The 224,183-nt window shown below is 71.5% G+C and carries 201 protein-coding genes, 1 tRNA gene, 1 pseudogene and 2 riboswitches (2 of these 205 cut by a window edge); of the genes and pseudogenes, 101 read left to right on the forward strand and 102 right to left on the reverse strand.

Translation table 11 applies throughout. From position 1 onward, the window contains the following. On the forward strand, window positions 1-194 hold the end of the coding sequence (gene rmuC / locus ACIGJI_RS04785) for a DNA recombination protein RmuC (protein WP_363445795.1). 1,075 nt of this gene lie to the left of the window's left edge; 194 of the gene's 1,269 nt are visible here — the last part of the coding sequence; its start codon lies off the left edge, out of view; its stop codon occupies window positions 192-194. A 32-nt stretch (window positions 195-226) separates the two neighbouring features. On the opposite strand, the gene ACIGJI_RS04790 is transcribed toward rmuC, so the two are convergent. Both ACIGJI_RS04790 and glpX read right to left on the reverse strand, forming a co-directional pair. Continuing rightward, a complete protein-coding gene (locus tag ACIGJI_RS04790; protein WP_187663605.1) occupies window positions 227-514 on the reverse strand; it encodes a hypothetical protein in 288 nt (95 codons plus the stop codon). 171 nt (window positions 515-685) lie between these two features. Beyond that, window positions 686-1,672, reverse strand: coding sequence for a class II fructose-bisphosphatase (gene glpX, locus ACIGJI_RS04795; protein ID WP_060922697.1), 987 nt, complete (start codon window positions 1,670-1,672; stop codon window positions 686-688). Window positions 1,673-1,859: 187 nt separating this feature from the next. On the opposite strand from glpX, the gene fbaA reads away from it, so the two are divergent. Continuing rightward, on the forward strand, window positions 1,860-2,888 hold the full coding sequence (gene fbaA / locus ACIGJI_RS04800; protein WP_187663604.1) for a class II fructose-bisphosphate aldolase: 1,029 nt from the start codon (window positions 1,860-1,862) through the stop codon (window positions 2,886-2,888). Between the two features lie 64 nt (window positions 2,889-2,952). On the opposite strand, the gene ACIGJI_RS04805 is transcribed toward fbaA, so the two are convergent. The 3 genes from ACIGJI_RS04805 to ACIGJI_RS04815 all read right to left on the reverse strand — a co-directional run bounded on the left by ACIGJI_RS04805 (window position 2,953) and on the right by ACIGJI_RS04815 (window position 5,559). Next, window positions 2,953-3,486, reverse strand: coding sequence for a DUF6264 family protein (locus ACIGJI_RS04805; protein ID WP_187663603.1), 534 nt, complete (start codon window positions 3,484-3,486; stop codon window positions 2,953-2,955). Window positions 3,487-3,718: 232 nt separating this feature from the next. Then, window positions 3,719-4,510, reverse strand: coding sequence for an IclR family transcriptional regulator (locus ACIGJI_RS04810; protein ID WP_363445793.1), 792 nt, complete (start codon window positions 4,508-4,510; stop codon window positions 3,719-3,721). A gap of 2 nt (window positions 4,511-4,512) precedes the next feature. After that, a complete protein-coding gene (locus tag ACIGJI_RS04815) occupies window positions 4,513-5,559 on the reverse strand; it encodes a 4-hydroxy-3-methylbut-2-enyl diphosphate reductase (RefSeq protein WP_187664117.1) in 1,047 nt (348 codons plus the stop codon). A 100-nt stretch (window positions 5,560-5,659) separates the two neighbouring features. Between ACIGJI_RS04815 and xseA the strand changes: the two genes are divergently transcribed. From xseA to ACIGJI_RS04845, 6 genes are all read left to right on the forward strand, one after another. Then, a complete protein-coding gene (gene xseA / locus ACIGJI_RS04820) occupies window positions 5,660-6,937 on the forward strand; it encodes an exodeoxyribonuclease VII large subunit (RefSeq protein WP_315638493.1) in 1,278 nt (425 codons plus the stop codon). Between the two features lie 36 nt (window positions 6,938-6,973). Then, on the forward strand, window positions 6,974-7,207 hold the full coding sequence (locus ACIGJI_RS04825; RefSeq protein ID WP_187663600.1) for an exodeoxyribonuclease VII small subunit: 234 nt from the start codon (window positions 6,974-6,976) through the stop codon (window positions 7,205-7,207). Next, entirely contained in the window at window positions 7,204-7,848 is a 645-nt protein-coding gene (locus ACIGJI_RS04830; RefSeq protein ID WP_363445791.1) for a DUF4245 family protein, read from the forward strand. Before ACIGJI_RS04825 ends, ACIGJI_RS04830 begins: the two co-directional genes overlap by 4 nt. Continuing rightward, window positions 7,845-8,519, forward strand: a complete 675-nt coding sequence (locus ACIGJI_RS04835) for a carbonic anhydrase (RefSeq protein WP_187663598.1) — start codon at window positions 7,845-7,847, stop codon at window positions 8,517-8,519. Before ACIGJI_RS04830 ends, ACIGJI_RS04835 begins: the two co-directional genes overlap by 4 nt. Further along, complete coding sequence (locus ACIGJI_RS04840) at window positions 8,516-9,910, forward strand: aspartate ammonia-lyase (RefSeq protein WP_187663597.1); 1,395 nt, start codon at window positions 8,516-8,518, stop codon at window positions 9,908-9,910. Before ACIGJI_RS04835 ends, ACIGJI_RS04840 begins: the two co-directional genes overlap by 4 nt. A 266-nt stretch (window positions 9,911-10,176) precedes the next feature. Then, the gene (locus tag ACIGJI_RS04845; RefSeq protein ID WP_363445789.1) at window positions 10,177-11,013 is read left to right on the forward strand and encodes a DUF559 domain-containing protein; all 837 of its coding nucleotides are present in this window, start codon (window positions 10,177-10,179) and stop codon (window positions 11,011-11,013) included. Window positions 11,014-11,440: 427 nt separating this feature from the next. Here the strand turns inward: ACIGJI_RS04845 and ACIGJI_RS04850 are convergent, their stop codons facing one another. The 3 genes from ACIGJI_RS04850 to ACIGJI_RS04860 all read right to left on the reverse strand — a co-directional run bounded on the left by ACIGJI_RS04850 (window position 11,441) and on the right by ACIGJI_RS04860 (window position 14,938). Then, on the reverse strand, window positions 11,441-12,823 hold the full coding sequence (locus tag ACIGJI_RS04850; RefSeq protein WP_370428680.1) for a PhoH family protein: 1,383 nt from the start codon (window positions 12,821-12,823) through the stop codon (window positions 11,441-11,443). Window positions 12,824-12,981: 158 nt separating this feature from the next. Further along, on the reverse strand, window positions 12,982-14,112 hold the full coding sequence (locus tag ACIGJI_RS04855) for an aminotransferase class V-fold PLP-dependent enzyme (protein ID WP_363445787.1): 1,131 nt from the start codon (window positions 14,110-14,112) through the stop codon (window positions 12,982-12,984). 46 nt (window positions 14,113-14,158) lie between these two features. Beyond that, on the reverse strand, window positions 14,159-14,938 hold the full coding sequence (locus ACIGJI_RS04860) for an isoprenyl transferase (RefSeq protein WP_187664116.1): 780 nt from the start codon (window positions 14,936-14,938) through the stop codon (window positions 14,159-14,161). A gap of 96 nt (window positions 14,939-15,034) precedes the next feature. Between ACIGJI_RS04860 and ACIGJI_RS04865 the strand changes: the two genes are divergently transcribed. Continuing rightward, window positions 15,035-15,766 (forward strand): hemolysin III family protein, encoded by a 732-nt coding sequence (locus ACIGJI_RS04865; RefSeq protein ID WP_268777787.1) that lies wholly within the window; start codon window positions 15,035-15,037, stop codon window positions 15,764-15,766. A gap of 7 nt (window positions 15,767-15,773) precedes the next feature. Here ACIGJI_RS04865 and ACIGJI_RS04870 read toward each other — a convergent pair whose 3' ends face one another. After that, complete coding sequence (locus ACIGJI_RS04870) at window positions 15,774-16,061, reverse strand: hypothetical protein (protein ID WP_187663592.1); 288 nt, start codon at window positions 16,059-16,061, stop codon at window positions 15,774-15,776. Between the two features lie 68 nt (window positions 16,062-16,129). Here ACIGJI_RS04870 and ACIGJI_RS04875 point away from each other — a divergent pair, with 68 nt between their 5' ends. Together ACIGJI_RS04875 and greA are read left to right on the forward strand one after the other, a co-directional pair. Beyond that, window positions 16,130-16,516 carry a DUF4307 domain-containing protein gene (locus tag ACIGJI_RS04875; protein WP_363445785.1) on the forward strand — a complete coding sequence of 129 codons (387 nt, stop codon included), beginning with the start codon at window positions 16,130-16,132 and terminating at the stop codon, window positions 16,514-16,516. Between the two features lie 97 nt (window positions 16,517-16,613). Then, window positions 16,614-17,105, forward strand: a complete 492-nt coding sequence (gene greA, locus ACIGJI_RS04880) for a transcription elongation factor GreA (RefSeq protein WP_136051615.1) — start codon at window positions 16,614-16,616, stop codon at window positions 17,103-17,105. A 66-nt stretch (window positions 17,106-17,171) separates the two neighbouring features. Here greA and ilvA read toward each other — a convergent pair whose 3' ends face one another. Next, the gene (gene ilvA, locus ACIGJI_RS04885) at window positions 17,172-18,401 is read right to left on the reverse strand and encodes a threonine ammonia-lyase (protein WP_187663590.1); all 1,230 of its coding nucleotides are present in this window, start codon (window positions 18,399-18,401) and stop codon (window positions 17,172-17,174) included. Further along, window positions 18,398-19,594, reverse strand: a complete 1,197-nt coding sequence (locus ACIGJI_RS04890; protein ID WP_187663589.1) for an AI-2E family transporter — start codon at window positions 19,592-19,594, stop codon at window positions 18,398-18,400. The genes ilvA and ACIGJI_RS04890 overlap by 4 nt, the downstream gene beginning before the upstream one ends. 85 nt (window positions 19,595-19,679) lie before the next feature. Between ACIGJI_RS04890 and ACIGJI_RS04895 the strand changes: the two genes are divergently transcribed. Further along, complete coding sequence (locus tag ACIGJI_RS04895; RefSeq protein WP_280566551.1) at window positions 19,680-20,939, forward strand: winged helix-turn-helix domain-containing protein; 1,260 nt, start codon at window positions 19,680-19,682, stop codon at window positions 20,937-20,939. Further along, window positions 20,936-21,835 carry a hypothetical protein gene (locus ACIGJI_RS04900; protein ID WP_363445783.1) on the forward strand — a complete coding sequence of 300 codons (900 nt, stop codon included), beginning with the start codon at window positions 20,936-20,938 and terminating at the stop codon, window positions 21,833-21,835. Before ACIGJI_RS04895 ends, ACIGJI_RS04900 begins: the two co-directional genes overlap by 4 nt. 9 nt (window positions 21,836-21,844) lie before the next feature. Here ACIGJI_RS04900 and ACIGJI_RS04905 read toward each other — a convergent pair whose 3' ends face one another. From ACIGJI_RS04905 to ACIGJI_RS04915, 3 genes are all read right to left on the reverse strand, one after another. Beyond that, a complete protein-coding gene (locus ACIGJI_RS04905) occupies window positions 21,845-22,411 on the reverse strand; it encodes a LemA family protein (protein ID WP_136051621.1) in 567 nt (188 codons plus the stop codon). 88 nt (window positions 22,412-22,499) lie between these two features. Then, the gene (locus ACIGJI_RS04910) at window positions 22,500-23,813 is read right to left on the reverse strand and encodes a D-arabinono-1,4-lactone oxidase (RefSeq protein WP_363445781.1); all 1,314 of its coding nucleotides are present in this window, start codon (window positions 23,811-23,813) and stop codon (window positions 22,500-22,502) included. Beyond that, on the reverse strand, window positions 23,810-25,054 hold the full coding sequence (locus ACIGJI_RS04915) for an alanine racemase (RefSeq protein WP_187663585.1): 1,245 nt from the start codon (window positions 25,052-25,054) through the stop codon (window positions 23,810-23,812). Before ACIGJI_RS04915 ends, ACIGJI_RS04910 begins: the two co-directional genes overlap by 4 nt. Window positions 25,055-25,118: 64 nt before the next feature. On the opposite strand from ACIGJI_RS04915, the gene ACIGJI_RS04920 reads away from it, so the two are divergent. After that, window positions 25,119-25,191: transfer RNA gene (locus ACIGJI_RS04920), tRNA-Leu, on the forward strand. Window positions 25,192-25,195: 4 nt separating this feature from the next. Here ACIGJI_RS04920 and ACIGJI_RS04925 read toward each other — a convergent pair. The 11 genes from ACIGJI_RS04925 to ACIGJI_RS04975 all read right to left on the reverse strand — a co-directional run bounded on the left by ACIGJI_RS04925 (window position 25,196) and on the right by ACIGJI_RS04975 (window position 36,022). After that, window positions 25,196-26,050, reverse strand: coding sequence for a cation-transporting ATPase (locus tag ACIGJI_RS04925; protein WP_363445779.1), 855 nt, complete (start codon window positions 26,048-26,050; stop codon window positions 25,196-25,198). Window positions 26,051-26,249: 199 nt separating this feature from the next. Then, window positions 26,250-27,332 (reverse strand): hypothetical protein, encoded by a 1,083-nt coding sequence (locus ACIGJI_RS04930; protein ID WP_366244484.1) that lies wholly within the window; start codon window positions 27,330-27,332, stop codon window positions 26,250-26,252. Window positions 27,333-27,495: 163 nt separating this feature from the next. After that, entirely contained in the window at window positions 27,496-29,007 is a 1,512-nt protein-coding gene (locus ACIGJI_RS04935) for an FAD-dependent oxidoreductase (RefSeq protein ID WP_366244482.1), read from the reverse strand. 25 nt (window positions 29,008-29,032) lie between these two features. Continuing rightward, window positions 29,033-30,352 (reverse strand): S8 family serine peptidase, encoded by a 1,320-nt coding sequence (locus tag ACIGJI_RS04940; RefSeq protein ID WP_187663581.1) that lies wholly within the window; start codon window positions 30,350-30,352, stop codon window positions 29,033-29,035. Beyond that, window positions 30,349-30,891 (reverse strand): DUF501 domain-containing protein, encoded by a 543-nt coding sequence (locus tag ACIGJI_RS04945; RefSeq protein WP_187663580.1) that lies wholly within the window; start codon window positions 30,889-30,891, stop codon window positions 30,349-30,351. Before ACIGJI_RS04945 ends, ACIGJI_RS04940 begins: the two co-directional genes overlap by 4 nt. 48 nt (window positions 30,892-30,939) lie before the next feature. Then, a complete protein-coding gene (locus tag ACIGJI_RS04950; RefSeq protein WP_259952142.1) occupies window positions 30,940-31,368 on the reverse strand; it encodes a septum formation initiator family protein in 429 nt (142 codons plus the stop codon). Window positions 31,369-31,550: 182 nt separating this feature from the next. Next, the gene (gene eno, locus ACIGJI_RS04955; protein WP_259952141.1) at window positions 31,551-32,831 is read right to left on the reverse strand and encodes a phosphopyruvate hydratase; all 1,281 of its coding nucleotides are present in this window, start codon (window positions 32,829-32,831) and stop codon (window positions 31,551-31,553) included. A gap of 112 nt (window positions 32,832-32,943) precedes the next feature. Then, entirely contained in the window at window positions 32,944-33,603 is a 660-nt protein-coding gene (locus ACIGJI_RS04960; RefSeq protein WP_187663577.1) for an O-methyltransferase, read from the reverse strand. 4 nt (window positions 33,604-33,607) lie between these two features. Then, window positions 33,608-34,576, reverse strand: a complete 969-nt coding sequence (locus ACIGJI_RS04965) for a CPBP family intramembrane glutamic endopeptidase (RefSeq protein WP_315637510.1) — start codon at window positions 34,574-34,576, stop codon at window positions 33,608-33,610. After that, window positions 34,573-35,628, reverse strand: coding sequence for a DUF1648 domain-containing protein (locus ACIGJI_RS04970; RefSeq protein ID WP_363445772.1), 1,056 nt, complete (start codon window positions 35,626-35,628; stop codon window positions 34,573-34,575). Before ACIGJI_RS04970 ends, ACIGJI_RS04965 begins: the two co-directional genes overlap by 4 nt. Further along, window positions 35,615-36,022: a GntR family transcriptional regulator gene (locus ACIGJI_RS04975; RefSeq protein WP_187663574.1), complete on the reverse strand. Its 408-nt coding sequence runs from the start codon at window positions 36,020-36,022 to the stop codon at window positions 35,615-35,617. Before ACIGJI_RS04975 ends, ACIGJI_RS04970 begins: the two co-directional genes overlap by 14 nt. Before the next feature lie 99 nt (window positions 36,023-36,121). On the opposite strand from ACIGJI_RS04975, the gene ACIGJI_RS04980 reads away from it, so the two are divergent. Further along, entirely contained in the window at window positions 36,122-36,592 is a 471-nt protein-coding gene (locus ACIGJI_RS04980) for a PaaI family thioesterase (protein ID WP_187663573.1), read from the forward strand. Between the two features lie 41 nt (window positions 36,593-36,633). Beyond that, the gene (locus ACIGJI_RS04985) at window positions 36,634-37,872 is read left to right on the forward strand and encodes an APC family permease (RefSeq protein ID WP_363445770.1); all 1,239 of its coding nucleotides are present in this window, start codon (window positions 36,634-36,636) and stop codon (window positions 37,870-37,872) included. Between the two features lie 6 nt (window positions 37,873-37,878). Here ACIGJI_RS04985 and ACIGJI_RS04990 read toward each other — a convergent pair whose 3' ends face one another. Beyond that, window positions 37,879-38,658 (reverse strand): helix-turn-helix domain-containing protein, encoded by a 780-nt coding sequence (locus ACIGJI_RS04990; protein ID WP_363445768.1) that lies wholly within the window; start codon window positions 38,656-38,658, stop codon window positions 37,879-37,881. A 93-nt stretch (window positions 38,659-38,751) separates the two neighbouring features. Here ACIGJI_RS04990 and ACIGJI_RS04995 point away from each other — a divergent pair, with 93 nt between their 5' ends. Then, entirely contained in the window at window positions 38,752-39,339 is a 588-nt protein-coding gene (locus tag ACIGJI_RS04995; protein ID WP_363445766.1) for a VOC family protein, read from the forward strand. Here the strand turns inward: ACIGJI_RS04995 and ACIGJI_RS05000 are convergent. From ACIGJI_RS05000 to nhaA, 4 genes are all read right to left on the reverse strand, one after another. Continuing rightward, the gene (locus ACIGJI_RS05000) at window positions 39,249-40,052 is read right to left on the reverse strand and encodes an SGNH/GDSL hydrolase family protein (protein WP_363445764.1); all 804 of its coding nucleotides are present in this window, start codon (window positions 40,050-40,052) and stop codon (window positions 39,249-39,251) included. The genes ACIGJI_RS04995 and ACIGJI_RS05000 overlap by 91 nt on opposite strands. Window positions 40,053-40,112: 60 nt before the next feature. After that, window positions 40,113-41,363 carry a histidine--tRNA ligase gene (gene hisS, locus ACIGJI_RS05005; RefSeq protein WP_363445975.1) on the reverse strand — a complete coding sequence of 417 codons (1,251 nt, stop codon included), beginning with the start codon at window positions 41,361-41,363 and terminating at the stop codon, window positions 40,113-40,115. A gap of 67 nt (window positions 41,364-41,430) precedes the next feature. Then, entirely contained in the window at window positions 41,431-42,093 is a 663-nt protein-coding gene (locus ACIGJI_RS05010) for a MazG family protein (RefSeq protein WP_259952124.1), read from the reverse strand. A 19-nt stretch (window positions 42,094-42,112) separates the two neighbouring features. Beyond that, a complete protein-coding gene (nhaA, locus tag ACIGJI_RS05015; RefSeq protein WP_259952122.1) occupies window positions 42,113-43,279 on the reverse strand; it encodes a Na+/H+ antiporter NhaA in 1,167 nt (388 codons plus the stop codon). A 174-nt stretch (window positions 43,280-43,453) separates the two neighbouring features. Here nhaA and ACIGJI_RS05020 point away from each other — a divergent pair, with 174 nt between their 5' ends. Both ACIGJI_RS05020 and gdhA read left to right on the forward strand, forming a co-directional pair. After that, complete coding sequence (locus tag ACIGJI_RS05020; RefSeq protein ID WP_396667019.1) at window positions 43,454-46,120, forward strand: phosphoenolpyruvate carboxylase; 2,667 nt, start codon at window positions 43,454-43,456, stop codon at window positions 46,118-46,120. Between the two features lie 131 nt (window positions 46,121-46,251). Further along, on the forward strand, window positions 46,252-47,622 hold the full coding sequence (gdhA, locus tag ACIGJI_RS05025; protein WP_363445760.1) for an NADP-specific glutamate dehydrogenase: 1,371 nt from the start codon (window positions 46,252-46,254) through the stop codon (window positions 47,620-47,622). Between the two features lie 74 nt (window positions 47,623-47,696). Here gdhA and ACIGJI_RS05030 read toward each other — a convergent pair whose 3' ends face one another. Both ACIGJI_RS05030 and mfd read right to left on the reverse strand, forming a co-directional pair. Beyond that, on the reverse strand, window positions 47,697-48,293 hold the full coding sequence (locus ACIGJI_RS05030) for a gamma carbonic anhydrase family protein (protein ID WP_025103909.1): 597 nt from the start codon (window positions 48,291-48,293) through the stop codon (window positions 47,697-47,699). Window positions 48,294-48,438: 145 nt separating this feature from the next. Beyond that, window positions 48,439-52,005 carry a transcription-repair coupling factor gene (gene mfd, locus ACIGJI_RS05035; RefSeq protein ID WP_363445758.1) on the reverse strand — a complete coding sequence of 1,189 codons (3,567 nt, stop codon included), beginning with the start codon at window positions 52,003-52,005 and terminating at the stop codon, window positions 48,439-48,441. Window positions 52,006-52,147: 142 nt separating this feature from the next. Between mfd and ACIGJI_RS05040 the strand changes: the two genes are divergently transcribed. The 7 genes from ACIGJI_RS05040 to ACIGJI_RS05070 all read left to right on the forward strand — a co-directional run bounded on the left by ACIGJI_RS05040 (window position 52,148) and on the right by ACIGJI_RS05070 (window position 57,863). Further along, entirely contained in the window at window positions 52,148-52,711 is a 564-nt protein-coding gene (locus ACIGJI_RS05040; protein WP_363445756.1) for a GNAT family protein, read from the forward strand. A gap of 48 nt (window positions 52,712-52,759) precedes the next feature. After that, window positions 52,760-53,623 (forward strand): Fpg/Nei family DNA glycosylase, encoded by an 864-nt coding sequence (locus ACIGJI_RS05045; protein WP_187663563.1) that lies wholly within the window; start codon window positions 52,760-52,762, stop codon window positions 53,621-53,623. A 66-nt stretch (window positions 53,624-53,689) separates the two neighbouring features. Further along, window positions 53,690-53,834: riboswitch (FMN riboswitch) on the forward strand. Between the two features lie 66 nt (window positions 53,835-53,900). Continuing rightward, on the forward strand, window positions 53,901-54,959 hold the full coding sequence (gene ribD / locus ACIGJI_RS05050; protein ID WP_363445754.1) for a bifunctional diaminohydroxyphosphoribosylaminopyrimidine deaminase/5-amino-6-(5-phosphoribosylamino)uracil reductase RibD: 1,059 nt from the start codon (window positions 53,901-53,903) through the stop codon (window positions 54,957-54,959). After that, window positions 54,959-55,681 (forward strand): riboflavin synthase, encoded by a 723-nt coding sequence (locus ACIGJI_RS05055; RefSeq protein WP_363445752.1) that lies wholly within the window; start codon window positions 54,959-54,961, stop codon window positions 55,679-55,681. The genes ribD and ACIGJI_RS05055 overlap by 1 nt, the downstream gene beginning before the upstream one ends. Further along, entirely contained in the window at window positions 55,678-56,946 is a 1,269-nt protein-coding gene (ribA, locus tag ACIGJI_RS05060; RefSeq protein ID WP_187663560.1) for a GTP cyclohydrolase II, read from the forward strand. Before ACIGJI_RS05055 ends, ribA begins: the two co-directional genes overlap by 4 nt. Further along, on the forward strand, window positions 56,943-57,416 hold the full coding sequence (gene ribH, locus ACIGJI_RS05065; RefSeq protein WP_025103903.1) for a 6,7-dimethyl-8-ribityllumazine synthase: 474 nt from the start codon (window positions 56,943-56,945) through the stop codon (window positions 57,414-57,416). Before ribA ends, ribH begins: the two co-directional genes overlap by 4 nt. An 87-nt stretch (window positions 57,417-57,503) precedes the next feature. Then, window positions 57,504-57,863, forward strand: a complete 360-nt coding sequence (locus ACIGJI_RS05070) for a Fe-S protein (protein WP_363445750.1) — start codon at window positions 57,504-57,506, stop codon at window positions 57,861-57,863. 26 nt (window positions 57,864-57,889) lie between these two features. Here the strand turns inward: ACIGJI_RS05070 and ACIGJI_RS05075 are convergent, their stop codons facing one another. Together ACIGJI_RS05075 and ACIGJI_RS05080 are read right to left on the reverse strand one after the other, a co-directional pair. Then, a complete protein-coding gene (locus tag ACIGJI_RS05075) occupies window positions 57,890-58,375 on the reverse strand; it encodes a GAF domain-containing protein (protein ID WP_366244474.1) in 486 nt (161 codons plus the stop codon). Then, entirely contained in the window at window positions 58,372-58,869 is a 498-nt protein-coding gene (locus tag ACIGJI_RS05080) for a metallophosphoesterase (RefSeq protein ID WP_292793984.1), read from the reverse strand. The genes ACIGJI_RS05075 and ACIGJI_RS05080 overlap by 4 nt, the downstream gene beginning before the upstream one ends. Window positions 58,870-59,013: 144 nt before the next feature. On the opposite strand from ACIGJI_RS05080, the gene ACIGJI_RS05085 reads away from it, so the two are divergent. Further along, window positions 59,014-60,474: an MFS transporter gene (locus ACIGJI_RS05085; protein WP_363445745.1), complete on the forward strand. Its 1,461-nt coding sequence runs from the start codon at window positions 59,014-59,016 to the stop codon at window positions 60,472-60,474. Window positions 60,475-60,542: 68 nt separating this feature from the next. Here ACIGJI_RS05085 and ACIGJI_RS05090 read toward each other — a convergent pair whose 3' ends face one another. Both ACIGJI_RS05090 and ACIGJI_RS05095 read right to left on the reverse strand, forming a co-directional pair. Continuing rightward, on the reverse strand, window positions 60,543-60,929 hold the full coding sequence (locus ACIGJI_RS05090; protein WP_363445743.1) for a type II toxin-antitoxin system VapC family toxin: 387 nt from the start codon (window positions 60,927-60,929) through the stop codon (window positions 60,543-60,545). Next, window positions 60,926-61,186, reverse strand: coding sequence for a FitA-like ribbon-helix-helix domain-containing protein (locus tag ACIGJI_RS05095; RefSeq protein WP_396667013.1), 261 nt, complete (start codon window positions 61,184-61,186; stop codon window positions 60,926-60,928). Before ACIGJI_RS05095 ends, ACIGJI_RS05090 begins: the two co-directional genes overlap by 4 nt. Window positions 61,187-61,295: 109 nt before the next feature. Here ACIGJI_RS05095 and ACIGJI_RS05100 point away from each other — a divergent pair, with 109 nt between their 5' ends. Next, a complete protein-coding gene (locus tag ACIGJI_RS05100) occupies window positions 61,296-61,502 on the forward strand; it encodes an AsnC family protein (protein WP_187663555.1) in 207 nt (68 codons plus the stop codon). 76 nt (window positions 61,503-61,578) lie between these two features. Further along, the gene (locus ACIGJI_RS05105; protein WP_363445739.1) at window positions 61,579-63,465 is read left to right on the forward strand and encodes an ABC transporter ATP-binding protein; all 1,887 of its coding nucleotides are present in this window, start codon (window positions 61,579-61,581) and stop codon (window positions 63,463-63,465) included. 238 nt (window positions 63,466-63,703) lie between these two features. Here ACIGJI_RS05105 and ACIGJI_RS05110 read toward each other — a convergent pair whose 3' ends face one another. Then, window positions 63,704-65,566: a phosphoenolpyruvate carboxykinase (GTP) gene (locus tag ACIGJI_RS05110; protein WP_363445737.1), complete on the reverse strand. Its 1,863-nt coding sequence runs from the start codon at window positions 65,564-65,566 to the stop codon at window positions 63,704-63,706. A gap of 109 nt (window positions 65,567-65,675) precedes the next feature. Between ACIGJI_RS05110 and ACIGJI_RS05115 the strand changes: the two genes are divergently transcribed. Beyond that, window positions 65,676-67,118: an XRE family transcriptional regulator gene (locus tag ACIGJI_RS05115; protein ID WP_071328117.1), complete on the forward strand. Its 1,443-nt coding sequence runs from the start codon at window positions 65,676-65,678 to the stop codon at window positions 67,116-67,118. Between the two features lie 91 nt (window positions 67,119-67,209). Here the strand turns inward: ACIGJI_RS05115 and ACIGJI_RS05120 are convergent, their stop codons facing one another. Together ACIGJI_RS05120 and ACIGJI_RS05125 are read right to left on the reverse strand one after the other, a co-directional pair. Beyond that, window positions 67,210-68,253: a winged helix DNA-binding domain-containing protein gene (locus ACIGJI_RS05120; protein WP_363445735.1), complete on the reverse strand. Its 1,044-nt coding sequence runs from the start codon at window positions 68,251-68,253 to the stop codon at window positions 67,210-67,212. A gap of 104 nt (window positions 68,254-68,357) precedes the next feature. Further along, on the reverse strand, window positions 68,358-69,800 hold the full coding sequence (locus tag ACIGJI_RS05125; RefSeq protein WP_363445733.1) for a glyceraldehyde-3-phosphate dehydrogenase: 1,443 nt from the start codon (window positions 69,798-69,800) through the stop codon (window positions 68,358-68,360). A gap of 164 nt (window positions 69,801-69,964) precedes the next feature. Between ACIGJI_RS05125 and ACIGJI_RS05130 the strand changes: the two genes are divergently transcribed. Then, the gene (locus ACIGJI_RS05130; RefSeq protein WP_363445731.1) at window positions 69,965-71,308 is read left to right on the forward strand and encodes an amidohydrolase family protein; all 1,344 of its coding nucleotides are present in this window, start codon (window positions 69,965-69,967) and stop codon (window positions 71,306-71,308) included. Window positions 71,309-71,394: 86 nt separating this feature from the next. On the opposite strand, the gene ACIGJI_RS05135 is transcribed toward ACIGJI_RS05130, so the two are convergent. The 8 genes from ACIGJI_RS05135 to ACIGJI_RS05170 all read right to left on the reverse strand — a co-directional run bounded on the left by ACIGJI_RS05135 (window position 71,395) and on the right by ACIGJI_RS05170 (window position 81,138). Then, entirely contained in the window at window positions 71,395-72,384 is a 990-nt protein-coding gene (locus ACIGJI_RS05135) for a methyltransferase dimerization domain-containing protein (RefSeq protein WP_363445729.1), read from the reverse strand. A gap of 74 nt (window positions 72,385-72,458) precedes the next feature. After that, on the reverse strand, window positions 72,459-73,133 hold the full coding sequence (locus tag ACIGJI_RS05140) for an alpha/beta hydrolase (RefSeq protein WP_363445727.1): 675 nt from the start codon (window positions 73,131-73,133) through the stop codon (window positions 72,459-72,461). Between the two features lie 34 nt (window positions 73,134-73,167). Beyond that, a complete protein-coding gene (locus ACIGJI_RS05145) occupies window positions 73,168-73,755 on the reverse strand; it encodes a TetR/AcrR family transcriptional regulator (protein WP_101846902.1) in 588 nt (195 codons plus the stop codon). 47 nt (window positions 73,756-73,802) lie between these two features. Further along, complete coding sequence (locus tag ACIGJI_RS05150) at window positions 73,803-74,651, reverse strand: ATP-binding cassette domain-containing protein (protein WP_363445725.1); 849 nt, start codon at window positions 74,649-74,651, stop codon at window positions 73,803-73,805. After that, window positions 74,648-76,444, reverse strand: coding sequence for a dipeptide/oligopeptide/nickel ABC transporter permease/ATP-binding protein (locus ACIGJI_RS05155; protein WP_363445723.1), 1,797 nt, complete (start codon window positions 76,442-76,444; stop codon window positions 74,648-74,650). Before ACIGJI_RS05155 ends, ACIGJI_RS05150 begins: the two co-directional genes overlap by 4 nt. Continuing rightward, window positions 76,441-77,382, reverse strand: a complete 942-nt coding sequence (locus tag ACIGJI_RS05160; RefSeq protein WP_247642057.1) for an ABC transporter permease — start codon at window positions 77,380-77,382, stop codon at window positions 76,441-76,443. The genes ACIGJI_RS05155 and ACIGJI_RS05160 overlap by 4 nt, the downstream gene beginning before the upstream one ends. A 73-nt stretch (window positions 77,383-77,455) precedes the next feature. After that, on the reverse strand, window positions 77,456-78,985 hold the full coding sequence (locus ACIGJI_RS05165) for an ABC transporter substrate-binding protein (protein WP_363445721.1): 1,530 nt from the start codon (window positions 78,983-78,985) through the stop codon (window positions 77,456-77,458). A 1,190-nt stretch (window positions 78,986-80,175) separates the two neighbouring features. Then, entirely contained in the window at window positions 80,176-81,138 is a 963-nt protein-coding gene (locus tag ACIGJI_RS05170) for an aldo/keto reductase (protein WP_363445719.1), read from the reverse strand. A gap of 99 nt (window positions 81,139-81,237) precedes the next feature. On the opposite strand from ACIGJI_RS05170, the pseudogene ACIGJI_RS05175 reads away from it, so the two are divergent. The 7 genes and pseudogenes from ACIGJI_RS05175 to ACIGJI_RS05205 all read left to right on the forward strand — a co-directional run. After that, window positions 81,238-81,744, forward strand: a pseudogene (locus tag ACIGJI_RS05175) (SDR family oxidoreductase); the annotation flags it as partial. A gap of 49 nt (window positions 81,745-81,793) precedes the next feature. Beyond that, complete coding sequence (locus ACIGJI_RS05180; RefSeq protein ID WP_363445973.1) at window positions 81,794-81,973, forward strand: SDR family oxidoreductase; 180 nt, start codon at window positions 81,794-81,796, stop codon at window positions 81,971-81,973. Window positions 81,974-82,068: 95 nt separating this feature from the next. Then, entirely contained in the window at window positions 82,069-83,169 is a 1,101-nt protein-coding gene (locus tag ACIGJI_RS05185) for a zinc-binding dehydrogenase (protein WP_363445971.1), read from the forward strand. An 8-nt stretch (window positions 83,170-83,177) separates the two neighbouring features. Beyond that, window positions 83,178-84,137 (forward strand): aldo/keto reductase, encoded by a 960-nt coding sequence (locus ACIGJI_RS05190; RefSeq protein WP_363445717.1) that lies wholly within the window; start codon window positions 83,178-83,180, stop codon window positions 84,135-84,137. A 23-nt stretch (window positions 84,138-84,160) separates the two neighbouring features. After that, entirely contained in the window at window positions 84,161-85,132 is a 972-nt protein-coding gene (locus ACIGJI_RS05195; RefSeq protein ID WP_363445715.1) for an alpha/beta hydrolase, read from the forward strand. Then, on the forward strand, window positions 85,129-86,112 hold the full coding sequence (locus ACIGJI_RS05200; RefSeq protein ID WP_366244466.1) for an alpha/beta hydrolase: 984 nt from the start codon (window positions 85,129-85,131) through the stop codon (window positions 86,110-86,112). The genes ACIGJI_RS05195 and ACIGJI_RS05200 overlap by 4 nt, the downstream gene beginning before the upstream one ends. Beyond that, a complete protein-coding gene (locus ACIGJI_RS05205) occupies window positions 86,109-87,320 on the forward strand; it encodes a multidrug effflux MFS transporter (RefSeq protein WP_363445711.1) in 1,212 nt (403 codons plus the stop codon). The genes ACIGJI_RS05200 and ACIGJI_RS05205 overlap by 4 nt, the downstream gene beginning before the upstream one ends. 18 nt (window positions 87,321-87,338) lie before the next feature. Here ACIGJI_RS05205 and ACIGJI_RS05210 read toward each other — a convergent pair whose 3' ends face one another. Then, window positions 87,339-87,872, reverse strand: coding sequence for a hypothetical protein (locus ACIGJI_RS05210; RefSeq protein ID WP_363445709.1), 534 nt, complete (start codon window positions 87,870-87,872; stop codon window positions 87,339-87,341). 65 nt (window positions 87,873-87,937) lie between these two features. Between ACIGJI_RS05210 and ACIGJI_RS05215 the strand changes: the two genes are divergently transcribed. Both ACIGJI_RS05215 and ACIGJI_RS05220 read left to right on the forward strand, forming a co-directional pair. Beyond that, entirely contained in the window at window positions 87,938-88,522 is a 585-nt protein-coding gene (locus tag ACIGJI_RS05215) for a TetR/AcrR family transcriptional regulator (RefSeq protein WP_363445707.1), read from the forward strand. Between the two features lie 103 nt (window positions 88,523-88,625). Beyond that, on the forward strand, window positions 88,626-90,614 hold the full coding sequence (locus ACIGJI_RS05220; protein ID WP_363445705.1) for a primary-amine oxidase: 1,989 nt from the start codon (window positions 88,626-88,628) through the stop codon (window positions 90,612-90,614). Window positions 90,615-90,642: 28 nt separating this feature from the next. Here ACIGJI_RS05220 and ACIGJI_RS05225 read toward each other — a convergent pair whose 3' ends face one another. The 3 genes from ACIGJI_RS05225 to ACIGJI_RS05235 form a co-directional block, all read right to left on the reverse strand. Then, window positions 90,643-91,305: an SDR family oxidoreductase gene (locus tag ACIGJI_RS05225; protein ID WP_363445703.1), complete on the reverse strand. Its 663-nt coding sequence runs from the start codon at window positions 91,303-91,305 to the stop codon at window positions 90,643-90,645. Window positions 91,306-91,401: 96 nt separating this feature from the next. Then, window positions 91,402-92,334, reverse strand: a complete 933-nt coding sequence (murQ, locus tag ACIGJI_RS05230; protein WP_363445701.1) for an N-acetylmuramic acid 6-phosphate etherase — start codon at window positions 92,332-92,334, stop codon at window positions 91,402-91,404. After that, complete coding sequence (locus ACIGJI_RS05235) at window positions 92,324-93,214, reverse strand: BadF/BadG/BcrA/BcrD ATPase family protein (RefSeq protein WP_363445699.1); 891 nt, start codon at window positions 93,212-93,214, stop codon at window positions 92,324-92,326. The genes murQ and ACIGJI_RS05235 overlap by 11 nt, the downstream gene beginning before the upstream one ends. A 102-nt stretch (window positions 93,215-93,316) precedes the next feature. Between ACIGJI_RS05235 and ACIGJI_RS05240 the strand changes: the two genes are divergently transcribed. Next, window positions 93,317-94,174 carry a MurR/RpiR family transcriptional regulator gene (locus ACIGJI_RS05240; RefSeq protein ID WP_363445697.1) on the forward strand — a complete coding sequence of 286 codons (858 nt, stop codon included), beginning with the start codon at window positions 93,317-93,319 and terminating at the stop codon, window positions 94,172-94,174. Window positions 94,175-94,197: 23 nt separating this feature from the next. On the opposite strand, the gene ACIGJI_RS05245 is transcribed toward ACIGJI_RS05240, so the two are convergent. Beyond that, window positions 94,198-95,340: a DUF998 domain-containing protein gene (locus ACIGJI_RS05245; protein WP_363445695.1), complete on the reverse strand. Its 1,143-nt coding sequence runs from the start codon at window positions 95,338-95,340 to the stop codon at window positions 94,198-94,200. 105 nt (window positions 95,341-95,445) lie between these two features. On the opposite strand from ACIGJI_RS05245, the gene ACIGJI_RS05250 reads away from it, so the two are divergent. The 8 genes from ACIGJI_RS05250 to ACIGJI_RS05285 all read left to right on the forward strand — a co-directional run bounded on the left by ACIGJI_RS05250 (window position 95,446) and on the right by ACIGJI_RS05285 (window position 103,753). Beyond that, window positions 95,446-96,402: a helix-turn-helix domain-containing protein gene (locus tag ACIGJI_RS05250; RefSeq protein ID WP_187663531.1), complete on the forward strand. Its 957-nt coding sequence runs from the start codon at window positions 95,446-95,448 to the stop codon at window positions 96,400-96,402. Window positions 96,403-97,006: 604 nt separating this feature from the next. Then, window positions 97,007-97,795 (forward strand): MoaF C-terminal domain-containing protein, encoded by a 789-nt coding sequence (locus ACIGJI_RS05255; protein ID WP_363445693.1) that lies wholly within the window; start codon window positions 97,007-97,009, stop codon window positions 97,793-97,795. 148 nt (window positions 97,796-97,943) lie between these two features. Beyond that, window positions 97,944-98,366 carry a nuclear transport factor 2 family protein gene (locus ACIGJI_RS05260; RefSeq protein ID WP_187663529.1) on the forward strand — a complete coding sequence of 141 codons (423 nt, stop codon included), beginning with the start codon at window positions 97,944-97,946 and terminating at the stop codon, window positions 98,364-98,366. Between the two features lie 33 nt (window positions 98,367-98,399). After that, complete coding sequence (locus ACIGJI_RS05265; protein ID WP_187663528.1) at window positions 98,400-99,566, forward strand: ABC transporter substrate-binding protein; 1,167 nt, start codon at window positions 98,400-98,402, stop codon at window positions 99,564-99,566. Window positions 99,567-99,682: 116 nt separating this feature from the next. After that, window positions 99,683-100,543, forward strand: coding sequence for a branched-chain amino acid ABC transporter permease (locus tag ACIGJI_RS05270; protein ID WP_101846949.1), 861 nt, complete (start codon window positions 99,683-99,685; stop codon window positions 100,541-100,543). Next, a complete protein-coding gene (locus tag ACIGJI_RS05275) occupies window positions 100,530-102,302 on the forward strand; it encodes an ATP-binding cassette domain-containing protein (RefSeq protein ID WP_363445689.1) in 1,773 nt (590 codons plus the stop codon). The genes ACIGJI_RS05270 and ACIGJI_RS05275 overlap by 14 nt, the downstream gene beginning before the upstream one ends. Continuing rightward, window positions 102,299-102,991: an ATP-binding cassette domain-containing protein gene (locus ACIGJI_RS05280; protein ID WP_363445687.1), complete on the forward strand. Its 693-nt coding sequence runs from the start codon at window positions 102,299-102,301 to the stop codon at window positions 102,989-102,991. Before ACIGJI_RS05275 ends, ACIGJI_RS05280 begins: the two co-directional genes overlap by 4 nt. Before the next feature lie 111 nt (window positions 102,992-103,102). Then, window positions 103,103-103,753 carry an HAD-IA family hydrolase gene (locus tag ACIGJI_RS05285; RefSeq protein ID WP_363445685.1) on the forward strand — a complete coding sequence of 217 codons (651 nt, stop codon included), beginning with the start codon at window positions 103,103-103,105 and terminating at the stop codon, window positions 103,751-103,753. A 34-nt stretch (window positions 103,754-103,787) separates the two neighbouring features. Here ACIGJI_RS05285 and ACIGJI_RS05290 read toward each other — a convergent pair whose 3' ends face one another. After that, complete coding sequence (locus ACIGJI_RS05290) at window positions 103,788-104,603, reverse strand: SDR family NAD(P)-dependent oxidoreductase (protein ID WP_259952053.1); 816 nt, start codon at window positions 104,601-104,603, stop codon at window positions 103,788-103,790. 53 nt (window positions 104,604-104,656) lie between these two features. After that, the gene (locus ACIGJI_RS05295; protein ID WP_363445681.1) at window positions 104,657-105,505 is read right to left on the reverse strand and encodes an SDR family NAD(P)-dependent oxidoreductase; all 849 of its coding nucleotides are present in this window, start codon (window positions 105,503-105,505) and stop codon (window positions 104,657-104,659) included. Window positions 105,506-105,649: 144 nt separating this feature from the next. Between ACIGJI_RS05295 and ACIGJI_RS05300 the strand changes: the two genes are divergently transcribed. Genes ACIGJI_RS05300 through ACIGJI_RS05320 form a run of 5 tightly spaced genes read left to right on the forward strand, consistent with a single transcriptional unit; the run spans window position 105,650 to window position 110,410 of the window. Next, window positions 105,650-107,104 carry an APC family permease gene (locus tag ACIGJI_RS05300; RefSeq protein ID WP_363445679.1) on the forward strand — a complete coding sequence of 485 codons (1,455 nt, stop codon included), beginning with the start codon at window positions 105,650-105,652 and terminating at the stop codon, window positions 107,102-107,104. Between the two features lie 39 nt (window positions 107,105-107,143). Beyond that, window positions 107,144-107,983, forward strand: coding sequence for a molybdenum cofactor biosynthesis F family protein (locus ACIGJI_RS05305; RefSeq protein WP_268777130.1), 840 nt, complete (start codon window positions 107,144-107,146; stop codon window positions 107,981-107,983). Window position 107,984: 1 nt separating this feature from the next. Further along, window positions 107,985-109,628 (forward strand): amidohydrolase, encoded by a 1,644-nt coding sequence (locus tag ACIGJI_RS05310; RefSeq protein ID WP_366244462.1) that lies wholly within the window; start codon window positions 107,985-107,987, stop codon window positions 109,626-109,628. 25 nt (window positions 109,629-109,653) lie between these two features. Beyond that, the gene (locus ACIGJI_RS05315) at window positions 109,654-110,010 is read left to right on the forward strand and encodes a DUF202 domain-containing protein (RefSeq protein ID WP_363445675.1); all 357 of its coding nucleotides are present in this window, start codon (window positions 109,654-109,656) and stop codon (window positions 110,008-110,010) included. Window positions 110,011-110,023: 13 nt separating this feature from the next. Next, window positions 110,024-110,410, forward strand: a complete 387-nt coding sequence (locus tag ACIGJI_RS05320; RefSeq protein ID WP_232089193.1) for a DUF202 domain-containing protein — start codon at window positions 110,024-110,026, stop codon at window positions 110,408-110,410. Between the two features lie 66 nt (window positions 110,411-110,476). Here the strand turns inward: ACIGJI_RS05320 and ACIGJI_RS05325 are convergent, their stop codons facing one another. The 4 genes from ACIGJI_RS05325 to ACIGJI_RS05340 all read right to left on the reverse strand — a co-directional run bounded on the left by ACIGJI_RS05325 (window position 110,477) and on the right by ACIGJI_RS05340 (window position 115,741). Continuing rightward, window positions 110,477-111,967, reverse strand: coding sequence for a GMC family oxidoreductase (locus ACIGJI_RS05325; RefSeq protein ID WP_280566676.1), 1,491 nt, complete (start codon window positions 111,965-111,967; stop codon window positions 110,477-110,479). 2 nt (window positions 111,968-111,969) lie between these two features. Further along, complete coding sequence (locus ACIGJI_RS05330; protein WP_363445672.1) at window positions 111,970-113,448, reverse strand: aldehyde dehydrogenase family protein; 1,479 nt, start codon at window positions 113,446-113,448, stop codon at window positions 111,970-111,972. 48 nt (window positions 113,449-113,496) lie between these two features. After that, the gene (locus ACIGJI_RS05335; RefSeq protein ID WP_363445670.1) at window positions 113,497-115,077 is read right to left on the reverse strand and encodes a DUF222 domain-containing protein; all 1,581 of its coding nucleotides are present in this window, start codon (window positions 115,075-115,077) and stop codon (window positions 113,497-113,499) included. Between the two features lie 226 nt (window positions 115,078-115,303). After that, a complete protein-coding gene (locus ACIGJI_RS05340; protein ID WP_187663516.1) occupies window positions 115,304-115,741 on the reverse strand; it encodes an Lrp/AsnC family transcriptional regulator in 438 nt (145 codons plus the stop codon). A gap of 150 nt (window positions 115,742-115,891) precedes the next feature. Between ACIGJI_RS05340 and ACIGJI_RS05345 the strand changes: the two genes are divergently transcribed. The 8 genes from ACIGJI_RS05345 (at window position 115,892) to paaZ (ending at window position 125,923) form a co-directional block, all read left to right on the forward strand. Further along, window positions 115,892-117,004, forward strand: coding sequence for a thiamine pyrophosphate-dependent enzyme (locus ACIGJI_RS05345; protein WP_363445668.1), 1,113 nt, complete (start codon window positions 115,892-115,894; stop codon window positions 117,002-117,004). Beyond that, window positions 117,001-118,029, forward strand: a complete 1,029-nt coding sequence (locus ACIGJI_RS05350) for a transketolase C-terminal domain-containing protein (protein ID WP_363445666.1) — start codon at window positions 117,001-117,003, stop codon at window positions 118,027-118,029. Before ACIGJI_RS05345 ends, ACIGJI_RS05350 begins: the two co-directional genes overlap by 4 nt. Then, entirely contained in the window at window positions 118,026-119,444 is a 1,419-nt protein-coding gene (locus ACIGJI_RS05355; protein WP_363445664.1) for a dihydrolipoamide acetyltransferase family protein, read from the forward strand. Before ACIGJI_RS05350 ends, ACIGJI_RS05355 begins: the two co-directional genes overlap by 4 nt. 135 nt (window positions 119,445-119,579) lie before the next feature. Further along, a complete protein-coding gene (locus tag ACIGJI_RS05360) occupies window positions 119,580-120,899 on the forward strand; it encodes an MFS transporter (RefSeq protein WP_363445662.1) in 1,320 nt (439 codons plus the stop codon). Window positions 120,900-121,018: 119 nt separating this feature from the next. After that, complete coding sequence (locus ACIGJI_RS05365) at window positions 121,019-122,209, forward strand: acetyl-CoA C-acyltransferase (protein WP_062636001.1); 1,191 nt, start codon at window positions 121,019-121,021, stop codon at window positions 122,207-122,209. Further along, on the forward strand, window positions 122,206-122,952 hold the full coding sequence (locus tag ACIGJI_RS05370; protein ID WP_187663511.1) for an enoyl-CoA hydratase/isomerase family protein: 747 nt from the start codon (window positions 122,206-122,208) through the stop codon (window positions 122,950-122,952). Before ACIGJI_RS05365 ends, ACIGJI_RS05370 begins: the two co-directional genes overlap by 4 nt. Continuing rightward, the gene (locus ACIGJI_RS05375; protein ID WP_363445659.1) at window positions 122,949-123,824 is read left to right on the forward strand and encodes a 3-hydroxyacyl-CoA dehydrogenase family protein; all 876 of its coding nucleotides are present in this window, start codon (window positions 122,949-122,951) and stop codon (window positions 123,822-123,824) included. The genes ACIGJI_RS05370 and ACIGJI_RS05375 overlap by 4 nt, the downstream gene beginning before the upstream one ends. A gap of 14 nt (window positions 123,825-123,838) precedes the next feature. Then, a complete protein-coding gene (gene paaZ, locus ACIGJI_RS05380) occupies window positions 123,839-125,923 on the forward strand; it encodes a phenylacetic acid degradation bifunctional protein PaaZ (protein WP_292797692.1) in 2,085 nt (694 codons plus the stop codon). Window positions 125,924-126,010: 87 nt separating this feature from the next. Here the strand turns inward: paaZ and ACIGJI_RS05385 are convergent, their stop codons facing one another. The 7 genes from ACIGJI_RS05385 to dhaK all read right to left on the reverse strand — a co-directional run bounded on the left by ACIGJI_RS05385 (window position 126,011) and on the right by dhaK (window position 134,210). Then, complete coding sequence (locus ACIGJI_RS05385) at window positions 126,011-126,619, reverse strand: TetR/AcrR family transcriptional regulator (protein WP_363445657.1); 609 nt, start codon at window positions 126,617-126,619, stop codon at window positions 126,011-126,013. Window positions 126,620-126,682: 63 nt separating this feature from the next. Next, window positions 126,683-127,999, reverse strand: a complete 1,317-nt coding sequence (paaK, locus tag ACIGJI_RS05390; RefSeq protein WP_366244538.1) for a phenylacetate--CoA ligase PaaK — start codon at window positions 127,997-127,999, stop codon at window positions 126,683-126,685. Between the two features lie 35 nt (window positions 128,000-128,034). Then, window positions 128,035-128,412, reverse strand: a complete 378-nt coding sequence (gene paaI, locus ACIGJI_RS05395; protein ID WP_363445655.1) for a hydroxyphenylacetyl-CoA thioesterase PaaI — start codon at window positions 128,410-128,412, stop codon at window positions 128,035-128,037. A 154-nt stretch (window positions 128,413-128,566) separates the two neighbouring features. Continuing rightward, window positions 128,567-129,874, reverse strand: coding sequence for a hypothetical protein (locus ACIGJI_RS05400; protein WP_363445653.1), 1,308 nt, complete (start codon window positions 129,872-129,874; stop codon window positions 128,567-128,569). Between the two features lie 171 nt (window positions 129,875-130,045). Beyond that, window positions 130,046-132,580, reverse strand: coding sequence for a phosphoenolpyruvate--protein phosphotransferase (ptsP, locus tag ACIGJI_RS05405; RefSeq protein WP_363445651.1), 2,535 nt, complete (start codon window positions 132,578-132,580; stop codon window positions 130,046-130,048). Then, on the reverse strand, window positions 132,577-133,218 hold the full coding sequence (gene dhaL / locus ACIGJI_RS05410) for a dihydroxyacetone kinase subunit DhaL (RefSeq protein WP_363445967.1): 642 nt from the start codon (window positions 133,216-133,218) through the stop codon (window positions 132,577-132,579). The genes ptsP and dhaL overlap by 4 nt, the downstream gene beginning before the upstream one ends. Then, complete coding sequence (dhaK, locus tag ACIGJI_RS05415) at window positions 133,218-134,210, reverse strand: dihydroxyacetone kinase subunit DhaK (protein ID WP_187663504.1); 993 nt, start codon at window positions 134,208-134,210, stop codon at window positions 133,218-133,220. Before dhaK ends, dhaL begins: the two co-directional genes overlap by 1 nt. A 148-nt stretch (window positions 134,211-134,358) precedes the next feature. Between dhaK and ACIGJI_RS05420 the strand changes: the two genes are divergently transcribed. Then, window positions 134,359-135,126: an IclR family transcriptional regulator gene (locus ACIGJI_RS05420; protein WP_363445647.1), complete on the forward strand. Its 768-nt coding sequence runs from the start codon at window positions 134,359-134,361 to the stop codon at window positions 135,124-135,126. A gap of 24 nt (window positions 135,127-135,150) precedes the next feature. On the opposite strand, the gene ACIGJI_RS05425 is transcribed toward ACIGJI_RS05420, so the two are convergent. Continuing rightward, on the reverse strand, window positions 135,151-137,277 hold the full coding sequence (locus tag ACIGJI_RS05425) for a DEAD/DEAH box helicase (RefSeq protein WP_363445645.1): 2,127 nt from the start codon (window positions 137,275-137,277) through the stop codon (window positions 135,151-135,153). 88 nt (window positions 137,278-137,365) lie between these two features. On the opposite strand from ACIGJI_RS05425, the gene ACIGJI_RS05430 reads away from it, so the two are divergent. The 8 genes from ACIGJI_RS05430 (at window position 137,366) to ACIGJI_RS05465 (ending at window position 144,106) form a co-directional block, all read left to right on the forward strand. Beyond that, window positions 137,366-137,785 carry a pilus assembly protein CpaE gene (locus tag ACIGJI_RS05430; RefSeq protein ID WP_187663501.1) on the forward strand — a complete coding sequence of 140 codons (420 nt, stop codon included), beginning with the start codon at window positions 137,366-137,368 and terminating at the stop codon, window positions 137,783-137,785. Between the two features lie 87 nt (window positions 137,786-137,872). Then, complete coding sequence (paaA, locus tag ACIGJI_RS05435; RefSeq protein ID WP_363445642.1) at window positions 137,873-138,859, forward strand: 1,2-phenylacetyl-CoA epoxidase subunit PaaA; 987 nt, start codon at window positions 137,873-137,875, stop codon at window positions 138,857-138,859. Further along, window positions 138,859-139,188 (forward strand): 1,2-phenylacetyl-CoA epoxidase subunit PaaB, encoded by a 330-nt coding sequence (paaB, locus tag ACIGJI_RS05440; protein ID WP_025103829.1) that lies wholly within the window; start codon window positions 138,859-138,861, stop codon window positions 139,186-139,188. The genes paaA and paaB overlap by 1 nt, the downstream gene beginning before the upstream one ends. Continuing rightward, window positions 139,185-140,057, forward strand: coding sequence for a 1,2-phenylacetyl-CoA epoxidase subunit PaaC (gene paaC, locus ACIGJI_RS05445; RefSeq protein WP_363445640.1), 873 nt, complete (start codon window positions 139,185-139,187; stop codon window positions 140,055-140,057). The genes paaB and paaC overlap by 4 nt, the downstream gene beginning before the upstream one ends. Continuing rightward, complete coding sequence (paaD, locus tag ACIGJI_RS05450; protein ID WP_366244458.1) at window positions 140,051-140,554, forward strand: 1,2-phenylacetyl-CoA epoxidase subunit PaaD; 504 nt, start codon at window positions 140,051-140,053, stop codon at window positions 140,552-140,554. The genes paaC and paaD overlap by 7 nt, the downstream gene beginning before the upstream one ends. Beyond that, complete coding sequence (gene paaE, locus ACIGJI_RS05455; RefSeq protein WP_363445637.1) at window positions 140,554-141,717, forward strand: 1,2-phenylacetyl-CoA epoxidase subunit PaaE; 1,164 nt, start codon at window positions 140,554-140,556, stop codon at window positions 141,715-141,717. Before paaD ends, paaE begins: the two co-directional genes overlap by 1 nt. Before the next feature lie 12 nt (window positions 141,718-141,729). Continuing rightward, window positions 141,730-142,500 carry an enoyl-CoA hydratase-related protein gene (locus tag ACIGJI_RS05460; protein WP_363445635.1) on the forward strand — a complete coding sequence of 257 codons (771 nt, stop codon included), beginning with the start codon at window positions 141,730-141,732 and terminating at the stop codon, window positions 142,498-142,500. 67 nt (window positions 142,501-142,567) lie between these two features. After that, window positions 142,568-144,106, forward strand: coding sequence for an ATP-dependent DNA ligase (locus ACIGJI_RS05465; protein WP_363445633.1), 1,539 nt, complete (start codon window positions 142,568-142,570; stop codon window positions 144,104-144,106). On the opposite strand, the gene ACIGJI_RS05470 is transcribed toward ACIGJI_RS05465, so the two are convergent. Beyond that, the gene (locus tag ACIGJI_RS05470; protein WP_363445631.1) at window positions 144,107-144,616 is read right to left on the reverse strand and encodes a phosphoribosyltransferase; all 510 of its coding nucleotides are present in this window, start codon (window positions 144,614-144,616) and stop codon (window positions 144,107-144,109) included. A gap of 160 nt (window positions 144,617-144,776) precedes the next feature. Between ACIGJI_RS05470 and ACIGJI_RS05475 the strand changes: the two genes are divergently transcribed. Then, on the forward strand, window positions 144,777-146,504 hold the full coding sequence (locus ACIGJI_RS05475; protein WP_363445629.1) for a thiamine pyrophosphate-binding protein: 1,728 nt from the start codon (window positions 144,777-144,779) through the stop codon (window positions 146,502-146,504). A gap of 26 nt (window positions 146,505-146,530) precedes the next feature. Continuing rightward, window positions 146,531-147,379 (forward strand): PhzF family phenazine biosynthesis protein, encoded by an 849-nt coding sequence (locus ACIGJI_RS05480; protein WP_363445627.1) that lies wholly within the window; start codon window positions 146,531-146,533, stop codon window positions 147,377-147,379. 520 nt (window positions 147,380-147,899) lie between these two features. Here ACIGJI_RS05480 and ACIGJI_RS05485 read toward each other — a convergent pair. Further along, window positions 147,900-148,280: a VOC family protein gene (locus tag ACIGJI_RS05485; protein WP_187663491.1), complete on the reverse strand. Its 381-nt coding sequence runs from the start codon at window positions 148,278-148,280 to the stop codon at window positions 147,900-147,902. Window positions 148,281-148,371: 91 nt separating this feature from the next. After that, the gene (locus tag ACIGJI_RS05490; protein WP_363445965.1) at window positions 148,372-150,234 is read right to left on the reverse strand and encodes an FAD-dependent monooxygenase; all 1,863 of its coding nucleotides are present in this window, start codon (window positions 150,232-150,234) and stop codon (window positions 148,372-148,374) included. A gap of 128 nt (window positions 150,235-150,362) precedes the next feature. On the opposite strand from ACIGJI_RS05490, the gene ACIGJI_RS05495 reads away from it, so the two are divergent. Continuing rightward, window positions 150,363-151,070 (forward strand): IclR family transcriptional regulator, encoded by a 708-nt coding sequence (locus ACIGJI_RS05495; protein WP_363445625.1) that lies wholly within the window; start codon window positions 150,363-150,365, stop codon window positions 151,068-151,070. A 57-nt stretch (window positions 151,071-151,127) separates the two neighbouring features. On the opposite strand, the gene ACIGJI_RS05500 is transcribed toward ACIGJI_RS05495, so the two are convergent. Further along, the gene (locus tag ACIGJI_RS05500) at window positions 151,128-152,507 is read right to left on the reverse strand and encodes an MFS transporter (RefSeq protein WP_187663488.1); all 1,380 of its coding nucleotides are present in this window, start codon (window positions 152,505-152,507) and stop codon (window positions 151,128-151,130) included. Between the two features lie 143 nt (window positions 152,508-152,650). Between ACIGJI_RS05500 and ACIGJI_RS05505 the strand changes: the two genes are divergently transcribed. The 8 genes from ACIGJI_RS05505 (at window position 152,651) to ACIGJI_RS05540 (ending at window position 161,152) form a co-directional block, all read left to right on the forward strand. Beyond that, window positions 152,651-154,123 (forward strand): fumarylacetoacetate hydrolase family protein, encoded by a 1,473-nt coding sequence (locus tag ACIGJI_RS05505; protein WP_363445621.1) that lies wholly within the window; start codon window positions 152,651-152,653, stop codon window positions 154,121-154,123. Then, window positions 154,120-154,803, forward strand: a complete 684-nt coding sequence (locus tag ACIGJI_RS05510; protein ID WP_363445619.1) for a GntR family transcriptional regulator — start codon at window positions 154,120-154,122, stop codon at window positions 154,801-154,803. Before ACIGJI_RS05505 ends, ACIGJI_RS05510 begins: the two co-directional genes overlap by 4 nt. Beyond that, window positions 154,803-156,302: a 5-carboxymethyl-2-hydroxymuconate semialdehyde dehydrogenase gene (gene hpaE / locus ACIGJI_RS05515; protein WP_363445963.1), complete on the forward strand. Its 1,500-nt coding sequence runs from the start codon at window positions 154,803-154,805 to the stop codon at window positions 156,300-156,302. The genes ACIGJI_RS05510 and hpaE overlap by 1 nt, the downstream gene beginning before the upstream one ends. Window positions 156,303-156,331: 29 nt before the next feature. Continuing rightward, window positions 156,332-157,498, forward strand: a complete 1,167-nt coding sequence (hpaD, locus tag ACIGJI_RS05520) for a 3,4-dihydroxyphenylacetate 2,3-dioxygenase (RefSeq protein ID WP_363445617.1) — start codon at window positions 156,332-156,334, stop codon at window positions 157,496-157,498. A 9-nt stretch (window positions 157,499-157,507) separates the two neighbouring features. Further along, window positions 157,508-158,293 carry a fumarylacetoacetate hydrolase family protein gene (locus ACIGJI_RS05525; protein ID WP_259951969.1) on the forward strand — a complete coding sequence of 262 codons (786 nt, stop codon included), beginning with the start codon at window positions 157,508-157,510 and terminating at the stop codon, window positions 158,291-158,293. Further along, window positions 158,278-159,081: an HpcH/HpaI aldolase/citrate lyase family protein gene (locus ACIGJI_RS05530; protein WP_259951968.1), complete on the forward strand. Its 804-nt coding sequence runs from the start codon at window positions 158,278-158,280 to the stop codon at window positions 159,079-159,081. The genes ACIGJI_RS05525 and ACIGJI_RS05530 overlap by 16 nt, the downstream gene beginning before the upstream one ends. An 81-nt stretch (window positions 159,082-159,162) precedes the next feature. Next, window positions 159,163-160,407: an MFS transporter gene (locus ACIGJI_RS05535; RefSeq protein WP_363445615.1), complete on the forward strand. Its 1,245-nt coding sequence runs from the start codon at window positions 159,163-159,165 to the stop codon at window positions 160,405-160,407. Between the two features lie 22 nt (window positions 160,408-160,429). Continuing rightward, window positions 160,430-161,152, forward strand: a complete 723-nt coding sequence (locus ACIGJI_RS05540) for a DUF6882 domain-containing protein (RefSeq protein WP_363445613.1) — start codon at window positions 160,430-160,432, stop codon at window positions 161,150-161,152. A gap of 80 nt (window positions 161,153-161,232) precedes the next feature. Here ACIGJI_RS05540 and ACIGJI_RS05545 read toward each other — a convergent pair whose 3' ends face one another. Together ACIGJI_RS05545 and glyA are read right to left on the reverse strand one after the other, a co-directional pair. Then, complete coding sequence (locus ACIGJI_RS05545) at window positions 161,233-162,111, reverse strand: bifunctional methylenetetrahydrofolate dehydrogenase/methenyltetrahydrofolate cyclohydrolase (RefSeq protein WP_363445611.1); 879 nt, start codon at window positions 162,109-162,111, stop codon at window positions 161,233-161,235. Further along, window positions 162,108-163,382, reverse strand: a complete 1,275-nt coding sequence (glyA, locus tag ACIGJI_RS05550) for a serine hydroxymethyltransferase (RefSeq protein ID WP_363445609.1) — start codon at window positions 163,380-163,382, stop codon at window positions 162,108-162,110. Before glyA ends, ACIGJI_RS05545 begins: the two co-directional genes overlap by 4 nt. Before the next feature lie 38 nt (window positions 163,383-163,420). Next, a riboswitch (ZMP/ZTP riboswitch) is annotated at window positions 163,421-163,505 on the reverse strand. A gap of 117 nt (window positions 163,506-163,622) precedes the next feature. Between glyA and ACIGJI_RS05555 the strand changes: the two genes are divergently transcribed. The 6 genes from ACIGJI_RS05555 to ACIGJI_RS05580 all read left to right on the forward strand — a co-directional run bounded on the left by ACIGJI_RS05555 (window position 163,623) and on the right by ACIGJI_RS05580 (window position 171,011). After that, window positions 163,623-165,134 (forward strand): family 20 glycosylhydrolase, encoded by a 1,512-nt coding sequence (locus ACIGJI_RS05555; RefSeq protein WP_292795409.1) that lies wholly within the window; start codon window positions 163,623-163,625, stop codon window positions 165,132-165,134. After that, a complete protein-coding gene (locus ACIGJI_RS05560) occupies window positions 165,131-166,303 on the forward strand; it encodes an N-acetylglucosamine-6-phosphate deacetylase (RefSeq protein ID WP_259951954.1) in 1,173 nt (390 codons plus the stop codon). Before ACIGJI_RS05555 ends, ACIGJI_RS05560 begins: the two co-directional genes overlap by 4 nt. A 506-nt stretch (window positions 166,304-166,809) precedes the next feature. Beyond that, complete coding sequence (locus ACIGJI_RS05565) at window positions 166,810-168,855, forward strand: sigma-70 family RNA polymerase sigma factor (protein ID WP_363445606.1); 2,046 nt, start codon at window positions 166,810-166,812, stop codon at window positions 168,853-168,855. A 9-nt stretch (window positions 168,856-168,864) separates the two neighbouring features. After that, entirely contained in the window at window positions 168,865-169,236 is a 372-nt protein-coding gene (locus tag ACIGJI_RS05570) for a YrdB family protein (RefSeq protein WP_187663476.1), read from the forward strand. A gap of 10 nt (window positions 169,237-169,246) precedes the next feature. Further along, window positions 169,247-170,611, forward strand: coding sequence for an FAD-binding oxidoreductase (locus tag ACIGJI_RS05575; RefSeq protein ID WP_187663475.1), 1,365 nt, complete (start codon window positions 169,247-169,249; stop codon window positions 170,609-170,611). Continuing rightward, the gene (locus ACIGJI_RS05580) at window positions 170,604-171,011 is read left to right on the forward strand and encodes an NUDIX domain-containing protein (RefSeq protein WP_187663474.1); all 408 of its coding nucleotides are present in this window, start codon (window positions 170,604-170,606) and stop codon (window positions 171,009-171,011) included. Before ACIGJI_RS05575 ends, ACIGJI_RS05580 begins: the two co-directional genes overlap by 8 nt. 10 nt (window positions 171,012-171,021) lie before the next feature. Here the strand turns inward: ACIGJI_RS05580 and nagB are convergent, their stop codons facing one another. The 5 genes from nagB to ACIGJI_RS05605 all read right to left on the reverse strand — a co-directional run bounded on the left by nagB (window position 171,022) and on the right by ACIGJI_RS05605 (window position 178,538). Then, complete coding sequence (nagB, locus tag ACIGJI_RS05585) at window positions 171,022-171,801, reverse strand: glucosamine-6-phosphate deaminase (RefSeq protein ID WP_366244451.1); 780 nt, start codon at window positions 171,799-171,801, stop codon at window positions 171,022-171,024. Beyond that, the gene (locus ACIGJI_RS05590; RefSeq protein WP_187663472.1) at window positions 171,794-172,759 is read right to left on the reverse strand and encodes an ROK family protein; all 966 of its coding nucleotides are present in this window, start codon (window positions 172,757-172,759) and stop codon (window positions 171,794-171,796) included. The genes nagB and ACIGJI_RS05590 overlap by 8 nt, the downstream gene beginning before the upstream one ends. A gap of 31 nt (window positions 172,760-172,790) precedes the next feature. Beyond that, on the reverse strand, window positions 172,791-173,978 hold the full coding sequence (locus tag ACIGJI_RS05595; RefSeq protein WP_259951940.1) for an ROK family transcriptional regulator: 1,188 nt from the start codon (window positions 173,976-173,978) through the stop codon (window positions 172,791-172,793). 79 nt (window positions 173,979-174,057) lie between these two features. Continuing rightward, on the reverse strand, window positions 174,058-177,330 hold the full coding sequence (locus tag ACIGJI_RS05600) for a family 20 glycosylhydrolase (RefSeq protein ID WP_363445603.1): 3,273 nt from the start codon (window positions 177,328-177,330) through the stop codon (window positions 174,058-174,060). After that, the gene (locus tag ACIGJI_RS05605) at window positions 177,321-178,538 is read right to left on the reverse strand and encodes an alanine racemase (protein ID WP_268777168.1); all 1,218 of its coding nucleotides are present in this window, start codon (window positions 178,536-178,538) and stop codon (window positions 177,321-177,323) included. Before ACIGJI_RS05605 ends, ACIGJI_RS05600 begins: the two co-directional genes overlap by 10 nt. A gap of 25 nt (window positions 178,539-178,563) precedes the next feature. On the opposite strand from ACIGJI_RS05605, the gene ACIGJI_RS05610 reads away from it, so the two are divergent. Both ACIGJI_RS05610 and ACIGJI_RS05615 read left to right on the forward strand, forming a co-directional pair. Further along, entirely contained in the window at window positions 178,564-178,968 is a 405-nt protein-coding gene (locus ACIGJI_RS05610; protein WP_187663468.1) for a RidA family protein, read from the forward strand. Between the two features lie 115 nt (window positions 178,969-179,083). Next, window positions 179,084-180,571 (forward strand): L,D-transpeptidase family protein, encoded by a 1,488-nt coding sequence (locus tag ACIGJI_RS05615; protein WP_366244448.1) that lies wholly within the window; start codon window positions 179,084-179,086, stop codon window positions 180,569-180,571. 167 nt (window positions 180,572-180,738) lie between these two features. On the opposite strand, the gene ACIGJI_RS05620 is transcribed toward ACIGJI_RS05615, so the two are convergent. Beyond that, window positions 180,739-182,958, reverse strand: coding sequence for an NADP-dependent isocitrate dehydrogenase (locus ACIGJI_RS05620; RefSeq protein WP_363445599.1), 2,220 nt, complete (start codon window positions 182,956-182,958; stop codon window positions 180,739-180,741). A gap of 164 nt (window positions 182,959-183,122) precedes the next feature. Here ACIGJI_RS05620 and ACIGJI_RS05625 point away from each other — a divergent pair, with 164 nt between their 5' ends. After that, window positions 183,123-183,581, forward strand: a complete 459-nt coding sequence (locus tag ACIGJI_RS05625; protein ID WP_101847088.1) for an N-acetyltransferase — start codon at window positions 183,123-183,125, stop codon at window positions 183,579-183,581. Window positions 183,582-183,666: 85 nt separating this feature from the next. Here ACIGJI_RS05625 and ACIGJI_RS05630 read toward each other — a convergent pair whose 3' ends face one another. The 8 genes from ACIGJI_RS05630 to ACIGJI_RS05665 all read right to left on the reverse strand — a co-directional run bounded on the left by ACIGJI_RS05630 (window position 183,667) and on the right by ACIGJI_RS05665 (window position 194,371). Then, window positions 183,667-184,488 carry a hypothetical protein gene (locus ACIGJI_RS05630; RefSeq protein ID WP_187663466.1) on the reverse strand — a complete coding sequence of 274 codons (822 nt, stop codon included), beginning with the start codon at window positions 184,486-184,488 and terminating at the stop codon, window positions 183,667-183,669. Between the two features lie 91 nt (window positions 184,489-184,579). Beyond that, window positions 184,580-186,391: an ABC transporter ATP-binding protein gene (locus ACIGJI_RS05635; RefSeq protein ID WP_060923216.1), complete on the reverse strand. Its 1,812-nt coding sequence runs from the start codon at window positions 186,389-186,391 to the stop codon at window positions 184,580-184,582. After that, entirely contained in the window at window positions 186,388-188,334 is a 1,947-nt protein-coding gene (locus ACIGJI_RS05640; RefSeq protein ID WP_363445596.1) for an ABC transporter ATP-binding protein, read from the reverse strand. The genes ACIGJI_RS05635 and ACIGJI_RS05640 overlap by 4 nt, the downstream gene beginning before the upstream one ends. 305 nt (window positions 188,335-188,639) lie before the next feature. Further along, the gene (locus ACIGJI_RS05645; RefSeq protein ID WP_268777172.1) at window positions 188,640-189,137 is read right to left on the reverse strand and encodes a methylated-DNA--[protein]-cysteine S-methyltransferase; all 498 of its coding nucleotides are present in this window, start codon (window positions 189,135-189,137) and stop codon (window positions 188,640-188,642) included. Continuing rightward, window positions 189,134-190,651: an AlkA N-terminal domain-containing protein gene (locus ACIGJI_RS05650; protein WP_363445593.1), complete on the reverse strand. Its 1,518-nt coding sequence runs from the start codon at window positions 190,649-190,651 to the stop codon at window positions 189,134-189,136. The genes ACIGJI_RS05645 and ACIGJI_RS05650 overlap by 4 nt, the downstream gene beginning before the upstream one ends. A 144-nt stretch (window positions 190,652-190,795) precedes the next feature. Continuing rightward, entirely contained in the window at window positions 190,796-192,403 is a 1,608-nt protein-coding gene (gene purH / locus ACIGJI_RS05655) for a bifunctional phosphoribosylaminoimidazolecarboxamide formyltransferase/IMP cyclohydrolase (RefSeq protein ID WP_259954278.1), read from the reverse strand. Between the two features lie 32 nt (window positions 192,404-192,435). Next, window positions 192,436-193,023, reverse strand: coding sequence for a phosphoribosylglycinamide formyltransferase (purN, locus tag ACIGJI_RS05660; protein ID WP_101847100.1), 588 nt, complete (start codon window positions 193,021-193,023; stop codon window positions 192,436-192,438). 61 nt (window positions 193,024-193,084) lie between these two features. After that, complete coding sequence (locus ACIGJI_RS05665; protein WP_363445591.1) at window positions 193,085-194,371, reverse strand: DUF6350 family protein; 1,287 nt, start codon at window positions 194,369-194,371, stop codon at window positions 193,085-193,087. 91 nt (window positions 194,372-194,462) lie between these two features. Here ACIGJI_RS05665 and ACIGJI_RS05670 point away from each other — a divergent pair, with 91 nt between their 5' ends. Then, entirely contained in the window at window positions 194,463-195,938 is a 1,476-nt protein-coding gene (locus ACIGJI_RS05670) for an NCS2 family permease (RefSeq protein ID WP_315637414.1), read from the forward strand. A 131-nt stretch (window positions 195,939-196,069) separates the two neighbouring features. Here the strand turns inward: ACIGJI_RS05670 and sucD are convergent, their stop codons facing one another. Together sucD and sucC are read right to left on the reverse strand one after the other, a co-directional pair. Then, the gene (sucD, locus tag ACIGJI_RS05675; protein ID WP_187663460.1) at window positions 196,070-196,972 is read right to left on the reverse strand and encodes a succinate--CoA ligase subunit alpha; all 903 of its coding nucleotides are present in this window, start codon (window positions 196,970-196,972) and stop codon (window positions 196,070-196,072) included. A 28-nt stretch (window positions 196,973-197,000) separates the two neighbouring features. After that, window positions 197,001-198,167 (reverse strand): ADP-forming succinate--CoA ligase subunit beta, encoded by a 1,167-nt coding sequence (gene sucC, locus ACIGJI_RS05680; RefSeq protein ID WP_025103777.1) that lies wholly within the window; start codon window positions 198,165-198,167, stop codon window positions 197,001-197,003. Window positions 198,168-198,341: 174 nt separating this feature from the next. Between sucC and ACIGJI_RS05685 the strand changes: the two genes are divergently transcribed. The 3 genes from ACIGJI_RS05685 (at window position 198,342) to ACIGJI_RS05695 (ending at window position 200,720) form a co-directional block, all read left to right on the forward strand. Then, window positions 198,342-198,626 (forward strand): hypothetical protein, encoded by a 285-nt coding sequence (locus tag ACIGJI_RS05685; protein WP_280568171.1) that lies wholly within the window; start codon window positions 198,342-198,344, stop codon window positions 198,624-198,626. Between the two features lie 125 nt (window positions 198,627-198,751). After that, complete coding sequence (locus tag ACIGJI_RS05690; RefSeq protein ID WP_259954271.1) at window positions 198,752-199,417, forward strand: TetR/AcrR family transcriptional regulator; 666 nt, start codon at window positions 198,752-198,754, stop codon at window positions 199,415-199,417. A gap of 67 nt (window positions 199,418-199,484) precedes the next feature. Then, the gene (locus ACIGJI_RS05695; RefSeq protein ID WP_259954270.1) at window positions 199,485-200,720 is read left to right on the forward strand and encodes an acyl-CoA dehydrogenase family protein; all 1,236 of its coding nucleotides are present in this window, start codon (window positions 199,485-199,487) and stop codon (window positions 200,718-200,720) included. On the opposite strand, the gene ACIGJI_RS05700 is transcribed toward ACIGJI_RS05695, so the two are convergent. Together ACIGJI_RS05700 and ACIGJI_RS05705 are read right to left on the reverse strand one after the other, a co-directional pair. Continuing rightward, window positions 200,717-201,268 carry a GNAT family N-acetyltransferase gene (locus tag ACIGJI_RS05700; RefSeq protein ID WP_363445588.1) on the reverse strand — a complete coding sequence of 184 codons (552 nt, stop codon included), beginning with the start codon at window positions 201,266-201,268 and terminating at the stop codon, window positions 200,717-200,719. The two genes, ACIGJI_RS05695 and ACIGJI_RS05700, sit on opposite strands and share 4 nt — an antisense overlap. Then, window positions 201,268-201,750, reverse strand: a complete 483-nt coding sequence (locus ACIGJI_RS05705; RefSeq protein ID WP_259954268.1) for a hypothetical protein — start codon at window positions 201,748-201,750, stop codon at window positions 201,268-201,270. The genes ACIGJI_RS05700 and ACIGJI_RS05705 overlap by 1 nt, the downstream gene beginning before the upstream one ends. Before the next feature lie 65 nt (window positions 201,751-201,815). On the opposite strand from ACIGJI_RS05705, the gene ACIGJI_RS05710 reads away from it, so the two are divergent. Beyond that, window positions 201,816-203,267 carry an NAD(P)/FAD-dependent oxidoreductase gene (locus ACIGJI_RS05710; RefSeq protein WP_363445586.1) on the forward strand — a complete coding sequence of 484 codons (1,452 nt, stop codon included), beginning with the start codon at window positions 201,816-201,818 and terminating at the stop codon, window positions 203,265-203,267. 43 nt (window positions 203,268-203,310) lie between these two features. Continuing rightward, window positions 203,311-204,354, forward strand: a complete 1,044-nt coding sequence (locus ACIGJI_RS05715) for an ATP-dependent DNA ligase (protein WP_363445584.1) — start codon at window positions 203,311-203,313, stop codon at window positions 204,352-204,354. Window positions 204,355-204,360: 6 nt separating this feature from the next. Here ACIGJI_RS05715 and ligD read toward each other — a convergent pair whose 3' ends face one another. The 7 genes from ligD to ACIGJI_RS05750 form a co-directional block, all read right to left on the reverse strand. Next, window positions 204,361-205,431, reverse strand: coding sequence for a non-homologous end-joining DNA ligase (ligD, locus tag ACIGJI_RS05720; RefSeq protein ID WP_363445582.1), 1,071 nt, complete (start codon window positions 205,429-205,431; stop codon window positions 204,361-204,363). A 66-nt stretch (window positions 205,432-205,497) separates the two neighbouring features. After that, the gene (locus tag ACIGJI_RS05725) at window positions 205,498-206,634 is read right to left on the reverse strand and encodes an SseB family protein (protein WP_363445580.1); all 1,137 of its coding nucleotides are present in this window, start codon (window positions 206,632-206,634) and stop codon (window positions 205,498-205,500) included. A 388-nt stretch (window positions 206,635-207,022) separates the two neighbouring features. Further along, entirely contained in the window at window positions 207,023-207,187 is a 165-nt protein-coding gene (locus tag ACIGJI_RS05730) for a hypothetical protein (RefSeq protein ID WP_363445578.1), read from the reverse strand. A 420-nt stretch (window positions 207,188-207,607) separates the two neighbouring features. Further along, on the reverse strand, window positions 207,608-210,061 hold the full coding sequence (locus ACIGJI_RS05735; RefSeq protein WP_363445576.1) for a UvrD-helicase domain-containing protein: 2,454 nt from the start codon (window positions 210,059-210,061) through the stop codon (window positions 207,608-207,610). An 84-nt stretch (window positions 210,062-210,145) separates the two neighbouring features. Next, window positions 210,146-213,271 (reverse strand): lamin tail domain-containing protein, encoded by a 3,126-nt coding sequence (locus tag ACIGJI_RS05740; protein ID WP_366244441.1) that lies wholly within the window; start codon window positions 213,269-213,271, stop codon window positions 210,146-210,148. A gap of 133 nt (window positions 213,272-213,404) precedes the next feature. Next, a complete protein-coding gene (locus ACIGJI_RS05745) occupies window positions 213,405-214,421 on the reverse strand; it encodes an ABC transporter permease (protein ID WP_187663448.1) in 1,017 nt (338 codons plus the stop codon). Beyond that, window positions 214,418-215,404, reverse strand: coding sequence for an ABC transporter ATP-binding protein (locus ACIGJI_RS05750; protein ID WP_363445572.1), 987 nt, complete (start codon window positions 215,402-215,404; stop codon window positions 214,418-214,420). The genes ACIGJI_RS05745 and ACIGJI_RS05750 overlap by 4 nt, the downstream gene beginning before the upstream one ends. Before the next feature lie 89 nt (window positions 215,405-215,493). Between ACIGJI_RS05750 and ACIGJI_RS05755 the strand changes: the two genes are divergently transcribed. Then, entirely contained in the window at window positions 215,494-215,892 is a 399-nt protein-coding gene (locus ACIGJI_RS05755; RefSeq protein ID WP_363445570.1) for a YccF domain-containing protein, read from the forward strand. Window positions 215,893-215,901: 9 nt separating this feature from the next. Here ACIGJI_RS05755 and ACIGJI_RS05760 read toward each other — a convergent pair whose 3' ends face one another. After that, window positions 215,902-216,888 (reverse strand): glycerophosphodiester phosphodiesterase family protein, encoded by a 987-nt coding sequence (locus ACIGJI_RS05760; RefSeq protein WP_396667014.1) that lies wholly within the window; start codon window positions 216,886-216,888, stop codon window positions 215,902-215,904. A 91-nt stretch (window positions 216,889-216,979) separates the two neighbouring features. Here ACIGJI_RS05760 and ACIGJI_RS05765 point away from each other — a divergent pair, with 91 nt between their 5' ends. Further along, window positions 216,980-217,900 (forward strand): Bax inhibitor-1/YccA family protein, encoded by a 921-nt coding sequence (locus ACIGJI_RS05765; RefSeq protein WP_259954258.1) that lies wholly within the window; start codon window positions 216,980-216,982, stop codon window positions 217,898-217,900. 159 nt (window positions 217,901-218,059) lie between these two features. Continuing rightward, window positions 218,060-218,332, forward strand: coding sequence for a GlsB/YeaQ/YmgE family stress response membrane protein (locus ACIGJI_RS05770; protein ID WP_187663444.1), 273 nt, complete (start codon window positions 218,060-218,062; stop codon window positions 218,330-218,332). 97 nt (window positions 218,333-218,429) lie between these two features. On the opposite strand, the gene ACIGJI_RS05775 is transcribed toward ACIGJI_RS05770, so the two are convergent. Both ACIGJI_RS05775 and ACIGJI_RS05780 read right to left on the reverse strand, forming a co-directional pair. Then, window positions 218,430-219,725, reverse strand: a complete 1,296-nt coding sequence (locus tag ACIGJI_RS05775; protein WP_363445568.1) for a DUF6596 domain-containing protein — start codon at window positions 219,723-219,725, stop codon at window positions 218,430-218,432. Between the two features lie 13 nt (window positions 219,726-219,738). Then, entirely contained in the window at window positions 219,739-220,167 is a 429-nt protein-coding gene (locus tag ACIGJI_RS05780) for a YciI family protein (protein WP_268777181.1), read from the reverse strand. A gap of 183 nt (window positions 220,168-220,350) precedes the next feature. On the opposite strand from ACIGJI_RS05780, the gene ACIGJI_RS05785 reads away from it, so the two are divergent. Further along, the gene (locus ACIGJI_RS05785; RefSeq protein WP_363445566.1) at window positions 220,351-222,447 is read left to right on the forward strand and encodes a family 10 glycosylhydrolase; all 2,097 of its coding nucleotides are present in this window, start codon (window positions 220,351-220,353) and stop codon (window positions 222,445-222,447) included. A 56-nt stretch (window positions 222,448-222,503) separates the two neighbouring features. Here the strand turns inward: ACIGJI_RS05785 and ACIGJI_RS05790 are convergent, their stop codons facing one another. Continuing rightward, the gene (locus ACIGJI_RS05790; protein WP_363445564.1) at window positions 222,504-223,892 is read right to left on the reverse strand and encodes a glycosyltransferase; all 1,389 of its coding nucleotides are present in this window, start codon (window positions 223,890-223,892) and stop codon (window positions 222,504-222,506) included. An 8-nt stretch (window positions 223,893-223,900) separates the two neighbouring features. After that, window positions 223,901-224,183, reverse strand: the 3' end of a protein-coding gene (guaA, locus tag ACIGJI_RS05795) for a glutamine-hydrolyzing GMP synthase (protein WP_136052711.1). It continues 1,304 nt past the right edge of the window; 283 of the gene's 1,587 nt are visible here — the last part of the coding sequence; the start codon falls outside the window, past its right edge; it ends in the stop codon at window positions 223,901-223,903.

Raw genomic sequence — 224,183 nt, forward strand, 5'->3', positions numbered from 1 at the left:
GCCAGTTCCCCGGCGTCGATGCGGACGCCTTGGCACCGGTGCCGGCGATCACCGCGGACGGACGGCGCTTCACCGCGCCGGAGCTCCTGGTCCCGACCGAGGCCGAAGACGCCGCCGACGCGATGCAGGCTGATGTCGGCGAGGTTCGCGCGCGTCTTGATCACGCCGCCGCGCTTCCCGACCGGGAGGACTGACAGCGGCGACGGATCGACCGGCCGCGAGGGCGTCAGGCGACGCCGGGAACGCCACTGAGCAGCAGGATGACGAGGCCGCTCGTGGCGAGGAAGGCGCCGATCATCCACCAGGCACTGACCTCGTGCCCCTCGGCGCGGCGGACGCGGAACAGCACGTCGGCGCGCCGAGCCGGGTCGACGGCCGGCTGCGCGACGGGTGCCGGCGGGGCCACGGCCGCCGCTTCGGCATCGGCGCTCACCCGGAGGATGCGTCCGGTGTTCGTCGTGATGATCTTGGTCGGCGCGGCGCTCTTCGAGCCGCTCGTGTGCTGCGTTGTCATGCGTTCGCCCTCCTGTGCCTGCGGTGCCTGGCGGCTCCGTCGACGGCGACAAACCCAGTGACAATTGTGACACGACGGCTCGCCGAACCGGGGCCGACCCGTGGAGGAGGCGATACCGGGTCGGTAACGATGGCGGGAATCCGGCCCACGATCATCACCGCGGGAGAGGCCTCACAGCCACTTCGAGACGAGGTGCTCCGACGCGATGCGGCGCAGAGTTCCGGAGGCTCCTCGCAGGACCACGCTCTCGGTGTAGACGTAGCCGCGCTCGCGCCGCACACCGGCCACGAGCTGGCCGTCCGTGACACCCGTCGCGACGAAGATCGTGTTGTTCCCCTGCACCAGGTCGTCGGCTTCGTAGACCTTGTCCATGTCGAGCCCCGCGTCGATGCCGCGCTGGCGCTCGTCGTCGTCCCGCGGCCAGAGCCGACCCTGGATATGACCGCCGAGGGCCTTGATCGCACACGCGGTGACGATGCCCTCGGGGCTGCCGCCGACCCCCACGCACATGTCCGTGCGGGCGTCGTGCCGGGCGGCGTTGATGCCGCCGGCGACATCGCCGTCGCTCATGAGGCGGGTTCCGGCTCCGGCGTCGCGGATCTCCTGGATGAGCTGCTCGTGCCGGGGGCGGTTGAGCACCGACACCACGATCTCGTCCACCGGCTTGTCCAGCGCACCGGCGAGCTTGCGGATGTTCTCGCCGATGGGCAGACGGATGTCCACCACGCCCACACCGGCGGGCCCCGTGACGAGCTTGTCCATGTAGAAGACGCTGGAGGCGTCGAGCATCGTGTCGCGGTCGGACACGGCGATCACCGAGAGGGCGTTCTGCCGCCCGGCGGCGGTCAGCGACGTGCCGTCGATGGGGTCCACCGCGATGTCGCAGAGGGGCCCGCGACCGGTCCCGACGACCTCGCCGTTGAAGAGCATCGGGGCGTTGTCCTTCTCGCCCTCGCCGATCACCACGCGGCCCTGGAAGTCGACCGTCCCGAGGAAGGCCCGCATGGCGTCGACGGCCGCACCGTCAGCGGCCTCCTTCGCCCCGCGGCCGATGAACGGCACGGCTCGGATCGCCGCCGCCTCGGTCGCGCGCACCAACTCCATCGCGAGGTTCCGGTCGGGACGCAGCGGACTCAGATCGGCAGTCAGACTCACCATGATTCCCAGCCTAGCCACGAGGAGGGCACCGATCGGCTCGTTTTCCGCTCGCGGGCTATGAAGAAATCGCACTTCTTAACGCTGACGAAGGAGAACCACCGCCACGGCGTGCCTCGCCCTGCCGACGCCGCACACCCGCCCCGATAGAGTGGCAGCTGTCCCGGCTTCACCTACCGCAGGAGTTCTCATGCCCGTCGCCACCCCGGATCAGTACGCCGACATGCTCGACCGCGCGAAGGCAGGCGGCTTCGCGTACCCCGCGTTCAACGTCTCGAGCTCGCAGACGATCAACGCCGTCCTCCAGGGCCTGACCGAGGCCGGCTCCGACGGCATCATCCAGGTCACCACCGGTGGCGCCGACTACTTCGCCGGCCACACGGTCAAGGCGCGCGCGACCGGCGCCCTCGCCTTCGCCCGCTACGCCACCGAGGTCGCCAAGAACTACCCGGTCACCGTCGCCCTGCACACCGACCACTGCCCGAAGGACGCCCTCGCGGGCTTCGTCGAGCCGCTCATCGCCGCCTCGGAGGAAGAGGTCAAGGCCGGCCGCAACCCGATCTTCCAGTCCCACATGTGGGACGGCTCGGCGGTCCCGCTCGCCGAGAACATCGAGATCGCCAAGGAGCTGCTCCCCCGCATGAAGGCCATCAACGCCATCCTCGAGGTCGAGATCGGCGTCGTCGGCGGCGAGGAGGACGGCGTGCAGCACGAGGGCTCGAACGAGGCCCTCTACACGACCTTCGCCGACGTGGACCAGGCCGTGCAGGCACTGGGCCTCGGCGAGCAGGGCCGGTACATCGCCGCCCTCACCTTCGGAAACGTGCACGGCGTGTACAAGCCGGGCGGCGTGAAGCTGCGTCCCGAGCTTCTCGGCGAGATCCAGGCCGAGGTCGCCGCGAAGTACAACACCGGCGCCAAGCCCCTCGACCTCGTCTTCCACGGCGGCTCCGGTTCGACCGACGAGGAGATCGCGCTCGCGGTCGCCAACGGTGTCATCAAGATGAACATCGACACCGACACGCAGTACGCCTACACCCGTGCCATCGCCGACTACATGTTCAAGAACTACGACGGCGTGCTGAAGGTCGACGGCGAGGTCGGCAACAAGAAGCAGTACGACCCGCGCGCCTGGGGCAAGATCGCCGAGACGGCCATGGCCGCCCGCGTGGTCGAGTCGACCCGTCAGCTCGGCTCGTACGGCCAGTCGAAGAGCTGACCGTCCGCACGAACACGAAGGGGCCCGGCATCATGCCGGGCCCCTTTCGTGTCTGCGCGCGGGGTCAGCGGGTCCCGGTCGCCTGGTCGAGGTAGGCGATGAAGGCCGGATCGCCCATCATCGGTACGACGAGACAGAAGGCGGCGATGCCCACCGTGACCACCGCCCCGACGACCGGGAGCCACCATGTGACGCGGCCACGGCGCAGGCGACGGATGGACAGCGCCGCGGTGACGCACCAGCCGACAGCGAGCACCACGGCGGCGATGGTCCCCCACATGCGGCCCGCGGCGTAATTCGTGAACTCGCCCTCGATGCCCAGCATGCCCATGGTCTGGTTCATGACGGGAACGATGTCGAGGTAGGACAGACCGGTCACCACGACGTTGACGAGGCCGTAGGCGAGGAGTGCGATCGTCGCGAACCTGTCCACAGGGTGGGGGCGCGCCGGAGCGGACGTCTGCGGTGCGGCCGACGGGGCCGGCGCCGGGGATGGCGCCGTCGGTGCGACCACCTCCGCCAGGGGTGGAAGACCCGCGGCCCTCCGCTGCTCCTCTGGCGTGGCGAGTTCCCCGTAACGGGGGCGCTGGTCGGTCATCCCGCCATGGTATCGGCAGGGGCTCAGCGGGCCGTTCAGGAAACCGGGCCCCAACCGATAGCGGCCCCGGAGAAGTGGGGACTTCTCGGGGCCGCGGACGTGGAGCGCTGGGGACGCTCCTCATCCCGTTGGTCGCCGGCGCTGGGGACGCCGTAGGCGATCAGTAGGGCGTTGTCAGCCACTACGTCTTCGATCATAGGGAACCCGCGATGCCCGCACCAGGCCCCGGAATTCAGATGGTGAACTCCGCGTCCGGCCCGTCGGTGTGGAGGGCATCCGCCCCCAGCTGCAGCGAGAGCCGCCGCGCCGTGCGTTGCAGGTTCGACACCAGTCGGCGGTTGACGACGGCCCGGTCGGCGGGCAGGGAGACCGCCAGCGACGCCGTGACGCCGGGCGCTATGACGGGCACCGCGACGCACGTCGCGCCGATCGCGTACTCCTCCCGGTCGACCGCCCACCCCGGCGTCTGCTCGAGCTGGGTGAGGAGGGTCCGTCGATCGCTGATCGTCCGCGGCGTGAGCTCTTCGAGCCGGTGCCGGGCGAGGTAGTCCAGGCGATCCTCCTCGGAGAGCGCCGCGAGGATCTGTTTGCCGAGCGCGGTGGCGTGGGCACTGGCGTGCAGTCCCACCCAGAGCTCGATGCGCGGATTCCGCACGGAGTCCACGATGTCGACGAGGTGCATCTCCCCGTCCGCGTATCGGGAGAGGTAGGCCGTGGCGCCGACGTCCTCCGTCACTGCGCGCAGCGCGGCGCGCACCCGCGCCAGGAACACCCCGCGCGAGTCGATCTGCTGCTGGAACGACGGAAATCGGCCTCCCAGCACGAGTCCGTCCGGCTCTGCGCTCAGATACCCCTCATGCACCAGCGTGCGCACGAGGTTGTAGGTCGTTCCCGGCGTGAGTCCCGTGATCGACGAGAGCATCTTTGCCGGAAGAGGCCGTGGGGAGTTCGCGACGATGTCGACGAGGCGGAGCGCGCGTTGCACGGACCCGATGAGGGTCGGCTCCGCCTCCGCGGCGTTCACCGCTACGCACCCCCTCCAGCGGAGGCGCGGCCGCCGAGGGCGCGCGCGTCGCGCTGACCCGCGGCATCCTGACGGAGCTCCTTCGGCAGCGAGAACATGAGGTCCTCCTCCGCCGTCTTGACCTCTTCCACGTCGCGGTACCCGGCATCGCCGATCGCGTCGAGCACCTCGCGCACGAGAACCTCGGGCACCGACGCACCGCTGGTGACGCCCACGGTCTCCACCCCGTCGAGCCACTCCTGGCGGATCTCCTCGGCGTAGTCCACGCGGTAGGCGGCCTTGGCGCCGTACTCGAGGGCGACCTCGACGAGCCGGACGCTGTTGGACGAGTTGGCCGATCCGACCACGATCACGAGATCGGCGCCCTGGGCGACCTTCTTGATGGCGACCTGCCGGTTCTGCGTGGCGTAGCAGATGTCGTCGGACGGCGGGTTGTGCAGCTCGGGGAAGCGGGTGCGGAGCCTGTTCACCGTCTCCATCGTCTCGTCGACCGAGAGCGTCGTCTGCGACAGCCACACGACCTTCGACGGGTCCTTCACCTGCACGGTGTCGGCCTCTTCCGGCGAGTTCACGACGGTGACGTGGTCCGGGGCCTCCCCCGCGGTTCCCTCGACCTCCTCGTGGCCGTCGTGGCCGATGAGCAGGATCTCGAAGTCGTCCCGGGCGAAGCGCACGGCCTCGCGGTGGACCTTGGTGACGAGCGGGCAGGTCGCGTCGATCGCGTGGAGGCCGCGATCCGATGCGGCATTGACGACGGCCGGGGAGACGCCGTGCGCGCTGAAGACGACATGCGCCCCCTCGGGCACCTCGTCGACCTCTTCGACGAAGATCGCGCCCTTGGCCTCGAGCTCCGTCACGACGTGGATGTTGTGCACGATCTGCTTGCGGACGTACACGGGGGCACCGTAGCGCTCGAGCGCCTTCTCCACAGCGACCACCGCGCGGTCCACCCCTGCACAGTATCCGCGGGGGGCGGCGAGCAGGACGCGCTTGTGTCCGGGCACCGGGTTATCCTGAAGCCGCCCGGCCGCGGCGCGCACTCGTGGGATGCGAGGAGCGGGAAGATGAACGGCAGTCGAAGTCACCCCTCGATTCTACCGTCGCGCGGCTGGACGGGGCCGGTGAGCGCGCGGGCAGGAACGGGAGCAGATGACAGTCTTCGAAGCGGCGACAGGACCGGGCGAGACGCCGCCGGCGGATGCCGTGGCCCCGCGCGACTCCACCGCCCAGGCGCCGACGTCCGTGGCCCGACTGAACGCCACCATCCGCGACTTCGTGGCCCGCTGGAACACGGTCTGGGTCGAGGGCGAGATCACCTCGTGGAACGTCCGCGCCGGGAACGTCTTCGCCCGCCTCAAGGACACCCGCTCCGACGCGCAGATCTCCATCCGCGTCTGGTCGAGCGTGCGCGGCCGCATCCCCGCCGACCTGGGTGTGGGCGATCACGTCGTCGCCGCCGTCAAGGCCGACTACTTCGTTCGCTCCGGCGACTTCAGCTTCGCGGTCTCCGCCATGAAGCACGTCGGGCTCGGCGACCAGCTCGAACGCCTGGAGCGGCTGCGCGTGCAGCTCCGCCAGGAGGGCCTCTTCGACCCCGCCCGCAAGAAGCGCCTGCCGTTCCTCCCCCACGTCATCGGCCTCATCACCGGCGAGCGCTCCGACGCCGAGAAGGACGTGCACCGCAACGCCGAGCTGCGCTGGCCGCAGGTACGGTTCAAGACCGCGTACGCCGCCGTGCAGGGCGACCGCTGCGTGCCGGACACCCTGGCCGCGTTGGCCCGTCTCGACGCCGACCCCGAGGTCGACGTCATCATCATCGCGCGCGGCGGCGGCGACCCGCAGACCCTCCTCGGCTTCAGCGACGAGCGCCTGGTCCGCGCCGTCGCGGCGGCCTCCACGCCGGTGGTCAGCGCCATCGGCCATGAGAACGACCATCCCCTCCTCGACGACGTCGCCGATCTGCGCGCGTCGACGCCGACCGACGCCGCCAAGCGCGTCGTTCCGGACGTCGGGGAGCAGCGCGCGCTCATCGCGCAGCTCCGGTCCCGCGCCACGACGCGCCTCACCCAGCGCCTCTCGCACGACATCGCACAGCTGGAGCAGCTGCGGTCCCGTCCCGTGCTGCGCTCCCCCGCTCCGATCATCGACACGCGCGCGCAGGAGACCTTCCTGCTCCTCGCCCGTGGCCGCGACGCGGTCACCCGGCAGCTCGACGACGCCGGCCGCCGGACCAGCGAGTTGCGCGCCTCGCTGCGCGCCCTGTCCCCCGCCGCCACCCTGGCCCGCGGCTACGCGATCGCACACCTCGAGGGCGGTGTCATCCTCCGCGATGCAGCCGATGCGCCCGCGGGCAGTGCGCTGACGCTCACGGTGGACCGAGGGTCGTTGGCGGTGCGCTCGGAGGGCGAGATCGCGGAGGACGCCTGAGCGGGAGGCGTCCGAGGCACGACGTAGGATGGAGGAGTGAGCGCCGTGAACGACACCCCCGTGGACACGCTGTCGTTCGAGGCGGCCCGTGACGAGCTCGTGCGGGTCGTCGCCGAGCTCGAACAGGGGGCACCGACCCTCGAGCACTCGCTCGCACTCTGGGAGCGCGGCGAGGCCCTGGCCGCCCGTTGCGAGGAGTGGCTGCTCGGCGCGAAGCGCCGGCTCGAGGCCGCTCGCACCGCCACCGCCGACGAGAGCGACGCGTCATGAGCAAGGGCCCCGCGATCAACGCCGACCTCGGTCGGCCGGAGACACCTGACGAGACCGCCGCGCGCAAGGCCGCGTCGAGCAAGGCCTATCGGTCGAGCCAGACGGTCCGCAATCTCGTCGCCGCCCTCGTGGTGACCCTCGCGGTCGTCGTCGTGATCATCGCGCTCGTCCCCCGCGGCGAGCCGGTCGCGGCGAAGCCGATCGACGTGGCCGCCATCGCCGCCGACGTCGAGTCGTCCATGGGCAGCCCGGCGATCGTTCCCGAGACCGACGAGTTCTGGCGGGTGAACGCGGCCGAACTCCAGAGCGGAGCCCCGCTGGTCTGGGAGGTCACCCTCGCGCCCGCGGCGCAGGATGAGCGCGGATTCATCAAGCTCGCCCAGGCGTTCGACGCCGACGCCTCCTGGGCCCCGCAGCGGCTGAACGGCGTCGCCCCGACCGACACCGTGCGCATCGGCGGCCGGGAGTGGGACGTCTACCAGCCCGGCTCCGCCGGCGCCGAGGCGAACGTCACCTATGCCCTCGGCACCCAGGCCGGCGACGACTACGTGCTCCTCTACGGCTCCCGCTCCGCAGACTCCACCGCCGAGCTCGCGGAGTCGCTCATCCCCCAGATCCGCACCGTCTCGGAGGCCCGATGACCCACCCGCTGACCCCCGCCGCCGCCTGGAAGCAGATGCAGGACGGCAACCGTCGCTTCGTCCGCGACGAGCCCCAGCACCCGAACCAGAACGTCGACCGCCGCAAGGACCTCACCGCGGCCCAGCACCCGGTCGCGACGCTGTTCGGCTGCTCGGACTCCCGTCTCGCCGCCGAGATCATCTTCGACCTCGGCCTCGGCGACCTCTTCGTCGTGCGCAACGCCGGACAGGTGATCGGCGAGTCGATCGTGGCGAGCCTGGAGTACGCGGTCGCCGTTCTCGAGGTGCCGCTCATCGTGGTCCTCGCGCACGACTCCTGCGGTGCGGTGCGTGCCGCCATCGACGGCACGGCCATCGACGCCGACCCGCTCCCCCCGCACATCTGGAAGCTCATCGCGCCGATCGTCCCTGCCGCCCGCAAGGTCCTCGCGGAGAGCGGCGGCGGCACGGTGGCCGACATCGATGCGGAGCTCGTCGGCCGCGAGCACCTGCGCAACACCGTCAACGACCTGCTGCAGTCGTCCGAGATCATCAGCAACGCCGTCGCCGAAGGCCGTCTCGGCATCGTCGGCGCCAACTATCGTCTGGCCGAGGGCGAGGCAGCGCCCGTCGTCACGGTCGGCATCGAAGCCGAGGGGATCGACCCCGCAACCAAGGAGGGTTCGGAATGACCGACACCGAGTACCGCATCGAACACGACACCATGGGTGAGGTGCGAGTGCCCGTGAACGCGCTCTACGGGGCGCAGACGCAGCGCGCCGTGGAGAACTTCCCGATCTCCGGCAAGGGCCTGGAGTCGACGCAGATCGCCGCACTCGCGCGTATCAAGAAGGCCGCCGCCCTGGCCAACAAGGAGCTCGGCACCCTCGACGGCGCCATCGCCGATGCCATCGCGCAGGCCGCCGACCAGGTCGCATCCGGCGCACACGACGGCGAGTTCCCGGTCGACACCTACCAGACCGGCTCCGGCACCTCGTCGAACATGAACATGAACGAGGTCCTGGCGACGCTCGCGAGCCGCATCCTCGGATCGACCGTGCACCCCAACGACCACGTGAACGCCTCGCAGTCGTCGAACGACGTGTTCCCGACCTCGGTGCACATCGCGGTCACCCAGGCGCTCATCGACACCCTGATCCCCGCGCTCGACCACCTCGCGGTCGCGCTCGAGGCCAAGGCGGAGCTCTGGAAGGACGCGGTCAAGTCCGGCCGCACGCACCTCATGGACGCGACGCCCGTCACGCTCGGCCAGGAGTTCGGCGGCTACGCCCGCCAGATCCGTCTGGGCATCGAGCGCGTGCAGTCGGCGCTCCCCCGCGTGGCGGAGGTGCCCCTGGGCGGCACCGCCGTCGGCACCGGGATCAACACTCCCCTCGGATTCCCGCAGAAGGTCATCGAGCTGCTCGCGGCCGAGACCGAGCTGCCGATCACCGAGGCGAAGGACCACTTCGAGGCGCAGGCGAACCGCGACGGTCTCGTCGAGGCCTCCGGCGCACTCCGCACGATCGCCGTGTCGCTCACGAAGATCAACAACGACCTGCGCTGGATGGGCTCCGGCCCCAACACCGGTCTCGGCGAGCTGCACATCCCCGACCTGCAGCCGGGGTCGTCGATCATGCCGGGCAAGGTCAACCCCGTCGTGCCCGAGGCCGTGCTCATGGTGTGCGCGCGGGTCATCGGCAACGACGCCACGGTCGCCTGGGCCGGCGCCTCCGGCTCGTTCGAGCTGAACGTCGCCATCCCGGTCATGGGCACCGCGGTGCTCGAGTCGATCCGTCTGCTGTCGAACGCCTCGCGGGTGCTCGCAGACAAGACGATCGACGGCCTGCAGGCGAACGTCGAGCGGGCGGCGGCCTTCGCGGGTATGAGCCCGTCGATCGTGACGCCCCTGAACAAGCTCATCGGCTACGAAGCCGCGGCGAAGATCGCCAAGCACTCGGTCGCCAAGGGCATCACGGTGCGCGACGCCGTGATCGACCTCGGCTACGTCGAGCGCGGCGAGCTCACCCTCGAGCAGCTGGACGAGAAGCTCGACCTGCTGTCGATGACCCACCCGGGCTGATCCACGCTCGAAGACGGATGCCGCGAGGACCTCGGTCCCCGCGGCATCCGTCGTTTCCGGCACCGTCCCGTTCTCCGATCCCGTTCTCGTTCCCACCTCGGATGCACGACCACGTTCCGTCTGCACGACGGAATCCCCGGATCAGGACTACCCGCGGCTCCGGATCGTGCAGGTGACTCTTCCTCCACGTATCCCCGGACATCCCGACTCGTCCCCACGACGCCCTTCGGCCCCCGCCGTGACGCCGGAGGACGCAGAATCGGCGAATGCTCGATCCCGTCTCGACCCTTCACCGTCTCGGAGGCATCGCCCGCGGTCGCGACCTCGGGACTTTCGGAATCTCCCGCTCCGCCTTGTCCCGCGCGGTGCGCGCCGGCCGGATCCATCGGGTCCGCGCGGGGGTGTTCGCCACCCACGACCTCGACGCGACGGTGCTCACGGCGGCTGCCCACGGAGGGGCCATCAGCTGCGGCACCGCGCTACGTGCCCACGGAGTCTGGGTGCTGTCGGAGAGCGATGCGCCGCACGTCTGGCTCGGTCGCAACGGGCGCGCGCACCCGCACATCGAGTGCCGGTGCATCCCGCATCATTTCGAGGGACGCACCCGGTTCGGCATCGTGGCTGTCGAAGACGCGCTCCGGCACCTGCACGTGTGCGAGGGTGACGAGGCTTTCTTCGTGTCCTTCGAGTCGGGCTGGCGGCAGGGACTGATCGGGCGGACCGCACGAGCCCGGATCCGCGCCGCGCTGCCCCGGTCCGCGCGTTGGCTCGTGGACTTCGCCCGTTCCGACGCGGACAGCGGTCTGGAATCCCTCCTGCGCCTCCGTCTCCACATCCTCGGCGTCCACCTCGCGACGCAGGTCTCGATCCCCGGTGTCGGCCGCGTCGATTTCGTTGTCGACGGTCGCCTCATCATCGAGGTCGACGGCCGCGAGCACCACGGTGCTCCCGAGATGCGTCACCGCGATCTCTCCCGCGATGCTGCGGCATCGCGACTCGGGTACGAGACGCTGCGCTTCGACTACGCCCAGGTCGTGCACGACTGGCCCATGGTTCAGGCTGCGATCGAAGGGGCTCTGCGCCGGGCCCGCGACCGCGTCTGACCGCGGTTCCGCCCGCACGGCCCCGTTCCGCCCGTACGGCCCCGTTCCACCTGCACGACCCCGTTCCGCGTGCACGACCCCTCTGGCCCCGGGCGCCGGCCGACGGTGCAGGATCGTGCAGGTGTCGCTACCGACGTCCGAGGGCCCGCGGGACGGATGCACGAGCTGGGTACGCCTGCACGACGGAACACCCCTGATCGACCCACCACTGTCGTCGGATCGTGCATCCGGGAGATCGTGTATCCCGACGGGAGCGTGTATCCACCCGCTCGTGTGACGTGACGTCTGGACCTCCAGGTGCACGAGCCCGACATGGATGCACGATCGAAGAGGCCGGTGGGGCCAACAGGCGGGACGAGATCGTGCGGCCGGGACGCGATCGTGCGGGCGGGCCCGGGTCGTGCAGAGCCCGCCCGCACGGATCGGGTCAGCTGAGCTCGCCGCCCTCCAGGAGGTCCGTGACGAGGGCGGCGATGGCGGAGCGCTCCGAGCGGGTCAGCGTGACGTGTCCGAAGAGGCCGTGTCCCTTGAGGGTCTCGATGACGCTCGCGATGCCGTCGTGCCGACCGACCCGGAGGTTGTCGCGCTGCCCGACGTCGTGGGTGAGGATCACCCGGGAGTTCTGGCCCATCCGGCTGAGCACCGTGAGCAGCACGTTCCGCTCCAGGGACTGCGCCTCATCCACGATCACGAAGGCGTCGTGCAGGGACCGTCCGCGGATGTGGGTGAGCGGCATGACCTCCAGCAACCCGCGCTCCACGACCTCGTCGATGACGTTCCCGGAGACGACGGAGCCGAGGGTGTCGTACACCGCCTGGCCCCAGGGGTTCATCTTCTCCCCCTGGTCGCCCGGGAGGTATCCGAGCTCCTGGCCCCCGACGGCGAACAGCGGACGGAACACGATGATCTTCTTCTGCTGCTGCCGCTCCAGCACGGCCTCCAGACCCGCGCACAGCGCCAGCGCGGACTTGCCGGTGCCCGCGCGTCCGCCCAGCGACACGATGCCCACCTCGGGGTCGAGGAGCAGGTCGATCGCGATGCGCTGTTCGGCGGAGCGCCCGTGCATGCCGAAGATGTCCCGGTCCCCGCGGACGAGCCGGAACTCGCCGTCACCGGTGACCCGACCGAGGGCCGATCCGCGCTCGGAGTGGATGATGAGGCCGGTGTTGACGGGGAGCCCGTGCACGTCCTCACTGATCCCGACCTCGCTCTCATAGAGGTCGCTGATGTCATCGCCGGAGAGGTCGAGGGTGGCGATACCCGTCCAGCCCGAGTCGACGGCCTGCTCCGCGAGATACTCCTCGGCACGCAGCCCGAGGGACGCGGCCTTCACCCGCATCGGGAGATCCTTCGACACGATGGTCACGTCCTGGCCGTCCTGCGCGAGGTGCATCGCCACGGAGAGGATGCGGCTGTCATTGTCACTGAGGCGGATGCCGGCCGGGAGCACCGAGAGGTCGGCGTTGCCGAGCTCCACGCGGAGGGTGCCGCCCTCGCCGACCTCCACCGGGAAGTCGAGGCGGCCGTGCTCGACGCGGAGGTCGTCGAGGTGACGCAGCGCCTGGCGGGCGAAGTAGCCGATCTCCGGGTCGTGCCGCTTGCCCTCGAGTTCGGTGATGACGACCACCGGGAGCACCACGGAATGCTCCGCGAAGCGGAAGAGCGCCTGCGGATCGCTCAGCAGGACCGAGGTGTCGAGGACGTAGGTGCGCAGATCCTGATCGGGTTCTGCGGCCGCGGCCTGTCTCGTCGTCTGACGGGTGGACTGCTGCGCGGTGCTGGTGGACTGCTGCGCTGAACGTGTGGTCACGACCCACTCCCGACCCGGGGATTCCCGGCTATTCGAACGAGTCGACCAGGGGGTCACGAGTCGCGAACCTGAGGCCGACCCGACCGGGCGCCTTGCCCGATGCCTTGAAGGTACGACCGCCCGGGCGTTTTCCACGAACAAGACACGCCAGCGATTCGTTACGGGACGATGAACGATTCCTTGCCGAACGCGCCGAGGGTCTCATCGAGCAGTGCGAGGGTCTCGGCGTCGGTGCCCGCGTGCGGTGCGACGCGGATCGACTCGCCACGCGCCGTGACGACCAGTCCGGCGTTCGCGAGGGCCGCCGCGAGCCGAGCGGGTTCCTCCGGTGCGAGGGCGACGATCCCCGCGCGCTCGGTGCGGTCGCGCGGGGAGACGACGGCGATCCCATGGCGGTCGGCGGTCTCGATCACCGCGTCCACCTGCGCGGAGACCCGCTCTTCGATGGTCGCGACGCCGGCGTCCCTGACATCGCGTGCGCCGGTTGAGAGCCGGCCGGCGGCGAGCGTGTCCGGCACGCTGATCGTGTACGCCTTCGCGTCCGGTGCCGGGGCAGGCAGCTCGTCGACGAAGAGTCCGCTCGCCGTCGTCCCGGTGATGCCGGAGAGCACGGGCGCGATGCGCTCGCGCGCCTGCGGCGAGAACCAGGCGAACCCGGTGCCCCGGCCCGCGCGCAGCCACTTGTACCCGTGCCCGACGACGGCGTCCGCGACGCTGTAGTCGGCGTCGATCACACCGAAGGACTGCACGGCATCGACGATGAGGAGGCGGTCCGGGCCGAGGACGTCACGCAGCGCGGCGAGGTCGGCACGGTAGCCGGTGCGGAAGTCGACGTGGCTGACGGCGAGGGCGACGACCTCGTCGTCGAGGACAGCACTGACGGCGTCGGGAGTGACCCGTCCGTCCTCGGGCGTGATCCACCGTGGTGTGACCGCGCGGCCGGACGCGGTCGCCGCGCGCTCCAGAGTGAGGCTCACACTCGGGAACTCCGCCGTGCTCGCGACGACCGCGCCGGAGACCCCGTAGAGCGCGTGCATGAGGCCGTGCGTCGACGACGGCTGCAGCGTGACCTCCGCGGCGTCCGCGCCGAGGAGTTCGGCGATGACCTCCTGCGCCTGCCCGATCCGCTCTCCCACGAGGGCCAGCGACGACGGCCGACCGCTGCCGAGCAGGTCCGCGTCCGCGAACACCTCGGCACGGACCGAGGGTGACACGGGGCCGAACGCCGCCCAGTTCAGGTAGCCGGGCTCGGCGTCGAACGTTCCGATGTAGTCGTCGAAGGAGCTCACTGCGTCATTGTGACACGCGCGCGCGGTTCCCGGATCAGCGTCCGGATCAGCGTCCGAATCGGCGGTCGCGGTCGGCGTAGTCGCGGATCGCGCGGAGGAAGTCGACCTGGCGGAGGTCCGGCCCCAGGGCCTCGACGAAGTAGAACTCGCTGTGCGCGCTCTGCCACAGCAGGAAGTCGCTCAGCCGCTGCTCGCCGCTCGTGCGGATCACGAGGTCGGGGTCGGGCTGGCCGCCCGTGTAGAGGTGCTCCCCGATCATCTCCGGAGTGAGGTGCGCCGCGAGGTCTTCCAGCGTGCCACCCGATGCCTCATGCTTCGTGATGATGCTGCGCACCGCGTCGACGATCTCGTTCCGGCCGCCGTAGCCGACCGCGAGGTTCACGTGCAGTCCGGTGTGGTCCTTCGTCCGCTCCTCCGCGTCGGCGAGCACCCGTGCCAGTTCGACGGGGAGGATGTCGGAGCGGCCGACGTGCTTGACCCGCCAGTTCCCCTTCTGGGATAGCGCCTCGGCGAGTTCCGCGATGATCTCGATGAGGTCGGCGAGCTCGGCCGAGTCCCGTTTGCGGAGGTTGTCGCTGGACAGGAGGTAGAGCGAGACGACCCGTACCCCGAGCTCATCGCACCAGCCGAGAAACTCCTGCATCTTGGCCGCCCCCGCACGGTGCCCTTCGGCCGGGGTGTCGAATCCGAGCTGCCGCGCCCACCGGCGATTGCCGTCGATCATCATCGCGACATGGTGCGGAACGGAGGCCGGATCGAGCTGACGACGCAGCCGGCTGGTGTACAGCCGGTACAGCGGTCCCCGCCCCGGGCTCTCGCGTGACATCACCCACCTACGCTACCCTGCCCCGGTCTTCCGCGCCGGTGCAGAACCTGGGGACATGTACGGGGCGGGGCATGCGCAGCCGCTTAGAGTGAGCACGTGAGCACTTCCGACCAGACCGGCGCCGACGTCCCACAGCTGCCGCTGCTCGAAGCCGCGGCCGCCGATGCGGCGACCGAGATCAAACCGACCTGGCGCGGCTGGATCCACGCCGGCACGTTCCCCGTCGCGCTCGTCGCCGGCATCGTCCTCGTCGCCGTGTCGCAGGGCGCCGCGGCGAAGTGGGCCGCGGTGGTCTTCATGGCCACCTCGCTGCTGCTGTTCGGGAACTCGGCCGTGTACCACCGCTTCAACTGGCGGCCGCGGGTCAAGGGCATCCTCAAGCGGATCGACCATGCGAACATCCTGCTGCTCATCGCCGGCACGTACACGCCGCTCGCGACCCTGGCGCTGCCGCCGGCGAAGGGCGTCCTGCTGCTGACGCTGGTCTGGAGCGGAGCCCTGCTCGGCATCCTCTTCCGGGTGTTCTGGATCCACGCGCCGCGCTGGCTCTACGTCGCGCTGTACCTGCTGCTCGGCTGGGCCGCGGTGATGTACATCGTCGACCTGCTCGACGCCAACGTCGCCATGATGGTCCTCGTGATCGTCGGCGGTCTGCTCTACACGGGCGGCGCCATCGTCTACGCGCTGAAGAAGCCGAACCCCTGGCCCGGACACTTCGGCTTCCACGAGATCTTCCACGTGTGCACTGTTCTGGCGTTCCTGTGCCACTGGACGGCGTGCCTGCTGATCGCCCTGCACCCGCTGTCGCCGTCGCTCGGCGCGCCCTGAGCCGGGGTCAGCGCTCGCGCGGCTCCTCATCGGACGCGGCCGGAGCTTCCGGTGCGGTGCGACCGTCGTCCGCGGCGTTCTCGGCGGCGCGGGCGGCTTCTTCCGCGTCGAGCTCCTCGCGGACCTCTTCGCGGTACCGCACCCGGCGGATCCGGCGGTTCATGTCCCAGATCAGCAGGATCACGGCGATGAGCACGAAGACGATCACCGCGAAGCCGGCGAAGCCCGGCGTGACCGACTCCGGAGCCACCGTCATCGACGGTGTCGGCATCGGAGTCTCGGAGAGGAAGCGCATGAATCGGCCTTTCGTACGCAGGTCGCATAACCTGGTAACACCAGCCTAACGACCGGAAGACCCCACCTGTGACGACCGCCCTCCAGCTCGACGAACGCTACGGCCGCACCCGCCGCCGTCGGTGGCCGTGGTTCCTCGCCGGGGCCGTCGCCCTGCTCCTCCTCGCCGCCCTCGCCTGGTCCACCGTGAGTCAGTCGATGAGCTCCGTCGATGCCGACGACCTGGGCTTCGAACTCGTGGACGAGCATGCCGTCGACCTCCGCTTCCAGGTCACCGGCGTCCAGGGCAAGGACGTCGTCTGCGTGCTCGAAGCCCTCGACGAGGAGTTCGGTGTCGTGGGCTGGAAGATCGTGCAGATCCCGGCCGGAGACGCCCACTCGCTCACCCGTGCGGAGCGCATCCCGACCGTCGCGGAGGCCACGACAGGTTTGGTGAACACCTGCTGGGTCGCCTAGACTGATGCCAGACAGACGACGCCCCGGCACCGTGCCGGGGCGTCTTGGCATATCCCCCGCGGCATCTCGGCGGGATCCCGATAGAAGGAGCTTCGTCATGTCCACCGATGCTCAGGTCCCCTTCCTCACGCAGGAAGCCTACGACCGGCTCGTCGCCGAGCTGGAACACCTCTCCACCGTCGGCCGCGACGAGATCGCCAAGCGCATCGAGGCGGCCCGCGAGGAGGGCGACCTCAAGGAGAACGGCGGCTACCACGCGGCGAAGGACGAGCAGGGCAAGCAGGAGGCGCGCATCCGCACCCTGGAGGCGCTGCTGAAGACCGCGAAGGTGGGCGAGGCTCCCGCCAGCCGCGGCATCGTCGAGCCGGGCACTGTCGTGACCGCGGTCGTCGCGGGCGGCGAGGAGGTCTTCCTCCTCGGCAGCCGCGAGATCGCCGCCGCCGGCAGCGACCTCGACGTCTACAGCGAGGCCAGCCCGCTGGGCCAGGCGATCCTCGGCCTCAAGGTCGGTGAGTCCTCGTCGTACGAGGCGCCGAACGGCCGCTCGATCAGCGTCGAGATCGTGAAGGTCGAGACCTACACGGGCTGACGCCTGTTCGTCACGACGCACCCCCTCGACCGCGACGGTCGAGGGGGTGCGTCGTATCGGGCGGACTCAGTCCGGGACGACGATGGGCGCGAACCCGGCGCGACGGAGGGTGTCCAGCGTGTGGGCCGAGTGCTCCGCCCCGCGGGTCTCCACGCTCAGTTCGAGGATGACCTCGCTGATCTGGAGTCCGTGGCCGTGACGGGTGTGCATGGCCTCGATGACGTTCGCTCCCGCCTCCGCGATGAGCTCGGACACGCGGGCGAGCTGACCCGGACGGTCGGGTAGCGGGATGCGGATCGTGAGGTACCGCCCGGAGGCGGCGAGGCCGTGCGACACCACCCGCTGCAGCAGGAGCGGGTCGATGTTGCCGCCGGACAGCACCGCCATCGTCGTGCCGGTCGCCGACACGCGTCCGGAGAGGATGGCAGCGACGCCTGCCGCACCGGCCGGCTCGACCACGACCTTCGCCTGTTCCAGGAGCACGAGCATCGCGCGCGCGAGGTCGTCGTCGGAGACCGTGACGACCTCGTCGACGAGTTCCTTGATGATCTCGAACGGCACGGCGCCCGGTCGCGCGACGAGGATGCCGTCCGCGATGGTGGGGCGCGTGACGATGTCGACCGGCTCCCCGGCCGCCAGCGACGGCGGGACGGCGGCCGCGTTCTCCGCCTGCACGCCGATCACGCGGATCGTGCGACCGAGTTCCGCGGCCTTGGCCTTCACCGCTGCGGCGACGCCGGCGATCAGCCCGCCGCCGCCGATCCCGAGGACGACGGTGTCGATCTCGGGCGCATCCTCCAGCAGTTCCAGGCCGAGCGTGCCCTGCCCGATGACGATGTCACGGTGATCGAAGGGATGGATGAGCACGGCACCGGTGCGCTCGGAGAACTCGGCGGCCAGGCGCAGCGAGGTGGCGACCGTCTCCCCCTCGAGCACCACGTCCGCGCCGTACCCGCGTGTGGCGAGGAGCTTCGGAACCGGGACCCCGAGCGGCATGAAGATCGTCGCGGGGATGCCGAGTGCCTGGGCGGCCAGGGCGACGCCCTGTGCGTGGTTCCCGGCCGAGGCCGCCACGACGCCGCGGGAGCGCTCCTCCGCGCTGAGCCGGGAGAGGCGGTAGGCCGCACCGCGGATCTTGAAGGAGCCCGTGCGCTGCAGGTTCTCCATCTTCAGCAGCACCGGGGCGCCGAGCGCATCGGACAGCGCCCGCGAGGGCAGGGTCGGGGTGTGCGAGATCACCTCAGCCAGACTTCGAGCCGCGTCCTGGAACTCGGTCAGGCTGGGGACTGCGCTCATCGATTCCTCCGTCTCCGCTCGCGCGGAACTGTGCTCCAGATCAGGTCTCCGCTCGGCCCGACGCCGGTGCGCCAGGATCCCGAGCTGATGGTCACCGCCGCCACGTTCACGAACGCGGCCAGCGGAACGGCGAAGAGTGCGCCCGGGATCCCCGCGATCATCGCGCCGCCCGCGACCACGAGGACGACGGCGAGCGGGTGCACCTTGACGGCGGAACCCATCATGATCGGCTGCAGGATGTGACCCTCGATCTGCTGCACGGCCAGCACGACCACGAGCATCCAGAGGGCGATCCACGGGCCGTTGTAGACGAGCGCGAGGAACACGGCGACCGCACCGGTCACGACCGCACCGACGATCGGGATGAACGAGCCGAGGAACACCAGGACGGCGACGGGCAGCGCGAGCGGGACCTGGAGCAGGAAGGCACCGAGGCCGATGCCGATCGCGTCGATCGTCGCCACGAACAGCTGCGTCCTGGCGTAGTTGACGATCGTCGTCCAGCCGTTGCGCGCGGCACCGTCGACAGCGGGACGGGCCTTCCGCGGGAAGATCCGGAGCGTCCAGCGCCAGATACCGGCGCCGTCCGCGAGGAGGCAGATGAGGATGAACAGGGACAGCAGCGCCCCCGTGGCGACGTGCCCCACGGTGGTCCCGATCGCGAGGGCCCCCGTCCAGAGGACCTGCGCCTGCTCGCTGATGAAGTCGAGGCCCTGCTGCAGATAGTCCGCGATCTGCGTGTCCGACAGACTCAGCGGGCCCTCGTGCAGCCAGACCTGGAACTGGTCCAAGGCCTCGGTCGTGCGCTGCTGCACGTCGGGGAGCTGGGCGCGCACCTGCCACACCACGAGCCACATGAGTCCCGTGACGATCGCCGCGGTGCCGATGAGCGAGACGGCGATCGCGAGCCAGCGCGGGAACCCGTGGCGCAGCATCCAGGAGAACGCCGGCCACAGCAGGGCGGTGATGAGGATCCCGACCATGAGCGGGATGACGAGGAGCTTGAGCAGCATCACCAGCCAGATGAAGACGCCGATGGCCGCTGCGATGAGCAGCAGGCGCCAGGCGTAGCTCGCCGTGATGCGCAGAGGCAGCGGCACCGCTTCGTCGGCTTCGGTGGTCACGGTCCGATCGGTCACCACGGGGCGCGGACGGAACAGATCGCGCAGCCGGGGTCGCTGGTCCTCGCTCATCGCCTCAGTCTACGGTCATGCCGTATGCCGTTCGACGCATCTTGCGCGCGGCGACGATGTCGGATACCGGGGATACGCTGGCGGCGTGACCGACACCCTCAGTCCCGCTCAGGCACGCCGGATCGCCCTCGCCGCCCAGGGCTTCACCCGCGCACGTCCGGCCACCGTCTCCGGGCGCCATCTGCACCGCGTGATGGACCGGCTCGGCGTGCTGCAGATCGACTCCGTCAACGTGTTCGCCCGGTCGCACTACCTCCCGCTGTTCTCCCGTCTCGGCGCCTATGATCCCGCGCTCCTCGACCGCCTCTTCCTGTCCCGCACGACCCATTACGTGGAGTATCTCGCCCATGAGGCGACTTTCATCCCCGTCGAGGACTGGCCCCTGTGGCGGTTCCGCATGGACGACTTCCGGCGACGCTGGTCCGCGGAGGACTCCTGGCTCCGCTCGAATGCCCGGACGGTGGAGTGGGTTCAGGACGAGCTTCGCGCGCGCGGACCCCTGCGCCCCGTCGACCTCCGTGCCGATGCCCCGCGCGAGCGCGGCACCTGGTGGGACTGGGACGAGGTCAAGCTCGCTCTCGAGCATCTGTGGCGCACGGGCGATGTGGCCGTGGGCGGGCGCCGGGGGTTCGAACGCACGTACGCCCTCGCCGAGCAGGTCATCCCGGACGGCATCCGGTCCCGGGAGATCCCGCGGGAGGACGCCATCCGCGAGCTCGTCCGGCGTGCGGCGCGCTCCAGCGGCGTCGGCACCGCGGCCGATCTCGCGGACTACTACCGTCTCCGAGACCGCGCTGCGGTGACGGCGGCGATCGCCGACCTCGTGGACACCGGAGAGGTGCAGCCGGTGAGCGTCCGCGGCTGGGAGCGTGGTGGCAGACCTCTCCCCTCCTGGCGGCACCGGGACGCCGTGCTCCCACGCCGGGTCGAGACCGCCGCCCTGCTGACCCCGTTCGATCCGGTGGTGTGGTTCCGGGAACGCGCGTTGCGGGCATTCGAGCTCGACTACCGCATCGAGATCTACGTCCCGGCTGCGAAGCGCCGCTACGGCTACTACTCGCTGCCCGTGCTCGTCGGCGACCGGATCGTGGCGCGCGTCGACCTCAAGGCCGACCGCGGCACCTCGACCCTCCAGGTGCAGTCGGCGTGGTGGGAGCCGCAGGCTCGCCCGGGTGATGCCGAGGCGATCGCCGCGGAGCTCCTGCGGGCCGCGCAGTGGCAGGGCCTCGAGCAGGTGTCGGTCTCCGGGTGGGGCGATGCGACCGCAGCCGTCCACGCGGCGCTCGCCTCGACCGCGCCGGGCGTGGTGCGGCGTCATGTCCACGTGCGCGAGGGCGTCGCATGACCCGTCGTCGTTGGTGGCTCCTGGCCGGTCTCGTCGCGGTCGTCGCCGTGGCCGCAGCGGTGTGGTGGGGTGTCTCCACGCTCCGCTCGCCCACACCGGAACAGGCCGTGCGGGACTACCTCCGGGCTCTGGAGACGGGCGATCCGGAGGCGGTCACGGCGACTGGGACCGCGGTGTCCGACCGCGCCCTCGCCGCGTTCGCCGGGGCAGCCTCGACCATCGAGGACGCCCAGGTCACGGGGGTCCGCGACAGCGACGGCGAGGTGTCAGCGACCGTGACGTTCCGGCTCGACGGGGACGAGCACGAGACCCGGCTGAGGCTGGATCAGGAGGATGGGCGCTGGGTCGTCGACGCCTCCGGCCTCGGCACGCTCCGCGCCACGACGACGGTCGGGACGGCCGTGCAGGTCGGCGATGCCGTCCTGCCGGTGGCGGAGGATGCGGCGCTGCTGCCTGCCGTGTATCCCGTGGCGGCCGCGCCCCTGACGCTGCTGACGGGGACGACCGAGGCCGTCGTGCTGCCCGGCGGCGACGCCACGGCGACAGTGACCGCCGCGCTCCGCCCCGAGGCGACCGAGGCCGCGCAGTCGCAGCTCGAGGCCTACCTGGAGACCTGCACGGCCGGTGGAAGCGCGATTCCCGAGAACTGCGGCATCCGGATCCCCTGGGGCACGGAGTTCCGAGAGGTCTCCGATGTCGCCTTCCGCGTCGAGCGGTTCCCGATGGTGACCCTCACCCCGACGACGTTCGCCGCCGACGACGGCGTCCTCGAGGCGACCGTGACCGGCACCGGTCAGAACGGGACGACGCGCTCGGTCACCTATCGCAGCACCGCATGGAGCGTGCGCGGAGGCGTCGAGATCACCGCAGACGAACTCGCCCTCACCGTGTGGTGAGGGCGAGGATCAGAACTGCACGCGCGGCGGCTCGGAGATGGCGCCGCTGTCGGCGACCTCGAAGAACTCGCGCTCCGTGAAGCCGAGCCCCTTGGCGAAGAGGTTGTTGGGGAACACCTTGATCTTCGTGTTCAGCTCCCTCACCCCGCCGTTGTAGAAGCGCCGCGCGGCCTGGATCTTGTCCTCGGTGTCGACGAGGGCCTGCTGCACCTGCAGGAAGTTCTGGCTCGCCTGAAGCTGCGGGTAGGCCTCGGCCACGGCGAAGAGGCTGCGCAGCGCCTGCTGCAGGTGCCCTTCGGCGATCCCCGCCTCACCGGGGCTGCCGGCGGAGAGGGTCTCGGCACGGGCGCGGGTGACGTTCTCGAACACCGCCTTCTCGTGCGAGGCATAGCCCTTGACCGTCTCGATGAGATTCGGGATGAGGTCGGCACGGCGCTTGAGCTGGACCGTGATGCCGCTCCAGGCTTCGTCCACGCGGACGTTCAGCTGCACCAGCGAGTTGTACGTCGCCCAGAGATAGACGCCGACGAGCAGGATCACCCCGACGACGATCAGTACCGGCACGAGCCATTCCATCAGTGCCCCACCCTTTCCCGTGTTTCTCTCATCCTAGACGCGGTGCCTGCACGTGGACTGGGGACTCGGCAGCTCGCCGGCCCGCGCATCAGCTGCCCAGAACCCGCCCCAGGTACCGGTTCGTGAACCGGCGCTCCGGATCGAGGCGGTCGCGCACTGCCACGAAGTCGTCGAAGCGGGGATACCGGTCACGCAGGGTCTCGTGCGTCAGCGTGTGCAGCTTGCCCCAGTGCGGGCGGCCGCCGTGCGCCAGCATGATCTCCTCCACCGCGCCGAAGTACACGGTCGGGTCCGCCCGCCAGTACCGGTGCACCGCGATGTACGCGGTCGCGCGGTCGTGCGCCGTCGAGAGCCAGCGGTCGTCCGCCGCCGCGAACCGCACCTCCACGGGGAATTCGATGCGCCAGCCGCGCTGTGCGATGAGCTCCTGGAGGGCGCGGAACGCCGGCACGACCTCGGCGGCCGGCAGCGCGTACTCCATCTCGCGGAACCGCACGGTCCGACTCTGGGTGAGCACGCGGTTCGACAGGTCGGTGTACTCCCGGTCCCCGGTGAGCCGCACGGCGAGCCGGTTGAACGGCGGCGTGATCGCCGGGACGGCCTGTCCCGCCGCGCAGACGACGCGGTACACGCCGTTGGCGAGAAGGGTTTCGTCCACCCACCGGCCCACGATCGGCAGAGGCTTTCTCCGCGTCGACTCGGGCAGCCGCGATTGCCGCTTGGTCAGTGCCACGTCGGTGTGCGGGAACCAGTAGAACTCGAAGTGGTCGGCCGCGGCGACGCGTTCGTCGATCGTGGAGAGCACCTCGTCCAGGGGCACCGGCTCGTCGATCGCATGCATCACGAACGTCGGCACGCACTGCAGCGTCACCTCGACGATGATGCCGAGCGCACCCAGCCCCAGGGCGACCGCCGGCAGCAGCTCGGGACTGTGCGCCTCATCGATGCGGAGGAACTCCCCGTCTGCGGTGATGAGGGTCACCCCCACCACCTGCGTGGCGAGACCGCCGAAGCCGGCGCCGGTCCCGTGCGTGCCCGTGGAGATCGCGCCCGCGATGGATTGCCGGTCGATGTCGCCGAGGTTCTCCATCGCGAGACCGTAGCGCGCGAGCAGCCCGGGGATGCGATGCAGCCGCGTGCCGGCGAGGAGCGTGACGTGTCCGCTCGCGACGTCCGCCGAGACGAGGCCCTGGAGATCGTCGAGTTCGAGGAGCACACCGGGCGCGACGGCGATCCCGGTGAAGCTGTGACCGGCGCCGACCGCTTTGATCGTCAGCCCCTGCCGCGCCGCTGCCCGCAGGGCGCGCTGCACGCCTTCGGGGCTGCGCGGGCGCTCGACCCGGACCGGGCGGACGGACGCCGATCGGCCCCAGTTCTGCCAGGTGCCGCCGATCCTCGTCACAGGAACGCCTTCCCCTCGCCACGATACGTCGGCAGCTCGTCGACGACCTCGTCGCCGGAGACGAGGTGGTAGGCGGCGATGCGCTCTGCCGGTTCACCGCTCTTGGCGTGACGGAACCAGACGCGATCGCCGACGCCCAGGGTCGCGGCGGTCGGCCCCTGCACCGGCGTCTGCACCTCTCCGGCCGCCTCCCGCGGAAGCGTGCGGAGGTTCGCCGGCCACACCGGGCGCGGCTGCCGCGAGGCGACCGCGGGACCGGAGGCGATCCAGCCGCCGCCCAGCACGGTGGCGATGTCCACCGCGGGACGGCGCACGACGTCGAAGGCGAACGCGGCGGCCGGTGCGGGCCGGAAGGACCGGTACCCGTCGAACAGGTGTCCCCCGAGCAGGCCGCTGCCCGCGCTGGCCTCGGTGAGGGACTCGTCACTGCCGCTGAACTCGAGGGAGCCCGTCCCCCCGCCGTTGAGGAACTCGAGCGGCGTCACCGCGCCGACCGCGGAGACGATCGCCGCCCGCCGCTCCCGCAGCTCGTCACGCGACCGGGCCTGGACTCGACGGATGAGCGGCCCATCGGGGCCGGCGTCGCCCTGTCCCGCGATCTGCGCGTCGTACATCTGCAGCCCCACGAGACGGAAGCCGGGGCGCGCCGCGACCTTCCGAGCGAACGCCGCGACCTCACCGGCCGAGAAGAGGGCCGAGCGGCGGACGCCGATGTGTCCGAGCAGCGCCGATCGCCAGGACGCGTCGACGTCGATCGCCACCCGGAGCTCGGGCCGCGCCGAAGGCGCCGCAACGCTGTCGACGAGATCGAGGTGCACCGGGTCGTCGATCATGAGGGTGATGCGCTGCGCCGCCTGTTCGTCGGCGCAGAGCCGTTCGAGGGCGGCCCGGTCGACCGTCGGGTAGCCCAGCACGATGTCGTCGTGCGTCTCCGCGAGCCAGAGGGCCTCCTCCAGCGTGAACGCGAGGATGCCGCGGAAACCCGGGAGGCGCAGCACGGCATCGAGGACCGCACGTACCCGCACCGACTTCGACGCCACCCGGATCGGCAGACCGCCCGCACGGACGAGCAGGTCCATCGCGTTGTAGCGGAGGGCCTCGCGATCGATCACCGCGACCGGCGCCGGAAGATGCCCGGTCGCCGCCGACAAGCGCGGCCAGTAGCGGCCCGGGTCCTCCCATTCGGGGGCGACCGCGGGGCCTCCCGGGACGGGGCTCAGTTCGTCGGTGAGGTCGAGCACTCCCCCACCCTATGGCCTGAGCCCCGCCGGGTCACGACCCCGCCGACGATAGGCTGGCCGCGCGGCCCCCGTAGCCCAATGGCAGAGGCAGGCGACTTAAAATCGCTTCAGTCTGGGTTCGAGTCCCAGCGGGGGCACCCGTCACCGTCCGAGGATGTCGCCGATCCCGGGGATGCCGAGATCACCGAGCCGCTCCCCCCAACCGGTCGCCGCCTCGCCGAGCCCCGACACGGCCTCGCCGGCCGAGCCGAGGATCTCGTCGGCGCCGCCGGCCAGAGCATCGAGGTCGACGCCGGAGGCCAGGGCCTCGAAGTCCACGCCGAGCCCCGCCGCCTGCTCAAGGAGCGGTGCGGCCACGGTGCTCACGACGGCGCCGCCGGCCACGACGCCCAGCACGCCGACCGCCGCGCCGCCCGCAGCGACCGCGGCCCCGCCCGCACCGCCGCCGCGGACACGGGAGAGAAGCCCGCGCAGACGGCCCGGTCGCATCGCCTCGGCCCGTCCGGCCGCGCGCGCGAGGTCGTCAGGGGAGGACGAGCGCGGCTGCTCTTCCGTGGGGAGCTCGGCCCGCATGCGGGCCTCGACGTGCTCCCGCTGCGTCGGCGTGAGGCGCGTGAAGGCCTCGCGATGGATCTGCTCGATCCGGTGGGGGTCGGCCGTCTGCAGGAGGTAGTCGTACCGGGCGATGGCCGCACGGTCCGCCGCGGCGACGTCGCGCCCGCCGGCGGCACCGGGGGCCGGCGGTGGGGCGTACGTGCCCGAGGTGGACGCTCGTGCGCCACCCGGACGGGCGTCCGCAGCCGAGGAGGCGGCAGGAGGCGTGGTCGGGCGCTGCGGCTGGGGGTCCTGGGCTCGGACGGCGTCCACCGCGCCCCGGATCATCCCGCTCCAGTCCGTCGAGGGGCGAGTGCCGTCGCCGGCACGCGCACCGGGGCTTCCGCCCTTCGCATCGATGGCATCGGTGGCGAGGCGGATCAGGCGGGAGAGCTTCGACATGGGGGTCCCTTCGTGGGACGGGCCGCCGTTCTCCGCGACGTCGGGCGACGACAAGGGTTCCGGGCAGCCCGCGATTCGGGTGCCAAGGTCTCCTCCACCCTCGCGGGCCAGCGGGCCGGGGCACGATGACATGCCCGTCATGACGACGTCGCTGCAGAGGGGAGTACTCCCCTTGCCTTCGACACGCTAGCGAGGCGGCCTATGGATCGGCTCCATGCTCCGGCACGGGGAGGGAGCCGCCGAGGATCCCTGTCATCTCCTCATACAGCGTCTGGAACGCGTCGCGGAGCTCCGCAGCGCCATCCGGTCGCCCCGCGGCCGGTACCGCCTCCGGCAGCGTCCCGAGGGCGAGGGTCGCCGCCGCCTCCCGTGCCACCGCCGCGCCGAAGCCGTCGGACGGCCGACCCCGATCCGATGCCAGGACGAGCTGGTCGCGCAGCACTCCCGCCACCCCGAGGAGCACGGCGGCCGCGCGCAGGTGGCTGCGAGCGACCTCCGTGCCGAGAAGGCGGTCGTGCATCATGCGTGCGAATCGGCGGGCATGCGGCGTCGGAACGTCTCGCCGCGCGCGAAGGCGCCAGCGGTCCGCCGCGCCCGGCACGGCCTCGTAGGAGAGCGGCTCTCCATCCCGCAGATGCACCACCGGGATCGAGGGCGGCGCGAGGAGCGTCTCGCGCTGCCACCAGTCCGCGGGAGCGACCGCGGCGGGGAGGAAGGCGGTGCCCGGAGCGTGCGTCCCCGGCCGGTCGGGCTGCACGAGATCGGCGGTACTGGCGAGCAGAGCGAGGCCGCGTTCCCTCGCGAACCGATGCAGCAGCACTCCCGCAGGGGCGACCTCGCCGACCTGGAGGGAACGCGCGAACTCCGCGGCCTCGGGGAGCGGGAGCACCACGGCGACCGCCGACGGGTCGGGTCCGGGCGGCATGAGCCACGGGCGGCCGGAGAACGCCGCCACCCGGAGGGCGTGCGAGGCGTAGCCGTCTCCGGGGGTGAAGAGTCTCAGGGCCGCCCCGGGCCGTCCGGCGATCGCCTCGTGCACCTGCGCGATGAGACGCGGGTGCGGGCGCACCGCGGCGTCGAGTACCAGATGGTGGGTGGCTCGTCGTGTCCATGGCTGCCACGCCCCGGCCTCGGCGCCGACATCCGCCTCCGTGTTCGTGCGGCTGATGCGGACGAGCGCGCCGTCGAGCTGTTCCGCGAGGCGCTCCGCCCGCTCCTCGTCGCCCGCCGCCGCCCGGATCGACACACTGACGGTCGGCGACTCTCCCCCGTGCGCGCTCACCGGACCTCCTCCCAGCGTCGTCCGGGGGTGCGTGCACACGCCCTTCCCGAGCACCCTGCGAGCGTACAATGTGAGATGTTACGTCGCCAACTCTCGCCGCGCCGCGAACGGAAGAAGGCCCCGGCGATCACGCGCTCAGGGCCTTCTCCTCAGAACCGGGTGGTCACTTCGCCGCAGCGGTCTCCGCGGAGTCCTTCGACGAAGAGGCCGGAGCCTTCTTGGCTGCGGGCCGCTTGGCGGCCGGGTTCTTGATCTCTGCAGGCGTCTCCGCCGCGGGGGCAGCGGCCGGCTTCCCGGCGGCCGGGGCCTTCGCCGCCGGGGCACCAGACGCCGGAGCAGTGTCCGCGGGTGCGGCGGGACGCGGGCGGGCGGCGAACTCCTCGAAGACGTAGCGAGGGTTCTGCACCGTCTGCAGGTTCACGAGGTCGCGGCCCAGCCACAGGTTGTTCCACCAGCCCCAGAGCACGCGCCACTTGCGCTCCCACGTCGGCATCGCGAGGCCGTGGTAGCCGCGGTGCGCGAGCCAGGCGATGAAGCCCTTGAGCGCGATCTTGCCGGACTGGAAGACGCCGTTGTACAGACCGAGGCCCGCGACAGCGCCGAGGTTCTTGTGGAAATACTCCTTAGGGCTCTCGCCACGGAGCACGGCGACGACGTTCTTGGCCAGGAGCTTCGCCTGACGCACGGCGTGCTGGGCGTTCGGGACGCAGAAGCCGCCCACGCCGCCACCCGAGAGGTCGGGGACGGCCGAGACATCACCGGCGGCCCAGGCGCCCTCGACGAACGCCTCGGGCGTACCGACACGGAGGTCGGCACGGGTCTGGATGCGACCGCGCTCCTCCACCGGCAGATCGCCGCCGCGCACGACGGTCGGGTTGGCCATGACACCGGCGGTCCAGACGATGACATCCGTCGGGATGACCTCGCCGGTCGAGAGTTCGACGTTGCCGTCGATGGCACCGGTGACCTGTGTGTCGAGGTGGACGTTCGCGCCGCGCTTGGCGAGGTCCTTGAGAACCCACTCGCTCGTCTTCAGCGAGACCTCGGGCATGATGCGCCCCATGGCTTCGATGAGGTGGAAGTGCGTGTCCTCGAAGCTCAGCTGCGGGTACTTGCTCACCAGCGAGGAGGCGAGCGAGCGGAGCTCCGCGAAGACCTCGATACCCGCGAAGCCACCGCCGACGACGACGACGGTCAGCAGGCGGTCGCGCTCGGGGCCGGCCGGGAGGGAGGCGGCCTTGTCGAAGTTCGACATGACCTTGTCGCGGATCGCGACGGCCTCTTCGATCGTCTTGAGCCCGATGGCGTTGTCGGCGATGCCCGGGATCGGGAACGTGCGCGAGACGGCGCCCGCGGTGACGACGATCTGGTCGTACGCGAACTCGTACGGCTCGCCGACGGGCGGCGTGATGGTGGCCACCTTCTGCGCGTGGTTGATGTTCGTGACCTTGGCGGTGAGCACGTGCGTGCGCTTCAGGTGACGGCGGTGCGCGACGACCGAATGCCGGGCCTCGATCGATCCGGCGGCGACCTCGGGGAGGAACGGCTGGTACGTCATGTACGGCAGCGGGTCGACCATGGTCACATCGGCCTCACCCTTGCGCAGGTGCTTCTCGAGCTTCCACGCGGTGTAGAAACCCGCGTACCCTCCGCCGACGATCAGGATCTTGGGCACAGTGCTGTTCTGAGGCACAGAAGAACTACTCCTCGGAGTCGGGATTGTGGCGTACGGGAACGCGCGCCGATCGGATGCGCCGGGCAGCTGCGGTGACGCCAAGCGCTACCAGGATACCAGGGACCGTGAGGGCGATGAGCGGCAGGGTACCGTAGCGCAGGGAATCGGCGCTGGGAAGCAGCGGTGAACCGGGCTCGGTCGGTGCATCCGCATCCGGCAGCGGCGGGATGTCCACGGGGGCGAGGGTGGGCTCGGGGGTCGGCGCGCTGTCCGCGCGGCGGAACAGCCGCACCCATTCGGCCAGGTCGCCCATCGGGTTCTCGCTGACGGTCGGGATGTTCGCCGAGATCGCCGCGTCCGCGTCCACGAGCCCGAAACCGTACAGCGGGTCCCGTGGTTTCTGCGCATCGGCCACCGGCATCGCCGTCTTGATGATGCGGTTGATGACGTCGTTGGCCGAGATGTCGGGATGCGCCGAGCGGATGAGTGCGGCGACACCGGCCACGATGGGGGCCGCGCCGCTGGTCCCGCTCCAGGAGACGACCTCGCCGTCCGCGGACACGCCGAGCAGGCCCTCGCTCGGCGCCGAGATGCCGATGGTGATGCCCTGGGTCGAGGCCTCGATGCTGGCCGTTCCGGTCTGGTCGACACCGCCGACCGTGAGCACGCCGGGGATCGTGGCGGGAGCGCCGATGATGTTCGTGCCGCTCCCGCGGTTGCCGGCCGCGACGACGACCACGACATCATGCTCGAAGGCGTAGAGGAACGCGTCGTCCCAGCTCTCGTCCCAGTCGAGGGTGTTCGTCGTGAACGATAGGTTGATGATGTCGGCGCCGTGATCGACCGCCCATCGGATGCCCTTGGCCACCTGCTCGGTGAACGGCACGGCCGCCGCGGCGCCGAAGCCGACCGAGACCGAGAGCAGGTCCGCCTCCGGTGCGACGCCGATCATCCCGGTGCCGTCGGGCTTGCCTCGCCCGGCCGCGAGCGACGCGACCCAGGATCCGTGGTTGCCGTCCACCGCACCGAGCGGCGTGCGGCCGTCGGGGGTGCCGGCTCCGGACACGTCGGTGCCGCCGACGACCGCCTCGCCGAAGACCTGCGGCACCTTGCCGATGCCCGTGTCGATGACGGCGATGGTCACGCCCTCGCCGCGCGTGGTCTGCCAGGCCTCCCTGATGCCGGCGCCGTCCAGCCAGTACTCCGCCGCGCGGATCGGGTCGGCGGGGTCGTCGGCGACCGGCGGCGGCGTGGGGGTCGGCGTGGCGGTCGACCCGAGGAGCAGGACGGATGCCGCCACCGCCACGAGGGCGACGGCGCCGCGCAGCACCCGCCGCCGCGTCATGCCGAGCGTGCCGGATCGTCGCGGAGGGCGGCGCCGGGCTCCTCGCAGCGGCACACCTCGGGAGACCAGGAGCTGCGGGCGAGCGCGGCGTCGCCGATCGGGTTCACACCGGCACCCGCCGCCAGGGCGTGCCCGGCGAGCGCGTGCAGGCACTTCACCCGCGTGGGCATGCCTCCGGCAGAGATCCCGTCGATCTCGGGCACCTCGCCGAACTGCGCCCGGTCCGCGAGATAGGCCTCGTGCGCCGCCTGATAGGCCGCGGCCACGGTCTCATCCTCGGCGAGCAGCCCCGCCAGCTCGGGCATGACCTGGTTCGCCTCGAGCGTGGACATCGCCGCCGTCGCGGCCGGGTGCGTCAGGTAGTAGAAGGTGGGGAACGGCGTGCCGTCCGGCAGGCGCGGAGTGGTGGCCACCACCGTCGGGTTGCCGCACCGGCAACGGGCCGCGATGCCGACGACTCCACGGGCGGGCCGCCCGAGCTGGGTCGACACGACGGCGAGCTCGGCGGAAGTGGGCGCGGGGAACGGCGGAGTGGTCACCCCACCAGCGTAGGGGAGCCGTCCGGGAGGATGCTCGGAGCCGGACCCTCAGCCGGCGGTGGCAGCGGTGTCGCTCAGGCCCGCGGAGACGAGGGTGCGCAGCAGCTGCGGCATCCAGTCGGCCGGCTTCTCCTCGAGCGTGTCGCTCACCGGCTCCTGCTCCCGCGGGAGGGCGGAAGGATCGAGGTCGTTGTCGATGAGGTACACGACCTCGCCCGGCTTGACGTAGTAGAGCCGCTCACGGGCCTGCGTCGTGATGTACGCGGGGTCGTCCCACCGCTCGCGCTCCGCGGTCAGCGCCGCGATCTCGTCTTCGCTCACCTGCACGGACTGCTCCAGCGCGGCGATCTTCTGCCGCTGGTCGATGAAGGTCCCGAGCGTGGGGACGAGCACCCAGGCGCCCAGCACGACGAGGGACAGCATGATCACCGAGAACGCGGACAGCCGGATGCCGGATGCCCACTCGCGCACGTCCACGCGTGGCGCGGTCGTGGCGGCCTCGCGGGGCCGTCGCGACCTGGACGATGTGGGGCGGGCAGGGGCCGCCCCGGGAGACGGCGAAGGAGGAGCCGGTCGTCGTGCCACGGCTCCTCCTTCGTCTCTGCCGCCTTCCGGGCGGCGCGGTCGTGCCGCGGAAGCGGCGTCGCTGTCTCGGGCGCTCAGGCCTGGTAGCGCGGGAAGGCCGAGCGGCCGGCGAAGACCGCCGCGTCGCCCAGCTCCTCCTCGATGCGCAGCAGCTGGTTGTACTTCGCGACGCGCTCGCTGCGCGCCGGGGCGCCCGCCTTGATCTGGCCGGCGTTCGTCGCGACCACGAGGTCGGCGATCGTCGTGTCCTCGGTCTCACCCGAACGGTGCGAGAGCATGGCGGTGTAGCCCGAGCGCTGCGCGAGGCTGACCGCGTCGAACGTCTCGGTGAGCGTGCCGATCTGGTTGACCTTCACCAGGAGCGAGTTGGCGACGCCGCGCGTGATGCCGTCGGCCAGACGCTGCGGGTTCGTGACGAACAGGTCGTCGCCCACGAGCTGCACCTTCGAGCCCAGGGCGTCGGTGAGGTGCTTCCAGTTGTCCCAGTCGTCCTCCGCGAGGGCGTCCTCGATCGTGACGATCGGGAAGTCGTTGACGAGACCGACGTAGTACTCGGTGAGCGCCTCGGCGTCCCAGTCCTTGTTGTCGAGACGGTAGACGCCGTCGGTGAAGAACTCGGTGGCAGCGACGTCGAGGCCGAGCGCGATGTCGGTGCCGGGGGTGAAGCCCGCCTTCTCGATCGCCTTGACGAGGAAGTCGAGGCCCTCGCGGTTGCTGGGCAGGTCGGGGGCGAAGCCGCCCTCGTCGCCGAGACCGGTCGCGTAGCCCGCGGCCTTCAGCTCGGCACGCAGCACGTGGTAGGTCTCCACGCCCCAGCGCAGCGACTCGGAGTAGGTCTCCGCGCCGATGGGCGCGAGGAAGAACTCCTGCATGTCGATGCCGTTGTCGGCGTGCTCGCCGCCGTTGATGACGTTGAACAGCGGCACGGGCAGCACGTGCGCGTTGGGACCGCCGAGGTAGCGGAACAGCGGCAGGTCGGCGGAGTCGGCGGCCGCCTTGGCCACGGCGAGGCTCACGCCGAGGATGGCGTTGGCGCCGACGCGCTTCTTGTTGTCCGTGCCGTCGACCTCGATGAGGATCTCGTCGACGATGCGCTGCTCACTCGCCTCCACGCCCTCGATGGCCGGGCCGAGCTCGTCGATGACGGCCTCGACGGCCTTGAGCACGCCCTTGCCCGAGTAGCGGCTCTTGTCGCCGTCGCGCAGCTCGTACGCCTCGAAGGCGCCGGTCGAGGCGCCGGAGGGGACGGCCGCGCGCTGCACGATGCCGTCGTCGAGGAGCACCTCCACCTCGACGGTCGGGTTTCCGCGCGAGTCGAGAATCTCGCGTGCGCCTACAGCCTCGATCAGTGCCACTGATGTGCTCCTTGTTCAGGATGGAAGGGTGTGTGGAGCGTCGTCGATCCGCGCCCAGTCTATCCCCGGCATCGGACGGCTCCCGGAGATGAAGCGGCGCGATGCGCCGGAGTCACACGACGAGGGCGAGCGCGATGCCGTCCCACCCCTTGATCCCGACCGTCTGCAGCGCCGTGGCGTCGAAGCGCGGGTCCTCCCCCAGCATCCGAAGGCCCGCACGGGTGCCGTTGACCTTGGAGTCCGTCGAGTCGTCGCGGACGATCTCGCCGTCGCGGCCGATGTTGTCGAGCACGACCACGGTGCCGGGGTGACCGAGCTTCGCGGCCCAGTCCAGGTAGACGGTGTTCGACTCCTTGTCGGCGTCGATGAAGACCAGGTCGAAGGCGCCGGTGAGGGTCGGCAGCACGTCGGCTCCGCGCCCGATCCGGATGTCGACCCGATCCCCCACTCCGGCGGCATCGATGCTCGCGCGGGCGACGGCGGCGTTGTCGGCCTCCGCCTCGATCGTCACCACTCGTCCGTCCGGTCCCACCGCTCGCGCCATCCAGATCGTCGAGTAGCCGCCGAGGGTGCCGATCTCCAGCACGCGGCGCGCACCGCTCATCCTCACGAGGAGGTTCAGCAGCTTCCCCGCGACCGGGGCGACCTCGATCTCGGGGAGCCCCGCGGCCCGCTGCGCCTCGAGCGTCGCCTCCAGGGCCGGGTCCGTGCCCACGAGCGTGTCGGCGAGGAAGGTGTCGGCGCGGGCCCAGGCGGCGGGAGTGGATTCCATGTGCTCAGCCAACCCCCGGCGCCGGTCGGCCGTCAAGCGTCGGCGGGGCCGGAGGGGTCCGCGGCGCGGCGAGCTCCGGCTGACGGCGGAACTGCCCGGTGAGCGCCAGGACGAGGGCCACGACGGCGGCGACGATCCAGCCCGCCACGCCGAGCGGCCCGGCCAGGGCGAGGTCGGGCTGCACGGCGGCGACGATCATGATCATGCCCGCGGCGGCGTTGAGGGATCCATGCGCGACGACCGCCGGCCACAGCGAGCCGGAGCGCAGCCGGAGCCAGCCGAACAGCACGCCCCACGCCACGCAGCCGCCGATCATGAACAGCACGCCGGTGACGTCCGTCCGGCCGAAGTTGTAGCCGAGCAGGATGACAGGGCTGTGCCACAGCCCCCAGATCGCTCCGGTGAGCAGGAGCGCCGGCCAGGTGCCGAGCGGACGAAGCGCCGGGAGCAGCCAGCCGCGCCACCCGAGCTCCTCCCCGAAGGCGAGCACGCTGTTCACGAGGGCGCCGACGGGGATCGCCGCGAGCTGCGCGAACACGACCACGCCGACCGGCGGCACGGGCGTCCCCGGGGGAAGAGCCTGGGCGAGCTGATCCGCGAAGGCCGAGAAGGTGAGGTCGAGCCGCACCCACCCGAGCACGGCCGCGAGGAGGATGCCGAGGGCGACGAGCACCGGCGGCACGAGCCAGGCCGCGACCAGCAGCCCGACGACGCGCTTCGCGGGCCGCAGGGGCCACATCCCGAGGAAGCGCGCGCGGACGCCCTTCTCCGGCACGCCCGTGGTGAGCATGACGACGAGCACCGCGGCCGCCGGGGTGAACATCATCACGGGAAGGATCGCCCCCGCGAAGGGCTCGGCGAGGCCGTCGCCGAGCCAGAGGGGCAGGCAGACGAGAGCGGCGAGCCCGCAGGCCGTGAGGGTGAAGATGAGGACGGCGCGCCACGGGACACGCGTCGGTGTCGTGGTGGTCATCGCTCCGTCCTCTCCGTCTCCCCGGAGACTGCAGGCCCCGCAGACCGGTCCACGTACGTCTGCAGGAGCGCTGCCGCCTCCTCCGCGCCGTCGATCGTGATGACGAAGGGACCGTGGTCGCGGCGATGCACCTCGATCGCCGGCCCCTGCCGCATCACGATCCCGCTGCGGCCGTCCGGGGCGAGACGCCAGCCCCAGCCGCCGAACTCCCCGAAGGGCGAGATGCGCACGGCCCGGACCGAGACGATCTCCGCCACCGGGATGGTCGTGCGAGGCCACCCGATCACGGCGCGGGCGTCGATGCCGTCCGGCGTGACACGCACCCGGAACGACGTGGTCGCCGCCAGCGCGAATCCGACGACGAGCGCCACCAGGGCCGAGACCCAGGCCATCGGGGTTCGGGTGACGACCATGATCACGGCGAGCGCCACGAGCCCGAGCAGCACGAGCAGCAGGAAGACGAGAGCACCGGTGGGCATGGTCGTCGTCCCCACCCACACGACGCGCTCCCCCTCGCCGACCCGCACGTCGTGTCGCGGCGTGAGGGCGGCGCCGGGGATCGCACGGACGCGCGGCTGCACGAACCACGCCATCGCGCCCACGCCGAGGAGGGCCGCGAAGGCCAGCCCCATCACCCCCGCGATGCCAGGGACGTCACCGGCGGGCGGCAGGTCGCGCTGGATCGCGAGGGAACCCAGGCAGATCACGGCCGCGAACGCCGACATGCCGGCTGCAGTCGCCCCGAGCAGCCGGGCGGTGGCGCCCCAGTGCGCCCCGACGGCGACGAGCGTCGTGATGGTCAGGAGCACCGGGATGCCGAGACCGACCCCGAGGAGCACCCACAGGTAGGTGGTTGCCGGGCCGAACCCGTCCGCCCCGTCGACGCCCCAGTGGATCGCGACGTCGGCGGGGAATGACGGCAGCCAGGTCATCAGCACGAGAGCGGAGATCGCGACGATGAGCACGGGGAGGACCGACGCCACGAGGATGAAGGCCCGTCGCGCGCGGCGCAGGGTGGCCGGAGGGGTGCGAGTGGGGTCAGGCGTCGTCATCGGGGGCCTCCTGGGGAGTCGCGGCGGGAGTGGGCGGTTCGGCTTCTGCGCGGTGCGTGCGGACGATTCCGGCGAGAGTGTCGGCGGAGACCCCCAGGGCGGCGGCCCGTCGGATCAGCCCGTCGATCTCGTGCGAGAGCTCGGCGAGGGGCGCGGCGGAGGCGGCGATCACGGCGCCCCTGCCCCGCCGGAGGTCGACCAGGCCCTCGTCGCGCAGGCGCTGGTAGGCGTGCAGGACGGTGTGCTGGTTGATGTCGAGCGCAGCCGCCACGTCGCGGGCGGCCGGCAGACGGTCGCCGGGCGCGAGGGCTCCGGAGAGGATGTCGGCGCGCACCGAGGCGGCGACCTGGTCGTAGAGCGCGTGCGGGCTGTCGACATCGACGCGGATGAGCATGGCGCCTCCCTTCCCTAGTTATTCTAGGTAAACTAGAACAACTGTGCCAACCCTCCAGTCGTCTTCGTCGCAGCCGCGCGCATCCTCCACACTGACCTCATGCGCATCACGCCCCGCCGCCTCGCCCTCGGCATGAGCCTCTGGATCCCCAACCTGTGCAGCGGCATCCGTGTCCGCCGGTTCAGCGACGACTGGACGCGCGCGACCGTGGAGCTGCACGTGAACCTCCTCACCCGCAACTATGTGAAGACCGCGTTCGGCGGGTCGATGTCGGCGATGACCGACCCCTACTTCTTCATGCTCGTCATGCACCAGCTCGGGCGGGACTACGTCGTATGGGACACGCGCGGCGAGATCGAGTTCCTCAAGCCGGGGCGTGGGGTGCTGACCGCGGAGTTCGAGGTGACGCGGGAGAAGGCCGAGGAGTTGCGACAGCGCGCCCACGGCGGGGCCAAGGTGCTCGAGTGGTTCGAGACCGTCATCACCGATCGCCACGGGGACGTCGTGGCGAAGGTGCGCCGCGAGGTCTACATCCGCGAGAAGAAGCGCGTCACCGCCGCGCGGGGATGACCCGTCACCCGCCGTTCACCCCGGCGTGGGACGATGACCGGATGCCCCTCGCCCGCCGCCTGACGCTGCCGGACGCCGTAGCGATCGGCCTCGGATCGATGATCGGCGCCGGCGTGTTCGCGGTCTGGGGTCCGGCCGTCGACGTCGCCGGAAACGCGACGCTCGTCGCCCTCGCGATCGCCGCCGCGGTCGCCTACGCGAACGCCACCGCCTCCGCGCAGCTCGCCGCTGTGCACCCGGTCGCCGGCGGCACGTACGCCTATGCGCGGGCGGAGATCGGACCGTGGTGGGGCTTCGTCGCCGGATGGAGCTTCGTGATCGGCAAGATCGCGAGCTGCGCCGCCATGGCCATGACCTTCGCCGCCTACGCCGCGCCGGCGGGATGGCAGACCCCCGTCGCCGTGATCGCCGTGGCCGCCCTCGCGGTCGTGAACTGCCTGGGCGTGACCCGGACGGCGCTGGCGACCCGCATCCTCGTGGCGTGCTCCCTCCTCGGGCTCGCGGTCGTGGTGGCGGTCGGCTTCGGCGCCGCCCCGACCGCCTCGCCCGCACCGCTGCCTGACGCGACCGTCTACGGGGTGCTGCAGGGCGCCGGACTGCTCTTCTTCGCCTTCGCGGGCTACGCCCGGATCGCGACGATGGGTGAGGAGGTGGTGGACCCCGCGCGGACGATCCCGCGCGCGATCGTGCTCGCTCTCGGCGGTGCCGTCGTCGTCTACGCGCTCGTGGGCCTCGTGGTGCTCCTCGTCCTCGGCGGCGACGCGCGGGGAGCGGCCGCGCCTCTGGCCGACGTCCTCACCGCGGCCGGCTGGTCGGCGTTGGCCCCCGTGGTGCGGATCGCCGCGGCGGCCGCCTCCCTCGGCGCGCTGCTCGCCCTGCTCACCGGCATCGGCCGCACGACGCTCGCCATGGCGCGGGAAGGCGATCTCCCTCGGGTCCTCGCCCGTATCGACGACCGGCACCAGGTGCCGCGCCGTGCCGAGATCACCCTCGCCGTCATCGTGATCGGGCTGGTGCTCGTGGGAGACCTCCGGGAGGTGATCGGGTTCTCGTCCTTCGGCGTGCTGCTGTACTACCTCATCGCGAACGCCGCCGCGTTCCGCCAGCAGGGGGCCGCCCGACGCTACCCGCGGATGCTGCAGGTGGGAGGAGCGCTCGGCTGTCTCGTGCTGGTGAGCACGCTCCCCGTCCTCGCCTCGCTCCTCGGCACAGGCGTCGTGCTGCTCGGCATCGCCGGACGGGCCCTGCGGATGCGGTGGCCGCAGCGCGGGCGGCCCTGATCGGTCTCAGCCGGAGACACCCGCGCGATAGTCGCGGGGTGGCAGACCGAGGACGGCCGCGAAGTCGCGCGTGAGATGGGCGTGGTCGGCGTACCCCAGCGCGGCGGCGAGCGACGTCAGATCCGTCTCCGGCTCCTCGCGGAGACGCTGTGCCGCCTCCTGCGACCGGCGGCGGCGGATGATCGCGCCCGGCGAGAGCCCGACGGTGCGGTGCGTGAGCCGCTGCAGCGTGCGCACCGAGACCGCGAGTCGGGTCGCCGCCTCCTCCGGAGTCAGCGCCGCCCCCTCCCCCAGCAGCACGTCGAGCATCGCGTTGGCCTGCCGCCCCACCGCGCCGACCGGGCCGACGCGCTGAGACAGCCACGCGGAGAAGACCGCGACGGCGCGCTCCCGTCGCCCGGGCTGTGACCGCATCGCCGCCGTCACCCCCTCGTGCAGATCGGGCGCGTCGAAGGACCGCTCCGCGTCGATCAGCCCCGGCGCGTCGTCGGTGAGGGCCACGACGACCGCCGGGCGCAGGAGAGCGCCGACAGCCCACCCCGACCCCCGCAGCTCCCTGGTCGACGCCCGTGTCGTGGCGCCCGAGATCGACACGCCCTCGGGGGCGACGACGAGGTTGACGGCCGGATACGCGACGATCTCCTGCCGGGACACCTCGCCCTCCGGAAGGCTCCACTCCGGGATCCAGAACCAGGCGACGAGCGCGGCGGCGTCTTCGGGCGGGGGCAGCCGATGGAACGCGGGCAGCCGCGCGGGGTAGAGCACTCCGCGCGTCCGGTCCACCATGGCCCCCAGCGTAGAGCGCGCCACCGACGTGTCGTCGAGGACGTGTCGCGGATCTTCAAGCGGCTGTCGCCCTCCCCGTCCTACCGTGGCGACATGACGGATCAGACACCTCCGGCCGGCGTGACCGGCGCGCACACGACCGACGGCCGCCCCCACAGCGCGACCTCGCTGACCCCCTTCCTCGCGATCCCCGACGCCGCTCGCGCCGTGGAGTTCTACCGGGACGTCTTCGGCGCCCGCGTGGTCGACGTCACGGAGTTCGGCGGCACCGTCGCGCACGCCGACCTCGACTTCGGACTCGGTCGGCTCCAGCTCGGCGAGCCCAGTCCCGAATATCACCTCGTGCCCGCTCCCTCCGGCGACGACGACTGCTATTCGATGGGCCTCTACGTCCCGGATGTGGACGCCGTCGTCGCGCGCGCCGTCGCGGCGGGGGGCGACCGTCCGCGAGGCGCCGTCCCTGTTCGTCTCCGGCGACCGCTACGCGAGCATCCGCGACCCGTTCGGCGTGCGGTGGTCGATCATGACGCGCGTGGAGGATCTGTCCGACGAGGAGAGCGCCCGACGGGTGGCCGCGTGGGCTGCCTCCTTCACTGCGGCACCGGAGGGCGCCGAGAGCTGAAAGCGGCCACGGCGGAGCGCTCGACCGCGGGCAGCAGCGCCTCCGCGGTGCGGCGGTAGCCGAGGGCGCTCGGATGGAAGCGGTCGAGGCTGAACATCTCCTCGGGCTCGTCGAAGAACATCGGCCCCACGGCGCGCCGCAGGTCGACCGTTTCCGCGCCCTCTCGGCCTGCCGCCTCCGCCTGCACCTCGGCCAGCCGCCGGGACAGACCGGAGGCGATGCGGCGCAGCGGCTGGGGCACGGCACGCAGGGCGCCGAGGTCGGGGCAGGTGCCGACGACGACGCGGGCGCCGAGCGCGTGCAGGCGGACGATGGCCTCGCGCAGATGCCGTGCCGACTCCGCGGGCGGGAGGCGGTGGGTGACGTCGTTTCCGCCGACCACGATCACGGCGACGTCGGGGCGATAGTCCGTGGGGAGGCGGGAGATCTGCCCGGCGAGATCCCGCGACTCCGCGCCCACGACCGCGGCGGTGCGCAGCCGCACCGGACGCCCGAGTCGGCGTGCCGTCGCCTTCGCGAGCCGCGCCCCGAGGGTCTCCTTCCGCCGTGCCGCTCCCAGGCCGGCAGCGAGGGAGTCGCCCAGCAGCAGGAGGTCGAGCGGCTCGCCCTCGAGCCCTGGGCGCCAGACACGGTCGGCGTCGAGCGACTGCTCCCCCAGCGGCTTCCCGATGCGCCGGCGCGCGACGGCGGCCTGCCGGTCGAGGACCGTGCGGGCGCCCACGAGCAGGGCCGCGGCGAGCGCGATGACGGTGAGGAGAGGCAGGCGGCGCACGGCCCGATTCGAGCCGACCGCCGTGAACGCCCGGTGAACGCGTCTTCCGACGGGGGCGACTCAGGCCAGCGTCTTGACCTCGAGCTCGTCGTCTCCCGGTCGCACGCTCGCGAAGTGCGTGTACCCGTCCGCCGCCGACCGTTCCAGCAGCGCCTTGAGGTTCTTCGTCCGCTGCTCGAGTCGCACCCGCGCGCCCTTGGCGACGAGAGCCGTCTTGTGCGCCACGAGCTCCGCCACGGGGACGGCGGCGTCGTGGACGAGCACGATGGCCTGCGCGGCGGTCGCCGGATCCGTCGAGACGAGGTCGACCAGGCGCTCGAAGCCGAGGGAGAAGCCCACCGCGGGGACCTCCTGCTGCAGGAACCGGCCGATCATGCCGTCGTACCGTCCACCGCCGCCGAGCGAGTACGTCACGGAGGGGTGCGCGAGCTCGAAGATGGTCCCCGTGTAATAGCCCATGCCCCGCACGAGGAAGGGGTCGAACACGAGAGGGATGTCGTCCTGCCCGCGCCCCGCCGCGACCGCCTCGCCGATGCCGACGAGGTGGGCGACGAGCTCGTCCGGCGCGCCGTCCGGGAGCGCCTTGCGGATCTGGCTGTCGCCGAACGGGTGGTACTCGAGCGTCTGCGGGCGACCGAGGAAGGCCTGGAACGCGTCGACCGCCGTGGCCGTCGCCCCCCGCTCGCGGAGCTCGGCGGCCACGCCCTCCGGTCCGATCTTGTCGAGCTTGTCGATCGTGATCAGCACCTGCGGGCGCTCGTCCTCGGTGAAGCCGAAGTGCTCGAGCATCCACTCCAGGACGCGGCGGTCGTTGATCCGCACGCTCGCGCCCTCCAGACCCAGCGCGTCGACGGTGTCGAGCGAGGCCGCCAGCAACTCGGCCTCCGCGCGCGCCGACGCGTCGCCGATGATGTCGATGTCGCACTGGACGAACTGGCGGTAGCGCCCCTTCTGCGGGCGCTCGGCCCGCCACACGGGCCCGATCTGGATGGACCGGAAGACACCGGGGAGCTGCCCGCGGTTGCTCGCGTAGAAGCGGGCGAGCGGCACTGTCAGGTCGTAGCGCAGGCCGAGATCGGAGAGCTCGGCGGGGTCATCGGCAGCGGCGCGGATGGCCTCCGCATCCAGGCCGCGGCGCAGGATGTTGAACGACAGCTTCTCGTTGTCGCCGCCGATGCCGGCATGCAGCCGGTCGTACTCCTCGACCACGGGGGTCTCGATCTCATCGAATCCGTGCGCGCGATAGCGGTCGCGGATGACGGAGAGCACCCGCTCACGGCGGGCCTTGTCGGCGGGGAGGAAGTCGCGCATGCCGCGCGGCGCGTTCACAGTAGCCACCCGTCCATCTTCCCAGGTCGGCGGCGGTGTCCGCGTCGCGTCAGCCGGCCTCGGCGGCACGGACCTCGTCCTCCAGGCGCGTCAGCCGTTCCCGGAGCGCGCGCTCCGCGTCCCAGCCCTCGGCCCTGGCGGTGTCCACGAGTGCGAGCAGGGCATCGCCGAGTTCCTCCTCCGAAGACGGGCGCAGGGCGGACGGATGCGTGGGCACCACGCCGGCACCGGCGGCACGGCCCGACATCTTCTGGGCGCGGGCGAGGGCCGGCATCGCGCGCGGGATCCCGTCGAGCACGCTGCGGCGGGTGCGCTTCTCCGCCGCCTTCGCCGCGGTCCAGTGCACGAGCACCTCCTCCGGCGTCTCCGCGACCTCGTCGCCGAACACGTGCGGGTGCCGCCGCACCATCTTCTCGGTGAGCGTGCGGGCCACATCGTCGATGTCGAAGGGGTCGTCCGGATCCTGCGCCGCGATGGCGGCGTGGAAGAGCACCTGCCACAGCAGATCGCCGAGTTCCTCGCGGAGGTCGGCGCGAGACCCGTCCTCGACCGCGTCGATCACCTCGTGGGACTCCTCGATGAGGTACGGCACGAGATCGCGATGCGTGATGCGCTGCGACCACACGCACCGCTCCCGCACCGTGCGCATGGTCTCCGCGGCCGCACGCAGCGGATCATCGATGCCCTCGGGTCCTCGCTGCTCGCTGGTCATGCTTCCTCCGGACTCCGGCTCACGCGGGAATGGGCGCAGCGCGACGGTACCACCGGGCGCGCAGGGTGACGACGATGCCGGACAGGATGAGCGCGAGCAGCGAGCCCACGAGGACGCCGAGGATCGCCTGGTCCCGGATGACCGCATCGCCCTCGAACGCGAGGTTCGCGAGCAGGAGCGAGACGGTGAACCCGATACCGCCCAGGGCGCCAGCGGCGACGATGTCCGCGAAGGGCAGAGCCGGGTCGGCGCCCTTCGGCCGGATGCGCATGGCGAGCCAGCCGAACAGGGAGATGCCGATGATCTTCCCGACCGGCAGCGCTACGACGATCGCCCAGAACGCCGGGGACAAGGCCGTCGGCGAGACCGCCGGGATCACGACGAACGCCGCCACGAACGCGAACAGCGGCAGGATCGCCCCGTTCACGGTCGGCTCCAGCGCATGCCGGGTGCGTCCGGCGGGTACCGGCGCCATGACGAGGCCGAGCATCACGCCGGCGATGGTCGCGTGGATGCCGGACGAGGCGACGAGGCCCCACGTGACGACGCCGACGACGGCCATCGCGACAGCGACGAGTGTGTGGCCGGTCGCATGCAGCAGGCGGCTCAGCAACCAGAACACGGCCACCCCGACGATCGCGAGACCGAAGAGGAGCCACTGCACGTCGTGCGCGAAGAGCACCGCGATGAAGATGATGCCGATGATGTCGTCGAGGATCGCAAGGGCCAGCAGGAACACCCGCACCCGGGAGGGCAGGCCGCGACCGAACATCGCCAGCACGCCGAGGGCGAAGGCGATGTCGGTGGCGGTCGGGATCGGCCAGCCCGACGCCGTCTCCGGCCCGCCCGCGATCAGCAGGTACACGAGGATCGGCACGAGCACGCCGCCGGTCGCCGCGATGGCCGGCTGCACAGCCTTCCGCGGGGAGTCGAGCTCGCCGTGGGTGAGCTCGTGCCGCAGCTCGATCGCCACGACGAGGAAGAAGATCGCGAGCAGGCCGTCCGACACCCAGTGCGCGATCGAGAGGTCCAGCGCCGTCCCCGGGACCGCGAGATGCGTCTCCAGCAGTCCGGCGATCGCGTCGTGCGTGGGCAGGTTCGCGAAGAGGAGGCCGAGGCCGGCGGCCACGAGCAGGAGGACGGCGGGGAACTGCTGCCCGCGGAGGGGGTTCGCTGTGATGCGCATCCCGTCCATCGTAGGCCGGGATGTCACACGGTCGTCATGCGTGCGGGACACCCCGATCCACCCGGCTACTCTCGGAGGGTGACCCCCGATTCCCCCGCTTTCTCCGAGCCGACGCCCACCGAGGCCATCCGCGTGATCGGTCGTTTCGAAGCCGGTCGCGGCATCCCCGATGCCATGCGCTCCGACGTGCGGATGCTGGGCCAGCTCCTCGGCCAGGTGCTCCGCGAAGCCGGCGGCGACGACCTCTTCGAGGACGTCGAGCGCCTGCGCCTCGCGACGATCCAGGCCTACGAGGACCACAGCTCCGACGCGTTCGACCGCGCCGCGGCGATCGCCGACTCCTTCACGATCGCCCGCGCCGACGAGGTCGCCAGGGCGTTCACCTGCTACTTCCACCTCGTGAACCTCGCCGAGGAGCACCAGCGCGTGCGCGTGCTCCGGGAGCGGGCGGGACAGCCGAGCCCTTCGACAGGCTCAGGCCCTTCGACAGGCTCAGGGACCCAGGGGGGCTCGGGCCCTTCGACAGGCTCAGGGACCCAGGCGACGGACACGGTCGCGGGGGCGTACGCGCGGTTGCGCGAGGAGGTCGGCGACGACGAGGCTCGCCGGCGTCTGGACGGCCTGCGCTTCCACCCGGTCTTCACGGCGCACCCGACCGAGGCCCGTCGACGCGCCGTCTCGTCGAGCATCCGCCGCCTCTCCGAGCTGCTCACCCAGCACGACGCGGCGAGCGCCGGCGGCTCCGAGGAGCACCGGGCCCGCCGCCGGATGCTCGAGGAGATCGACACCCTCTGGCGGACGGCGCCGCTGCGGGCACAGAAGCCCTCCCCGACCGACGAGGTGCGCACCGTCATGGGCGTCTTCGACGAGACGCTGTTCACCACGGTCCCGCACGTCTACCGCCGCATCGACGACGCCCTCCGCGGCGAGGAGTCCGGCGCCAGCGCTCCGGTCGTCCCCGCGTTCGTGCGTATCGGCTCCTGGGTCGGCGGCGACCGCGACGGCAACCCGTTCGTCACGGCCGCCGTGACCCGTGAGGCGTCGCAGATCGCCTCCGACCACGTGCTCCGCGGGCTCGAGCGGGCACTCGACCGGATCGGCCGCACTCTCACGCTCGCCGCCGACGACACCCCGCCCAGCACCGACGTCATCGCGCTCTGGGAGCGTTTCGCGGCCGCGGAGCCGGCGGTCGCCGACGAACTCGCAGCCCGCTCGCCCGACGAGCCGCACCGCCGCGTCGTCCTCGTCATGGCCCGCCGCGTGGCGGCCATCCGCCGCGGAGACGACGAGGGCTACACCGGTCCCGAAGAGCTGCTCGCGGAGCTGCGCGCCGTGCAGTCCTCCCTCGTCGCCGCCGGAGCCCGCCGCCACGCCTTCGGGGGCGTGCAGCACCTGATCTGGCAGGTCGAGACCTACGGCTTCCACCTCACGGAGCTCGAGGTGCGCCAGCACTCCCAGGTGCACGCGAAGGCTCTGGCCGAGTTGGAGGCCGGTGGGGCGATCAGCACGCAGACGGAGGAGGTGCTGGAGGTGTTCCGCGCGATCGCGGACATCCAGCGCGACCGGGGGCTTCGCGCCGCGGGCCGCTACGTCGTCTCCTTCACACAGGCGGCCTCCGACCTCGCGAACGTGCACCGCCTCGCCCGCCACGCGCTCGGCGACGACGCCCCGGTGCTCGACGTCGTGCCCCTGTTCGAGACCTTCGCCGACCTCCAGGCGGCCCCGGAGATCCTCGCGGAGGCCGTCACCTTCCCCGAGTTCCGCGAGCGGATGGCCGCAACAGGGAACCGGCTGGAGGTCATGCTCGGCTACTCCGACTCCTCCAAGGACGTCGGGCCCGTCGCCGCGAACCTGGCGCTGTACACGGCGCAGGAGAAGATCGCCCGCTGGGCGCAGGAGTCCGGCATCGAACTGACCCTCTTCCACGGCCGCGGCGGTGCGCTCGGCCGCGGCGGCGGCCCCGCGAACTCGGCGATCCTCGCGCAGCCCCCGCACTCGGTCGACGGCCGGTTCAAGCTCACCGAGCAGGGCGAGGTCATCTTCGCCCGCTACGGCGAGCCCGCGATCGCGATGCGGCACATCGACCAGGTCGCCGCGGCGACGCTGCTCGCCTCGTCCCCCACGGTCGAGGAACGCACCAGCAGCGCAGCAGCCCGCTACGCCGATGTCGCCGCGACCATGGACGCCGCCTCGCGCGAGCGGTTCTTCGCGCTCGTCAAGGCCGAGGGCTTCGCCCCGTGGTTCGCCACCGTGACCCCGATGGAGGAGATCGGCCTGCTCGCGCTCGGCTCGCGACCCGCCCGCCGCGGCCTCTCGGTCGAGTCGCTGGAGGACCTCCGGGCCATCCCCTGGGTGTTCGCGTGGACGCAGGCCCGCATCAACCTCGCCGGCTGGTTCGGGCTCGGCACCGCGCTCGAGGCCGTCGGCGACGAGGAGCTGCTGGCGGAGGCCTACCGCGAGTGGCCGCTGCTGCGCACGATGGTCGACAACGTCGCGATGAGCCTCGCCAAGACCGACGAGCGCATCGCCCGGCAGTACCTCGCCCTCGGCGACCGCGACGACCTCGCCGCCCTGGTGCTCGACGAGCTCGCGCTCACCCGCCGCTGGGTCATCCGCCTCACCGGTGGCGAGGGCCTGCTGGAGAACAAGCCCGTGCTGCAGCGGGCCGTGCAGCTGCGCAGCCCGTACGTCGACGCCCTCTCGCTCCTGCAGCTGCGGGCGCTCCGCGCTCTCCGGTCGGCACCGGAGCAGCCGGAGGGCTCGGGGGCCGACGCCGAACAGCAGCGCCTGCTCCTCCTGTCCGTCAGCGGGGTCGCCGCCGGCCTCCAGAACACCGGGTGACCCGAGCCTCCCGCCGCGTGCGCGGAGGCCCTCGTCGCCGACGCTAGAGTGAAACCTCCGCCTCACCCGGCTCTGCTTTCGCGCGCGACACGATCGCCCGCACCCCATCCCCCATCAGAAAGCCCTCCCGCGTGACCGTCACCACCCCCACCGACTTCCACCCGCTCGCCGACTCCGTGCAGCCCGTCTTCGACACGGTGCTGGCCCGCAGCCCGCACGAGCCGGAGTTCCACCAGGCCGTCCACGAGGTGCTGCACTCCATCGCCCCGGTGCTGGAGCGCCACCCGGAATACGTGGACGGCGGGATCCTGGAGCGCCTGGTCGAGCCGGAGCGGCAGATCATGTTCCGCGTGCCGTGGGTCGACGATGCCGGGAAGCTGCAGGTCAACCGCGGGTACCGCATCCAGTTCTCCTCCGTGCTCGGCCCGTACAAGGGCGGCCTGCGGTTCCACCCGTCGGTCAACCTCTCGATCATCAAGTTCCTCGGCTTCGAGCAGATCTTCAAGAACGCGCTCACCGGTCAGGGCATCGGCGGCGGCAAGGGCGGCTCCGACTTCGACCCGCACGGGAAGTCCGACGCCGAGGTCATGCGGTTCTGCCAGTCGTTCATGAACGAGCTCTACCGGCACCTCGGCGAGCACACCGACGTCCCCGCGGGTGACATCGGCGTCGGCGGCCGCGAGATCGGCTACCTCTTCGGCCAGTACCGCAAGGTCACCAACCGCCACGAGTCCGGCATGTTCACGGGCAAGGGCACCGGCTGGGGCGGCGCCGAGGTGCGGACGGAGGCCACGGGCTACGGCGCGGTGTTCTTCGCGCAGGAGATGCTCGGCGTGCACGGCGACTCCCTCGACGGCAAGCGCGTCGGCATCTCGGGCTCCGGCAACGTGGCGATCTACGCGATCCAGAAGGCCGCCCAGCTCGGCGCGACCGCGGTCACGGCGTCCGACTCCTCCGGCTATGTCGTCGACGACGCGGGCATCGACCTCGATCTGCTGCGTCAGCTCAAGGAGGTCGAGCGCGCCCGCATCGTCGAGTACGCGAACCGCCGCCCCAGCGCCCGCTTCGTGGAGAGCGGCAGCGTGTGGGACGTGCCCGTGGACATCGCGGTGCCCTCCGCCACGCAGAACGAGGTCAGCCTCGCCGATGCGGAGGCCCTCATCGCGAACGGCGTGCGTGCCGTGTCCGAGGGCGCCAACATGCCGTGCGTCCCCGAGGCCGTCGAGGCCTTCCAGAAGGCGGGCGTGCTGTTCGCCCCGGGCAAGGCAGCGAACGCGGGCGGTGTCGCGACCTCCGCGCTGGAGATGAGCCAGAACGCCTCGCGGCAGCGCTGGAGCTTCGGCGACAGTGAGAACAAGCTCCGCGAGATCATGGGCGACATCCACCGTGCCGCCTTCGAGGCCGCCGAGCGTCACGGAGTCCCCGGCGACTACGTGGCCGGCGCCAACATCGCCGGCTTCGAGCGCGTCGCTGCGGCGATGCTCGCCCAGGGCGTCATCTGACCCGGTTCGAATCGCCTGATTGGTCGTGAATCCGGCCGGAATGCGACCAATCGGACGATTCGAAGGGTGTGCGGTCAGACCTGGCGGTCGTCGGCGTGCCGCGCGAGGGAGCTGCCGTAGCGCTCCGTGAGCTGGACCATGAGGTCGGGAGTGTCCCGGTCGACGCCGAAGACGTGTCCGGGGAAGTCGAGCTCGGGCTGTGCCGCCGCGATCTCCGCGTCCCTGTCGGGTGAGAGCAGCTGCACGGGATCCCCCACCGCGACCCAGCCGATCGGCACCACCGTCCCCGACGGCAGCACGGCCCGGCGATGCACGATGGCGTTGACCCGCACCTCGCAGCGGTCCCCGACGAGCGCCCCGTTGAAGACCCGGGCCCCGGACGCGAAGAACACCTCCTCGCCCACGGTGGCCCCCGCGATGCTCGCCAGCGTGCCGACGAGGGTGTGCGCACCGATGTGCACGGCGTTGGCCGCGGTCGCCCTGATCAGCGCGTTCTCCATGACGATGACGTGCGCCCCGAGGGTGATGGGGCCGCCCTCCGCAGTGATGACGGCGCCGTGCAGCACCTGGCAGCCGGGTCCGAGCTCCACGTCGCCGGAGATGACGGCGGTGGGAGCGACGACGGCGGTGTCGTGGATGCGGGGGCGAGCCCCGAGGTGCTCGTACAACATGCGGCCAGACTAGCCCCCGGCGTCTGCGGCGTGCACGACTTCGGAGATCATCACCGACACGCCGGACCCGAGCCGCCGGCGACGGCGTGTCGTCCGCGGGCTCCGCAGTCGTGCACGGCGGAGGCGGCCGCGACCGCCGGCCGGGTCACTCGGGCTTGGCGGGCTCGGGGAAGATGGCGGTGAACAGCTGGTCGACCCAGGCGAGCAGCTCCGCGTCGGGCAGCGGCTCCACGCCCACGCCGACCGCGGCGGGCACCGTGGGCATCGGCACGACGAGAGCCTCCCCGCCGGAGACGAGCTTCGCCTTCGGATAGAGCCGCTGCAGCCGGACCTTGATCGAGTCCTCGAGGCGGGCGGGCGCGAGGCGCAGGTTCGAGCCCATGGCCACGACATCGGTGAGCCCGGCCCTGGCCGCCCGGCGCCGCAGTCGCGCGATCGACACGAGTCCGGTGACCTCGTCCGGCGGCGTGCCGTACCGGTCGACGAGCTCCTCCACCACGAGGTCGATCGCGTCGTCCTTCGCGGTCGCGGCTGAGGCGGCGGAGAGCTTCTGGTACGCCTCGAGCCGGAGGCGTTCGCTGTCGATGTAGTCCTCCGGGATGCGGGCGTCGAGCGGCAGCTCGAGTCGGAGCTCCTGCCCGGTCTCGACCTCCTCGCCCCGGAAGGTCGCGACGGCCTCGCCGATCATGCGCAGGTAGAGGTCGAAGCCGACCCCCGCGATGTGTCCGGCCTGCTCGGCGCCGAGGAGGTTGCCCGCACCGCGCAGCTCGAGGTCCTTGAGGGCGACCTGCATACCGGAGCCGAGGTCGTTGTTGACCGCGATGGTCTGCAGCCGGTCGGCCGCGGTCTCGCTCAGCGGCTTCATGTCGTCGTAGAGGAAGTACGCGTAGGCGCGCTCCCGTCCGCGACCCACGCGTCCGCGGAGCTGGTGGAGCTGGCTCAGACCGTACTTGTCGGCGCGGTCGATGATGATCGTGTTCGCGTTGGAGATGTCGAGGCCGGTCTCGATGATCGTGGTCGACACCAGGACGTCGAACTTGCGCTCCCAGAAGTCGTCAACGACCTGCTCCAGCGCGTGCTCGCCCATCTGGCCGTGCGCGACGGCGATCCGCGCCTCGGGGACCAGCTCGGCGAGCTCCGCCGCGACGCGCTGGATCGACTGCACGCGGTTGTGCACGAAGAAGACCTGGCCCTCGCGAAGGATCTCGCGGCGGATGGCGGCGGCGATCTGCTTGTCGCTGCGGGGCCCGACGAACGAGAGGATCGGGTGCCGATCCTCCGGCGGCGTGGCGAGGGTCGACATCTCGCGGATGCCGGTGACCGCCATCTCCAGGGTGCGCGGGATCGGGGTGGCGCTCATGGCGAGGATGTCGACGTTGGTCTTCATCTTCTTCAGCGCGTCCTTGTGCTCGACGCCGAACCGCTGCTCCTCGTCGATGATCATGAGGCCGAGGTCCTTGAACAGCACCTGGTCCGTGAGGATGCGGTGCGTGCCGATCACCATGTCCACGGAGCCGTCGAGCAGGCCCTGCAGGGTGAGCCGCGCCTCCTTGTCGGTCTGGAACCGCGACAGCGGCCGCACCTTGACCGGGAACCCGGCGAAGCGCTCCGTGAACGTCTCGAGGTGCTGCTTCACGAGCAGGGTCGTCGGGACGAGCATCGCCACCTGCTTGCCGTCCTGGATGGCCTTGAACGCCGCCCGGACCGCGACCTCAGTCTTGCCGAAGCCGACGTCGCCCGAGAGCAGCCGGTCCATCGGGATCGGCCGCTCCATGTCGGCCTTGATCTCGTCGATGGTCTGCAGCTGGTCGTGGGTCTCCGCGAACGGGAACGCCTCCTCCAGCTCGCGCTGCCAGGGGGTGTCAGGGCCGAAGGCGTACCCCTTGGCGCTCATCCGGGCGGAGTAGAGCTTGACGAGCTCGACGGCGATGTCGCGGACCGCCTTGCGCGCCTTGCCCTTGGCCTGCGCCCAGTCGCTGCCGCCCATCTTCGACAGCGTCGGGGCCTCGCCGCCGACGTACTTCGACAGGAGGTCGAGCTGGTCGGTGGGCACGTACAGCTTGTCGCCGGGGTAGCCGCGCTTGGACGGCGCGTACTCCAGCACGAGGTAGTCGCGGATCGACTTCGCGGCGTTGCGGCCGCCGGTGGAGACCTCGCGCTGGGTCATCTCGACGAACCGGCCGATGCCGTGCGTGGCGTGCACCACGAAGTCGCCCTGCTTGAGCTGCAGCGGGTCGACGACGTTCTTCCGACGGGACGCGAGCTTCTTGACGACGCGCTGGTCGCCGCCGATCGTGCGGCCGTAGAACTCGTTGTCGGTGAGGACGGCGAGCTTCGCCTCGGGCACCTGGAAGCCGGCCTCGACCCCGCCCACCGTGAGGGTCGCGACCCCCGGGTCCGGTGCGTCCGCGATCGACTCCACCACCCGGGCCGCGATGCCGCGGTCGGAGAGCACGTCGCGGGCACGGTCGACGAGGCCGTGTCCGGTCGCGAGGACGACCACCCGCCAGCCGTCGGCGACCTTCGCGTCGACGAAGGCGATCGCGCCGTCGACGTTGCCGTGGAAGGAGGGGATGACGGTGACCGCCTCGACGCTCTCCGCGGTCGCGTCGCCGATCCCGAAGGGGCTCAGGCGCCACCACACGCCGCCGCGGTCGCGGACGACCTCGCGCAGATCGGCGATGGTGAGGAAGTCGCCGGCGCCGAGGTCGATGGGGGCCGAGGCTCCCGAGGTCGCCGCGCTCCAGGCGGCGTCGAGGAACTCGCGGTTCGTCTCGCCGAGGGTGAGGGCGCGGGCGGTCGAGCGCTCCGGGTCGATGACGGCGGTCGCCGTGCCCTCGGGCAGGTACTCGACGAGCGACTTGAGGGGACCGGCGACCGCGGGCAGCAGCGACTCCATGCCCTCTACCGGGATGCCCTCGGCCATCTTCTCGAGCATGCCGCTGATGGCGGGGAAGCCCCCGATGAGCGCCCTGGCCCGCTCCCGCACCTCGGCGGTGAGCAGGAGCTCGCGGCTGGGCGGGAGGTCGACGCCTGGCACGTCGCCGGGCAGCGAGCGCTGGTCCGCCACGGAGAACGCGCGGATCTGATCGATCTCGTCGCCGAAGAACTCCACGCGGTACGGGTGTTCGGACGTGGGAGGGAAGACGTCGAGGATGCCGCCGCGGACGGCGAACTCGCCCCGTCGCGACACCATGTCGACGCGGGAGTAGGCCCGTTCCACGAGCTGCTCGGCGACGTGGTCGAGCTCGTTGCCGCGGCTGCCCACCGTCAGCTCCAGCGGCACGATGTCGCCGAGGTTCCCGGCGATGGGCTGGAGCGCGGCGCGCACGGAGGCGACGACCACGAGAGGGCGCTCCCCTGTCCATTCGGCGACGCGGCGTAGGGTCTGCAGTCGCAGGCCGACCGTGTCCGGGCTGGGGCTGAGGCGCTCGTGCGGCAGCGTCTCCCAGGCCGGGAAGGTGAGCACCTCGGCATCCGGGACGTAGGTCTCCAGGGCCTGCGCGACCGATTCCGCGCGGCGCCCCGTGGGCACCACGGCCAGCAGCGCCGCCGGGTGGCCGGCCGCCGCACGCTTGGCGAGCAGACCGGCGAGAACGGGCGCGTCGAGCCCGTCGACCAGGCCGAGGTCGGCGTCGGTGTGCGCCCAAGCGAGAGCGTCACGATACAGAGACGCCTCTTCCAAGGCGCGCAGAATCCCCGGAACAGTCACCGGACAAGCCTAATCGCGCCCACGGACACTGCGGTCGACTCTCCCTGTCCCACCCCTTTCCGTGCCTGCCACCCCGTTACGGACGCGCGGAAGGGGCCGGGGCGGACCGAAGGGGCCGGGTCGAGCGTCTTAGGCTGGAGGGATGCCTCCGGTCACCCTCACCACCGCACGACTCGTCCTCCACGCTCCGACGGAGGCCGACGTCGACGCGATCACCGAGGCCTGCCAGGACCCCGAGATCGGGCGGTGGACGACGGTGCCCGCCCCCTACTTCCGCCAGGACGCGGAGGACTTCGTCGCCCTCGTGGAGCAGTGGTGGGAGGACGGCTCGCAGACCGTCTGGGGTGTCTACGCCGACGACGTCCTCGTGGGCATGGTCGGCCTCCACCACATCGGGGAGCATCCGGCCGGGGGTCATGCCGAGCTCGGCTACTGGGTCGTCGCGGACGCCCGCGGCCGCGGCTACCTCGTCGAGGCCGCGCGCGCGGTGCTCGACTGGGGTTTCGCGGAGCTCGGCCTCGCCCGAATCCGCTGGCAGGCCGTCGTGGGCAACGTCCCCTCCGCCCGCGCCGCCCGCGCCCTCGGCTTCCGCTTCGAGGGCACCATGCGTCAGGGCCTCACCAGCCAGCGCGGTCGGGACGACGGCTGGCTCGCGGGGCTGCTGCGCGACGACGACCGGACGCCGGTGGAGTGGCCGGTGCTCTGAGCGCACGCCACGCGTGACAGCGTCGGACCCCGGTGACAGGATGGCTGCATGCCTGAGATGCCGGAGGTCGAAGGACTCGTCGCGTTCCTCGGCGAGCGCACCACCGGACGCACCATCACCCGTGCCTCCGTGGCCGCGATCGCCGCGCTGAAGACCTACGACCCGCCGATCTCGGCGCTGGAAGGCGCGTCGATCACCGGGGCGGAGCGCCGCGGCAAGTTCGTCGTGCTGTCCTGCGGGCCCGAGCTGCACCTCGTCTTCCACCTGGCGAAGGCGGGATGGCTGCGCTGGTACGACACCCTGCCCACCACGCTCCTCAAGCCGGGCAAGTCGCCCATCGCGCTGCGGATCGCCCTCGACGACGGCAGTGGCTTCGACCTGACCGAGGCCGGGACGAAGAAGTCGCTCGCCGTGTACGTCGTCCGCGACCCCGCCGAGGTGCCGGGTATCGCCCGCCTCGGCCCCGATCCGCTCGACCCGTCCTTCACCCGCGACGCCTTCGCCGCGCTGCTCGACGACCGCCGGATGCAGATCAAGGGGCTGCTCCGCGACCAGGGCGTCATCGCGGGTATCGGCAACGCCTACTCCGACGAGATCCTGCATGCAGCCCGCATGTCGCCGTATGCCATCGCCGGCACGCTGGACGACGCCGAGATCGACCGGCTGTTCGCGGCGATGCAGGAGACCCTCGCCGAGGCCGTCGCTGCTGCCGCGGGCAAACCTCCGGCCGACCTCAAGGACGCCAAGCGCCGCGGCATGCGGGTGCACGCCCGCCGGGGCGAGGCGTGTCCGGTCTGCGGCGACGAGGTGCGCAGCGTCTTCTTCGCCGACCGCTCGCTGGAGTACTGCCCCACCTGTCAGACCGGCGGCAAGGTCCTCGCCGACCGGCGACTGTCCCGCCTGCTCAAGTGAGGGCCGGCCACGGCCCCTGCCACGGAATGAAACGGGCGCAGACGCGTTGAGTACACTCAGAGCAGCAACGTGCTCCGGGGTCGGTGGGAATCCGAACCGGCGGTGACAGTCCGCGAGCGTTCCGAGTGATCGGGATGCCGATCCGGTGGAATTCCGGAACCGACGGTGATGCGAGGGACACCTCGCTAGTCCGGAAGGGAGGCAGCACGAGGCGCACGCGCGTGCGTCCGTTCCGCCAGCCTGCAGCGACCCCGAGCCGCAGAGAGGACGACGACGGATGGCAGTGACCGCGACAGAGCGCCGTGCGATGGATCGTGCGCTCGCCCTCGCGACCCGCGGCCCGCGCGGGGTCAACCCGCAGGTGGGCGCCGTGATCCTCTCCCCCGACGGCGAGGTGCTGGCCGAGGGCTGGCATCGGGGCTCCGGCACTCCGCACGCCGAGGTGGACGCCCTCTCGAAGCTCGCGCCGGGCGCTGCACGGGGCGCGACGGCGATCGTGACGCTGGAACCCTGCAATCACACCGGTCGCACCGGCCCCTGCGCGCTCGCGCTCATCGAGGCCGGCGTGACGCGGGTCGTCTACGCGCTCGACGACCCCGGTGAGGTCTCCGGCGGCGGCGCGGAGCGGCTGCGCGCCGCGGGCGTGAGCGTGGAGTCCGGCGAGCGAGCCACCGAGGCCCGCGCCGTGATCGGCGACTGGCTCACCGCGTCGCGCCTCGGCCGTCCGCACGTGACCGTCAAGTGGGCGCAGAGCCTCGACGGCAGGGCTGCGGCGGACGACGGTTCCAGTCAGTGGATCACCGGCCCGGAGGCCCGCGCCGACGTGCACCGGCGACGCGCCCAGGCCGACGCGATCGCGGTGGGTACCGGCACCGTGCTCGCCGACGACCCCGCGCTCACCGCCCGCGCCGGCGACGAGCTCCTGACGCACCAGCCCGTCCCGGTCGTGATCGGCACCAGACCCACCCCTGCGGATGCGGCGGTGCATCGTCATCCGCACACGCCGCTGTTCTTCGCCACGCACGACCTGTCGGCGGTCCTCGCCGAGCTGCATGCGCGCGGCATCCAGACGCTGTTCGTGGAGGGCGGCCCGACGCTCGCCAGCGCGTTCCTCTCCGCCGGGCTCGCGGACCGCGTGCTCGCGTACGTCGCCCCCGTCCTGCTCGGCGGGAGCCGCCTGGCCGTGACCGACGTCGGTGTCCGCTCGATCGACCAGGCACGTCGCCTCGTCGTGGACGAGTGGCTGCCGTTGGGTGCAGACCTGCTCGCGATCGCGCATCCTGCGGACGCGGACGACCCGGACCGCACCGGCCCGGAGAAGGAGGGAACCCTCTGATGTTCACCGGAATCATCGAGGAGATCGGCGAGATCACCGCCATCGCCGAGTCGGGCGACGGCTGGCGCCTCACGGTGCGCGCCCCGAAGGCCGCCGCCGACGCCGTGCACGGCGAGTCGATCGCGGTCTCCGGCGTCTGCCTGACCGTCGTCGGCTCCACCGCCGAGACCTTCGACGCCGACGTCATGAAGCAGACGCTCGACGTCGCGGCCCTCGGCGCAGCGACTGTCGGCACCAGGGTCAACATCGAGAAGGCGATGCCCGTGGGGGCGCGGCTCGGCGGGCACATCGTGCAGGGCCACGTCGACGGCACGGGCACCGTGCTCGAGGTGCGCCCCGGCGCGCAGTGGAGCGTCCTGCGCATCAGCCTTCCCGACGACCTCGCTCCGCTCGTCGTCGACAAGGGCTCCATCTCCGTCGACGGCACCTCGCTGACGGTGAGCGCGGTGAGCCCTGCGACCCCTTCGACAGGCTCAGGGACCCAGGAGGGCTCAGGGACCCAGGAGGGCTCAGGAACCCGGGAGGGCTCAGGGACCGAGGAGGGCGCGGGGACCCGGGGCGGGCACTGGTTCGAGGTGTCGCTCATCCCGGAGACCCTGGCGGCGACCACCCTCGGCACCCGCGCGGTCGGCGACCGCGTGAACCTCGAGACCGACATCCTCGCGCGGCACGTCGAGCGGCTGCTCGCATTCCGCGCCGCACCGGAAGGGGGCTCGCGATGAGCCTGGCAACCATCCCCGAAGCCCTGGAGGCGCTGCGCGCAGGACGCCCCGTGCTCGTGGCCGACGACGAGAATCGCGAGAACGAGGGCGACGTCGTCCTCTCCGCCGAACTCGCCACACCCGAGTGGGTCGCCTGGACCGTGCGCTGGTCCTCCGGGTTCATCTGCGCGCCGATGCCCACCGACCTCGCGGACAGCCTCAACCTCCCGCCGATGGTCGCGGCCAGCGAAGACGCGCGCTCCACCGCCTACACCGTCAGCGTCGACGCCGCGGAAGGGGTGACGACCGGGATCAGCGCCAGCGACCGCGCCCGCACCCTCAACGTGCTGGCGAACCCCGACTCGACGGCGACGAGCATCATCCGCCCCGGCCATGTGCTCCCGCTCCGGGCCGTGGACGGCGGCGTGCGCGAGCGCAGCGGTCACACCGAGGCCGCGGTCGAGCTCATGAAGCTCGCCGGCCTCCGGCCCGTCGGCGCGATCGCGGAGGTCGTCGCCGAGGACGGCAGCATGATGCGGCTTCCCGGGCTCCTCGAACTCGGCGCCCGCGACGGCGTGCCGGTCATCACGATCGAGCAGCTCATCGCACACCTCAACGAGATCGACCCGGAGGGGGCGACGCCGGCCGCCCAGCGCGGTCGCCGGGTGAGCCTCCGTGCCGACGCCACCGTGCCCACCGACCACGGCACGTTCCGCTTCCTGGCCTACAAGGACCGCGTCACCGGCACCGACCACATCGCGGTCGTATCGGGCGAGCCGACCGAGACTGCCCTCGTGCGCGTGCACTCGGAGTGCCTGACCGGCGAGGCGTTCGGATCCCAGAAGTGCGAGTGCGGCCCGCAGCTGGATGCCGCGCTGGACGCCATCGACCGCGAGGGCGGCATCGTCATCTACATGCGGGGACACGAGGGCCGGGGCATCGGTCTCATCAACAAGCTGCGCGCCTACAGCCTGCAGGAGGACGGCCTGGACACCGTCGATGCGAACCTGGCACTGGGCCTCCCGGCGGACGCCCGCGACTACGCGGCGGCGGCCGGGATCCTCACCGATCTGGGGGTCTCGAAGGTCCGGTTGCTCACCAACAACACCGACAAGGTGAACAAGCTGCGTGAGCTCGGCCTCGACGTCGTCGAGCAGGTGCCGCTGATCGTGGGCGTGGGTCCGAACAACCACCAGTACCTGGAGACCAAGCGCGACCGCATGGGCCACATCATCGGCGAAGCAGAGCTCGCCGAGGCCCTCGCGGCAGGAAAGGACGAGGAATGAGCGGCGCCGGAGCACCCAAGACGGGGAACATCGACGGGCGGGGGCTGGAGGTCGTCGTGATCGCCGGCACCTGGCACGAGGTGATCTCGAACGGCCTGATCGCCGGCGCCCAGCGGGTGCTCGACGAGGCCGGAGCGACGCATCGCCTGGTGCGGGTGCCCGGTTCGTTCGAGCTCGCCGTGGCCGCGCAGGCCGCCTTCGCGGGCGGTGCGGATGCGGTGGTCGCCCTCGGGGTCATCATCCGCGGCGGCACGCCGCACTTCGAGTACGTCTCGGCGGCGGCGACCGACGGCCTCACCCGCGTCTCCCTCGACGCCGGCAAGCCGGTCGGGTTCGGGCTGCTCACGCTCGACGACGAGAAGCAGGGACTGGACCGCGCGGGCCTGGAGGGCTCGAAGGAGGACAAGGGCGCGGAGGCCGCGGACGCGGCGCTGCGCACCGCCCTCGTGATCCGCGAGCTGCGCGGCTGAGCACGCTCACGCTCTGCGCCCGATCGCGGGCGCGAGGTCAGGCGTGCCTTGGTGGCGCGGAATGCCGCGCTCTCGTACGGTGAGGGCATGGAGACCCTGCGCCACATCGTGCTCTTCGTCCACCTCATCGGCTTCGCCGTGCTCTTCGGGGCCTGGGCGGCGCAGGCGTTCGGCGGCAAGCGGGTGTTCACGCGTCTGATGACCATCGGCATGACGATCGCCGCGGTCGCCGGCCTCGCCCTCGCCGCCCCGTGGGGCCTCCCGGAGAGCGTCGAGATGAACTACGCCAAGATCGGCACGAAGCTCGTCATCCTCCTCGTGATCGGCGCCCTGCTCGGCATCGGCACGGCGCGCCAGAAGCGCGACCAGGTCGTGCCGCCCGCGATCTTCTGGCTCGTGGGCATCCTCACGGCCGTGAACGCCGCCATCGCCGCGATCTGGCGCTGACGCGCGGATCAGCCCCGGCTGCGCTCTTAGAGCGCGGATGACTGCTCCCCGGCCCCATCCGTACGGATGCGCTGGCCGTTGCGTCCCCCGCGGGCGAACGTGGCGGTGACGCCCGGCGGGACGTCGGAAGCCGCCACCGGGCTCGACGACCAGGTGCAGGCGCGCACGTGCACGAGGTCTGCCGCCACCGCGGCCGGATCGTCGTCGTAGCGCCACGGTCCCGTCAGCCGCCCGAGCCAGAAGAGTCCGTCGACGTCCCTGGTCCAGACGAGGGTTCCCGTCGGAAGCGCCGCGAAGCGCTCCAGCCGCCGCGCGGCCCGCTCTCCATGGCGGGCGTCGACGGCGGCGAGCGCCGCAGTCAGAGAGCCGGGCGTGCTGTCGAGCCGCCCACCCATGCCGCAGACGCCCTCGGCGAGCGCACGCTCGACCGCGACTCCCGGCGCGACGGCATCGTCGCGAGAGCGCATCGGTGCGCGGTAGGCGAGCGGTTCGCCGGGGCCATCGTCCGTCATGGGAGCGGCACGAGGGTCGCCTCGACATCGCGCCCGTCGACCGCGACGCGCATCATCGTGTGCACGGGCTGTCGACGCCGGTCGGTCGGAGAGCCCGGGTTGAGCAGCCGCAGACCGTTCGGCGTGACGGTGTCCCAGGGGATGTGCGAGTGTCCGAAGATCAGCACGTCGACATCGGGGAAGGCGAGATCCATCCGCTTCTCCCGCCCGGTCGCGGCGCCCGTCTCGTGGATGACGGCGACGGCGGTGTCCTCCACGGTGAACCGCGCGATCTCCGGCAGCACCCGGCGGATCTCGGGGCCGTCGTTGTTGCCGTGCACACCGTGGAGCACGCGCGCGCGGGACTGGAGCAGCTCGACGGTGGGGAGATCGACCCAGTCCCCCGCGTGCACGACGACGTCGGCCTCGTCGATGGCCTGCAGCACCGCGTCCGGCAGCCGCTTCGCCCGCTTCGGGACGTGCGTATCGGCGAGGAGCAGCATCCGTGTCGTCATGATCCCCCTCCGGCCGGTCTCCCCCGACTCTACGCGCGGGCACCGACGCCCTCGACCCGGTCCGTCATCAACGTCCAGGGAACTCCCAGGAAGGCGTAGACTCGCCCGAGTCCGTCGGTATACCGGCGGAGGATCGGAGACCCCTTGAGCACCGCCACCACCCCCGCGAACCCCCGCTCGCGCGTCATCACCGCGAGCCTCGTCGGCACCACCATCGAGTTCTACGACTTCTACGTCTATGCGACGGCAGCCGTGCTCGTCTTCCCCACACTCTTCTTCCCGAGCACGAACGACACCGCGTCGCTGCTGTCGTCGTTCGCCGTCTTCGGCGCGGCCATGGTCGCCCGCCCGATCGGCGCCGTCGTCTTCGGGCACTTCGGCGACAAGTTCGGGCGCAAGGCGACCCTCGTCGCCTCGCTCCTCACCATGGGCATCGCGACGTTCGTGATCGGCCTCCTGCCCACGTTCCAACAGATCGGCTGGGTCGCCCCGCTGCTCCTGCTGATCCTCCGTCTCGCCCAGGGCTTCGCGCTGGGCGGCGAGTGGTCGGGCGCCGCGCTCGTGGCCACCGAGAACGCCCCGAAGGGCAAGCGCGCCTGGTACGGCTCGTTCCCGCAGCTCGGCGCACCGCTCGGCTTCATCATCGCGAACGGCATCTTCCTCGCCATCAACTTCGCCCTCCCGCACCCGGAGGACTCGGCGCTGAAGTCGGAGGCCTTCCTCTCCTGGGGCTGGCGCGTGCCGTTCCTGTTCTCCGCCGTCATGGTCATCATCGGTCTGTGGGTGCGGCTCCGCCTCGTCGAGTCGGACACGTTCAAGAAGGCGGAGAAGACCGGCGCGATCCGCAAGCTCCCGCTCGCGACCGTGTTCCGGCACCACTGGAAGCAGCTCATCCTCGGCACGTTCATCATGCTGGCGACGTACGTGCTGTTCTACCTGATGACGAACTTCACGCTCACCTACGGCACGAAGGCCGCCGACCTCGAGACCGCGTCGGCCGCCGCCCGCGCTGCGGCCGAGGCGACCGGCAAGGACTTCGACCCGAGTGTGTTCGCGGCGCAATTCTACCCGGGCCTCGGCTTCGGCTACACCGACTTCGTACTCATGCAGATCATCGGCGTCGTGTTCTTCGGCATCTTCACGTTGCTGTCCGGACCGATCGCCGACGCCATCGGGCGCCGCAAGCTGCTCCTGTGGGTCACGGGACTCATCGTCGTCTTCGGTCTGTCGTTCAACCTCTTCCTGCTGCCGCAGGCCGACCCGAAGTTCACCGGGGCCCTCGCCCAGGCTTTCCTCGTGTTCGGCTTCATGCTCATGGGCACGACGTTCGGGCCGATGGGGGCGCTCCTGCCGGAGCTGTTCCCGACGAACGTGCGTTACTCCGGTTCGGCGATCGCGTACAACGTGTCATCGATCCTCGGTGCGGCCGTGGCGCCGTTCATCGCGGTGGCCCTGTGGGCGGCCGTCGGCGGCGAGCCCTGGCTCGTGGGACTGTACCTGTCGTCGATGGCGGTGCTGACCTTCATCGCGCTCATCTTCACTCCCGAGACGAAGGACCACGACTACGAGGACGACCTCGGTCTCGCCTCCGCCGTCGAGCTCTAGAACCGAGACGACCGGAACGGCTGCACTCCCTCGGGGGTGCAGCCGTTCTCGTCTTCCTGGTCAGAGGCTCACAGCACCACGACGTCGCAGTATCGGGCCGCCGTCTTCGCCAGCCGGCGATCGGCCGTGAGCAGTGGGACGTCGAGGGCCTCCGCGAGCGCGACATAACCGGCGTCGTACGCGGAGACGTCCTCGCGCAGCGACCAGATCCGCGGGATGAGCCGACGCAGCGGATGGCGGGTGATCTGCAGCGCCCCGAACGCATCGAGGGCCTCGCGCGCAGCGTGCGCCGGCAACACGGACCTCATCGTGAGCCGACGGAGCACGGAGAGGACTTCGATGTCGAGGCCCGCGTGCGCATGGAACCCCTCGCCGTGCGTCCAAACCTCCTCGCCGAGCAGCGCCTCGATCGCGGCCGAGGCATCGAGCACGACCGCGTCGGCCGTCCTGCTCACGTCTGGTCCTCTCCCTCGCGCTCGTCCCGTTCACGATCACGGGCGGCGAGGATGCTCTCGCGCGTCAGAGAGACGCCGGCCGCGCGCGCTCGTGCTCGCGACGCCTCGAGGATCTCGGCATTGCTGCGGTAGCGGACGAGGTCTTCCAACTCGCGCGCTACGTAGTCCGACAGGCTCATGCGCTCCGCCGCGGCACGCTCCTTGAGCCGGGCATGCACGTCATCGGGCAGGTTCCTCACTTGCAGCATGCGAGCCATCCTGTCAGCATCGCATGCGCCACACATGCGGACAAGGGCGCCCCTGTGGACAACGCGCACATCAACACCGCCCCAAGCGTCAACGAATATTGACGCAAAGGAGGAGTCCATGTCTCACCCGACCACCATCGCCGCGGCCGAGGGCGGCGAACCCCTCGCCGAGCTCCACCGCCTGGCGGCGCTACGCAAGGAGCTCGCGCGCGCCGAAGAGGCCCAGGTCCGTCGCGCTCGCACGAGCGGCTACTCGTGGCAGGCGATCGCGAGCGCCCTCGGCGTCACCAAGCAGGCGGCACATCGCCGTTTCGGTCGCACCTGAGCCCATACAGCCGCCCCATAGGAAATGACCGCGCCCCGAGTACGGTCGAAGTACCATCTCCAGATCGAGGTCCCCCATGTCCCGCACGGCGACAGCACGCCGACGCGGACGGGGCGCACCGGCCGACGGGCCGCGCGCCACCTTCCGCCAGCTCCTCCCCTTCCTCTTCGAGCACAAGCGCACGCTCGTCGTCGTCGCCGTCCTCAGCGTGTTCGGCGCCGCGACCTCGCTCGTGCAGCCCCTTCTCGTCGGACAGGTCATCGAGGCCGTGCAATCCGACGGCACGATCGGCGTCCTCGTGTGGCTGCTCGTCGGTTTCGTGATCGTGTCGTCGATCATCTCCGGGTTCCAGCACTATCTGCTGCAGCGCACCGGCACCGCGGTCGTCTACTCCAGCCGCCGCAAGCTCATCGCCCGCATCCTGCACCTGCCGACGTCCGAGTTCGACGCACGGCGCACCGGCGATCTCGTCTCCCGCGTCGGCACCGACACCACGCTCCTCTACGCCGTCCTCACGCAGGGGCTCGCCGACGCCGTCGGCAACGTCGTGCTCTTCGCGGGCGCGCTCATCGCGATGCTGCTCATCGACCCCGTTCTGCTCCTGCTCATCGTCCTGGTCATCGGCGTCTCCGTCGTGGTCGTCGTCGCCCTCAGCGGCCGGATCCGGACGGCGTCCACGGCCCAGCAGGAGAAGGTCGGCGAGCTGGCCTCGGGCGTCGAGCGGGCCGTCGGCTCCATCCGCACCATCCGGGCCTCCGGTGCGACCGAACGCGAGACCGCGGCGGTGACGGAGCGGGCCTCCGAGGCGTACGGCATCGGCGTGCGGATCGCGAAGATCTCCTCGCTCGTGGTGCCGGTCGCCGGCATCGCCCTCCAGCTCTCCCTGCTCGTCGTGCTCGGCGTAGGCGGCTTCCGCGTCGCGGCCGGAGCCATCTCGATCGCGGCCCTCATCTCGTTCGTGATGTTCCTCTTCCTGCTGGTGATGCCGCTCGCCTCGACGTTCGGCGCGATCACCTCCGTCAACCAGGCCCTCGGCGCGCTCGGCCGCATCCAGGAGGTGCTCGACCTGCCCACCGAGACCCGGGACGACGCGGCCACCGCCGCGGCCCTGCCCCGTGACGAGGAACCGGCTCCGGACGCCCCCGCTCTGGAGTTCCGCGACGTGCGCTTCCGCTACCCGGAGAACGTCGTCGCCGCCCGCCGTGCCGCCGCGAGGGAGGCGCAGACCCTGCTCGCCGATGCGCACCTGGAGCAGGCCGAGGCCGCACCCGACCCCCAGGACCACGAGGTGCTCCGCGGGGTGTCGTTCGCGGCCCCTCGTGGGGCACGCGTGGCGCTGGTCGGTCCGAGCGGAGCGGGGAAGAGCACGATCCTCTCCCTCATCGAGCGCTTCTACGACCCGACGGGCGGATCCATCCGGTTGAAGGGGCACGACACCCGCACCTATCCGCGGGACGAGCTCCGCGCCCACTTCGGCTACGTCGAGCAGGACGCTCCGACGCTGGCCGGCACCCTCGCCGAGAACCTGCGGCTCGCCTCCCCCGACGCCACGGACGCGGACTGCGAGCGCGTGCTCCGCGCCGTGAACCTCGGCGACGTGCTGGAACGGAACCCGCTCGGCGTCGACGCTCCCGTCGGCGAGGACGGCGTGATGCTCTCCGGCGGCGAGCGGCAGCGGCTCGCGATCGCCCGGGCGCTCCTCACGGACGCCCCGATCCTGCTGCTGGACGAGTCGACCTCCTCGCTCGACGGCGTGAACGAGCAGCGCATGCGCGAGGCCATCGATGCGGTCGCCACAGACCGTACGCTCGTCGTGATCGCCCATCGTCTGTCCACCGTCGTCGACAGCGACCTCATCGTCGTGCTGCAGGACGGCGTGGTCGTGGGACAGGGCACCCACGCCGAGCTCGTGGAGTCGACCCCGCTCTACCGCGACCTCGCCCGCCACCAGCTCCTCGCCTAGCTCCCTGCCCCCCTGTACACCGCCGAGACCCCGGCTTTCTGCCGAGACCCCGCCTTCCGCACGTATGCGGGGCGGGGTCTCGACGCGAAACCGGGGTCTCGGCGGGATCGGGCACACGAAAGCGGGGCGTCGGAGACCACTCAGCCATGGGTTCGTCTCTGATGCCCCGCCTTCGCGGGTAGGGCTCGACCCGGAGGCCGAGGGTGCCGGCTCCCCCGAACCGGCACCGGTCTGGGGGCTACGCCTTCGCGAGGCGGTAGCGCAGCGACGCGAGCTCCGTGCGGAGGGCCGCGGGCACCCGGTCGCCGAAGGTGTCGTAGAACTCCTCCGTGAGGTCGGCCTCGGCCTTCCACGCCTCGGGGTCGACGGAGAAGAGCTCGTCGAGGTCTTCCGCGGGGATGTCGAGCCCGTCGAGGTTGAGGTCCTCCACGCGCGGCAAGCGTCCGATGGGGCTGTCCACCGCCGGCACGTCACCGGCCACGCGGCGGATGATCCAGTCGACGACGCGGGAGTTGTCGCCGAATCCGGGCCAGAGGAACCGGCCGTCCGCTCCGCGACGGAACCAGTTCACTTGGAAGATGCGCGGCGCGCGGTCGAAGCGCAGGCCCCGGCCGACCTTGAGCCAGTGACCGAAGTAGTCGGCCATGTTGTAGCCGCAGAACGGCAGCATCGCGAACGGGTCGCGGCGCAGCTCGCCGACCGTGCCCTCGGCCGCCGCCGTGCGCTCGGAGGAGATGTTCGAGCCGAGGAAGACGCCGTGCGTCCAGTCGGTGGCCTCGACCACGAGCGGCACGTTGCTCGCGCGGCGTCCGCCGAAGAGGATGACGTCGAGCGGCACGGCCTCCTCCCAGTCCTCGGAGATCTGCGGGCACTGAGCCGCCGACACCGTGAAGCGCGAGTTGGGGTGCGCCGCGGGACGACCGGAGTCGGGCGTCCAGTCGTTGCCCTCCCAGTCGATGAGGTTCGCGGGCGCCTCGTCGGTCAGGCCCTCCCACCACACGTCGCCGTCGGGGCGGAGCGCGACGTTGGTGAAGATCGTGTTGCCCCACAGCGTCTCGACTGCGGTGACGTTGGTCGACTCACCCGTTCCGGGCGCGACGCCGAAGAAGCCGGCCTCGGGGTTGATGGCCCACAGGCGGCCGTCCTCGCCGGGACGGATCCAGGCGATGTCGTCACCGAGGGTCTCGACCTTCCAGCCGGGGATCGTCGGACGCAGCATTGCGAGGTTCGTCTTGCCGCATGCCGAAGGGAAGGCCGCAGCCACGTGGTAGGCCTTGCCCTGCGGGTCGATCACGCGGATGAGGAGCATGTGCTCGGCGAGCCAGCCCTCATCACGCGCGATCACCGAGGCGATGCGCAGCGCGAAGCACTTCTTCGCCAGGATGGCGTTGCCACCGTAGCCCGAGCCGTACGAGTAGACCTCGAGCGTCTCCGGGAAGTGCACGATGTACTTGTCGTCGTTGCAGGGCCACTCGACGTCCGGTTCGCCGGCCTCCAGCGGAGCACCGACGGAGTGCACCGTCTTGACCCACGGCGCGCCCTCGGCGATCTGGCGGGTGACCTCGTCGCCCACGCGGGTCATGATGCCGATCGATGCGACGGCGTAGGCGCTGTCGGTGATCTGCACGCCGATGTGCGACAGGGGTCCGCCGACGCGACCCATCGAGAACGGCACGACGTACATCGTGCGGCCGCGCATCGAGCCCTCGAAGATCTCGTCCATCTTCGCGTGCATCTCTTCCGGGTCGGCCCAGTTGTTGGTGGGCCCGGCGTCCTCCTCGCGCTCCGAGGCGATGAAGGTGCGGGCTTCGGTGCGGGCGACGTCGCTGGGGTGCGAGCGCGCCAGGTACGAGCCGGGGCGCCACTCGGGGTTCAGCTTGATGAGCTTGCCCTCGTCGACGAGTCCGCGCAGCAGCCAGTCGTTCTCGGCGCGCGAGCCGTCCACCCAGTGCACGGCGTCCGGCTGCGTGAGCGCGCGGATCTCTTCCACCCAGGCGGCGAGCTCGGCCATTGCGGGGGTGTCGTAGGAGGGGGCGGTGCCGAACGTGCGCGTCGGGGTGACAGGGGACGTGCGAGGGGTGAGGACTTCGGCCATGGCCATGACTGCTCCTTCGAAGTGTGGGGCGTTGCTTCCATCTTCTTCGCCCTTGACGCGGACTTTCGGCCAAACCGAACGATAAGAATCGCTGTTCTTTCGCTAGACTCAAACAATGGCGTCCTCCGGCATCCACCTCACGACCCTCGGCCACCGCATCCGGCACCGCCGCCTGGAGAAGGGGTACACCCTCGACGAGCTCGGCGCCCTCGTCGGCGTCGCCGGCTCCCAGCTCAGCCTCATCGAGAACGGCAAGCGCGAGCCCAAGCTCTCCCTCCTCCAGGCGATCGCCCAGGCCACCGGCACCGAAGTGACCGACCTCATCTCCGGCGAGCCGCCGAACCGGCGTGCCGCTCTGGAGATCGAGCTGGAGCGGGCCCAGGAGAGCCCGGTGTTCCGTCAGCTCGGTGTCTCCCCGGTCCGCGTCACGAAGGGCATGAGCGACGAGACCATCGAGTCCATCCTCGGCCTCCACCGCGAGCTGCAGCGCCGCGAGCGCGAGGCCATCGCCACCCCGGAGGAGGCCCGCCGCGCCAACACGGAGCTGCGACTGCGGATGCGCGCGCAGAACAACTACCTCCCGGACATCGAGAAGCTCGCGGAGAAGCAGCTCAAGGCCGCCGGCCATTCGCAGGGCGCTCTGACCCACCGCACCGTGAGCATCATGGCCGAGAAGCTCGGCTTCGAACTCATCTACGTCAACGATCTGCCGCACTCGACGCGCTCGGTCACCGATCTCGAGAACGGCCGTATCTACCTGCCCCCCGCCTCGATCCCCGGTGGACACGGCCTGCGGTCGATGGCACTGCAGGCCATGGCGCACCGCCTGCTCGGGCACACGCCGCCGACGGATTACGCCGACTTCCTGCAGCAGCGGTTGGAGATCAACTACTTCGCCGCGTGCTGCCTGATGCCGGAGACCGCCGCGGTGGCCTTCCTGCAGCAGGCGAAGAAGGATCGCAACCTCGCGGTGGAGGACTTCCGCGACGGGTTCGGCGTGACGCACGAGGCCGCCGGCATGCGCATGACCAACCTGCTCACGCAGCACCTCGGCATGTCGCTGCACTTCCTGCGCGTCGACTCGACCGGAGCCATCACGCGCGTCTACGAGAACGACGACCTGCCCCTGCCGATGGACGTGACGGGAGCGGTGGAGGGGCAGCGCGTGTGCCGGAAGTTCCAGGCCCGCTCCGCCTTCACGGAGCAGAACCGCACCGTCGAGCACCACCAGTACACGGACACCCCGTCCGGCACGTTCTGGTGCTCCACGCAGACCGGGTCGTCGAGCGAGGGCGAGTTCTCCGTCACGGTCGGCGTGCCGTTCGACGACGCCCGGTGGTGGCGGGGACGCGAGACGAACGACAGGGCCGTGTCGACCTGCCCCGACGAGGCGTGCTGCCGCCGCCCGTCGGCCGAGCTCACGGAGCGCTGGAAGGGACGGGCGTGGCCGAGCGCCCGCGTGCACACCCACATGTTCTCGCCGCTCCCCCGCGGCATGTTCCCCGGCGTGGACGACAACGAGGTCTACAACTTCCTCGGCCGCCACGCGAGTGAGTGACCCGCCGACCCACCCCCTTGCGTGCGCCCCGGCCCGCTACGCGCTGCCGTAGGGGGCCGGGAGGCACGGAAAGGGGTGGGTCGACGAGGGCTCAGGCGATGAAGGCCGCGAAGCGGGCGAGTGCGGCGGTGACGGCGGCGGGGTCCTCGGGGGGCTCGAAGAGAGTCGGAGGGGTGGTGCGCGCGGCGGCGGCGTGCGTCCAGCAGCCGATCACGCGGCCGTGCTCCACCACGGTCGCCCGGACCATCCCGTTCTTCCCCGGCCCGACGGCGGCGAGGTGTTCCGGAGCGCACACGACGGTGCGGTCGGCATAGGAGATGTAGTACTCGTCGAAGGCACCGAGGGCGAACACGGACGGCCGGCCCGCCGCGCGCCGGGGCGTGGTACTCCCGACGAAGACCCCCTCGTCGACCTCGGTCACCCGGGGTGCCGCCCGCTCCGCCGCCTCCCGGGACCGCCCGAGCGTCAGGCCCGACCACCACGCGAAGTCCGCGACCCCGGCGGGCCCGTGTCCTTCGACGTAGCGGACGAACAGCTCGGCCAGCGGGTCGTCCGGGCGGGCGTGGTCGCGGATGTGGTCCGCTGCGAGCACGAACCGCTGCTCCCGCGTGATGCCCTCCCGCGGCACGACCGGCCCCTGCACGAGCACGCCGGAGACGGTCATCGCGAACAGCAGGTGGATGCCGCGCTGCCCCGAGGGGTCGATGCCGATGCCCTCGAGCACCGCGAAGATCTCGCTCCGGGTGAGGCCGCCGTCACGGAGCCGCGGCGTGAGCTCCCGGACGACCGCGTCGATCATGGCGTCGTCGATGCCGAGCTGCCGCTGTCGGGAGGCCGCCTGCTGCTGCTGCCGTGCGGCCGTGACCTCCAGCACCCACCCGACATCCCGCGCGGGGATCGTGTGGAGCGTCCCCCGCATGGTCCAGGCCCGGACGAGGTCCCCGCGGTCGAACGCGGCATCGACGTCGCGGAGGCGTACGTCGCCCTTCGTCCGCACAGCCAGCGCCCACCGTCCGGCCGTGAAGTCCTGGCTCTGCACCGCCAGCAGCCGCCCCGCCGCCCCCGCCACGTCCGCCTCCGGCGCGGTCAGCCCCTGCCACCGCAGCCGCTCCTCCCGCCATCGTGGGGTCTTCATGCCCCTCATCATGCCGCGACCCACCCCCTTTCGCGTGCCCCGGCCCCGTGCGTGCGGACGCAGGGGGCCGGGTCGAGCGGAAGGGGGTGGGTCGACGGGAGAGGTCAGAGGGTGACTTCGCGGCGGGTGGGGAGGACGACGGGATGCGAACCCGCCATGGTCTCCAGCACCCGGACGACCTGGCAGGAGTATCCGAACTCGTTGTCGTACCAGACGTAGAGGATGAGGGTGTCCTCGTCGGCGATCGTGGCCAGACCGTCGACGATGCCGGCGCGGTGCGAGCCGACGAAGTCCGTCGAGACCACCTCGGGGCTCTCCACGTAGTCGATCTGCTGCCGGAGCTTCGAGTGCAGCGACACCCGGCGCAGGTAGTCGTTGACCTGGTCCTTGGTGGCGGGGCGCTCCAGCGTGAGGTGCAGGACCGCGAGCGAGACGTCCGGCGTCGGGACGCGGATCGCGCTGCCCGTGAGCTTGCCCTCCAGCTGCGGGAGGGCCTTGGCCACGGCCTTCGCCGCCCCGGTCTCGGTGATCACCATGTTCAGCACGGCGGAGCGGCCGCGGCGGTCGCCCTTGTGGAAGTTGTCGATGAGGTTCTGGTCGTTCGTGAACGAGTGCACGGTCTCGACGTGGCCCTTCACGACGCCGTAGGCCTCGTCGATCGCGGCGAGCACCGGGGTGATGGCGTTGGTCGTGCACGACGCCGCGGAGACGATGCGGTCTTCGTCGGTGATCGTGTCGTCATTGATGCCCTGCACGATGTTCTTCAGCGGGCCCTTACCAGGGGCGGTCAGCAGCACGCGGGCGACGCCCGTCGCACGGAGGTGCTGGGAGAGTCCGGCCTCGTCGCGCCAGCGGCCCGTGTTGTCGACGACGATCGCGTCATCGATGCCGTAGGCGGTGTAGTCGACCGCCGCCGGGTCGTCGGAGTAGATGACCTGGATGCGCGTGCCGTTCGCGATGATCTGCTCGGCCTCTTCATCCACCGTGACCGAGCCCGCGAAGCGGCCGTGCACCGAGTCGCGCAGCAGCAGCGACGCGCGCTTGACGAGGTCGTTCTCGGAGCCGCGGCGCACGACGATGGCGCGGAGCCGGAGTCCGCTCCCGCCGCCGGTGTGCGCGATGAGGATGCGGGCCAGCAGCCGGCCGATGCGCCCGAAGCCGTAGAGCACCACGTCGGTCGGCGGCGCCGGGACCGCGCCGACGGCCGGGGCCAGGGTCTCGGCCAGGTACTCCTCCAGCGGGCGGCCGCTCTCCGCATGCCCCTCCACGAGGCGGGCCACGTCGATCGACGAGGCGCCGGGGGCGAGAGCGTGGATGCCTTCGAGCACCGCCAGGCTGTCCTCGACCTCGAGGCGCGCGTGGCCGAGCTGGGCCACGCGCTCGTGCACCTCGACGAGGCCGGTGGCCGAGAGGCCGAGCAGGCGGTGGCCGTGCAGCGAGGTGACCACGTCGCGCTCGCGCTTGAGAGCCCCGATGAGCGGGATCATCCGCTCCGCCAGCTCTTCGCTCGCCGTCCATTCGTCGCGGTGTGCCGCGGAATCGTTCATCTGCGTCCTTGCATGTGTGAGCGCGCGCCGAGGTCGCCGGCGCGCGCGAGGTTGCCGGGGTGTTCGGGGGATGACTCCAGGGTACAAGCCGCGGAACCGCGCGCCGAATCGGTCGGCGCGGGACATCCCGAGTGCGCGAGTTTTACGTCTACACTGGTGGAATAATGAGCAGCGCACTCCTCGGCGACGACGCCGACCTCCTCCTCCGCGGTGGCCGCATCCACACGTTCGACGCCACCGATTCCGTCGCCACCGCGATCGCCGTCCGCGACGGGATGATCGTCGCCACCGATGCCGCGGCCGAAGCCCTCCCAGCCCGCGAGATCGTGCAGCTCGACGGCCGCACCGCGATCCCCGGCCTCAACGACGCGCACCTCCATGCCGCGTGGCTGGGCGCGCGCTGGCCGCACCTCTTCTTCTCCGACACCCCGCCCGACGAGCAGCCGACCGGCCGTCTCGTGACCACAGCCGGTGAGCGACGCAGCGCCCTGCGCCGCGCCTGGGTTCTGCTCGCGGAACTCGGCATCACGAGCTACACGGAGCCGGGTATCGGCCCCGGGGAGGACGACGGGGAGACCGGCTGCTTCGGCACCGACATGCTCGAGTCCTATGTGGAGCTGCACCGCGAGGGGGCCCAGACCTCGCGCGTCACGCTGCTGCGCCTGTTCGGGACGATCGACGGGGAGAGCTCCCTGGAGGACTTCGCCGCCGGTCTCCCGATGCCGCCGCCGACGACCGACCCGCGCTGGCTCGCGATCCCCGGCGTGAAGATCTTCGCCGACGGCATTCCGCCGATGGCCACCGCGTGGACGTCCGACCCGTACCCCGACGGGACGACCGGGCACTTGCTCACCCGCGGCGACGCCGATCCGCTCAGTGCCTTCCAGCAGATGATCGCCCTGGCCGCCGGTCGCGGACTCCAGATCGCCGTGCACGCCACCGGCGATCGCTCGATCGAGGAGTTCCTCACCGCACTGGAACGCGCCGGCGAGACTCCCCCGCCGCCGGCACCCCACCACGTCGTGCACGGCGACCTCGCGACGCCGGCGCAGATCCGCCGCGCGGAGCGTCTCGGCGTCGGGTTCGCCGTGCAGCCCCTCATCGCCGCGCACACGCACTCCTGGGCGGCCGTGCAGCTCGGAGAGGCCCGCGTCGCCGCCGCCTGGCCGCTGGCCGAGATGCTCTCCTCGGGGGCGCTGACCACGCTGACCAGCGACGCGCCGATCGCCACGCCGGACTGGCGCCCCAGCCTCGACGCCTCCCTCGCCCTCCTCGCCGCCGACGGTCGGGCGGACGACGCCGCGACTCGGCGCCGGCTGCTGCGCACCATGACGGCGGACGCCGCGATCCAGGACGGTGCCGCGACCTGGAAGGGAACCCTCGAACTCGGCAGGGTCGCGGACATCACGGTGCTCGACGAGGATCCGTGCACCCCGGGGCGCCCGTTCGCCGCCCTCCAGGTCGAGCGCACGATCGTCGACGGCCGCACGGTGTTCGCGCGCGGCTGACCACCCACCCACGAAAACGGCGGGCGGCATGTTCACGCATGCCGCCCGCCTCTGATCCCCCTCGGACCAGTCTCGGACCGCGGTCGTCAGACCGCGGTGGCCAGGAGCACGCGCGGGCTCCCCGGCAGGGCGACGGTGTCGCGCACCGCCCACCCGGCATCCGACAGCCAACCGCGCACCTCGGACTCGGGGTACACCACGGTGCCGTCGATCACGAGGTACTCCCCCGCGTGCAGGGCATCCAGGGCGCGCTGCTCGTCGTCGTCGTCGAGGAAGAAGTCGAGCACCGTCAGCGTCGCCCCGTCGGCCGCCGCCGCACGGAGTCGGCGGAAGATCTGCGCGTTCTCCTCCGCGGAGAACCGGTGGATGACGTGGTTGGCGAACACCGCGTCGTACGCGCCCTCGGGAGCCGTGGTCGCCGTGTCCCCGACCTCGACGGCGGCCCGGTCGGCGACGCCCGCCGCCGCGACCGCCTCGGCCACGCCGTCCTCGAACCCGGGAGCGTAGACGAAGGTCGTGTGCAGCTGCGGGTTGCGTGCCATGACGGCGAGGGCGAACTCGGCGGACAGACCGCCGAAATCCAGGACCTTCGTCGCACCCGCGAGGTCGACGAGCCGGCCGAACTCCCGTGCGTGCAGGCGGTTGTACGTCATCACCCCCGCCATGAACGTCCCCCACCGCGCGTCGTCCATCTGCAGATCGCCCGGTTCGGTGGTGTCGACCGTGTGGGCGAACTGCAGCCAGTGCGGGTAGCTGATCTCGTCGAGGAAGGTGAGGAAGGGGGCGAGGTCGATCACCGCGTCCTCCCCAGTGAGGTAGGCGGACGCGTCGGGGGCCAGCGCGTAGCGCCCCTCGGTGCGGACGAGGAGACCCTTCGCGGCGAGGGCGTCGGCGAGCAGCCGGGCGATCCGCTCGCTCACCCCGCAGCGCTCGGCGATCGCCGCAGCCGTGTCGGCGCCGGCGGCGACGGCGGCGAACAGGCCGATGCGGCTGGCCTGGAAGAGCTGCTTCGCGGCCATGTAGCCGGTGGCGATGTCGAGGATGCGGGCGGCGTCGGGGGTGGGGGTGTCGGTCATGGCGGATGCCTTTCGATATGTGTACGAACGTTGGAAATAAAGGACAGGAGGGGGCCGGGCGTCGATCGGGCGGGTCAGTCCGCGAGGAACCCGCGCACAGCGTCGCGGAACGCGGCGGTGTGCAGCGCCGCGAGATGATCCCCGGGGACGCGTCGCACCCGGACGTCGGGCAGCCGCGCGGCGAGCTCGTCGATGCCCGCGGCCATCGGGTCGTCGGTACCGCCCAGGAGCAGCACGGGCATCGCCGGGGCAGCAGCCTCGGGCGAGAACGGCTCGGTCGCGAGCCCCTCGATGAGGTCGAGCAGATCGTCCGGGCGGTTGCCGGGCAGGCTCACCATGTGCACGATCATCCCGGACAGCGGATCGACGGGAGCCGGTCCGCCGGCGATCGCGGCCCGAGCGGCGGAGAGGTCGACGAGCGCGAAGGGCTCCCCCGCACTGAGGCCGCCGAGCACGAGACGCCGCACCGCGACACCCGGGTGCCGGGCGAGGTCCCACGCGAGCCGGGCACCGAGCGAGTACCCGACGAGGTCGATCTCGTCCGGGCCGATCGCTGCGGCGAGCGCGTCGAGCACCGCGGAGGTCGGCACGGCTCCGAGCCCGGGGGCGTCGCCGTGCGCCGGCAGGTCGAGGACGCGGCGCGGTCGGTCGCCGAGCACCGCCGCCCACTCGCTCTCCGGCCAGTCCTGCGTGCCGCGCGAGGCGAGGCCGTGCAAGAACACCACGGGTCGTTCAGGGGGAAGGGTCATGACGGGCCGTCCTCTCGGGACCGGCCCCTCGCCCTCAGCGCAGCCGCGCGAGGAACCGGTCGATGTAGTTCTCGTAGTCGGCGATGCGGTCGCCGTCCGGGTACATGAGGTTGATGACCGTCGCCCCGACCGCCGCGGAGATGTACTCGTCGGCGAGCGGGCCGTAGTCCTGATCGCGGATCGATCCCTCGTCGCGGGCCGCCTCCATGCGCGCGATGAGCGAGGATCGCCACGAACCCAGGTGTCCGCGGTAGAGCTCGGCCAGCGACTCGTTCGCCATCGCGTATTCCCAGAGCGCCAGGAGCACCCGGCCCGCGGCGATCTGCTCCGGGTCGCGCGGCACGGTGGCCTGCAGGAAGCCCCGCAGCGCGTCGTCCGCCGCCACCGGTTCCTGCCCCGCGGCCTCCACGCCCTCGGACATCTGCTGCAGGATCGTCTCGAACGTCGCCGCGACGATGCTCTCCTTCCCGGGGAAGTAGTGCTTCAGCGCGCCGTTCGCGAAGCCCGCCTCCGCGGCGATGCTGCGCATGGTCGCCGCCTCGAACCCACCCTTCAGGATGATGCTCTTGGCCACCTCGACGATGTCCCGTCGCCGCTGGTCGTGGTCGATGATCTTCGGCATGGCGTCCTTCCGGCCGAGTCCGGGGTGTGGCGTGTTCCGGCCTGGAGCTACCGTACCGCCGCATCGGGCACCTCCCGCAGAGCGAGCCATTGCGCCCGGCGTTCCCGCTGCGCCACCGGGTCGGCGACGGGTGAGGCCAGTCGCAGGCGCTCGGCGTACGGGTGACGCGGCGCGCGGGTGACCTGCTCGCCGTCCCCGATCTCCACGATCTCCCCCCGGTACATCACGGCGACCCGGTGACAGACCCGCCGGACGACGCCGAGGTCGTGCGAGACGAAGAGGTAGGCCACGCCGGTGTCGCGCTGCAACTCGATGAAGAGGTCGAGGATGGTCGCCTGCGTGGTGAGGTCGAGTGCACTGACCGGCTCGTCGCACACGATCAGCCGGGGTCCGCGGACCAGGGCGCGGGCGATCGCGATGCGCTGCCGCTGCCCGCCGGAGAACTCGCTCGGATACCGGTCCATGCTCGTGGAAGGCAGCCGCACGCGGTCGAGCATGTCGCGCACGCGCGTGTCGGCCGCCTTCGCTCCGATGCCCGTCGTCAGCAGCGGCTCGGCGAGGATGTCGCCGATGGTCAGTGCCGGGTTGAGGGAGCCGTACGGGTCCTGGAACACGACCTGCACGTCGTCAGCGAGCGCCCGTCGGGCCTTGCCGCCGAGGCCGCCGATGTCCCGGCCGTCGAAGCGGATGCGGCCCGCGGTCACCGGGGCGAGGCCGAGGATGGCCTTGCCGAGGGTCGACTTCCCGGATCCGGACTCGCCGACGAGGCCCAGGCATTCACCGGGGGCGATGTCGAGGGAGACGCCGTGCAGCGCGCGGAAGGCGTGTCTTCCGCGGCCGTACTCGACCACGAGGTCGTCGACCTGCAGCAGGGGGTTCACCGGAGCGGCGTTCATGCGGGGACCTCCGTCCGCCGGCCGTCGAGCGCGGCGCGGCCCTCGGCTTCGTCGAGCGACGCGGCGATGAGCTCGCGCGTGTACTCCTGGGTGGGCGCGGCGAAGAGCTCGTCCACGGGCCCCGACTCCACGATGTCGCCGCCGCGCATGACGATCACGCGGTCGCAGATGTCGGCGACGACGCCGAAGTTGTGCGTCACGATGAGCAGCGCCATGCCGTACTCGGCCTGCAGCTCCCGCAGCAGTTCGAGCACCTCGGCCTGCACGGTGACGTCGAGGGCGGTGGTGGGCTCGTCCGCCACGAGGAGCGACGGTCGACCGGCGATCGCGCCGGCGATGAGCACGCGCTGGGCCATGCCGCCGGACACCTGATGCGGGTAGCTGCGCATCACGCGATCGGGATCGGACAGCCCGACCCGCAGGAGCACCTCCCGCGCGCGCTGCCGGGCGGCGGCCTTCGCGAGCCCGTGCGTCCGGCGCAGCGGCTCGATGAGCTGATGCCCGATCGTGTACGAGGGGTCGAGGTTGCTCATCGGCTCCTGCGGCACGTACCCGATCGTGCGTCCGAGCAGGGCCTGGCGCTCCTTCGGCGTCGCGTGGGTGACCTCCGCGCCGCCGACCCAGATCGCGTCGGCGGTCGCCCGGCCGGTCGCGGGGAGCAGGTCGAGCACCGAGAACACTGTCTGCGACTTGCCCGACCCGGACTCGCCGACGATCCCGACGACCTCGCCTGGCGCGACGTCGAGGGTCACGCCATGCACGACCTCGGTCTCCCCCGTCGGCGTCGCGTGGACGACGTACAGGTTCTCGACGCGGAGGACCGACGCCGGGGCCTCGTGGCGGACGCTGCCCGTGGCGGGAGCCGCGGCGACCTCGTCGCCGGTCTCGAGCACACCGCGCCGCCGCCGTCGGGCCGCCCGCGGCGTGCGCACCTGCACGAGCTCGGCGAGCGTGGAGCCCATGATCGCGAGGACGGCGATCGTGAGACCGAGCGCGGCGGAGGGCCACAGCAGCATCAGGGGGTAGGTGAGCATGAGCCGGAAGCCCTCGAGCATCATTGCGCCCCAGCTCGGCACGTTCGAGTCGCCGATGCCGAGGAACTGGAGCCCCGCCTGCATGCCCATCGCGATGCCGGCCGTGAGCGCGGTCTGGATGATGACGGGCGGGTAGACGGCCGTGATGACGTGCCGGAAGATGATGCGCGCGTCCGACAGGCCCGACACGCGGGCGGCGTCGATGTACGCCTCGCCGCGGACGGCGAGCGTCTGCGACCGCGCGATGCGGAAGTACCCCGGCACCATGAAGACACCGACGGTGACCATCAGCAGCTCGAAGTTGTTGCGGCTGCCGGCGGCGACCACGAGGAGGATGATCATCCCGGGGATCGACTGGAGGGCGTCGCTGATCCAGGTCGCGACCCGGTCGAAGACGCCGCCGAAGTACCCGGCTGCGACACCCGACGGGACCCCGACGACGAGCGCCGTGACGATCGTGATGAGCGCACCCCACAGTGTCGTCCTCGTCCCGTAGATGAGGCGGCTGAGGATGTCGCGGCCGGTGGAGTCGCCGCCGAGCAGGTGCTCCGGCGAGGGCGGGGCCTTGGCCGCCGCGAGGTCGACGAGGTTCGGGTCCATCGGCGCCAGCAACGGCGCGAACACCCCGACGAGCACGATGAGCACGAAGATCGCGAGCGGGATGTAGCCGCCGGGGTGACGGAGGAAGCGTCGGAACAGGCTCGACCGGCGCTTCTGGGCGGCCCGGTCGAAGGCGACGCGGATGTCTGTCGTGGTCATGCGACGCGCACCTTCGGGTTGATCCAGCCGAGCACGAGGTCGAGCAGGAGGTTGATGAGGACGACGAAGACGATGGAGACCACCGTGATCCCGAGCAGCATCGGGATGTCGCCGTTCTGCGACGACTGGTTCGTGAGCTGCCCCAGACCGGGGAGGCTGAAGATCTGCTCCACCACGATCGCCCCGGAGAGCAGGCCCACGAACATCAGGGCGATCACCGTGAGCGCGGCGGGCGAGGCGTTGCGGAGGATGTGCAGGTTCACCCGGGCGGCGGACAGGCCGCGGCTGCGGAGGGTGCGCACCCAGTCCTGGCGGCTCTGGGCGATGACGGCGTTGCGCAGCTGCTCCGACACGGCGACGATGCCGCCCAGGGCGAGGGAAATCGCCGGCAGCGTGATCGAGCGCAGCCAGCCTTCGACGGACTGCGTCGGCGGGACGTAGCCCACGGCGGGGAACCATTTGAGCTGCACCGCCAGCCACATCACCAGGACCAGGCTCACCCAGAACCCGGGAAGTGCGAAGAGGACGACGGAGATCCCCTTGATGATGCGGTCGAACCAGGTGCCGGGGCGGAGTCCGGTGATCATGCCGAAGGCGACGCCGATGACCGCGGTGATGAGGGTCGCGAGGGTCACGACGGAGAGAGTGACGGGGACCTTCACCGCGAGCTGCGCGCCGACCGGCTGGAAGTTGCGCCACGAGACGCCGAAGTCGAGCAGGACCGCGTGGGAGAACCAGTCCCAGAACTGGACGATCAGGGGGCGGTCGAGTCCGATCTTCGCCGCCAGCGCCTCTTGCTGCGCGGGACTCGCCGTGGTCCCGAGGAGCGAGGCGGTCGGGTCGCTGATCGCGAGGTGGGCGAGGAAGAACGTGCCGATCGAGACCGCGACGAGCAGGAGGATGCCGGACAGCACCCGCTTCGCCGTGAAGAGGAGCATGGGGGCCTCTCGAGGGTGAGGAGGAGGGGAAGGGGTGCCGGGGCGGCCGCGTGGCGACCGCCCCGACGGGCGTTCAGCTCTGCGTGATGTACCGCAGCGTCGGGAACATCATCCCCACGACGGGCTGCAGCTGGATGCCGGGCGCCGTGTAGTAGATGTTGTTCGCCTGGTACCAGACCGACCACCAGGCCTGGTCGACGAGGGCCTCGTTGAGCTCCTTGATGGCGGCGGTCTGCGCGTCGCCGCGCTCCGTCTGCACCTTCTCGACGAGCGGGGCGATGACCTCGTTCTTCGCGTAGTCGGGCTCCGGGTTGAACCACTGCACGCTCGTCAGCTGCCGGGAGACGGTGGCCACGTCGTTGCCGTCCATCGCGAGGAAGGAGATGAACATCGGGTAGTTCGGTGCGTTGAGCTGGTAGTCCGGCATCTGCATGTTGTCCCAGGTGACGGTGATGCCGAGCTCGTTGAGGGCCTGTTCGGCCGACGGCTTCCACATCTCGAAGATCGGGGACATCGGCATCGAGATGTCGAAGCCGTCCGGGTAGCCGGCGTCGGCCAGGAGCTCCTTCGCCTTGTCCATGTTGAACGCGTACGCATCGTTGAGCTCGGGGTCGTTGACGTCGCCCCCGTCCGGGAAGACCTGGTTGGTGGCCACACCCGCACCGCTGCCGACCGCCGCGAGGACGGCCGCGCCGTCGAACGCGTAGTTCAGCGCCTGGCGGACCTCGAGCGTGCCGAGGGGCTCGCTCTTCGCGCCGGTGTGGTCGGTGATGACGAGGCCCGCCCACCCGGAGACGCGCTGGGCGGTGTTCCAGCCCTGCTGCTCGGCCTGGTCGAGGTTGGCCACGTCGCCGTACTGCACGTTGATCTGTCCGCTGAGCATCGCGTTGTGCCGGGCGGTCGCGTCGGTGATCGGGTAGATCGCGAGTTCGGCGAACGGGTACGTCTTCGCGTCCCAGTGGTCCTCGGTCTTGGTGAAGTGGTACTCGGCGCCCGCGACGCTGGTGTCGCTGTCGAGGACGTACGGGCCGGAGCCGATCGGGTGGCTGCCGAGCGTGCCCGCCTCGATGGACGCCGGGGGCATGACGTAGCTGCGGCCGAGGCCCATCAGGTAGAGGATCGTGTCGTCACGCTGCGTGAGGGCGATGCGGACGGTGTCGTCATCGACCTTCTCGAAGCCCTTCGCGTTGACGTAGGCCTCACCGGACCGGGCGCCGGCCTTGAGGTACTCGAGGCTCGCGACGACGGCGTCGGCGTCGACCGGGGTGCCGTCGCTGAACACGGCGTCGGTGCGGATGTCGAGGTCGATGCTGAGGTCGTCGTCGGCCACGGTCCACTTCGTCGCGAGCGACGGGATCGGGGTGCCGTCGGCGTCGAGGGCGATCAGGGCGTCGTACACCGCGGACAGGTAGGGGCCGTCGAAGCCGATGTCGGCGAGGGACGGGTCCCACGAGGTGACGTCCAGGAAGTTGCCGATGTTGAGGGCGTCGGGGCCTTCGGCGCCGCCGCCCTCGGACGGCGAGGGCGTTCCGCCGCCGCTGCAGCCGGCGAGTGCGAGGGTCGCGGCGACGGCGGCGGCGACCGCGAGGGGCATTCGTTTCATGGTTCCTTCTCTCGGGTGCAGGGGGTGATGAAGAAGGTTCGAAGAGCCGCTGACCGGAGACCGGGACCGACGCCACTTCGATGTGTCGTGCTGGTTAGTCTACATGCGTGGAAAAAGAGCGCAAGCGCGTTTCTTCCTCTGGCCGCGCGGACCGATGCCTCAGCGCGCACCCGCCTTGCTCCCCCGCGCACACCCCGCCCCGTCCCGTACCCCACCCGCCCGCACCCCGCGGGTACAGGTGCGGGTACCGGGATCAATAACGCACCCCTGCCCTCCCCGCGCGGCCCACTTCTGATCCCGCCACTGCACCCACCCCTCCGACCGGATCAGAAACACCCCTCGGCGACGCCTTTTCGGCACCCTTTTCATCCCGCACCGGGGTGGACGACGGCGCGAACGGGCCACACTGCCGCTCCCGAGGGCCCCGCACCCCTTCCCGGGATCAAGAACGCACCTCCCACCCGGGCCCCAGGAGCACTTCTGATCCGGAGCGTGCGCGGGGCACTTCCGATCCAGCACGGAGGCGAGGAGCGCTTACGATCTGCTGCGAACACGAGGAGCACTTCTGATCCGGGGCTCCGGAGAGCGGTCCGGTCGCGCACGAGCGGCGCGCCCGACGACCGACACACAGCCGCCACCAGAAGCGGGATCAGAATCGGCCGCACGCCCTCCCTACTCGGCGCGTTCTCGAATCGGCACGCAGAACGTCACGTCCTGCGGGATCAGAAACGTGCCCGTGGGGCGCGCGCGAGGTGCGGAACTGATCCCGCGCCCGGAGTGGGACGCGGGGGCGGAGTGGGACGCGGGCCAAGCGAGTGCGGGATCAGAAACGTGCCCGTGGGGCGCGCGCTAGGTGCGGAACTGATCCCGCACGCGGAGTGGGACGCGGGGCGGAGTGGGACGGGGCAGAGCGAAGCGGGATCAGGAACGTGCTTGCGGGGTGCGCGCGAGGTGCGGAATTGATCCCGCACGCGGAGTGGGACGCGCGGGCCGAGTGGGACGCGGGGGCGAGCGAGTGCGGGATCAGGAACGTGCCTGCGGGGCGCCTGCGAGGTGCAGAACGGATCCCGCACGCGGAGTGGGAGGCGGGGGCCGAGCGAAGCGGGATCAGAAACGTGCCTGGGGCGCGCACGGGAGGTGCGGAAGTGATCCCGGACGCCGGGGGGAGGTGCGGGTGGGAGGCACGGGGGTCACCAGGTACCGTCGGGGCGGACGGCGTGGTCGACGCGGCAGTCGGCGAGGGCGGCGCGGACCTCGGCGCCGTGGTCTCGGACGAGGGCGAGGGCGGCGTGGTTGTCCTCGAGCTGCGCGACGCGAGAGGCACCGAAGAGTACGTTGGCCGTCGCGGGGTTCGCCAGACAGAAGGCGATGCCGAGGGCAGCCGGCGTCACCCCGAACTCCCCCGCGACCCGCGCGACCTGGGGGTACACGGCGAGGATCCGCTCACGGATACCCCCGACATCGGCACCGATCTTGCGCTGGGGCATCCGTCCCGTGGCGAGGATTCCGCCCTCGAACACGTCGGAGGCCTGCAGCGCGAGGGTTCCGTCGGCGAACAGGGGTCCATAGGCGTCGCCCTCCGCCATGGCCCGGCGCGCGATGCCGTACTTGAGCTGCGCGAACGCGGGGCCGACCGCCCCCTGAGCGGTTGCCTCGGCGAGCGCCGCCCCGGTGTCCGCGATCCGCCAGTTGTTGATCCCCCACGAGTCGACCAGGTCGTCGGCGATGAGGGCGTTCACGTCGGCGACGAGTCGCGGCATGTCCGGGGCGTTGAGGCAGTCCCCCACCACGAGGGTGTCGAAGCGGTCGAGGCCGGCCCGCTCGAGCGACTCCTCGATCTGCCCGCGGAAGCCCTGGTGCGGCCAGTCCCACAGCCAGAGCTTGCCGCAGAGCACGACGTCGACACGGTCCACCCCGCTCGCCCGGAAGGCCTCTCCGAAGAGGATGTCGGTCCGGGAGTTCTCGGCGTGCGGCCCCATGTTGTAGTACGCGATGTCGAAGAATCCGGCATCGAGGTCGACCGCCCGCTGGATGAGCTGCACCGCATCGTCGAAGCCCATGCGGTCCCAGGTGTTCCACGATCCGAGGGCGAGCGGCGGCACCGTCGCACCCCGAGGAGACAGCGGCTTGCGGGGGTATGTCACATCGGGCATGAGGGCTCCTTCGCCGTCTCGGGGCACAGGGTTGTGTTTTTCTATGTTTGTAGAATATAACGGAGGAATCCCATCGGAACACCGTCAGTGAGGACGACCATGACCGCTTCCCCGCGCCGCATCCTCGTCACCGGAGGAGCCTCCGGGCTCGGCCGCGGCATCGCCAGCGCCTTCCGCGCCGCCGGGGACGAGGTGTTCCTCGGCGATGTGAACCTCGAGGCCGCCCGGGCCGTCGCCGCCGAGATCGGCGCCACCGCCCTCCCCCTCGACATCGCCGATGAGGGCGCGGTCACCACCGCCGCCGCGCAGCTCGCGGACGCCGGCGGGCTCGACGTCCTCGTCAACAACGCCGGCGTCGTCGCCGGCGGCGGCACGCTCCAGGAGGTCGCGGTCGACGCGGTCGACGCGGCCCTGCGCGTCAACGTCCGCGGCACGTTCCTCATGCTGCGGGTCTTCGGCGGGCTGCTCGCGGCCGCCGGCCACGGGGCCATCGTCAACATCTCCTCCATCGGCGCCCGGCAGCCCACCCCGGGCCTCGGACACTACGAGGCCACGAAGGCCGCGGTCGACGCGCTCACCCGGACGGCCGCCATCGAGCTCGCCGGCTCCGGGGTGCGCGTCAACGCCGTCGCCCCCGGTCCCGTGCTCACGCCCCCTGACCGCCGACTTCGCCTCGAACCCCGATGCCCGCGCCGCCTGGGAATCGCGCATCCCGCTCGGCACCATCGCCGAGGTCGACCAGGTCACCCCGCTCGTGCTCTTCCTCGCGAGCGAGGCCGCCAGCCACATCACCGGGGTCTCGGTCCCCGTCGACGGCGGCCAGCTCCTGGTCTGACCCCCGTCCCCCTCCGTGCGGGATCGATTCCGCCCCTCCTGGCACCGCGGAGGACCGTCTTCGATCCCGCCACCCGCCCCGCGACTGGAGAACCCATGACCCTCCCCACCACCACCCGCGCCGCGGTGCTCACCGCGCACGGCGAGCCGCTCACGCTGCAGGACCTCCCGCTGCCCGCCGAGATCGAACCCGGCGCCGCCCTCGTCCGCATCGCCTGCACGACGCTGTGCGGCACGGACATCGAGATCTGGGAGGGGAAGATGTCGTTCCCCGGCATGCTGCCCATGGTCCTCGGTCACGAGATGGTCGGCGAGATCGTGGCCACCGGGCCCGACACCCGCGACGCGCTCGGCCGCGCACTCTCCCCCGGCGACCGGATCGGCTGGTCGGAGTCCACCTGCGGCGAGTGCCACGGCTGCGTCGTGCTGCGCGAGCCGGTCGCGTGCTCCCGCCGCGGCTACGGCTTCCTCCAGCGCGCCGACGTTCCGCCGTTCGCGACGGCCGGGCTCTCCGAGTACGCGTACGTGACCCCGGGTGCCGCCACGCTCCTGCTCCCGGCGACCGTCAAAGACACCTGGGCCTCCATGGCGGGCTGCGCCGCGAAGACCGTCCTCCGCGCGTTCGAGCGGGCCGGCCGGATCCGCCCCGGCTCCCGCGTGGTGGTGCAGGGCTCCGGCGCCCTCGGCATCTTCGCCACCGCAGTCGCGAGGATCGCGGGTGCCGGGCAGGTCATCACCGTCGGCGCCCCCGCGGCTCGTCTGGAGCTCGCCGCCCGCTTCGGCGCCGACGCCGTCGTGGACTTCCGCGACGGGCCCGTCGTCGACCAGGTCCTGGCGCTCACCGGAGGCCAGGGAGCGGACCACGTGTTCGACTTCGCGGGTGCCCCGAGCGTCGGACCGGACGCCGTCGGCATGGCCGCCCAGCGCGGCACCGTCGCGATCGTCGGCTCGACCGGCCCCGCCGGAGACGGCTTCGCCCTCAGCACGATCATGGGCAAGGAGCTCACGGTGGTCGGCTCGCTCAACGGCGACATCTCCGACTACGCCCGCGCGATCGACTTCTTCACGGCGTTCGCCGACCGCTTCCCCTGGGACGACCTGTTCAGCGCCCCGGTCGGGCTCGCCGACGCCTCCGCGAAGATCGCCCACATGCACCACCTCGATGAGGTCAAGGCCGTCATCGACCCGAGCCTCTGAGGAGCACCATGACCACTCCCCTCCCCCTCCGCGAGATCGGCCGCAGCGGCCTGCACGCCTCCCTGTTCTCCCTCGGCTCCTGGCACACCTACGACCGCATGGACTTCGCCGACGCGGTGGCGCTCCTCCGCGAGGCCACCGACCGCGGCGTGAACCTCTTCGACGTGGGCGTGTACTCCGCGCCTGGCGCCCCGCCCGTCTTCACCGACGTGATCTTCTCGGCGATGGTGCGCGCGGCCGGGCTGCGCCGAGAGGAGTGGCTGCTGTCGTCGAAGCTCTGGCTCGAGGCCTTCGGCGCCGACGGCTTCCGTCCACAGCTCGAGAACGCGCTGATGCGGGTGGGAGTCGAGCACGCCGACCTCGTGATCCTCGGCGACCTCCGCCGCGACGACCTCGAGCTGCGCGATCTCGTGCTCGACCTCGCCGCGCTCGCCGACGCCGGCCTCATCCGCGCGTGGGGCGTGAACAACTGGTCGGCGGCGAGCATCCAGGCCCTGATCGACCTCGCCGCCGCGGAAGGCGTGCCCGGTCCGCAGATCGCGCAGCTCAAGTACAGCGTCTCGCGGCGGTCGATCCCGGACGGCGAGCCCTTCGCGCGCCTCTGGGAGCAGGGCCTCACGCTGCAGGCCTCGGACTGCCTGGAGGGCGGGATCCTCGCCGGGAAGGTGAACGGCGACCGGCAGATCGGGCGCGACCCCGGCGGCATCCGCGAACGGATCATCGCCGACGTCCCCGCGTTCACGGCGGTCGCCGACGACCTCGACGTGACCCCCGCCCAGCTCGGCATCGCGTTCACCCTCACCCACCCCGCCCTGACGACGACGCTGTTCGGCGCCTCCCGCGTCGCGCAGCTGCGGGCGAACCTCGACGCGGCCGCCCTCGTCGACCGCGTCGGCGCCGCCGAGCTGCGCCGTCTCGCCGAGCCCTTCTGGGCCGACCGCGGGGTCGTCGACCCCGAAGGCCCCTGACGCCGTCCCACCCGAGGAGAACCATGACCATCCCCGTCCCCTTCGATCCCGACGTGCAGGCCGTGCTCGACGAAATCGCGAAGAACCCGCAGCCCGCCCTCACCCGCGAGACCCTGCCGCGCGACGGCGTCGACCGGATGTTCCCGGACAACGACGCCGTGATCGCCGGCCGGGACATCACCTGGGAGGACCGCGTCATCCCCGGCCCGCCCGGAGCACCGGACATCGAGGTCACGACCTTCCGCCCCGCCGGCTCGGAGACCTCGACGCTCCCCGGCTTCGTGAACATCCACGGCGGCGGCATGATCGTCGGCCACCGCTCCTGGGAGACGGCTCGAGTCGTCGACATCGTCGCGGAGCACGGCGTCGTGGCCGTGAACGTCGAGTACCGCCTCGCTCCGGAGGACCCGTACCCCGCGGGCGTGGAGGACTGCTACGCGGCCTTCGTGTGGACGCACACCCACGCCACGGAGCTCGGCATCGACCCCGCGCGCATCGTCGTGGGCGGCGGCAGCGCGGGCGGGGGCCTCACCGCGGCCGTCGCCCTGCTGGCGCGTGATCGGCGGGGCCCCGTCATGGCCGGGCAGCTGCTGCTGTGTCCCATGATCGACAACACCAACACCACGGTCGCCAGTCGGCAGTACGACGGCATCGGCACCTGGCAGCGCGATATGAACCTCCTCGCCTGGTCGTGCGTCCTCGGCGAGGAGCTCGCCTTCAGCACCGAAGCCCCCGCCTACGCCGCTCCGAGCCGCGCGACGGACGTCTCCGGCCTCCCGCCCGCCTACATCGAGGTCGGAGAGGCGGAGATGTTCCGCGACGAGGACACCGAGTACGCCCTCCGGATCTGGGAGACGGGCGGTCAGGCCGAGCTGCACGTGTGGGGCGGCGGCGCCCACGGCTTCGACATGTACATGCCGGAGGCCGAGATCACCCGCGCCGCCCTCGCCGCGCGCGCCTCCTGGCTGCGACGGATCTGGCGGACCGCCGCATGAGCACGCCGGAGCCGGTGCCCTACGACCCGGAGCTCGTCGCCGGACTCGACGCCTTCGTCGACCTCGTCGAGGTCATCCCGCTGCGCGCGGACACCATCCACGCCAACCGCGATCACTTCGCCACGATCATCCCGCCGATGGCCGTGCAGGCGGAGGGTGGCGCCGTGACCTGGGAGGACCGGGTCATCCCCGGCCCCGTCGGGGCTCCGGACCTCGAGATCACCATCGTGCGCCCGGCGCAGGCGCCCGCAGACCCGGCACCGGCGGTGCTGTCGATCCACGGCGGCGGCATGGTGCTCGGCACGCGTTTCTTCGGCACCGCCGAGCTCATCGACCTCGCCGAGCAGCACGGTGTCGTCGGCGTCGCGGTCGAGTACCGTCTCGCCCCGGAGCACCCCGGACCGGCGCAGGCGGAGGACTGCTACGCGGCACTGGAGTGGATGGTCGCCCACGCCGACGAGCTCGGCATCGACACCTCCCGCGTCATCGCGTCCGGGCAGAGCGCCGGCGGCGGACTCTCGGCGGCGGTCGCGCTACTCTCCCGCGACCGCGGCGGACCACGGCTGGCCGGGCAGCTCCTCGGCTGCCCGATGCTCGACGACCGCAACGAGACCCCGTCGAGCCGGCAGTACGACGGCTTCGGCGCCTGGGACCGGAACAACAACGACACCGCGTGGGACGCGATCGCCGGAGCCGACCGGTTCACCGACCGCGTGTCGCCGTACACGGCACCGGCCCGGGCCACGGATCTGTCGGGACTCGCTCCGGCGTTCATCGAGGTGGGTGCCGCGGAGACCTTCCGCGATGAGGCCGTCGACTACGCGTCGCGGATCTGGGCCACGGGCGGCCAGGCCGAACTGCACGTCTGGGCGGGCGGCTACCACGGCTTCTCCGGGTTCTCCCCCGAGGCCGAGGTCTCGCAGGCCGCGGTGGCCGCACGGGAGAGCTGGCTGCGCCGCGTGCTGCGCCTGGGCGGATGAGTCTCCCGGCGCGCGGTGAGCCCGCGCGGATGGGCACGCTGCGGGCGATGCTGGTGCTCGGCATGCTGGAAGCCTTCGGTCCGCTGTCGATGGACCTCTACCTCCCTCAGCTCCCCCAGCTCGCGGCGTCGCTCGGCACGACCGAGGCCCTGGCGCAGGTGACCATGTCGGCGTGCATGATCGGCCTCGGCCTGGGGCAGCTCGTGGCCGGTCCCCTCAGCGACCGGCTGGGCAGGCGGCTGCCGCTACTGGTCGGCGTCGCGGCGTTCGCGGTGCTCTCCGCGGTGTGCGCGGTCGCTCCGACCATCGAGCTGCTGCTCGTCGCCCGCTTCCTTCAGGGGCTGGCGGGATCGGCAGGCATCGTGATCTGCTTGGCGATCGCCCGCGACCAGTTCGAGGGCATCGAGCTCTCCCGCATGCTCTCGCTGCTGTTCCTCGTCTCCGGCACCGCACCGATCATCGCCCCGGTGGTGGGCGGTCAGCTCGCCCGCATCATGGACTGGCGCGGGATCTTCGGGGTGCTGTCCGGGATCGGCGTCATCCTGCTGCTCGTGGTCGTCTTCCTCCTGCCGGAGACGCTGCGACCGGAGGCGCGCCACGGCGGAGGCCTCCGCGTGCTGCGGGCGCATGCCGGCGCCGTGCTGGGCGACCGGCTCTTCGCCGCGGTCCTGTGCGCCTCCGCCGGTGCGGGCGTGGCGTTCTTCACCTATCTCTCGATGTCGTCGTTCGTGCTGCAGGACGAGTTCGGCCTCAGCCCGCAGAGCTTCAGTCTCGCCTTCGCCGCCGGCGCCCTCGCGAGCATCGTCGGCAGCCAGTCGAGCCGCCTGGTCGTGCGCCGCTTCGGCCCCCTCCGCGTCTACCTCGGCGGGGTCACGGCGACGCTCGTCGCGACCACGACCTTCCTCGTCCTGGCACTCAGCGGGACGGGGGTGGCGGGCGTGGCGGCAGCACTCGTCGGGTTCATGCTGTGCGCGGGCCTCGGCGGCCCGAACGGCCAGACACTCGCCCTCGCGCATCACGGCGCCAGGGCGGGGACGGCGTCCGCGCTGCTCGGCATGTCGTCGTTCCTGTTCGGCCCGGTGCTCGCCCCGGTCGCCGCCGGGATCGGGGGCACGAACGCCGTCACGATGGCGGTCACCATGACCCTGGCCGCCGCCGTCGCGGCGATCGCGGCCTGGGCCTTCGTCCGCCCCGCGGCGCGGGAGTGAGAGCCTCGCACCGGACGGTCAGGCCGCGATGCTCATCGCGACGACCCCGATCGCCATCGCCCAGGATTCCACCGCGAGCAGCCGGGCGGCGCGGCCCCGATGCGCCGTCGTCCGCCACCCTGCGGCGATCGTCCAGGCGACGACGCTGAGAGTGCCGAGGAGGACGAGCGCGCCGAGCGCGCCGCCGAGTCCATGACCCCCGTGCCCCGCGGACGCCACCACGCCTTGACCGACCGATCCCGCCGCGCCGTGGAAGGCGCAGATCGCCATCACGAGCGATCCGAGAGCGCGGTGACAGCAGGGGGCCGCGGACGTCGCCCCGCGGACGCCCATCGTGCCGATCATGCCGGACACGAGCAGCAGGGCACCGATCAGCAGGGCACCCAGCGGCCCGGTCCCGCCCGTCGCCATCAGCAGCATCCCCGCCGCCATCACCACCGCGGCCTGGCGCCCCTGCCACGGCACGGCGCGCCGCGCAGCGAGGCAGGCGCCGGCCGACACGAGCGCCGCCGCCGCCATCAGCAACGATGTTGCCGGGAGCAGGAGGTCCACAGCCGAAGTATATTGATCGTTCGCTCAAAAAAGCGAGGCCGCACTTCATGCGACACAATGAGCACGTGCCCCGCATCGTCGACCATGATGAGCGTCGCCGTCAGATCGCCGACGCGCTGCTCGTCGTCGCTGCCAGAGACGGCCATGAGAGCGTGTCCTCACGGGCGGTCGCCAAGGAGCTCGGCGTCGCGACCGGTTCGCTGTGGCACTACTTCGACGGCTTCGACGACGTCGTCCGCGCCGCGGCGGCCGAGGTCACCCGTCGCACCGACGAGCGCATCGCCGCCGCGACGGACGGACTCCGCGGCCTCACCCGACTGCGGGCCCTGATGGGCGAGGTGCTCCCCGTCGACGAGCGCACTCGCACCGAGGCGCACGTGGTCGTCGGCTTCTGGGGGCGCCTGGCCACCCTCGCCCCGACTCCTGACGCCGGAGCACCGACCCTCGCGACGTGGCAGGGCAGCATCCGCGAGGCGCTGGAGGAGGCGGTGAGCGACGGCGAGCTGCGCCCCGACACCCCCACCGGTGACCTCCTCGCCCTCCTGCGCTCGATCACCTACGGCCAGCAGGTCGTCGAGGTCACGGAGCCGCAGACGCCGGCGGCGCACTTCGCGGTCCTCGACAGCATCCTCGCCCCCTGGCGACGCTGACCTCGACATCGCCCACACGCCACGGTTGTGCGCCCGTGCACGCCGTCGTATCATCGTGCCAACCCGTTTCTTGAGCACTTGCTCGAAAATAGTGAGGTCAACGATGTCCCCGCACTCCCCCCAGCCCGGCTCCCTCGAGCCGATCGCCGTCCCGCACCCGCTCGACCCGCTCACCGGTGCCGAGATCGCCGCCGCCCGCGCCGTGCTCGGCGCGGCCGGCCTGCTGACGGCGACCACCCGCGTGCCGATGCTGCTCCCCGACGAAGCGACGAAGGAAGAACTCGCGGCCTGGCGCCCCGGCTCCGCCATCGACCGCCGTGTCGACGTGACGTTGCTCGACACCGCCACCGGCGTCGCGACCGAGGTGATCGTCTCGATCACCCGTGGCGAGGTCGTGCGGCAGGAGCGAGTGCCGAACGACGCCCCACCGTACGGCCAGCCGCAGTACCTGTTCGAGGAGTACGAGCGGGCCGAGGCCATCGCCAAGGCGTCCCCGGACTGGCAGGCGGCCATGCGGCGGCGGGGCCTGGCGGACCACATGGCCCTCGCCTTCTGCTCCCCCCTGGCCCCGGGCTACACCGGCCGGGCCGACGAGGTGGGCCGCCGCGTGATCCGGTCCCTCACCTTCCTCCGATACGACGAGCAGGATTCCCCGTGGGCCCACCCCGTCGAGGGGCTGATCGTGCACATCGACCTCACCACGGACAGCGTGATCCGCGTCGAGGACGAGGGCGACGTGCCGGTGCCCGCCGGGCACGGCAACTACTACCCGGAGGTGCAGGGCGCGGCACGGACGACGCTGCGGCCCATCGAGATCACCCAGCCGGACGGGCCGAGCTTCGCCGTGTCCGGATCGCTCGTCGAGTGGGAAGGCTGGTCCATGCGTGTGGGCTTCAACGCCCGCGAAGGCCTCGTCCTGCACGACGTGTCGTTCCAGGGGCGCTCCGTGCTGCACCGGGCGAGCGTGCCCGAGATGGTGGTGCCGTACGGCGACACCGCCCCCGGGCGCTTCTGGATCAGCTACTTCGACGCGGGCGAGTACCTCCTCGGCAAGAACGCCAACCACCTGGAGCTCGGCTGCGACTGCCTCGGCGTGATCCGGTATCTCGACGGCTACGTCGCCGACGACCACGGTCACCCGGTGCGCATCCCGAATGTGATCTGCATGCACGAGGAGGACTTCGGCATCCTCTGGAAGCACACCGACCTCTCGGGACGGTCCGACGTGCGGCGCTCACGGCGCTTCGTGGTCTCGTACTTCTCCACGATCGGCAACTACGACTACGGCTTCTACTGGAACTTCGGACTGGACGGCTCCATCGAGGTCGTCGCCAAGGCCACGGGCATCGTGTTCGCCGGCGCCGGGGAGCCGGGCGTCCGTCAGAAGCACGCCACCGAGCTCGCCCCCGGCGTCTTCGCCCCGGTCCACCAGCATCTGTTCTGCGCGCGGCTCGACGTGGCTATCGACGGCCAGGACAACCGCCTCGTGGAGGTCGACGCGCAGCGGGTGCCGATGGGGCCGGACAACCCGTTCGGCAACGCGTTCACCTGGTCGGAGACGGTGCTCGAGACCGAGCACGCCGCCCAGCGTGAGGCCGACTCCTCCGCCGCCCGGGTGTGGGAGGTGCAGAGCGCCTCGCGGACCAACCACGTCGGCCGCCCGACCGCCTACCACCTCGTCCCGGAGCCGACCGCCCTGCTGATGGCCGACCCCGCCTCCTCCGTCGCCGCGCGCGCGGCCTTCGCCACGAAGCACCTCTGGGCGACCCGGTACGAGCACGGGCAGATCTGGCCGGCCGGGCGCTACCCCAACGCGCACCAGGGCGGCGCCGGCCTCCCGGAGTACACGGCCGACGACCGCCGGATCGACGGCGAGGACATGGTGCTGTGGCACACCTTCGGCCTCACGCACTTCCCCCGCCCGGAGGACTGGCCGATCATGCCCGTGGACTACGCGGGATTCTGGTTCAAGCCCTACGGCTTCCTCGACCAGAACCCCGCCATGGACGTGCCGGAGTCCTCGCAGGCGCACGGCGGCGCGACGGCGACGGCCTCCTGCTGCGGCGGCGACTCCTGCGCCTGCGGCCACTGAGCGCTCCCGGGGCCGCTCCGCCGCGCGATCAGTAGCGGGCGGAGAAGGCCCCGTCGGCGTGGAGGAGCTGACCAGAGATCCAGCGCCCCTCGTCCGAGACGAGGAACGAGACGACGGCGGCGATGTCGCCCGGGGTGCCGAGGCGCCCGAGCGGTGTCATCCCGGCGAGGCCGACGCGGGTCTCCTCGTCCATCCATCCGGTGTCGATGGGGCCGGGGTTCAGGACGTTGGCGGAGATGCCGCGCGGACCGAGCTCCCGTGCGGCCGAGATGACGAGCCGGTCCAGCGCCCCCTTGGACGCCCCGTAGGGCAGGTTCCCGGTCACGTGATCGCTCGTGAGCGCCACGATCGCGCCGCCCTCCTCGGCCTGCCGGGCGAAGGCCGCGATGAGGAGCAGGCTCGCCCGCGCGTTCACGGCGACGTGCCGGTCGAAGCTCTCCGCCGAGGTGTCGAGGATTCCGGACTCGACGTCGTGCGCGTGGCTGAGGACGAGCGCGGAGATCGGGCCGTGCGCCTCCGTGACCTCGGCGATCAGGCGCTCCGGTCCGTCCACGGTGGAGAGGTCGGCGGGGTGATCGGCGTCGTCGAGGTCGCTGGTGACGACGGTCCAGCCGTCGGCACGGAGCCGCGGGACGATGCCGGCGGCGATGCTGTTGGCGCGCGCAGCACCGGTGACGAGAACGAGGGGCATGCCCTCACGCTAGCGGGCAGCCCGTCGCGGGTGCGAAAAGGTGCGCCGATCGCTCCCGTCAGGCGCGTCTCTCATCCCTGCCGAGGGGAGAGCGGGTCAGGCGAGGGCGGCGATCGCGTCGCGGAGGATGCCGTCGGCCGCGGCCAGCGCCTCAGCGGCGGCCTCGGCGGAGGCGCCCGTCGCGAGCAGGAGCAGCGCGAGCTTGACGGAACCGTCCGCGGCCTGCAGCGCGGCGGACGCGGCGTCGACGTCCACACCCGCGAGCTGCGACACCGTGCGGATCGAGCGCGCGTGCAGCTTCTCGTTCGTGGCCAGCAGGTCGACCATGACCCCGCGGTACGTCTTGCCGAGCTTGATCATCGAGAGCGTCGTCAGCATGTTCACGACGAGCTTCTGCGCCGTGCCGGACTTCAGCCGCGTGGAGCCCGAGATGAACTCCGGCCCCGTGACGACCTCGATCGCGATGTCGGCCTCCGCGCCGATCGCCGACCCCGCGTTCGAGGCGATCGCCACCGTGAGAGCGCCGAGGCCCCGGGCGTACCGCAGCCCGCCGACGACGTAGGGCGTACGGCCGGATGCCGAGATGCCCACCACCGTGTCCCGCTCGGTGAGGTCGAGGTCGCGCAGGGCGAGGGCCGCGGCCTCATCATCGTCCTCCGCGTTCTCCACCGCCGAGCGGATGGCCGTCTCCCCGCCGGCGATGAGTCCGACCACCATCGACGGGTCGGTGCCGAAGGTGGGCGGGCACTCGCTCGCGTCGAGCACGCCGATGCGACCTGCCGTGCCCGCACCGATGTAGATGAGGCGACCGCCGCGTCGGAAGCGCTCCGTGATGCCGTCCACCGCCGCCGCGATCTCCGCCGTGCGACCCGCCACGGCCTCGGGCACCCGACGGTCCTCGGCGTTCATGCGCTCGACGAGCTCAGTGGTGCTCAGCAGGTCGAGATCGCCCCGCTCGGTGGACGAGGCCTCGGTGTCCAGGCCCGCGAGCTCGGCGAGAAGGGTGGTCAGACGGGGGTCATTCGGCACGGTGCACGAACCTTTCATGGGGGAGGTCGAGGCGACGGGTCAGCAGCAGGGCCCCGTCCATGGCGCCGCCTCGCGCGGGGAGGACCCGACGGCCGCTCCCGTCGAGCGCGCGTGTGAGGGCGGCGCGGAATCCGTCGTGGTCGGTGAGGCCGCCGTGCAACGCGACGTCCGCGGTCGGCCCGGCGGCCGCAGCGGTCGTCGCAGCGAGGAGCCGGACGGCCTCGTCGACGATCCCGCGGGCGACGGGATCGTCGTCTGCGGCGGCGGCGAGCACGAGGGGCGCGAGGGTCGCGAGGCGGCGGGCGAGAGCTCCGTCGGCGGCGAGCCAGGCCTGCACGGCCGAGGGCGGGCCGACGGGGGCGGCGAGCGCCGCGGTGAGAGCGGTGGGCGCGGCCAGCCCGTCCTGGGCACGGAGCACGGCGCGCAACGCCTCGCGGCCGAGCCAGGATCCGCTGCCGAAGTCGCCCAGCTCGGGGCCCCAGCCGTCGACCAGACGCGCACCGGAAGGGTCGACGCCCAGGGCCACGGCTCCGGTGCCGGCGATGAGCAGCACGCCGGCCGCGCCGTCGAGAGCGCCCGCATGGGCGGTGACCACGTCCGACGCCACGGCCACGCGCGCTCCGGTCCGTGCGGCGAGCGCGGCGGCGAGTTCCGCGGCCGCCTCCGGGGCGAACCAGGCGCCGGCCGCCCCCACGCCGAGCGTGTCGATGCGCTCGACACCGTCGAGCAGCGGGAGAATCGCGGTGAGCGCCGCCTCCACTCCGCCCGCCGCGGCGAGGCCCGGCGCTCCGATCCCGGAGCGCTCCCCGGCCGTCGCGCCGTGCACGACGAGGCGGCAGCGGGACTTGCCGAGGTCGACCGTGGCGGTCGTCTCGCTCATCGGCACTCCTCGGATCCGGCGGAAAGAAAGAAAAGCGACTACACAACACGTAGACTCGCTGAAAAGAATTTACCATCCCGTTCCGCCGTTCCGGAGGATACCGTGAGCATCCAGTCCACGATCGAAGCCACCGCTGCGACCCTGCCCCCGTCGCTGGCGCGCGTCGCGGCCGCTGTGCGGGAGAACCCGACCCTCGTGATCGACAAGACGATCAGCGAGCTCGCCGAGGAGTGCCGCACCTCGGTCGCCTCCGTCGTGCGGTTCTGCCGCGCGATCGGCTTCACCGGATACGCGCCGCTGCGGATGGCCCTGGCCACCGAGCTCGGCAAGGAGGCCGCGCAGTTCTCCGCCCGCGGCGCCTACGGCTCGGAGATCTCCGACGAGGACTCTCTGGAGGAGGCGGTCTCCAAGCTCGCGGCCCTGGAGCTCCTCGCCATCGAGGAGACCGTCGGCCAGCTCGACTTCGCTGTGCTGACCGCAGCCGTCGCCGCTATCGACGGCGCCGACCGGATCCTCCTCTACGGCATCGGCGCCAGTCAGTTCGTCGCGGAGGACCTCGCGCACAAGCTCCTCCGCGTCGGCCGCAACGCCCACGTCCTCGCCGACCCCCACGAGGCGATCGCCGCCGCGGTCCTGCCCGTCAGGACCACCGTCGCCATCGGGTTCTCGCACGCGGGGTCGACGATCGAGACGGTGCGGTTCCTCGAAGCCGCCGTCGCCAACGGCGCGACGACCGTCGCCGTCACCTCCGTGAAGGACTCCCCTCTCGCCCAGGTCGCCGACCATGCCCTGTTCACCGAGGTGCGCGAGTCGACCTTCCGTGCCGGGGCGATGGTGAGCCGGATCGCGCAGCTCGCCCTCGTGGACTGCCTGTTCATCGGCGTCGCCAAGCGGCGGTACGCCGAGACCGTCGACGCCCTGCAGCGCACGCGTCAGGCGACGCGCCTCCTCCGCGACTGACGTCGCCGCCGAGCGCCGGTGCGTCAGCGGACCGCGGCATCGGGAGCGGTCAGGGCGTCGGCCCGCGGCGCGTGACCGCCCATCGTCCCCGCCGTGCGCAGGAACACGATGATCCAGCTGAAGATCAGCACGGCCGCGATGAGCTCGACCGCCGTGAGGTTGTAGTAGCCGACAGCGAAGAACGCCCCGAGCAGCACGATGACCAGCACGTACGTCCAGCCGAGGCCGACGAAGACGCGCGGGATGCTGCGCACGAACCACGGCAGACCGACGACGACCACCGCGAACACCACCACCATGCCCGTCGCGACGGTGTTGTGCAGACCGAAGAACTCGTCGACGGGGAAGATCCCGACGCACGCGAGGAAGATGCCCATCAGGATGAGCCCGCCGCGCACGATGGTCCGGCCACGGCGGTCGACCGGGTCGTCGACAGGCAGCCCCGCCGTCGCATAGCGCGAGATGGTCGTCACCATGATCCCCGCGATGACGAGGGTCACGTTGAAGGCCACCGAGGCGCTGTTGCTGCTCATGCCCAGCGCCGACAGGTTGTCGCGCCACCAGTGCACGTCACTGGAGGCCAGCATCGCCGCGAACGCCCCGACGACGAGGAACACCGCCAGGACCAGCGACAGCACGGTCGGCGTCAGAGCGACGGCGCTGAGGAAGGCGACGTAGCCCGTGAGCGCGAACGCCACGGCGACCAGGATCGCTCCGGGGAACGCGAAGACGGGGGCGTCCACGAAGCTCTGCTCCAGCAGCTGCGCGATCCCCAACCAGCCGAGGTAGGCGATCGCGGCGTGCGCGAAGGCGATGGCGGCGAGGTCGTACCAGCGCAGGCGGTCGCCGGGGACCGCGAATCCGTCCCTGGCGCGGGTGGGGTCGGGCTCCGGAACCCGCACAGCGAGCCGCCCCAGGGCGAAGGCGAGCGCCGCCGCGATCGCGCCGCCGTAGGCCGCGAACATACCGATCGAGCCGGTGCCGCTGATCGAGAGCTCCCGCCCCCAGAACACCGGCAACGCCACGAGGAACCCGACGAGGAGGAACGCCGCACCGACGATCAGCGCCGTCGCCTCGAACACCGCGTCGGAGGTGGCGGGTCCGCGCACCTGGCGGAGCACCTGCCGGATCCGCTGCGTCACCGTCGACATCATCCCGCCGTTCACGGACCACATCCTAGACGGCACCCCCGCAGGATCGTCGCCGGTGGTAGCATCACGGAACGGATCGTATACAACGTCGTCGTTCCCACCAGCCCGAGGTGATCAGTCATGAACGGTGCCCTCACCACCCCCGCCGAATCGGTGTCCACGCTCGTCGCGCGCAACATCAGCGAGTTCCGCGCCGCCGTCTCCGAGTCGTTCGTCCCGCTGCAGGTGTCCACCGCGGGCGCCGACCAGTTCCGCGGCGTGATCCGCGGCGCCGCCGTCGACGAGGTGCACGTCAACGACATCCGCGCGACCTCGCACGTCGTCGAGCGCACCACCGAGCTCATCGCCCGCGGGGACCGCTCGTACTTCAAGGTGAGCCTGATGCTCGCCGGGACGGGGCTGCTCATCCAGGACGACCGCGAGGCCGTGCTGCAGCCCGGCGACCTCGCCGTCTACGACACTGATCGGCCGTACTCCCTCGTCTTCGACCAGGACTTCCGCACCATGGTCGTCATGTTCCCGAAGCACCTGATCAGCCTCCCGCCGGACATGATCGGGCAGCTCACGGCCGTCCGCATCTCGGGTCAGGAAGGGCTCGGCGGCATGGTCGTGCCGTACCTGACGCAGCTCGCCGGCAACCTCGACGAACTCGCCGGCACGACGGGAGCCCGGCTCGCGCACAGCGCCCTCGACCTCGTGACCACCGTCTTCACACGGGAGCTCGGCCTCGACCAGGTCTCCGCCGACCCGCACCGTGCCCTCATGCAGCGGATCCGCTCGCACATCGACCGCAACCTCGCCTCCACGGACCTCGGACCGGCCTCCATCGCCGCCGCGCACTTCATCTCCACCCGCCACCTGCACGGACTGTTCCAGGAGCAGGGGGTGACCGTGTCGACGTGGATCCGCACCCGCCGCCTCGAGCAGTGCCGCCGCGACCTCCTCGACCCGATGCTCGCCGACCGCCCCGTCGCCGCCATCGCCGCCCGCTGGGGCTTCGTCGACGCGGCGCATTTCAGCCGCGCGTTCAAGACCGCCTTCGGCGTCTCCCCCAGCGAGTACCGCGCCACCCACTGACCCTGTTGTTCCCGCGCCCGCCCCGCCCCGCCCCCGCGGGATCGAAACCGCCCCGCCAACGCTCGCCCCGCGCACGTTCCTGATCCCGCGCCTCCACCCCCGCCCCGCGTGCGGGATCAAGAACGCACCCCACTCCCGTCGGGCAGGGGCACTTTCGACCCCGCACCGACGAGCGGCACGCCGTGCGCGGGAGACACGACTCCCGCGCGCCAGAGGACACGACTCCCGCGCCCCAGAGGGCACCGCGCCCGCGTGCGGGATCAGGAACGCACCCCACACGCGTCCGGCAGGGGCGTTTTCCGTCCCGCGCCGGGGCGGCCGCAGGCGGGACGCCCGTGCGGGATCAGGAACGCACCCCACTCGCGTCCGGCAGGGGCGGTTTTGATCCCGCACGGGGGCCAGGGGCGGATCCAGCGACGGAACCGGTACGGGGCCCCGCGGGGACGGGACTTGCCCGGGAGGGCACGCCGGTTGACTCTCGGTGCGAGATGGACTCCGCGCGCTTGAGGGGTCCCCCGGTGCGGCCGGAGCATGAGGCAAGCGCATCGCGACGACGCGGTGCCCGGGGCGACGAGGCCCCGCCGTGTGCGACGTCAGGACCCTCATGACCGACATCTCCGCCGACCCCGCTCTGGACGAATGGCGCACGTACGACGAGTTCGCCGCGGGCATCGACACGTTCCGCCTGCCGAACACGATGCTCGCCGGAACCGCGCTCACGCTCACCCTCGACGACGACACCACGCTCGCGCTCCGCTTCGACGAGGACTCCGTGGCCTGGGAGGGCCTGGGCTCCTCCGGTAGCGACCCGTACGACGCCGTCCGCGTGCGCGACGACGTCGTCTTCGTGAACATCCCCTTCGAGACCCGCGAGCGCGAAGCCCTCACCGTCGTCTTCTCCACCAAGACCCACCGCGCCACCGTCATCCGCTCCCGCATCGCCGCCGAGGCCGTCGAGGGCACCCCGCAGGTGGGGCAGGACTTCTGGGCCGCGACCACCGACGCCGGACCCGCGACCGGCGAGGTCCCCGGTCCGAGCCGCGACCTCATCGGCAAGCGGAACATCTACCGCTACAGCCCCCACCACCTGTACGAGCACGTCTACGTCTCCAGCCAGCGCTACGCGTGGCAGTGCCTCGAGGGCGTCCAGCGCGGTCACGGCGACATGGACCTCTCCACGGTGTGGAAGTTCGCGGACGGCCTCTACCTCTTCTGCTTCCGCGAGTTCCGGATCGCGGTGGCGAGCGTCTGGCTCCACGACCTCGGCTACCAGCTCATGACGACGGGGATCTTCCTCGGACTCAACGGCGACGGCGAGTCCGAGCACTCCCGCGCCGGCGGACACATCTACCCGCTGGGCGCCGTCGCCTACCCCGACGCACAGCCCGCCTGACCTTCGACCCTTCGACCCTTCGACAGGCTCAGGGACCCAGACGGGCTCAGGGCCCTTCGACAGGCTCAGGGATCCAGACGGGCTCAGGGCCCTTCGACAGGCTCAGGGACCCAGACGGGCGCAGCGACCCACCACGGAAAGAGAGCACATGAGCAACGCAGACCTGATCCGCGACCACTACGCCGCCAACGACCGCGGCGACCTGGACGGCATGCTCGCGCCCTTCGCGGCCGACATCGAGTGGACCGAGGCCGCCGGATTCCCCTACGCCGGAACGTACATCGGCCCGGACGCGGTCGCCGAGAACGTCTTCGGCCGCATCCAGGAGGAGTGGGACGACTACACCGTCGCGATAGACGAGGTCGTCGACGGCGGCGACGTCGTGGTCGGCATCGGCACCTACTCCGGCACCTACAAGCGCACCGGGCGGTTCTTCGCCGCCCGGGTGGCCCACGTCTGGCGTGTGGCGGGCGGCGAGATCGTCGCCTTCGAGCAGTTCACCGACACGGAGCTCGTGAACCGCGCCCTGCGCGCGCCGTCGACGAGCACCGAGACCCAGCCTTCGAGCTGACAGCACGACCCGAACAGGAGAGGCAGGAAGCACATGAACAGACGAGCATCCGGCGCCGCGGCGATCATCGCCGTGGCCGCCCTCGCTCTCGCCGGCTGCGCCGGCGGCGACGGAGCCGGGGGCGACGGTGCCCCCATCGTCGTCGGCTCCGTGAACACGATCAGCGGCCCGGCGACGTTCCCGGAGGCCTCGCAGGCGGCTGCCGCCGTCTTCGACGCGTTCAACGAGGACGGCGGCCTCGACGGCCGCACGATCGAGTACAAGATGCTCGACGACAAGGGCGATCCCGCCACGGCCACCGCCTCGGCGCGGGAGATCGTGGGCAGCGACGAAGCCGTCGCGCTCGTGGGCTCCGCGAGCCTCATCGAGTGCGAGATCAACGCGAAGTACTACGAGCAGGAGGGCATCCTGTCGGTGCCCGGCATCGGCGTCGACACGGGCTGCTTCGACAGCGAGAACATCTCGCCGGCGAACGTCGGCCCGTTCAACGACATGACCCTCACGCTGCAGTACGGCTCCGAGGTGCTCGGACTCGACGACATCTGCATCCTGCTGGAGATCGCCGGCTCCACCCGCCCGACCTACCAGGCCGCGATCGACAAATGGACCGAGATCACGGGCAAGGAGCCGAAGTACGTTGACGACACCGTGCCGTACGGCGCCTCCGACTACACGCCCTACATCGTCAAGGCGCGGGACCAGGGCTGCAAGGCCCTCGCGATCAACCCGGTCGAGCCCGACGCGATCGGACAGGTCAAGGCGGCGAACGCGCAGGGCTGGGACGACGTGACCTGGCTCTACCTCACGAGCGTCTACAGCGAGAACTTCGCCGACGCGATCGACGACGCGGGCGCCGGCATCTACGTCCCCGCCGAGTTCTACCCGTTCACGGACGACAGCGACATCAACGCGGACTGGCGGACGCTGATGGAGGAGAACGACATCCCCCTCACCTCGTTCAGCCAGGGTGGCTACCTCGCGGCGACGTACTTCATCGAGGTGCTGAAGAGCATCGACGGCGACATCACCCGGGAGAGCGTCTCCGAGGCGCTGAAGGGCATGGACCCGATCGAGAACCCGATGGTGGGCACGCCCTACGCCTTCGGCACGCAGAACACCGCGGGCTGGCCGATCATCCTGAAGTCGGGCACGAACGCCTGGGAGAAGGTCGCCGACGACTGGCTCCGGATCGGCGAATAGTCCCCGCGCTTCGACAGGCTCAGCGACCCACGCCGGGTCCCCGCGCTTCGACAGGCTCAGCGACCCACGCCGGGTCCCTGAGCCTGTCGAAGGGCCCTCACCAGAAAGGACGCCTGATGCTCCAAGGCGCCATCGCCGGACTCGCCGCCGGCGGCCTCTACGCCGTCCTCGGCGTCTGCCTCACCCTCATGTCACGCCTCGTGCGCGTCGTGAACTTCGCCCAGGCCGCGACCGGCATGTTCGGCGCGTTCACCGCCGTGTGGTTCGTGCGCGAGATCGGACTGCCCATCTGGCTCGGCTCGATCCTCGGCGTCCTCGTCGCGGGCCTGCTCGCCGCGGCCATCGGCTTCATCGCCGCGACCTGGCTGTCGGAGGCCTCGACGACGACCCGCTCCGCCATGACGGTCGGCCCGCTCCTGCTGCTCATCTCGCTATCGTTCATCCTGTTCGGCAACAAGCCGCAGCCGTTCACCCCGATCATCGCCGGCCCCGCGTTCTCCTTCGGCGGCGTGGTCATCAGCCAGGTCACCGTCGCGACGGTGGCGATGGCCGTCGTCACCGCCGTCGCCGTCCGCATCGTGCTGCGCCGCACCAGGGTCGGCACCCAGCTGCGCGCGCTGTCGGAGCGGCCGACCACGGCGGAGCTGCTCGGCATCCGCTCCCGGCCGCTGTCGATCGCCGTCTGGTTCGTCACCGGGATCATCAGCGCCATCGCGATCATCATCGTCGCGCCCTCGCAGTCGAACGATGCCACGAGCCTGTCCATGCTCATCGTCCCCGCTGCGGCGGCCGCGCTCCTGGGCGGCTTCCGCCGGCTCGACCTCGCCGTCGTCGGCGGGCTGCTCCTCGGCGTCCTCGGCGGACTCGTCGCGCAGATCGACGAAGTGGCGCTCGTGCGCAACTTCCTGCCGTTCCTGTTCATCGTCGTCCTGCTGCTCTGGACGCAACGCAAGGAGGTGTGGGATGCCGCTCGCTGACCGCCCCTGGTTCCGGATCACCTGGCCGTTCGCCGTCGCCGTCGTCGGCATCGGCGTGGGCGCGCTCCTCAGCGCCGCCCTTCCCGGCTACTTCGTCTTCCTCGCGATCAGCGCCGTCACGGCCGCGATCGCGATCCTCGGCCTCGGCATCGTCACCGGCTCGGCCGGGATGATCGCCCTGTGCCAGCTGACCTTCGCCGCGGTCGGGGCGTGGATCGTCTCCCTGCTGAACGTGATGCAGGCGCCCGGCGGCTTCCTCGTCTGGCTCGTGCTCGGCGGCGTCGCGGCCGGCCTCGTCGGCATCCTCGTCGGCCTCCCCGCCCTGCGGCTGCGCGGCGTGAACCTCGCCGTCGTGACGCTCGGATTCGCGGCCGCGGCGGACGTCACGCTCGTGCAGATCCAGTTCCCCGGCTCCGCGGACGGCATCGCGATCGAGCGGCCCGCGCTGTTCGGCAGTGACCGGGAGTTCTTCTTCCTCTCCATCGTCGTGCTCGCCGTCTGCGGCCTGGCGGTGTTCTTCCTGCAGCGCGGACGCTGGGGCGCCAGCTGGAAGGCCGTCGCATTCTCCGAGCGGGGCACGGCCGCGGCCGGGCAGAGCGTGCGCACCGCGAAGCTCACGGCGTTCGCGGTGTCGGCGGCCCTCGGCGGCATCTCCGGCGGGCTGCTCGCCGGACAGGTGCAGCTCCCCTTCGCCTCGAGCTTCACACCACTGCAGTCCCTCGCCCTGTACGTGCTGGCGATCATGTCCGGCGCGCACCTCATCGACATGGCCATCTTCGGCGGACTGCTCTGGGTGCTCGTGCCGGAGCTGCTCAAGCGCTGGGGCGTGCCGCAAGACTGGGGCTTCGTGGTGTTCGGCGTGCTGGGCGTCCAGGCCCTCACGAGCGGCACGAACCTCGGCCAGGGCATCCGCAACCTCCTGTACCGGCGGGCCGACCGGCGCACGGCCACCGCGGAGCTCACGGCGCTCCCGCCGGACGCGGGAGCCGATGCGACGGCGATCACCACGACCACGACGGCCACCGTCGACGAGGCCGCCCTCGACGGCGCCCCGGTGCTCACGGTCGACGGGCTGACCGTGCAGTTCGGGGCGCTCAAGGCCCTCGACGACGTCTCGTTCACCGTGCCCGCCGCCTCGATCATGGGGCTCATCGGTCCGAACGGCGCCGGGAAGTCGACCTTCGTCGATGCCATCAGCGGGTTCCTCCCCCAGCACGAGGGCCGCGTGCTCCTCGGTGACCGCGACCGCGCCGGGCTCTCCCCCACCCGGCGCGCCCGCCTCGGACTGCGACGGACCTTCCAGCAGGACCGCGTCCCTCCGGCGCTCACGGTGGGCGGCTATGTGCGCTTCGTGGCCCGGCGGCGCCTCGCCGCGGCGGACATCGACGAGGTCCTCGCGTTCTTCGGGTGCCCGCCGGCCCGGGCGCGCCTCTCGAGCGTCGACGTCGGCACCCGGCGGCTCGTGGAGGTCGCGGCGAACGTCGCCGCCCGCCCGCGCCTGCTCATCCTCGACGAACCCGCCTCCGGCCTCTCGCACGAGGAGCATCTGGCGCTCGCGGCTCGCCTCCGCGAGCTCCCCGGGCGCTACGGTGTGGCCCTCATCATCATCGAGCACGATCTGGACCTCGTCCGCTCGGTGTGCCCGACCCTCACGGTCCTCGACTTCGGCCGCGTCCTGGCGAGCGGCCCGCAGGCCGAGGTCCTCGCGAACCCCGACGTCGTCAAGGCGTACATGGGAGAGACGGAGCTGCTGAAATGAGCGAACTGGTGCTCGACGGGGTGACGGTGAGCCGCGGCGCCGGGCCGGTCATCTCGGACGTCTCGCTGCGGGTGACAGGCGGCGAGGTCCTGGCGCTGGTCGGCCCGAACGGCGCCGGCAAGACGAGTCTGATCGAGGCGGTGTCCGGCGTGACACCGCACTCGGCCGGGTCGATCCTCCTCGACGGGGATCCGATCGACCGGCTCTCCCGCGTGGCGCGAGCCCGACGCGGCATCGTGCACATCGAGCAGGGGCGCGCCGTGTTCCCCTCGCTGACCGTGCGCGAGAACCTCTCCCTCACGGCACGCACCGCCGGGGAGATCGAGGCCGTGCTGGCGCAGTTCCCGGAGCTCGAGAAGCGCATCGACTCCCTCACGGCGCTGCTGTCGGGTGGGGAGCAGCAGATGGTGGTGCTGGCACGGGCGTTCGCGGCGAAGCCCCGGGTGCTGCTCATCGACGAGATGTCCCTGGGCCTCGCGCCGGTGGTGTTCCTGCGCCTGATGCCGATCGTGTCGTCGATCGCGGAGTCGGGGGTGGCGGTGCTGCTGGTGGAGCAGTTCACGCAGCTCGCACTCGGTCTCGCGCAGGAGGCGGTGGTCGTCGCCGGCGGCCGCGTGTCGTTCCAGGGCGCCCCGCAGGCCCTCCAAGACGACCCCGCCCTCCTCCACCGCGCCTACCTCGGGGGCTGACTCCCCGTCGACCCACCCCGTTGCGTTCCTCCCGGCCCCGTGCGTACGTGCGCAGGGGGCCGGGGCGCGCGAAAGGGGGTGGGTCGGCGGCGTGGGGGTTAGCCTGAGGGAGTGACCGAGATCCTCCACGCCCGCGCCGCCCTCCTCGACATGGACGGGACCCTCGTCGACTCGACCGCCGTCGTGGAGCGCCTCTGGCTCGCCTGGGCGGAGCCGCACGGGATCGATCCGGAGACCGTGCTCCGCACCGTCCACGGGCGGCAGGGACATCAGAGCATGGCGATCCTGCTCCCCGAGCGCGACCACGCGATCAACCTCCGCGAGAACGAGGTCATGCTCGCGACCGAGGCCTCCGACGTGGACGGTGTGATCGGCATCCCGGGTGCCGAGGACCTGCTCGCCGCGCTGCAGCCGTTCCCGCACGCCGTGGTCACCTCGGCCAACGTCGCCCTCATGACCGCGCGGATGGGCCAGGCCGGGCTCACGGTCCCCGAGCTGGCCGTCACGGCGGAGAACGTCTCCGCCTCGAAGCCCGATCCGGAGGGCTTCCTCCTCGCCGCCCGCACGCTCGGCATCGACCCCTCGGACTGCGTCGTGTTCGAGGACTCCGGCGCCGGGATCCAGGCCGCCCACGCCGCGGGCATGCGCGTGATCGGCATCGGCCCGCACGCCGCAGCCCACGCCCCGACCGCGCACGTCGACGACCTCACGCACGTCGCCGTGGTCGCGACCGACGACGGCTTCGAGCTCCGCATCGACTGAGGCGCGACAGCCGCCGCTCGACCCTGACCCCGCGCTACATCCCGGCGTGGTCGAAGGCGATGGTCGGCACGTCGACCACGTGCGACCCGCCGTCCGCCACGATCACGGCGCCGGTGATGTACGACGACTCCCCCGACCCGAGGAAGCGGACGACCGAGGCGATCTCGGCGGGCCGCGCGGGGCGGCGCAGCGGCACATCGGCGGTGACCGTCGCGTACCCCTCCTCGCGGGAGCCGAGGCCGGCATGCGCGGCGAACTCGTCCATCTCCTCGTCGGCCATCGGCGTCTGCACCCACCCGGGGCAGATCGCGTTGACGCGGACGCCGTGGCGCCCGTAGTCGCGCGCGAGCGTCCGCGTGAGGCCGATGAGCGCGTGCTTGCCGACCGTGTATCCGGCCACCGACGGCCCCGCGAAGAGTCCGGCCAGCGACGAGACGATCACCACCTGCCCCTTGGCCTCGATCAGCGCCGGCAGCGCCTCGCGTGCCATCACGAACGCGGTGGTGAGGTTGGCGCGGATCGCCGCGTCCCAGCTCGCGTCGTCGGTCTCGGCGACCGGCGAGAAACCGTGTCCCCCGGCGTTCGCGACGAGGACGTCGATCCGGCCGAACCGCGCGAGGATCTCGGCGATCGCGGCCTGCGCCGACGCGGTGTCCGCCGCATCGGCGACGACGGGCAGGGCTCCGACCGCGCGCTCGACCTCGTGCAGCGGCTCCGGCCGGCGGCCCACCACGACGACGTGCGCCCCCTCGGCCGCGAACCGCTCCGCGACCGCTGCGCCGATGCCCGTGCCGCCTCCGGTGATGACGACGACGCGTCCGGAGACGCTCGATCCGACCACGGTTGCCATGTGTGCTCCTGTGTGTTCTGCGCGCGTGCGCGGTGGGGCCGGACGCGGTCGCGTCAGGCGGGGAATCCCGACCGGGCGGTGTACCCGAAGTCGCTGAGGAGGGTGGTGCCGTTCACGGCCCGGCTCCGTGGGGAGAGGAGGTAGGCCACGTGCCCGGCGACCTCGTCGGCGCTCTGCACGGGGAAGGCGGGGTCGGCGAAGGCCTCCGAGCCGAGATCCCCGCGGCTCATCGGAGTGTCGACGATGGACGGTGCCACCGCGTTCACCCGCACCCCGGTGCCGGCGAGGTCGACCGACAGCGCCCGCCCGAACTGCACGAGCGCCGCCTTCGACGCGGCGTAGGGAGCCATGCCCGGCGAGGCCACGACCGCCGAGTCGCTCGCGAGCAGCACGACGGACCCCGCGGCGGACTCCCGGAGCGCCGGGATCGCGTGCTTGAGCACGAGGAACGCGCCGGTGACGTTGACCGCGAGGACGCGGTTCCACTCCTCCAGTGCGGTCTCGTCGATCGGCGTCCCCACCGGGCCGGAGATCCCGGCGCAGCAGACCACGGCGTCGAGACCGCCCAGCGCTCGGACACCCGCGCCGACCGCGGCGGCCACCTGCTGCTCATCGGTGACGTCGGCGGCGAGCAGCACCGGATCGGCGCCGGCGTCCTCGGCGGCGTCCCGGAGCGCAGCCGCATCCCGATCGAGCAGCGCGACCCGCACCCCCTCGGCGGCGAGCGCCCGGGAGACGGCACGGCCGATGCCGCGGGCGGCCCCCGTGACGAGGGCCGTCGTGCCGTCGAGCTGCAGGTCCATCGCGTCCTCCGACCGCGGCCCGGCGCCGCGCGGCGCCGACGAGACAGCGGTGTCGTCCCGGTCATCCTGCTCCGCGGGGCGGAGGGGCCGCACGCCCACCGGCGGGGTGTGCGCGGTGGCACCATCGTCCTTCGCTCACGGTCAAGCGCCGGATCGAGGCGGCGAGCAGACTCGCTCTATCGACGATTCCCCTCGTCGTCGATGCCGTGTCCGCACGGCCGTCACCCGAGCAAAGGAGCCGACGTGGCAGAGCAGACCTCCGCACCCACGACGCCGCACCACACCTCCCTCCGCCCCGGCGCCCTCGGCGTCGCCGGCATCGTCTTCCTCGTCCTGGCCGCCGTCGCGCCGCTGACCGGGATCGTCGTCGTCGCCTCCCTCGCCATCGCCCTGGGCAACGGCGGCGGCACCCCGATGTCGTTCTTCCTCGTCGCGGCCATCCTGCTGCTGTTCGCGATCGGCTACGCCCAGATGTCGAAGCAGCTCGTGAACGCGGGAGGCTTCTACGCCTTCGTCGTGAAGGGCCTCGGCCGCACCGGCGGACTCGTCGCGGGCCTCATCGCGACGCTCGGCTACAACTTCTTCGTCGTCGGCACGATCGGCACCAGCGGCTTCTTCATGCAGACGATCATCCGCGACCTCACCGGACTCGACGTGCACTGGCTCGTCTGGGGCCTGCTGTCGATCATCGTCTGCTTCGTCCTCGCCCGGATCGGCGTCGACTTCAGCTCGAAGATCCTCGGCGTGTGCCTCGTGCTCGAGGTGCTCATGCTCGTCGTGTTCGACGTCTCCGTGCTCGTGCAGACAGGGTACGACGTCGCCGCGTTCAGCCCGGAGGCCGTGTTCTCCGGCTCGCTGCCCATCGGCCTGCTGCTCGCGGCGACCGGCTTCCTCGGGTTCGAGGCCACTGCGCTCTTCAGCGAGGAGGCCAAGCAGCCGCTGCGCACGATCCCGCGGGCGACCTACACCTCGATCATCGCGATCGGCGTGATCCTCGGCGTCACGACCTGGGCCGTGGTGAGCGCGACCGGCGTCGCACAGGCGCAGGCCACGGCCCTGGAGCACCTGCCCACGGGCGACCTCATCTTCTCGCTCTCGCAGCAGTACCTGGGCGGCCCGCTCACGACCGTGATGATGGTGCTGCTCCTGGTGAGCCTGTTCGCGGCGATGCTCGCGTTCCACAACTCGGCCACCCGCTACCTGTACTCGCTGGGTCGCGCGAAGATCCTCCCCCAGGCCCTCGCCCGCACCCGCCCGAACGGTGCCCCGCAGCTCGCGGGCATCGTGCAGGCCGGCTTCGCAGCGATCGTGGCGATCCTGTTCGCCCTCGCCGGCGCCGACCCCATCGTCACGCTCGTGCCCGCGATGCTCGGCTTCGGCACCCTCAGCGTGCTGATCCTGCAGGGGCTCGCGGCGATCTCGATCGTCGTGTACTTCCGGCGCCGGAACGACCCGCGGTGGTGGAGCACGTTCATCGCGCCGGGCATCGGCTTCCTCGGCATCGCGGCCATCTCGATCCTGGCGATCGTGAACTTCAACATCGTGGCCGGCTCCGAGGAGCTCGCGATCCGCCTGATGCCGCTCCTGCTCGTGCTCGCGCTGATCGGCGGCATCGTCTACGCCGCCTACCTCCGCCGTGCCAAGCCCGCCGTCTATGACGGCCTCGCCACCGACCTGGAGCGGTTCAGCGACCGCTGACGCCCGCGCCGACCCCGTTCCCCGAAGGAAGGAATCCCCATGACGACCCTCAACCCCGCCGACACCTCCACCTGGCTGCCATTGGAAGGCCTCGCGCCCGGTTTCGACGCCAACAAGGCCCCGCACAGCACCGCGCTCAGCGGTCGCGAGATCGCTGTCGTCGACGCCCGCGGCACCCGCATCGTCCACCGCTTCGACGACTCGACGGTCGCCTGGGAGTACCAGCCCGGCGCCGAGGACCCCACGGAGGCCGCGTCCGACACCGACGACTACGAGGCGTTCGAGGTCGACGACGAGCTCTACTTCGTGCAGTTCCACCACCGCTACCTCCCGAACGAGGCGGTCTCGCTCGTGCTCGATCTGCGGCACGGACGCTCCCTCGCGGTGATCTCCGAGATCCTCCCCGCGCCCGAGCAGGGCCGCACCCGCGTGCAGCACCACTTCGCCCCGGGCACCATCGAGGGCGCCGCGGTCACCGGTGCCGAGGCCGCACCCACGACCACGCTCATCGGCCGCCGCGTCGAGTGGGTCTACAGCGAGGAGCACGCCTACGAGCACGTGTACCTCTCCCCGCGCTGGTACTCGTGGCAGTGCCTCGCCGGTCCCGAGCGCGGGCTCGCCGACACCGACGAGAACAGCGTGTGGGAGGTGCGGCCCGGGATCTACGTCTTCGCGTGGCGCGAGAAGGTGATCCCGTGCGCCTCGGTGACGATCGCCGACCACCGCGACGTGAACGCGATCCGCTCCCACGGCGTGCTGTTCGGCCTGGACGAGAGCGGTGAGGTGCCGACGCACTTCACGTTCGGCGCGCACGGCCGCCTGCTGTCGACCACCCACCACACCCCGTCGCTCGAGCCCGCGACCTTCGGAGACGCCTGACATGACCGACGTCGCCGACCTCATCGTCACCGGTTCCGTGATCCGCACGTCGGACCGCGCCCGTCCGTGTGCCGAGGCCTTCGCCGTGCGCGACGGACGGATCCTCGCCGTCGGGGACCGCGCCGACGTGGAGGCGTTCCGCGGTCGCCGCACGCGGCTGGTCGAGGTCGGCGACGCGGCGGTCTATCCCGGGTTCGTCGACGTGCACAACCACCACGCGCTCGCCGGACGGACCGAGCTCTTCGAACTGTCGCTGGCCCCTTCCCTCACGCTCGACGAGATCCTGGACCGGGTGCGGGAGAAGGCGCAGACCCTGCCCGAGGACGCCTGGATCGTCGGCGGCGCCGTGGCCACGACCCTGCTTCCCACCCTCGCCAACACCGCCACGCGGTTGCGTCTCGACGAGGCAGCGGGCGGACGGCCGGTGGCGCTCATGGAGGACTCCCGCCACAACCGGTGGGCCAGCACCCGGGCGCTGGAGCTGGCCGGCATCACGGCGGACAGCATCCCGACCTCCGGGGTGACGCTGCTCGACCCCGACGACGGCACCCCCACCGGCGTACTCCTGGAAGCCGCCGGCATCCCGGTGCAGGAGGCGTACGACCGCAGCGGCGGACTCACCGCGGAGCAGCACGCGGCCGCCTCCCGTCGCGGAATCGAGCTGCTGAACTCGTTCGGGATCACGGCGTTCCAGGACGCGGGGGTCTCCGTCGACATCCTCGCCGCGCTCGCCGGACTCGACCGCGCCGACGAGCTGCACGCCTGGGTGGTCTCCTCGCTCCTCATCAACGACGAGATCTTCGGGTTCGACCCCATCGGCGCTCCCCTGCTCGACCGCGGCGAGGAGTTCCGCACGCCGCACCACCGTCCCGACTTCGTGAAGATCTTCCTCGACGGCGTCCCGCCCGCCCGCACCGCCTCGTTCCTCGACCCGTATCCGGCGGATCCGGTGCACGGGGCGCACTTCCACGGCGAGACGACCATGACCCTCGACGAGCTCACCGACTGGCTGCGGGCCGTCGCCGCCCGCGGTCTCGGGGCCAAGGTGCACTGCACCGGCGACGGGTCCGCACGCCTCGTCCTGGACGCCGCCGAGCGCCTGCGCGCGGACGGATTCACGACGCCGGTGCAGATCGCGCATGGGCAGTTCCTCGCGGAAAGCGACATCCCCCGACTCGCGGCGCTGGACGTCTCCGCCGACATCTCCCCGTTCATCTGGTACCCGGGCGTCATCCCCCAGGCGCTGGCGGACGTGCTGGGCGAGCGTGCCGAGCACTCGCAGCCCAACCGCGCACTCCTCGACGCCGGGGCCCTCGTGTCCGGCGGCTCGGACTGGCCGGTGAGCGAGTCGCCGAACACGCTCGAGGGCCTGCAGGGGCTCGTGACACGCGCCGATCCGCTCGGTCGGGCCGCGGGCACGCTCTGGCCGGAGCAGGCGATCTCGGCCGAGGAGGCGCTGGAGGTCTTCACGATCAACGCCGCGACGGCGATGGGGCTCGGCGCCGAGACCGGGTCCCTGACCCCCGGCAAGTCGGCCGACTTCGTGATCCTGGAACGGGATGCGATCGGCGGACCGGCGGAGGAGATCGTGCACACCGAGGTCGTCTCGACGTGGTTCGCCGGGCGCCCGGTGCACGAGCGCTGAGCGCGCCGCGCCGTACGATGGGCGCATGCGCCGCTTCCCCGCCTCCGTCTATCGGGTCGGGGACGAGCCCGACCCCCGGTTCTCCCTCGCCAACGAACGCACGTTCCTGGCCTGGACCCGGACCGGCCTGGCGCTGATCGCGGGCGGCGTCGCTCTCGAGGTCCTCGGCCTCGACCTGCACCCCGGGTTCCGGCTGGCGGCCTCGCTGCTGATGATGATCGCCGGCACGGCCGTGGCGCCGCTCGCGTGGTTCGAGTGGATGCGGGCGGAGCGCGCCCTCCGGCAGGGACGACCGCTGCCCGGCGCGCTGTCGGCGGTGGTGCTCGCGGTGGTCGTGGTGACGACGGGGCTGCTCGTCTTCGCCGGGGTGCTGTGGCGCTGAGCGAGGCCTGCCGATGACCGCCCCCGATACTCCGGTGCCCGCCACCCCTGCCCCCGATCTGTACGACCCCGGGCTGCAGCCGGAGCGGACGGAGCTGGCCTGGCGGCGCACGGCCCTCGCGATCGCGGTCGGCTCGCTGCTGTCGCTGCGGGTCTTTCCTCTCGTGCTGCCGAGCGGCGCCGAGGGGTGGGGCCTCGTGCCGGGCGTGCTGGGCGTCGGCACGGCGGCACTGCTCTGGATCGCCGCGCGCCGTCGGCAGCGTCGGACGACCGCGGTGCTCACCGCGCGGGCGCGCGGCCCGCTGCCGGGCGGCGGTCTCCCGCTCGCGCTGACGGTGTTCGCGACCGGGTTCGGGATCGTCGCCCTCGCGCTCGTGGCCGTGACGCTGCTCACGCGCTGACGCGCAGGAGCGCGAGGCGATCGCGACAGATGCCGTGATCGCCCCGCGTCCCCTCGCCGCCCTCCCTCAGTCCGCGAGGATGAATCGCGCGCCGCGTTCGCCGATCATGGCCGCGGGCGCGTTGGTGTTGCCGGTGGGCACGGTCGGCATGACCGAGGCGTCGATCACCCGGAGCCCCTCGATCCCGCGCACCCGGAGCTGCGGGTCGACCACGGACTCCGGGTCGGAGCCCATGCGGCAGGTGCCGACCTGGTGGTGATAGGTGATGGCCGTGCGGCGCACCCACTCCTCCACGTCGTCGTCCGCCACGTCCAGGCCGGGGTAGACCTCGACCGCTCCCCACTCCTCGGCGAGCGCAGGCTGCGTGCCGATGCGGCGGCACTGGCGCACGGAGGCCGCGAGGGCGTCGGCGTCGCGCTGATCCTCCAGCGCCGCCAGGTCGATGTGCGGCAGGTCGTCGACGCCGGGGCCGGTGAGGCGCAGTTCGCCGCGGCTGTACGGCGTCACCAGGCCCGCCATGAGCGTGAACCCGTCGGTGCCGCGCGGCTCCAGCTCGCCCCACATGGGCACGGAGAAGTGGATGGGCTGCGTGTCCGGCTGCGCGAGGCCGTCCCGGCTGCGCCAGAACAGGTGGCTCTGCGTGACGGACACTCCCGGCTGCGGCGGGCCGACGGGCTTCTTCTCGGTCGCGAAGATCACGGGTGACAGGAGGTGGTCGTGCAGATTCTTGCCGACGGCGGGGGCATCGAGCACGACGGGGATGCCGAGGGCACTCAGCTCGGCAGCGGGACCGATGCCCGAGCGGAGCAGGATGACGGGCGTGCCGAGTGCTCCCGCGGAGAGGATGACCTCGTCCGCGAACACCTCCTCGGTGTCATCGCCCTCCCCGAGCCGGATGCCGACCGCGCGCCCGTCGCGCACGATCACGGAGTGGACGGCGCGACCGGTGAGGATCGTCATCCGGTCGGCGACGGGCTGCGCGTAGGCGGTCCACGTGTTGACGCGGCGGCCGTCCCTGATCGTGACCTGCTCCTGCGACACCCCATCGAGCGTGCCGCCGTTGTAGTTCGGGTTGCGCGGCAGCCCCTCCTCCACCGCGGCATCGATGATCGAGGCCTGGATGGGCGAGAGCGCGTAGTCGTCGGTCACGGGCAGCAGGTCGTTCTCGATCGCGTCGTAGATCGGCTCGACCTCGGCCCACCCCCATCCGGTCGCCCCTGCCGCCTCCCACGCGTCGTAGTCGGAGGCCGCGCCGCGCACCCAAATCATGGCGTTCAGCGCGTGCGAACCGCCGGTGACCTTCCCGCGAGGCAGATGCAGACGACGACCGGCCGCGTGCGGCTGCGGCACGGTGAAGAAGTCCCAGTCCTCCGCGGAGTGCCAGAGCTCGCCCGCCCGCGAGGGGTCGTGGATGGCCGGGTTCGTGTCGTAACCACCCGCCTCGACGAGCGTCACCGCGACACCGGCGTCGGTGAGACGCCGCGCGACGATGGCGCCCGACGTACCGGCTCCGACGACGATCGCGGAGCGCACCGCGCCGCTGTTCGTCGCGGCCACGCTCAGGCCTTCCGGCCGGGTCCGGAGACGACCTGGGTGACCGCGACGGACTTGAGCCCCTCGACGCCGAACTCCAGCCCGTAACCCGAGCTCTTCACCCCGCCGAACGGCACCATCGGGTGCAGCCCGCCGTGCGAGTTGATCCACACCGTGCCGGACTGCATACGCGCGGCGACGGCGCGGGCCTCCTCCGGGTCGCTCGCCCATACCGAGGCTCCGAGGCCCACATCGAGGGCGTTCGCCAGCGCGAACGCCTCGTCGACGTCGCTGTACCGGATGACGGGGAGGGCCGGGCCGAACTGCTCCTCCTGGACGAGCGCCGCGTCGTTGTCGATGTCGGCGACGATGGTCGGCCGGTAGAACAGCTCGCCGAGGTCGGATGCCGGTTCGCCACCCGTGACGATCCGGGCGCCGCGGCTCTTCGCGTCGTCGACGAGGCGACTGACGATGTCGAACTGCGGGCGGTTCTGCAGGGGCCCGAGCACGTTGCCCTCGTCGAGGCCGTTGCCCATCGGCACCTGCTCGGCGATCGCGGCGAGAGCGTCCACGACCTCGTCGTACACGGAGTCGTGCACGTAGAGGCGCTTCATAGCGGCGCAGGTCTGTCCGGTGTTGATGAACGCACCCCAGAAGAGGTCCTCCGCGATCGCGGAGGGATCGGTGCCGGGGAGCACGATGCCCGCGTCGTTGCCGCCCAGCTCCAGCGTGAGGCGGGCGAGGTTGCCCGCGGAGCTCTCGATGATGCGGCGCCCGGTCGCTGTGGAGCCGGTGAACATGATCTTGGCGATGTCGGGGTGCGAGGCGAGGCGGGCACCCACCTCACGGTCTCCGGAGACCCCGATGAGGACGTCGGCGGGCAGCACATCGTTCATCACGGTGAGCATCGCCAGCACGCTCAGCGGCGTGTACTCGCTGGGCTTCGCGACGACCGTGTTGCCCATGCGCAGCGAGGGGCCGATCTGCCAGATCGTGATCATGAGCGGCCAGTTCCACGGCCCGATGGCCCCGACCACGCCGGCCGCCTTGTAGACGAGCTCGGCGTGCAGCGTCTCGTCGTCGACGAGCACCTGCGGCTCGAGGACGGTGGTGGCGTTGGTGCGCAGCCAGGCCGAGCATGCCCCGAGCTCGAACCGCGCGTTGGGGCCGTTCAGCGGCTTGCCCTGCTCCCGCGACAGGAGGTAGGCGAGCCCTTCGGCGTTCGCGTCAATGGCGTCGGCCGCGGCCAGGAGGAGTGCGCTCCGCCTCTCGTGTCCCAGCGCCTCCCACGCGGGCTGCGCGGCCTTCGCGCGGGCGATGGCATCGTCGAGGTCCGCGACCGTGGCCACGGGCGCGCGTCCGATGACCTCCCGCGTCGCGGCATCGGGGATCTCGCGACCCTCGCCGCGCGGGGGCTGGATACGGTCGAGCAGCGCCGCGGCGGCGGACGCCGCAGAATCGGTGGATCCGGAGTCGACGGCTACGGGAACGGCGGAATCGGACATCGGTGTCTCTCCTTCGAGCGGGTCACGGCGCGGACGCCGGTCTTCTTCTCATTCTCGGTCGGCCCTTCCCGCCGCACTTGTCGCGGAGCGCGCCGGAGATGTCCCCGCGCGAAGGATGCGTCCGCGGACCGGTCCCGCGTGAGCGAATCGGGCCCCCGCCCGGTCCGGAGAGCCGGGAAGAGCCGGGCGCGGCGTGCGCCATCGTCGTCTCGGATCCCACCAGGCCGGCCCTCGCACCTGCGGCACTCCCCCTCGCATGCGGATCTGCCAGCCCGAGGTGTCCAACGTGCGGTGATGGTGCCAGCACAGCGCGACGCCGTTGTCGGTGTGGGTCGGACCCCCGCGAGCGTGCTCCGTGACGTGGTGGATCTCGCACCAGGCGGCCGGGACGTGACAGCCGGGGATCAGACACTCGCCGTCCCGCACGCCGATCGCCCGGCGCTGTGCGGGGGTGAAGATCCGGTCGCTCGACCCGAGCCCGACGATCCTTCCACCGGCACCGAGCACGACGCGCTGGACCGTCCCTCCGCACGCCGTGTGCGCGGCCACCCGCGTCGACACCGGCGTCTCGACGCCCTCGACCCGCGCCCAGCCGTGCCCCGTGGCATAGTCCTCGGCGGCGACCGTGACCACGAGCGTCGGCGCGGCACCGCCCAGCCGCGGCATGTCGTCGTGCCGGGCCGCGATCCCCAGGGCCGCCGCGAGCGCGTCGTGCTGCTTCTGCGCGCGTGTGCGCCCATCCACCATCCCGCCGACGTCGCCGGCCGGGAGCACATCGTCATCCGGGAAGACCGGTGCCTGCTGCTCCCCAGCAGCGTCGTCACGCACTTCCGACGGCACGAAGTGGACGCCGGGAAGCGGCGGACCGTCGACCTTCGGGTTCAGATACGCGTCCCAGATCCGCTGCAGCTGCCCCGCGACCTCGGGCAACAGCGCGCCGCGGATCGGGATCACGCCGTCCTTGGCGCGGCCGAGCACGACGCCCCGGGCCCGCAGCGCGATGTCTTCCGCCGGCTCCGCGCCGTCCGGATCGAGGTACTGCACGATCATCTGCGCCCGCACCCTCAGGTCCTCGGGCGTCGGTGCCGGCCCGGTCTCGTTCTCATCGTCGTCGCTCTCCTCGCCCCGCGCGACCTCCGCCAGATACGCGTCGGCCTCCCAGCGGTCGGCGAGGCGCACGCGAGGGCCGGCCTGCTCGATCGGCCCGGTCGCGGCCAGCAACCCGGTCACCCCGATCGCCCCGTCGAGGAGGGCCTCGCGCAGCGCCGGCCACCGCGCCGGCAGCCACTCCCCGGAGGAGAGGTCGACCTCGCGCCGCACCAACCGCGCGCTCTTCACGAGGCGCGCGGCGGACGCGCCGTCAGTGCGGAGCACACGCTGCAGCAGCTCGTTCATCGAGCGGCAGCCGAACCGTCCGCAGAACGCCGGTTCCCCGGACCCTGCCGGACGCGGATCGGCGCTCGCCACCGCGTCCACGATCACAGCCTCCACGCGTCGCTGGATCTCGCCCGCGACCCGCAGCAGGTCCATCATCTCCCGCGCGTCGAGAGCGCCCACCGTGCCGGATCGCAACACGGCGTCGAGAGCGACGAGCGTGTCGTCGAGAATCGCTGCTGGGGTGCTTTCCATACGACGATTCAACAGAGGGCCACCGACATTGCGAGGCCCGATAATCCCCGTTCAGCGCGATATTCCGATACGCGCGAGGGACTCTTCCTGCATCCACAGAGACCCGCGATCGACATTCCCCAGCACCGCAGCATCCACACCGCCCGCCGCCGCCGAAACCCCCGCACTCACCGGCGCCCGCCGCACCCCAGGGAGAGCCCCGTACCCTCGACCGCGGGAGAGAACGTCACGCCCGGTCGGAGTCCTCGAAGATCAGGATCGTCCGCGTCGAGCGGATCGACGGGATCGCCTGGATGTCCTCCAGCACGATGCGGCGCAGGTCGCGGGCGTCGTTCGCGCGCACGAGCAGCAGCACGTCGAAGTCGCCGCCGACGAGCGCCATGTGCTCGATCTCCGGGATCGCCCGGAGCCGCGCGCTCACCTCCTGCCAGGTGGCCTGCTCGATCGCGAGCGTGACATAGGCACTCGCGTGATGCCCCAGCAGCACGGGGTCGGTGCGCACGGTGTATCCCGTGATCACCCCGGCGTCGGTGAGGCGCTTGATCCGCGCATGCGCCCCCGCCCGCGAGATGTGCACCGCCTCGGCGATTGCGGTCATGGACGCCCGCGCATCCCGCCGCAGCTCCGCGAGGATCGCGCGATCCGTCTCGTCCAGCGCCGCCATGACACCCCTCTCGCGTCCGGGAAATCCTGACACTTCGGACGCCATTCTGACATGTGAAGCGCAATCGTCCACGATCACCCGACGGATCTTGGATGAGTGTCGCATGCGCGGCATGCTGTCCTCATCGAGTTCGGCAAGGAAGGCGGACGGATGCAGCCCCACGACATGCTCCCGCGCGACACCGCGGTACGACTGATCGCCGAGGACGGGACCACCCTCCCCGACGAGATCTACGCGCTCCCCGCCGCCGACGTCCTGCTGTCGGCGTACCGCGGCCTCGTCGAAGGCCGTCGCATCAACGATCAGGCCGGCGCGCTCGTGCGCCAGGGCCGCCTCGCGGTCTACCCCTCGTCGCACGGCCAGGAGGCCTGCCAGGTGGCCGCGGCGATGGTGCTCGGCGACACCGACTGGCTCTTCCCCACCTACCGCGACTCCGTCGCCGTCATCGCCCGCGGCGTCGCGCCTGCGGAGGCGACGGTGCTCCTCAAGGGCGACTGGCACTCGGGCTACGACGTCCGCGCGCACCGCGTCGCCCCGCAGGCGACCCCGCTCGCGACGCAGCTCCTGCACGCGGTCGGCTTCGCGCAGGCGGCGAGGCACCGCGGCGAGGACACCGTGGTGCTCGCGCTCTGCGGCGACGGCGCGACGAGCGAGGGCGATTTCCACGAGGCGATGAACTTCGCCGCCGTCTTCCACGTCCCGGTCGTGTTCTTCGTGCAGAACAACGAGTTCGCGATCTCGGTCCCCCTCTCCCGGCAGACCGCCGCCCCCTCCCTCGCCCACAAGGCGGTCGGCTACGGCATGCCGGGGCAGCGCGTCGACGGCAACGACGTGGCCGCGGTCCTCGCGGTGCTCACGGAGGCCGTCGACCGCGCCCGCGCCGGTGGCGGCCCCTCTCTCGTCGAGGCGCACACGTACCGCATGCAGGCGCACACCAACGCCGACGACGACACCCGCTACCGCGAACGCGAGGAGGTGCAGGCCTGGCTCGCCCGCGATCCGCTGCTCCGCCTGCGCGCGCACCTCACCGCGACGGGGACGCTGGACGACGAGGCCGAGACGCGCTTCGCCGCGGGCGCGGAGGAGATCGCCGCCGCCATGCGCACCGCCCTGAACACCGATGCGGAGCTCGACCCGGAAGACCTCTTCCGCTTCGTGACCGCGACCCGCTCGCCCCAGCGGGAGGAGCAGTGGCAGCTCCTCCGCGACGAGATCGCCCGCTCCCACCCCGCCGAGACGATGACGACCGGAGGCGCCCGATGACCATCGCCGAGCACGAGACGCCGGTCGCGACGACCGTCGGCACCACCACGACCATGACCATGGCCGCCGCCCTCAACCGCGCCCTCGCGGACGCCCTCGCCGCCGACCCCGACGTGGTCGTGTTCGGAGAGGACGTGGGAGCCCTGGGCGGCGTGTTCCGCATCACCGACGGGCTCACCGCCCGCTTCGGCGAGGACCGCTGCTTCGACACCCCGCTCGCGGAGTCCGGCATCATCGGCACCGCCGTCGGCATGGCGATGAACGGGATGCGCCCTGTGGTCGAGATGCAGTTCGACGCCTTCGCCCTCCCCGCGTTCGAGCAGATCGTCAGCCACGTCGCGAAGCTCGGCAACCGCACCCGCGGCGGGATGCGCATGCCGCTCGTGATCCGCATCCCCTTCGGCGGCGGCATCGGGGGCGTCGAGCACCACTGCGACTCGTCCGAGGCGTACTACGCGCACACGCCCGGCCTCACGGTCGTGAGCCCGTCCACCCCGCAGGACGCCTACTCGCTGCTCCGCGCGGCCATCGCCTTGCCGGACCCCGTGGTCTTCCTGGAACCGAAGAAGCTCTACTGGTCGAAGGGCGAGGTCGACACCGCGGTGACCGCGGAGATCGGCTCGGCGCGCATCGCCAGGGACGGCACCGATGTGACCCTCCTCGCGTACGGGGCCTCCGTGCCGCTCGCGCTGGAGGCGGCGGAGGTCGCCGCGGGCGAGGGACGCAGCGTGCAGGTGGTCGACGTGCGCTCCCTCTCCCCCTTCGACGACGAGACGGTCACCGCGGCGGTGCGGTCCACGGGACGAGCCGTCGTGATCGCCGAGGCCCCGGGCTTCGTCAGCGTCGCCTCCGAGATCCAGGCCCGGGTGTTCGAGCGCTGCTTCGAGTACCTGGAGGCCCCCGTGCGGCGGGTGACCGGGTTCGACACCCCGTACGCGCCGCCGAAGTTCGAGCACTGGTATCTGCCGGACGTCGATCGGGTGCTCGACGCGATCGACACGCTGCACTGGGAGGACGACGCATGAGCACGCCTGTGAAGACCGCCGCCCGCGTGTTCCGCCTGCCCGACCTCGGCGAGGGACTGACCGAGGCCGGCCTCGTGCAATGGCTGGTGGCCGTCGGCGACACGATCACGACCGACCAGGCCATCGCCGAGGTCGAGACCGCGAAGAGCGTCGTCGAACTGCCCTCGCCGTTCGCCGGAGTCGTGACCGCCCTGCACGGCACCCCCGGCGACACCATCGACGTCGGGGCCCCGGTGCTGGAAGTCGCCGACCCCGGCAGCGAGGAGACCGCGTCCGCGCCGCAGCCCCCCGCCACGCAGCCCGAGCACGAGGCGTACCGGCAGGAGGAGCGTGCGGGGTCGGGCAACGTCCTCATCGGGTACGGCACCTCCGCGTCCGCCTCGACGGGTCGGCGACGGCGCCCCGCGGCGCCACGCCCCACGCCGGCGCCGGCCTCGACAGCGCCCGCACCCGCAGCACCCGCCTCGACCGCTCCGGAGTCAGCCGCACCGGTCGCCCGCGACGCCGCACGACCCGCTCCGGTCGCCGTGCGATCGCCGCTCGTGCGGCGCCTCGCCCGCGATCTGGGCCTCGACGTGCACGCGATCTCCCCCACCGGAGCGGACGGGGCGATCACCCGCGCCGACGTGCTGCGCGCCGCCGTGGACCTCGCCGTGGACGGCGTCGCCGCGGCCCCGACGCCGACCTCCGCGACCGCTCCCACCGGCGAGATCGACGGCCTCCCGGTCCGCAGCAGGGAGCGCCTCTCCCCGCTGCGTCGCACCGTGAGCGCCCGGCTCGCCCGCAGCCGCTCGGAGATCCCCGAGGCCACCGTGTGGGTCGACGTCGACGCCACCGACCTCTGGAATCTCCGCGCTCAGATGGCTCCCGACGGCGGGAAGGCCCCGTCGATCACGGCGCTGCTCGCGCGGTTCGTGCTCCTCGCGCTCGAGGACTACCCCGTGCTCGCCTCGCGGCTCAGCGACGACGGCTCCGAGCTGATCTCGTTCGAGGGCGTGAACCTCGGCGTCGCCGCCGACACCGAACGCGGCCTCCTCGTCCCGGTCGTCCCGCACGCGCACCGGCTCACGGTCACCGACCTCGACGCCGCCCTGCGCGAGCTCGCGGCGACCGCGCGCGCCGGCACCCTGCCGCCCGAGCGGCTCCGCGGATCCACCTTCACCCTCAACAACTACGGCGGGCTCGGGGTCGACGGCTCGGCGGCGATCATCAACCACCCCGACGTCGCGATCCTCGGCATCGGCCGGATCATCGAGCGCCCCTGGGTCGTGGACGGGGCGATCGTGCCGCGTCGCATCGTCCAGCTCTCCCTCGTGTTCGACCACCGGGTCTGCGACGGCGGGTACGCGGCGGGATTCCTCCGCCGCGTGGTGGAGCTCATCGAGCATCCGCTCCGCGCCTTCGGGAGGGTCTGAGGTCGATCCGGCCGGCGAACCCTCGTGGGCGGAGCGCCGATACGCTACGCTCGGCGATTACTGACCGATCATTCGGTAAGTCATCGCCGACGTACCCGCGTCGGTGCTCCCCCCTCGCAGAACAACGGAGTTCGCATGACCTCAGCCACCGCAGCCGCCTCGTCGACCGGAAGGATGCCCGCAGAGGAGCGGCGCGTCCTCGCCGGCACCCTCGTGGGGACGTCGATCGAATGGTACGACTTCTTCATCTACGCCCAGGCGGCGGGCCTCGTGCTCGCCCCGCTCTTCCTCGCTCCCATCGCGGAGTCGAGCCCCGGGCTCGCCCAGGTGCTCTCGTTCGCGACCATCGGCATCTCGTTCCTCTTCCGCCCGCTCGGTGCGATCGTCGCCGGGCACCTCGGCGACAAGCTCGGCCGGAAGAAGATGCTCGTCTTCACCCTCGTGATGATGGGACTGTCCACGTCCCTCATCGGCCTGCTGCCGACGTACGCCGCCATCGGCGTCGCCGCCCCGATCCTCCTGATCCTCCTGCGCATCCTGCAGGGCTTCTCGGCCGGCGGCGAATGGGGCGGCGCAGCCCTGATGGCCGTCGAGCACGCCCCGTCGGCGCGACGCGGCCTGTTCGGCGCGTTCCCGCAGATCGGCGTGCCGGTCGGCATGATCCTCGCCACCTTCACCCTGTGGGCGCTCACGAGTTCGATGTCTCCCGAGGCCTTCCTCGAGTGGGGCTGGCGTATCCCGTTCCTGCTCTCCATCGTGCTCATCGCGGTCGGCTACGTCATCCGCCGCGCCGTCGACGAGAGCCCCGTGTTCGAAGACCTCCGTCGCCGCCGCAAGGAGGCCTCGGCCCCGCTCGGACAGCTCTTCCGCGCGCACACGAAGAAGGTCGTGCTCACGGCCGTCATCTTCATCGCGAACAACGCCGCGGGCTACCTGCTGATCGCCTTCTTCGCGACGTACGCGGTCACGGGCCTCGGCATGGAGCGCCCGCCGGTGCTGCTGGCGACGACGCTGGCCTCGTTCGGGTGGCTGATCTTCACCCTCTGGGGCGGGGCGCTCTCCGACCGTCTCGGCCGGATCCGCACGTTCCAGATCGGGTACGTCGCCCTTGCGGTGTGGGCGATCCCGATGTGGTTCCTCATCGACACGGCGAACATCGTCTGGTACTTCGTGGCCCTGTTCGTCATGACGTTCGCACTCGGACTCTCGTACGGCCCGCAGGCGGCGCTGTACGCCGAGATGTTCCCTGCGAACGTGCGGTACTCGGGCGTCTCGATCGGCTACGCCCTCGGGGCGATCCTCGGCGGCGCGTTCGCACCGATGATCGCGGAGGCGCTGCTGAACCAGTTCCACGCCGCGTGGACGATCGGCGTGTACATCGCGGTCGCGTCGATCGTCTCGCTCATCGGCGTCTCGCTGGTGAAGGAGACGAAGGGCGTGGATCTCAGCGTCTGACGCCCGGTCCGGGATCGCGGCCGGCCGTGCGCCTGTGCCATAATTACCTTACGATCGGTCAGTAATTCACGACCGGCCGCTCCCGGACCACACCAGGACGACGAAGTCAGGAGATCCGCATGCCAGAGGCCTACCTCGTCGGAGGGGTCCGCACACCGGTCGGCCGTTACGGCGGCACCCTCTCCGCCGTCCGTCCCGACGACCTCGCGGCGCTCGTGGTCGGCGAGGCCGTGCGCCGCGCCGGGCTCGACCCGGCGCGTACCGAGCTGGACGAGGTCATCCTCGGCGCCGCCAACCAGGCCGGAGAGGACAACCGGAACGTGGCCCGGATGGCCGTGCTCCTCGCCGGTCTCCCCGACACCGTGCCGGGCATCACGGTCAACCGCCTGTGCGCCTCCGGAATGTCCGCCGTGACCATGGCCGCGCAGGCGATCCGCGCGGGCGACGCCGATCTCCTCGTCGCCGGCGGCGTCGAGTCCATGACCCGCGCCCCCTGGGTGCAGGCCAAACCGGAGAAGGCGTGGGCGAAGCCCGGAGCCGCCTTCGACACCTCCATCGGCTGGCGCTTCCCGAACCCGCGGCTCGCCGCGCGGGACAAGGCCACCTTCACCATGCCGGAGACGGCGGAGGAGGTGGCCCGCGTCGACGGCATCACGCGCGCCGAGGCCGACGCCTTCGCCGTCCGCTCCCAGCAGCGCGCCGCCGCCGCGATCGCCGCGGGCCGCTTCGCCCCGGAGATCGTCGGCGTGCCGGTCCGCGACGGCGAGGTGCTCGTCGACGAGGGCCCGCGTCCGGACACGACCCTCGAGGTGCTCGCGCGCCTCCGCCCCGTCGTGGCCGGCGGAGAGGTCGTCACGGCCGGCAATTCCAGCGCCCTCAACGACGGCGCCTCGGCCGTGCTCGTGGCGAGCGCCGAAGCCGTCGAGCGCCACGGACTGACGCCCCGCGCGCGGATCGTCGTCGGCACCTCCGCCGCCCTGGCTCCGGAGATCATGGGACTCGGACCGGTCCCCGCGACGGAGAAGGCGCTGCGCCGTTCGGGGCTCTCCCTCGACGACATCGGCGCGGTGGAGCTCAACGAGGCGTTCGCCTCGCAGTCGCTCGCCTGCATCCGGCGGCTCGGCCTCGACGAGGACCGCGTGAACGCCGACGGCGGAGCCATCGCCCTCGGCCACCCTCTCGGCTCGTCCGGCTCACGCCTGCTCGTGACGCTGATGGGACGCATGGAGCGCGAGGACTCCCGCTACGGCCTCGCCACGATGTGCGTCGGCGTCGGCCAGGGCGCGGCCGTGATCCTGGAGAAGGTGTGAGGGGCGCGGACGAGCCGCTGCTCGTCACCCGCACCGCGGACCGCGTCGTCGCGACCCTGAACCGTCCGCACAAGCGCAACGCGATCGACCAGGCCACGATCGACGCCCTGCACGCGCTGTGCGCCGAGCTGGAGGAGACGCCGCGCACGCTCATCCTCACCGGCGCCGACGGGGTGTTCGCGGCGGGCGCCGACATCGCGGAGCTCCGGGACCGTCGCGCCGACGACGCCCGTCGCGGCATCAACGCCCACGCGTTCGTCCGCGTCGCGGAGCTGCCGATGCCGGTGATCGCCGCGATCGACGGCTACGCGCTCGGCGGTGGCGCGGAACTCGCGTATGCCGCCGACATCCGCCTCGCGACGCCGACCCTGAAGATCGGCAACCCGGAGACCGGCCTGGGCATCCTCGCCGCCGCCGGAGCGAGCTGGCGGCTCAAGGAGATCGTGGGCGACGCCCGTGCCATCGAACTGCTGCTCACCGGCCGCACCGTGCACGCCGAGGAGGCCCTCCGCATCGGGCTCGTCTCCTCGCTGCACGAACCCGCCGATCTCCTCGCCGCCGCCCACGCGGTCGCCGACCGCATCTCCCGCAACGACCCCGCGGCGACCATCGCGACCAAGCGGGTCTTCCGGGCGCCGCGCGACCAGCACCCCGCAGCCGACCTCGAGGAGCAGGCCGCGCTGTTCGACAGCCCGGAGAAGCACCGTCGCATGACCGCCTTCCTGGAACGGAGAGACCGATGAGCACGCCCTCCTCCCCCGAGGCCGCAGTCCCGGCCCGCGTCGGCGTGCTGGGTGGCGGACGCATGGGCGCCGGTATCGCCCACGCCTTCCTCCTCGCCGGATCCCCCGTGACCGTCGTCGAGCGGGACGACGACGCCGCCGCGGCCGCCGCCGCCCGCGTGCACGCGTCGATCGACGCCTCGCTCTCCCGCGGCACGGCCGTCGAGACCGCCGAGGCGTATCGCGCCCGCTTCGCGACCGGAACCGACACCGCACTGCTCGCGGACTGCACCCTCGTCGTCGAAGCCGTCCCGGAGGAGCTGTCGCTCAAGATCGAGGCGCTCACCCGTGTCGAGCAGCACCTCGCGGACGATGCGGCGCTCGCGTCCAACACCTCGTCCATCTCGATCGACGAGCTCGCAGCCGTGCTCGACCGCCCCACCCGGTTCCTCGGGATGCACTTCTTCAACCCCGTGCCCGCCTCCACGCTCGTGGAGGTCGTGCGCGGCGCCGCGACCGCGCCGGACCTCGTCGCGGACGCGGCTTCCTGGGTCCGCGCGCTGGGCAAGACGCCCATCGTCGTCGCCGACGCCCCCGGTTTCGCGTCCTCCCGCCTCGGCGTCGCCCTCGGCCTCGAGGCGATCCGGATGCTCGAGGACGGCGTCGCCGACGCCGCCGACATCGACGCCGCCATGACCCTCGGCTACAAGCACCCGGTCGGGCCGCTCCGGCTCACCGACATCGTCGGGCTGGACGTCCGGCTCGGCATCGCCGAGTACCTCGCGGCGCACCTCGGCCCGCGCTTCGAACCCCCGGCCCTGCTGCGCCGCCTCGTCGCCGAGGGACACCTCGGCCGCAAGAGCGGACGCGGCTTCTACGAATGGGACGACTGATGAAGGGAACCCCGATGACCGAGATCCTCCCCAGCTACGTGCAGGGCTCCTGGTGGACGCCCGCCTCCGATGCGGACGCCACCGAGGTGCGCGACGCCTCGACCGGAGAGACGGTCGCCCGCGTCTCCACGACCGGCCTCGACCTCGGCGCGGCGCTCGACTTCGCCCGCACCACCGGTCAGGCGTCCCTCGGGGAGCTCACGTTCCACCAGCGCGCCGTGCTGCTCAAGCAGCTCGCGCTCGCGTTGACCGCCCGCAAAGAGGAGCTGTACGCGCTCTCCAGCCGCACCGGCGCCACCGCGCAGGACTCCTGGGTCGACATCGACGGCGGCATCGGCGTGCTCTTCGCGTACTCCAGCAAGGGCCGCCGCGAGCTGCCGAACGCGAAGGTCTACGTCGACGGCGCCGTGGAGAACCTCTCGCGAGACGGCTCCTTCCTCGGTCGGCATATCTACACCCGGCTGCCCGGGGTGGCGGTGCAGATCAACGCCTTCAACTTCCCCGTGTGGGGCTCGCTGGAGAAGTTCGCGCCGGCCTTCCTCGCCGGTGTCCCCACGGTCGTGAAGCCCGCCACCCCCACCGGGTACCTCACCGAGGCCATGGTGCGGGTGATGGTCGAGTCCGGTCTGCTGCCCGAGGGGTCGCTGCAGCTCGTGTCCGGCAGCGTGCCCGACCTCTTCGACCACCTCCGCCTGGGCGACCTCGTCGCGTTCACCGGTTCCGCGTCGACGGCCGAGCGGCTCCGGGCGCACGACTCGGTGCAGACCGGCGGGGTCCGCTTCACCAGCGAGACCGACTCGATCAACGCCTCGGTCCTCGGCACGGACGCCGCCTCCGGCACCCCGGAGTTCGACGCCTACGTGAAGCAGCTCGTCGCGGAGATGACGTCGAAGGCCGGGCAGAAGTGCACCGCGATCCGGCGGGCGATCGTGCCGGAGGACGCGGTGGACGACGTGATCGCCGCCGTGCGCGACCGGCTCGCGGCGCGGATCGTCGTGGGCGACCCGCGCGCCGAGGGCGTGACGATGGGACCGCTCGCCTCGACGGCCCAGCGCGACGAGGTGCTCCGGCAGGTGGCGCGACTCCGCGAGGGCGGCGGCGAGCTCGTGATCGGCTCCCCCGAGGCCCCGACGGTCCGCCGTGCGGACGGCAGCGAGGGCCCGGCGGAGGACGGCGCGTTCGTGGCGCCGATGCTCCTGCGCTTCACCGATGCGACGAGCCCCGCCGTGAACGAGATCGAGGCGTTCGGCCCCGTCTCCAGCATCCTCGGCTACCGCACGCTGGACGAGGCGGCGGCGCTCGTGGCCCGGGGCGGCGGCTCGCTCGTGACGAGCGTCGCGACGCACGACCCGGAGGTGGCGACGACGCTGGCCGCGGGGATCGCGGCGTACAACGGCCGCGTGCTCTTCCTCGACCGCGACGACGCCCGCAGCTCGACCGGACACGGCTCCCCGCTCCCGAACCTCGTGCACGGCGGCCCCGGCCGCGCGGGCGGCGGCGAGGAGCTCGGTGGCATCCGGGCGGTGCTGCACCACATGCAGCGCACGGCGGTGCAGGGCTCCCCGGAGATGATGACCGCGCTCACCGGGGTGTGGCACCAGGGGGCCTCGGCCCGTCCGTTCGACGCCGGCGACGGCGTGCACCCCTTCCGCAAGTCGCTGGCGGAGCTGCGCATCGGGGACCAGGTCGTCAGTCCCTCACGCACCGTCAGCCTCGACGACATCGAGACGTTCGCGGCGTTCACGGGCGACACGTTCTACGCGCACATGGACGAGGCGTCGGCGGCGGCGAACCCGTTCTTCCCCGGACGCGTGGCCCACGGCTACTTGCTCGTGTCGTGGGCGGCGGGGCTCTTCGTCGACCCGGCTCCCGGGCCCGTGCTCGCGAACTCCGGGCTGGAGAACCTGCGCTTCGTGACCCCGGTCTCCCCCGGCGACGAGATCCGCGTCGAGCTCACCGCCAAGCAGATCACGCCGCGGGAGACCGACGAGTACGGCGAGGTGCGCTGGGACGCGGTCCTGAAGAATCAGGACGACGAGCTCGTCGCGACCTACGATGTCCTGACCCTCGTCGCGAAGGAGCTCACCCCCGCCGCATAGTCCCCCGAGACCCCGGGCACTCGTCGAGGCCCCGCCCTTCCCACGCGGAGAGGGCGGGGCCTCGGCGCGAAGCCGGGGTCTCGCGGGTCAGGGATGGCGGAGGCCGTCGAGGGCGATCGCGACGACGTCGTCCGCGAGACGATCGGCGCCCTCGCGACCGCCGGGGCGGTACCACTCGACGATCGAGTTGATCATGCCGAACGTCAGGCGGGCGACGACGGCCGCATCGATGTCGGAGCGCAGGGAGCCCTCGGCCTGCGCCTCCGCGACGAGAGCGGTGATGCGGCGGTCGAACGCACGCCGCCGGGTGAGGGCACGGCGCTCCACCTCGGTGTTCCCGCGCACGCGCAGCAGCAGCGTCACGGCGGGGAGCTGGTCCACGAGCACATGGACGGCCCCGCGGAGCACGCGCTCCAGGCGGGCGACCGCATCGGCGGCTCCCCCGCTGTCCGGGAGGGGCGCGTCGACCACCGCCTCCAGCCCGCCGAGGGCGCTGTCGAGGGCGCGGTCGAGGATCTCGTCCTTGGACCCGAAGTGATGGTAGATCGCCGACTTCGACAGCCCGAGGCGCTCCGCGAGCATCCCGATCGAGGTCGCGTCGTAGCCGTGCTCGTTGAAGGCGGCCACCGCGACGGCGAGGATCCCCTGCTGGTCGTACCCGGGGCGGCCGCGCCGCGTGGTCTGCATCTCGGACATCCCCTTCAGTCTCGCACCGCCCGCCGCGCTCATCGCGGAGGTCGCCGCCGAGACCCCCGCGTGTCAACGCAGGTCATACACGCGCTTGTACTTGCCCTCGCTACGCGGCAGTGCCCCCGGCTCCTCCAGCCGCACGGCGACCGACGAGCCGATGAACACCTTGATGCGCTGCACGAGCACCTGTGCCGCCGCCTCGCACGTCTCCACGGAGAGGTCGGGATGGCGCTCGATGCGCACGGTGAGGGCGTCCATCCGGCCCTCCTTCGTCAGCTCCAGGATGAAGTGCGGGGTGAGCTGCTCGATGCCGAGGACCAGCTCCTCGATCTGCGTCGGGAAGAGGTTGACGCCGCGCAGGATGATCATGTCGTCGTTGCGTCCAGTGACCTTCTCCATGCGCCGCATCCCCGGCCGCGCCGTGCCAGGGAGCAGACGGGTGATGTCCCGCGTGCGGTACCGGATGACGGGGAAGGCCTCCTTGGTGAGCGACGTGAAGACGAGCTCCCCCCGCTCGCCGTCCGGAAGCGCCTGCAGCGTGTCGCCGTCGATCACCTCCGGCAGGAAGTGGTCCTCCCACAGGTGCGGGCCGTCCTTGGTCTCGAGGCATTCGTTGCCGACGCCGGGCCCCATGACCTCGCTGAGTCCGAAGATGTCGAGGGCGTCGATGCCGAGCCGCTGCTCCAGCTCGTGCCGCATCTCGTTGGTCCAGGGCTCCGCGCCGAGCACCGCGACCTTGAGCGAGGTGGACCGCGGGTCGATGCCCTGCGCGGCCATCGCGTCGGCGATCGTGAGTAGGTAGCTCGGCGTGCACAGGATCGCGTCCGGCTCGAATTCGCGGATGAGCTGCACCTGGCGCGCGGTCTGCCCGCCCGACATGGGGATCACGGTCGCTCCCAGCGCCTCGATCCCGGCATGCGCGCCGAGCCCACCCGTGAAGAGGCCGTAGCCGTAGGCGTTGTGCACCTTCATCCCGCGCCGGATCCCGCTGGCCCGGAGCGAGCGGGCCACGAGCGACCCCCATCGGTCGAGGTCGCCACGCGTGTAGCCGACGACGGTCGGGCGCCCCGTGGTGCCGCTGGACGCGTGGATGCGGGCGACGTCCGCCATCGGCACCGCGAACATCCCGAACGGGTACGTCTCGCGCAGGTCGTCCTTGGTGCTGAACGGCAGCCGGTGCACGTCGTCGAGCGTGCGGATGTCGTCGGGGTGCACGCCAGCCTCATCGAACTTCCGCGTGTAGAGCGGGACGTTGCGGTAGGCGTGCTGCACGGTCCACCGCAGGCGCTCGAGCTGGAGCTGCTCGATCTCGGCGCGGCTCATCCGCTCCTCGGGGTCGAGCTCATCGGCCGTGGGCGGGCGGAGGGCGGAGGCGGGGGCGGTCATCGTCGACACGGGGACTCCTCGGGACGGGGGCGGGGTCAGAAGGTGCGGGAAGTCGTGCGGGAGCGGCCGCGGAACTCGGCGACCGCGTCGCCGTGCTCGTCCACGACCGTCACGTCGTAGAGGCCGGAGCGACCGGTGCGGGCGCGGCGGACGGCGGTCGCGGTGAGGGTCTGCCCCGCGACGGTGGGCTTGAGGAACGAGATGTCGGCACCGGCGGCCACCGTCACCCGATCGTCCTCGTTGCACGCGATCGCGAAGGCGGTGTCGGCGAGCGCGAACACGAGCCCGCCGTGGGTGATCTGGAAGCCGTTGGTCATGTCCTCGCGGACGCGCATCGACACGACCGCGTGCCCCGGGTCGTCGCGTTCGATCACGAGCCCGAGCATCGCGGAGGCTCGGTCACGTTCCATCATGGCCCGGTTCGGCCGCACGGCCTCCGCCGTATCCGTCGCCTCCGTCATCGCCGACCTCCTCGTCGCGCTGGGACGGGACGACCGCGTCCCGTCCGCCCATACTAACTGAACGATCGGTCAGTAACGCAAGGGAGTCGGAACAACGGTCGACGGTTCACCTGATCGCGAGCGGCGGCCAGAGGGTCGCGTCCTCCACGGTCACCCCTGTGATGACGGCCGCGGGGTCCGCAGCATCCCGATCGGCGCGGAAGCGGATGACACCCCCTTCGCGCGTCGCTGACTGGTAGAAGTACTCGCCCGACGAGACGATGCGGATGTAGGTGCCCTCCGGGAATGCGGCGGCCGCCTCCGTCACCGGCGCGCCGATGCGGACTCCGCCCGTCGCGGGCAGGACGGCACCGTCCGGCTCGACGTCGCCCTGCACGTTCGCGATGCCGGCGGTGATCCCCGCGAGCGTCGTGCCATCGTCCGTGAACTGCAGCAGGAGCGTGCTCGCGTCGTCCCCACTCGTGAGGCGCACCAGCGTGTTCGAGCCGCCGGCGGCCTGCGCGGTCGCCCCAGGGACCGCCGCCAACGCCTCCTCGCGAGACATACCCAGCTGGAGCGGTCCGACGCCCGTCGCGGTCATCTCCCATTCGCTCCACGGGGCGGCGGGATCGGCCGTCTCCGGCGTCGCCGTCGCGGGCGGCGTGGCGGTCAGCTTCTCCACGAAGGCGGTCTTCGCTTCCCCCGCGCGGTCGCGCAGGAGCAGCGCCGCACGCTCGGCGTCGAACTCCGATCCATCCCTGGCCGGCTGCCACAGGTGCACGATGACGTTCCCCACCGCGGCGAAACCGTGGTGCGCCCGCCAGGCGCTCTGCCCCGAGCCCATCTCCAGGGTTCCGGCGAAGGCCCGGACGCCGTCCGTCTCCGGCGCCGCGACGGCGGCGAAGGTTCCCGTCCCCTGCGCATCGAACTGCGCACACTGCTCGACCGTGTCGAGGAGCTCGTCCATGCGCGACGCGGCGATGTCGTCAGACGGGAACTGCAGGATCTCCTGCTTCCCACTCATGCCCGTGTCGTCCGCGTTCACCCACGGCACGGTACGCGCGCCGATGCTGCCCATGGAGGCTTCCATGATCAGCAGCACGCAGACCGCCGGCGTGAACTCCGGCCCGCCGCCGTCGGAATACTGCAGGAGCGTGTCCTCGACCTCCGTCGCCGGAGGCGCGGAGGGAAGAAGGTCGGCGACCTCGGCCGGCGTGAGCGCGAAGGCGTCGAGCTCGTCGCCGACGAAGAGGAGGGGCCCGGCATAGGGATCAGGAGTGGGCGTCGGGGTCTCCGGCGCCCGTGATGCGGTCGCCGTGGGTGTCGCCTCCGGCGTCGCCGCGCACCCCGGGAGCACGACCAGCACTCCCGCCACCACCGCCGCGAGGAGCGCCGCTCCTCGCATCTTCCGCCCGCCGTGCACCGTCGCCGACATGAACCCTCCGCATGATCATGTGCGCCGTGAACACGGCGCCCCCTGAGGGAAGAGTAGCGGTCGGGAGACACCCCGAACCCGCCCGCACACGGTCGATATGCGAACGAGACACTAGTCATGCCACGGACGGCATACAAGCCATGCCGATCGCATCCGCAGGAGCCGTGCGGCTCAGCCGGCGCCGCCTCCGCCGAGCACGAGAGCTGCTGCCTGCCGCGCCTCCGCAGCGGTCGCCGCGCGGCTCGCCCCCTCCGCCGCCCGCCGGCACTCGTCCGGGCCCACCGCGTCGAGCGCGGCCGCCACCCGCCCGAGCGCGCGAGGCGTCATCGACAGCGAGGTCGCGCCGAGCCCGACGAGTACCGGAGCGAGCGCGGGATCACCGGCCGCCTCCCCGCAGATCCCGACCGGCTTGCCCGCCGCTCGCCCCGCCGCCCCGACCGTCCCGATCAGCCGCAGCACCGCCGGCTGCCAGGGGTCGTTGAGATCGGCGAGCGCGCTGGACAGCCGGTCGGCGGCCAGAGTGTACTGCGCGAGATCGTTGGTTCCCAGGCTCACGAAGTCCACGACCTCGAACAGCTCGGCAGCCAGCAGCGCCGCCGCCGGGGTCTCGATCATGATCCCCGCTCTGTCCAGCCCCGCGGCACGACACCGCGCGGCGAAGTCCGCCGCCTCGTCGACCGTGGCGACCATCGGCGCCATGACCTCCACGTCCGCGGATTCCGCGTCGGCAGCCCTGGCGAGCGCGCGGAGCTGGTCGTCGAGCAGCGCTGGGCGGCGACGGGAGAGACGCAGGCCCCGGACGCCGAGCGCCGGGTTGTCCTCGTCGTCGTCGTTCGCGAACGGCAGGGGCTTGTCGCTCCCCGCATCCAGCGTGCGCACGACCACCTTGCGTCCGGGGAACGCGCGAAGGACCCCGCGGTACGCCTCCACCTGCTCCTCGATGCTCGGCGCTTCGGTCCGGTCGAGGAAGCAGAACTCGGTGCGGAACAGTCCGACCCCCTCGGCGTGCGCCGCCGCGGCGCTCCCGGCATCCGATGCCCCTCCGACGTTGGCCAGGAGCGGCACGCGGGTCCCGTCGGCGAGACGGCCCCGTCCATCGAAGGTGACGACGACCGCCGCGGCCCGTGCCTCGGCGATCTCCGCCTCGTCCGGGTCGACGTGGATGGAGCCGTGGTCGCCGTCGACGAGGACCATGGCACCCTCGGGGATCCCCGTCGATCCGGCCACCCCGACCACGGCGGGCAGTCCCAGCGCGCGCGCGATGATCGCCGTGTGCGAGGTCGGCCCGCCGTCCGCTGTCACGAGGGCGACGCAGCTGCCCCCTTCCAGCGCCGCGGCGTCGGCGGGAGCCAGGTCGGTCGCGACGAGCACGAACGGCTCGTCACGCTCGGGGACCCCTGGCATGTCCACCCGGAGGATCTCGGCGATCATGCGGTCGCGGACGTCACGGATGTCGGCGGCGCGTTCCGCCATCCTCCCGCCGAGAGCCGTGAGTGCCGCTTCGTGCGCCGCGGACGTCTCCCAGACCGCTCGCGCCGCCGTCCGCCCCTGTGCGCGCACGAGGGCGGTGGCTTCGGCGACGAGCTCCGGATCGGAGGCGAGGAGCCGTGACGCGTCCAGGATCGCCCGCGCCTCTCCGCGCGCCCGCTCGGCGCGCGATCGCAGCTGATCGGCGACGGCGACCGCCGCCCATTCGATCGTGGAGACCTCGGCCTCCCGACCCTCCGGCGGGACGACGGTCTCGGCATCCGGTTCCGGGAGTGCCGGTGCGAGGGACACCGCCCTCGCGGCCACCCGTCCGGGACTGACGCCACGGCCCTGCAGCACGGCTCCGGGGACGATCTCGGGCGTCGACACGGGAACCTCGTCCGCGACGGTGTCCTGCGCGTTCGTCGGCGCCGATCCGGGGGCGCTCTCGGCGGCGCCCTCGTCCGTCTCGACGCCCTCGCCGAACCCTCCCTGGAAGAGCGAGACCAGGCGGTCGATCGCCGCCTCGGCGTCCGCTCCCCGACCGGTGAGCTCGATCTCGGTCCCCTGACGCGCCCCGAGCGCGAGCAGCCGGGTCAGGCTTCCGGCCGCGGCTTCCTGGCCGTCCGGCAGCCGCCGCAGACGGACGTCCGCGCCCGCCGCCGACTCCGCGATCAGCGCGGCGGGGCGGGCATGGATGCCGAGAGGGTTGCGCACGCGCACACGACGCGTCACGGTCTCCCCGGCCACGTCGGGCGAGGCGGAGGCGTCCCCCGCCGACACCGGCGCGGAGTCCGCTGCCGCCGTGCCTTCCGCGTCCGGCGGGAGGAGCTGGCCGGTCTTCGCCGCGAGGGCGGACGAGGCTTCGTCGGCGACCGCGTCGAGGTCGCCGCCTGCCGCCGCAGCCACGACCGCCGCGAGGAGGCCCTCGACGAACGGTGCCGGAGCCAGCCGCACCGGCACGTCGCTGCTGCGCAGCTCCAGCGCGAGCTCGGCGCTCAGCACGGCCGACCCGAGGTCCATCAGCACGAGCACGCCGTCGACCTCGGCGGCGAGCTCGTCGATCGCCGCCGACACCGCGACGGCGTCCGTCCCGAGGATCGGCGCACCCTCCGCGTCCACACCCGCACCGGCCGCCACGCGGACCTGCACGCCGCCGCCCGGCACCATCTGCAGGGCGAGTTCGAGCGCCGCCTCCCCGAGCCGGGCGCTGTGGGAGACGGCGACGATCCCGATCATCCGGCGTCCGCGAGGGCCGCGGCGAGCGTCTCGAACAGGAGCGCCGTCGAGGCGGCTCCCGGGTCGAGATGTCCGGCGCTGCGTTCACCGAGGTAGCTCGCTCTGCCCTTCCGGGCGACGAGGGGCACCGTGGCGTCACGACCGGCGGCCGCGGCGTCCGCAGCCGCCCTGGCCGCCGCCGCGGTATCCGCTCCGCCGGAGAGGGCGGCATCGAAAGCGTCGACCGCGGGGGCCATCGCATCGAACATCGTCTTGTCGCCGGCCTCGGGCTTGCCCCGCGCGACGATGCCCTCGAGCCCCGCCCGCAGTGCCGCGGCGAGCGCCGGTCCGTCCAATGTCGTCACCGCACCGGCCGACATCCCCATGCGCAGGAAGAAGGTGCCGTAGAGGGGGCCACTCGCACCGCCCACCGAGCTCACCAGGGTCATGCCGACGGACTTGAGGAGTTCGTCGATCGTCGCGGGCGTCGTCGCCGCGAGCTTCTCCCCGACCGCCGTGAAGCCCCGCGCCATGTTCGCGCCGTGGTCGGCGTCCCCGATCGCGGAGTCCAGTTCCGTGAGCCAGTCGCGCTGCGCGGTGACGGCCTCGCGGTAGCGGGAGATCCAGTCGACGAGGACGTCGGTGCCGACGGCCGCCATCACGCGCCCCACCGCAGGCCGGGGGTGTTCACCGGGGCGTCCCACAGCCGCAGCAGCTCGTCGTCGGCCTTCAGCACCGTGACGGAGCACCCGGCCATGTCGAGGGAGGTGATGTAGTTGCCCACCAGGTTCCGCGCGATCTGCACGCCGGACCTCTCCAGGATCGCGGCGACCTCGCCGTACATGAGGTAGAGCTCGATCAGGGGCGTGGCGCCCATGCCGTTGAGCATCACGATCGCGGGTCCGGTGGCGTCGAGGTCGCCGAGGATCGGCTCGACGAGCTGCCGGGCGATCTCCGACGCCGGCGCGAGCGGCTCACGATGCCGTCCCGGCTCGCCGTGGATGCCGATGCCGATCTCCATCTGATCGTCAGGGAGGTCGAAGGTGGGCTTCCCGGCGGCGGGCACCGTGCAGCTCGTGAGGGCCATGCCCATCGAGCGCCCCTGCCCATTGATGCGCTTCGCGAGGTCGACGACCGCCGCGAGGTCGCGGCCCTCCTCCGCCGCGGCTCCCACGAGCTTCTCCAGCAGGACGGTGAGGCCGACGCCGCGACGGCCGGCGGTGTAGAGCGAGTCCTGCACGGCCACGTCGTCGTCCACGACGACCGTGCCGACCTCGATCCCCTCCATCGCCGCGAGCTCGGCGGCCATCTCGAAGTTGAGCACGTCGCCCGTGTAGTTCTTGACGATGTGCAGCACGCCGGCGCCGCGGTCGACCGCCTGGGTCGCCACCTGCACGCGGTCGGGGGTGGGCGAGGTGAAGACCTCGCCGGCGACGGCCGCGTCGAGCATGCCGGTGCCGACGTAGCCGCCGTGCAGCGGCTCGTGGCCGGATCCGCCGCCCGAGACGACGGCCACCTTGCCCTGTTCCTTCGGTGTCGCCCGGGTGATGACGTGGTTCTCCAGGTCGACCGAGAGTTCAGGGTGCGCGGCGGCGACGCCCTTCAGGGACTCGACGAGGACGTCCTCCGGGGCGTTGATGAGCTTCTTCATCCTGCGATCTCCTTTGATGCGGCGTGAGTCTCGAGCAAAAATCCGAAAAGGATTCGTCAATGTCGAATATGCTCGGAGCCTGCCGGGTTGTCAAGATCGATCCGGCGACCGCAAACCCGGCTCGACGACGACCGGAAGGAGGACGCGCATGATCCAGGCGATCGACCGCGCGGCGAAGATCCTCGACCTGCTCCAGGGCGCCCGCCACCTCGGTATCACCGATCTCGCCACGGCCCTGAGCCTTCCGCCGTCGACCGTGCACGGGCTGGTGAAGTCGCTGCGCGCGCACGGCCTCGTCGCGAAGGAGCGCGGCGGACAGCGCTACATGCTCGGCCCTACCCTCCTGCGGCTGAGCAACGTGTACCTCGACACACTGGATGTGCGAGCGCGGGCGATGCGCTGGACGCAGGAACTGGCCCGGCGCACCGAGCTGTCCGTGCGCCTCGGCGCGCCGCACCTCACGGACGTCCTCGTGATCCACCACAACCTCCGGCCCGACGACAGCCCGCAGATGCTGGAGACCGGGATGGCCGTCCCCGCGCACGCCTCCGCCATGGGGAAGGTGCTCCTCGCCTACGACCAGGGCTTCCAGCAGAGCGTGTTCGCGGAGCCCCTGCGCAGCCTCACCGGCGACACCATCACTGACGTCGCCCGACTGACCCTCGAGCTGCCGGGGATCGCGGAGCGCGGGACGGCGGCCGAGACGGACGAAGCCGTGCTCGGCGAATCCTCCCTCGCCGCCCCGATCGCCGACGCCTCGAACACGATCGTCGCCGCCGTCGCCGTCGTGCTGCCGACGTCGGAGGCACCCGCATCCGACGCGACCATGCACGCGCTGCGGGACACGGCACGGAACATCTCCCGCGAACTCGGCGCGACGACCTGGCCGCCACCCGTGGCCCCCGCCGAGGACTGACGGCGTTGGTTCGGGGACCGGTGCTCAGCCGCGCAGGCCGAGCGCGAACGGCAGCACGGCCGTGGCTCCGGCCTGCCGCACCGCGCGCGCCGCGACCGTCAGGGTCCAGCGACTGTCGATGAGGTCGTCGACGAGCAGCACCGGACCGGCGGGGACCTCGAGATGCGCCGCGTCGAACCGATCCCACACCCCCGCGAGCCGGAACACGCTGTTCCCGCCCGCCTGCCCCGACGGACCCCCGTTCCGCCACTCCAGCGCGCCGAGGTACGGCAGCCGCCCGATCTCCGAGAGCCCGCGGGCGAGGGAGTCGACGAGCTGCGGATGCGAGCGCGACGGCATCGCGACCACAGCCATCGGCCGCTCCGCCCAGTCCCACCCGGCCAGCACGCGCACGCAGGCCTGCAGCAGCGCCGGGCTGATCGGCGCGTCCGCGGCACCCGCGGCGAAGATCTCGCGCAGCGCGCCGCCCCAGCCGAGGTCGGTGAGCCGGGCGAGGGCGCGTCCCTCGTCGGCCTGCTCCCCCGCGGGGATGCGACCGCGCACCGGCACGCCCACACGGTCGGCGCCGGTCGGCCACGCGCGGCGAGGCTCGACCGGTACACCGACCCGGTCCAGGGACTCCGTCGCCTGTGCACTCGCCGTCTGCGCGATCTCCGCCGGGAACCACACGCCCGCGCAGTTGTCGCACCGACCGCAGGGAGCCGCGGTGTCGTCGTCCAGCGCCCGCTGCAGGAAGGCCATGCGACAGCCGTCCGTGCGCTCGTACTCCAGCATGTGCTCCTGCTCCGCGACCCGTTCGGCGGCGATGCGCTCGTAGCGCTCGGCGTCGTACATCCACGGCTGTCCCGTCGCGACCCAGCCGCCCTGCACACGGCGCACGGCACCGTCCACGTCGAGCACCTTCAGCAGCAGCTCGAGGGGCGTACGACGGATGTCGACGACGGCTTCCAGCGCCGGCGTCGAGATCGGGCTGTCGCCGAGCGCCGCGATGACCCGTTCCGCCCGCTCCCGATCGGGCATCGACGCGGTCGCGAAGTAGTGCCAGATCTCGCGGTCCTCGACACCCGGGAGCAGGAGCACGTCCGCGCTCTCGCTGGCCCGCCCGGCTCGTCCGACCTGCTGGTAGTACGCGACGGGCGAGGATGGGGCACCGAGATGCACGACGAACCCGAGGTCCGGCTTGTCGAACCCCATGCCGAGGGCGCTGGTCGCGACGAGCGCCTTCACCTCGTTCCGCTTGAGCATGCCCTCCGACTCGGCGCGCTCCTCGGGATCGGTCTGGCCGGTGTAGGCGCGCACGTCGTGGCCGTGGTCGCGCAGGAATCGGGCGGTGTCGACCGCCGCCGCCACAGTCAGCGTGTAGATGATCCCGCTGCCGGGGAGGTCGTCGAGGTGACTGAGCAGCCAGGCCAGGCGGCTCGCCGAGTCCCTGAGGCGGAGCACGCCGAGCCGCAGCGAGGTGCGGGCGAGCGGCCCCCGGATCGTGAGCACGGGCACCGCCTCCGCTCCGCTCGCGCCACCAGGCAGCGCCCCGAGCTGCTCGGCCACGTCGGCCACGACGCGCGAGTTCGCCGTCGCGGTCGTCGCCAGCACCGGCACGTCGGCGGGCATCTGCGCGATGAGATCGCGGAGCCGGCGGTAGTCCGGGCGGAAATCGTGCCCCCAGTCGCTGATGCAGTGCGCCTCGTCGACGACGAGCATGCCGAGCCGCGCCACCAGCGTCGGCAGCTGCTCCTCGCGGAAGGCCGGGTTGTTCAGCCGCTCCGGGGAGACGAGCAGCACGTCGACCTCGTCCCGAGCGAGGCTGTCCTGCACCTCCGCCCATTCGTGCGCGTTCGTCGAGTTGATGGCGACCGCGCGCACCCCCGCGCGCTCGGCCGCGGCGATCTGGTCGCGCATGAGCGCCAGGAGCGGGGAGACGAGCACGGTGGGGCCGGTGCCCTGCCGGCGGCGCAGGAGGGTCGCGACGAAGTACACCGCCGACTTCCCCCACCCGGTGCGCTGCACGACCAGCGCGCGGCGACGCCCCTCCACCAGCGCCTCGATCGCCTCGAACTGGCCGTCGTGGAAGTCGACGTCGGGGCGGCCGACGAGTTCGCCGAGGGCGGCGCGGGCAGCCTCGCGGAGGGGCACGGCAGTCGTGGAGGTCATGCCTCCACTCTGCCGCAGGCCTCTGACAGGACTCTGCCCGTCGCCCACGCTCGGTGGACGACCGGCGCGGAACCCGTAGCGTGGAGGAATGATCACCCGCGAACTCGCCGTCGCGCTCCGCGATGCCGGCCTGACCTGGAAGCCCGCGGAGGGTGACCGGTTCCAGCTCGACCTCCCGGACGAGGTGGAGCTGGAGGCGGAGGCCGACGTCTTCACGGTCAGCGCGATGACCATCGAGGCGCGGCAGACGCCGGCCGGCACGGATCTCGCCTTCAACGGCACGACGGAGTGGGCGCTCGACGCCGTGACCCTCGCCGATGCGGTGTGGCTGCCGCGCGAGGACCAGCTGCGGGACCTGCTCCGCGGGACGTTCCGTGCCCTCATCCGCCTCCCCGACACGTTCCGCGTCGAGATCGAGCTCGCCGGGACTCCCCTGCTGTTCGAGCACCCGGACCCGGCGGAGGCCTACGGCCGCGCCCTGCTGGCGCTGATCTCGCGCTCCCGCTGACACGTCCTGTTGAATCGGGCCGTCGCGTGTGTCAGAATTACCTAACGATCGGTCAGTAAAGAAGGACCGGACCCCGAGGAGTCGATGATGACCAGTCCCGCAGACCTGTCCCTCGTGGACGGCGAGACCTCCGACGAGGAACGCCTGTTCGACGAGCTGATCGCGAACGAGCAGCGCATCGAGCCCCGCGACTGGATGCCCGAGGCCTATCGCAAGACCCTCATCCGGCAGATCTCCCAGCACGCCCATTCCGAGATCATCGGCATGCAGCCCGAGGGCAACTGGATCACGCGCGCCCCGAGCCTCAAGCGCAAGGCGATCCTCATGGCGAAGGTGCAGGACGAGGCCGGTCACGGGCTCTACCTCTACTCCGCCGCGCAGACCCTCGGCATCACCCGTGACGAGATGATGGACCAGCTCATCTCCGGAAAGGCGAAGTACTCGTCGATCTTCAACTACCCCACCCCGACCTGGGCCGACATGGGCGCGATCGGCTGGCTCGTCGACGGCGCCGCGATCTGCAACCAGGTGCCGCTGTGCCGCGCCTCCTACGGCCCCTACGGCCGCGCGATGGTGCGCATCTGCAAGGAGGAGTCGTTCCACCAGCGCCAGGGGTTCGAGATCCTCCTCTCGCTAATGCGGGGTACGGACGAGCAACGGCAGATGGCGCAGGACGCGGTCGACCGCTGGTACTGGCCGAGCCTGGCGATGTTCGGGCCGCCCGACGACCAGTCCCCCAACTCCGCCCAGTCGATGGCGTGGAAGATCAAGCGCTTCTCGAACGACGAGCTGCGTCAGCGGTTCGTGAGCATGCTCGTGCCCCAGGCCGAGATCCTCGGCGTCACCCTCCCCGATCCCGACCTGCGGTTCGACGAGGAGACCGGTCGCTACGAGATGGGTGAGATCGACTGGGACGAGTTCTTCCGGGTGCTGCGCGGCAACGGCCCGTGCAACGCCGAGCGTCTGGAGCGCCGCCGCACGGCGCACGACGAGGGCGCGTGGGTGCGGGAGGCCGCCGCGGAGTACGCCCGCAAGCAGCGTTCCCGCCTGACCCCTGAAGGGGCGGTGGCGTGATGGCGACCCCCGGGGCCGACCCTTCGACGAGCTCAGGGACCCAGGGACGGGAGGTCTGGCCGCTGTGGGAGATCTTCGTGCGGGCGAACCGCGGGCTGAGCCACGTGCACGTCGGCTCGCTGCACGCCCCCGACGCTGACATGGCCATCCGCAACGCCCGCGACCTCTACACCCGCCGGGGCGAGGGCGTGTCGATCTGGGCGGTCCCCGCCGAGGCGATCACCACGAGCGACCCCGACGCCAAGGGCGCGTACTTCGAGAGTCCCGCGGGTAAGAACTACCGGCATGCGGTGTACTACACCGCGTCCGAGGGGGTGCCGCACCTGTGACCCTTCGACACGCTCAGGGACCCAGCTCCGCTCAGCAAGCCGGCGACGTCCACGGGGATGCGCACGGGGACGTCTCCGTCGACGAGTTGCGGCTCAGCGAGGAGCTCGCGGGCGCCGGCACGACCGCGGCGAGCGCCGACATCGCCGAGTACGCCCTGTGGCTCGGCGACGATGCGCTCATCCTGTCGCAGCAGCTCGGCGCCTGGATCTCCCGGGCCCCCGAGCTGGAGGAGGACGTGGCGCTCGGGAACATCGCGCTCGACCTGCTCGGCCACGCCCGCTCCTTCCTGCACTTCGCGGGGACGTGGGACGGCCGTTCCGAGGACGACCTCGCCTACTTCCGCGACGAGCCGGAGTTCCGCAGCGCCTGGATCATGGAGCAGCCGAACGGCGACTTCGCGCAGACCATCGCCCGCCAGCTCGTCGCGTCCGTCTACCTCGTCGAGCTGTACGCCGCGCTCCGTGCGAGCTCCGAGCCCACCCTCGCCGCGATCGCGGAGAAGGCGCTGAAGGAGGTCGACTACCACCGCGACCACGCCGTGCAGTGGGTGCTGCGCCTGGCGGGCGGGACGGAGGAGTCGCGGCGCCGCATGATCCGTGCCCTCGCGGATGTGTGGCCGTACGTCGACGAGCTGTTCCGCGATGAACCGCTGATCGACCGGCTGGGCGACGCCGCCGTGCGACCGTCGACGCTCCGCGCGCCGTTCGACGCGGTCATCGCCACCGTGTTCGCCGAGGCCGAGCTCGCGGTGCCGCCGGTGGCGGCGTCGTCCGCGGGCGGCCGGAACGGCGCCCACGCGACCCCCTTCGGTCACCTCCTCGCCGAGATGCAGGTGCTAGCGCGACGGCATCCGGGGGCGTCATGGTGACCCGGACCACCGCCGATGTCGAGGCTCAGGCCTGGCGGATCGCCGCCGCCGTGCCGGACCCGGAGGTGCCGGTGCTCACGATCGAGGACCTCGGCGTGCTGCGGGCGGTCGAGCTCCGCGGCGAGCGCGTGGTCGTCGACATCACGCCGACCTACAGCGGGTGCCCGGCCATGGACACGATCCGCGACGACGTCGTGCTCGCGCTCACGGCGGCAGGATTCGGCGACGTCGAGGTGCGGCTCGTGCTCTCCCCCGCGTGGACGACGGATTGGATGAGCGACGCGGGGAAGCTGAAGCTCCGGGAGTACGGGATCGCGCCGCCCAGTGGCCGCGCGGCGATGCCCGCAGGTCCGATCCGACTCGCCCTCAGCGTGCGCTGTCCGCGGTGCGGCTCGCTCGACACCCGGGAGGTCTCCCGCTTCGGGTCGACCTCGTGCAAGGCACTGTACGAGTGCCGGGCCTGCCTGGAACCCTTCGATCACTTCAAGGTGCACTGATGTCGCTGTTCTCCCCGGCCCCGACGACGACGCCGGTGCCCTCTCCCGCCTCCCCCGCCCGGGCGCGCAGCCGTGCCCGGTTCCACACGCTCGAGGTCGAGGACGTCCGGCCGCTCACCGAGGACTCCGTCGAGGTGACCTTCACGGTGCCCGCGGAGCTCGCCGACGACTACGACCATCTCCCCGGGCAATACGTGGCGCTGCGCACGACGCTGGACGGCGTGGAGGTGCGGCGTTCGTACTCGCTGTGCCGGGCGCCCGAGCATCGCACCGACGGGGCACCCACCCGCCTGAGCGTCGCCGTGAAGCGCGACGAGGGCGGGACGTTCTCCACCTGGGCCCAGACCGGCCTGCACCCGGGCTTCCGCATCGACGTCATGAGCCCCCAGGGCACCTTCACCTCCGGCCTCGACGATCTGGACGAGAAGCACGTCGTCGGGATCGCAGCCGGCTCCGGGATCACGCCGCTGATGGCCCTCGCGCACACCGTGCTCTCCCGCTCGCAGACCTCCCGGTTCACGCTCCTCTACACGAACCGCTCGACGCTGGACGTGATGTTCCTGGAGGACCTCGCCGACCTCAAGGACCGCTACCCGACACGGCTCACGCTGCACCACGTGCTGTCCCGCGAGCAGCGGACCGCGCCGGTGCTGTCCGGCCGCATCGACGAGCCCAAGCTGCGGACGATCCTCGACGCGCTGATCGATCCGGCCGACGTGGACGAGTGGTTCCTGTGCGGACCGCTCGCACTCGTCGACCTGTGCCGGGAGGTGCTGGCCGACGTGGGCGTGCCCCGCGAGCACGTGCGCTTCGAGCTGTTCACGACCGGCGACGAGCCGGTGCGGGCCGCCCGACCGGTCACGGTGCGCTCGGGCGAGAAGACCGTGCGGATCGAGGTGAACCTCGACGGCGTCTCGTCGACGGTGGAGAGCCCCGTCGCAGCGCGCGAGTCGGTGCTGAACGCCGCACTGCGGGTGCGGCCGGACGCCCCGTTCGCGTGCGCGGGTGGCGTCTGCGGCACCTGTCGGGCGCGCGTGCTGGAGGGCAGCGTCACGATGACCGAGAACTACGCCCTGGAGCCCGACGAGCTGGAGCGCGGCTACGTGCTCACCTGCCAGTCCCACCCGACCAGCGAGCGCGTGGTCGTGGACTACGACGTCTGACCAGGAGACCCCATGATCGATCTCGCCATCGCCGACGACGTCGCCACCGTGGTGCTCGACGCCCCCGCGAAGCTCAACGCCCTGGACGAGGCCGCCCTCGCGGAGCTCGACGCCGCGTACCGGCAGGCCGAGGCCGCCGGGGTGCGGGCGCTGCTGCTCCGTGGTGAAGGGCGGGCGTTCTGCGCCGGGCGGGACATCTCCGCCGTCGATCCGCGGGACGACGATGTGCTCGGCTACCTCGGCGGACGCGTGACGCCTCTGCTGCAGCGGATGTCCCGCTTCCCGGCGCCGACCTTCGCCGTCGCCCACGGCGCCTGCCTCGGCGTGGGACTCGGCCTGCTCATCGCGACGGACGTCGTGTACGTCGCCGAGTCCGCGAAGATCGGCTCCCCGTTCGCGGCGCTCGGCGCGACCCTCGACTCCGGCGGGCACGCGCTGTTCCTCGACCGGCTCGGCCCGCACAAGACGCTCGACCTCATCTACACGGGTCGGCTCATGAGCGGCGCCGAGGCGGTACGCTCCGGCCTCTTCTCGCAGGTCTTCCCCGACGACGAGGTGCTCGCGGCCGCGACGGCCGCCGCGGCGAAGGCCGCGCGTGGCGCCACGGCCGCCTTCCGGGCGAGCAAGGAGCTCGTCGCCCGCATCCGCGACGAACGCCTCACCCTCTGGGAATCCATCGAGGTCGAGAACGCGGCCCAGGCCGCCCTGTGCGACACCGAGGACTACCGGGAGGGCTTCGCCGCGTTCCAGGAGAAGCGGACGCCGGAGTTCCGCGGACGCTGACGCCACGCCCCGGTGGTCGCTGTCAACCGTCTCGTGCGGTGTCCGACGCCGGTGGGAGGATGCCCGCATGCTGCTCTCGGAGCTCGTCACCACCACCGACCAGGTCGCCGCGACCTCGTCCCGCCTGGCCAAGATCGAGGCGATCGCGGCGCTGCTCCGCCAGGCCGACGCCGACGACATCGCGCCTCTCGTGGGGCTGCTCCTGGCCGCGCCCCGCCAGGGTCGCCTCGGCGTGGGGTGGCGGGGGCTGACGGCCCTCGCCATCGAGCACACCACGACGCCGAGGTTGACCATCGCGGAGATCGACCACGCCTTCGACACCCTCGCGCACACCTCGGGCTCCGGTTCGGCGGGCGTGCGCAGCGAGCTGCTGCACGACCTCGCCGCCCGAGCCACCGCTCCCGAATGGGACTTCCTGACCAGGGCGATGCTCGGGGAGCTCCGCACCGGAGCGCTGAGCGGCGTGCTCCTCGACGCGATCGCCCGCGCCGCCGAGGCCCCGCCTGCCACGGTGCGACGAGCCGCCATGCTCTCCGGCGACCTCGGCGAGACGGCGCTGCTCGCGCTCACCGGCGCCGAGGGCGCACTCGACGAGGTCGGGCTCCGGGTGGGTCGCCCCGTGCTCCCGATGCTCGCGGCCACGGCGCCGACGCCCACGGCCGCTCTGGAGATCACCGGGCGCGCCTCGGTCGAGTACAAGCTCGACGGCGCGCGCATCCAGGTGCACCGCCGCGGCGACGAGGTCGGCATCTACACGCGGAGCCTCGCCGACGTCACCCACCGGCTGCCCGAGATCGTCGAGGTCGTCCGCGGTCTTCCCGCGCAGGAGGTCATCCTCGACGGCGAGACGCTGGCGCTCGACGAGGACGGCGGTCCCCGGCCGTTCCAGGAGACGATGTCGCGGTTCGGTGCGGATGCCGCGCGGGAACTCGCCCTGCGCCCCTGGTTCTTCGACGTCCTGCACGTGGACGGCCGTGATCTGCTCGACGAGCCGCTGTCGGTGCGTCAGGAGGTCCTGGCCGCGGTCGCCGGTGAGTGGCGCATGCCCGGCATCGTCACCGACAGTGCGGAGGAAGCCGAGCGTCTGTCCCGGGAAGCGCTGGCGGCCGGCCACGAGGGTGTGCTGGTCAAAGCCGTGGATGCGCCGTACGCCGCCGGTCGACGCGGCAAGTCCTGGGTGAAGGTGAAACCCGTCCTCACGTTCGATCTCGTCGTGCTCGGGGCCGAGTGGGGGTCGGGACGCCGGCGTGGATGGCTGTCGAACCTGCACCTCGGCGCGCGGGACCCGGACGGCGACTTCGCCGACCCGGGCGGTTTCGTGATGGTGGGCAAGACCTTCAAGGGCCTCACCGACGCGCTGCTGCAGTGGCAGACCGACGAGTTCCCGGCGCACGAGAGCCATCGCTCCGCGTCGACGGTGTTCCTCCGGCCGGAGCTCGTGGTCGAGATCGCGATCGACGGCGTGCAGCGGTCCCCGCGCTACCCCGGCGGCCTCGCCCTCCGGTTCGCCCGGGTCAAGGGCTACCGTCCGGACAAGACCGCTGCGGAGGCCGACACGATCCAGACGCTCCTCGCCCTGCGGCGGGGCGCGACGGACGACGCCTGATCAGGCCGTGGGCGGGAGGCCTTCGTCCTCCTGGCGCACCGTGCCGCGGAACGACCAGGGGAAGTCGATCCAGAGGTCGGTGTCCTTCCACGCGAAGTCCGGCTGGATGATCGTCGAGGGCTTCGTGTAGATCGTGACGGAGCGCACGTCGGCGCCCTTCTCCTGCAGCAGCTGCACCGCGAGCGCCAGCGTGCGGCCGGAGTCGGCGACATCGTCCACGAGCAGCACCCGGCGGCCGTCGAGATAGGCCATGTCGAGCTCCGGCGGCAGCACCTCAGGGGCGTCCAGCACGCTGCCGATGCCGGTGTAGAACTCGACGTTGATCGCGCCGCAGTTCTTCACGCCGAGCCCGTACGCGATGGCCCCGGCCGGGAGCAGGCCGCCGCGTGCGATCGCCACCACGACCTCCGGCTCGAAGCCCGTCGCCGAGATGCTCCGCGCCAGATCGCGCGTCGCCACGCCGAAGCCGTCCCAGGTGAGCGTCTCGCGCTCGATCGATGCATCCGTCATCGGTCCATTCTCGCGCATCCGCTCCGCCCGAGCCGCCGCTAGACTGAGCAGGTCCGGCCCCGCCGGTGCCTGAAAAAGAGGCACGAAGCACCTCGCATCGCCGCGAGGGCGAGACACATACGGATCCCCCTTCTCCGTCCCTGTCTCGAAAGGCTTCTCCATGCCCTCCGTCTCCGCGCACGTCGCCCTCACCCTCGCCCAGCACGTCGATGCCGTCTTCGGCGTGATGGGCAACGGCAACGCCTACTTCCTCGACGCCCTCGAGACGCAGACCGACGCCACGTTCACCGCCGTCCGCCACGAGCAGGGCGCGGTCGTCGCGGCCGACGCCCACTTCCGCGCCTCCGGCCGCATCGCCGCGGGCACGTCCACCTACGGCGCCGGCTTCACGAACACGATCACGGCGCTGGCCGAGGCCGTGCAGGCGCACGTGCCGCTCGTCCTCGTGGTGGGCGACGAGCCGACCTCGGGGCCGCGGCCGTGGGACGTGGACCAGATCGCGCTGGCCTCGGCGGTGGGCGCCCGCACCTACACCGTCGGGCGGACCGATGCCGCCGCGACCACCGTCATCGCCGTCGAGCACGCCCTCACCTATCGCGTGCCCGTGGTGCTCGCGATCCCCTACGACGTCGCAGCCCTCGAGGCGGGCGCGGTGCCGGCGGCCCCGGCTCCCCGACTCCCCGCGCCGCTCGCACCGCGCGGGGACTTCGCCGAGGGCATGCTGGATGAGATCGCCGCCGCCCTGCGCGACGCCGAGCGTCCGTTCCTCCTCGCCGGCCGCGGGGCCTGGCTGGCCGGCGCCGGCGAGGCTCTGGGCGCCCTCGCCGCGCGGACCGGAGCACTGACCGCCTCCTCCGCCCTCGGCCGCGGCATCTTCCCGGACACCCGGTATGACCTCGGGGTCACCGGTGGCTTCGGCGCCGAGGGGGCGATGGAGCTCGTGCGGACCGCCGATGTCGCGGTGGTCTTCGGCGCCAGCCTGAATCAGTTCACGATGCGCTTCGGCGACCTCTTCGCCCCGGGCACCCGGGTGTTCCAGGTCGACACCGCTCCGGCCGCCACGCATGCGCATGTCGGCGGCTTCGTGCGCGCCGATGCCCGTCTCGCCGCCGAGGCCCTCGTCACTCGCCTCTCCTCCGGGCACGACTTCGGAGATGCCGCAGGACTCGCCGAGGCCACCCCCGACTCCGGCGGCGAGTCGGGCACCGGCTCCGCAGTTGTGTCCGCCCGACCCTGGCGGGAGACGGTCGATGTCGCCGCGGCCCGCGCGTACGAGCCCGGGGACGAGCTCGCCCCGGACGGCCGCCTGGACCCGCGTTCCGCCGCGCGCCGGATCGCCGAGCTCCTCCCCGAAGACCGCGTCGTGGTCTCGGACGGCGGGCACTTCATCGGCTGGGCGAACATGTACTGGCCGGTCGCCGCGCCCGACCGGATGATGATGATCGGCACCGCGTTCCAGTCGATCGGACAGGGCTGGCCCAGCGTGGTGGGGGCGGCCCTCGCCCGTCGTGACGCGACCATCGTGCTCACCTCGGGCGACGGCGGCGGGCTCATGGCGATCGCCGACCTCGAATCGGCCGTGCGGGCGGCGGGCGGACGCGGCATGGCCGTGGTCTGGAACGACGCGGCGTACGGTGCCGAGGTCAACCTCTACGGGCTGAAGGGCTTGGCCGAGGGACCGATGCGCATTCCCGAGGTCGACTTCGCCGCGTTCGGAGCCGCGGTCGGCGCGGAGGGTGTCGTCGTGCGGACGCTCCACGACCTGGATCGCCTCGCCACCTGGGCCGAGGAGGACCCGGCGACCCGGCGCTTCCTCGTCCTCGACCTCCGGATCTCCGGCGACGTGATCGCGCCGTACCAGCAGGAGATCATCCGCGTGAACTCCTGACCCGCGCGGGCCGATAGGCTCCCGGGATGACGGATGCTCCCGAGGTCCTGCGCTACAGCGCCTTCGCCGCGACCCCGGACGGCGGCAACCCGGCCGGGGTCGTGCTCGCCGCGGACGGGCTCGATGAGGCGGACATGCAGCGGATCGCGGCCGAGGTCGGCTACTCGGAGACCGCGTTCGTGCAGGATACCGCGGCGGACGGCTCCCGCTTCCGGGTGCGGTACTGGTCGCCTGCCGCGGAGGTGCCGTTCTGCGGTCATGCGACGGTCGCGACGGCGGTCGCCCTCGCGGAACGGCAGGGTCCCGGGGCGGTCGTGTTCGAGACCGCGGCCGGAGACGTGTCGATGGAGTCCTTCGCGGACGCGGACGGCCGGGTCACGGTGTCGTTCACGAGCGTCGAGCCGGAGGTGCGCGACCTCGACCCCGTCGTGCGTGACCGCCTCCTCGCGCTGCTGGGGATGGAGCCGGCCGATGTCGACCCGCGCTTCCCGGTCCGCGAGGCGTTCGCGGGCAACTGGCATCCGATCGTCTTCGTCGCCGACCGGGAGCTCTTCCACCAGTTCCGTTTCTCCCCCGCCGAGGTCGCCACTCTCATGCGCGCGCGGGGCTGGCACGGCACGGTGACGGTGCTGCACGCCGAGGATCCTGCCGAGATCCAGGCCCGCAACCTCTTCCCCGTGGGGCGCATCACGGAGGATCCGGCGACAGGGTCCGCGGCCGCTTCGGTCGGCGCCTACCTCCGCGCCCAGGGCTATCCGGGCGACACCGTCCGCATCCATCAGGGGGCCCACGTCGGTCGCCCGAGCGAACTCCGCGTCGCGATACCGGCCTCCGGCGGCCTCGTCGTCTCAGGCGGGGCCACTCGCATCCCCTGACCCCGGCCTCGGACTCCTCGGACTCGAGAGACGGAGCACGAGGCACGCGCGGTCACCCGCACGACGCGGTTCCGTCTGCGCGACCACAGCCCTCGCCCGGCCGTGCATCCGTCCCCGGATCGTGCATCCGTCACAGCACCCGGTACCTCGCTCCTACGGCACGGTCTCACCGGCACGACCCGGCTCCGTCTGCACGACCCGGCTCCGTCTGCACGAACCGGCTCCGTCTGCACGACCGAAACCCTCCCCGGGTCGTGCACCCGTCATCCGACTCGAGCCCCGCCTCCCCGGGCATCGGAACGTCTGCACGAGCCGGTTCCGCCTGCACGACCAACCTCAGCCCCTGGTCGTGCACCCGCCCCGCCATCGTGCATCCGGAACCCGAACCGAACCCCGGAACCCGAATCGGAACCCGAACCAGACCCCGGAACCCGAACCCGGAACCCGAACCCGAACCCGAACCAGACCCCGGAACCCGAACCCGGAGCCCGAACCGGAGCCCGAACCAGTCCCCGAGTCGTCACCCCTGGGCGCTGTAGTCCGGGAGCTCCTGCAGGGTCCAGGTGTTGCCATCGGGGTCGTCGAAGCGCACGAAGCGCCCCCAGTCCTGCTCGTCCACGCCCTCCGCCTCCACGCCGAGGCCGCGCAGGTGCGCGAGAGCCTCGTCGGCGTCGGGGACGACCACCTGGATGGTGTTCTGCTGCCCCGGCTCCAAGCCGGTGGTCAGCCCCGTGCCGAAGGCGATCGAGCAGGCCGATCCCGGCGGCGTCATCTGCACGAAGCGCAGTCCCTCGTACGGCACATGGTCGTGGTCGGCGTTGAAACCGATCTTCACGTAGAAGTCCTTCGCCCGGTCGACATCGCTGACCGGGACGAAGATGAGTTCGATCTTCCAGTCCATCACGCACTCCTCCTGCCGGGCTCCGTCACCCGTCGGCCCTCACAGTACGCGCGGCCTCCGACACCCGCCAGGGCCGGACGTGCGCCGAGGGTCAGCGCACCGGCAGCAGCGCTCGGTCCAGGAACTCCACCAGCTCGTCCACGCCGTCCAGCGGGAGGATCGCGGCGACGTACTGGTCCGGACGCACGACGATCACGACGCCGCCACGGGACAGCTCCCGCGCCTCGAAGATGTCCGTCTCGCACCACTTGCTCGGGCCCGCGGCGTAGACCTTCTCCCAGTCGGTGAGTCCGAGCGGACCGGTCTTCGGCTGGAAGAGCTCGGGCGTCGTCGTGACCTCGACCTCCTCGAAGGGCTGCTGGTACACGGCCTTCACGTCGAACACGGCGTCGGCGTCGGCGTCAGCCGGGGTGAACCGCGCGAACACCGGCGCCGCCTCCTCCGCCCACGCGGCGAGCGCCTCCCCGGTCCGGTCGCCGAAGGCGTAGACCCGCCAGCGGCCGTCGGCCTTCGCATGGTGCCCGAGGTGGACGACGTTGCCGTCCCCGACCCGCACGACCTCCGCCGACTTGAAGCGCTTGCCCAGCGGGTAGCCGACCGCGAGCTCCTGATGGGCGTCGGTGCCGGTGATCATGGAGGACGTGTACTGGGTCATGAAACCGGAGGGGAACTCGGCCGTCGCGAGGTAGTACGTGGCCAGCTCGTTCGGGTCGGAGATCTCCTCCGGCTTGCGGGCCATGAGGCTGGACCACTCGCGGTCGAAGTCGATGAGCTGCTGCGCGACGGGACGACGCTCGGCGCCGTACGTGGCGAGCAGCGCCTCGGGGGCACGGCCGCTCAGCACGGAACCGAGCTTCCAGCCGAGATTGAAGCCATCCTGCATCGACACGTTCATGCCCTGGCCGGCCTTGGCGCTGTGCGTGTGGCAGGCGTCGCCGGTCAGGAAGACCCGCGGGCTGCGATCGGCGCCGGGGTCGACGTCGTCGAAGCCGTCCGTCACACGGTGGCCCACTTCGTAGACGCTGTGCCAGGCCACCTGCTTCACATCGAGCGTGTAGGGGTGGAGGATCGCGTTGGCGCGCCGGATGATCTCCTCGATGGGCGTCTGGCGCACGCGGTGGTCGTCGTCCGCGGCGACCTCGCCGAGATCGATGTACATGCGGCTGAGGTAGCCGCCCTCCCGCGGGATGTGCAGGATGTTGCCGGCCTTGGAGTTGATCGCGCACTTGGTGCGCCAGTCCGGGAAGTCGGTGTTGACGAGCACGTCCATGACGCCCCAGGCGTGTGCGGCGCTCGCGCCCACGTGCGTGCGGCCGATCGCCTGCCGCACGCCGCTCCTGGCGCCGTCGCAGCCCACCACGTACTTCGCCCGGACCACGCGCTCCTCTGCGTCACCGACGTGCCGAACGTGCACCTCGACCGGGTACTCGCTCTCCTCGTGCACGGTGAGCCCGAGGAACTCCACGCCGTAGTCCGGCACGATCCGGCCGGGACCGTCGGCCGCCGCCTCGGCGAAGTAGTCGAGCACGCGCGCCTGGTTGACGATGAGGTGCGGGAACTCGCAGATGTCGTAGGCGTAGTCGGCGGTGCGGGTGGTCCGCACGATCTGATCGGGGTGCTCCGGGTCGGGGCCCCAGAAGTTCATCCAGCCGATGTTGTAGGCCTCGGCGACGATGCGCTCGGCGAAGCCGAAGGCCTGGAAGGTCTCCACGCTGCGGGGCTGGATGCCGTCGGCCTGTCCGAGGACGAGGCGGCCCTCGCGCTTCTCGATGATGCGTGTCGTGATGTCGGGGTACTGCGACATCTGCGCCGCGAGCAGCATGCCCGCGGGGCCGGAGCCGACAATGAGGACGTCGACCTCATCGGGCAGGGTGGAGGGGCGGTCGATCCCGGTGCCGGCGGCGTCCTGCACGCGCGGGTCTCCGGACACATAGCCGTGGTGGTGGAACTGCATCGTCGTCGATTCCTTCCGGACGTCTTCGTCGGGTGTTGCGTCCAGGAACACGGTGTTCTATATTCGAACACAGTGTTCTACTATTGAACACAGCCTAGACCGGTGCCGCGCGCATCGCAAGGAGAGCCATGCCCGAGCGCCCCGCCGCCCCCGCCTCGCAGACGCTGAGTCGCGGCATCCGCATCCTCGAGGTGCTCGCCGACGCCCGCGGCGCGCTGACCATCGACGACATCGCGGGGCGCCTCGACGTGCACCGGTCCATCGCGTACCGTCTCCTGCGCACGCTCGAGGATCACGGTCTCGTGACCCGCGATGCGAGCGGCGCCGTGAGCCTCGGCGCCCGCATGGCCGCTCTCGCCGCCGGCGTGGCCCACGACCTTCAGGCCGAGGCGTTGCCGGAGCTGACCGCCATCGCGAATGAGCTCGGCATGACCTGCTTCCTCGCCGTCCTCGACGGCGCCGAGTGCATCACCCTCGCCAGCGTCGAACCGCGGCACGCCGTCGCGAGCGTCGCCCAGCGCCCCGGCGCGCGGCACTCCGTCACGGTCGGCGCTCCCGGGAAGGCGATCCTCGCGCAGCTCGACCCGGCGGAGGTGCCCGCCGACATCTCACCCGCCCTGCGCGCCGACATCGACAGCGCCGCCGCGCGCGGCTACGCCACGAGCCACGACGAGGTCATCCCCACGGTCCAGTCGGTCGCCGTCCCGCTGCGTCTGCGCGGCCAGCGTCCCGCCGCGATCGCGGTCGTGCACGTCGCGACCGAACTGGACGACGGGGAGATCGCCGCGCGCCTCCGGCGCTCCGCCGACCTCATCCGCGAGGCCCTCGAGGGCTGAGCCGGAACGCACGAGAGCGCACGCCCCCTCAGGGACGTGCGCTCTCGGATCGCCGGGTCAGACCTTCGCGAGCCCGCGGATCGGGCTGACGGACTGCTCCTCCTCGTGGTCCGGACCGAGCGGGATGCCCGACCGGTCGCGCAGCAGGAGCGTGGCGACGAGACCGAGCAGCGTCATGCCCGCGAGGTACCAGGTGACCGCCTCGGTGGAGCCGGTCTGATCGACGATGAACGTCGCGATCGTGGGCGCGAAGGCGCCACCGGCGATCGCGCCGATCGCGTACGAGATGGAGACGCCGGAGAACCGGATGCTCGCGGGGAACAGCTCGGTGTACAGCGCCGCCTGCGGCCCGTAGGTGAAGCCGAGGCCGATCGTGAGGATCGCGAGGCCCGCGAACAGCAGCCCCACCTCGCCGGTGTTGACGAGCGGGAACAGCGTGAACACGCCGACGAGCTGGAGCACCCAGCCGATGAGGTAGGTCGTGCGACGGCCGATGCGATCCGACACCCAGCCGGCCAGCAGCGTGGTCAGCAGCCAGGTCACGGCCGATCCGGTGACGGCCCACAGCACCGGCCCGCGCTCGAGTCCGATGGGTCCGTCGGGGTTCGTGGCGTAGCCCTGGATGTAGCCGCCGGTGGTCATGTAGCCCACGGCGTTGTTCCCGGCGAAGACGAGGGCCGCGATGATGACGAGCAGCAGGTGCTTGCGGAAGAGCTGCACGATCGGCATCTTCGCCTTCTCCTTGCGCTCGGCGAGCTCGGCGAACACCGGGCTCTCCTCCACGCGACGGCGGACGTAGTAGCCCACGAGGATCAGCACGACGCTGAGCAGGAACGGCACGCGCCAGCCCCAGGCGAGGAACTGGTCTCCCGGAGCGATCGCGGTCATCAGCGCCATGACGCCCGACGCCAGCAGCAGGCCGAGCGGCACGCCGATCTGCGGGGAGGCGCCGAAGATGCCGCGCTTCTTGCGAGGGGCGTGCTCGACGGCCATCAGCACCGCGCCGCCCCACTCCCCGCCGGCCGAGATGCCCTGCACGATGCGCAGCAGCACGAGGAGGATCGGCGCCATCACGCCGATGGTCTCGTAGGTGGGGAGCAGACCGATCAGGGCGGTCGCGGCGCCCATGAGGATCAGCGTCCACATCAGCACCGCCTTGCGGCCGAGCTTGTCGCCGTAGTGGCCCGCGAGGAACGCGCCGAGGGGCCGGAAGAGGAAGCTCACACCGACCGTGGCGAAGCCGACGAGAGCGCTGTTGGCGCCGAGCGGCGCGAAGAAGAGCTGTCCGAAGACGAGCCCGACCGCCGTGGCGTAGATGAAGAAGTCGTACCACTCGACGGTGGTCCCGACGACGGTGGCGAAGACGACACGACGCCGGTCGGCCGCCGTCGCGATGGTTCCGGTGGGTGTGAACCCATCCTGTGACTGCCCGCTCATGGGGTGTCTCCTTTGTGCTTGTGACCGCGTTGTCACGGCGCGCGCGGACGTGAATCCGATCTGCTTGCCGAGGGGTGAGACGATGATATATGATTTCGGATACGACGCACAACGCGTCCTGACGAGCGCGAGGAGGCGCATCCGTGACGGACACCATCGCCCGCCCTGGGAAGATCATCGCGATCCACCTGAGCTACGCCTCGCGGGCCGACCAGCGCGGTCGACGCCCCGCCCATCCCTCCTACTTCTTCAAGCCGGCCAGCTCGGTCGGCGTCTCCGGCGGCACCGTCGAGCGCCCCGCCGGCACCGAACTGCTCGCGTTCGAGGGGGAGATCGCGCTGATCATCGGCGCCCCGGCCCGCCGGGTCGCCCTCGCCGACGCCTGGGATCACGTGCAGTGGGTGACCGCCTCGAACGACCTCGGCCTCTACGATCTGCGCGCGAACGACAAGGGCTCCAACGTCCGCTCCAAGGGCGGCGACGGGTACACCCCGCTCGGTCCGGAGCTGATCGACGCCCGCACGGTCGACCCGGCGGCCCTCCGCGTGCGCGCCTGGGTGAACGGCGAGCTCCGCCAGGACGACACCACCGCGGGCCTCATCTTCCCGCTGGCCCAGCTCGTCGCCGACCTCTCCCAGCACTTCACGCTGGAGACCGGCGACGTGATCCTCACCGGCACTCCCGCAGGATCCTCGGTCATCGTCCCCGGCGACGTGGTCGAGATCGAGGTCGACGCCCCGGACGCCCCCGGCGCTCCCACGTCGGGCCGCCTGATCACGACAGTCACGCAGGGCGATGTCCCCTTCGACGGCGACCTCGGTTCGCTCCCCGCCGTCGATGACCTCCAGCGCACCGAGGCCTGGGGCTCCCGCGAGGCCGCGGGCCTGCCCGCCCAGGACACCGCGCCCACGCTCACCCCCGAGCTCCGCGCCCAGCTTCTCGAAGCCCCCACCGCCGGCCTCTCGGCACAGCTGCGCAAGCGCGGACACCACTCCTGCTTCATCGACGGTGTCTCTGCGAACCTCCCGGACACGAAGATCGTCGGCACCGCGAAGACCCTGCGCTTCGTGCCGTTCCGCGAGGATCTCTTCCGGAGCCACGGCGGCGGGTACAACGCCCAGAAGCGCGCGTTCGACGCCGTGGCCGAGGGCGAGGTCATCGTCATCGAGGCCCGCGGCGACGCGACCACCGGCACGCTCGGCGACATCCTCGCCCTGCGCGCGCAGACCCGCGGTGCGGCGGGCGTGGTGACCGACGGCGGCGTCCGCGACTTCCAGGCCGTCGCCGAGATCGGACTGCCGGTCTTCTCCCAGGGCGCGCACCCGTCCGTACTCGGCCGCAAGCACGTGCCGTGGGACGTCGACGTGACGATCTCGTGCGGCGGTGCCACCGTGCAGCCCGGCGACATCATCGTCGGCGACAGCGACGGTGTGATCGTGATCCCGCCGGCTCTCGCCGCCGAGGTCGCCGCCGACGCCGTGGCCCAGGAGATCGAGGACGCCTGGATCGCCGAGCAGGTCGCCGCCGGACACCCGGTCGACGGCCTGTTCCCGATGAACGCCGAATGGCGCGCCCGCTACGAGCAGGCGACCGGCACCGGAGCGGAGCGGAAGTGAGCACGGTCGAGAGCGCCAGCAAGTCGGAGCAGGCGTACGCCTGGATCCGCGCGCGCATCTCGGCGCACACCTACGGTCCCGGCTACCGTCTGGTCCTCGGGCCGATCGCCGAGGAGCTGGGCATGAGCGTGGTCCCGGTGCGCGAGGCGATCCGCCGCCTGGAGGCCGAGGGGCTCGTGACCTTCGAGCGCAACGTCGGTGCCCGGGTGACCCTCGTGGACGAGGGCGAGTACGCGCACACCATGCAGACGCTCGGGCTCGTCGAAGGGGCGGCGACCGCGCTGTCCGCTCCCCTGCTCGACGCGGACGCGCTCGCGCAGGCCGCGGAGGTCAACGAGCGCATGAGCCGCCTGCTCGACCACTTCGACCCGCACACGTTCACCGAGCTCAACCGGCAGTTCCACTCCGTGCTGTTCGAGCCCTGCCCCAACCCGCACCTGCTCGACCTCGTGCACCGCGGCTGGGCCCGGCTGTCCGGCATCCGCGACTCGACCTTCGCCTACGTGCCCGGCCGCGCCCACCACTCGGTCGACGAGCACACCCAGATCCTCGAGCTCATCCGCGACGGCGCCGAGCCGCTGGAGATCGAGCTCGCCGCCCGCAACCACCGGTGGCGCACGAGGGACGCGTTCCTCGACGCCCTGCACACCCGTTCCGTCCCCGCCGAAGGAGAAGCATGATGACCGACTCCCGTATCCCCGCCGACCTGCCCGACCACATCCAGCACTACATCGACGGCGCCTTCGTCGACTCGATCGACGGCGACACGTTCGACGTGCTCGACCCGGTGACGAACCAGACGTACACGACGGCAGCCGCCGGCAAGAAGGCCGACATCGAGCGGGCCGTCGCCGCCGCCAAGCGCGCCTTCGACGAAGGTCCCTGGCCGCGCATGCTCCCCCGCGAGCGCTCGCGCGTGCTGCACCGGATCGCCGACATCGTGGAGTCGCGCGACGCCCGCCTCGCGGAGCTGGAGTCCTACGACTCCGGCCTGCCGATCACGCAGGCCCTGGGCCAGGCCCGCCGCGCCGCCGAGAACTTCCGCTTCTTCGCCGACCTGATCGTCGCGCAGGCCGACGACGCCTTCAAGGTGCCCGGCAAGCAGATGAACTACGTCAACCGCAAGCCGATCGGCGTCGCGGGACTCATCACCCCCTGGAACACGCCGTTCATGCTGGAGTCGTGGAAGCTCGGGCCCGCGCTCGCGACCGGCAACACGGTCGTCCTCAAGCCGGCCGAGTTCACGCCCCTCTCCGCCTCGCTGTGGGCGGGCATCTTCGAGGAGGCCGGGCTTCCGCAGGGCGTCTTCAACCTCGTCAACGGTCTCGGTGAAGACGCCGGCGACGCCCTGGTGAAGCACCCCGACGTGCCGCTCATCTCCTTCACCGGCGAGAGCCGCACGGGACAGATCATCTTCGGCAACGCCGCCCCGTTCCTCAAGGGCCTGTCGATGGAGCTCGGCGGCAAGTCGCCCGCCGTGGTCTTCGCGGACGCCGACCTGGAGGCCGCCGTCGACGCCACGATCTTCGGCGTCTTCTCCCTCAACGGCGAGCGCTGCACCGCCGGGTCCCGCATCATCGTGGAGCGCTCGATCTACGACGAGTTCGTGGAGCGCTATGCCGCGCAGGCGCAGCGCGTCAAGGTCGGCTACCCGCACGACCCCGAGACCGAGGTCGGCGCGCTCGTGCACCCCGAGCACTACGACAAGGTGATGTCCTACGTCAAGATCGGCAAGACCGAGGGCCGCCTCGTCGCCGGCGGCGGTCGCCCCGAGGGCTTCGAGGAGGGGAACTTCGTCGCTCCGACGGTGTTCGCCGACGTGGCCCCCGACGCCCGCATCTTCCAGGAGGAGATCTTCGGCCCGGTCGTCGCGATCACCCCGTTCGACTCCGACGAGGAGGCGCTGGCGCTCGCGAACAACACGAAGTACGGCCTCGCGGCCTACATCTGGACGAACGACCTCAAGCGCGCCCACACGTTCGCGCAGTCCGTCGAGGCCGGGATGGTGTGGCTGAACAGCAACAACGTCCGCGACCTGCGCACGCCGTTCGGTGGCGTGAAGGCGTCGGGCCTCGGCCACGAGGGCGGCTACCGCTCCATCGACTTCTACACCGACCAGCAGAGCGTGCACATCACGCTCGCCTCGACCCCGCACAACCCGACGTTCGGCAAGAACTGACGCCCCCGGACACAAGCAAGGACGCTGACATGACCGACAAGACCGCCAAGACCCTCACCTCCTCCGGCTACTACGTGAGCCAGGAGGCCCCGATCCAGAGCGACAACCCCGTCGCGACGCCGAAGAGCACCCCGCCGGACATCCTGCGGTGCGCGTACATGGAGCTCGTCGTGACCGACCTGGCCGCCTCCCGCCAGTTCTACGTCGACATCCTGGGCCTGTACGTGACCGAGGAGGACGACGAGGCGATCTACCTGCGCTCGACCGAGGAGTTCATCCACCACAACCTCGTGCTGCGTCAGGGGCCGATCGCCGCGGTCGCCGCGTTCTCGTACCGGGTGCGCTCGGCGGAAGACCTCGACCGTGCCGTGGAGTTCTACACGGAACTCGGCTGCGACGTCCGTCGGCAGGAGAACGGCTTCGTGAAGGGCATCGGCGACTCGGTGCGCGTCGTCGACCCGCTCGGCTTCCCGTACGAGTTCTTCTACGCCACCGAGCACGTCGAGCGCCTGTCCTGGCGATACGACCTGCACACCCCCGGTGAGCTCGTGCGCCTGGATCACTTCAACCAGGTCACCCCTGACGTGCCGCGCGCGGTGCGCCACTACCAGGACCTCGGCTTCCGCGTGACCGAGGACATCCAGGACGACGAGGGCACCGTGTACGCCGCGTGGATGCGCCGCAAGCCCACCGTGCACGACACCGCCGCGACCGGCGGCGACGGTCCGCGCATGCACCACGTCGCCTTCGCGACGCACGAGAAGCACAACATCCTCGCCATCTGCGACAAGCTCGGGGCGCTGCGCCGCTCCGACGCCATCGAGCGCGGCCCCGGCCGGCACGGCGTCTCCAACGCGTTCTACCTCTACCTGCGCGACCCCGACGGCCACCGCGTGGAGATCTACACGCAGGACTATTACACCGGCGACCCCGACAACCCTGTCGTCACCTGGGACGTGCACGACAACCAGCGCCGTGACTGGTGGGGTACCCCCGTCGTCCCCTCCTGGTACACCGACGCCTCGCTCGTGCTCGACCTCGACGGCAACCCGCAGCCGGTGATCGCCCGCACGGACTCCAGCGAGATGGCCGTGACGATCGGCGCCGACGGCTTCTCCTACACCCGCGCGGACGAGGGCGAGACCTCGATGCCCGAGTACAAGCAGGGCGAGTACAAGCTCGGCCACCAGCTCTAGGGGTCACGGATGCTGTCTGAGGAGACGATCGCGCAGATCGCGGCGGAGCTCGCCGAGGCCGACCGCACCCACGGGGTGATCCCGCGCATCACCGCGCGATACCCCGAGGCGACCGTGGAGGACTCGTACGCCATCCAGGGCGTGTGGCGGGACTCGCAGGTCGCGGCCGGACGTCGGCTCGTGGGCCGCAAGATCGGTCTGACGTCGAAGGCCATGCAGCAGGCGACGGGGATCACCGAACCCGACTACGGCGTCATGTTCGACGACACCGTGTACGAGTCCGGCGCGGAGATCCCCACCGATCACTTCTCCAACGTCCGCATCGAGGTCGAGCTCGCCTTCGTGCTCAAGGAGCCCCTGGAGGGCCCCGACTGCACGCTGGACGACGCCCTCGCCGCGATCGACTACGCCGTGCCGGCCCTCGAGGTGCTGAACTCGCACATCGAGCTCGAGGGCCGCACGATCGTCGACACCATCAGCGACAACGCCGCCTACGGGGCGATGGTGCTGGGGACGGTGCGCAAGCGCCCGGACGAGATCGACCTGCGGTGGGTCCCCGGCGTGCTCTCCCGCAACGGGGAGATCGAGGAGACCGGTGTCGCCGCAGGTGTGCTCGGCCACCCCGCCACCGGAGTCGCCTGGCTCGCGAACAAGTTCCATCAGCACGGCGCGCGTCTGGAGGCGGGCGAGATCATCCTGGCAGGATCGTTCACACGCCCGATGTGGGTGTCGCGCGGCGACGAGGTGCTGTGCGACTACGGACCGATGGGGACCATCACATGCCGCTTCGTCTAGATCCGTCCTTCCGTGAGCAGCTCGCCGCGTCCGACCGCCCCTTCGTCGGTATGTGGGTGTGCTCCGGCAGCCCGCTGCTCGCCGAGGTCGCCGCGGGGTCCGGGCTGGACTGGCTGCTCATCGACATGGAGCACTCGGCGAACACGCTCGAGTCCGTGCTGACCCAGCTCCAGGCGGTCGCGGCCTATCCGGTCACCCCGCTCGTCCGGGTGCCCTTCAACGATGCGGTCGCGATCAAGCAGGTGCTCGACCTCGGCGCGCAGAACCTCATCGTGCCGATGGTGTCGTCCGCCGACGAGGCCAGGGCCGCCGTGGCCGCGACGCGGTATCCCCCCGAGGGCGTCCGCGGGGTCGGCAGCGCCCTGGCCCGCAGCGCTCGCTGGAACCGCGTCGACCGGTACCTGCAGGAGTCCGCGCAGCACGTGTCGCTGACGGTGCAGATCGAGACGGCCGCGGGGGTCGAGGCCGCCGCCGACATCGCCGCGGTGGACGGAGTGGACGCGGTGTTCGTCGGCCCCTCCGACCTGTCCGCGTCGATGGGCCTGCTCGGACAGCAGACGCATCCGGACGTGGTCGCCGCCGTGGAATCGGTGTTCGCCGCGGTCCGCGCCGCCGGGAAGCCGGTGGGCGTGAACGCCTTCGACCCCTCCGCCGCCGACGCGTATCTCGCGGCGGGTGCCGACTTCGTGGCCGTCGGCGCCGACGTCGCCCTCCTCGCCCGTGCCTCCGAGGCCCTCGCCGCCCGCTTCCTCCCCCGCTCCGACGCCCCCGGCCGCCCCAGCTACTGACTTCGAGTCGCGCACCTGGCTCCATCCGCGGCCGGAATGGAGCCATTTGCGCGATTCGAAGCGGCCGGGAAGGATGAGCCGGTGCACAGACTGGCGGCGATGCAGGACCGCAACTTCCGGTGGTTCTTCCTCGCGCGCGCCCTGACGCTCGTCACCGGCTCGATGTCGGCCATCGCCCTGGCGTTCGCGGTGCTCGAGATCGACAACGACGCCCGCTCGCTCTCGATCGTGCTCGCGGCCTTCACGATCAGCAACATCGTGTTCATCCTGTTCGGAGGGGTCGTCGCCGACCGCCTCCCCCGCGCCCTCATCATCCAGTCCTGCTACGTCGTGGACATCCTGTCGGTCGGGGCGATGGCCGCTCTGCTGTTCACCGGCACGGCTACGGTCCCGCTCCTCGCGGTGCTGTCCGCGCTCAACGGCGCCTCGTCCGCGTTCGTGCTCCCGGCGATGCAGGGCATCATCCCGCAGCTGACCACTCCCGCGCACCTCCAGCAGGCGAACGCGATGCTGTCGTTCGTCCGCTCGGCCGTCACGATCGGCGGGCCGGTCATCGCGGGCGTCCTGGTCGCGACCGCGGGACCCGCGTGGGCCATGGTCGTGCAGGCGGCCGGCTGGCTGCTCGCGATCCCGGTCCTCGCCCTCGTGAAGCTCCCGCCGCCCGCGGCCTCCGGCGGCACCACGATGTTCCACGACCTCCGGGTGGGCTGGCGCGAGTTCTGGAGCCGCTCCTGGCTGTGGACGATCGTGCTGGCCTTCATGATCATGAACGCGATCCACGTCGGCGCCTGGGGCGTCGTCGGGCCCTACATCGCAAAGAACGACGATCGCCTCGGCATCTCCGGCTGGGGGTGGGTCGTGAGCGCGGAGGGCGCGGGGGTACTGGTGATGACCCTGCTGCTGATGTGGTTTCCCCTCCGCCGCCCCCTGCGCTACGGGATGATCGGGATGGCGGTGTTCGCCCTGCCGCTCACCCTCCTCGGCGTGCACCCAGCCGTGGTGCTGCTCGCGATGGCCGCGTTCGTGGCCGGGGCCGGGGCCGAGGTCTTCGCGACCGGCTGGAACCTCGCGATGATGGAGAACATCCCCGGCGAGAAGCTCTCGCGGGTCGCGAGCTACGACATGCTCGGCAGCTTCGTCGTGATGCCCATCGGCACGCTCGTGTACGGCTGGCTGGTCACCCACGCGGAGCCGGCCACCGTGCTCACCACCTCCGCCGTCCTCTACGCCGCGATCGCCCTGGTGACGCTGCTCGTCCCCGCGGTGTGGCGGATGGGGCGCCCCGCGGCGGCCGTCACGGAGCGCGCGGGAGTGGCGGATTCATAGCAATCCCGGCGAGACTGTGAGTATGACCTTCCCCCCGCTGCAGCCCCTCGCCGACCGTGCCGCCCTCTTCACCGCGCTCCGCCAGGACGCCCTCTCCGCGGCCGCCGACGCACTCGGCGAGCACCGGTGGGACGCCGATCTCGCAGCGGGGACCCTGACCTTCACCGCGAACGCCGACCCGACCCGGCAGCTCGTGACCCGCGCGCACCTCATCGCCACCGTCGCCCCCGGTCCGCGCTCGCTACTGTGGGCGTGGGCGCACCCGCAGGGCGACCCCCAGGGCGTCGCGGCACAGCTCCGCGCCTACGGCGAGCAGCACGGGATCGCCGAGCTCACCACCCCCGAGGTCCCGTTCCCGGCCGATGCCTCGGGCGATGCGGACTGGATCGCCCGCGCGGCGCACACGATCGGCGGCGTCGCGGTCGAGCTCACCGGACGCTCCCCGTACTACTCGGCACCCGTCGACGGCGGCACCCGCGCGGTGTTCCTGCTCGACGCGCCGCTGGCCCCGCTCACGGTCGCCGACACGGTGGTGGCCCTCCCCCGCACCCTCGCGCAGACGTCCCTTCCCGACGCCCGCACGGCCGTCTGGGACCTCGCCCGCCTCGCCGGGTGGACCCTCACCTGGACGGACGAGTCGTTCTCCGGCGCCACGGTGACGGATGCCTCGGGCACCGCGACGATCCGCTTCGACGAGCAGGCCCGGATCAGCGGCGTGGAGAGCTCGCTGCACGGCCAGGTCTGAGTCCGCAGACACGCACGAACGCCGCAGGGATCACGGGGATCCCTGCGGCGTTCGCGTGAATCTGCGACGCGGCGCGGAGGTCAGACCGTCCGCTCGGCCGCCTCGACGACGTTGGTCATGAGCAGGGCGACGGTCATCGGCCCCACCCCTCCCGGATTCGGCGACAGGTACCCGGCGACGTCGGCGACCTCGGGAGCGACGTCGCCGAACACGAGGTTCTTCCCGGTCTCCGGGTCCGTCTCCCGGGTCACGCCGACGTCCAGCACCGCGGCTCCGGGCTTGACGTCCTCGGCGCGGATGAGGTGCTTGACCCCCGCGGCCGCGACGATCACGTCGGCCTCCCGCAGGTAGCGCGGCATGTCGACCGTGCCGGTGTGCGTCAGCGTGACCGTGGCGTTGAGGTCGCGACGGGTCAGCAGCAGCCCGATCGAGCGCCCGATCGTGACACCGCGACCGACGACCACGACGTGCTTGCCCTTGAGGTCGTAGTCGTTGCGCAGCAGCAGCTCGATGACCCCGCGCGGGGTGCACGGCAGCGGCGTGTGGATCGGCGCGTTGACATTGAGGACGAGGCGTCCGAGGTTGGTCGGGTGCAGCCCGTCCGCGTCCTTCGCCGGATCGATCCGCTCCAGGATCGCGTCGGTGTCGAGGTGCTTCGGCAGCGGCAGCTGCACGATGTACCCGTGGCAGGCGGGATCGGCGTTGAGCTCGTCGATCAGCGCCTCGACATCGGCCTGGGTGACGTCGGCCGGCAGCTCGCGCTGGATCGAGTTCATCCCGATCGCCTCGGACTGCCGGTGCTTCATGCCCACGTAGAGCTGCGAGGCGGGGTCGGCTCCCACCAGCACCGTGGCGATGCCGGGGGTGACGCCCTTCTCCTTCAGCGCGGCGACCCGCTCCGTCAGCTCGGCACGGATCTCGGCCGCCGCCGCCTTGCCGTCGAGGACGACCGCGGTCACTGCTGCAGGTCCGGGTAGAGCGGGAAGGCCGCGGCGAGCGCGTCCACGCGGGCGCGGAGCGCCTCGATGTCGGCACCGGGGAGCAGCGCGAGGGCGATGATGTCGGCCACCTCCGTGAACTCGGCGTCGCCGAAACCGCGGGTCGCGAGCGCGGGCGTGCCGATGCGGAGGCCCGAGGTCACCATCGGCGGACGCGGGTCGTTCGGCACGGCGTTGCGGTTCACGGTGATGTGGATGTCGTGCAGGAGGTCCTCCGCCTGCTTGCCGTCGATCTCGGCGTCGCGGAGGTCGACGAGCACGAGGTGCACGTCCGTCCCGCCCGAGCGCACCGCGATGCCGGCGTCCTTCACGTCCTGCTGCGACAGGCGCTCGGCGATGAGCTTCGCCCCGCGCAGCACGCGCTCCTGGCGCTCCTTGAACTCCGGCGTGCCTGCGAGCTTGAAGGCGGTCGCCTTCGCCGCGATCACGTGCATGAGCGGACCGCCCTGCTGACCGGGGAAGACCGCGGTGTTGATCTTCTTGGCGAGGTCGGCGTCGTTGGTGAGGATGAAGCCCGAGCGGGGGCCGCCGATGGTCTTGTGCACGGTGGAGGACACGACGTGCGCGTGCGGCACCGGGTTGGGGTGCAGACCGGCGGCGACCAGACCCGCGAAGTGCGCCATGTCGACCCAGAGCAGTGCCCCCACCTCGTCGGCGATGGCGCGGAACGCGGCGAAGTCCATCGTGCGCGGGTAGGCGGACCACCCGGCGATGATGACCTTGGGCTTGTGCTCGATGGCGAGGCGGCGGACCTCGTCCATGTCGATCGTCGAGGTCTCGGCGTCGACCCCGTAGGCCACGATGTCGTACAGGCGGCCGGAGAAGTTGATCTTCATGCCGTGCGTGAGGTGGCCGCCCTGGTCGAGTGAGAGGCCGAGCAGGGTGTCGCCGGGGCGGGCGATCGCGTGCAGGACCGCGGCGTTCGCCGAGGCACCGGAGTGCGGCTGGACGTTCGCGAACTCGGCGCCGAACAGGCTCTTGGCGCGGGAGATGGCGAGCTCCTCCGCGACGTCGACCTCCTCGCAGCCGCCGTAGTAGCGACGGCCGGGGTAGCCCTCGGCGTACTTGTTGGTGAGCACGGAGCCCTGCGACTGCAGGACCGAGACGGGGACGAAGTTCTCCGAGGCGATCATCTCGAGGAAGGTCTGCTGGCGCTTCAACTCGCGATCGAGGACCTCGGCGATCTCCGGGTCGACTTCGGACAGCGGGGCGTTGAAGTAACGGTCGGTCATGACGTGCTCCTTTTGACGACGGATTCGAAAAGGGTGTTCCTATCGGCCCAGGCGCGCGGTCGAATTCCGTGGTCAGTCGCTCCCCGGTGGTTGTCCACCCAGACGCCAGTCGCGACGGTTACGAGCATAGCCGATGCGCGACGCCGCGCACGCGGTCGTTTCGGGCGTCGTGCCCGCCGCTTGCAGAATCGTTTCGATCGCCCTGTTCCCTTGCGGCGTTCCGGCGGCTAGGTTTTGTTCATGGTCCTACCTCTTGATCTGCCCCTCGTCCCTGCACCGGTGTCCGCGAAGGCCCGCGACGGACGCCTGCCGCTGTCCGCGACGACGCGTGTGCTCGGCTCCTCCCCCGCCGCCGGACAGCTGATCGACGCCGTCGCACGCCGCACCGGCCTCACCCTCACCGCGGCGGACTCCGGCCCCGCCGAGATCGAGTTGTTCGTCGATCCGGCATCCTCCGCGCCGGAGGGCTACACGCTCGAGATCGGCGACCGCGCCATCCTCATCGGCGCCGATGAGGCGGGGCTCTTCTACGGGGTCCAGACGCTGCTGCAGCTGCTGCGTGAGGACGACGCCGGCTGGGCGCTGCTCCGTGCCGACATCGCGGACGCCCCGCGCTTCGCCCGCCGCGGCGTCATGCTCGACGTGGCCCGGCATTTCTTCGGCGTCGACGACGTGAAGAGATTCATCGACAGCACCACCGCGCTGAAGTTCAACCACCTGCACCTGCACCTGACGGACGACCAGGGCTGGCGCGTGCACATCGACTCCTGGCCGCTGCTCACCGAGCGGGCGGCCACCACCGCGGCCGACGGCGCCCCCGGTGGCTTCTACACCAAGGACGACTACCGCGAGATCGTGGCGTACGCGGCCGCACGCCACATGATCGTGATCCCCGAGGTCGACCTCCCCGGGCACACCCACGCGATCGGCGTGGCCTACCCCGAGCTGGTCGAGGCCCCTGTCCTGAACGACGCACTGGTGGCCCAGTCCGAGCAGCTCGGCCAGCCGCTCCCGGTGGCCGGAGAGCCCTATCTGGGCTGGGGCGTCGGGCACTCCAGCGTGCGCATCCACGAGGAGGAGACGTATCGATTCGTCCGCGACGTCGTCCGCGAGCTCGCCGAGATGACCCCGGGGCCGTACATCCACATCGGCGGCGACGAGTCCCTCGGCACGCCACAGGCCGACTTCGACCTCTTCGCGGAGCGCGCGACGGCGATCGTCGTCGAGGAGGGCAAGACCCCTGTGGCCTGGCACGAGATGGGCTCGGCTGCGGGCATCGCCTCCGGCACGGTCGGCCAGTACTGGGGTATGACGACGCCGACCGGAACGCACGCCGAGGAGGCCGCGCACTTCGTCGAGCGCGGCGGCGCCCTCATCATGTCGGCGGCGGATGCGACCTACCTCGACATGAAATACACCGCCGACTTCCCGCTGGGTCTCACCTGGGCCGCGATCATCGACGTCCGTCGCGCCTACGAGTGGGAGCCGACCGCTGTCCTCGACGTGCCCGACGAGGCGATCCTGGGAATCGAGGCGCCGCTGTGGTCCGAGACCACCCGCACGCTCGACGAGGTGGAGCAGCTCGTGTTCCCCCGTGCCGCCGCGCAGGCCGAGATCGCCTGGTCGCCGCGCGAGGGCGTCGGCCGCACGTGGGAGTCCTTCCGCGACCGACTCGGTGCGCTCGCACCGCTGTGGAAGGCTGAGGGGGTCGATTTCCACCCCGCCCCCGAGATCCCCTGGAGCGCCCGTTGAAGACCCTCTCCTCCGCGACCGGTTCCCTCGTCATCCATTCCGTCCGCCTCGTCGATCGCGGGGAGATCGCCGAGGACGCGTGGGTGCGCATCGAGGACGGCGTCGTCGTCGCGCGCGGCACGGGCACGGACTGGGAGCCCGCGACCGAGGTGGTGGACGGGACGGAGGTGGCAGGCCCCGGCGCGCTGCTCACGCCGGGCTTCGTGGACATCCACGGTCACGGTGGAGCGGGCGCCGCGTACGACGACGGGGTGGACGCGATCCGGACGGGGCGGAACCTGCACCGCGAGCACGGCACCACCAGGGCGGTCATCTCGCTCGTCACCGGCACGATCGACGACCTGGCCCGCAGCGTCGCCCTGATCGCCGCCCTGACCAGGACCGACGGGGACGTGCTCGGCTCGCACCTCGAGGGCCCGTTCCTCGACCCCGGTCACCATGGGGCCCATGAGCCCACGCTGCTCCGGCACCCCGTCGCGGCCGATGTGGCCCGGCTGCTGGAGGCCGGAGAAGGCACGGTCCGCCAGGTCACCATCGCTCCGGAGCTCCCGGGCGGGATCGACGCCGTCCGTCAGATCGTCGCGGCCGGCGCCGCCGCCGCCGTGGGTCACACCGACGCCGATGCCGCCATGGCCGTCGCGGCCTTCGAGGCCGGCGCCTCGCTGCTGACCCACGCGTTCAACGCGATGCCCGGCATCCACCACCGCGCTCCCGGCCCGGTGCTCGCCGCGGCCGCCGACCACCGGGTGATCCTGGAGGCCATCGCCGACGACGTCCACCTCGACCCCCACGTCGTAAAGCTCGTGTTCGACGCGGCCCCGCACCGCGTGGCGCTCATCACCGATGCGATGGCGGCCGCAGGAAGCGCCGACGGCAGATACGACCTCGGTGCGGTGAAGGTGACCGTCGAGAACGGCGTGGCCCGCGCCGACGACACCGGCTCGATCGCCGGCTCCACCCTGACCCAGGACGTCGCGCTGCAGCGGGCCGTGGCAGCGGGCGTCGATCTGCCGGAGGTCGTGCGTGCGCTCACGGAGACGCCGGCGCGGGCCATCGGGCGCGACGCCCACCTCGGCGCACTGCGTCCCGGCCTGCTCGGCGATGCCGTGCTGCTGGACGCGGAGCTGCGCGTCGCGCGGGTCTGGACAGGACCGGCGCTGCCCGCCTAGGCGTGCAGCGCTTCGCGCGACGCGCAGCGCTGCGGTCTCCGGTCGATCGGACGAGATGGCGGCGCCGGATTCCCCAGATCGACGTCGCGCTTCTCGCGAGGTGGGAGTGGAGGGCCGCCGTTCTCCCCAGATCGGCGGCCCTTTCCCTCCCGTTCGAGCGGGCGGGGCCGGGAGCTCCTCCCCCGAGGATCCCGACCCGCCCACTGGTGCAGTACCCCCCGCACCAGCGCCGGAACTCCGCCCCCCGGTGGAGTCCATTTCGGCTGTCTCTACGGGATGAGACGAGGGCCGGCCCGGTTCATTACGCGGTTCTCGGAAAAAAGTTCAGAAAGTTCTCGCCGGGCATCACCGCCGGGGCGCGGAGGGGTCCCCGAGCATCTGCTCCGAGTCCTCCCCGGGGGTGGCCACCGCGCCTGTTTCGCGAGAGAATGGACTGACCGCGTAATGAAAGACGCCTTCTCGCGTCTCTCCTCCTGGGGACGGTTGTGTGCCCCGGGACCAGATGGATGACCGTGCACCGAGAGAACACCACACCAGACGAGACCATCGGCGATGCCGACCTGATCCTCCGCGTCCGCTCCGGCGACAAGGGGGCGTTCGGGGAACTCTGGAGGCGGCACTATCCGTCCGGCATGGCCGTCGCGCGATCGGTGACCTCGTCGATCGATCCCGACGATCTGGTGCAGGAGTCCTACACGCGCATCTACCAGGCGATCCTCAAGGGCGGCGGCCCCAACGGCTCGTTCCGCGCCTACCTCTTCACCAGCATCCGCAACACCGCCGCGGCGTGGGGACGAGCACGTCGCGAGACCGCGATCGACGAGCTCGACACGGTGGCCGATCCGGACAGCACCGAGCACGCCACGAACGAGGCCCTCGACCGCAGCCTCACCGCGCAAGCCTTCCGCAGCCTCCCGTCGCGGTGGCAGGAAGTGCTCTGGTACACCGAGATCGAGCAGATGAAGCCGCAGGAGGTGGCTCCGCTCCTCGGGATGAAGGCCGGCGCGGTGTCGCAGCTCGCGTTCCGTGCGCGTGAGGGGCTCCGCGAGGCGTGGATCCAGGCGCACCTGCGGAGCGCGAGCCCCGGCTCCGAGTGCCAGTGGACGATCGAGCACCTCGGCGCCTACTCGCGCGGCAACCTCGCGACCCGCGACCACCGTCGCCTGGAGCTGCACCTCGACGAGTGTGCCCGCTGCATGATCGTCGCCGCCGAGGCCAAGGACGTCTCCAAGCGTCTCGCCCTCGTCCTGCTCCCGCTCGTCCTCGGCGCCACCGGGGCCTCCGGGTACCTCGCCGCCCTGCAGGGCGGTGCGCCGGTCCTGGCCGTGGCGGGGATGTCGTCCACCATCCCGGGCGCGGTGTTCGTCGGTGACGGCGGCATCGGCCAGGCCGCGGCGGCCACCTCCGGCGCGGGCGCAGCCGGCTCAGGAGCGGGATCGGCCGGCGGCGCCGGCTCGGGCGCGAGCACGGGCGGAGTCTTCACGGGCATGGGCGCCGTCGTCGGCGCCGGGTCGGCAGCCCTCGTGGTGGCCGGAGTGGTCGCCGCAGCGGCCATCGTCCCCGGACTCGCGGGCGCGAACCCGGCGACCTCCCTGCCCAGCGCCTCGGACACCGACCCGTCGTCGATCGCGACCGACATCGCCCCGGACTCCTCGCTGAACCTCGACGAGCCCGTGGTGATCGAGACGCCGGAGAACGACGAGACGCCTGCACCTCCTGCCGAGGAGGAGGCGGCGCCGCCCGTCTCCTCGGAGGCTGGGCCCGACACGGCACCCGCCGTCCCGGATGTCCCCGCGGCGCTTCCCGAGGCCACGCAGCCGCCCGTCGCTCCGGTGGACCCGATCGATCCCGTGGACCCCGTCGATCCCGTGGACCCTGTCGATCCGGTCGATCCGGTGGAGCCGGTCGACCCGGTCGATCCGGTCGACCCCGTGGACCCCGTGGATCCTGCGATCCCGACGGAGCCGCCCACCTGGAGCCCCGCCGACTACTGGCTTGGCGAAGACCTGCACTGGTACTACCTCGTGCCGATCGCCGGAGCTCCGGGCACGATCGTGCAGGCTCTCCTCGGCACCGCAGACGCCGGCAGCGTCGTCCTCGGCGAGGACGGCACCGGCACCCTCGAACTCCGCGCCTCGCTGGACCAGTTCCTGTTCGCCAGTCTCGTGCCCGTGACCTTCCGCTACGTCCTCCCCTCCGGCGCGGACGCCCCGTCGGCCGTCACCACGCTCTACGCCTTGCAGCCCCAGGACGCGGCGGCCGATGAGCGCGCTGCGGCGGCTGCGCCTGTCGAGCAGACGGCGGTCGTCATCGACGAGGCCGAGCCGGTGACCGCTCCGGTCGAGGCCCCGGCGCCCGCCGCCTCTGAGGACACCGCGACACCCGCCGACGAGGTCGAGGCAGCTCCCGCACCCGTGGAGCCCGCGCCGGCGGAGCCCGCGCCGGCCCCCGAAGCTGCGCCGGCCGCCGAAGCTGCACCGGCCGCACCGGCCGAGGAGGCCCCGGCCACGGAGGCCCCGGCTCCGACCGAGGACGCTCCGGTCGCGGAATAGACTGGACGCATGACCCCGGATTCCGCCCCCGTCGCCGGCGTCGACCGTCCGGCCATCACGGCCCTCGACATCGTGCGCGTCGTCGTCCTCATCGTGGCGATCGCCTCGCTCGCCCTGTGGGGGTTCGCCAGCTGGGACCTGCCGTGGAGCATCGTCATCGGCGTCGGCGCCCCCGTGGTCACCCTGCTGCTGTGGGCGCTCTTCCTCTCGCCGCGGCCGGTTCTTCGCGTGCATCCCTTCCTCCGGGCGGTCGTCGAACTGTTCATCTACGTGGGCGTGACCATCGCCTGGTGGTCCATGGGGCAGGCCCTGATCGGCACCGCCTTCGCCCTGGTCGCCGTCGTCGCGGGCGTCCTCAGCGGACGCCGCGCCCTGGCATGAGCGCACGGTCGTGAGCGTCGTCTCGCTGCTCCGCGACGCCCTCGGGGCGCGCGTGGACGTCAGCGAGCAGACGAGGCAGGACGCCAGGTCCGACCGTTCTGGTCATGCCGCGGTGGGCCTCCCGCTGGCCGTCGTCCATGCCGAGAGCGTGGACGACGTGCAGCAGACGATGCGGATCGCCACCGCCACGCGCACTCCCGTCGTCGTGCGCGGCGCCGGGACGGGGCTCGCCGGCGCCGCGAATGCGGGTGACGGCGAGATCGTCCTCTCCCTCCGCCGGATGGACGCCGTCCTCGAGGTGCGACCGGACGACCTCCTCGCCGTGGTCGAACCCGGGATCCTCAACGCCGACCTCAACGCGCACCTGGCCGCGCACGGCCTCTGGTGGGCCCCTGACCCCGCCAGCCGCGACATCTCGACGGTGGGTGGCAACATCGCGACCGGAGCCGGCGGACTCCTCTGCGCGAAGTACGGTGTCGTGCGGGATGCGGTCCTCGGCGTCGACCTCGTCCTCGCGGACGGTCGCCTGCTGCACCTCGGCCACCGCAGCGTGAAGGGCGTGACCGGGCTCGACCTCACCGCTCTCGTGGTGGGATCGGAGGGAACGCTCGGCGTCGTCGTCGGGGCGACGCTCAAGCTGCGCAGACTGGTGCCGGGCGAGACCTGCACGGTGACCGCGACCTTCCCCGGCGTGCGAGCCGCGGCCGCGGGTTCTGCCGCCGTGACCGCTGCGGGAATCCAGCCGGCGATCATGGAGCTCATGGATGCCGCCAGTCTCACCGCCGTCCATGCCCTCCTCGGGCTCCCGGCACCGACGCCGGGGGCCGCGCAGCTGACGATCCAGACCGACGGCCCCGCCGCCCGCGCGGAGGCGGAGGCCATCGCCGCGATCCTGAGCGCCCACGAGGGCGTCCCCGTGGTCTCGCACGACCCCGTCGAGGGCGATCGGCTGCTCGCGGTCCGGCGATCCATGCACGCCGCGATGGCGTCGCTCGGGACCACCCTCATCGAGGACGTCTCCGTGCCGCGGAGCGCCATGCCGGCGATGTTCGACGAGATCGCACGGATCGAGCGGGAGTTCGACATGGTGATCCCGACGGTCGCACACGCGGGCGACGGCAATCTGCATCCGAACTTCATCTTCGAGGGCCCGGAGACCCCGGCCCGGGTGTGGGAGGCGGCCGATGAGCTCTTCCGCGCCGCGATCCGGCTGGGCGGAACCCTCACCGGCGAGCACGGCATCGGCGTCCTCAAGAGACGATGGCTGGCCGACGAACTCGGCGAGGACCAGTGGCGCCTTCAGCGCGACATCGCGGCCGTGTTCGATCCGCTCGGCATCCTCAACCCCGGAAAGGTCTTCTCCCCCGATGCCTGACATCCACGTGAGCGCGGCCGTGATCGTCGATGCGGAGGGCCGCGTCCTGGTCGTCCGCAAGCACGGCACGACGCGCTTCATGCAGCCGGGAGGGAAGCCGGAAGCGGGCGAGTCCCCCGCCGAGACCCTCATCCGGGAGCTGCACGAGGAGCTCGGTCTCGAGCTCGCGGAGACCGACCTCCGGCCGCTGGGGCGCTTCGTGTCGGCGGCCGCCAACGAGCCGGGGCACCGCGTCGTGGCCGACGCGTTCTCGGCCTCGATCGATCCCGACGGGGTCCGGGTGCAGGCCGAGCTCGCCGAACTGCGCTGGATCACCCCGGCGGACGTCGCGACGCTTCCGCTGGCCCCGCTGAGCGTCGAGCACCTGCTGCCGCTCGCCTGGCCCGCCGCAGCGCGCTAGCCCGTCCGGGTCAGATGCCCTGCCAGGAGGGCTTGTTCGCGAACGTGTAGCGGTAGTAGTCCGCGAGCTGCAGCTTCGACGCGGCGGCTTCGTCGACGACGACGGTGGCGTGCGGGTGCAACTGGATGGCCGATCCGGGCAGCAGCGCCGTGAGCGGCCCCTCGACCGCGCCGGCCACCGCCTCCGCCTTGCCGGCGCCGAATGCCAGCAGCACGAGGTGGCGGGCCTCGAGGATGGTGCCGAGGCCCTGGGTGATGCAATGCATCGGCACGTCGTCGATGGAGTCGAAGAAACGGGCGTTGTCCTCGCGCGTCTGCTCGGTGAGGGTCTTCACCCGCGTCCGGGACGCGAAAGAGGACCCGGGCTCGTTGAACCCGATGTGGCCGTCCGTGCCGATGCCGAGGATCTGCAGGTCGACGCCGCCGGCCGCCGCGATGGCCGCGTCGTAGTCCTCACCGGCGTGCTGGATGGTGGCCTGCGCGCCGTTCGGCACGTGGATGCGCTCCGGGTCGAGGCCGAGCGGCTCCACCACCTCACGGGTGATCACGGAGCGGTAGCTCTCCGGGTGGGACGGGTCGATGCCGACGTACTCGTCGAGCGCGAAGCCGCGCACCTGCGACACGTCGCGTCCCGCGAGGCGGCTGCGGAGAGCCTGATAGACCGGCAGCGGCGTCGATCCGGTCGCGAGCCCCAGGACGGCGTCCCGACGGCTGTCGATGAGCTCGACGATCTCGATGGCGACCAGGGCGCCGGCGGCCTCGGCATTCTCGACGATAACGACCTCAGCCATGCGGAACGATCTCCTTCTCAGAAATGGATGCGCCCACCAGAGCGGCGCCGAAAGCGGCGGCGGGGGAACCCGCGGGGAGCAGTTCGATTCTCTCATCCAGCCGCAGGGACTTCAGGAACGGTGACGCCTCGGCACCGGCGTGCAGGGCGGCACGGACCCCCGCCGCCAGCCGGCCGCCGAGAGCGGTGAGTCCCCCGCCGATGACCACGGTCTCGACGTCGGCCGACAGCACGAGCACGCGCACGGCCGCCGCGGCCCCGAAGAAAAGGTCCGCCTGCAGGGCCTGGGCGTGCGGATCGCCCGCGTCGGCCGCCTCGACGATGTCCTTGACGGGCAGCGCACCGGGACGTCCCCACGCCTTGGCCAGCGCCCCACCGCCGCAGAAGGTCTCCACGCAGCCGCGCTGCCCGCACCCGCACAGCCGGCCGCGGGGATCGACGGAGAGGTGTCCGACCTCGCCGGCGGTCCCGCGTGCGCCGCGCCAGATGCGGCCGTCCACCACGATGCCGGCGGCGACGCCGGTGCCGAGGTTCAGATAGGCCATGGAACCGGCGACGTCGCTCAGGACCGCGGCGCCGAGCGCGGCGGCCTTCACGTCGTTCTCCACCCGGAACGGAACGCCGAGTGCGTGCTCGGCGCGCGCCGCGAGGTCGAGCGACTCCACCCCGAGATTCACGGCGTGCAGCACGCGGCCGGTCTCCGCATCGACGAGGCCGGGGATGCCGATGCCGGCGGATCCGACCGCGGACAGCGGCAGTCCGCTCTCCTCGGCAAGGGCAGCGACGGTCGACACGATGCTGTCGACGACGGCGTCCTCTCCCCACCCGGTCGGGCGGCGGAGGCGGGCGAGGATCGTCCCTGCCGGATCGACGGCGACGGCGTCGATCTTCGTGCCGCCGACGTCCAGGCCCACGCGAAGGGGCCGACCGGCGCGGTCGGCGGAGGCGGGGACGATCATCGGATGCCGTTCCCGATCATGGTCGCGGATGTCACGACACCCCCAGCTGCCCGGAGAGGACCATGACGGCGGCACCGCGGAGCACGATGTCGTCCTGACGGGTGAGCCGCACCATGACGTCCTCGAAGACGCCCTCGAGCGTCCGCGCGTGCAGCGTCTCGACGGCCGCGTCGATGAGCGTGCCGTCCAGCAGCTCGGCGGGCCCGGAGAGCACGACCTCGGACAGGTCCAGGGCGGCGACGATCGGGGCGATCGCGATCGCCATGCGCGTCCCGGAGTCGCGGAGGATCTCCTCGCGGGCGGCCGGGTCGGCGTCGAGCGCCTCCTGCATGCGACTCACGCTCAGCCATGCCTCCAGGCAGCCGATCTTGCCGCAGGCGCAGCGAGGGCCGCCGTCCGTGCCGACGACGACGTGACCGATCTCCCCGGCGGCGAAACGGCTGCCGAGGAGCGGCTGGCTTCCGGTGATCAGCCCAGCACCCACGCCTCGACCGATCTTGATCAGCATGAAGTCGGCCTCCGCCTCGCCGAACGTGTACTCGGCGAGGACCGCGGCATTGGCGTCGTTCCGTGCGAGCACCGGCAGGTCGAGGTCGGCGCTGAGCTTCGCCTCCAGCGGAAAGTCCGTCCAGCCGAGGTTGGGCGAGCTGAGGACGAGGCCGTCGGGGCGCACGACACCCGGGGTGCCGATGCCGACGCCGAGCACCGGCTGTGTGGCGATCTCGACGAGGGTCTGCGCGAGGCCGCGGAGAGCCTCATACGCGGCATCGCCGTCCGGCGTCTCCGGACGCGGCACCTGCCGCCGCTCCAGCACGTCGCCGTCCAGGCTGAGGACGGCGCCCTCGAAGGCGGTCGGACCGGAGAGGTCGAGCCCGATGATCTGATGCCCCACCCGATCGATGTCGATGAGGATGGGCGGCTTGCCGGGGCCGACGGCCTCGCGCACGCCGATCTCGACGACGATGCCGTCGGCGATGAACTCCGCGACCAGATCCGAGATCGTGACGCGTGTGAGGCCGGTCTCGCGGGAGAGGTCAGCGCGACTCATCGCCCCCGAGTGATACAGCGTCTGCAGCACGAGCGCGCGGTTGTGTCCGCGGGCGTGCTCGGGGAGCACCTTGGTGCGCGAGCGGAGATGCCGCGCGGGGCCGAAGGCGTGCGCGTTCGCGGCGACGAAGTCAGTCGTCGCCGCGGGGCGCTGATCATCCGAAACGGACATGTTTGTTAGTAGACCTTACGAACAGGATTTGTGCAACTGTTCCGCGCGATTCCGCGGGCAGGGTTACCGAAACGTGACATCATGCCGACCGCGGCGGTTCGTCGTCCGCCGCCATCCGGAGCAGCCGCTCGACGAGCCCGGCGACGATCCCCTCCCGGGTCTCGACGGTCATGGGCTTGCCGGGAACCCCCGGTCGCCGCTGCTCGGGCGACGGCCCGTCCAGCGGACGATACCGCACGCCCACCGCGGCGAGGCGCCGCAGATGCGTGGGCAGCCGCCGGGCGAAGTCCGCGAAGGGCGCGGGCTCTCCCCCGTCCCACAACCGCTCCGCGATCGCGGCGAGGCGCGGGAACATCGCGAAGTCGACCCGGTCCCTGCTCGGCAGGTGCTCCGTCCAGATGTTCGCCTGCCCGCCGACCGCGCCGTCGACGACCTCGAACGAGTACGCGCGCTCGATGGTCAGCGGGGGCCCGACGCGGATGGGCTCCTCGGCCGATTCGGACTGCGGGTAGTCGAGGTACACCTCGAGATCCGGGCACCCGACAACGGGGATCCCCCGCCGCAGTGCCTCGCGCATGGCGACCGGTCCGCGCCAGGCGAGGATGCGCACGCCCTCCGGGACCTCGCCCTCCAGCACCTCGTCCCAGGCGAGTGCCGTCCGTCCCCTGCGGCGGACGTGCGCGACGAAGTGCGCCGTGAACCAGGGCTGGACGTCGTGCGCGGTGGCCAGCCCGAGCTCCCGCATCCGCGCGGCGGCCGTGGCGCTGTCGGCCCATTCGGTCACCGGGACCTCGTCGCCGCCGATCCCGATCCACGCGGACGGGAACACGTCGCACAGCGCATCGATGGCGGCACGGCCGAAGGCCAGCGCCTCCTCGGTCGGCGCGAGGGTGCGCGCGTTCACGCCGAAACGCTCCCACGGCCCGGTGGGCGGCGTCCCGACGTCGAGGTTGCCCAGCTCCGGGTACGCGGCGAGCGCGGCCTGGATGTGTCCCGGCAGCTCCACCTCGGGCACGAGAGTGACGAAGCGGTCGGCCGCATACCGCACGAGGTCGCGCAGCTCGTCGGTCGTGTAGAAGCCCTCGTGCACGCCGGGCTCGACCGTGGCCTCAGGGCCGTGGCCGCGTTGCGTGGCCTCGCGCCGCGCACCGACCTCGGTCAGGCGCGGATACCCCGGCACCTCGAAGCGCCAGCCCTGATCGTCCGTCAGGTGCAGGTGCAGGATGCTGAGGTGGTGATCGGCGAGCAGGTCGATGAGACGACGTACGTCTTCCGCAGGGCGGAAGTAGCGCGCCACGTCGAGCATCGCTCCACGCCAGGCGTAGGCGGGAGAGCCCTCCCAGCGCCCTGCCGGGATCGTCGCGGGGAGAGCGGGGTCGTGGTCCGGGTCGCGGAGCTGACGGAGCGCGGTCGCGCCGCGGAAGACCCCCTCCGGCGTCGCCCCCGCGATCTCGATCCCCGAGGCCGTCGCGGTCACGCGGAAGGCCTCGGGGCCATGGCGTCCTACCGCGGATGCCGCGGCGCCCAGCTCCGGATCGATCACGAGGCGGATGGCGGGCAGCGTGTCGTCCGCTCCCCCGCCGCCGAGTCGTGCGACGGCCGCGGCCAGCTCCGGTGCCGCCTCGATCGGCGTCGACGGGGTCCATCGGAAGCCCGGAGCCAGGGAGTCGATCTCTGCGACGACGTGCGGCACCGTCGCGCGCGGCGCCGAGGGGGGCATCCGCAGCGCGCGGCCGGCGACCGCACCGGTGGGGTGGCCGTCGATGACGACCGGCACACCGCCGACGAGAACCTCGCGCACACCCTGCGGCGCACCGTGCGGGTGGTCGAACGTGGCTCCCGCCGCGATCGTCTCCGGGTCGAACAGCACCAGGTCGGCGGTGGCGCCCTCGCGGAGCACACCGCGCGGCGCGTCACCGCGGTCGAGGCCCAGGCGGGCGGCCGGGTTGCCGGAGAGATGGCGGACGGCCTCCTCGAGGCTCAGCACCCCCAGGTCCCTGACGTAGTGGCCGAGGTAGCGAGGGAACGTGCCGCGGCCGCGCGGGTGCGGCCGGGCACCGATGAGGATGCCGTCGCTGCCTCCGGAGTGCCGCGGGTGCCGCATGATGGCGCGGACGTTGTCCTCGTCGCCGATGTGCATGAGCACGCCGGTGGCGCCCGCATCGGCGAGGATCGTGTCGATCACGACGTCCACGGCGCGCTGCCCGGTCTCCGCCGCGATGGCGGCGATCGTGCGGCCGACGAGGCCGGCCAGAGCGGGGGTGCCCGTCCCCGAGATCTGGATCACCGACCAGTCCGCCACCTCGCCGTGGAACCCGTCGCAGCCGATCTCCTCCAGCTCGACGCGGACGGCCTCGCGTCCCTCCGCATCCAGGCCGGCCAGGACGCCCAGCAGGTCGCCGGTCGCCGCCAGCCTGCTCGGCAGGAGCGCCGCGAGAGTGGTCGCCCCCGGGAGGTACGGGTAGGTGTCCAGCGTCACGTCGACGCCGTCGGCCGTCGCCTCGTCGACGAGCGCCAGCAGCTCCGCGGCACGCCCGCGGTTCGGCGCGAAGTTCATGGTCGCGTGCGTGAGATGGACGGGACACCCGGTACGGCGGCCGATCTCGATCGCCTCGCGATACGCATCCAGCGCCGCCCGCCCGTAGCTGCGGGTGTGCGGCGCCCAGTAGCCGCCGCGCTCCGCGACCACTCGGCAGAGCGCCTCCAGCTCGGCGACGTCGGCGTACATCCCCGGGGTGTAGGTCAGGCCGCTCGACATGCCGAAGGCCCCGGCATCCAGGGCCTGGCCGAGGAGGTCGGCCATCGCCACGATCTCGGCGGGAGTCGCCCGACGGTCATCGTGCCCGACCACCATCATCCGGAGGTTGCCCTGCGGCACCAGCACCGCGGCGTTGGCCACCGCGGCGACGTCGATCGCCTCCAGGAAATCGTCCATCGACCGCCACGGGACCTCCGCCGGCCGCCCGTTCCAGCCCGCGATCTGGGCGGGGATGACGGCGGCGGTCGCCTCGTCCAGCGGCGCGTAGCCCAGGCCGTCCTGGCCGAGCACCTCTGTCGTGACCCCCTGACGGATCTTGGCGTCGTGCGCGGCGCCCTGGAGCACCGCGAGGTCGCTGTGCGCGTGCATGTCGATGAAACCAGGCGCCAGGACGAGGCCGGACGCGTCGACCTCGACCGCGTCGTCCGGCAGCTCCAGCGTCGTCCCGTCGCCGTCGCGGATGACGGCGACGACCCTGGCCCCCTCCACCGCGACGTCCGCGACGAAGCGCGGGGCGCCGGTGCCGTCGACGACGGTCGCCCGCCGGTAGACGCGCACGAGGCCCGCCGCCGCCTTCTCCGCGCTCAGAAGCATGTCGCCACCGCCCCGATCACCCGCGGGTCCGCGGCGTCGGGGTCGTCGATCACGGCGACGACGCGCCACTTGTCGAACGCGGTGCACGGGTGCGAGAGGCCGAGGCGTACGACCTCGCCGACCGCGACGGTCGCCCCGTCGGCGGGTCGGAGGAAGGCGTGCTGGTCGTTCAGGGCCGTCACGGTGCCGGCGACCGACTGCGGCGCCGGGAGGTCGATGTCGAACGGCACGTCCCGCCGCCCGGCGTCGAGCAGGGCGAGGCCGGGTTCGGGCTGCGAGACCACCCGCGACCACGCGTGCATCGCGGAGCGCAGCGGGGCGGTGTCCGTGAGCGGACCGAACGGCGACATGCGGGAGTAGAAGCCGTCGTCGTGGATCTGGAAGGCACCGGAGCGCAGCACGACCTCGGCGTCCGCTCCCGCGGCGCCGAGGACCGCGGCGGCGCGATCGGGGAAGGAGCTGCCGCCCGCGCTGAGCACGGGGCGGACGCCGTCGGGGTACTCCAGTCGGCGATGCAGCTCGACGAGGGTGGCCAGGAAACCGTCCACCGCGGCGACTGACGCCGCGGAGCGATCGGGGCCGAAGGGCCCTTCGTAGCCCGTCACTCCGGCGAGGCGGAGACCGGGGGCGGCCATGATCGCCGCGGCGATGCGCTCGCCCTCCGCCACGGTCCGCGCACCCGTGCGCCCCTGCGCACCGCCGAGCTCCACGAGCACGTCCAGCGGACGCGGGGCGTCCGCGAGGGCGTCGGCGAGGATCGCCACGCCGGCGAGGGAGTCCGCCCCGCACAGGATCCGCAGGCCTTCGTCGGCCGCGAGCAGCGCCCCGAGCTCACGGGCCGCAGCGCCGTCGGTCACCCCGTTGGCGATGAGCACCGTCGGGACACCGGCGTCGACGGCGACGCGGGCCTGCCACGGCGTCGCCACGGAGATCCCCCAGGCCCCGGCGTCCAGCAAGCGCTGCCACAGCGCGGGCGCCATGGTGGTCTTGCCGTGCGGGGCGAGGCGGACGCCCTCGCGCGCGGCCCAGCCGAACACCGTGTCCTCGTTGTGCGCGATCGCGTCGGCATGCACCGTGAGCACCGGCGTGCCGAGGTCCGAGAGGCGCAGCCCCGCACCGGCGACCTCCGACAGACGCAGCCCCGCGGCGTGCGCCGGGAACCCCTTCGCCCAGGCGCCGAGGACGGGATCCGGAATTTGTAGAGGCATCTAACAAGGCTACTAGGCTGGCGGCATGACCGCGAAGACACGAGTTTCCACCGACGCCGCCCCCGCTCCCGCGCACACGTTCTCCCAGGGCGTCCGCAAGGGCCCGATCGTCCAGGTCTCCGGCCAGGGCCCCGTCGACCCGCAGACCAACGAGTACCTGTACCCGGGCGACGTCGCGGCGCAGACCACCCGCACGCTCGAGAACGTCAAGGCCATCGTGGAGGCCTCCGGCGCCACGTTCGACGATGTCGTGATGCTGCGCGTGTACCTCACCACGCGCGAGGACTTCCCGATCATGAACGAGGCCTACGGCGCGTTCGTCGAGGCCCACACGACCAGCGGCGTGCTGCCCTCGCGCACCACCGTCTTCACCGGTCTTCCCCGCGAGGAGATGCTCGTCGAGATCGACGGGCTCGCCGTCATCGACTGACCCCCGACACCCCTGGCGAACGGGGAGGCACCTTATCAGGACCGTTGCCTCCCCGTTACCAGCCATCCCGTACCATGGACGACAGGACACGTCGAGACTGCGGGGGGTGTAGTTCGTGACCGATCTGATTTCCACGCCGGGCACTGCGACGGGGGCACAGCCCGACGATGCGACACCGACGAGCGTCCTGACGCCGGAGGCGGCGACCGACACGGCCCCGCCGCAGACCGGCGAGCAGCCCCTGGCCTGGGCTCCCGTCGAGCCGGCCCCGAAGAAACGCCGCCTCGGCCTGTGGATCGGTCTCGGCCTCGGCGTGGTCGCGCTCGGCGCCGGCGCCGCCTCGATGATCCTCATCGCCCCCGGCACCACCGTCGCGGGCATCCCGGTGGGCTGGATGACTCCCGGTGCCGCCGCCGAGACGATCAGCTCGCACCTCGCCCAGACCGAGGTCACCCTCACGGGCGACGGCGACGACGCCGTGCTCACCGGCGCCGACCTGGGGGCGACCGCCGACGCCACGGCCCTCGCCGATGCCGCGTTCTCGGCGCATCCGATGTGGAATCTCGGCGCCTGGATGGGCGACCCCGTGCCCGCGGACATCGTCCTCGACCAGGAGACCGCATCCGCCGCGCTCCGGGCGGCCGTACCCGGGAGCTTCGTCGACCCGGTCGACGCCGCCGTGGTCTTCGACGCCGCGAAGGGCACCTACACCGTCACTCCGTCCGTTCCCGGCACCGGTGTCGACGTGGCCGATCTGAACGCTGCTTTCGTCGAGGCTGTCGGCGACGGACGCAGGACCTTCGAGTACCCGGGCGGCCCTGTCGAAGCCCTGCCCGCCGTGTCCGACGACGACGCGACGGCCACCGCCACCACCCTCAACACCATGCTGTCCACCATCGGCTTCTACGTCGGCAAGGAGCGCACCGTCCCGGTCTCCCCCGCGGTCGCCGCGTCCTGGCTGACCGTGGTCGACGAAGACGGCCAGCTCCGCATCGAGGCGGATCCGGCGGCGATCCAGACCACCGTCGACACGCTGCCCGCCGCCGTGGACCGCGCGCCCGTGAACGCGACCAACATCGTCGACTCCGCGGGGAATGTGCTGCGCGCCGAGAAGGAGGGCGCCACCGGACGCGCCCTGGGAGACACCGACGGCATCGCCGACGACTTCGCGACGCAGCTCGCCGCGGGCGACGGCACCTTCGCGCTCTCCGTGACCGAGACGCCGTTCGAGACGACGAACCTGTTCCGCCGTGCGGAGATCAACCTCAGCACGCAGCGCGCCTACCTCTTCGAGAACGACAAGGTCGTGCAGTTCTGGGCGGTCTCGACGGGCCTGCCCGGTACGCCGACGCCGACCGGCAACTTCAAGGTCTTCGCGCACACGTCGATGCAGGACATGGGCTGCTACGAGGGCGCGCCGTACTGCACCGAGGACGTGCCCTGGATCACGTGGTTCGCCCCGAACATCGGCTTCCACGGCACCTACTGGCACAACAACTTCGGCAACCGGATGAGCCACGGCTGCGTGAACCTGCCGATCGACCTCGCCAAGTACGTCTACGACTGGTCCCCCGTGGGCCTCGAGGTCTCCGTCTACAACTGACCCGGTTCGCGTGCCGAGCACAGCTTCGGAGACGCGGAACGACACGCCGCCGAGGCGTCCCCTCTCCCAGGGTGTCGCGGTCGCGCTCCGCAGTCGTGCTCGGGCCTGGCGGAGGGCGGACAGCGAGAAGGGGGCGGATGCCGCAGCATCCGCCCCCTTCCGTCGTCTCAGCGCAGGGCGTCGACGATCTCGTTGAGCGTCGCGGACGGACGCATGACCGCCGCTACGAGCTTCTCGTCCGGGCGGTAGTACCCGCCGATCTCCACCGGCTTGCCCTGCACCGCGTTGAGCTCGGAGACGATGGCCTCCTCGTTCGCTGCGAGCTTCTCGGCGACCGGGGCGAAGGCCGCGGCGAGCTCCGGATCCTTCGTCTGCTTCGCCAGCTCCTGCGCCCAGTACAGCCCCAGGTAGAAGTGGCTGCCGCGGTTGTCGATCGTGCCGAGCGCGCGGCCCGGCGAGCGGTCCTCCTCGAGGAAGGTACCGGTCGCGGCGTCCAGCGTCTCGGCGAGCACGCGGGCCTTCTCGTTGCCCGTGCGGTCGGCGAAGTGCTCGAGCGAGGCGGCCAGCGCGAAGAACTCGCCCAGCGAGTCCCAGCGCAGGTAGTTCTGCTCGACCAGCTGCTGCACGTGCTTCGGAGCGGAGCCACCGGCACCCGTCTCGAACAGTCCGCCGCCGGCGAGCAGCGGCACGATCGAGAGCATCTTGGCGCTCGTGCCGACCTCGAGGATCGGGAACAGGTCGGTGAGGTAGTCGCGCAGCACGTTGCCCGTCACCGAGATGGTGTCGAGACCGTGACGCATGCGCGCCAGCGTGTACCGCGTCGCCTCCTCCGGCGCGAGGATCGTGATCGTCAGGCCCTTGGTGTCGAGCGTGGCGAGGCCCTGGTGCACCTTCGCGATGATCTGGGCATCGTGCGAGCGGTTCGCGTCGAGCCAGAACACCGCGGGCACGCCGGTCGCACGGGCACGGCCGACGGCGAGCTTGACCCAGTCCATGACCGGGATGTGCTTGGTCTGCGTCGCGCGCCAGATGTCGCCCTTGCCGACCTCGTGCTCGATGAGGACGGTGCCTTCGCTGTCCAGCACCTGGACGATGCCGTCCGCCGCGATCTCGAACGTCTTGTCGTGGCTGCCGTATTCCTCGGCCGCCTGCGCCATGAGACCCACGTTCGGCACGGTGCCGATGGTGGCCGGGTCGAGCGGGCCGTTCGCGATCACATCGTCGATCACCGCCTGGTAGACGCTCGCGTAGGACGAGTCGGGGATGACCGCGATCGTGTCGGCCTCCTCGCCGTCCTTGCCCCAGAGCTTGCCGCCGTTGCGGACGAGCGCCGGCATGGACGCGTCGACGATGACATCGCTCGGCACGTGGAGGTTGGTGATCCCCTTGTCGGAGTTCACGTACGACAGACGCGGCCCCTCGGCGATGGCCTTGTCGAACGCCGCAGCGATCTCGTCGCCACCGGCGACGTTCGCCAGCCCCGCGAGGATCGAGCCGAGGCCGTCGTTCGCGCTCAGTCCGGCTTCGGCGAGCTGTGTGCCGTACTGGTCGAAGACGTCCTTGAAGAACGCCTTCACCACGTGGCCGAAGATGATCGGGTCGCTGACCTTCATCATCGTCGCCTTGAGGTGCACCGAGTAGAGCACGTCGTCGGCCTCGGCCTCCGCGAGGGTGTCCGCGAGGAAGGCGTCCAGCTCCTTCGCGGAGAGGAACGTCGCGTCGATGATCTCGCGCGGGAGGACCTTGAGTCCTTCCTTGAGGACCGTGACGGTGCCGTCCTTCGCCGTGTGGTGGAAGGAGAGGACGTCGTCGTGAGCGGCGACCCACGAGCGCTCGTTGTGCTTGAAGTCGTCGTGGCCGAGGGTCGCGACGCGGGTCTTCGAGCCCTCGGCGAACGGCTTGTTGCGGTGCGGGTGCTTCTTGGCGTAGTTCTTCACCGCGAGCGGTGCGCGACGGTCGCTGTTGCCCTCGCGCAGCACGGGGTTCACTGCGGAGCCCTTGATGCGGTCGTAGCGGGCGCGGACGTCCTTCTCCTCCAGCGACGAGGGCTCGTCCGGGAAGTCGGGGACGTCGTAGCCCTGCTGCTGCAGTTCCGCGATGGCGGCCTTGAGCTGCGGGATCGACGCCGAGATGTTCGGCAGCTTGATGATGTTCGCCTCGGGGAGCGTGGCGAGGCCGCCGAGTTCGGCCAGCGCGTCGCCGACCTGCTGCTCCGGGGTGAGCTTCTGGGGGAAGGCGGCGAGGATGCGGCCGGCCAGAGAGATGTCCCGCGTCTCGAATTCGATGCCCGCCTGGCCCGTGTAGGCCTGGATGATCGGCAGGAACGAGGCGGTGGCCAGCGCCGGTGCCTCGTCGGTGTAGGTGTAGATGATGGCGTCGTCGGTCACCGGGAGGTTCTCCGTTCACGAGGGCTATTTGTCTCGATACCAAGATACCTGAGCGGCCCTCGCCCCGAAGCGGCGCTCCCGGCGACGGGGTCCGGCACGTGACCGGTCCGTGAAAAGTCCGCCCGAGTGATGAATGCGGTGAGCGGAGGGGCTAGCCTGGGGGCATGTCCGAACTGCGCATGGTCGAACTCTCCGCCGCGACGATCGTCGCCGTGAACAACCTGTCGCTCAAGCCCGGACAGGAGCAGTTCCTCGCGCCCGTCTCGTACGGCATCGCGGCCACCGTCATCAACCCGCAGACCTCCTGGCAGCGGGTGATCCTGGACCGCAACGAGGTCGTGGGCTTCGTCAGCGCCAACTTCGACGACGAGGCCCCGGAGGAGCACTTCCGCTCCGTGCTGTGGCGCATCAACGTCGACGCGGACGACCAGGGTCGCGGCATCGGCCGCTTCGCCGTCGAGAACCTCATCGACGAAGCGCGCACCCGCGGCGTCGACCACGTCAATGTGATTTACGAAGCGGGCGAGGACGGCCCGGAGGCCTTCTTCCGTCGCGTCGGCTTCACCCCCGTCGGGGAGACGGCCTACGGCGAGGTCATCGCCGAGATCCGCGTCCCCTCCTGAGACCGGCGGCGGGGTCTCGAATCCCCTCCCCCATCGAGACTCCGTCGCCCTCGGATCCCGCCGGACGGCTCGACCTCGATCCTCCTCAGCGCTGACCGTTGCCGTCCGGAGGCGTGCCCTTGCCCCGGCGACTGTTCCACGCGGCGAGCGCTGAGGCGGCAGCACCTGCTGCGCGGTCGATGGCCTCCGCGGAGCGGTGCAGCATGTCCTGCGCGGCGTCCTGCCAGGCCGCGGTCGGAGGCGCCTCGCCCGTCTGGACCTTCGCCGCGTGCTCGGCGGCCTCGAACGCCCGCTCCAGCTCCGCGACAGCGTCGCGGTACGCCGCGTACTCGGCGGCGGTCACCCGGCCCGTCGTCTGCCGACGCGCCTCGACCGCGGCACCGGCGGCCCGCAGGTAGGCGGCCGTCTCCGGACGCTTCACGTCCGTCATCTCGGGATAGGTGATCTGCAACGCGGGGTCTGTCTCATACCGCATCCACCGCGCCGTCACCGCGTCGTGCTCCGCATACAGGCGCTCCAGCGGCCGCGGCGCGGAGCCGGCGGGGATCGCGGCACGAGCGGCGTTCACCCTGACCCGCCGGGCGCGGACGTCGGCCGCCGCGGCCCTGGCGTCGCGCTCACGCTCCTTGAGCATGCGTCGGGCGCCGGACACCTGCTCCGCGCTCGCCCGCTGCGCGGCCCGCTCGGCGGAGACCCGGGCGAGGTCGGCCCGTGCCACCTTCAGGGCCGTCCGTCGCACCACCGCGCGCTGCTGGGCCTCGCGGAGGTCGTGCCGGGCCGCGTCGTACTCCAGCCGGCGGCCGCTGCGGGTGTTGCGCCGACGGACGCCGATCGCGCCCGCGGTCACCCCGGCGGCGGCGGTCGGCGCGAGCCACCACCACTCCGCGACGAGGAGGAAGGGGTCCATCCCTCGATGCTACCGATCCCGGCGCACCCGCGCCCGGACGAGGAAGCCCCGGCATCCGTACGGATGCCGGGGCCACTGTCGCGTCAGGACGTCAGACGAGCGTCTCCTGCCAGGCCGCGTGCAGCTGGGCGAACTTCCCGGTGCCGCCGATCAGGGCGGCGGGGGTGTCGTCCTCGATGATCCGGCCGTGCTCCATCACGAGCACACGGTCAGCGATCGCCACCGTCGACAGCCGGTGCGCGATGATGATCGCCGTCCGGTCGGCCAGCAGGGTCTGCAGCGCGTCCTGGATCAGCCGCTCGGACGGGATGTCCAACGAGGCCGTCGCCTCGTCGAGGATCAGCACCGCCGGGTCGGCGAGGAAGGCGCGGGCGAACGAGATGAGCTGTCGCTGCCCTGCCGAGACACGACCACCGCGCTTGTTCACGTCGGTGTCGTACCCGTCAGGCAGCGCCGAGATGAACGCGTCGGCGCCCACCGCCCGCGCCGCCTCGCGGATCTCGTCCAGAGTCGCGTCCGGGCGCCCGAGCGCGATGTTGTCGGCGACGGTCCCGCTGAACAGGTACGCCTCCTGCGTGACCATGACGATCGCGCGGCGGAGGTCCTTCGGGTGCAGCGACCGCAGATCGACGCCGTCGAGGGTCACCGTCCCCGCGGACGGGTCGTAGAACCGGGAGATGAGCTTGGCCAGCGTGGACTTGCCCGCCCCCGTCGTCCCGACCAGCGCGATCGTCTGCCCGGCGGGGATGTCGAGCGAGAAGTTCGGCAGGATCGTCTTGTCCTCGTTGTACGCGAACGTGACCTCGTCGAAGCGGATGTGCCCCCGGGACTCCCAGAGGTCCACCGGCTTCTCGGGGTCCGGCACCGTCGGCACCTCCTCCAGGACGCCCGACACCTTCTCCAGCGCCGCGGTGGCGGACTGGTAGGAGTTGAGGAACATCGCGATCTCCTGCATCGGAGCGAAGAAGTTGCGCACGTAGAGCACGGCGGACAGCAGCACGCCGACCGTCAGTGCCCCCTCCGAGACCCGGATGCCGCCCCACAGCACGACCACGCCCAGGACGAGCGCTGCGACGCCCATGAGCCCCGGCTCGAACGTGCCGAACAGCAGCATCGAGCGGCGGTTCACGTCCCGGTACTCGCCGGCCACGCCCTGGAAGGCCTCGTCGTTGCGCGGCTCCTTCCGGAAGGCCTTGACCGCGCGGATGCCCGTCATGGTCTCGACGAACTGCACGATCACCTTCGCGCTGATCACCCGGGACTCGCGATACACGAGCTGCGAGCGCGAGTAGAACCAGCGCATGAGGAAGAACAGCGGCACGCCGCCGATCGCGAGGATCAGACCGGACTGCCAGTCCCACACGCACAGGGCGATGAACGTGAAGACACCGAAGAGCACGCCGGAGACGAGCTCGTTCAGGCCGCCGTCGAGGAGTTCCTTGATGGAGTCCAGGTCGCTCGTCTGGCGCGAGATGATCCGCCCGGACGTGTACGACTCGTGGAACTCCAGGCTCAGACGCTGGGTGTGCAGGAAGATGCGCTTGCGCAGGTCCAGCAGCACGGCCTGGGTCAGCTTGGCCGCGATGATGACATACCAGGCGATGAGCACGGCGGCCAGAGCGCCGGCGAGCAGATAGATCCCGCCGACGACGAAGGTGGGCATCCAGTCGGCATCGTCGAGCACCGCCGGCAGCGCGCGGTCGAGGCCGATGCTGATGAGGATCGGCCCGGCCACCTGCAGCGCCGTCGAGATGACGAGCACCGTGGCGGCGAGCACGATCTGCGGCTTGAGCGGGCGCACGAGCGAGCCGAGCAGCCGCAGCGAGCGACGGCGGATCGCCCTGCTCTCCTCCGTGGTGAGGCGGGAGCGGTCCTCGTCCTGGGTTCCGGTGAGGGAGCTCATCGCTGCACCTCCTCTCCTGCAAATCGGGAGGCGCTTCCCGGCGCCTCGTCGTCGGCCTCCTGGCGGATGCCGTCCTGCACGGCGTCGTGGATCTCCGACTGCTCGTCGCGGATGATCGGGATGGCGCCGGTGCGAGCCGCCTCCTCGGCCTCCAAGCTGGAGATGACATGCCGGTAGTGCCGGCTCGTCTTCAGCAGCTCGGTGTGCGTGCCGACCGCGGTGATCCGGCCGTCCTCCAGCAGCGCCACGCGATCGGCGAGGGCCACGGTGGACGGACGGTGTGCGACGATCATCGCCGTGGTGTCGGCGAGCACGTGCCGCAGCGCCTCCTCGACGAGGGCCTCGGTGTCGACGTCCAGCGCCGACAGCGGGTCGTCCAGGACGAGCACCCGCGGCGTGGCGGCCACCGCTCGGGCGAGGGCGAGCCGCTGGCGCTGTCCGCCGGACAGGCTCAGTCCCTCTTCGCCGATGACCGTCTCGACGCCCTCGGGGAGCGTGTCGACGAAGGCGGCCTGCGCGACGTCGAGCGCCTCGCGCAGGACGCGCTCGGCTTCGGGGCTGTGCACGTCGAGGTCGGCGCGCCCGAGCAGGACGTTCTCGCGGACCGAGGCGGAGAAGAGCGTCGCGTCCTCGAACGCCATCGCGATGTGCTCGCGCAGCTCGGCGAGGGTGAGGTCGCGCACGTCGACGCCGTCAAGCGTGACCCGCCCTCCCGTCACGTCGTAGAGCCGCGTCGGCAGGGTCGTCAAGGTGGTCTTGCCGCTGCCGGTGAGCCCGACCAGCGCCATGGTCTCCCCCGGTCGGAGGACGAGGTCGATGCCGTCGAGCAGGTCCCGCTCGTCGGGGGCCGCGTCCTGGTAGCGGAAGTGCGCGTTCTCGAATGCGAGCTCGCCGCGCGGGTTCTCGATGTGCACGGGGTTCGCGGGGTCGGTGATGGTGTTCGTCTCCGAGAAGATGTCGAACACGCGGTCCGTCGCCGTGCGCGCGTCCAGCATGAACGAGAAGAGGAAGCCGATCGACTCGATCGGCCAGCGCAGCACGACGGCCATCGCGAAGAAGGCGAAGAGCTCCGCCGAGGTGATCGCGTCCTGCGAGATGAGCCAGATGCCGGACATCAGGCTCAGGCCGAAGGCGATCTGCGGCATGAGGTCGAGCCAGAACCAGATCGAGGCGATGGCTCGGGCCTTGCTCATCTCGGTCTCGCGCAGCGTCTCGGCCTGACGGCTGAAGCGGCGGAGGGCGTGCGTGCCCCGTCCGAACGCCTTGAGCACCCGGATGCCGTGCACGCTCTCCTCGACGCTCGTGGCGAGGTCGCCGGCCTGGTCCTGGCTGCGCCGCGTGAGGGCGCCGTAGCGCTTCTCGAACAGGTAGCCGCGGATCCACAGCGGGATCGCCGTCACCAGGAAGATCGTGCCCAGCAGCCAGTGCCAGCGGAACAGCAGGACGGAGCCGATGAGGATCGTCAGCACGTTCACGACGAGAAGCACGAGGCCGAAGGCGAGCCACCGGCGGATGAGGCCGATGTCCTGCATCATGCGGCTGAGCAGCTGGCCCGACTGCCACCGGTCGTGGAAGGCGACCGGGAGGGTCTGCAGTCGCGAGTAGAGCTCGGTGCGCATGCGGTACTCGACCTGCGTGGCCGGGAACAGCACGAACTGCCGGCGGAGCCAGACCATGAGCGCCTCGCCGAGGCCAAGCGCGAACACGGCGAGCGCGCCCCAGACGATCGCGTCGAGCGCTCCGGATTGCACCGGCCCGCCGATGATCTGTTCGAGCACGATGGGGATCATCAGCGCGATGAGCGCGGCCGCGAGCGCGCTGGCGGCACCGCCGGCGAGACGCCAGATGACCGGCTTCACGAAAGGCTTGAGCCGCCACAGCGCGGCGGGCGTGGAGAGGGAGGACGAGGGGGACGGTTTCTGCGCGGAAGACGTGGAAGACATGTCTCTCAGAGGAGTCGAGGGTGAGAAGAGTGAAAGGACGGATGCGAGAGCGGGCTCACGGAGCCCGGCATCCGGTGCAGAAGAGGGCGGGGGCTCTAGGAGAGCGGGCGCGCCGGGGTCGAGCCGAGGGTGGCGATCCGCGCGGTGGCGATCGTGGTCATGGTGTCCTCCTCAGGGCTCGGCGAGGTCGTCCGGTTGGCGCGACAGCCCATCAGCCTATTCCTGTGAACCAGCTGAGCGCAAGAGGAATTCCCGAGACGGCGAAGAGCCCGCTCTCCGGGGAGCGGGCTCTTCGAACCGAGAGGTCAGCGGGCGGCGCGTTCGCGCGCCAGGAGGCTCTCCTTCACGGGCAGGCCCCAGGCGAAGCCGCCGAGAGAGCCGTCCGTGCGGAGCACCCGGTGACAGGGCACGAACAGGGCCGGGGCGTTGCGGGCGCAGATCGACGCGGCGGCCCGCACCGCACGCGGATTGCCGAGCCGGGCCGCGAAGCCCGTGTACGTCAGGGGTTCCCCCGGGGCGATGCCGCGGAGCGCCGCCCATCCGGCGAGCTGCAGGGCGGTGCCGGTCTGCGCGACCGGGACCGCGTCGATCGCCGTGACGTCGCCGGCATAGTACGCGCGGACGGCGCCCGCCGCGTCCGTCTCGGCCTCCCGCACGGCGTCGGGACGGCTTCGGGACGGCAGGCGTCCGAGGATCGCCTCGACGTCGTCGGTCCACCCGGACACGAGCACCCGCTGGCGCTCGTCGGCGAGGATCGTGAAAGGACCGTCGGCGGTGTCGAGGGTCTGGATGAGTGCGGTCATGAGGTCTCCTCGGTGTCGGATTCGGGGCCGCGGGCGGGCCGGGTGGCGGTCTTGCTCCGCGGTCCGGCGGGGCGGATCGGGGCGGCACGCCACAGGTGCGCGCTGAGGTAGCTCCGCCACGGCGCGGTGCGCTCCGCCCAGGCGGTGAGGGTCTTCGGTTCGGCCGGGAGACCGGCCGCCGCGGCACCGGCGCGGAGGGCGACGTCACCGGGCAGCAGCACGTCCGGATCGCCGAGCACCCGCATCCGCACGTAGTCGGCGGTCCAGGGACCGATGCCGGGCATCGCCAGCAGGGCCGCGCGCTGCGTGGGGCCGTCGTCGCCGACCGTGAGGGTCAGGCTCCCGTCCGCGAGGGCGGCGGCGGCTCCGGTGACGGCGCGGATGCGGGCGGCGGGCCCCCGCAGCACCTCGGCGCCGTGGGCCGCGATGGCCGACATCGTCGGGAACAGCAGCCCCTCGGGGGTCCGCTCCCCCAGCGCGTCGGTGAGGGCGGTGAGCGCGGTGCGGGCGGCGACGACCGTGATCTGCTGCCCGATCATCGCGCGGATGAGCATCTCGTGCGGATCGGCCGCTCCGGGCACGCGGATACCGGGGGTGCGCGCGATGAGGGGAGCGAGAGGCGGGTGCGCCGCCAGGGCCTCGTCGATCGCCAGGGGGTCGGCGTCGAGGTCGAAGATCCGACGCGCGGTCGCCATCAGCGGCGCGAGGTCGCCGAGCTGCGCGACCCGAGCCCGGAGGTGCAGCCGCTCCGTCTCCTCCTGACGCACCTCGAACCACGCAGGGCCTCCGGGCATCCGGAGGTGTCGGGAGAACGCCGTGGCCGTGGCCTCCTCGACCCCGGTCACCGCCCGCGCCGCCATCCACGCGAAGATCCCGGCCGCATCCAGGGGACCCCGGTACGGCAGGACCAGGTCGATCGTTCCCGGCACGGACGCGGACGGCGTGCGGCGGCGGGCGCGCAGCTCTCCGGGCGTGAGGCCGAACACCTCGCGGATCGTGTCGTTGCACTGGCGGATGCTGTGGAAGCCGGCGGCGAAGGCGACGTCGGCGATGGGCATGTCCGTCCCCACGAGCAGCATGCGGGCGGTGTGGGCGCGATGCGCTCTCGCCAGTGCCAGAGGTCCGGCGCCGAGCTGGGTCGTCAGCAGCCGCGTGAGGTGACGGCTCGAGTAGCCGAGGCGCGCGGCGAGCCCTGGCACGCCCTCGCGCTCGACCACGCCGGACGCGATCAGCCGCATGGCGCGAGCGGCGGTGTCTCCGCGGACGTCCCACGCGGGCGACCCGGGGGCGGCCTCCGGCAGGCAGCGTTTGCATGCGCGGTAGCCCGCCTCGTGCGCCGCGGCACTGGTCGGATAGAAGGTCACGTTCTGCGGCTTGGGGGTGCGGGCGGGGCAGCTCGGACGGCAGTAGATCCCGGTCGAGCGCACGGCGGTGACGAACTGGCCGTCGAAGCGGGTGTCCCGGGCGCTGATGGCTCGGTAACGCTCGTCGAACGCGGTCACGGGGAGGCTCATGTTCTCCACTCTCTCACCCCCGCAGGGCTACGGCTGGCGGAAATCGGACATCGCGGTTTCTTCCCCGAAACCCCGCCGACGCGCCGAGACCCCGGGGTGCAGACGTGCGCACACCGGGGTCTCGACGGAAGACCGGGGTCTCGGTCAGTGGAAGAAGTGACGCTCCCCCGTGAAGAACATCGTGACGCCGGCCTTGCGCGCGGCATCCACGACCTCCTCGTCACGAACGGACCCACCGGGCTGCACGATCGCCGTGACACCCGCGTCGATGAGCACCTGGGCACCGTCCGCGAAGGGGAAGAACGCATCGGACGACGCGACCGATCCGGCGGCACGATCCCCTGCCCGCTCCACCGCGAGGCGGCACGAGTCGACGCGGTTGACCTGGCCCATGCCGACGCCGACCGTCGCATTGTCCTTCGCCAGGACGATCGCGTTCGACTTCACGGCCCGGCAGGCCTTCCACGCGAAGATCAGGTTCTCCATCTCCTCGTCACTCGGACGCTCCCCCGACACGAGCTCCCAGTTCTTCGCGACCGAGACGATATCGTCCGGGAAGCGGTCCGCGTCCTGGAGCAGGAGACCGCCGGACACGAGCCGCACGTCCATGCGCTCCTGCTGCCAGTCCTCGGGGAGCTGCAGCAGGCGCAGGTTCTTCTTCGCCTTGAAGACCTCAAGGGCCGCGGGCTCGAACGACGGCGCCACGATGACCTCGGTGAAGATGTCCTTCAGGTTCTCGGCCATCTTCAGGGTCACGGTGCCGTTCGCGGCGATCACGCCGCCGTACGCCGACACGGGGTCGCACTCGTGCGCACGGAGGTGCGCGCTGGCGATCGGGTCGAGGGCGTTCGGGGCGGTGGTGGCGATCCCGCAGGGGTTCGCGTGCTTGATGATGGCGACGGCGGGCTTGACCATGTCGTAGGCGGCGCGCAGGGCGGCGTCGGCGTCGACGTAGTTGTTGTACGACATCTCCTTGCCCTGCAGCTGCGTGGCCTGGGCGATGCCGTGGCCCCCGGCGCGGGTGTAGATGGCGCCGCGCTGGTGGGAGTTCTCGCCGTAGCGGAGCGTCGCGAGCCGCTCGGCCTGGATCGTCAGATGAGCCGGAAGGTCGCCCGGCTCGTTGAGGGTCCCCTCGGCGAACCACTGCGCGACCGCCGTGTCGTAGGCCGCGGTGTGCGCGAAGGCCCGCGCCGCGAGCTCCCGGCGCTGGGCGAGCGAGGTGCCCCCCTGCTCCACGGCCGCGACGATCGCGGGGTAGGACTGCGGCGACACGACGATCGCGACGTTGGCGTGGTTCTTCGCGGCCGCGCGCACCATGGCGGGGCCGCCGATGTCGATCTGCTCCACCACGTCGTCGCCCTCGGCACCGGAGGCCACGGTCTCCACGAACGGATAGAGGTTGACCACGACGAGCTCGAACGGCGCGATGTCGAGGTCGGCGAGCTGACGCTCGTGGTCCTCCAGGCGCAGGTCGGCGAGCAGGCCGCCGTGCACCTTCGGGTGCAGGGTCTTGACGCGGCCGTCGAGCATCTCGGCGACACCCGTGACCGCGGCCACGTCCGTCACCTCGAAGCCGGCGTCGCGGATGGTGGACGCCGTGGAGCCCGTCGAGACGATCTCGACGCCCGCCTCCGCGAGCGCGGCGGCGAGCACGAGCAGGTCGGTCTTGTCGCTGACCGAGACGAGGGCGCGCCGGATCGGCACCGTGTCGCGATCGCGGTAGAGCGTGGGGTCGTGGCGGGGGCCGGCCATGATGGGCTCCTTCGTGCGGGGGCGTCGGGGGGTCAGGGGGCGGAGGTCAGGGCGAGGTCGCCGGTCGCGATGCGCCGGACGACGTCGATGAGGAGCCGGCGCTCGACCGGCTTGATGCGCTCGTGCAGGGTGTGCTCGGTGTCGTCGGCCCTGATCGGCACGCGCTCCTGGGCGAGGATGGGGCCGGTGTCGACGCCGTCGTCCACGACGATCACGCTCGCGCCGGTCTCGCGGACCCCGGCGGCGAGGGCGTCGCGGACGCCGTGGGCTCCGGGGAACTCCGGGAGGTACGCGGGGTGGGTGTTGATGATCCGGGGTGCGTAGGCGGCGACGAGCGAGGACGGCAGCAGGCGCATGAGCCCGCTGAGCACCACGAGGTCCGGCGTCCAGACGGCGAGCTGACGACCCAGCTCCTCGCCCCACGCCTCGCGGCTCTCGTGCTCGTGCCACGGCACGGTGAAGCTGGGGATGCCGAACTCCTCGGCGTGGGCCAGCCCGTCGGCTTCGCGGTCCGCCCCGACCACGACGACACGCGCCGGGAAATCGGGGTGACGAGCGGCCTCGAGGAGGGCGCGAAGGTTCGAGCCGGCGCCCGAGATGAGTACGGCGACCGTGAGCACGCGCCCAGTCTACCGGCGTGCCGGCGACGCTCAGACCCGGTCCGCAGAGCACTAGGGACGCCTAGCGACGGTCGTCGTCGGCGTGGCCCTCGGAGCCGAGCGTGGACATCTCCTCGATCCAGCGGTCCGTACGCTCTTCCGCGAGCTCGTCGCGGTTGCGCGGCGACAGCAGGAGGATCGCGGCGCCGACGAGCACCTCCGCTCCCAGCGACAACGCGAACGGCAGCACCGCCGGTCCCACGACCTCGAGTCGCCCCGGGCCCATCGAGCCGTTCGCGAAGGCGGCGGCGAGCGCGGCCACGCCGGCCGAGACCGCGGCGATCCCGACCGCGATCACCGACCGCTGCAGGAGCCCGAGCGGGGTCCCCTCCCAGACGAGGCGCGAGCGCACGGCCCACCCGGCGAACGCCCCGGCGGCCACCGGGATCAGGATGACGATGAGCATCCACATCGAGGTGTTCTCCGGCAGCAGACCGAAGGCGGGGATGCCCGGGACGACGCCGAGCTGCGTCCCCGCCGGCGACACCGCGGTGCCCGCGCCGACGGCGAACCCGGGGCCGGCGAGCCAGGACGCCGCCCACACCACCAGTGTGGGCAGACAGGCGAGTTGCCCGAGGGTGAGCACGGTCGCGCCGAGCGCATCGACCCGCGCCGCCTGGAACAGCGCGACGACCTCGCCCCCACGGGTCAGGACCGACAGGGCGACGGCCAACGCGGCAGCCCCCAGCACACCGACGAGCGCGAACGCCGCCCCGCGCACGACCGCGGACGGTACCGGCGCCCAGTCCTCCCTGGCGTCCAGCACATCGTGGATGCGGTCCAGCACACCGCCGTCGCCGTCCTCCCACGCCACGCGGACGGCACCGCACACGGCGCCCACGAGGTAGACGGCGGGGGGCAGGAGGATCGCGAGAGCCAGCGGGACGCGAGCGGCGCCCAGCGCGGACGTGAGGGCGACGACCGTCGAGATCACGGCGAACACGACCGTCCCCGACAGGGATCCCAGCACCCACGCGCCGGATCGTGCGGCCCGGGCGCCGGAGCGCGCCGCGAAGAGCAGAGTGAGCAGCAGGAACGCCAGCGGCGTGACCGAGACGGCGAAGCGCGCGGCGTCGGCCGGGATCGCCAGGGTGACGAGCAGGGCGTCCGGGATCGTGATCTCCAGAGGGACACCGTGCCCGAACTCCCACAGCGTTCCGGTGAGCGGCCACAGCGCCCCCCAGTCCGCGGTGACACCGAACGCGAGCGTCCACAGGAGCGTCAACGGCGCCAGCAGCACGGCCAGCCCGACGGCGGCCGCGATGGCGGCGTCGAGGGCGGCGAGGAGCGCGACGAGGAGGCGTTGCATAGCGCCTTCGAGACTACGACGACTTCCGGTCCGGCCCCCGTGGGCGCGCGCGAGGCGGACGACACGGTAGCGTTTCTCCGGAGGTTTCCCGATGACTACTGCCCCACCCGCCCCGGCGTCCACCGAACCCACCGGTACCCTGGACCGCTTCTTCGAGATCAGCAAGCGCGGATCGACGATCGGCACCGAGATCCGTGGAGGCCTCGTGACGTTCGTCACGATGGCCTACATCGTGATCCTGAACCCGATCATCCTCTCCGGAAAGCCGGACGTCGCCGGCGACATGCTCGACTTCAACGCCGTCGGTGCCGCGACGGCCCTGACCGCCGGCGTCATGACGATCCTCTTCGGTGTCGTCACCCGCCTGCCGTTCGGCTTCGCCGCCGGCCTCGGCATCAACGCCTTCGTCGCGTTCTCCGTCGTCGGCCAGGTCACCTGGCCCGAGGCGATGGCGCTCGTGATGATCAACGGTGTCGTGATCGTGCTCCTCGCCGCCACCGGGCTGCGGAAGGCGATCTTCGACGCCGTGCCCTTCCAGCTGAAGATCGCGATCACGGTCGGCATCGGCCTGTTCATCGCCTTCATCGGCTTCGTGAACTCGGGCTTCGTCACGGCGACCGGCGCCTCGTCGCCGCCCGTCGGCCTCGGTGTCAACGGGTCGGTCGCGACCGTGCCGAGCCTGCTGTTCGTGATCACCCTGCTCCTCACGGGCATCCTCGTCGCGCTCCGCATCAAGGGCGGGATGCTCATCGGCCTCATCGGCGGCACCGTGCTCGCGGTCATCGTCGAGGCCATCTGGCACATCGGCGCCCGCGGCGTCGATGACGACGGCAATGTCGTGAATCCCGGCGGCTGGGGCCTCACCGTCCCGGCGCTGAACGGCTCCCCCGTCAGCGTCCCCGACCTGAGCCTCATCGGCGCCGTCGACTTCTCGTTCGACCTCGGCAAGGTCAGCCTCGTCGCCCTCGTGATGATCGTGTTCACGCTCCTCTTCACGAACTTCTTCGACGCCATGGGCACGATGACGGGCCTGGCCAAGGAGGCCAACCTGGCCGACGACAACGGCGACTTCCCGCGCATCAAGTCGGCCCTCGTGGTCGAGGGTGTCGGGGCGATCGCCGGTGGTGCGACCTCGTCGTCCTCCAGCACGGTCTTCATCGAGTCCGGCGCGGGTATCGGCGAGGGTGCCAGGACGGGACTCGCGAACGTCGTGACGGGCATCGTCTTCCTCATCGCGATGTTCCTGACCCCGCTGACCTCGATCGTCCCGACGGAGATCGCCGCCGCGGCGCTCATCATCGTGGGTGCCATGATGATGGCCCAGATCCGGCACATCGACTTCGGCGACTTCCGGGTGCTCCTGCCGGTGTTCCTCACGGTCTCGGTCATGCCGCTGACGTACTCGATCGCCAACGGCATCGGGGCGGGCTTCGTGAGCTGGGTGCTCATCCACGCCTTCTCCGGCAAGGCCAAGACCATCAGCCCGCTGCTGTGGGTGGTCGGCGCCGGCTTCCTGATCTTCTTCGCCCGCGGTCCCATCGAGGCCCTCTTCGGCGTCGGGATCTAGCCCCGCTCCGAGTCGCGCACATGGCCCCATTCCGACACGGAATGGGGCCATGTGCGTGATTCGAGGGAGGTGAGGGTATGACGAAGGCCCCGGGGTGGAGCCCGGGGCCTTCAGGTCAAGCGTAGCTCAGATCAGAGCGACTCGATGATCTCGCGCATGAGAGCGGCGGTCTCGGACGGCGTCTTGCCGACCTTGACGCCGGCGGCCTCGAGGGCCTCCTTCTTCGCCTGCGCGGTACCGGCCGAGCCGGAGACGATCGCACCGGCGTGACCCATGGTCTTGCCCTCGGGAGCCGTGAAGCCCGCGACGTAGCCGACGACCGGCTTGGTGACGTTCGCCTTGATGTACTCGGCCGCACGCTCCTCGGCGTCGCCGCCGATCTCGCCGATCATGACGATGGCCTTGGTCTCGGGGTCGGCCTCGAACGCGGCGAGCGCGTCGATGTGCGTGGTGCCGATGACCGGGTCGCCGCCGATGCCGATGGCGGTCGAGAAGCCCAGGTCGCGCAGCTCGAACATCATCTGGTAGGTCAGGGTGCCCGACTTCGACACGAGGCCGATCGGGCCCTTGCCGGTGATGTTCGCGGGCGTGATGCCGACGAGCGCCTCACCGGGGGTGATGATGCCGGGGCAGTTCGGCCCGATGATGCGGGTCTTGTTGCCCTTGCTCTGCGCGTAGGCCCAGGCCTCGGCCGAGTCGCCCACGGGGACGCCCTCGGTGATGACGACGAGCAGCGGGATCTCGGCGTCGATGGCCTCGATCATCGCGTCCTTCGTGAAGGCGCCGGGGACGAAGGCGATCGACACGTCGGCGCCGGTCTCCTTCATGGCCTCGGCGACCGAGGCGAAGACGGGGAGCTCGACGGCGTTGCCGTCCTTGTCCGTGTGCGAGACCGTGGTGCCGGCCTTGCGGGCGTTCACGCCGCCGACGACCTGCGTGCCGGCCTTGAGCATGAGCGCGGTGTGCTTGGTGCCCTCGCCGCCGGTGATGCCCTGGACGATGACCTTGGAGTCCTTGTTGAGGTAGATCGACATGTTCTGTTCCTTAAATCCTGTCGAAGCGTCAGGCGTTGGCGAGCTCGGCGGCCTTGTCGGCGCCCTCGTCCATCGTCGCGGCCAGGGTCACGAGCGGGTGCGCGTAGTCGGCGAGGATCGCACGACCCTCGTCCACGCGGTTGCCGTCCAGGCGGACGACGAGCGGCTTGGAGGCCGTGTCGCCCAGCGTCTCCAGGGCACCCTTGATGCCGTTGGCGACGGCGTCGCACGCCGTGATGCCGCCGAACACGTTGACGAACACGCTCTTGACCTGCGGGTCACCGAGGATGACGTCGAGACCGGCGGCCATGACCTCGGCCGAGGCGCCGCCGCCGATGTCGAGGAAGTTGGCGGGCTTCACGCCGTTGTGGTTCTCTCCGGCGTAGGCGACCACGTCGAGCGTCGACATGACCAGACCCGCGCCGTTGCCGATGATGCCGACCTCGCCGTCGAGCTTGACGTAGTTGAGGCCGGACGCCTTGGCCTTGGCCTCGAGCGGGTCGGCGGCGTCCTTGTCCTCGAGCGCCTCGTGCTCGGGGTGGCGGATCTCGGAGGCGTTGTCGTCGAGCGTGACCTTGCCGTCGAGCGCGATGATGTCGCCGTCCTCGGTGCGGACGAGCGGGTTGACCTCGACGAGCGTCGCGTCCTCACCCTTGTAGACGTCGTACAGCTTCACGAACACATCGGAGACCTTCTCGACGAGGTCCTCCGGGAAGTTCGCGGCGCGAGCGATCTCGACCGCCTTCTCCTTGTCGATGCCGGTCAGCGGGTTGACCTCGACGCGGGCGAGCGCCTCGGGCTTCTCGACGGCGAGCTGCTCGATCTCCATGCCGCCCTCGACGGAGCACAGGGAGAGGTAGGAGCGGTTGGCGCGGTCGAGCAGCACGGAGAAGTAGAACTCCTCGGCGATGCGGGCACCCTGCGCGACCATGACGCGCTTGACGACGTGGCCCTTGATGTCGAGTCCGAGGATGGCCTTCGCGGCTTCGTACGCCTCATCGGGGGTCTTGGCGACCTTGACGCCGCCAGCCTTGCCGCGGCCTCCGGTCTTGACCTGGGCCTTGACGACCACGACACCGCCGATCTTCTCGGCAGCCGCCTTCACCTCCTCGGGGGTGTCCGCGACGATGCCGGCGAGGACCGGCACTCCGTACTTCTCGAAAACGTCTCGTGCCTGGTACTCGTACAGATCCACTGTGCTTCCTTCACTGGGCTGCGGTCTGGTCTGGTGATTCTCTCGATGTCGAGACATCGACCAGTCCCCCAGCCTACTACCGCAGGCTGAGCGCTCCGACGCCCCGACGCCCTCCCCGACCCGCCGACGCCTCCGGTACGATTCTCGGCGTCGGAGCAAGACGGAGGAGACGACGTGAGCGACCTCACCGGCGCCCAGGCGCAGCGCATCATCCGCGACGAGAAGCTCACCGCGACCGCGAACTGGTTCGGCCGTACAGGCCGACCTCAGTCGTCCGCCTGGATCGAGCGCGAAGGCGAGGAGTGGATCGTCTGGGAGGCCGACGAGCGCGGTGAGCGCTTCCATGCGCCGCTCCGCTTCCGCTCGGAAGCCGAGGCCCTGGACCTCTTCATACGGATCGCTCGGCGGTATCGGGCATCGGACTCGCGCGCGAGTCGGCGAACCCCGGACGCCTCGTGACCACAGCCAGGATCAGCATGGACGGTCGCGCGCCCTCACGGAACCGCGGGTCCTGGAACTGCGTCAGCGGTGCGCTCCCGCGGGGACGCTCGGGCGTGAGCCCCACGGCGGTCTAGGATTTCGCCATGCAGGAATCCGCAGAGCTGCGCACCGGGGGCGTCGTCGCCGCCGCGCTCGAACTCTTCAGCGCCCAGGGGTTCGACCAGACGTCCGTGGAGCAGATCGCCAAGGCCGCCGGCGTCTCCCGGTCGACCTTCTTCCGGCAGTTCGGCGGCAAGGAGGACGTGGTCTTCGCCGATCACGAGGTCCTGCTGGAGCAGCTTCGGGAGTTCCTCGACGAGGGGCACGACGATCCGTGGGGCGCGGTCTGCGCGGCATCGGAGTCCGTGTTCACGCACTTCGCGAACGACCCGGAGCTCGCGCGACGGCGCTACCAGATCGTGCGGGAGGTGCCGGTGCTCCGTGAACGCGAGATCATCACCGTGTTCCGCTACGAGCGGCTGTTCGACGAGTACCTGCGCAGCGCCCTGCCGGGAGTGGATCCGCTGGACGCGGTGGGCTTCGCGGCGCTCGTGACGGCGGTGCACAACCACGTGCTGCGGCAGCTCCTGCGCGGACGCAAGAAGGTGCCGCTGTCCACCCTCCAGTCCGCGCTCGCGGATGCGCGTCGACGGTACGGCGTCGGCGAGGACACCGCGGCGGGGGCTCCGGACGACATGGTGGTGGCGGTCTTCCCGCGTTCGATGCCCGTCGCCGAGGTCACGCGGAGGCTGCGCTCCGAGCTCGACTGAGTCCCGCCGGAGAGGTCGTGATACCGAGTATCGAGGAGTACGATACCTGGTGTCACGAAGGAGCATCATGAGCACGGAAGCCTCCCCCGTCCCCGGCGAGCGCGTCTCGTCCTACGACATCACCGGACGGCAGGACAGCGACTACTACGCCGTCTTCGCCGACATCCCCGCCGTCGACCGGGAAGCCTGGGACCGCGCGAAGGCGTACGTCGACGAGGTCGCCCCGCAGATGGCCGAGGCCTGGGACCGCGCCGAGTACCCGCTCGACGCCGCCCGCCGGATGGGTGAGATGGACCTCGTCGTCGACGGCGTCGACCACCCCGCGCTCACCCGGCTCTCCCCGCTCGCCGCCGGCCTGGTCAACATGGAGATCTCGCGCGGAGACGGCTCCCTCGGCACGATTCTCGCCGTGCAGGGCGGCCTCGCGCTGCGGACGCTCGCCCTGTTCGGCTCGCCCGCCCAGCAGGACCGCTGGCTCACGGCACTCGCCGACGGCTCGGTACTCGGATCCTTCGCGCTGACCGAGCCCGACCACGGCTCGGACTCCGTCTCGCTGGAGACCGTGGCCCGCCGCGACGGCGACTCCTGGGTCCTCCGCGGCGCCAAGAAGTGGATCGGCAACGGCGCCTCGGGCGGCATCACCTTCGTCTGGGCACGGGTCGACGACGAGTCCGCCGCCGAGCACGGGGCGGTGCGGTGCTTCCTCGTCGAGCAGGACGCCCCCGGGTACACCGGCACCGTGATCCGCGGGAAGGCCTCACTCCGCGCGATCCACCAGGCGCACATCCGCCTGGACGACGTGCGGGTACCGCTGGACGCGGTGCTGCCGGGGACCAGGAGCTTCAAGGACGCCTCGACCGTGCTCTACGCCACCCGGTCCGGAGTCGCCTGGTCGGCGCTGGGCCACGCGACGGCCTGCTACGAGGCGGCTCTGGCTTACGCGAAGGAGCGTGTGCAGTTCGGCAAGCCGCTCGCGAAGTTCCAGATGGTTCAGGAGCGGCTGACGCACATGCTGGAGGACCTGACGGCGATGCAGCTCTACTGCCGCCGGATGGCAGACCTCGAGCAGGCAGGAGCGCTACGTCCGACCCAGGCCTCGCTCGCCAAGTTCCACAACACCCGGGCGGCCCGGCGGATCGCGGCGACGGCGCGTGACCTCCTGGGAGGCAACGGCATCCTCCTGGAGAACGGCGTCATGCAGCACATGGCCGACATCGAGGCCATCCACACCTACGAGGGCACCGAGTCCGTGCAGGCCCTCCTTCTCGGTCGCGACATCACCGGGATGAGCGCCTTCGCCTAGCCCTTCAAATCGCTCACTTCGCTGGATTCGGCGGCCGGATGCAACGAAGTGAGCGATTCGAAGCAGAGGAGGCGGTCGCGATCGTCCCAGGGGTCGACGAGGCGGAAGCCGCGGGACGTGTAGAGCCGGATCGCGGCGTCACGCCACTCCCACACCGACAGCCGCACCGCACCCTCGGCCTCCGCCAGGACGGCGTCGAGCAGCGCGGAACCGACGCCTCGGCCGCGCACGGCGGGGTCAGCCCAGAGCCGCTTGACCTCGGTGTGACCGGCATACGGCAGGGCGATCACCACGCCGGCCGGGGCCCCGTCGATCTCCGCCACGAGCACCCGACCATCGGCGTACGCGGTCGCAGGGTCACGGACCTCCGGCAGGTACCGCTCGGGGAGTTCGCCCTCGGGTTCCTCCGGATCACCCAGGACGTCGTGCTTCTCCTGCTCCGTCTGACGGAGGTACGTCGAAACCGCCGTACCGACGAAGGCCGCATCCTGTGGCCACTCCGCCTCGCGGACGGAGACGCCGCCGTGCGACGCGGAGGCCGCGGGCATCAGTCGCAGCCGCAGCCGCCGGCGGGGGTCTTCACCATGAAGCAGACGTCGCACACGCCGTAGTCGCGCTCGACGGGCTTCGGCGCCGCGGGGGTGCGCGGTGCCGAAGGGGTGCGCGGCGTCGTGGAACGCTTGGCCTTGACGGGGGCCTGCGGGGCGAACTCGCTCGGGTGCGTGACGTAGAAGTACGGCGCGCGCCCCTCGCTGGGCTGCAGCCGCAGGCGGGTCGAGCCGACGGTGACGACCTCGTCCTCCGTGAATCCGTTGGTGTACGTGCGGCCGATGTGCAGCGCCGCGCCCTCGCGCCGGATCGCCTCGATATAGCGACCGCGGTCGATCAGAGAGGTCACCCCCGCGGAATCGACGATCTCGGTGATGAACGCATGGTTCACCGGATCGATGCGGTGCGCGCGGAGCGCCTCGGGAAGCGAGCGGTACGGACGGGAGGTGCCGGCGGGGGTCGGGCCCTGGACTTCATTCATCCCTACCAGGATCGCACGGCGCAACCCCCTCCGCCGACCGCGGACTCGCGTGCGAGACTGGCCGCATGGCACTCGCGACGATCATCGGATCCGGCCCGAACGGCCTCGCCGCCGCCGTCTCCCTCGCCCGCGCCGGCTACCGGGTACGCGTGCTCGAGGCTGCGGACACGGTTGGAGGGGGCCTGCGCACTCGGGAGGCCACCCTCCCCGGCTTCCGTCACGACGTCTGCTCGGCCGTCCACCCCGCAGTCGTCGCCTCGCCCTTCTTCCAGGCGTTCGGGCTCGACGAGCGGATCGAGTGGATCCGCCCCGAGATCTCCTTCGCCCATCCGCTGGACGACGGTCGTGCCGCCATCGCGTGGCGCGACATCGAGCGCACCGCCGCCGACCTCGGCATCGACGGGGACGCCTGGCTGCGCCGGCTCCGCCCCCTCAGCACGCACATCGACGGCGTCACGGACTTCACCGGTAACCAGCTCCTCCGCCTCCCGCAGGACCCGATCACCGCCGTCCGCTACGCCATCCGCATGCTCGACCAGGGTACGCCCCTCGCGCGGGCCGCCTTCCGCACGGAGGAAGCGGCCGCGCTCATGGCCGGAGTGGTCGCGCACGCGAACTCCCCGCAGCCCACGCTCGCCGGCGCCGCGGCGGGTCTGCTGCTGGCCGGGCTCGCCCACGCCGGCGGCTGGCCGTACCCCCGCGGCGGCTCGCAGGTGATCGCGGACGCCCTCATCGCCGATCTCGAGGCCCATGGCGGCACGATCGAGACGGGCGCCCGCGTCACCGACCTCGCGGACCTGGACGCGGGCGACCCCGACCGCGGTGACGTGCTGCTGCTCAACACCTCTCCCCGGCTCGCACTCACCCACCCTGACATCCCGGCCTCGTACGCCCGCGCCCTCCGCGGCTACCGCTACGGCGCCGCGGCGGCGAAGGTCGATTTCGCGCTCGATGGACCCGTCCCGTGGGCGAACGAGCACGTGCGGAGCGCCCCGACCGTGCACGTCGCCGGGACGAGGGAGGAGGTGTGGAACAGCGAGAACGCGGTCGCGGTCGGCCACGTGTCCGAGCGTCCGTACGTGCTGGCGGTCCAGCCCTCGCTCTTCGACCCGACCAGGGCGCCCGACGGCAAGGCCGTGCTCTGGGCGTACATCCACGTGCCGAACGGCTCCGACCTCGACCCGACCGAACTCATCACCGCACAGGTCGAGCGCTTCGCGCCGGGATTCCGCGACCGGATCCTCGCCCACCACGCGGTGCCGGCATCCTCGCGCGAGGCGATCAACCCGGCCGAGATCGGCGGCGACATCTCCGGCGGCGTCTTCGACATGCGTCAGGCCCTGCGCCGCCCCGTCCTCTCCCCCGCTCCGTGGCGGACGCCGATGCGCGGCGTGTACCTCGCGTCGGCCTCGACTCCGCCCGGCCCCGCGGTCAACGGCATGGCGGGATGGCACGCGGCACACACCGTGCTCCGCGACGCCGGCACGCCCGCGGAGCTCGACGACCTGTTCGGCTGACCCGGCCCTTTCCCCCGCTCGCCGCCCGGTCCAGGATGGGTGCATGCGCTACGAGATCCCGGCCCCCATGCTCGCCAAAGCCGTCGCGGCCGTTCCCGACGCCGACAAGACGCCGGGCGGCCTGCTCTACGAGCCGAAGTGGGACGGGTTCCGCGGGCTCGTCGCCTGGGACGGCGAGAAGGTCGAGATCGGGTCCCGCGGCGCGAAGCCCCTGACGCGCTACTTCCCGGAGCTCGTCGACGCGATCCCGCAGCTGCTGCCCGTGCCCTGCCTGCTCGACGGCGAGATCGTCGTGGCCACGGGTCCGCACGGCGCGCAGCGTTTGGACTGGGAGGCCCTCAGTCAGCGCATCCACCCGGCGGCCTCCCGGGTCGCGAAGCTCGCCACGGAGACCCCGGCCATGTTCATCGCCTTCGATCTGCTCGCCTCCGGGGAGGACGACCTGCGGGCCCAGTCGTTCGAGACGCGCCGGGCCCGGCTGGAGACGCTCATGGAGTCCGTGGAGCACCCGCTGCACCTGACCAGGACCACCCGCGATCGGGACGCGGCCGTCCGCTGGCTCGAGGAGTTCGAGGGCGCGGGGCTCGACGGCGTCGTGGCGAAGCCGCTGGCCCTGCCGTACGCGCCGGGGAAGCGCACCCTGTTCAAGATCAAGCATGCGCGGACCGCCGACGTCGTCGCCCTCGGCTACCGCATCCACAAGTCCGGCACCGGGGTCGGCTCGCTGCTCGTCGGGCTCTACGACGCCGACGGGACCCTGCGCCAGGTCGGCGGGGTCGCGGCGTGGAGTGACGCGAAGCGGAAGCAGCTCGTGGAGGAGCTCGCGCCGCTGGTCGAGCGCGACGAGGACGGCGCCGCCGTGACGGGTGAGGGTGAGCGGTCGCGGTTCAGCGGATCGAAGGACGTGTCGTTCGTGCGCCTGCGCCCCGAGCGGGTGCTGGAGGTGCGGTACGACCAGCTCGAGGGCGCCCGCTTCCGCCACACCGTGCAGTTCGAGCGATGGAGGCCGGACCGGGACGCCCGCTCCTGCACGTACGACCAGCTCGACACCGTCGACGGCTACGACCTCGCCGACGTCCTGAGCTGAGCGCGCTCAGTCGTCGACGGGGTTGCCGTCGGCATCCCAGTTCGCGGCGTTCTTCTTGCTCGGCTGCACGCGCGGCGGCTCTCCCGGCATCTTCGGGAACTCCGGTGGGAAGGGCAACTCCCCGAGGCCGTCCGCCGTGTCGCGCTCCCACCACTCCAGCAGCGTGTCGATGCGCCCGGGCTTCACCTGCATGTCGGCCCAGGGGTCGCCGACCTCTTCGAGCCGCTGCGGGACGCTCCGGACGGTGAACGTCCTGGGGTCGAGATCGTCGAGCTCGTCCCAGTGCACAGGCGTCGCGACGGTCGCACCGGGGAGGGCGCGCGGACTGTAGGCGCCGGCCATCGTGCGGTCGCGGTTGGCCTGGTTGAAGTCGACGAAGAGGCGCTCGCCCCGCTCTTCCTTCCACCAGTTCGTCGTGACGCGATCCGGCATCCGGCGTTCGAGCTCCCGGCCGGCGGCGATCACGGCGTGCCGCACGTCGAGGAACTCGTGGGTCGGCTCGATCGGGGCGAAGACGTGCAGGCCGCGGTTGCCGCTCGTCTTCGCGAACGCCTCCAGCCCGGCCTCCCGCAACACCTCCCGCAGAGCGTGGGCGGCGGGGACGGCCTCGGCGAACCCGGTGCCCGGCTGGGGATCGAGGTCAATCCGCAGCTCGACCGGGTTGTCGGAGTCGGTCGCCAGCGATGCCCACGGGTGGAAGACGATGGTGTTCATCTGCACCGCCCACACGATCGCGCTCGTGCGGTTCAGGATGATCTGGGGATGGCGGCGGCCGCTGTTGTAGGTGACCGTGACGGCGTCGACGAAGTCCGGAGTGCCCTTCGGCGGGTTCTTCGAGAAAAACCCCTCGGGACGCGGACTGCCGGCAGCGCCGACGCCGTCGCGGAAGCGCTCCAGGGACACCGGGCGGTTGCCGTTCGCCGAGAGGAACGGCACAGACACGAGCTGCACGTACTCGGCGAGCTCCGCCTTGGTGATGCCGAGGTCGGGCCAGACGATCCGATTCGGGCTGGAGAGCGCGACCTCACGCTCTCCGTCGGTGTCGGCGACGGTCAGGGTCACGCGTTCAGAGGCCATGCTCCGACCCTAGGGGGCGGTCACGACGCACGGAACCCCCGGCAGGCCCCCGGTGGACGCGCGCGGTCAGTCCTCGATCCGCACCGCGCGCACGAGCACCGGGGCGAGGGCGTCGCGCTCCACCACCATCGAGGGTCCTGCGGAGTCGATGATGACGCCGGCCATCTCGGAGTGGCTCGACAGCACCTTCGCGAGCTGGTCAGGCTCGAAGGGCAGCGGGCGGTCGCCGCGGCCCAGCGCGATGACCTCCAGCGGGTGCGAGAAGAGCTGGAGGAAGCGCCGACCGTCGGCTGTCTGAGCCTCGGCGATGCCGACCTGACCGGTGCCGGATCCGTCGTTCACGGCCACCCACATGCGCGTCGTGGCGAGGGCCTCGCCCACCTTGGCGGGCGAGTCCTGCTCCCGCGGAGCGGCGAGCAGCGACTTCACGGTCATGTCGACGTCGGCCTGCTCGAGCGTCTTTTGCAGGAGCTCGGTGGGGAACACCACGCGATGCGGCGCGGACGCGTTGTCGATGATGAGACCCGCGAAGTCGCCGGAGACGACCTGCTGCATGACCGAGGTCGTCGGCTGGGCGACCGCGGACGTGGCGGACGGGTCTGCTTCGAGCTGGACGGAGTCGCGGACGGCGGCCGCCGAGCTGAATGCCAGCATGAACTGCCGCTCTCCGTCGCGGACCACGGCGACGGCCAGCGGCTTGCCCTCGCTGATCTGCGCGCGGGCATCACCGCTCACGCGGATGTAGAGGTGGCTCTGCAGAGCCTGGCGGAGCACTCCGAGGAGCTGCTCGTTGGAGGCGCCCGCCTCGATCTGCGCCAGGGACTCGCGCAGGAGGACGTTGTCCTTCATGCCCGCCACGGTCTCGGTCTGCTCGGGCGGGAGCGCCGGCGCGAGCGGGAGCTTCCGCTCGGCAGCCGGCGCCGCGGGCTCCTCCGCCGGGCTCGGCGGCGTCGCTGCGGCAGCGGGCGCCGGTGCTGTCGCGGCATCCGGATCCGGAAGGGCGACCTCGGGTCCGGCTTCGGCGCCGACACCGCGGAACGCCTGGACGGAGATGCCGACGGCGGGCGATGCCTCGGCCGTCGACGCCTCCGACTCCTCGGTCGCCATGCTCGCGTCCTCCTCGGTGTCGGCTGCCGGAGCGGCGGAGGGGGCGGGAGCGACGGCGTCGTCGCCGGACTTCTTGCGGCGGGAGAAGAGGGCCATGGGAGCCAGCCTAACCGTGTCTCCCCGCCCCCTTCGCCGCGACGTCAGAGCCAATGTCGCGCGCCGCCGGTCGGAGATTCGGTAGTCGTGAAGCCCGGACCAAATCGGGTACGCGAGATTAAGAATGCCGCCAGCTGTGACAGGCCTCCGCCCTCTCGGTACTCGCTCTCGCTTTCCGGGTCATGGTCGTATATGGTGAGCCGCAAGGTCGGGGGACTAAGTACGACAATTGACCTACCGGAGGAATGAAGTGTCGCTCAAGAGAACTTTGACTAGTGGAGTGGTAGCAATCCTACTCGCCGCAAGCTTTGTCGGTGTGGGAGCTAGCGCGGCAAACGCAGCGGGAAGTTGCAGCTCAATGTCGACCTTCGGCGGCGGACTTAGTGCGTCATCGGTCGTCGCTACTTGCAAGGGGAGAGTCGTGTTCAACTGGCGCTGCAGTTCCGACCTTTTCTTCACCCGCAACGCCAAAACCATAAACTACGGCACCACCTTCAATACCCGATCCTTCGTCGGCTGCAAGAATGGTTATGTCGTAGATCTCGAGGGCCACAGCGCCTGAGTCAACTCCCGCAAAGCGTGTTTCGGGTCATACTAGGCGGGGCCGGGACCGCTGGCTTCGAATCTAAGCGGTCAGTCAGGACCGAGGGGCCGATATCAGTCGACCTGGCCCCCTCCCAAAGTCGGGAGTGAGAGGGATTCCAGGTTAACGTGCCCGGATTGATCCACCTTCGCTTTCAGCGAATTATGGCCGGTGAATCAACTCGCATCCGCGTTATCCCAAAACAGGCGAAGCACCAGCGGCGATCTTGGTGCACGAATGCGAGATCCGCTCTCCTATGTGCACGTTCGGACCCTCCGCCAGATCCACGCCGCGCGGCCATATTGCTGTTATGCGCGCGCCGCGGTTCGCGGTACCCAACTCTTGGAGAGTATTCACGCGCAAGGTCAGCCCGCCCCCTTCGCCGCGACGTCAGAGCTTCTGGATCGGTGCGACCTTGATGAGCAGCTTCTTCTGCCCCGCCGTGTCGAACCGGACGTGGGCGATGCGCTTGGCCCCCTCACCGGTGACGGCGTCGACCCGGCCCTCACCGAAGTCGTCGTGCCGGATGCGGTCTCCGGCGGCGAGTTCGAGGTCGCCGTTGTCGCGCATCTTGGCGGTGACACGGTTGGGGATCTTGTCCATCGCCGTCGAGAGCGGCTTGAGGGAGTCGCGGGGCAGGGCCTTGACGCCGAAGCGGTCGCCGGAGCCCCCGGAGCGGCGGGCGTTCAGCGCCCTGGACTGCATGCCCCCGCGGGAGTTCACGTCGCCCGGCGACTGCCGCCAGTCGATGAGGGAGGCCGGGATCTCCTGCAGGAACCGGCTGGGCATCGCGACCGTCACCTCGCCGAACTGCGCGCGGGTCATCGCCAGAGACAGGTGCAGGCGCTTGCGGGCGCGGGTGATGCCCACGTAGAACAGGCGTCGCTCCTCCTGCGGTCCGCCGGGCTCTCCCGCCGAGATGCGATGCGGGATAAGGTCCTCCTCGACGCCGGTCACGAAGACCGCGTCGTACTCCAGGCCCTTGGCGGTGTGCATCGTCATGAGCGAGACCGACCCGGACTCGTCGTCGAGGTCGTCCGCATCGGAGACCAGCGCGACCTCGGTGAGGAAGTCGGTGATGGTGCCCTCGGGGTTGTTGCGCGCGAAGTCGCGGGTCACGGCCACGAACTCGTCGAGGTTCTCCACGCGGGCCTCGTCCTGCGGGTCGCGGCTGGCGCGCAGGGCGTCGAGGTACCCGCTCTTGGACAGCAGGAGGCTGAGCCCGTCGGCCACGGAGGCGGGCGGCGGCACCTCCCCCGTCGGCGGGAGCATGATCGCCGTCGCCTCGGCGAGAACCGCATCGAGCTGGGCGACGGCGGCCTGGATCTTCGGGCCCACACCGAGCTGCCCCGGCAGCGACAGGGCATCGCGGAAGGAGATGCCGTGCTCCTCGGCGAAACGGGCGATGGCGGTCTCTGTGACGTCGCCGATGCCGCGCCGCGGCTTGTTGAGGATGCGGCGCACGGCCATCTCATCGGCGGGGTTGGCGACCGCGACGAGGTAGGCCAGGGCGTCCTTGATCTCGGCGCGCTCGTAGAACTTGGTGCCGCCCATGATCTTGTACGGCACGGCCGAGCGGATGAAGATCTCCTCCAGCGCGCGGGACTGCGAGTTCGTGCGGTAGAAGACGGCCATCTCCGAGTACGGCATGCCCTTGCGGTGCAGGGCCTCGATCTCGTCGGCGACGAACTGGGCCTCGTCGTGCTGCGAGTAGCCGGTGAAGCCGATGATCCTGTCGCCCTCGCCGCGGTCGCTCCAGAGCTTCTTGTCCTTGCGGTCGAAGTTGTTGCCGATGACGGCGTTCGCGGCGGAGAGGATGTTCTGCGTCGAGCGGTAGTTCTGCTCGAGGAGGACGACCTTCGCCCCCGGGAAGTCGCGCTCGAACTCGCTGATGTTGCGGATGTCCGCGCCGCGGAAGGCGTAGATCGACTGATCCGAGTCGCCGACCACCGTCAGCGACGCCCCGGCCTCACCGGCGCCCGGTGCCGGCTCGGGGTCGGGCTCGAAGATCATCATGCCGTTGGCGGCATACGGCTCCGGTGTCGCGCCGACGCCGGACACCGGACGGGTGAGCTCGCGGATGAGCGCGTACTGCGCGTGGTTGGTGTCCTGGTACTCGTCGACGAGGATGTGGCGGAACCGGCGGCGGTAGGTGTCGGCGACCTGGGGGAACGCCCGGAACAGGTAGACCGTCTGGCCGATGAGGTCGTCGAAGTCGAAGGCGTTGGCCTTCTGGAGCTGCCGCTGGTAGTCGGCGAAGACCTCGACGAAGACGCGTTCGGCCGGGTCGCTCATGTTGGCCTGGCGGGCATAGGCCTCGGCGTCAGAGAGCTCGTTCTTGAGCTTGGAGATGCGCCCCTGGACCGCCGCCGGGGTGAGGCCGTAGGCGTCGGCCTCGTGCTCCTTGACCAGGCGCTTGAGGAGGGCGCGGGAGTCGCCGGAATCGTAGATGGTGAAGTTCTTCGTGAACCCGAACTGCTGCGCCTCGCGGCGGAGGATCCGGACGCACGCGGAGTGGAACGTGGAGATCCACATGCCGCGCGCGGCGTCCCCGATGAGCCCTTCGACGCGCTCGCGCATCTCGCCGGCGGCCTTGTTGGTGAAGGTGATGGCGAGGATCTGGCTCGGCCACGCCTCCCGGCTGCGCAGGAGCGAGGCGATGCGGCGCGTGAGCACGCTCGTCTTGCCCGATCCGGCGCCGGCGACGATGAGCAGCGCGGGCCCGCGATAGGTGACGGCCTCGAGCTGCTGGGGGTTGAGGCCGGCGAGGAGGTCGTCCTGCGCGGGGGCGCCGGAGGACTGCGGGCCGACGGATCCGGGGACGATGAGAGGGGCTTCGGTCATGACCTCTCGAGTCTAGGCGGCGGCACCGACATCGCGGTCCGCGTCGGGGAGGGATACAGGCGACCGCCCGCACCCCTCCCCCGGTCAGGCGGTGCGCTTCCGACGGCGCAGCGCGAGGACCCCGGTCGTGAGGAGCATCAACGCGAGCGCGGTGGCGGCCACCGGCAGGTCCGCTCCGGTCGCGGCCAGCCCCTCGCCCGCGGCGGTGACGCGCAGGTCAGCCCAGCCGAGGAGCGTCCCATCCGCCGCGTAGACCGCGATGCGGTGCGCGCCCAGCGGCGCGTCCACCGGAACGGTGACCGTGAGGGCACCCGTCGCCGAAAGCGTCCCCGCAGCCAGGCGGACCGGGACGGAGTACATCCAGACCTCCGCCCGCGCTCCCGCGGCATCCGCGCCGACCGTGACGGTGACCCGCTGCCCCGGTGCGGCCACCGCCGGATCGACGGTGACGCCGTGGCGGTTGCCGTCCACGAGCTCCGTGCCGGGAAGCGGCGGGTTCTCCGCACCAGGGTTCTCGCCACCAGGGTTCTCGCCGCCGGGGTTCTCCCCACCGGGGTTCTCGGCGCCTGTGCCGCCCGGCAGCGTGCCGGTGCGCAGCGCCTCCGAGGCGAAGCCATCGGCGAACCACCACACCGGACGCTGTCCGTCGACCGCGAGCGACGCGGGAGCCGTCGCGAAGCCCTCGTTGTTGATGTCGGGCATGCCGGCGGGCCGCGCGTAGTGAGCGATCCCGGGCCGCGCGGTCCCGTTCAAGGTGAGCTCGGCGGAGCGGCCCTGGCAGCCGTCGTCGCACACCGCCCACAGGGTGCCGCGGACGGCATCCCAGTCGAGCGCCATGACACCGGTGAGCCCGGGGGAGATCTCGGAGACGAGCGTGGCCGTGCCGTCCGCGGCGAGCGCGAAGGCGTAGACGTGCCCGTTGTCCTCCACCGCGACGAAGAAGAGGCCGTCGCCGTGTCCCGGATGCACGGCCGGGTCGTAGGCGGTCCCGGTGGTGTCGTCGAAGAGCTTTCCGTTCAGCGCACTGTCCGGCACCCACTGCACGGCCTCGATGCCGAGGTTCGCGCCGACCGCCGGGAGCATCGCCGTGAGATCCCATTCCCGCTGCGCCACGAGATCGCCGGCCGCCGCGTCCGGATCGACCTGCAGCAGCACGTTCTGGTTCACACCCTTGGCGCTGTTGTCGCGCTCGGACGCCACGTAGACCAGGCCCCTCCCGTCGACCGTGATGCCTTCGGTGTCCGGCCCTGCGGCGCCCGGGTTCCCGGTGTCCTTGGCGAAGCGCACACGCTTGCCCTCGTCCCAGCCCGCGGCCTTCTCCACCGAGCCGTCCGCGTGGGCCTCGAGCTTCCAGATGCGCCCCTCGCCGTTATCCACGGCCCAGAGGAATGCCCCGTCCGCGGTCTCCTGCACGTCGAGGCCGGAGCTGTCCTCGAGGAACGTCGGCACGTCGTCGAGCACCCGCACTTCGGCCGACCCCGGCCAGGTGCCGACGGTGACCTCGCCCGCGCACACGTTCGGCGCGCCCTTCGTCGGCGTCGCGGTCGCCGCGAAGGCTCCCGTGGTGTCAGGGCAGCGGCCCCAGGAGGTCGCCGCGTGGCCCTCGCCCCAGGCGGTCTCGTCGATGAGCAGCTCACCGTCGAAGAGGCGGACGGCGTCGCCCGCGCCCAGCCCGAAGCCGAGGGCCGAACGCTCGATGACGAAGAAGCCTCCGGCTGGGATCGTCGTGCCGACGGGAACGGTGTAGGCGTGGGCGTCGTCGTCGTCCTTCACGACGACGCCACCGATCTCGAGCGAGGCGCCGGTCGGGTTGACGAGCTCGATCCAGTCGTCCGGCGCGCCGCCGTCCGACTCGACCTCGTTGATCCGCACCGGGTTCCCGCAGGCGTTGCGCTGGCCCTTCGTCGCTGCCGGCGCGTCGACGAACGCGCCCGTCCCGTCGGCGCAGCGTGCCCAGACGCCGTCGGCGTGCGCGGAGTAGACGTGCTCGTCGATCATGAGTCCGTTCGCGTCCCGCAGCGTCACGGTGTCGCCGTTGCCCAGCCCGAAGACGAAGTCGGCGGGCTGATCGAAGACCCGGTATCCGCCCGGAGGCAGCAGCGTCCCCGCCGGCAGCGGCGTCGTCTCCGAGGCGTGTCCGACCGGATCGCCGTCCATGACGGTCCAGCCGGACAGGTCGACCGTGGTGCTGCCGGTGTTCACGACCTCGACCCAGTCGGTCGCGTCCCCGTTGGACTCGATCTCGTTGATCGCGACATCAGGGAGGACGCAGGAGTTCACCGCTCCCGGGGTCGCGTGCGCGAGCACGAAAGCGCCGGTACCGTCCGGGCAGCGCGCGAGCGTGGCGGCGGCGAAGTCCCCGTCGATGGCGGCGTGTCCCTCCCAGGGCTGCGTATCGTCGACGAGCGTGCCCGCGGTGTCGAAGAGGCGGATGCGGTCGGCGCTGCCGATGCCGATCGGGTCGCGGAACGCCGCCTCCACGCCGTCGACGAGCCCGATCGTGCCCTCATCGACGACGAGAAACGCTTCTGGTTCGATCGTGGTGCCCGGCAGGAAGCGCCACCGGTGGTCATCGGAGTTGTCGCGGATCTCGTACCCGGAGACATCGAGCGCCTCCGTCCCCGGGTTGTGGAACTCGACCCAGTCGGCCGGCTGCGAGTCGACCTCGTTGATGCGGATCGAGCCCGCGACCGACGCGACCTGGCAGTCGTTGGGCGCGCCCGGTGTCGCCGCCGTGGCATGCGCCCAGTCGCCCGTCCCGTCGGGGCAGCGCGCCCAGACCGCCAGCGGCGCGGTGTTCGCGTAGGCGTAGGAATCGACCTCGACCCCCTCCGGGTCGTGGAGGACGACCTCGTCCCCCTTGCCCAGCCCGAAGGCGAAGTCCACGTCCTTCACCAGGACGAGGAACGCGCCCGGCGCGAGCACCGTCCCGGCCGGTGCCGCGCCGAAGCTGTCGCGCTTCTCGTCCGAGACCCGCCAGCCGGTCAGGTCGACGCTCGCCGAGCCCGCGTTGTAGATCTCGATCTGGTCGGCGAGCCCGGTCGCCGCGTCGTCGTAGACGATCTCGTTGAGGACGAGCCCTGCTTCGGCGGTCGGCGCGGGCTCGCCGGGAGGGATGGCACCGGAGGCGGCGACGGGGGCGGCGATCAGGGCGGCGGCGCTCAGCGCGCACGCCGCCGTGACTGCCGCCACGGAGTGCAGTCGGGGCATGGGGGCTCCTGGAAGATGGCTCGACTGAGCGCAGACGGGTACCCGTCCAGACCACCGCTGCCGCATGGCCGTCCGTCGACCCGTCGGTGGACGGCCGGTGAACGGTCGGTGGCGTCTTCCTCGGCCCTGCCGGTCAGGCGATGCGCGTGCCGGGCGGCAGCCGTCGCGCCGGCGTCCGCGTCCGTGCCCACGCTCCCGCGAACAGCGCCCCGGCGAGCACGACCTGCACCCCGAGCCCCACGAACCAGCTGGGCACGGTCTCGTCGATCACCTGCTCAGCCGTCTGGGAACCGCTCTCCGGATCGCAGTCGTCCCATCGCTGCTCCAGCGGCGAGAGCTGCGCGCTGCGGACACCGAACTTGATCTGCCCGTACAGATCGACCGGGTACCCGCTCGTGTTGAACTCGGTGGGGGTCGCGTCGGCGAGCACGACGAACGGGTTGGCGGCGAGCGCCCACCACACGAGGTCGAACCGCGGCGCCTCGTACGTGTAGCTGTCCCAGCTCTCGCAGTCCACGTTGCCGTTGCTGTCGTAGGGGCGGCTGTAGGTGGTCGCCTCGCTGCGCACGGCAAGGCCGCCGAGTGCGAAGACGATGATCGTGCCGATGACGAGCGCCGACACCACGAGGTAGGTGGACGCGACGGAGAACAGCGGCCGGGCGATGAGGCCGCTCAGCCCCACGCCGATCGCGGCGACGATGATGATCTCGGCGGCGAGGACGAGCAGCGCCACGAACAGCACGATCGGATCGGTTCCACCCGCCAGCAGCGACGCCGCGAGGAACGGAACGGCCACCAGCAGGAACGCGCCGCCCGTCGCGATCGCCGCGAGGAGCTTTCCCAGCATGATGTCGCCGGTCGACGCCGCGGTGACCTGGATCGGCGCGAGCGTGGCCGCCTCCCGGTCGCCGTTGATGGCGTTGCCGCTGAGCGTCGGCGAGACGAGCACGACGAGCAGCAGGACCACGTTGACGACGATGGACGACACGCCGGCCCCGACGTCCTCCCCCCAGGAGTACACGGCGAACGACAAGCCGGTGACGCCGAGGAGCACCAGCGCGAAGACGCCGAGGAGCACGTACCAGCCGACGCTCCGCAGCCGCTGGGTCAGTTCGAGGCGCGCGATGACGACGATGTTCGCGAGGCTCATGCTCCCGCCTCCGTTCCGTGGGGTGCCGCAGGCGGCGGGGGTGGGGTCGTCGCCGCGGGCGGCTGCGGGTTCCGGAGCGCGAGGAAGGTGTGCTCCAGGTCGCTCTGCGCGGGTGCGAACTCCGCGACCGGCAGCCCCGCCTCCACGAGGAGACGCAGCGACTGGGCGGCGGCGTCTTCCCCGGGGAAGCCGACGAGGACGGCGCCGCGGTCCACGACGAGGGACTCGGGAGCCAGCCCGAGGGTCGACGCGACCTGCCAGGTATCCGCGTTCAGGCGGGCGGGGGTCGCGCCGGCGAGCCGTACCCGCCAGGCGCGGACCGCGCTCTGCGCCGGAGCGGCATCCACGACGGCCCCGCCGACGAGGAAGACGGCGTCGTCGACGACCTCTTCCAGCTCGGACAGCACGTGGCTGGAGATGAGGACCGTGCGTCCTTCGGCCGCGAAGCGGCGCAGCAGCACCCGCAGCTGCACGCGGGCCTCGGGGTCGAGGCCGGAGGCCGGCTCGTCGAGGAGCAGCACCTGCGGGTCGTGGACCAGGGCGCGGGCGAGGCCGAGCTTCTGCTTCTGCCCGCGGGAGAGCACCTTCGCCGCCGAATCCGCGAGCTCCCCGAGACCGACCAGGCCGAGGAGGTGCTGCGCCCGCCGCTCCGCGTCCGCGCGGTCGATCCCGTAGAGCCGGGCCGTGGTCACGATCGTCTCGCGGGCGGTGAGGGAGGGCCAGGCGCCGAGGGCATCCGGCATCCACCCCAGCACCCGACGGGCGGCGAGCGGGTCGGCCTCGGGGTCGATGCCGCCGATGCGGATCGAGCCGCTGTCGGGGGCGAGCAGCGAGGCGAGCATCAGGAGCAGGGTCGTCTTGCCCGCCCCATTCGGGCCCACCAGGCCCGTCACCCTTCCCGCCTCTGCGCGCAGCGTGGCCCCTCGCACGGCCTGCACGTCCCCGAACGCTCTACTGACGTCGTCCACCACTATTCCGGTCATGCGGTCAGTCTGGCATCGCCGGGCGCGAGCGCCGGGGACCTCCGGGCTGATGCCCAGCCGCGCCGCCCCGCGGGTGACACAATCGCAGTATGCGCACGATCCTCAACATCATCTGGGTCATCCTCGCGGGCTGGGCGCTCTTCCTCGGCTACGTGCTGGCCGGCCTGCTGCTGTGCATCCCGATCATCACGATCCCGTGGGCCATCGCGTCGTTCCGAATCGGCGCCTACGCCATCTGGCCCTTCGGCCGCGAGGTCGTCAGCAAGCCGACGGCCGGCGTGGGTTCGTTCCTCGGGAACGTGCTCTGGGTCATCCTCGCGGGATGGTGGCTCGCGCTCGGTCACATCGTGTCGGGACTGGCGCTGTGCATCACCATCATCGGCATCCCGATGGGCATCGCCGACTTCAAGATGGTCCCGGTCTCGCTCATGCCACTCGGCAAGGAGATCGTCTCCACCCGTCAGGGCGCGTTCGACCGCACGCTCTAGCGCCGTGGGTCAGGCGCGGAAGACGGCGACGCCGAGGTCGGGGTGGTCGACGAAGACGCCGTCCACGCCCTGCCGCGCGATCACGGCCCACTCGGCCTCGTAGTCCCCGAACGCGCTCTTGCCTCCCGGTCCGCGGTGCGGCGCCGCGAGGAAGGTGTTCTCCGGCCGACAGGTCCAGGTGAAGACGGTCAGACCGCGGGCATGGGCGTCGGCCACCAGCGTCGTCCCCGGCACGAGGAGCATCTTCTTGTCGACGCTGATCCCGTCGACCCGCCCGACCAGACGGTCGAGGTTCTCGGGCACCACCGTCTCCGGGTAACTCAGGGCGGTTGCTCCCTCCGCGACGAGGAGATCGTACGGCTGTCCCGCCGCCTCGATGAGGTAGACGAAGCTCGCGGCGACGCCCTCGGCACGGAGCTGTCGGAGCACGGTCGATTCGAAGCTCTCCACGATGAGCGGCAGCTCCCCCGCCGCCCACCGCGCATCCCGCAGCTCCTGCGCGATGAGGGGCGCGAGGTCGAGCCCGATGCTCGCGAAGTGGGTGGCGTGTTTGACCTCGAGCACGACGCCGATCTCCCGCCCCTGAGCGGCCGCGGCCGCCCGCACCAGGTCGAGCACGTCGCGCAGACGCAGGATCGGCTCCGCGCCGTCGAAGGAGGCGCTGGACGACCGGATCTTCGGCAGCCGCTCCCGGCACCGCAGCGTGGACAGTTCCTCCCAGGTGAAGTCCTCGGTGAACCAGCCGGTCAGCGCGGCGCCGTCCACGCGCCTCGTCGTCCGGCGGTCGGCGAACTCCGGGTGATCGGCGACGTCGGTGGTGCCGGAGATCTCGTTCTCGTGCCGCACGACAAGCACGCCGTCCTTGGTGGCGACCACATCCGGCTCGACGGCGTCGACCCCCATCGCGAGGGCGAGCTCGTAGGACGAGCGGGTGTGCTCGGGGCGGTAGCCGGGAGCGCCGCGATGCCCGATGACGAGCGGGGATTTGCTGAGCACGCTCACAGCGTAAGGCACCCCGGGAGTGTCGCCGCCCGGGTATCGTGGAGGAAAGCGACCTACGACCCCCCTTTGGAGTGAGGCCCACCTGATGAGCAACTTCGCCTTCAACAATCCTGCTTTCCAGCAGCAGGACCCGCGCAACGTCGCGACCTACCCGGGTGCCCCCCAGGGTGCGCAGGGCGCACAGGCCGCGTCGCTCCAGCACGGTGCGATGGATGCCGCCGCCAACGCGCAGCTCGAGGGCATGTACGCCGCCCCCGCGGCCGGCGCCCTCGAGACCGACCGGATGTCCGTCGAGGACACCGTGTGGAAGACCGCCGGCCTGTTCGGCATCCTCCTCGTGACCGCCGCCGTCGGCTGGGTGCTGACGCTCGGCGGCCTCGACGTGCCGCGCTACGACCCGTACAACCCCGCCGCCGTCAACGTGCTGCCCTGGGCTCTCGGGGCGCTCGGCGGCTTCGTGCTGGCGATGGTCATCACCTTCACCTCGCGCAAGAAGGTCCGCCCCGCGCTGATCTTCGCCTACGCGGCCTTCGAGGGCCTCTTCATCGGCGGCATCTCGGCGTTCTTCGAGGTCCGCTGGCCCGGCATCGTCTTCCAGGCGACGCTCGCGACCGTCTCGGTCGTCGGCGTGACCCTCGCCCTCTTCGCCAGCGGCAAGATCCGCGCCTCGAAGAAGGCGACCAAGATCTTCATGATCGCGATGATCGGCTACCTGGTCTTCTCGCTCCTGAACCTCGTCCTCATGTGGACCGGGATCAACGACAACGCCTTCGGTCTCCTGAGCATGAAGGTCATGGGCATCCCGCTCGGCCTCATCATCGGCGTCCTCGTCGTGATCATGGCGGCGTACTCGCTGGTGCTCGACTTCGACCAGATCCAGCAGGGCGTGCGCAACGGCGCTCCCCGCAAGTACGGCTGGCTCGGCGGCTTCGGCATCATGGTCACGGTCGTCTGGCTCTACGTCGAGATCCTGCGGATCATCGCGATCGCCCGCGGCAACAACTGACGCGATACGGCACCACGAAAGGCCCGTCTCCCTGCGGAGGCGGGCCTTTGCCATATCCGGGACGGTGCGCGCAAGGGGTTGGCACGCGGTCCGGCGACCCGCCACAGTGGATACCACGAAGCCCCGGCACCCCGGGGCTCCTGACCCAAGGAGCTGACCATGAGTTTTCTCGGCTTTCTTCTTCTCGGCCTCATCGCCGGAGCCATCGCGAAGCTGATCCTGCCCGGCAAGCAGGGCGGCGGATGGTTCATCACCCTGCTGCTCGGCGTCGTCGGCGCCCTGCTCGGCGGCTGGCTCGGCAGCCTGATCCTCAACCGTCCGCTCACGGAGTTCTGGGACCTCGGCACCTGGCTCCTGGCCATCGGCGGTTCGATCATCGTGCTGCTGATCTACGGCCTCATCGCGGGCCGCAGCCAGCGGGTCAACGACTGACGCAGACCCCACTCGACGCGCTCCGCGTCACCCACGCCCGTCCCTCACGGCTGCGAGAGCATCCGTGAGGGGCGGGTCTTTTTCGTGCCGCTGCCGGTCAGCCCTCGGCTCCACGTGCCTTGCGCTCCAGGAGTCGGCGTTCGCGGTCGTTGCCGGCCAGCCCTGCGGCCACCGCGAACTCGCTGCGCGCCTCACTCTCCCTGCCGAGCCGACGCAGCAGCTCGCCGCGCGTGGCCGGGAGGAGATGGTATCCGCGCAGCACCCCGGACGCGCTCAGCTCATCGAGCAGCCGCAGGGCGGAGGCGGGCCCGGTCGCCATGGCCACGGCGGCCGCGCGGTTCAGCTCCACCACCGGAGACGGGGTGAGCCGGCCCAGCGCCTCGTAGAGCACGACGATGCGATCCCAGTCCGTCTCCTCCACGGACGGCGCGACGGCATGGCACTCGGCGATGGCTGCCTGCAGACCGTACGCCCCGCGACCGCGGCCGAGTCCGTCCGCCGTCGCCAGAGCCGCTCTCCCCCGCGCGATCCGGCTGCGGTCCCAGCGTCCGCGGTCCTGATCGGCGAGCAGCACCGGGTCCCCGTTCCGGTCGGTACGCGCCGGGAAGCGGGCGGCCGTGAGCTCCAGGAGCGCGAGCAGACCGTGCACCTCCGGCTCCCGAGGCTGCAGCGCGGCGAGCACCCTGGCGAGCCGGATGGCCTCGTCGCTCAGCTCCGGCCGCATCCACTCCGGACCGCTGCTGGCTGCGTGCGCCTCGTTGAAGATGAGGTAGAGCACCCCGAGGACCGCACCGAGCCGCGCCGGATGCTCGTCCCGCGGTGGCACCTCGAACGGCGCGTGCGCGGCCGCCAGCGTCTTCTTCGCGCGCACGATCCGCTGCTGCACCGTGGCTGTGGGAATGAGGAAGGCGCGGGCGATCTCCCCGGTCGACAGACCGCCGACGACCCGCAACGTCAGGGCGACCTGCGCCTCCCGCGAGAGCACCGGGTGGCACGCGATGAAGAGGAGGCGCAGCACGTCGTCGTCCACCGCGTCCGGATCCCACGGCAGGTCCGGCACCTGCGCCTGCTCCTGTTCGAGCTCGTGCGCGATCAGAGCGAGACGATCGTCCAGCCGCTCGCGGCGGCGCCACCCGTCCACCGCCTTCCGCTTCGCCACGGCCGTGAGCCACGCCGCGGCGTTGAGCGGGACCCCTTCGACGGGCCATTGCCGCAGCGCGGCGACCAGGGCCTCCTGCGCCAGATCCTCCGCCAGGCCGAAGTCGCCGACCATCCGCGTCAGCGTGCCGACGATGCGCGCGGACTCGATGCGCCACACCGCTGCGACAGCCCGCTCGGCCGCCTCCTGCGCAGAGGCGGCCGAGGTGGCCCCCGGGTCCGAGGAGCCGTCCATCAGCGGAGCGGCCTCACGCCTGCTCGGTACGGCGAGCCTGCTCCTCCCGCCAGCCCGCCTCCTTCTCGATCCACTCGTTGTCGGCGGGGAAGTCCTCGGGGCCGGTCACCCGGCGCACCTCGAGGAACGACCCCGGCCCCAGCGGCGCCCGGCTCGCCCACTCCGCGGCCTCCTCGCGCGAAGAGACCTCGATGATCCAGAAGCCGTTGAAGAGCTCCTTCGTCTCCCCGTAGGGGCCGTCCGTGAGGAGCGGCTTCTCGGCGCTGAAGTCGACGACGAAGCCCTCCGCCGCGTCGGTCAGGCCCTCGCCGGCGACGAGGACGCCCGCCTTCATCATCGACTCGTTGTATCGGCCCATGGCCTCGATGACCTGCTCGAAGGGCATCTCCTGGTAGGCCGCCACCGCGTCGTCGGTCGCGCGCATGATGAGCATGAACTTCATGATGTTCTCCTTGTTCCGAAGGGCCGTTCCTCGACCCTCTCATCACAGACGTCGAACGGGAACAGCGGAGATCGACATCGGGGTGGGACTTCTTTCGTTGACTTCTCGAGGACGCACTGAAGGCATAGAGTTTCAGTTCACACCCTTTCAATGGAAATTGTTTTCCAGATCGGACGAGACTCGATGAAGAGACCCATCGCGGCCACCGCCGCTGCCGCCCTGCTCCTGCTGGCGCTCCCCACCACCGCCGGAGCGGCCCCCGACGAGGAGCCGTTGACCCGGTACGTCAAGGACACCTCCGGCGCCTATGGCTACAGCACGGAGCCCGTGTACACCTATCCGGGATCCGGAGAGCAGGTCGCCATCCCCACGACGCTGACGCCGGAGAACCGCCGCTTCTCCAGCGCCTGGGTCGGCACGATCGGCAACCTGAACTTCGGCAAGCCCACGGATGCGGCGGACTTCGACGCCCGCTACGCGACGGTGCTCGACGACTTCGCCTCCTGGAACATGAACGCCGTGATCTTCCAGGTGCGTCCGCTGCTGGACGCCTACTACCCGTCGGCGCTCAACCCGTGGTCCGAGTTCCTCACCGGCACCCAGGGCGCCGATCCCGGGTACGACCCGCTGCAGCGCATGGTGGAGGCCACGCACGCGCGCGGCATGGAGTTCCACGCCTGGCTGAACCCCTACCGTGTGACCAACACCAAGATGACGTCTCCCGCGATCCTCACCGCACTCGGGCTCACCGCGGACGAGGTGAAGGCGCTCTCGATCCCGCAGTACATCGCGGCGCTCAACGACGCCGGCATCCTCGCCGACGACAACTTCGCTGTGCAGCACCCCGACTGGGTGCTGTCGTTCGAGGAGAAGCTGTTCCTGGACCCGGGCCAGCCCGAGGTCCCCGCGTATGTCGCGGCCACCGTCGCCGAGATCACGGAGAACTACGACGTCGACGCCATCCACTTCGACGACTACTTCTACCCGTACCGGATCACCGTCGACGGCCAGAACGTGTTCTTCGGCGCGCAGGGCGAGGACCGCGCGACCTTCGAGGAGTTCGGCCTCACGGCGGGCTACCCCGACACCGTGGACGGCATCGAGGCGTGGCGGCGCGACAACATCACGGGTCTCATCACCCTCGTCGGCGACGCGATCGATGCCGGCAACGCGGCCCGCGGCACCGCCGTGCAGCTCGGCATCAGCCCGTTCGGGATCTGGGAGCACGAGGCGCTGGACCCGGCCGGATCCCACACGCCGACCAGCTCGTCGCAGACGTACAGCCAGGCGGTCTTCGCCGACACCCGCGGGTGGGTGCAGAACGAGCTGATCGACTACATCGTGCCGCAGATCTACTGGAGCTTCGATCAGGCCGCCGCCCCCTACGGGGAGCTCGCGCAGTGGTGGAGCGACGTGGCCGCCGGCAGCCGCACCCAGGTGTACGTGGGGCACGCGCTCTACAAGCACGTGAACAACGGCGGCTGGGAGCAGGCCTGGATGAACCCGGAGGAGGTGCCGAACCAGATCCGGTACAACCAGAAGCTCGACGGCATCGAGGGCAGCGTCCTGTTCAGCTACAACGACATGAAGCCCAGCGATCTGAGCTCTCTCCCCGCCGATCAGCAGCCCAAACACCAGGCCAAGAACACCGCGATCGAGCTCCTCGAGGGCGAGGCCTTCGCCCACCCCACGCTCGTTCCGGCCAAGCCCTGGCTCTCGGACGGACAGGTGGCCACCCCGGCGGCCCCCGAGGTCATCGACGGCGAGCTCCGCTGGCAAGCCGGGGACGCGCAGGAGGCCCGCCAGTATGCGATCTATCGCGGAACCGGTGATCCGGCGCAGATCGTCGCCACGCCGGGCGCGCTGGTGGACACGGTCTGGGCAGGCGGCGCGGCGTCGTTCCGCTTCCCCCTCCCCGCCGACGATGCCCCCACCGCCGCGCGCGCTGCGACGGAGACCTGGGTGGTGACCGCGCTGGATGCCGCCGCCGTCGAGAGTGCACCGGTGGCTGTCGCCGTGGACGAGCCGGTGGACCCGACCGATCCGGGGACTCCGACGGATCCGACCGGACCGACGGACCCCGGCAGCCCGTCGAACCCGGGCGCTGCGGGTGAGGACGGCGTCACAGCACCCGGGAGCGGGGCCACGCGTGGCGAGCGCGGTGATCTCGCGGCGACGGGTGGCGACGCCCCCATCGTCGCTCTGCTGCTGGGCGGCCTGCTACTGGCCGCCGGCGCCGTCACCACGGTCGTGGCCGCACACAGGCGCCGCACGCGATGACGCCATCGACCGCCGGGGGGCCGCTCGCGACCTCCCGGCGGTCGCGACGGTCGCGTTCAGCGGCGCCGGGACGGAGCCCGCACGACGGCGGCGATGGTCGTGGCCAGCGCCTCCATCGAGCGCTCCGGACTCCACGCCGCCGCCACGGCCGGCGCCTCGGCACGCAGCGCCGCCAGACGGTCCTGGTCGGTCAGCAGCTCCCGGAGCGCCTCCCCCAGCGCCTCCACGTCGCCCGCGGGGACGAGGACCCCGCCGCCCGCACCGAGAACATCGCGGATGCCGTACCGCACGTCGTAGGACACCACGGGCGTGCCGTGCAGGAGGGCCTCGACGATGCCCAGCGGCTGCCCTTCGAACGCCGTGGAGGTGACGAGCACGGATGCCCGATCGAGAACGGTGGCCGGATCCGCGGTGTAGCCGCAGAGACGCACGCGGTCCGCGGCGTCGAGCTCGGCGATCAGTGCCGCCAGCCGCTCCTGCTCTGCTCCCGTGCCCCAGATCTCCATCCGGGAGCCCGGCACGTCCGCCTCGATGAAGGCACGGATGGAATGGTCGATGCGCTTGCCGGCCGCGAGCCGCCCCAGCACGACCACGAGGCCCTCCTCGCGCAGGTCGTCACGGCGCTCGACCGGCGCGATGGGGTTCGGCACCACGACATGGTTGGCGGCCTCACCGAACCGCGCCACGACGTCGTCGCGCTGCGTGGCCGTCGGCCAGATGACCGCGTCGAAGCGGTCGGCCAGCCGGAACCAGCGCGTCCAGAGCGTGTTGACGGTCGCGTCGGGCGTGTAGGGCGCCTCCACGTGCATGGTGTGGATGGGGTGCAGGATGCGGACGCGGGGGTCGACCCAATCGGCGATCAGCTCACCGAGCTGGCGGGACTCGCAGATCACGACGATCGGACGGTCCCCCACCGCCGCGGTGACGTGCCCGAGCCAGGCACCGTAGAGTCCGCGGAAACCGTGCAGCGCACCGACGACCCCGCCGGCGCCGTCGTACACCAGCACCGGTTCATCCGTCAGATGCCAGTCGGGGTTGCCCGGGATCACCGGGAGCGCCGCGAAGGGGCGCCCCTCGGGGTCCGCGAGCACCCGGTACTCCACGTCGGGGTCGGCCGTCACCGCAGCGTCGGCCGCGTCTCGCAGCCAGGAGGCGGCTCCGCCCTCCGGCGCGACGGCCTCGTCGAAGAGGTTCCGCAGGCGATCGCGGGCGGTGAGCGCACCGCGCTCGGTGAACACGCGACGGTGCTCGGCGTGCTCGGCCGCCGTCCCCGGGTCGAAGGTCAGCAGCTGCGGACCCGCGCCCTCCCCCGCCCCTGCGGCGGCCAACAGCCGGGCGCGCGCGAGCGTGGCGATCGTGTACCCGCCGTCCAGCCCCGGGATCAGGCGGCTGGACAGCACCAGGTACTCGGCGTCCGGGAGGGCGGGCGCCGAGACCGGGGGCATCGTGCCCCCTACTCCCACTCGATCGTCCCCGGCGGCTTCGACGTGACGTCGAGCACGACGCGGTTGACGTCACGGACGCCGTTCGTGATCCGGTTCGAGATCTTCGACAGCACGTCGTACGGCAGGCGCGTCCAGTCGGCCGTCATCGCGTCTTCGCTGGAGACCGGACGCAGCACGATCGGGTGCCCGTAGGTGCGGCCGTCCCCCTGCACGCCCACCGAGCGCACGTCGGCGAGGAGCACGACGGGGCACTGCCAGATCTCCTGATCGAGGCCGGCCTTGGTCAGCTCC

Source organism: Microbacterium sp. NPDC064978, from assembly GCF_044543605.1.
Classification (GTDB): domain Bacteria; phylum Actinomycetota; class Actinomycetes; order Actinomycetales; family Microbacteriaceae; genus Microbacterium; species Microbacterium meiriae.

What these genes read in the sequence shown, in the direction of transcription:
- ACIGJI_RS05470 (WP_363445631.1), bottom strand. Translation starts at nt 144,616, where the DNA reads ATGACGGATGCATCGATCGAGCGCGAGACGCTCACCTGGGACGGCTTC.
- ACIGJI_RS05460 (WP_363445635.1), top strand. Translation starts at nt 141,730, where the DNA reads ATGATCGATCTCGCCATCGCCGACGACGTCGCCACCGTGGTGCTCGAC.
- glyA (WP_363445609.1), bottom strand. Translation starts at nt 163,382, where the DNA reads ATGACCGACCGTTACTTCAACGCCCCGCTGTCCGAAGTCGACCCGGAG.
- ACIGJI_RS05605 (WP_268777168.1), bottom strand. Translation starts at nt 178,538, where the DNA reads ATGCCTCTACAAATTCCGGATCCCGTCCTCGGCGCCTGGGCGAAGGGG.
- ACIGJI_RS05115 (WP_071328117.1), top strand. Translation starts at nt 65,676, where the DNA reads ATGGCGTCCTCCGGCATCCACCTCACGACCCTCGGCCACCGCATCCGG.
- ACIGJI_RS05735 (WP_363445576.1), bottom strand. Translation starts at nt 210,061, where the DNA reads ATGACCGAAGCCCCTCTCATCGTCCCCGGATCCGTCGGCCCGCAGTCC.
- ACIGJI_RS04905 (WP_136051621.1), bottom strand. Translation starts at nt 22,411, where the DNA reads ATGGAATGGCTCGTGCCGGTACTGATCGTCGTCGGGGTGATCCTGCTC.
- ACIGJI_RS05665 (WP_363445591.1), bottom strand. Translation starts at nt 194,371, where the DNA reads ATGCAACGCCTCCTCGTCGCGCTCCTCGCCGCCCTCGACGCCGCCATC.
- ACIGJI_RS05485 (WP_187663491.1), bottom strand. Translation starts at nt 148,280, where the DNA reads ATGGACTGGAAGATCGAACTCATCTTCGTCCCGGTCAGCGATGTCGAC.
- xseA (WP_315638493.1), top strand. Translation starts at nt 5,660, where the DNA reads ATGACAGTCTTCGAAGCGGCGACAGGACCGGGCGAGACGCCGCCGGCG.
- ACIGJI_RS05590 (WP_187663472.1), bottom strand. Translation starts at nt 172,759, where the DNA reads ATGATCGTCCCCGCCTCCGCCGACCGCGCCGGTCGGCCCCTTCGCGTG.
- glpX (WP_060922697.1), bottom strand. Translation starts at nt 1,672, where the DNA reads ATGGTGAGTCTGACTGCCGATCTGAGTCCGCTGCGTCCCGACCGGAAC.
- ACIGJI_RS05650 (WP_363445593.1), bottom strand. Translation starts at nt 190,651, where the DNA reads ATGAGCCTCCCCGTGACCGCGTTCGACGAGCGTTACCGAGCCATCAGC.
- ACIGJI_RS04870 (WP_187663592.1), bottom strand. Translation starts at nt 16,061, where the DNA reads ATGCGCTTCCTCTCCGAGACTCCGATGCCGACACCGTCGATGACGGTG.
- ACIGJI_RS04845 (WP_363445789.1), top strand. Translation starts at nt 10,177, where the DNA reads ATGCTCGATCCCGTCTCGACCCTTCACCGTCTCGGAGGCATCGCCCGC.
- ACIGJI_RS05135 (WP_363445729.1), bottom strand. Translation starts at nt 72,384, where the DNA reads ATGACCGACACCCCCACCCCCGACGCCGCCCGCATCCTCGACATCGCC.
- ACIGJI_RS05340 (WP_187663516.1), bottom strand. Translation starts at nt 115,741, where the DNA reads ATGGCGGCGCTGGACGAGACGGATCGCGCGATCCTCGCGGAGCTGCGG.
- ACIGJI_RS05715 (WP_363445584.1), top strand. Translation starts at nt 203,311, where the DNA reads ATGCGCTACGAGATCCCGGCCCCCATGCTCGCCAAAGCCGTCGCGGCC.
- ACIGJI_RS05465 (WP_363445633.1), top strand. Translation starts at nt 142,568, where the DNA reads ATGCTGCTCTCGGAGCTCGTCACCACCACCGACCAGGTCGCCGCGACC.
- ACIGJI_RS05130 (WP_363445731.1), top strand. Translation starts at nt 69,965, where the DNA reads ATGAGCAGCGCACTCCTCGGCGACGACGCCGACCTCCTCCTCCGCGGT.
- paaK (WP_366244538.1), bottom strand. Translation starts at nt 127,999, where the DNA reads ATGACCGCCCCCGCCTCCGCCCTCCGCCCGCCCACGGCCGATGAGCTC.
- ribA (WP_187663560.1), top strand. Translation starts at nt 55,678, where the DNA reads ATGAGCCTGGCAACCATCCCCGAAGCCCTGGAGGCGCTGCGCGCAGGA.
- ACIGJI_RS05770 (WP_187663444.1), top strand. Translation starts at nt 218,060, where the DNA reads ATGAGTTTTCTCGGCTTTCTTCTTCTCGGCCTCATCGCCGGAGCCATC.
- ACIGJI_RS05640 (WP_363445596.1), bottom strand. Translation starts at nt 188,334, where the DNA reads ATGTCTTCCACGTCTTCCGCGCAGAAACCGTCCCCCTCGTCCTCCCTC.
- ACIGJI_RS05430 (WP_187663501.1), top strand. Translation starts at nt 137,366, where the DNA reads ATGATCACCCGCGAACTCGCCGTCGCGCTCCGCGATGCCGGCCTGACC.
- ACIGJI_RS05095 (WP_396667013.1), bottom strand. Translation starts at nt 61,186, where the DNA reads ATGGCTCGCATGCTGCAAGTGAGGAACCTGCCCGATGACGTGCATGCC.
- ACIGJI_RS05750 (WP_363445572.1), bottom strand. Translation starts at nt 215,404, where the DNA reads ATGACCGGAATAGTGGTGGACGACGTCAGTAGAGCGTTCGGGGACGTG.
- ribH (WP_025103903.1), top strand. Translation starts at nt 56,943, where the DNA reads ATGAGCGGCGCCGGAGCACCCAAGACGGGGAACATCGACGGGCGGGGG.
- ACIGJI_RS04830 (WP_363445791.1), top strand. Translation starts at nt 7,204, where the DNA reads ATGAGCAAGGGCCCCGCGATCAACGCCGACCTCGGTCGGCCGGAGACA.
- ACIGJI_RS05780 (WP_268777181.1), bottom strand. Translation starts at nt 220,167, where the DNA reads ATGAAGTTCATGCTCATCATGCGCGCGACCGACGACGCGGTGGCGGCC.
- ACIGJI_RS05630 (WP_187663466.1), bottom strand. Translation starts at nt 184,488, where the DNA reads ATGGACCCCTTCCTCCTCGTCGCGGAGTGGTGGTGGCTCGCGCCGACC.
- ACIGJI_RS04970 (WP_363445772.1), bottom strand. Translation starts at nt 35,628, where the DNA reads ATGACGACGCCTGACCCCACTCGCACCCCTCCGGCCACCCTGCGCCGC.
- ACIGJI_RS04835 (WP_187663598.1), top strand. Translation starts at nt 7,845, where the DNA reads ATGACCCACCCGCTGACCCCCGCCGCCGCCTGGAAGCAGATGCAGGAC.
- ilvA (WP_187663590.1), bottom strand. Translation starts at nt 18,401, where the DNA reads ATGAGCGCAGTCCCCAGCCTGACCGAGTTCCAGGACGCGGCTCGAAGT.
- ACIGJI_RS05150 (WP_363445725.1), bottom strand. Translation starts at nt 74,651, where the DNA reads ATGAACGCCGCTCCGGTGAACCCCCTGCTGCAGGTCGACGACCTCGTG.
- ACIGJI_RS05125 (WP_363445733.1), bottom strand. Translation starts at nt 69,800, where the DNA reads ATGAACGATTCCGCGGCACACCGCGACGAATGGACGGCGAGCGAAGAG.
- ACIGJI_RS05625 (WP_101847088.1), top strand. Translation starts at nt 183,123, where the DNA reads ATGTCCGAACTGCGCATGGTCGAACTCTCCGCCGCGACGATCGTCGCC.
- ACIGJI_RS05195 (WP_363445715.1), top strand. Translation starts at nt 84,161, where the DNA reads ATGACCATCCCCGTCCCCTTCGATCCCGACGTGCAGGCCGTGCTCGAC.
- paaI (WP_363445655.1), bottom strand. Translation starts at nt 128,412, where the DNA reads ATGATGGAACGTGACCGAGCCTCCGCGATGCTCGGGCTCGTGATCGAA.
- ACIGJI_RS05480 (WP_363445627.1), top strand. Translation starts at nt 146,531, where the DNA reads ATGACGGATGCTCCCGAGGTCCTGCGCTACAGCGCCTTCGCCGCGACC.
- dhaL (WP_363445967.1), bottom strand. Translation starts at nt 133,218, where the DNA reads ATGGCGGCCGTCGGCACCGACGTCCTCGTCGACTGGATCTCCCGCTAC.
- ACIGJI_RS05255 (WP_363445693.1), top strand. Translation starts at nt 97,007, where the DNA reads ATGACCGACATCTCCGCCGACCCCGCTCTGGACGAATGGCGCACGTAC.
- ACIGJI_RS05075 (WP_366244474.1), bottom strand. Translation starts at nt 58,375, where the DNA reads ATGACGGACGATGGCCCCGGCGAACCGCTCGCCTACCGCGCACCGATG.
- hisS (WP_363445975.1), bottom strand. Translation starts at nt 41,363, where the DNA reads ATGCGCGACTTCCTCCCCGCCGACAAGGCCCGCCGTGAGCGGGTGCTC.
- ACIGJI_RS05275 (WP_363445689.1), top strand. Translation starts at nt 100,530, where the DNA reads ATGCCGCTCGCTGACCGCCCCTGGTTCCGGATCACCTGGCCGTTCGCC.
- ACIGJI_RS05600 (WP_363445603.1), bottom strand. Translation starts at nt 177,330, where the DNA reads ATGCTTCTGAGCGCGGAGAAGGCGGCGGCGGGCCTCGTGCGCGTCTAC.
- ACIGJI_RS04995 (WP_363445766.1), top strand. Translation starts at nt 38,752, where the DNA reads ATGACGGATCAGACACCTCCGGCCGGCGTGACCGGCGCGCACACGACC.
- ACIGJI_RS04925 (WP_363445779.1), bottom strand. Translation starts at nt 26,050, where the DNA reads ATGTCGAAGCTCTCCCGCCTGATCCGCCTCGCCACCGATGCCATCGAT.
- ACIGJI_RS05080 (WP_292793984.1), bottom strand. Translation starts at nt 58,869, where the DNA reads ATGACGACACGGATGCTGCTCCTCGCCGATACGCACGTCCCGAAGCGG.
- ACIGJI_RS05705 (WP_259954268.1), bottom strand. Translation starts at nt 201,750, where the DNA reads ATGAATGAAGTCCAGGGCCCGACCCCCGCCGGCACCTCCCGTCCGTAC.
- ACIGJI_RS05525 (WP_259951969.1), top strand. Translation starts at nt 157,508, where the DNA reads ATGCTGTCTGAGGAGACGATCGCGCAGATCGCGGCGGAGCTCGCCGAG.
- ACIGJI_RS04975 (WP_187663574.1), bottom strand. Translation starts at nt 36,022, where the DNA reads ATGCTCATCCGCGTCGATGTCGACAGCCCGCACGCGCTCTACGACCAG.
- ACIGJI_RS05595 (WP_259951940.1), bottom strand. Translation starts at nt 173,978, where the DNA reads ATGTCCGTTTCGGATGATCAGCGCCCCGCGGCGACGACTGACTTCGTC.
- nhaA (WP_259952122.1), bottom strand. Translation starts at nt 43,279, where the DNA reads ATGCGCATCACAGCGAACCCCCTCCGCGGGCAGCAGTTCCCCGCCGTC.
- ACIGJI_RS05045 (WP_187663563.1), top strand. Translation starts at nt 52,760, where the DNA reads ATGCCTGAGATGCCGGAGGTCGAAGGACTCGTCGCGTTCCTCGGCGAG.
- ACIGJI_RS05290 (WP_259952053.1), bottom strand. Translation starts at nt 104,603, where the DNA reads ATGGCAACCGTGGTCGGATCGAGCGTCTCCGGACGCGTCGTCGTCATC.
- ACIGJI_RS05010 (WP_259952124.1), bottom strand. Translation starts at nt 42,093, where the DNA reads ATGACCAGCGAGCAGCGAGGACCCGAGGGCATCGATGATCCGCTGCGT.
- ACIGJI_RS05400 (WP_363445653.1), bottom strand. Translation starts at nt 129,874, where the DNA reads ATGTCGGCGACGGTGCACGGCGGGCGGAAGATGCGAGGAGCGGCGCTC.
- ACIGJI_RS05205 (WP_363445711.1), top strand. Translation starts at nt 86,109, where the DNA reads ATGAGTCTCCCGGCGCGCGGTGAGCCCGCGCGGATGGGCACGCTGCGG.
- ACIGJI_RS05375 (WP_363445659.1), top strand. Translation starts at nt 122,949, where the DNA reads ATGAGCACGCCCTCCTCCCCCGAGGCCGCAGTCCCGGCCCGCGTCGGC.
- ACIGJI_RS05165 (WP_363445721.1), bottom strand. Translation starts at nt 78,985, where the DNA reads ATGAAACGAATGCCCCTCGCGGTCGCCGCCGCCGTCGCCGCGACCCTC.
- ACIGJI_RS05610 (WP_187663468.1), top strand. Translation starts at nt 178,564, where the DNA reads ATGACCGCGAAGACACGAGTTTCCACCGACGCCGCCCCCGCTCCCGCG.
- sucD (WP_187663460.1), bottom strand. Translation starts at nt 196,972, where the DNA reads ATGTCGATCTACCTCAACAAGGACTCCAAGGTCATCGTCCAGGGCATC.
- ACIGJI_RS05140 (WP_363445727.1), bottom strand. Translation starts at nt 73,133, where the DNA reads ATGACCCTTCCCCCTGAACGACCCGTGGTGTTCTTGCACGGCCTCGCC.
- ACIGJI_RS05385 (WP_363445657.1), bottom strand. Translation starts at nt 126,619, where the DNA reads ATGTCCGAGATGCAGACCACGCGGCGCGGCCGCCCCGGGTACGACCAG.
- ACIGJI_RS04990 (WP_363445768.1), bottom strand. Translation starts at nt 38,658, where the DNA reads ATGGTGGACCGGACGCGCGGAGTGCTCTACCCCGCGCGGCTGCCCGCG.
- ACIGJI_RS05495 (WP_363445625.1), top strand. Translation starts at nt 150,363, where the DNA reads ATGCCCGAGCGCCCCGCCGCCCCCGCCTCGCAGACGCTGAGTCGCGGC.
- ACIGJI_RS05020 (WP_396667019.1), top strand. Translation starts at nt 43,454, where the DNA reads ATGCGCTCCGACGTGCGGATGCTGGGCCAGCTCCTCGGCCAGGTGCTC.
- ACIGJI_RS05740 (WP_366244441.1), bottom strand. Translation starts at nt 213,271, where the DNA reads ATGCCCCGACTGCACTCCGTGGCGGCAGTCACGGCGGCGTGCGCGCTG.
- ACIGJI_RS05500 (WP_187663488.1), bottom strand. Translation starts at nt 152,507, where the DNA reads ATGAGCGGGCAGTCACAGGATGGGTTCACACCCACCGGAACCATCGCG.
- ACIGJI_RS05570 (WP_187663476.1), top strand. Translation starts at nt 168,865, where the DNA reads ATGACCCCGGATTCCGCCCCCGTCGCCGGCGTCGACCGTCCGGCCATC.
- paaA (WP_363445642.1), top strand. Translation starts at nt 137,873, where the DNA reads ATGACCAGTCCCGCAGACCTGTCCCTCGTGGACGGCGAGACCTCCGAC.
- ACIGJI_RS04960 (WP_187663577.1), bottom strand. Translation starts at nt 33,603, where the DNA reads ATGGAATCCACTCCCGCCGCCTGGGCCCGCGCCGACACCTTCCTCGCC.
- ACIGJI_RS05350 (WP_363445666.1), top strand. Translation starts at nt 117,001, where the DNA reads ATGACCATCGCCGAGCACGAGACGCCGGTCGCGACGACCGTCGGCACC.
- ACIGJI_RS05305 (WP_268777130.1), top strand. Translation starts at nt 107,144, where the DNA reads ATGACGACCCTCAACCCCGCCGACACCTCCACCTGGCTGCCATTGGAA.
- ACIGJI_RS05360 (WP_363445662.1), top strand. Translation starts at nt 119,580, where the DNA reads ATGACCTCAGCCACCGCAGCCGCCTCGTCGACCGGAAGGATGCCCGCA.
- ACIGJI_RS04890 (WP_187663589.1), bottom strand. Translation starts at nt 19,594, where the DNA reads ATGAGCGAGGACCAGCGACCCCGGCTGCGCGATCTGTTCCGTCCGCGC.
- ACIGJI_RS05490 (WP_363445965.1), bottom strand. Translation starts at nt 150,234, where the DNA reads ATGCAGTTCCACCACCACGGCTATGTGTCCGGAGACCCGCGCGTGCAG.
- ACIGJI_RS05190 (WP_363445717.1), top strand. Translation starts at nt 83,178, where the DNA reads ATGACCACTCCCCTCCCCCTCCGCGAGATCGGCCGCAGCGGCCTGCAC.
- ACIGJI_RS05710 (WP_363445586.1), top strand. Translation starts at nt 201,816, where the DNA reads ATGGCACTCGCGACGATCATCGGATCCGGCCCGAACGGCCTCGCCGCC.
- ACIGJI_RS05310 (WP_366244462.1), top strand. Translation starts at nt 107,985, where the DNA reads ATGACCGACGTCGCCGACCTCATCGTCACCGGTTCCGTGATCCGCACG.
- dhaK (WP_187663504.1), bottom strand. Translation starts at nt 134,210, where the DNA reads ATGAAGAAGCTCATCAACGCCCCGGAGGACGTCCTCGTCGAGTCCCTG.
- ACIGJI_RS05225 (WP_363445703.1), bottom strand. Translation starts at nt 91,305, where the DNA reads ATGCCCCTCGTTCTCGTCACCGGTGCTGCGCGCGCCAACAGCATCGCC.
- ACIGJI_RS05155 (WP_363445723.1), bottom strand. Translation starts at nt 76,444, where the DNA reads ATGACCACGACAGACATCCGCGTCGCCTTCGACCGGGCCGCCCAGAAG.
- ACIGJI_RS05790 (WP_363445564.1), bottom strand. Translation starts at nt 223,892, where the DNA reads ATGCCCCCGGTCTCGGCGCCCGCCCTCCCGGACGCCGAGTACCTGGTG.
- ACIGJI_RS05070 (WP_363445750.1), top strand. Translation starts at nt 57,504, where the DNA reads ATGGAGACCCTGCGCCACATCGTGCTCTTCGTCCACCTCATCGGCTTC.
- ACIGJI_RS04980 (WP_187663573.1), top strand. Translation starts at nt 36,122, where the DNA reads ATGCGCATCACGCCCCGCCGCCTCGCCCTCGGCATGAGCCTCTGGATC.
- ACIGJI_RS04805 (WP_187663603.1), bottom strand. Translation starts at nt 3,486, where the DNA reads ATGACCGACCAGCGCCCCCGTTACGGGGAACTCGCCACGCCAGAGGAG.
- ACIGJI_RS05335 (WP_363445670.1), bottom strand. Translation starts at nt 115,077, where the DNA reads ATGGAAAGCACCCCAGCAGCGATTCTCGACGACACGCTCGTCGCTCTC.
- ACIGJI_RS05030 (WP_025103909.1), bottom strand. Translation starts at nt 48,293, where the DNA reads ATGTTGTACGAGCACCTCGGGGCTCGCCCCCGCATCCACGACACCGCC.
- ptsP (WP_363445651.1), bottom strand. Translation starts at nt 132,580, where the DNA reads ATGATCGGGATCGTCGCCGTCTCCCACAGCGCCCGGCTCGGGGAGGCG.
- ACIGJI_RS05420 (WP_363445647.1), top strand. Translation starts at nt 134,359, where the DNA reads ATGATCCAGGCGATCGACCGCGCGGCGAAGATCCTCGACCTGCTCCAG.
- ACIGJI_RS05540 (WP_363445613.1), top strand. Translation starts at nt 160,430, where the DNA reads ATGACCTTCCCCCCGCTGCAGCCCCTCGCCGACCGTGCCGCCCTCTTC.
- ACIGJI_RS04965 (WP_315637510.1), bottom strand. Translation starts at nt 34,576, where the DNA reads ATGACCACCACGACACCGACGCGTGTCCCGTGGCGCGCCGTCCTCATC.
- ACIGJI_RS05160 (WP_247642057.1), bottom strand. Translation starts at nt 77,382, where the DNA reads ATGCTCCTCTTCACGGCGAAGCGGGTGCTGTCCGGCATCCTCCTGCTC.
- hpaD (WP_363445617.1), top strand. Translation starts at nt 156,332, where the DNA reads ATGACCGACAAGACCGCCAAGACCCTCACCTCCTCCGGCTACTACGTG.
- fbaA (WP_187663604.1), top strand. Translation starts at nt 1,860, where the DNA reads ATGCCCGTCGCCACCCCGGATCAGTACGCCGACATGCTCGACCGCGCG.
- ACIGJI_RS05265 (WP_187663528.1), top strand. Translation starts at nt 98,400, where the DNA reads ATGAACAGACGAGCATCCGGCGCCGCGGCGATCATCGCCGTGGCCGCC.
- ACIGJI_RS05235 (WP_363445699.1), bottom strand. Translation starts at nt 93,214, where the DNA reads ATGAGCGAGACGACCGCCACGGTCGACCTCGGCAAGTCCCGCTGCCGC.
- ACIGJI_RS05765 (WP_259954258.1), top strand. Translation starts at nt 216,980, where the DNA reads ATGAGCAACTTCGCCTTCAACAATCCTGCTTTCCAGCAGCAGGACCCG.
- paaB (WP_025103829.1), top strand. Translation starts at nt 138,859, where the DNA reads ATGGCGACCCCCGGGGCCGACCCTTCGACGAGCTCAGGGACCCAGGGA.
- paaE (WP_363445637.1), top strand. Translation starts at nt 140,554, where the DNA reads ATGTCGCTGTTCTCCCCGGCCCCGACGACGACGCCGGTGCCCTCTCCC.
- ACIGJI_RS05695 (WP_259954270.1), top strand. Translation starts at nt 199,485, where the DNA reads ATGAGCACGGAAGCCTCCCCCGTCCCCGGCGAGCGCGTCTCGTCCTAC.
- ACIGJI_RS05755 (WP_363445570.1), top strand. Translation starts at nt 215,494, where the DNA reads ATGCGCACGATCCTCAACATCATCTGGGTCATCCTCGCGGGCTGGGCG.
- ACIGJI_RS05105 (WP_363445739.1), top strand. Translation starts at nt 61,579, where the DNA reads ATGTCCCGCACGGCGACAGCACGCCGACGCGGACGGGGCGCACCGGCC.
- ACIGJI_RS05120 (WP_363445735.1), bottom strand. Translation starts at nt 68,253, where the DNA reads ATGAAGACCCCACGATGGCGGGAGGAGCGGCTGCGGTGGCAGGGGCTG.
- ACIGJI_RS05635 (WP_060923216.1), bottom strand. Translation starts at nt 186,391, where the DNA reads ATGAGCTCCCTCACCGGAACCCAGGACGAGGACCGCTCCCGCCTCACC.
- paaZ (WP_292797692.1), top strand. Translation starts at nt 123,839, where the DNA reads ATGACCGAGATCCTCCCCAGCTACGTGCAGGGCTCCTGGTGGACGCCC.
- ACIGJI_RS05315 (WP_363445675.1), top strand. Translation starts at nt 109,654, where the DNA reads ATGCGCCGCTTCCCCGCCTCCGTCTATCGGGTCGGGGACGAGCCCGAC.
- paaD (WP_366244458.1), top strand. Translation starts at nt 140,051, where the DNA reads ATGGTGACCCGGACCACCGCCGATGTCGAGGCTCAGGCCTGGCGGATC.
- ACIGJI_RS05110 (WP_363445737.1), bottom strand. Translation starts at nt 65,566, where the DNA reads ATGGCCATGGCCGAAGTCCTCACCCCTCGCACGTCCCCTGTCACCCCG.
- ACIGJI_RS05250 (WP_187663531.1), top strand. Translation starts at nt 95,446, where the DNA reads ATGAACGGTGCCCTCACCACCCCCGCCGAATCGGTGTCCACGCTCGTC.
- ACIGJI_RS05775 (WP_363445568.1), bottom strand. Translation starts at nt 219,725, where the DNA reads ATGGACGGCTCCTCGGACCCGGGGGCCACCTCGGCCGCCTCTGCGCAG.
- ACIGJI_RS04900 (WP_363445783.1), top strand. Translation starts at nt 20,936, where the DNA reads ATGACCCGTCGTCGTTGGTGGCTCCTGGCCGGTCTCGTCGCGGTCGTC.
- ACIGJI_RS05365 (WP_062636001.1), top strand. Translation starts at nt 121,019, where the DNA reads ATGCCAGAGGCCTACCTCGTCGGAGGGGTCCGCACACCGGTCGGCCGT.
- ACIGJI_RS05260 (WP_187663529.1), top strand. Translation starts at nt 97,944, where the DNA reads ATGAGCAACGCAGACCTGATCCGCGACCACTACGCCGCCAACGACCGC.
- ACIGJI_RS05170 (WP_363445719.1), bottom strand. Translation starts at nt 81,138, where the DNA reads ATGCCCGATGTGACATACCCCCGCAAGCCGCTGTCTCCTCGGGGTGCG.
- ACIGJI_RS05355 (WP_363445664.1), top strand. Translation starts at nt 118,026, where the DNA reads ATGAGCACGCCTGTGAAGACCGCCGCCCGCGTGTTCCGCCTGCCCGAC.
- ACIGJI_RS05185 (WP_363445971.1), top strand. Translation starts at nt 82,069, where the DNA reads ATGACCCTCCCCACCACCACCCGCGCCGCGGTGCTCACCGCGCACGGC.
- ACIGJI_RS05425 (WP_363445645.1), bottom strand. Translation starts at nt 137,277, where the DNA reads ATGACCTCCACGACTGCCGTGCCCCTCCGCGAGGCTGCCCGCGCCGCC.
- ACIGJI_RS05145 (WP_101846902.1), bottom strand. Translation starts at nt 73,755, where the DNA reads ATGCCGAAGATCATCGACCACGACCAGCGGCGACGGGACATCGTCGAG.
- ACIGJI_RS05555 (WP_292795409.1), top strand. Translation starts at nt 163,623, where the DNA reads ATGGTCCTACCTCTTGATCTGCCCCTCGTCCCTGCACCGGTGTCCGCG.
- ACIGJI_RS05745 (WP_187663448.1), bottom strand. Translation starts at nt 214,421, where the DNA reads ATGAGCCTCGCGAACATCGTCGTCATCGCGCGCCTCGAACTGACCCAG.
- ACIGJI_RS05565 (WP_363445606.1), top strand. Translation starts at nt 166,810, where the DNA reads ATGACCGTGCACCGAGAGAACACCACACCAGACGAGACCATCGGCGAT.
- ribD (WP_363445754.1), top strand. Translation starts at nt 53,901, where the DNA reads ATGGCAGTGACCGCGACAGAGCGCCGTGCGATGGATCGTGCGCTCGCC.
- ACIGJI_RS05725 (WP_363445580.1), bottom strand. Translation starts at nt 206,634, where the DNA reads ATGGCCCTCTTCTCCCGCCGCAAGAAGTCCGGCGACGACGCCGTCGCT.
- ACIGJI_RS05200 (WP_366244466.1), top strand. Translation starts at nt 85,129, where the DNA reads ATGAGCACGCCGGAGCCGGTGCCCTACGACCCGGAGCTCGTCGCCGGA.
- nagB (WP_366244451.1), bottom strand. Translation starts at nt 171,801, where the DNA reads ATGGCTGAGGTCGTTATCGTCGAGAATGCCGAGGCCGCCGGCGCCCTG.
- ACIGJI_RS05100 (WP_187663555.1), top strand. Translation starts at nt 61,296, where the DNA reads ATGTCTCACCCGACCACCATCGCCGCGGCCGAGGGCGGCGAACCCCTC.
- ACIGJI_RS05785 (WP_363445566.1), top strand. Translation starts at nt 220,351, where the DNA reads ATGAAGAGACCCATCGCGGCCACCGCCGCTGCCGCCCTGCTCCTGCTG.
- ACIGJI_RS05320 (WP_232089193.1), top strand. Translation starts at nt 110,024, where the DNA reads ATGACCGCCCCCGATACTCCGGTGCCCGCCACCCCTGCCCCCGATCTG.
- ligD (WP_363445582.1), bottom strand. Translation starts at nt 205,431, where the DNA reads ATGGCCTCTGAACGCGTGACCCTGACCGTCGCCGACACCGACGGAGAG.
- ACIGJI_RS04790 (WP_187663605.1), bottom strand. Translation starts at nt 514, where the DNA reads ATGACAACGCAGCACACGAGCGGCTCGAAGAGCGCCGCGCCGACCAAG.
- ACIGJI_RS05220 (WP_363445705.1), top strand. Translation starts at nt 88,626, where the DNA reads ATGTCCCCGCACTCCCCCCAGCCCGGCTCCCTCGAGCCGATCGCCGTC.
- ACIGJI_RS05280 (WP_363445687.1), top strand. Translation starts at nt 102,299, where the DNA reads ATGAGCGAACTGGTGCTCGACGGGGTGACGGTGAGCCGCGGCGCCGGG.
- ACIGJI_RS05690 (WP_259954271.1), top strand. Translation starts at nt 198,752, where the DNA reads ATGCAGGAATCCGCAGAGCTGCGCACCGGGGGCGTCGTCGCCGCCGCG.
- ACIGJI_RS04985 (WP_363445770.1), top strand. Translation starts at nt 36,634, where the DNA reads ATGCCCCTCGCCCGCCGCCTGACGCTGCCGGACGCCGTAGCGATCGGC.
- ACIGJI_RS05055 (WP_363445752.1), top strand. Translation starts at nt 54,959, where the DNA reads ATGTTCACCGGAATCATCGAGGAGATCGGCGAGATCACCGCCATCGCC.
- ACIGJI_RS05670 (WP_315637414.1), top strand. Translation starts at nt 194,463, where the DNA reads ATGACTACTGCCCCACCCGCCCCGGCGTCCACCGAACCCACCGGTACC.
- ACIGJI_RS05270 (WP_101846949.1), top strand. Translation starts at nt 99,683, where the DNA reads ATGCTCCAAGGCGCCATCGCCGGACTCGCCGCCGGCGGCCTCTACGCC.
- ACIGJI_RS05330 (WP_363445672.1), bottom strand. Translation starts at nt 113,448, where the DNA reads ATGTCCGATTCCGCCGTTCCCGTAGCCGTCGACTCCGGATCCACCGAT.
- ACIGJI_RS05580 (WP_187663474.1), top strand. Translation starts at nt 170,604, where the DNA reads ATGCCTGACATCCACGTGAGCGCGGCCGTGATCGTCGATGCGGAGGGC.
- ACIGJI_RS05700 (WP_363445588.1), bottom strand. Translation starts at nt 201,268, where the DNA reads ATGCCCGCGGCCTCCGCGTCGCACGGCGGCGTCTCCGTCCGCGAGGCG.
- ACIGJI_RS05040 (WP_363445756.1), top strand. Translation starts at nt 52,148, where the DNA reads ATGCCTCCGGTCACCCTCACCACCGCACGACTCGTCCTCCACGCTCCG.
- ACIGJI_RS05645 (WP_268777172.1), bottom strand. Translation starts at nt 189,137, where the DNA reads ATGACCGCACTCATCCAGACCCTCGACACCGCCGACGGTCCTTTCACG.
- ACIGJI_RS04840 (WP_187663597.1), top strand. Translation starts at nt 8,516, where the DNA reads ATGACCGACACCGAGTACCGCATCGAACACGACACCATGGGTGAGGTG.
- purH (WP_259954278.1), bottom strand. Translation starts at nt 192,403, where the DNA reads ATGGCCGGCCCCCGCCACGACCCCACGCTCTACCGCGATCGCGACACG.
- ACIGJI_RS04860 (WP_187664116.1), bottom strand. Translation starts at nt 14,938, where the DNA reads ATGTCACGCGAGAGCCCGGGGCGGGGACCGCTGTACCGGCTGTACACC.
- ACIGJI_RS04940 (WP_187663581.1), bottom strand. Translation starts at nt 30,352, where the DNA reads ATGACGCGGCGGCGGGTGCTGCGCGGCGCCGTCGCCCTCGTGGCGGTG.
- hpaE (WP_363445963.1), top strand. Translation starts at nt 154,803, where the DNA reads ATGACCGACTCCCGTATCCCCGCCGACCTGCCCGACCACATCCAGCAC.
- ACIGJI_RS05345 (WP_363445668.1), top strand. Translation starts at nt 115,892, where the DNA reads ATGCAGCCCCACGACATGCTCCCGCGCGACACCGCGGTACGACTGATC.
- greA (WP_136051615.1), top strand. Translation starts at nt 16,614, where the DNA reads ATGTCCACCGATGCTCAGGTCCCCTTCCTCACGCAGGAAGCCTACGAC.
- ACIGJI_RS05475 (WP_363445629.1), top strand. Translation starts at nt 144,777, where the DNA reads ATGCCCTCCGTCTCCGCGCACGTCGCCCTCACCCTCGCCCAGCACGTC.
- ACIGJI_RS05530 (WP_259951968.1), top strand. Translation starts at nt 158,278, where the DNA reads ATGCCGCTTCGTCTAGATCCGTCCTTCCGTGAGCAGCTCGCCGCGTCC.